The following is a 230,686-nucleotide window of genomic DNA, read 5'->3' on the forward strand; positions in this document are numbered from 1 at the left end:
GAACGTATGAAAGATCGAGGTTATGAGTCTTAAGATCGAGCCCAGCTGGAGAGAGATGCTACAGGATGAGTTCAATCAGCCTTATTTTGAGCAACTAACGGAATTTGTGCGTCATGAATACCAGAATAATACCTGTTACCCACCTGGTCCTAAAATTTTTTCCGCATTCAATCGTACGGCTTTTGAAGATGTTAAAGTAGTCATTATAGGTCAAGACCCATATCATGGTTCAGGTCAAGCAAATGGTTTGTGCTTTTCAGTAGCTAATGGCGTTGCACACCCACCGAGTCTGGTAAATATTTTCAAGGAACTCTATCAAGATGTGGATGTCAGAAAGCCTTATCCAAAATCTGGTAATCTTGAACACTGGGCAGATCAGGGAGTCTTGTTGCTCAATGCTGTTCTCACAGTACGTAGTGGAGAGGCAGGCAGTCACCAGAAAAAAGGCTGGGAGCGCTTTACAGATGCCGTCATCAAAAAATTATCAGATGAGCGGGAGAATCTAGTTTTTATGCTTTGGGGAGGTTTTGCAAAAGGTAAATTAAAACTAATTGACGAGAAAAAACATTTTGTTCAAACCACGGGTCACCCGTCACCATTAAGCGCAAACCGCGGATACTGGTTTGGGAACAAGCATTTTTCTAGAGCTAATCGCTATCTCGAGGAGCAGGGGAGAAGGCCTATTCAGTGGTGAAATAAAAAAGGATCGCGAGAGCGATCCTTTTAAAATTTGAAGCAGAAATTTATTTTACAATTTAACTATTTTAACTACACTAGTTGATTTTCCAGAAGTTAGCTGGGCTAGGTAAATACCACTATTTAGTGAAGTACCCTCAATTGTAGTTTGAATAGCATTAGGTGTCAATTCCTTAACCATTTTTCCGGTCATATCAAATAATTGAATTCTATCAATTGTTGAATCCTGAGATTCTACTCTCCAATTATTTGCTGAAGGGTTAGGGTAGACATTGAAGTTAGCAACCGCAATATCATCCTCTGATAGTGGTCCATTTTGAGTAAGAACAATATTATCAAAGTACACAATCCCACCATTTGCAACAGACTGCTGATAAGGATCAGCCTTCCACTGGAAGAAGTTTGCATCACTGAAACCTAGATTTGTGAAATATGACATAGGGATTGAAACTAATGTCCATGCGCCCGTCGCAATATTCTCTTGATCTCCGTTGTTTGTGTCACCGATCTGATAGTTAAATTCTTCAACACCACCATCATTATCAATCATTACAAATCTAAACCCTGGAGTACTTGCTTGCGCGAAATAATAGAAATTCACGAAGTCATAAGATGATACATCGTCAGGACCTCCTTCGCCTTGTCCGTAACCAGCTACACTAAAATCTAACTTCAAGGCATTGTTTACGTCTCCTGAAGGATCTAGATCTACAGTGGTAACAGAACCAAAGTCATACTGGAAAGTGAGACCATTAGAGAAGTTTCTTGTGTCGTTATAGATGCTATAAACTTCTGAATCAGGATTGCTTACTCCAGGCGCTGCATCAGGAATGGTAGCTACAAAATTTACAGTGTAGGTTTCAGACACATTACCATTAGGAGAAGTTACGACTACAGTTGCCGATCCGGGCACAGCAGTTGCCTGATTGATTTGAACTGTTGCTCCAGGATTGTTAGGGGTTGCAGCTGTAATTTGGGGTACACTAGTTGTCCCTATTTGTAATTCAATAGTATAGTCTGTTCCAGCACCTGAAAAGTTAGGTACAGACTGACCATCTACCTCTAGTGAGCTAAGTGTAGCATCATCTTGAGGATTTGCAGGAACTTTCCAGAAATATACATTGTCTACATAGATTTCACTTGCAGCAGTACCATCTCCTCCATCATACTTGAATTGCTGGATAATAGTGCCTGATAAACCTGCATTATAAAAATCTGCTAAAGGAATGTCCAGACTTGTCCATTGTCCTGGAGCTGCTGGAATTGACACAGATCTTTCATTTCCAGCGCCTAATCCAATTAAAAAGAAATTTACCGTGGTGTTATTTGTCCAAATATCGATGTGTACAAATTCCATCGCAGCTACATTCTGATTGGATCCAAATTGATTTCCTTGATAATTAAAATTAGGATATGCTAGCGCAAGGTCACCTGAACCTAATACATCATAAGCCGTATTTGCACTGGCAAAACCTGATTGTCCCCAATCAGGATTGTAATTTGATCCAGTCACATCATTATAAGCTCCTGAAAAGATGCTGATCACATCAGCCGCATCTCTAGTAGGAGGTGTCGGAGCAACAGCCGTGGGAACACTTTGAGCGAAGCATAAAGCCGCACACATAAGTGATACATATAAAGTAATTTTTTTCATAATAAAATGTTTTTTTAATTCTTAGGTAAAGATAAAATGCAACTATTACGTTTTCGTTAATCTTAATGAGTAAATGGTCTATACATTCATATAAATTGTTAAATTATAGTTGTAAAAATTTGAATATTAGGGTGATACGTATACATAATTAGGCTCTAGACAACAAATATTCTTGACTTGTATAGGTTATGTTGTGGCGGTAGTTACAGGTTTTGATATGGTTTCTTGATACGGTTTATGTTGATTATTGAACATAGAGTTTACTTAAATCCCAATCGCCGACTAATTTCAGTAAACTTTTTGCAAGTGGTATCTTTGCAAATTCTTAAAAAGCTCTGGAAATTAAATGATTGAAGAAGCAGTAGATACTAAATCAGTTGCATTTTACACTTTGGGTTGTAAGCTCAACTTTAGCGAGACCAGTACGATTGCACGCAGTTTTAAGGCAGAAGGTTTTGAGCGCAAGGAATTTGATGAAAAGGCAGATACCTATGTTATAAATACCTGTAGCGTTACAGAAAATGCTGATAAGCGATTTAAATCAATCGTGAAAAAGGCCTATGCTCAAAATGAAGATGCCTTCATAATCGCTATCGGCTGCTATGCGCAGTTGAAACCAGAAGAATTAGCAGATGTTGAGGGTGTGGATCTGGTTTTAGGAGCGACTGAAAAATTTAATATCACTGATTACCTCAACCAGCTATCAAAAGAAGAACCGGCCGTGATACACTCTTGTGAGATCAATGAAGCCGATTTTTATGTGGGATCCTATTCCATAGGTGACCGTACACGTGCTTTTTTAAAGGTTCAGGACGGTTGCGATTATAAATGTACTTACTGTACAATCCCGCTTGCTCGAGGAATTTCTCGAAGTGATACACTTGAGAATGTTTTGAAAAACGCTGCAGAAATAAGTGCCAAAGACATTAAAGAAATCGTCCTCACTGGAGTTAATATAGGAGATTATGGGAAAGGAGAGTTTGGTAACAAGCGGCACGAGCATACTTTTCTAGATTTGGTAAAAGCGCTGGATTACGTGGATGGAATCGAGCGTTTGCGTATCTCTTCGATTGAGCCGAATCTGTTGAAAAATGAAACCATTGATTTTGTAGCGCAATCGCGCACTTTCGTGCCTCATTTTCACATTCCCTTACAGTCAGGTAGTAACGAACTCCTCGGAAAAATGCGACGTCGTTACAATCGTGAACTTTATGTAGATCGAGTGAAACGTAGCAAAGAAGTCATGCCAGATTGCTGCATAGGAGTAGACGTAATCGTAGGGTTTCCTGGTGAAACAGATGATCACTTTCTCGACACCTTCAACTTTTTGAAAGACCTGGATATTTCATATTTGCACGTTTTTACCTATAGTGAAAGAGATAATACCCTCGCCGCAGACATGGAAGGTGTTGTTCCTATGAATGTGAGGAAAAAAAGATCTAAAATGCTCAGAGGACTTTCCGTAAAAAAGCGACGCAGTTTCTATGAATCTCAACTGGGTAAAACAAAAACTGTTTTATGGGAAGCTGAGAATAAAGAAGGATTCATACAAGGTTTCACAGAGAACTACGTCAAGGTGAAAACCTACTGGAACCCAAATCTCGTAAATACCTTGCAGCCTGTTACGCTCGACCAAATCGATGAAGACGGTATCGTGCGCATTTCCTGAAAATAATCGCGCTCTTTGTTGAAATTTTTTGATCTTGCGCACGTTTGTTTAAAAAGCATCAAGAATCTCCCTTTGAAAAAAATATTGCTGGTTATTTTTTTAGTTGTTTCCGCTTTCGCGAAAGCGCAAATAGGAGGAAGATCTACCTACCAATTTCTTAATTTGGTCAACGGTGCCAAACAAGGAGCACTGGGCGGCCGTGTCCTAACCTCTGTGGACTATGATCCTACATCAGGAATCTACAATCCCGCAACCATCAATCGTAAGATGGATAACCAGCTGCAAGTGAATTACGTGAATTACTTAGCTGATGTGAATTACGGTACGGCAAGCTACGCGTATACTTGGGACCAGCATGTACAGACTTTTCACGCTGGCGTTGTATATCTTAACTACGGGAGTTTTGATGGATACAATGAGCTGGGTGAATCTACGGGAGAGTTCGGTGGAAATGAAGTGGCTGTAAGTTTTGGGTATAGTTACAACATTCCCTGGACCGATTTTTATGTGGGGGCCAACTTAAAGTTGATCAGTTCTCAGCTGGAACAATACAGTTCTTTAGGTGGAGCGGTAGACTTGGGATTATTGTATTATAATGAAGACAAGTGGATACGTGCGGCGGTGGTTGTACGTAATATTGGAACTCAATTTACACCTTATAACGAGATCTACGAGCCCTTGCCACTAGAAGTTTCCGCTGGTTTTTCAAATACCATGCGTAATCTACCTGTACGATTGCATGTAACATTGGAAAATTTGCAGCAATGGAACCTCGCATTCTCAAACGATGCAAATGCCGAGCGTGATCTCGATGGAAATGTTATTGAAGATGAGCCCGGTTTTTTCAATAATGCATTACGACACACCGTAGTAGGAGTGGAGATATTCCCAGAAAGTGCCTTTGAGGTGCGATTGGGTTACAGTTTTAGAAGAGCAGAAGAACTACGCATTGCAGATACTCGCGCCTTTTCTGGTTTGAGTGGAGGTTTCTCCTTAAAAATCAATAAATTACGATTTAGTTACACTCACGCGAGATATACGCTGGCAGCTCATACTAGCATTATTGGGCTCAATATCGATTTACGCTAATGAAAAAAATTACCATCGCCATAGACGGTCATTCCAGTACGGGAAAAAGTACCGCAGCAAAACAATTGGCCAAAAAGCTCAACTATATCTATGTCGATACGGGTGCCATGTACCGAGCCGTGTCTTACTTTGTTCTTCAAAATAGACTTATTGAAAATGGTCAGGTCAAAGAAAATGAATTGACCGACCACTTGGAGGATATCAAAATTCGTTTTGAGAATAATCCCGATTCTAAAAATGCTGATGTCTATCTGAATAATGTAAATATTGAAAAAGAAATCAGGACATTAGAAGTAAGCAATATCGTCAGTAGAGTGGCAGAAATTTCTGCTGTACGCAAAAAACTGGTGCAACAGCAACAGGCTATGGGAGTGGAAAAAGGTATCGTGATGGACGGTCGCGACATAGGTAGCGTGGTTTTTCCAGATGCAGAGCTTAAGGTTTTCATGACTGCAGCACCAGAAGTGCGAGCTACGCGTCGCTATGATGAACTTATTGAGAGAGGTGATGATATCACCTTTGATGAAGTCCTGAAAAATGTTTTGGAACGTGATCGCATTGATTCTTCTCGTGAGGACAGTCCGCTTATTCAAACTGAAGATGCCTTGTTACTAGATACTTCAAAGATGTCACGCGAGGCGCAGTTAGAGCAATTGGAACAATGGGCACGTGAGCGTATTCCAGATGGCAGTGAGCAGTAAGCAGTTGCAGTATGTAGTAACGACTAACGTCAACCTATTTAATAAGACCTGTCACGCTGAGCGTTTCGACTCCGCTCAACGACCACCTGTCAAAGCGGTTAAAAATTTATCGTGTAAGTTCAGTCGCTTAGATTCATATTGCTGAACTTAACCTAACAACTCAGCCATCTGCTCCTGAAGTTCTTTAGCTTTTTCTCGAGCTTTTTCAGCAAAATCTTCTCCGTTTGAAGCATAGATAATCCCACGTGATGAATTGATCAGCAAACCTACCAATTCGTTTTTACCATATTTATAGACCTCTTTCAGACTTCCTCCTTGAGCGCCTACACCGGGAGCGAGTAAGAAAGAATCAGGAACTATTTTTCTCACTTCGGTTAATGAAGAAGCTTTTGTGGCTCCCACTACATACATTAATCGATCACTGTCCTTATAGTCTTGCGTTTTTCTCAAAACATCTTCAAATAAGAGGTTGCCTTGTTGTGATTCAGTCATTTGGAAATCAGCGGCTCCACGGTTTGAGGTTAATGCCAATAGAATCGCATATTTTCCATCAAATTCCAGAAATGGCTCCACGGAATCTCTTCCCATGTAGGGAGCAATCGTCACGCTGTCAAAATTAAGGTCTTCAAAAAAAGCTTTGGCGTATCTGGTGGACGTGTTTCCTATATCGCCACGTTTCGCATCAGCGATAGTAAAATGATTGGGATAGTTTTCGTTTAGGTAATTAATTATTTTCTCCAGCGCTACCCAGCCTTTAACTCCATAGGCTTCAAAAAATGCCGTGTTGGGTTTATAAGCAACACATAAATCGTGAGTGGCGTCTATGATCGCTTTCGCGAAAGCGAAAATAGGATCCTCCTCCTTCAATAAATGCGGCGGTATCTTCTCAAGATCCACATCCAGACCTACACAGAGAAACGACTTTTTTTCAAGGATTTGTTGATGGAGTTGGGTTGTGGTCATTTGATATCTGGTTATTTGATGTCTATGAAATATTCCGACAGCCATTCTCCTAAAATGTCGCCAATATGTTTCAGTCTCGAATGATTTTTAATCATATTAATTTCGTTCAAACGATATATTATACTTGTTTTTGAAACGTTGAAATGGTGTGACAATCTGTTTATTACAAAATTAAAATGCTTAATTGATTTCGGATCATCGTTAAATCTCAAATCTCTTTTATACCCCTCATACCTCCAAGATTTAATAACTAATGAAGATTTAGGAATAAGTAATGAAGCCGAAAAGTAATTTGCCTGCCATTCAATCCAGTTCTTAGCATTCTTCAATTCATACTTTGCAATTTGAAAATTGAATTTAGAATCTGAAAAAGAATTCAATAAATTCTGATTTATACTAAGTTTCTGATGTAATATAAAGTGTCCAAATTCATGGCCAATTACAAAGAGTTCTCTCTTCGTATTTTGTAAATTCTGATTGATTTTGATCAATCTTTCTTCGATATCACAAGTTCCTAGAATGCTATCATCGCGAAATTTCCAGAATTGAGTTTTAATTCCATATTCTTGACTCATGTATTCAACTAATTCTGTTGTGCTAATTCCGTAAGACTTCAAAAGAATATCCTCACTAAATTTGTTTAGTTCTTTTTCTGCAATTTTTTCAATATCCGCTTTAGAAAGCCTGTCTATTCCATAGCTGGCTTTCTCTGAGGATTGGATTAAACATTCAAAAATGGCGGAATCTATTTTCTGAGTTAGCATATCAATATCATCACCTAAAACGAGATTTTTATCATCTATAAGCCAAGGGATGATCGTGGAATTACCGAAATTTCTTTTATAAAGAATTATCTTATAATTCAGTTCCGAACTTCCCTCAATAACCATCATATTCATGCTGCTAGCATAATCCATGGCCCCTTTAGACAAAGGAGAGTTTGAAACAAAAATAGCTTTAGCATTTAGCCTAGTCGACTCACAAATATCTGCATAAAATTTTTTGACAGCTGATATCGGAATTCGTGACTTATAATTCTTACATTCTATAAAATAAATTAACGAACATCTGTTCGCGCCCGGAGGCCAAATTTCAATCGTTAAGTCGAACTCAATCTCACCATCTGGTCTATTGATTGATGGATATTTTTTTTTGGTGAACACTCTAGCGAACTCTTCGTTAATTCCGAGGAGAGATTTTCCAAGCACATTTCTTATAATTTTTAGAGTACTGTGCTCTAGAGAATCGCCTTTTTCGACAGTGTTCATTTGATCAAAAATAGGTGATTATTTAAGTCTTACAAATCCTCCTCCGTCATTTTCAACTTCTCCGTATTGTCTACCAGCTGTAACTCATCAATAATTTTCTGGATGTCACCGTTGATGATATTATCCAGATCGTAAAGCGTTAAGTTGATTCTATGGTCTGTTACACGTCCCTGTGGATAATTATACGTACGGATTTTTGCGCTACGGTCCCCAGAGCTCACCATATTCTTACGTTTTTCAGAATCGGCTTCAAGTTTCTTTTGAAGCTCCAGTTCGTAGAGTCTGGAACGCAAAACCTTAAGTGCTTTTTCAAGATTCTTGTGAGAGGATTTTTGATCCTGACAGCTCACGATCATTCCGGTAGGTTCATGGTGTAATTTAATCGCCGAGTAAGTCGTGTTTACTGACTGCCCACCAGGTCCGGTAGAGGTGGTGCGCTCTATGCGTACCTCTGTCATATCCAGCTCCACGTCAAATTCCTCAGCTTCGGGCAAAACCATTACCGTTGCGGCACTCGTGTGGACACGACCTTGAGTTTCTGTTTGTGGGACACGCTGTACGCGGTGCACACCGGCCTCAAACTTTAAGGTCCCATATACATCCTCACCATTCACTTCAAGAATAATTTCCTTGTAACCACCGCTGGTTCCTTCACTTGTATCGACAACGCTGGTAGACCAGCCTTTGCTAGAGCAATACTTTTCATACATCCTGAAAAGATCACCCGCAAAAATACTTGCCTCATCACCACCAGCACCAGCACGTATTTCCATAACGGCATTTTTAGCATCTTCTGGATCCTTAGGAACCAGCATCATGCGTATTTCTTCTTCAAGAGCTGGAATTGCTTCCTTAGCCTCGTCGTATTGCATTTGAGCCATTTCAGTCATGTCCGGATCGCTACCGTCTGCAATAATTTCTTTTGCCTCTTCAAGATTTGCGGTAAGCGTGACATACTCGTCACGTTTATCCATTAATTTTTTAAGGTCTTTATATTCTTTGGTAAGTTGCACATACCTTTTCTGATCAGCGATGATATCAGGCTGTATGATCAAATCGTTAACTTCGTCAAAACGATTTTTTACAATATTCAATTTATCAATCATGGAATTTTATTCTTTGCCGGGAGGGCATAGGCTCTAAATAATAGTGCTCTTTTGCTCGTGCCGCTCGTATCGCGAAAATACGGATTTTGAGGTGATTTAGATATACCTAAGGCAGTCTCCGTTACCATCTCAACGGGCTTAAGCCCGTTGAGATTACCTTACTAATAATGGAAACGGCACCATACTTGATGCCAATCTGAAAATTTCATCATGACCAAAAACTATTTTTTACTCGTTTTAATACTCATTTCTCAAACCATGCTCGCTCAGAATATTGAAATCGGAGCTGGAGCTGGGTCAGGGGCTTTTTACCTCATAGAAGAAATAGACGATAATTCACGAGCTATTTATGAGGGACCTGCCTCTCTTTATATGGATTTCAAATACAATTTCAATGGAGTAGAAGGCGTGAAACTACGCATGCTTCATACAAGTGTTATGGTTGAGGGGCAAGATTATCAGTCTGGTCTTTCACTTAATGGTACTGTGGATGCATTCAGCTTCTTACTTTTATACGAGCGTTTGAGGGCAGATAAAAAATTTAACGTGGGATATAATTTTGGTTTGGGACACACCATTCAAAACTTCAATCGGAATACGAGATCTGGTGCAAATGATGTTCAGGATCGATTCATGAGCTTGAATTTTACCGGGATAGCCTCACTTCAACTTAGCGATCGACTAAGATTGAAAGGCGAAGCGGGCTTTCTCTGGACAGATCCCATCAATTCGCTACGTGGATCGGACTACTGGCAAACTGCTGGTGAGGACTTAAGTTTTCTTGTACAATTAGGATTAAGTTACTCGTTTCTAAAAGATGAGCAATAAGAAACTCGATTTCGGAGGTGGTTGTCACTGGTGTACTGAAGCTGTTTTCCAGGCATTGCCCTACGTTGATAAAGTAGAACAGGGCTATATAAAAAGTAGCCCTCCCTTCGATAGTTGGAGCGAAGCGGTCATCGTACACTTTTCAGATCACGGTAGAATTCCAGAGCTCATGGACATCCATCTGGCTACGCACAAAAGTACTTCTGAGCACTCACGCAGGGCAGAGTATCGCAGCGCTGTTTATTATTTTGATAACGGGTTGAAAAAAGAACTTGAGAGTGTAATAATCCCGCTTTCGCGCTGCGCCGATGGCAAGCCTTGCCAACTTCGCCGAAGTGGCTACGAAGGCTGCATGGCGACCGAGGGAAAGCGGAACAAAAATTACATCACAAAAATTTTACCTTTTAAGGATTTCAAACCATCCCGAGAGTCGATCCAGAATTATTATCAAACAAGACCAGACGCCCCATTTTGCACCAGATACATCGAGCCAAAGCTTAGTATCGTGCGAGAAATTTTAAGTTCTAGTGATAAGTAAACGTACCGAATTCAGATTTGATCGTCAGTTTCTTCTCATCGCTCTCTTCAACGCGACCAATTATTTTTGCATCGACATTAAAGGATTTTGAAATTTCAATAATCGCCTCAGCCGCTTGAGGTTCCACATAGAGTTCCATACGATGACCCATGTTGAACACCTGATACATTTCCTTCCAATCGGTTCCTGATTCCTCCTGAATCATTTGGAAAAGTGGTGGTAGCTCAAATAAGTTGTCTTTAATCACATGGACGTTATCAACAAAATGCAGCACTTTAGTCTGCGCTCCTCCCGAGCAGTGCACCATTCCACAAATCTGGTCGCGGCTCACTTCATTCAGTAGTTTCTTAATCACGGGTGCGTAGGTACGAGTAGGGGAGAGTACAAGCTTTCCAGCGTCTAGCGGGCTGCCTTCAACAGGATCCGTCAAGTTCTTGGAGCCAGAATAGGTAAGTTCTGAGGGTACTGCTGGATCAAAAGTCTGCGGGTAAGCTGCTCCTACTGTTTTGCCAAAAACATCGTGGCGCGCACTGGTAAGACCGTTTGATCCCATTCCACCATTATATTCAGATTCATAAGTGGCTTGACCATGACTGGCTAATCCCACAATCACATTCCCAGGCTTAATATGGGCGTTATCAATGACGTCATCGCGTTTCATGCGCGCAGTCACGGTTGAATCTACAATGATAGTGCGTACTAAGTCACCCACATCGGCAGTTTCACCTCCCGTAGAAATAATCTCAACACCGTGTTTTTTAAGATCTGCGATCAATTCTTCAGTGCCATTAATAATAGCGCTGATTACCTCGCCAGGTATCAGATTTTTGTTCCGACCTATAGTGCTGGAAAGAAGAATATTTTCAGTTGCTCCCACGCATAAAAGGTCGTCAATATTCATAATTAGAGCATCTTGAGCGATCCCTTTCCAAACGGATAAATCTCCAGTTTCTTTCCAATAAGCGTATGCTAGACTAGACTTAGTCCCTGCACCGTCTGCATGCATGATCAAACAGTGCTGCTCTGAGCCTGTGAGGTGGTCTGGAACAATCTTGCAGAAAGCCTTGGGAAATAGTCCCTTGTCTACATTTTTAATAGCATTGTGAACATCTTCCTTTCCTGCGCTAACACCTCGTTGCGCATAACGTTTTGAAACTTCTTGACCCATGGGACAAAGTTAGGAAAGGAGATATTATTTCTTGAAGAACTTTTAAATAGGATTTATAGCAGAACCACATTTTTGATATTCTCGCTTTCGCGAAAGCGTGAACAAAAAAAGCCCTCGATTTCTCGAAGGCTTCATGACTGATTTTCTAAAAGTCTATCTCGTAAATAGTAATTCTCTATACTTAGTGAGTGGCCAGATCTCGTCATCTACCAGTAGTTCCAGTTTGTCACAGTGGTATCTGATCTCATCAAAAAATGGCTTTACCTCGTCGCAATAAATGTCTGCACACTTTACAGCATCATCGCTATTGTTTGCCTTTTTACGGGCTTCAATCATATCGGTAATTCCCTTATTGATCTTCTCAATATGCTCAGAGATCTCTTCGATGATGGTCATTTGTTCTTTGGCAACTTTCTTGAAATCCTTACCGTAGATATCTTTAAGACCTCTCACATTTTTGATGAGTGTATTTTGATATTTGATCGCTGTTGGGATTACATGATTGCGAGCTATATCTCCTAAAAGACGACCCTCAATTTGGATGCGCATGGCATATTCTTCCACTTCAATCTCATAACGCGCTTCAGACTCAACGCGGCTCATGATATTGAGCTCTTCAAATAATTTCAAGCTCTTCTCAGAGACTTTAGCTTTTAAGGCAGTTGGTGTGGTTTTGTTATTGCTTAGGCCACGTTTTTTAGCTTCTTTTTCCCAAGCTTCTCCATAACCATCGCCTTCAAAGCGTATTTTCTTACTTTCCTTAATGTATTCTCTCAATACATTAAAGATCGCTTCATCTTTCTTGAGTTTTTTACCTTTAATAAGGGCATCGACTTCTTCTTTGAATTCGTTCAATTGTTTTGCAACGATAGCATTAAGCACGGTCATCGGGTTAGCACAGTTTGCAGTGGAACCTACGGCACGTAGCTCAAATTTGTTACCTGTAAAGGCAAATGGCGAAGTTCTATTACGATCTGTATTGTCAAGAATTACCTCTGGAATCTTACCTACTACGTTAAGCTTGAGATCTGTTTTTTCTTGAGGTGATAGTTTGCCGTCAGTCACTTTTTCCAGCTCATCAAGAACAGCGGTCAACTGTGAACCGATAAATACAGAGATAATTGCTGGTGGCGCTTCATTTGCCCCTAGACGGTGGTCGTTTGAAGCACTTGCAATTGTCGCTCTGATCAGTTCCTCGTTGTCATAAACCGCTTTAATCGTATTTACAAAAAAGGTCAAGAACTGAAGGTTCTTCATAGGCGTGCTGCCTGGAGAAAGGAGGTTAGTTCCCGTGTTAGTCGCAAGGGACCAGTTGTTGTGCTTACCAGAACCATTTACCCCAGCAAACGGCTTCTCGTGAAACAATACCCTAAAATTATGTCTAGAAGCCACTTTCCGCATCACATCCATAAGTAGAGAATTGTGATCTACCGCTAGGTTTGCTTCTTCAAAAATAGGGGCAAGCTCAAATTGATTTGGTGCAACCTCGTTGTGACGTGTTTTCACCGGTATACCTAAAAGCATACATTCTGTTTCCATATCGCGCATAAAATTCATCACACGAGAAGGAATAGATCCAAAGTAATGATCGTCTAGCTGCTGTCCTTTTGCTGATGCATGTCCTAATAATGTACGACCTGCAAGTTGAATATCTGGTCGGCTATCGGCTAGGGCTTTATCGATCAAGAAATATTCTTGTTCCCATCCTAAAGTCGCCATCACCTTAGTGACATTCTTATCAAAGTATTTACAAACTGCCGTCGCCGCTTGATCCACGGCCTGAAGACTACGTAATAAAGGCGTTTTGTAATCTAGAGCTTCACCGGTGTAGGCAACAAATACGGTAGGAATACATAAAGTTGTTCCCATTATAAAAGCTGGAGAAGTAGGGTCCCATGCCGTGTAGCCTCTTGCTTCAAAGGTATTTCTGATTCCACCATTAGGGAAAGAAGATGCATCTGGCTCTTGTTGTACTAACTGACCACCACCAAATTTTTCCAATACCTCACCATCCATTTCCTGCTCAAAAAAGGCATCATGCTTTTCTGCAGTTGCACCAGTTAGAGGTTGGAACCAGTGCGTGTAGTGAGTCGCGCCATTTGATATGGCCCACTCTTTCATGCCGGTAGAAATATGGTCTGCAATTCCACGATCAATCTTGGAACCATTTACAATGGCATCGAGAACGCTCTTGTAAGCTTCCTTAGTTAAATATTGACGCATTGCAGCCTTATTGAAAACATGCTTGCCGAAGATTTCTGATCTTCTCTGAGGTTCTTCTACTTCAACAGGTTGACGGTTAAATGTTTGCTTTAAAGCTTGAAATCTTAGCGTGGACATAATTTTTTATATGATTAAACGCGGCAAAAATAAAGTATTTTTACATACCCCTAAAAAATTTAGGGTGTCAGTGTGATAAAATTAACTATTTGGTAATTTAACCCTTTCTTTTAAGGGGTTTGAAATATCAAATAGATAAAAAGTGCGTAGGCGCCTAACATAAGTAGTCCTTTGTAACTATTGATGGTATATTGTTTTGAAATAAAAGCAAGAGGTAATAAACAAAAAGCAAATCCCAGCATCCAGAAAATATCGTTTTCTAACAGTCCCAAATTACTCTCGTCGAGAATAATGGGTTCTATCAGTGAAGTGATTCCCAAGACTGATCCTATATTAAAGATGTTAGAACCGATCAAGTTCCCGAGGCTTATAGCCTTTTCCTTTTTAACGGCAGCAATAATTGATGCCGCCAGCTCAGGTACTGAAGTTCCTATGGCGACCATACTCACGGCAATAACACTTTCAGGGATTTCAAGATAAGTAGCAATCGTTGTTGCGCCATCAACCAGAAGTTCTGAGCCACCCCAGAGTAAACCTCCACCAGCGATCATGAAAAAAATAATTTTCCCCCACGACTGAGAAGCAATCTCTTCATCTGGTAGAATCATGGGAGGTTTCTTTTTGGCCTTTCTGATAAGAAAAAAGACAAATAAAACCAGTAGGCCTACCAGTATCAATCCTTCCAGTCTGGTAAGGTTTTGATCCCAGCTTATCAACAAATAGAGTAGTATACTAAAACCCATCATCCAGGGCCAGTTGAATTTAAAAAAGTCCCTATCAATTTCTAAAGATGATATGATTGCCGTGAGAGCTAGTACCAGTCCTAAATTAGCAATATTAGAGCCTACAACATTCCCTAGAGCGATTCCGCTAGAGCCATTTATAGCTCCTTGCACGCTCACTAGTAATTCTGGGGCGCTGGTGGCAAAAGAAACTACGGTAAGACCTATGATCAGGCGTGATAAATTAAGTTTCAACGACAGCCCTACTGATGCCCTTACGAGAAACTCACCTCCAGCAACCAGAAGGATAAAACCCAATAAAAGAAAACCTATCGATGCGCCCATGCAGTTAATTTGGCTTCAAAAATAATCTATACGTAGTAGGGGAGGACTATTGATGAGCACGCTTTCGCGAAAGCGAGAAAAATTTAATTAAAAAGCAAGTGTATCAAAGATGGTATTGTAGATAAAAATTGAAATTGTTTTATAAGCTTTTAAATTTTCACAAAAACTTCCACCATCTTTGTGGGCAATAAATTAATACAACTTGAAATGAAATTTTTTATTGACACGGCAAATCTAGATCAAATCGCTGAAGCTCAGGATATGGGGATTCTGGATGGTGTGACTACAAACCCTTCCCTAATGGCTAAAGAAGGTATCACTGGTGAGCAAAATATCTTAGATCACTACAAGAAGATCTGTGATCTGGTAGATGGTGATGTAAGTGCTGAGGTTATCTCAACTGATTTTGAAGGCATGAAGAAGGAAGGTGAGCGACTGGCAGCCCTTCATGACCAGATCGTGGTTAAGCTTCCCATGATCAAAGACGGTGTTAAAGCTTGTAAATACTTCAGTAGCAATGGCGTGAAGACTAATGTGACTCTGGTCTTCAGTGCCGGGCAAGCGATCCTAGCGGCAAAAGCTGGAGCAACTTACGTTTCACCTTTCATAGGTAGACTGGACGACATCAGTACAGATGGATTAAATTTGATACAAGAAATACGTCACATCTACAATAATTATGCTTTTCAAACGGAGATTCTAGCAGCCTCAGTACGTCATACGATGCATGTGATTGATTGTGCAAAAATAGGAGCTGATGTGATGACAGGTCCTCTTTCATCTATTGAAGGATTGCTTAAGCATCCTCTTACTGATATAGGTCTAGAAAAATTCCTAGCCGATTATAAGAAAGGAAACTAAGAACTTTAATTGTAGAATGGAAAAAGGCTCTCAGTGAGCCTTTTTCTATGTTTCACAATGTGAGTAAGAAAGCCTGAAATTGATGGTTGATGATTTTAGGATTCCCTCGTTTATCTATTTAAATAACCTAGCAAGGTGGTTTCAATACGATAATGGAAAAGGTTAACGTCAGGATCAACGATTGTTAGGTCGTCCTCAATAATTAGAGTACGGTTCCTGCCCTTCAACTCTAAATAGGTTGCAGCGTCATCAAAGTTTTCGAGCATGTATTCCATGTTCATGTCAAAACGGTACTTCTCACTAATCTGTTTCCAGCTCTCTTGATTTTGGTTATCTGTATTGATTCCTATGAAATCAATTTCGGGATATTTCACCCTTAAGTCTTTTACCTTTTTATGGACACGCACAGCATAATCAGGGAATCGATCAGACCAGAAAAAAAGCACACTTAGGCCATCGATACGATCTGTAAGAGAAATATCCTCATTGTAGATGTCCATTAAATCAAGATCTGAAAGTTTCTTTCCAGGTTCCAGTTCTTCATACCGTCCCGCTAGCGCTTCAATAGATCCTATGAGTTCTTGATTAGTAACGATTTTTTTGAAGTCGTCCACTAATTTTTTGACTTCAACTCTATTGCGGTTATCTCTAATAAAATTTTTAGTGATATTACTAGCAAACAGCTCTTTAGGTTCTTTGCTGTCAAAAATACTATCGATCAATCTTAATTTCTCACTATTGTACATATAGCCTCTCCTGCTCAAGTCAGCACTTGATCCTGATTTCTTCACAAGATTGTTGAGGGCAATATTTGACACAAGTGCATTCACATAAGGACGGAAGCTATTGAGCGTATAATAAGAATTATCCTTAAGGTCGACTTGTTTGCGGTGGTCAGTGTATTTGGCGGGTAGTTTTCTCGCCTCTAAAATATTTCTTTTTCCATAATGTAGCGCTGGATACCTCTCTAAGCGACTGTAGGAATTTAATTTGATGGAATTGAGAGCCTTCTCGACAAAGTCTTGCTCAAAGTCCTTGCGCTTCGCAATGGTTTTGAGTCTTTTAACTTCTGCTTCTGTAGCTTCGTTTAGGAAGGAATAGAAGACTTCTGGATCTTTTTCAAAATTCTTGATGTAGTCACGGTTCTCATTTTCAGTTGAAATGAAGGCATCGAGCATGAAATTATTCTCGGCCGCACTGGAAGCAGTGAAGGACATGGATTCATCAAAGGCTCGAGTGTTAAGCCGTATTTTAATACTATCGCCTTGAGAAATGTAAATGCTTTGATACTCTCCGGGATGGGAAAATAAATAAAACCCGCTTTCTAGGTTTTCATATTCAAATGAAAACAGTCCATTCTCATCGACTTCAACAGTATCTTGAACATTTCCAAAGTTGCTGAGGGCCACATATTCAGCGCTGGGATTTATGATTTTCCCGCTTATGACAGTTTCTGTTCTAAGATCATCTTCCTTGCAAGAAGTCGATAATAACAGCAACATTACCATTACTGGAAGGAGGCGATGGAGGTTCCGCTTTCGCGAAAGCGGTACTAACAAATTTCTATGTGCAATTTTCACTACCAGCAAAAAGAACATTTTTCAAAAATTAATCGAGTTAAGGCAGCGTTAAATTGATGCGCACAGAAGTATTGTAAACCTTAAAGAATGAGTACTTTTGCAGCCTTAAAATTGAACTATGCTTACAGTTTCTAATTTATCGGTGCAGTTTGGAAAACGTGTGCTGTTTGATGAGGTAAATGCCAAGTTTGGCGGGAGTAATTGTTACGGTATTATAGGTGCAAATGGTGCAGGTAAATCTACGTTTCTAAAAATGCTTACCGGTCAAATGGAACCTACAAGCGGTCACGTAAGCCTTGAGTCTGGTAAGAGAATGTCTGTACTTGAGCAAAATCACAATGCCCATGATGCTGACACGGTTCTGGAAACGGTCTTGAAAGGAAACAAGCCTCTTTATAAACTCAAAGCTGAAATTGATGCCCTCTATGCTGATTACAGCGACGAGAACGCTGAGAAGATAGGTGAGCTACAAGTAAAATTTGAAGAGATGGACGGTTGGAATGCAGAGAGTAGTGCTGCGTCCATGCTTTCTAACCTTGGTATAGGCGAGGAGTACCACTATACCCAAATGGCAGATATGGATAGCAAACTCAAGGTAAGGGTGTTGCTGGCTCAGGCGCTGTTTGGAAATCCTGATTTCCTAATCATGGATGAGCCTACAAACGACCTGGATTATGAAACGATCTCATGGTTGGAGAACTTTCTGGCAAATTATGAAAACACGGTTATCGTCGTGTCGCACGACCGCCACTTCTTAGATTCAGTTTGTACCCATATTGCCGATATTGATTTCGGAAAGATCAATCAGTATAGTGGTAACTATACCTTCTGGTATGAGTCGTCACAACTTGCGGCAAGACAAAGACAACAAGCAAACAAAAAGGCAGAAGAAAAGAAAAAGGAGCTTCAAGAATTTATTGCGCGTTTTAGTGCAAACGTGGCCAAGTCCAAGCAGGCTACTTCACGTAAGAAAATGATCGAGAAACTTGACATTTCTGAAATCAAACCATCTTCTAGACGTTACCCTGCGATCATCTTTGAACGCGAGCGTGAAGCCGGTGACCAGATTCTCAATGTATCAAAACTTACTGGAAGCATAGATGGAGAGGTTTTATTTAAAGATATCGATATCAATCTTGCCAAAGGAGATAAAGTAGTACTCTTTTCTCGTGATAGCCGTGCAACGACGCTTTTCTATGAGATATTGAACGATCGCGCCGTCGCAGACTCCGGTAAATTTGACTGGGGAGTGACTACTACACAAAGTTATTTACCGGTGGACAACGCAGATTTTTTTGACGTGGACATGAACCTTGTCGAGTGGTTGCGGCAGTATGCACAAACTGAGGAGGAGCGTGAAGAAGTATTTCTAAGAGGATTCTTGGGTAAAATGATTTTCTCTGGTGAAGAAGCCCTTAAAAGTGCAAAAGTATTATCAGGAGGTGAAAAAGTGCGTTGCATGCTATCTCGTATGATGATGAAGAGAGCAAACGTACTTATGGTAGATGAGCCTACAAACCACCTGGATCTTGAATCAATTCAAGCGTTTAATAACAGTCTCAAGATTTTTAAAGGGACCGTCCTACTCACAACACATGACCATCAGTTTGCACAAACAGTAGGTAACCGAGTGATAGAACTTACTCCTAAAGGAGCTATTGATCGCTACACTACCTTTGAGGAATACATGGATGATAAAAAGATCAAAGAATTGAGGGATCAGATGTATTCAGTATAATATTCGATTTTTTCTCGCTTTCCCTCGGTCGCCAAAGGCTTGCCGACGGCGCAGTGCGAAAGCGTAAAAACAATTCATATCATTCATAAATTTACTACATGAAGTTTGACCTTTTAACTACAGATTCCCAAAGCCAAGCTAGAGCTGGTGTGGTACACACTGACCATGGTGAAATAGAAACGCCTATTTTCATGCCAGTGGGGACTTTGGGTACGATAAAAGGCGTACATCAAAGTGAATTGAAGCAAGAGGTGAATCCAGATATCATTCTGGCAAATACCTACCATCTTTACCTGAGACCAGGAACCGAGATCCTCGAGAAGGCGGGAGGTCTGCATAAATTTATGAATTGGGATCGCCCCATCTTAACAGATTCTGGAGGTTATCAAGTCTATTCTTTAAGCGCTAATCGTAAGATCAAGGAAGAAGGCGTAAAGTTCAAATCTCATATAGATGGTTCTTACCACTTTTTTACTCCTGAGCGAGCTATGGATATTCAGCGTAGTATAGGTGCTGATATTATCATGGCTTTTGATGAATGTACACCATATCCTTGTGAGTACAACTATGCAAGGCGCAGTATGCACATGACGCATCGCTGGTTGAAGAGATGTATCGAGCATTTTGATAATACTCCTGATAAATACGGGTATAAACAAACCCTCTTACCCATAGTTCAAGGAAGTACTTATAAAGACCTTAGAAAGCAAAGTGCTGAATTTATTGCCAATACCAACCAGCACGCTAACGCGATAGGCGGACTTTCAGTAGGTGAACCAGCCGAAGAAATGTATGCCATGACTGAGGTAGTCACTGAAATACTACCTAAAGACAAACCGCGTTATCTTATGGGCGTGGGAACACCTATTAATTTGCTAGAGAATGTTGCTCTAGGAGTAGATATGTTTGATTGTGTAATGCCTACCCGTAATGGTCGTAATGGGATGATTTTTACTGCTCATGGATCTATGAATGTAAAAAATAAAAAGTGGGAGGCAGATTTCAGTCCGCTGGATGAGGCTGGTTATGCATGGGTAGACACCTATTACTCTAAAGCCTACGTGCGCCACCTGTTTTCAGTTAATGAGATGCTGGGAAGGCAAATATGCACCATTCACAATCTGGCATTTTACTTGTGGTTGATGCGCGAGGCAAGAAAACACATCATCGCCGGTGATTTTAGAACCTGGAAGGACAAGATGGTTAAACAAATGGATAACAGACTCTAGTGCTTAATATACTGGACCGCTACATATTAAAGAGGTATCTGGGAGCGTTTTTCTTGCTCCTCTTACTTTTTTTGCCCATCATGGTCACGGTTCATATTGCCGAGAAAATAGGCAAGATCCTTAATAAAGATGTGCCGCTGGGTGAAGTCTTGATTTATCTTCTTGATTTTACCGTCTATTTCTCAAATTTTCTATTTCCTTTATTCCTTTTCATCTCCACGATGTTTTTTACCTCAAAACTTGCAAATAATACAGAGGTCATCGCCTTTTTAAGCTCGGGAGTAAGTTTTAATCGATTTTTAAGGCCCTATATCATAGGGGCAACGATAGTTTGTACGCTGGCACTCATTTTCAGTGCGGTTTTTGTTCCTTCCAGCGCAGAGGGTTTTAATGAATTCCAAGCTAAATATTTCAACAAACGACGCACTGCAGAAACTTCAAATGTATTCAGGCAAGTCAGTGATAACGATTACGTCTATGTGAGCAATTACACGCCTTCTCAACAGCGTGGCTTTGATTTTACCCTAGAACATTTTGAGGGAGAGGAGCTCAAGTTTAAGATTTATGCGAGACGTATTTCTTTTAAAGATAGTGTCTATGAATTGTCTGGCTATAAAAAACGAACCATTCTAGACGGTAAGGAAATTATAGAGGAAGAACGATTGAAAGACACCATTTTTAATTTTGATATTGATGAGTTGACCCCTGTGCAATATGTAGCAGAGACGCTTAATTTTACCGAGCTCAACGATTTCATAGAGAAAGAGGAGAAGCGTGGAAATGCGCAAATGAATTTCTATTATGTGGAAAAATATAAGCGTACCTCCATACCTGTGAGCGCGTTCATTTTTACATTGATAGCTGTTGCTGTTTCGTCAGTAAAAAAACGCGGAGGGATGGGAGTCAATCTCGCTATAGGTCTGGTCATAGCCATGTCATTTGTATTTATGGACAAGGTTTTTGGGACCATCGCAGAGAAAAGTACCTTTGATCCCTGGCTTGCCGTCTGGTTTCCTAACATCTTTTTTGGCGTGATCGCCATTTTCCTGCTGCGCAATGCAAGACGCTAGACTCACTAACTACCTACACCTGCACCTCATTGTATTTATCTGGGGATTTACTGCGGTTTTAGGCGCACTTTTATCCATTGACAGCATACCACTGGTGTGGTGGCGCATGTCGCTTGCTGTAGTGATGATCTACGCTTATATGAGATGGAAGAAGATACCGCTGCAATGGTCTAAGAAGAGTAGGGAGGGTACGCTTTCGCGAAAGCGTAAACTGCAATTTATGTTTTCAGGATTTATTATAGCCCTACACTGGATCACGTTTTTTGGAGCGATTAAAGTATCCAATGTCTCGGTAACACTTGCCATGATGAGTACGGGAGCTTTCTTCACAGCACTGCTGGAACCTCTGTTTACTAAAAAGAAATTTGTATGGTACGAGGGGTTGTTCGGGTTGGTTATTATCGGCGCATTGTACTACATTTTTAAAGTGGAGACAGAATATGTTTTAGGGATGTTATTGGGTCTGGTAAGTGTCTTGCTGAGTGCGGTGTTCTCCATACTTAATGTAGGATTTGCAAAGGAGCACCGCCCCTCTGTTATTTCATTTTATGAACTTTTAGGTGGCGTAGGTTTGCTGACTTTATTCTTCATTTTCCTACCCGTAGAATTTGCGAGTCCCAGGGATTTTTCTGTATCAGACTGGATTTATATGTTTTTATTATCCTCAGCCTGTACGGCTTATGCATTTATTGCCAGCGTGAAGGTGATGAAAGTCTTGAGCGCTTATACCGTTATGCTCACCATAAATCTGGAGCCAGTCTATGGGATCTTACTAGCCTATGCCATTTTAGGAGTTAGCGAGCAAATGACTCCTGAATTTTATCTGGGAGCGGTCGTCATTCTAGTGGTGATTGTTGCAAATGGTATTCTAAAGACGAGGTTTAAAAAACGTAAACTGGCTGCTTAGGATTGGCAGACTTTTTAAATACTTAATTCTTTTTTAACAATCTACTTCTTATCAATTTACCTAAGACATACCTAAACGGATTGCGGGCATGTCAAAACAGTAATGATTTCATTCAGTAACATGCCAAGTAGTATTATTGGCACCTCATATCAAAGATTCGATTATTAAGATCGAAAGAAAAGACTTAAGATGTGAGAAGAAATTTATCGATTTACTCTTCACGATCCACCTTCTTGTAAACATTAGGCAACCCAATTTTAAAATATACCGCCAATAATCGTATGGTAATTACGATTGCTGCAGCAACCGGAAAATTTAACCCTTCTGGCACTCCTAGTTTCCTCATTATAAAATACGCGCCTCCACCCAACAAACAGGCAGTTGCATAGATATTTTTCCTGAAAATAACGGGAATCTCATTAACTAGTATATCACGTATGACTCCTCCAAAACATGCCGTAATACAACCTAAAGTAACACAGATAATAGGGTGAAGACCCGCAATCAACCCCATTTCAAGACCTACTACCGTGTAAAAACCAATTCCAATGGTGTCAAACAAGAACAAAGTAGTCCTGAGCTTGAGAAGAAAACTCCTGAAAATAAATGTGATGACCACGCATATGAGAATTGTGTAGACTAGATTCATATTTGTCATCCATGAGACTGGGTAAACACCTAATAGGATATCACGCAAAGTTCCTCCACCTGCAGCAGTGACAAACGCAATTATGATGATGCCAAAAGGATCCAGCCTCTTATCAAACGCCGCAAGTGCACCTGAAACTGCAAAAGCAATGGTTCCCAACAGATCAACTACTTCTATAAATCTCATAATCCTTGAGTAAGATGTGTGTAGTCTTTAAGTATAGTGCGTACAAAAACGGCATCACGTAAATCAGATTGAATCTTTAGAATTTGTTCAATCTTATCTCTTAAGACTTTTAGAGTTTCATAGTCTTTGCTATCTCCAGCCAGGCGGTAGATTTCTTTGATCTCGTTGACCTGATTGTCGCTGAGTAAAGTAACCATATTAAAAGTAGGAGTATAAGTTGACTCAACCTCTTCAAGTATGGTATGGGAGACACGCGTCTTTTTGCGGGTATCTATAACAATCGTGTCTGCTGCAGCATCGCCCAGACGCTGGTTTTGATCAGTAAATATGATCGATATGAGCCCCACTGCACCAGTGGTAGTCCATATGTCGATAAGTCTCAAAATCCAGCGGATAATGTAGTCTGACCAGCTGGCAGGAGCACCGTCCCTTTTTACTACCTTGATGCTCATGATAAACTTTCCCGGTGTTCTTCCATTAAAAAGAAGGTGAAATATGAGACTGTAGGTCATGACAGGTAGGTAGGATAATTGTCTTAGTCCTATTCTACCGTCTTCGGGCATGATCGAGCCTAGGCCCATATCCATGTATGCAAGTACCACCATATAGATAAATATGATGATCAAATCGATCAGCACTGCTAGAATTCGGTGTCCCAAACTCGCAATATTGTAACTTATCTTTACATTTTGCGCGGTACTGATCGCCGTATACAACATGAATTTTTAAGTTTTATCTTAGCCCAAAAATAAGCTTCAATGCGCGAAGCAGCATTTGTAAAACAAAATAAAGATAAATGGATGGCTTTTGAACGAGCCATGGATAGTAAATCAACCATCAATCCAGACCACCTGGCTGACCTTTACATCCAATTGACCAATGATCTAGCCTTTGCTCAGACCTATTACAAAGGCAGTAAGACTTTGTTGTATTTGAATTCTTTGGCAAGTCAGGCGCACCAAAATATCTATAAAAACAAAAAAGAGTCTGGAAACCGTATAGGTCGGTTTTTCTTAAAGGAATTTCCTTTGTTCTTTGCTGGTCATCAAATGACTCTGCTGTATGCTTTTCTGATTTTCATGGCAGCGGTTTTCATAGGTACGATTAGTTCGTTGTATGACGATTCTTATGTCAGATTGATTTTGAGCGATGCCTACGTGAATATGACGCTGGAAAACATCAAGAATGGCAACCCGACCGGAGTATATCAGGATGCGGGTCAATTGAGTATGTTTCTAGCTATAACAATCAATAACATTAGGGTAGGTATGCTCTGTTTTGCGGCTGGGCTGCTCACCAGTATCGGATCTGCTTATATATTATTTAGAAATGGAGTGATGGTAGGAGCTTTTTTTACCATGTTTTATCTGGAGAACGTGGGACTGGAATCATGGAGTGTGATCATGCTGCATGGTACGATTGAGCTTAGTATCATAGTTATATGCGGTGCGGCTGGTATGGTCATGGGTAACGCCATAATTTTTCCGAAAACCTATTCTAGGCGTCTCAGTTTTATCCAGGGTGCAAAAAAAGGCGTGAAAATCGTCATGAGTACGGTTCCTTTATTTGTTGTTGCTGGATTCATTGAAGGTTTTGTGACTCGGTATGCATTTATGCCTGCGGTAATTAAATATTCAATAGTCACATTAAGTGCAGCAATTATTCTAGGCTACTACGTCTATTATCCACGATATTTGAAACGCATCTATGGATAAGAATTATGTAGAACCTCGGTTGCGTCGGGACTTTGGAGGAATTATTACGGCTTACTTTGAATTTGTACGCTATAACTACAAAGGCCTTTTTAATAGCTTCATTGCCTATAATGGGATCTTTATGATTCTCGTTCTTTTGTTTGGCTACCTCTTTATAACTAACATTGTAGAGTATGCGGTTACACAGAGCAATTGGGTTCCAGGAGAAGATCGGTCAGAGATGGGAGCGCTTGCGGCAGGTATGTCTGTGATACTGTTTTTTCTGGTACTGGGATTGGCATCCATATTTAATTATTGCATAGCGAGTGCTTATATCAGCATTTATGAGAGGGATAAAGAGAACAATGTAACGCGAAAGGCTGTTTGGAAAAAATTCAAGCCAAAAATCTGGGGTATGATCGTTTACATCATAGCGGCGGTTACATTGTATTTCGTTTATTTTATAGTAAATATTATCCTCGCGTTCATACCCATCCTAGGTACGCTTGTTTCCTTGCTTATTGCTTTGGGATTTAACGTTTGGATGGGGCTAACGGTATTTAGTTACATACATGGTGATGGAAATGTTTTTGAATCCTTTGGTGAGGCGTGGACGCTTTTATTTAGATCATTTTGGAAAAGTATAGGAGTCAATTTTGTCATAGGTTTTATAATACAAATTACCCTTTTTGCTCTTAACATGGTACCTGGCGTCATTATGTTTTTGTATGTATTCAATTCTGTGGAAACCAATAATGGTTTAGAAGGTGACGTTTTTTCACAAATTCTCATTGTGGTCATGATGGCGTTATTTGCCATTACCTTTATGCTGATCCAGCTGTTCTCGCAGTCAGTAAATGGCTTTCTGTATTTTAATTTGCACGAGGTGCGGCACAATACGTACCTGCGCAGCCGCATCGATAAACTTGGGGAGATCACATGAAGAAGTTGATTGTTTTTTGTTCTGTTTTTTTAGGTCTCGTCCCGATAACTATCGGGATCGCGAAAGCGCAAAATCTAGAAGATCTCATGCCCACCATCCAGGAGCCAGAAGAGAAGGTTATAGATACCCTAGGCCGGGTCTACGATGATTCTACTATCGATAAAAGAAGTTTCGGAAATTTAAATGACACCTATTCTGGACCAGAATTTAAATACACGGAGGTTGAAGATGAGTCTGAAAACTTCTTATCGGGTTTCTTCAATGGGATTTTTGAATTTATTCGTACGGTTTTCGGTATCGATGTGAGTCCTGTCATGGCTCAAATCATTAAGATTTTTGTCTATATGATTATAGGTGGCTTTGCGGTTTATTTCTTGGTACGCCTACTCAGTGTAGAGTCAGCCAGTGCTATAGTGGGTCGCAATCGTAATAAAGCTACGGCCGTATCCATTGAAGATACCCACATTGAGGAATTGGATCTTGAAAATTTGATCAGGGAAAGTGTTGCTGCCGGGAACTACCGGCAGGCGATACGATACATGTATCTGGAAACACTCAAATTACTGAGCAGCACCGGTAGGATAGAATGGGACCAGCAAAAGACTAATGGTGATTACTTGAGGGAGATTAAAAATCCTACTACCAGAGAGAAGTTTAAACGCATTTCTTACCTATATGATCATATATGGTATGGAGAGTTTGACCTTAATAACAATAGTTTTGAGGACGCACGCGACCAGTTCAACAGCATCAAAACTAAAATGGCGTGATAGACAAGCGGTCCAAGTTCATATTGTTCGGGTTACTCGCGCTTATCTTGATTCTCTTTGTCGTGGAGAGCACCAGGCCTAGGCCCATACGCTGGAATGAGAGTTACACCAGCGGTGACAAGATTCCATTTGCTTGCTATATACTCTATGATCAACTTGAAAATTTATTTCCCGAGCAGGAAATTACCTCAGTAGATCAAACACCTTATGACTTCATGCGCAACAATGAGGACATAACGGGAGCCAATTATATTTTCATAAATGGCTGGCTCGACTTTGATCAGGTAGAGGTGGAGTATCTCATGGATTTTGCCTCTAGAGGGAACAAAGTTTTTATTTCATCTAATGCCCCATACGGTGCACTGGCAGATTCTCTAAATATTAAAGCCAATAATAATTACACCCGATACAGTAAAGAAACTCCAGATACGCTCACGACTAGATTCAGTAATGAAGCCTTAAATGATCGTGTGTATAGCTTTGAAAAAGGAAGCTCCTATCGCTACTTTACAAGTTACGATTCCTTAAATACTAAGATCTTAAGCACGGTCATGATAGATCGGGCAAAGCGTAATTTTGTGGAAGAAGCTATCAATACGGGCCAGAAAGAAGATGATGAGGATGTAGAAATCGATCCAGAAAGTATACCACAAGTAGACTTCATAGAAACAAAAGTGGGCGACGGTGCAATCTACTATAATCTGAATCCTATTGCGTTTACAAATTATTATTTATTGCAACCAGATCACGCCGGTTATGTAAGTGGAGCATTGTCTTACCTGAATGACGGTCCGGTCTATTTTGATGATTATGGCAAGTCGGGTAGGAAAGTGGTGACCTCTCCCTTGCGGTTCATATTATCTGAGCCTACTCTCAAAGCAGCTTATTACGTTGTAATCGTATCAGTATTGCTATATCTTGTTATAGGAAGCAAGCGCCGTCAGCGCATTATACCTGTCATCAAACCTTTTAAGAATGAAACTGTTGCATTTACCAGAACCATAGGCAGCATGTATTTTGAGAGCAAGGATTATAGCGGTATCATCAATAAGAAAATCCAGTACTTTTTGGAACATCTGCGTTCTACTTATTTTATGGATACCACGCAACTCAATGCGACATTCATAAAGCGATTGTCTCAAAAAAGCAATTATCCAGAGTCCCAAACAACTGATTTGATCAATTATATCAACGGTTTGAGACAAAAACCTCTTCATACTGAACACGAACTCAAAGAGCTGACCAAAAAAATAGAAGCTTTTCTAAATCGATAACCATGGAAAACAAAGATCCCAAAGAAGAAAATAAAGAAATGCAATCATCAGCAAATGATGGATTGCAAGAGCCTGCACAAGAGCAATTTGTTCACAGTCCCGATGCTTCCCATGGTCAAGTAGATGGTGAGGGGTCTCGCTTTCGCGAAAGCGAAAATGAAAAAAGCAGTTCTTACCAGGAATCTCCAGTAACACCAGCTCAAACAGAAGGTGGCGCTAGCCCAGAAGCAAAATCAATGGAATCACTGCAGTTCAAAAACCGTATCGATCTTGAACAATTGTCCAGCGCTGTTGCACAGATCAAAGCAGAATTGTCAAAGGTGATCATAGGTCAGGAAGAGATGATCGATTTGCTGATTGTAAGTATCCTGGCAAACGGTCATTCCCTGATTGAAGGAGTTCCCGGCGTTGCAAAAACGGTAACGGCAAAACTGCTTGCTAAGACTATGCAAGTCGATTTCAATCGCATCCAGTTCACGCCAGATCTTATGCCTAGTGATATTTTGGGAACATCAGTCTACTCGCTTAAAGAAAATGAGTTTGAATTTAAGGCGGGACCTATTTTTTCAAATATCATTCTGATCGATGAGATCAACCGCTCTCCAGCAAAAACCCAAGCCGCACTTTTTGAAGCCATGGCCGAGCGTCAAGTAACCATAGACGGTAAAGAATATGAATTGAAGGCTCCGTTTTTAGTCTTTGCGACCCAAAATCCGGTAGAACAAGAAGGTACGTATAGATTACCAGAAGCACAGCTGGACCGTTTTCTTTTCAAAATCAATGTAGATTATCCCAATCTGGATGAGGAAATTAAAATCCTGGAAGGCAATCACCATCGCTACAATGCAGACCCAGAATCCTTGATTAACGGAGTGATGAATGCAGAGGAGATTGTTACATATCAAGAAACTGTTTCAAAAATAATCGTAGAGCGCAACTTGATCAGTTACATAGCTCAGATCGTCATGACCACGCGTAACAATCCAAATATTTACCTAGGAGCATCGCCTAGAGCCAGTATTGCCATCATGAATGGTGCAAAGGCTTATGCTGCGATCATGAACCGTGATTTTGTTACTCCTGACGATGTAAAATACATAAGCAAGGCAGTATTACGACACCGAATCATTCTCACTCCTGAGCGTGAGATGGAAGGTTTTACTCCAGATCGTGCAGTGGCGCAGATTTTAGAAACTGTTGAGGTACCTAGATAGTGAAGCGATTCTACAGGACATTTTTCTTGACTAAGCGATTATTCATCTGTCTGATCGCGGCAGTTATCAGCTTTATGCTGGCATTTCTGGCGCCTAGGCTTTATGAATATTTGCTGATAGGAGTTTATATGTTAATTGCAGCAATAGTGATTGATGTTGCTTTACTCTATCGTACTAAGAGAGGCATTGTGGCATCTCGTGAACTACCAGATAAATTGTCTAATGGAGATAAGAACCCGGTAACCCTCAAAATACGAAATCAGTACCCCATGAAAATGGATCTTACTGTAATTGATGAGTTGCCCGACCAGTTTCAAAAAAGAGATTTTGAAATCCATCTACAGCTCGAGGGGCAAAAAAATCACAGTATTTTTTACACTGTACGTCCTACGGAACGTGGAGAATTTCACTGGGCCGCGATCAGGGTTTTTGTAAAAACAGCTTTAGGTCTTGTCACGCGTAGATATAGCTCTGATAGCGACGGTATGGTGCCTACCTACCCATCATTTTTGCAGATGCGCAAGTACGAGCTCATGGCTTTTACTAATAAACTGCGGGATCATGGGATGAAGAAAATACGTCGTATAGGTCATACCCTAGAGTTTGAGCAGATCAAAGAGTACGTGCAAGGAGACGACATCAGGAACATGAATTGGAAGGCTACAGCTAAGCGCAACCAGCTCATGATCAATCAGTATCAAGATGAGAAATCCCAACCGGTATATTCTGTAATTGATAAAGGTAGAGTCATGCAAATGCCTTTTGAAGAGCTGAAGCTACTGGACTATGCGATAAATTCCACGCTTGTGATTTCAAACATCGCCTTGAAAAAAGGTGACAAGGCGGGCATGTTCAGTTTTTCTGATAAAGTTCAAAATCAGGTAATGGCTCAGAAAAAAGCCTCTCAAATGAATTTGATTCTGGAAACACTTTATAATCTAGACACCGATTTTAAGGAAAGCGATTTTTCCAGGCTTTATATAGATGTAAAGAACAAGATTACCCAGCGCAGCCTGTTGTTGCTGTATACAAATTTTGAGACTTTGGATGCGCTGCATAGACAATTGCCTTACCTACAAGCCATCGCAAAAAACCATTTGCTGGTAGTCATCTTTTTCCAGAATACCGAGCTCAAAAAAATGACACAGGAGCCCGTCACGGACACCCGAGATATTTTTGACAAGACCATTGCTCAAAAATTCATGTATGAAAAGAAACTCATCGTGAACGAACTCAACAATTACGGAATTCAAACCATTCTCACCGAACCTCAAAACCTTACCGTAAACACGATTAATAAGTATTTAGAAATTAAAGCGAGAGGACTGCTTTAAAGATTTTATATCTTTAAAGGCATGAAGCGATTGTATTTTATTAATGATTGGTTTGCTCGACAGCCTGGTTATGTCAGATATCCATTGATAATTGTACTAGGCTCTTCTTATGTATTATTTACCAACGGTCTAGATTGGATCTTTGGGGAGTCTCAACTCAATGTGATTATATCTATAATTACATATTTATGTTTGGTAGGTTGGATTATTTTTCAGTCACAAGTTAAAAATGCCTTCATTTATACTCAGGGGGATATTTTCGGAATCCGGATTGACGGGAACCGTGTAGATTTTCAAGCGACACACATCTCCGAAGTCAGTCTTGATGACAACCATTTGTTAAAAATCAGGCGTATCAATCGCATAGATAGTTTTGATTTGTCACCTTTCAGAGAAAAGGACAGAGACAAACTCATGAAATACCTCAAAGAGTTTCTGAGCGATGAGGTTGAATTGCATAGCAATAGTATTCCTACGGTTTGATACTATTTCAAAACATTCCTACTGAAATTGAAAATCGTACTCATCATATTTTCTGTGATTTTTCTGTGGTGCGGTGATCCACACGCAACTGTGGATTGTAAAGTGAAAGGAGAATTATGTCAACAAACTTCGCCAGATTACGATGTCGCTGTACAGCTCGTTAACGACTATGTTTATTTTCTAAACAATTCAAAGTCTGAAGTTGAAGTTATTAATTGGTTTGCGACTAGAAAAAACCTCACAAAAGGTTTAAATAACAAGTCATAGAAATACTTACTGAAGCCCATGATAAAGATCCTTTATTTGGTTTAGGCTTCGATCCTATTTTTGATGCTCAGGATCATCCAGAAAAATTCGAAATTGAAAGTCCTGAATCGGAATATATGGTTGTAAAAGGTAGGGATTGGTCCAGCTTTAAGCTGACGATGCGGTTAAAATTTGAAAATGGTAAATGGGTGGTTGATGGAGCAGGAACCATTTATATTCCCGCTGATAAGAGATTCAAAAAGTAGATTTAAGCTAACTAGAGTATGAAATTTAATTAATTTGGGTTGATTTGGCTTCTAAGCAAATCTATTTCATCTTTGATATTCAGTGCCTTGGCATTCAATTTATCGCTGGTCTGACGACAGTTCAGAGCAATCTCAAAAGACCTTTTCATAAGCTCGCAATACTGAGCTTTCTTTTGTTGTAGTATATTAAACTTTTCTTTGTGTGGCATAATTTCTAACTCTGGCGCAAAAATAAAAGCTGATTTGTTAAGAAATCGTTACGGAATTAAGTATTAGTTACTAAAATATTTAAAAGATTCAACAAACTGCAAATGTGAGATTGTATTATATTGGCAGCGTTGAAAGTTAATTGGTTACCATATCAAGGATCAAAAATTCTATTTGATGTCGATGCGCTCAATGTTTTTCTAGTGCTGTTCTCGGCGTTTTTAGCTTATTTATTCCCCTTAGAATTATTCATTTGTGCTTATATTATTTTAGGCCCTTTGCATTACCTTACTGAAATTAAGTGGTTGCATGATAAAAACTATTTTTTCGATACCAATAGTACGTGGCTGTTTATTTGTTTACTGAGCGCTTTTGCCATCTTTTTCCCAAAACTTTGTTTTTACCTTTTGCCAGATGGATTTCCTTTTGAAGATTTTGTTTATCAATGGAATGAGTGGACTAACGGTTTTATACTGATTACCTTACTCTTGGCAATTATGTTTCCTATCATGAAAACCAAAACCTACCGCATAGTTGCCGTGATTGCAGCTCTCCTTTTATCCATAGCATTAAAGTTTGCTGTCTCTTTCAGTCTATTTATTGGGATTATGATTCCCACTTTGATCCATGTTTATGTGTTCACGGCTCTTTTTATGGCCTACGGTAATAAAAAAAGCAAAAGTAGGTCAGGGATGGTCAGCCTTTTACTTTTATTGGTTTTGCCGGTCGGTCTTTTCTTTATCGACATACCAGAAGGTTCTTTTCTCTTCGATGATTTTCTTAAAAATTTATATATTGATAATAAGCTGCATCATCTTCCAGTATATTTAAATGATTTTCTAGGGCTGAGTGACGGCAGCAGTTTTTTCTTTTATGAATCGCTTTGGATCAAAACCATGATGTTCATATCCTTTGCCTATTGCTATCATTATTTAAATTGGTTCTCCAAAACAACGGTGATCAATTGGCACAAAGAATTTAACTTCACCAGCGCAATTGCCTTATTCGTAACCTATGCCATTCTACTTGCAACCTATTTTTACGACGTTGCTTTGGGACTTCTTATGTCGCTACTTTTTGGTTTTCTGCACGTTTTTCTGGAATTCCCGCTGAATGTAAGAAGTATCAAGGCGCTTTTTGTCAAGTAGTTTGCTTGCTTGTGATGATATTACGCTTTCGCGAAAGCGTAAAACGTATAAAATGGTAACCGATTAAAATTATTTCTTCTTTATGACAGCAAGGAAATCTAGAGCTTCACTTCCCATCTCACCAATGGTGTAGTCCTCTGAGGATAATTTATTGAATAAATCACGGTTCTTTCTTTTCAACTTTTTGCGGTTGATGCGATTACCTATTTCATAAGGCCATTTAAGCAACCATCTTGGGGTGAAGTGGACCACTGGTTGGAATACTCTATTCAAAACTGTCAGATTTGATGCGTTGTCTTTATAGTAGGTTGACAACAGTTCTGAAGGATATACGCCATAATAACTTGAGCTGCAATTTTCAGAAGTAGTGAGGGTTTTGAATTCTTTTTTATCCAATTCCTTAGCGTGCCATGGATTAGGAAACAAGGTTTTTTCCTTGTTAGGAGTAGAGATAAAAAGTGTTCCTCTCGGTTTAAGCAGATGTATGAGGGATTTTATTAATTGTTCTTGCTCGTAGATATGTTCAATAAACTGAAAGCAAATGATAAAATCCATTTGGGGTAAATCGATGTTGTCCATTTCTCCTACATCAGACCTGAAAAAAGAAACGTTCTCAAATTTCTCAAGAATTTTTTGCACGCTGTAACTGGATTTGTCCAGCAGATACAAATGATCTGCATTTTGATAAATCTTTCCTAGCCCATAGCCTTCACCACAACCTATCTCTAAAACAGATCCATAGACGTGGTTTTCAATAAATTGATAAGCTTTTTGAGTACGCAGGAGCATGGGACGGTCCGATTCATGCTCTGTTGAGGTAATCTCTGTGGTAAAAAACATTAATCCAGATCGATGTTTTGAGACCACTCTTTACGCTTGGCTTTCAGTTTTGCTAATCTGTTGCTCCAGTAATCACTGCGTTCAGGATACTTGGCCAAATGTGCTTGAATAATTTCCCTTACGGTTTTGAGTTGCCGAGCACTAGCGTTCACTGCTTTTCTTTGAGCAACTTTTGTACTAACAAAGGACTTTTCTAGTGAAGCAATCACATTGGTCAGGTAAGCATCCATCAAGAATTCCGCTTTGTTGACTTCACCTAATCTCAGGTAAAGTTCTCCTATAGAGTAGACTTCATTTGTGATCCCAAAAGCTTCAAGGTCTACAGCTTTCATACCGTCATCAATAAGGTGAGAGGCGCTGATGCTATCACCAGTTTTTAAAAGATATTTCGCCTCATTAAGTAAAGCAGGTCTAAGAATACTATTACCGAAATTTCTAGGAATCCCATTTTTAAATTGCCGATCGGCATTCATTTTTGAAAAAAACTGCTCCAGAACGTTAGATGTGATAACCACCTTTTGCACATCTTGCCCCTCAAACCTAACCGGTAAAACAGGTTGTAACAATTCCACAAGACCATATTGCACTAAAAATCTATCTAATCCTAGGAGATGCTGATCGTTGATAGACTTGGTAAATACCACTGGTCTTTTATTTACGGTATTAGAAATAATCATGAGCGCAAAAAGTTCTCCTCGCGATATTTTTTGATCATTCCATCGCCAGTTTATGTGCTGTCTGGTAAGATCAGATCGATTTTCAAGTTCTTTATATCTAAAACTGAAATCAGATTCAAGAATACCCATATCACGCCCAGGGAAATATTTGATTTTTACGCTATCTACCTTCACAAAAAGGCTATCGTTATTAAAATGCTCATCCAGTCCAGCAAGATTGGTCACCCTCATTTCATCCATATTTATCGGGAACGTGATCTGTCCCTGTGGATGTAGGATTTTTTTTGGAAGATGTAATTGGATGCTGTCTTTTTCTAATTCCGACATGATTGAATCGTAATAGGAAGGCAATTCCAATCGACGTTTATCGATGATCATGACATCCGTCCTATATTTAAATACTTGCTGCAAGTAAGAGATGGAAATAGCAGAAGTACTATCAATAAAAAGCAAACTGTTTTGAGGGCAACTGTCTAGGTAAGCTTTTGCAATGACTTGAGAAATTGGGTCAATTTGTTCGAATTCGTCCTCAATGGATTTAGCGTGACCTGCTTGGGTAGCTCCGAGTAAGACCATGAAAATTAAAATAATCCTTTGGGTCATAGAAATATGAATTTTTGCGCTTTCGCGAAAGCGTGATTTTAACATAAAACCTTTTTATCAAAAAGTTTGTCTAATGCAATAAGTTGATTTTCAACATAAATTTGCAATGACTTAAGGATTGTTTAACAAATATTCACAAAAATAGATTAAATTTACAGTCCACTACAATAACCGAGATATGAAAAAAATTACTTTATTATGTCTGCTGATCGTTAGTAGTTTAGGCTGCGCTCAGACTTTAAACGAAACCATGGGTACCGGCTCTGGAGTCAGTATTACTTCTGGGGACTTTAATACCTTGTACGGAGATAGTACTGGAAGCTTTTTAACATCTGGAAGTGGAAATACATTAATAGGGTATCGAGCGGGTAGAAGTGTGACAACTAGTGAGTTAGTAGCTATAGGTTATGAAGCGGGATATTCCAACACAACTGGATTTGATAATACCTTTATTGGTTGGCAAGCGGGAAAATTTAACATTACGGGAGGTGATAATACTTTTATTGGAACGGAGAGTGGTGAGAATAATACTACTGGTTACGACAATACCTTTGTAGGAGAAGAAAGTGGGGCAAATAACACGACGGGTTATGAGAATACATTTATAGGCGAGGATGCTGGTTTTTCCAACACAACGGGTTATAAACAAACTTTTGTAGGTAATGAAGTGGGTATTTCTTCAGATGTAGGTTATCGTAATACGGGAGTGGGTAGTGAGTCCATGAGTGATGTAGACGACGGTCACCATAATACTGGTTTGGGAGATTCTGCAGCCATCGACATAGGTGATGGTATCTATAACACTATGGTGGGAGCTGCTGCCGGTGTAGCTACAGAATACGCTGACTATAATACTTTTATTGGATCGCAAGCAGGTTGGGACAATAATAGGACAAACAGTCTTACCAATGCAAACCATAATACTTATGTAGGTTTTTCTACTGGTTTTAGCAACCGAGAAGGGGAATTCAATGTTGGGATGGGTTCTAGATCCGATTATAATAGTACCGTTCGTAGTCGCACCACCTTTATAGGAGCAGACATTGATGTAGATAATAATGACGTAATCATTATGGGTTATAATGGTTATAATAATGGGCAATATTCTATTTCCATTGGAAATAATCATGACATGAGAGGTACTGGTTCTGTCATGTTGGGTAATTTAGGAAATATGCAGGCTAATGCAGATTACTCTATAGGTATAGGGGATCAATTGGATATTGAAGAGAATGATGTCGTAGGTATAGGACGATCTGTAGATATAGATAATCAGTTTGCTATTGCTATAGGCTCTACAACCGTGGCTTCTAATGACGGTGCCATAGTTCTCGGGTATCAAGCGAGTTCAACTGATCCAAGTGCTGTAGATCCAACTAATAATATTGCTATCGGAACATCCGCTAATGTTCAAGGGACGAATTCAGTAGCCATAGGGAATGCGGCTACAGCGGTTAATGATAATACCATGGTACTGGGTGGAGCCACAAATCCACTCAGCGTGGGAATAGGGACTGATGCTCCTAATAGTAATGCGGCGCTTGAGCTTTCAGGAACAAATAAAGGTTTGCTTTTTAATAGGCTTACAACGGCCTTGCGCACAACTCTAGCCTCCTCACTTGGCACAGGAGATGAAGGGCTCACTGTGTATGATACTGAAGAAGATGGTTTATACATTTGGGACGGCTCGGCTTGGAAGGCTAGTGGAGGTGGTGATACCACTGATTTAGAATCAAGAATAGCAGCTTTGGAATCAGCGACTCAAGGTTCAGGTTCTGACGCTACGCCACAAGCATTCAATTATCAATCAGTAATTACAGATGCTTCTAATAACCCTATTAGAAATCAGGCTGTAGGTTTACGCCTTAATCTTGTTCAAGGAGGGACTATCACAGTGTACTCTGAAACTCATTCTGTTACCACAAATGCCAGTGGTGTAGCCTCACTTAAAATAGGTGAGGGGACCGTGCAATCTGGAGTCTTTGCTGATGTAGACTGGAGTACTGGAGATTATGACCTTGAAATAGAGGCAGATGTCACTGGAGGTACCTCTTATGTCTCTATAGGGGCCACACGTTTGGTTAGTGTTCCTTATGCCTTGCACGCGGTTACGGCAGACCGGCTTACTGGAGCTCCTATGTCATCGCGACCGCTTTCCACGGACAATACTTCATCAACTGGAGAAGTTGCTGAATTGAGAGCAGAGGTTCAAAGATTGTCTCAACTAGTTGATCAGTTATTGAGAGATAGAAATTAATTCAAAACCTAAATGTCATGAGATTTCTACTCACAATAAATAGGTTTTGTTTTCTAGTCCTGTTCCTGGCCTCATCCGTCGGATGGTCTCAATCAGTTGATCGGGAGCTTACTTCCAGCGCAGCTGATAGTTTTATCAATGGCGGTAATTTATTTGAGATCACAGTAGGGGATGTAGCTGTTACAGACCTAGGTGCTAATCCAGCAATTAATCAGGGATTTTTGCAGAACGCAAATACTATTTACATCTATAGCGGAGGCTCATGGTCACCTATGGATCCCGTAGGTAATGCGACTGATAAAGACTTTGTAATTGTCGAGGATGGTTCAACGACCCTAACCGGTAACCTCATTGCACAAGATTTAACCATCGACCCTGGGGCAACGTTGGACTTCGGGTCAAATGATGTGAGCATATCGGAGCGATTGATTAATAATGGTACAGTTTTGGGAGGTGATGCAAGGTTGATTTTTACGGGTAGTACTGGAGAGTTTACTGGGAACAACATTGAGGTTTCTAATTTTGAGAACAATGGGTCGGGCACTCTATCTTTAGAACTTGATCTTTCGGTTTATGATCTAGTCACTTTGAATTCTGGAACCGTTGATAATAATTCAGGTAAGTTAATTTTCAAAAGTGGTCCTGTAAAGACAGCCATGCTCAATCAGGTGTCTATTTCAAATGCAATGACTGGCAGCGTTCAAGTCGAAAGGTACTATCAAGATACTCGAGCTTTTAGGTTTATATCTAGTCCGGTTACCACAACCTCTTCTATCAATTCAAACTGGCAAGAAGGAGTTAATAATACGAGCCTTGATTATTCACAAAATCAAAATCCTAATCCTGGATTTGGAACACATATTTCTGGAAATTTTACTGGAGTAAATGGATTTGATGCGACCCAAAATGGAAATCCTTCATTATTTGGTTTTGATAATATTGGTCAGGCGTGGACTGTAGTTTCAAATACTAATAGTCAAACTTTGAGTGCAGGTAATCCGTATCGACTCTTTATAAGAGGTGATCGATCAATCAATTTAAACTTTAATGCTTCCACTCCAACTGAAACCCGAGTAAGGGCTGAAGGTGAGCTAGCTTTTGGAAATTTCGTAGAATCAAATCTAAACACGGGAGCTGGAGCTTTTAATTTTGTGGGTAACCCTTATCAGGCTGCGGTTGATATGAATACAGTCTTAGGTGCTAGTACAAATCTCAATACTAATAGTTTTTATGTTTGGGATCCCAACTTACAATCAGGCGTAGGAGCGTACGTAACTGTGGCGTTACCGGCTGGTACTAACACATCTGCTTCAACGGCAAATCAGTACCTACAACCTTCTCAGGGAGCTTTTGTAACCACGCTTAATGCAGGTGCAGCTTCAATTGTTTTTAATGAAAGCGATAAAGCTGTGGGACAGAATACGTCTGTATACAATACATCCAATGGAATCCATAGCATTGTAGGACAGATCTTTAAAAATAATGCAGGTGTTTTAGGACAGTATCCAGAGGATAGTTTCGGTATAGATTTTCATGAGACATACAGCAATGATATTAATGCCATGGACGCCATAAAACCTTTTAATGTAAGAGAAAATATTTATGTTAATAATTCGGGTGTCAATTTGAGTCTAGAACGTAGAGAACTGCCAGCTGATAACGAAGAGATACATGTGGATCATTCAGGTTATTCAGTTTCAGAATACACTTATAGAGTTTACGTCACTGGGCTCGTCGCACACGATGTGTTTTTAAGAGATGATCTATCTAATCAACTTGTAGCTTTGTCCCAAGGTTTAAATGAATATCAATTTTCTGTAGATCCTAACGATGCTTCTGGCGCAATAGATCGGTTCAGCTTTGTATTTCAAGATACTACCTTGTCTAACCCAACGATTGACTCTGGAGCGCTAGAGATTGCTCTTTATCCTAACCCAATAAATGGCGACGTTTTGAATATCGATTTAGGTAATTTAGATAACTCTTCTAATCAGTACGATCTATCCTTCAGAGTATCAACGATTTTAGGTCAACAAATAATGTCAGATGCACTCAACGTGTCAAATGGTCAAGCATCTGTAACTGGATTGGGAACTTTGTCCACAGGAACCTATTTGTTTGAGATTTATGATGGTAAAGACAGGTTGTATACAGATAAAATAATCATTGAGTAGATACTTTTAGCTAGGTGCAAGACATCTAGCCGCCTAAAGATAAATTACTGAAGATCAAACCACATTTTATCAAATCTATAGATTGGGAAAAATGGATAGGAATAATTTTATTTCTATTCATTTTTTCTGTTTACGCTCTCACTTGTACAGATTCCGTGAGCTTTTGGGATAGTGCAGAGTTCGTAACGAGCAATGTGACCTTGCAATTCACCCATCCACCCGGTGCTCCATTGTACACACTCTTTTGCAGTGCTGTTTTAGGAGTAACAGGGACGTCCCAAGCAGTCTTGGTAAGTGCTTTGGTCTCATCGTTTTTTGGAGCATTGGGCTGTTTTTTGTTATATAAAATAGCGCCGTTTTTTATAGGCCCGATTCTCAAGAGTACTAGTTCCGTTTTTCACAAAAAGAGTTTGCAAATGACCGGAGGAATTATAGCCTCACTCTCTCTTGCATTTTCAGACAGCTACTGGACCGCTTCAACAGAAGTTGAGGTTTACACACTTTCCTTTAGTTTGATGCTAGCTATTCTGTATATAGGATTGCTGTGGTCTGGAGCTAAATCTAGTACAAATAGGACAACTTACTTTCTCTTGTTTTTCCTACTACTAGGTTGCTCCGTAGGAGTTCATGTAGTCGTGATCGCAGTGGTTGTGCCGTGTTCCTTGCTGTTCTTGGGAGTACGCTTTCGCGAAAGCGTAAAAAACTACGCCCTACTTATTACATCTGGTCTACTAGCCTTTATTTTACTTTACTTTATCCTTTTACAAAAAGGAATCAAATCAGTAGCTGCTTTAGATATATTTCTCGTTAACGACTGGGGGTTACCTATAAATAGTTCTTGGTGGATTGTCCTGTTTATTACGGTAATGGTTGTGCTTGCACTTTTGTTCTATGCCAAGAAGTCAAATAAACCCTTTTTACATTTAAGTGTGCTCGCTGTTGTATTCTTTTTAGTTGGGACGAGCAGTTATTTGTCCGTTTTAATAAGGTCTGATGCTCATTTTCTGGTTGCTCCGCAGATTAACAACAGCCTTAGATTGAACGACTATTTCAAGGCAAAACAGTTTGGAGTTGATGAAATCCCATTATTTGAGGGTTCAGTTTATAATGCGCCATTAGATACCTTACAACCATTTGTCAATGTAGATCCTATTTATAATTATGATGAAGAGTCTGAGAAATACATCAAAACTGATTTAGGATTTAATGGCGCGGTGAATTATGCTGAAGAGTTCAAACAGTATTTTCCCAGACTTTATAACGCAAAAGATTCTACCCGATATCAAGCCTGGACTGAAATCAAAGGTGAAACAATCAAATATCCTGTAAAAGGTGAGATGAGGTCATTTAGAAAACCTACGCAGAAAGAGAATCTATCTTTTTTTGCATCATATCAGGTTTACTGGCTCAATTTAAGATACGTCTTATGGAATTTTGTAGGGCGACAAAATACATTTCAAGGATTGGGAGATGTGCGTCATGGGAACTGGCAGAGCGGCTTTGACTTTGTTGATGAATCAATTACGGGAAATTCGCAATTTGAGAAACATGATCTTGGAAAAACTCATCTATACGGTCTGCCCTTACTTTTGGGAGTGCTTGGATTTGTTTTATTATTTAAAAACAAGAAATTATTCTTAATCTCGCTGCTCACATTCTTAATTTTTGGATTGGGTATTACCGTTTTTGTGAATCCCGTGCCTAGCAGTATTTTAGTTAGGGAACGGGACTATATTTTTATCGGGAGCTTCATTATTTTTTGTTTGTGGATAGGTTGTTCCATTGCTGTTCTCTCCTACGTCAAGCTGGAGGTTCTAAGCAAATTTGGCTTTGCAACATTGGTCAGCTTATTTTTCATCGCATCGCCTTTGCAGATGTTGTTTAAGGGCTTCAAAGCGCATGATAGGAGCGGAGACGATTTTGCTTATCATTTTGCAAAAAGTACTCTTGATTCTTGTCCTGAAAATGCCATACTCTTCACAAATGGGGACAATATGACTTTTCCTTTGCAATTTTTGCAACAGGTAAAAGGAGTTCGCCCAGATGTACGTATCATCAATTTCGATCTCTTGAATATAGACTCGCACATAGATGTTTTGAAGTCAAGATTTTTAGAAAGCCCTGCAATTGAGTTAGATTTTGAGAAAAAAGCCTATCAACACGGAAAGGAAAAACTCTACCCCATGCAATCAGATACTGAAGATTTTGTGGATGTGGAGATATTAATGCGTTTTATTCAGAATGATGGAAGTAGGTTATTATGGAACAATAGAAAAAGAAACTACGTTCCTTCAGTTAACTTCAAAATTGATACTGATAGCCTAAAATTTGCTCAAAGGTATCCTTCAGAAAATCATAGAGCTAAGTTTGTGAATAGTATAGAATGGACGTTTCCTAAAAACTTCTACGGTTTAAATGATCTTGTTGCGCTGGATATTATTGAAAAAAATCTGGGAGAAAGACCTATTTGTTTCATGAATAATGGGAGAAAATCACATACCCTCGGTCTAGACAGTTTTTTGATCCATCGTGGTATGGTGAGTGAACTCGTGCCCCTCAAGCGTTCAAATCCACAGGATAATCCCAAAATAGTTGATGTAGCCACTAGCCAGTCAATTTTAATAGATCAACTACAAGCGATAGACTTTGAACGCGAAGAATTAAATTCACAGAGCGTTAATGTGGATTATGCCTTAAACATTTTGAGACAGCAATATTATTTTTTGGCTCAGGCTCAAGCAGAGGAAGGGAAGGTGGAAGCCGCGATCAATACATTGAACAATTGCTTACAACAGTTTCCTAACGACAAAGTACCTTTTAAACAGTTTTCTTTTGCAATAGGTAAACTTTACGTAAGACTTGGACAAGTGGCTAAGGGTCGTGAGATCTGTGCCATAGCTATGAGTAATATAGGTAGTGAGATAGGCTGGATCACTTCCTTTGATCCACCTAATGCAATCATCAATGCAAAATTTGCATTCAAATTGCGAAATATGTTTAACCAAATGTATAGCCAATTTCCTTCGCCCCCTGAAGAAAAACCATTCACGCTGGCATTTATGAATACATCGCAAAAGGTTTTTGAGGAGTGGTTGGAGAAGCATTATCCTTATTAATATACTTTGTCTTCAAGTTTTTTTGAATTTGTCTTTGTAAGCTGCATCAAACAGTAACAAAGCACCACAAACATCAGGATGGTATTGCTGGCTAAAATGCTCATTATAAAACTTCCAGCACTGATCCAGAACAAGTTTCAGTCGCTCTTGATCGTCCTCTTGAGCAGCGCCATATTTCAAAAAGCTATAAGAATCTAAAATTGAACTTTGAAAATTCGCTAAGGTCAAATCTAATCTCTCAAATTGCGCAAATAGATTTTCTGAATGAAGATTTGTAGCCTTGATCAAATTTCCATCTAAATCTAGTTGCTGTTCCATCATCTCGTTGACTACTAAATAATCAATAGAGGTAAGGCTCTCTGCTTCTGAAATCTGATTTATAAGATTCTCAATTTGATCTCTTTCAAAAATGTTTGGGTTGAACAGGTATAATTTTTTAGCAAAATCATTAATCTCAATTTCTTCTATCTCTTGAGAACTCAAAAGTATTTTTTTCTTAAAGTTTAGAAAATTACTTATTTCCAATCTTAATGCCACCTCACGTATTTTCAGAGTTGGGTTACTTAAAGCTAAAAGATATAAGAAATCACTATTAATACGTTGCTTGATATGATGATCAATAAAGTGACTTCTTATCAAGTTTTCAGATTTTGATGGAAGGATATATTTTGAATGAGCATTATTCGATCGAATTAACGTAGCATATCGATCTGATAAACTAAATTCTGAAAAACCTGGTTTTGTCTGGCTAGAATAATATTTGTAATTCATGACTTCTAACCAAAACAAGCTCGAGGCTTTATTCAAATTGTTAGAATCAATTGAAAGAACAGGTCTTACGGCATTATTTGAGGAGCCGCTAGTAATGGGAAGTTGAGTCCAATCATCTTTTTTAGGGTCAAAATTCCACTTCTCAATTTCAAAATTACCGGCTCTTTGTACAGAGGCGAAAAGCTCTCTCGTATTAGTAGGGTTAATTATCAATCCTCCTGAATAATGAGGTTCCAATTGTTTATTACCTACCCATTCAGGAAACGCACCACCGGATTCGGTCAATGTCTTATGAATCCATTTCTGACCATCAAAGTAAGCATATTTATAATTATGCTCATGCTCTTCAAACTCGACATAGGTAATAACGGGCTGTTCTTTTTCATTTTCTTTTATATCCCAGCACCAAGCACGAGACTGTTGAGAATCACGTATGGGAGTTAGCGATTCAGGAACGATCGCTGATGATTCTAAAGAAGCGATTTTCTTGTGATGATGACTATAGAAAATACCTTCTTTCAGATAGAAGTAGTATAACTGATTTGAACCTAGTGCACGAGTAGGATGGTCACTCGTCAGGAAAAAATGAATTTTAGTTTTGCCCTTATATACTTTTAAATAAGGTGTATAAATTTCATCATCATTTCCGTTATAAAGTATGTGAGATTTACTCCAATTGACCCCTTCGTCTTTTGAAATGGACATACAAGGTTGCATATCCACGCCTCTGTACAAAAGATACCATGTTTGTGAATTGTAAGGATCCTTAACGACATTAGCATAGGTGTGGTTTAGAATCCGAGCTTTATTATATTGATCCTCATTGTTCAGGTTTAACCTCTCAACCGGATTCCATGAAGATATATCTTCAGGATTTGTAGCACTTATTTTATAAAGTGGATCATCATTGATAAGATGTGTGGTGAAGTAAATTGAGAGCCTACCTTTTGAATCAAATATGAGGGCTGGATTATTGTGATCGTCTATTTCAATACCGTCGTAAACCTTGAAAACTTGCTGCTCTCCTGTTTCGTGATCCAGTAAGCTTACCATTATATTTCCGTAATTATCTACCCAACCTAGATAAGTACGTTGATATTCCCCTTCATAGTAAACCGCTCTAGGATCTGAAAACCAACTCCAGATTCCATTGTAACTTACAATTTGGTTTTCTGAATGAGGTGTAAAAGAGTGCTCAATAGAATCCTGAGCAAATCCGTTTATCGAGGCAATTAGTAATAAAAAATGTAAATACCTCACTAGCTGCAGTCTGTGTCTTAAAGGATTTAAGCAATTAATCCTGCAAGGCAAAAACCCTTTTCAGTAAATCTGAGGTTCTTGCATTCAGGTTTGTTCTGATTTGAACCTCTTCCTTAGCAATCATTTTGAAAACACCTTCCAAAGCTTTTTGAGTCACATAATCTGTAAGATCAGGATTGACCTGCTCCGTAAATGGAATCTTGTTGTATTTATCGATTGCATTGCTCCAAAGATTTGTGGCACCCACCTTAGAGAGATTGTCATTGATGACCGGAGAAAATTTAGCGTAAAGCTCTTGCTGCGTCTTGGTTTCCAAGTAATTTGTGGCAGCTCTGTCATCACCTAGCAATATATTTTTGGCATCTTGAAAAGTGATTTCTTTTACCGCGTTTGTGAAAATCGGTAATGCCTCTTTAGTCGCTTCCTCAGCAGCGCGATTGAGTAGTTTGAGACCTTCATCTGCAACGCTGCTCAAACCGATTTTACGCAATCCTTTATCTACTTTCTGCAGTTCATCTGGTAAAAGAATCTTCACGGCTTCATTTCTGAAAAAACCATCAGGCTGCATCAACTTGCTTACTTCCTGATCGATTCCCTTATCAAGTGCAGCTCGTAAACCGTTGCCTATTTCAGCTTGGGAAATTTGAGTGCCTTGAGGTAATTGATTGGCGATTTGCTGTAATTCGGCACAGCTGGAAATGGTGAAGGCTAAGAATAAAACAACGTATAGACGTTTCATGATGACTTTTTTAGTGAGGATTGAAAAATACGATTATTTCTAGTGATGTGTGAGCTGTTACGCTTTCGCGAAAGCGATTAATATCATCTGGTTTAAAGCAGTTTACATAAAATGGATCACATTTTCAAAAAATCTGGAGGTGAATAGACTGAAACTTTACTGTCCCTAAAATCCTTGTGATTACGAGTAACGATGGCATCCATTTCATTTAACTCTGCCACGGTGATTTGAATTCCATCCTCAAAATCGATGGGATCTCTACTTAAGGTATCAATAATTACTTTACTATCAACACCTAAAATATAAATAAAGCTGGTCAAAGAAACAATGCAGTTTAATGCATCTTCATGCTTCTTTGCTTTTCTAATGATGTAATAGATATCAGTAATCGTGGTGGCTGTAACCTAGCCTTCTACATTCTCATTTTTCAGTCTCTCAAACAACTTTACGGTCGAATCTATAAATGGATCACGTGCCAATAAAAGGTCAAGTATCACATTTGTATCTAAAAGAACTCTCAATCAGTTATGTTTTTCAAATAAATAATCCTGCTTTAATTGATCTGGATCTGATAATTCAGAGCTCAAAAATCCTTTCCAAATCCTTGTAAACTGATCTATTTTTTTATCACTTGCAATTGATTTATCATCCGGATTTGAAATTTCGTAAATGGAGATGCTCTCTTCAAAGATATTTTTCTTACTCAAAGCATCGCTTGTTCGAGATAATTCACGGTCTATATATACTGATAATTGCTCTCGTTGCTTTTGATTTAGGGACATGACTTTTTCTATGAGTTCTTCAATAATCATGTAATAAAGATAGCGATTTTCTACAACTCTCTTTTCAAGAATCTAGCCGTATGGCTCTTCTTGCTTTTAGCAACTTGCTCAGGAGTTCCTTTTGCGATGATCTGGCCACCACCGCGACCACCTTCAGGACCTACATCGATGATGTGGTCTGCGATTTTAATTACGTCCATGTTGTGCTCAATGACCAAAACCGTATTCCCTTTATCCACCAGCTTGTTCAGGACATTCATCAAAACCCTGATGTCCTCAAAATGAAGCCCAGTTGTGGGTTCGTCGAGAATGTAAAACGTATTGCCAGTATCTCTTTTGCTCAATTCTGTCGCAAGTTTGATGCGTTGTGCCTCACCACCCGATAGGGTAGTGGATTGTTGTCCAAGTGTGATGTAACCCAGTCCCACATCCTTAATAGTCTTGAGTTTGCGGTAGATCTTTGGAATTGGTTCAAAGAAATCAGTAGCTTCGTTAATGGTCATTTCCAGCACATCGCTGATGGATTTACCCTTGTATCTAATCTCGAGCGTCTCCCTATTGAATCGCTTTCCTTGACAGGTTTCACAAGTCACATAGACATCAGGCAGAAAATTCATCTCGATCACACGTAAACCACCACCTTTACAAGTCTCGCAGCGACCACCCTGTACGTTAAAACTGAAGCGACCCGGTTTGTAACCTCTGATCAAAGCTTCAGGAGTTTTGGCAAAAAGACTGCGTATCTCACTAAATACGCCTGTATAAGTAGCTGGGTTGGATCGTGGCGTACGACCTATAGGACTTTGATTGATGTCGATGACCTTATCGCAATGATCTAATCCTTTTATGGACTTATAAGGTTTTGGAACCTTAACACCATTGAAATAATGCGCATTCATGATCGGGTAGAGCGTCTCGTTGATCAAGGTAGATTTACCACTCCCTGAAACGCCAGTAACCGCAATCATTTTCCCCAGTGGAATCTCCAGGTCGACATTCTTGAGATTATTCCCAGTACAGCCTTTGAGCACTATTTTTTTACCGTTTCCTTTACGGCGCTTCTCTGGTACGGGAATTTCCTTAGTTCCTTTCAAATATTGAGCGGTAAGCGTATCGTGATTCAGAATCTCTTTAGGATTTCCCTCACTGATGATCTCGCCTCCATGACGTCCCGCTCGAGGACCTATATCCACTACATGATCGGCACGCTCGATCATATCCTTATCGTGTTCAACTACGACTACACTATTGCCCGTATCACGCAGGGATTCCAGTGAGTTGATCAGCTTTTCATTGTCGCGCTGGTGTAGACCTATACTAGGTTCATCAAGAATATAAAGCACTCCTACAAGTTGCGACCCTATTTGTGTGGCCAGCCTGATGCGTTGCGCTTCACCGCCAGATAGTGTTTTGGCACTTCGGTTGAGGGAAAGGTAATCCAGTCCCACGTCCAGTAAAAACTGTAAACGTTCTTTGATTTCTTTCAATAACTCGGTGGCTATGAGTTTTTGCTTTCGCGAAAGCGAGCTCTCTAACGCTTCAAACCATTCCACCAGCTCCACGATATCCATTTGCGCCAGTTCTGCAATGTTTTTATCGTTTACTTTGAAATAGAGCGATTCATTTCTGAGTCGCGACCCGTCACAAGTTGTGCAGGTAACCTTATCCATGAATCCCTTAGCCCAGCGTGTCAGGCTGGTGCTGTCATTGTTGTGATAGGTTTGCTCGATAAAGTTTGCAATACCTTCAAAATCAATTTTGTAGGTGCGGTTGACTCCTAACTCCTTAGAATTTACGGCAAGTGACTCTTTGCCGCCGTACAGAATCATGTCTATGGCTTCCTTAGGAAGTGATTCCAGCGGATCTGTTAGCTTGAAATCAAATTTTTTAGCGATCAACTCCAGCTGCTTGAAGATCCAGTTTTTCTTTTTGTCTGGATAGGGGGCAAGGCCACCCTTGGAGATGCTCAAACTGTAATCTGGAATGATCTTATCTGGATTGATCTTGTATAAAGTGCCGATCCCATTGCAAGTAGGGCAAGCGCCTTTTGGACTATTGAACGAGAAATTGTTAGGTTCAGGCTCAGGATAAGATATTCCAGTCTCCGGACACATGAGCGCTCGTGAAAAGTAGCGTTCTTCAGTAGAGCCGTGGGGTACGATCATCATCACGTCATTACCGTGATACATCGCAGTTTCTATGGACTGATCCAGTCGTTTTTTACCCGCCTCGCTATCATCAACCTGAAGGCGATCCACAACGATTTCAATATCGTGAATCTTATAACGGTCCAGCTTCATCCCTTTGGTGATATCTACGATCTCATCATCAGTACGTACCTTGACAAATCCCTGCTTGCCTATTTGCTCAAAGAGCTCGCGGTAATGACCTTTTCTGGATTGTACCACAGGTGCCAAAACATTGATGCGCTCGCCTGCATATTCCTTGGTAATCAAATCCCTGATCTGCTCATCGCTGTAGCTCACCATTTTCTTGCCCGTGTTGTAGGAATAAGCATCGCTGGCACGTGCATAAAGCAATCTTAGAAAATCATAGATTTCGGTAATCGTTCCTACGGTAGAGCGTGGGCTCTTACTCGTAGTTTTTTGCTCGATGGCAATAACTGGGGAAAGCCCATCGATTTTATCCACATCAGGACGTTCCATACCACCTAGGAATTGGCGCGCATAAGCCGAAAAAGTCTCGATATATCGACGCTGGCCCTCTGCATAGATCGTGTCAAAAGCCAATGAAGATTTCCCGGAGCCAGAAAGCCCGGTGATCACCACTAGTTTATCCCGTGGTATATTGACATCAATATTTTTAAGATTGTGGGCTCTAGCACCCTTTACTTCTATGAATTCTTGTTCTTCCGCGAGGATTTCTGTCATGTAGCGAATTTACTTCAACGTAGTTGAATTTTCTTTTAAAGCCTACTTAAATAGGGAAACTTTAGGTCATAAAAAAAGCCGTTTTGAACGGCTCTTTTATTCTTAGAATTTGATTTTAATCGATCACCTGGAATTCAGACTTTTCTTGCTTGCTTTTGATCACGTAAGTGTAGAACCACATGATGGTAAAAGTCGGTATGAAGTCCAGTCCTGGAATAAGCTCCTCTACCGCAACAAAAATACTTGCCTTTTTACCCATGTCATCTTTATACATTTTATTCATGAGATAACTGGAGATCGGCGCCCAAGCCAAATCTAAAATAAATGGAGTGAGCATACCTATGATATCAAAAACGATCCCTGCGATCAGTTTGGATTTTTTGCTTTGTAACATATGATTGTTTTTAGCTAACTAATGTCAAAAAGTGTTCCAAAATTACTAATGTAATATGGGTCTAATATTTTGTTGATCTCATTTTACAAGATTGTTAAGCATATAAGATTTGTGGACATGCTTAGTTGTTTTTAATATTGTAGTAATCGATATTTCTCAGGCTTAAAACGTCGGGTTCACCCTCGTGAGTACCATTGAGGAACTGCAGGCTGCGGGTCCAGTTCCCGTACTCATCATGATCGTAATATTCTACCCAGGCCTCATCCTGTAGCGAGCCGTTTTTTCTTGTCGTTCTGGAATAGATTATGTCTGCGTTTTCATCAAGCTCAAGGTAGGTGGAATAGCCTCGATCGCTCATCCCTACCGATAGATGGTTGATCTCCAACCTCGATGACAGGCTGCCATCATCGCGGTAGGTGTATTCAAAGGTTTTCTCCAGCACGCCGCTGCGATAGGCTATGGTGCTTTCCAAGCGGCCTTTATCATCATAGCTATACTCGATCCTTAGGGTCGTTGCAGCATCATAGTCCCTGTAGAAATAAGTTGAGGCAGAGGAGTAGCCCGTAAACTTTTCGCCCTCCACCATCTCAAAGAACCTGTAGTCCTCACGATGGATCCTGTTGAGGCTGTCATAATGGTATCGTACCACCTCTGAGTAAAAGGGATCCATCTTTTTAAATTTCTCTTTCCTCATCCTGCGGTACTTGACTCTGTCGATGCTGTCCAGTTCATAGGAATAGTGATCCCACCAATTTCGTGAGCCATTGGGAAGATCCTCGGGATCTAAGGGATAGCCCAGATGCGAGGAATCTTGATAGCTTGCTTTGCTACGGCGCATCTTCCCGGGATAATGGATGAGACCGTCATATTCAATAACGCTTTCCGGGAAATTCTTAGGTGTCTCGTAATAATCGATAAAAATAGTCTTTGGAAATATCTCTGGATTAAAAAAATGTATGGAATCGGGACAAAGCATCCATTCTGAAGTCTCGCCATAATCGTTTAAGACTAAATGCTCCCCCCCCCCCCCCCCCCCCAAAAAAATTAGCCTCGCCCAAAACTGGCACAGAAAACGGGTACGGGCGTTTAAGAAATTTATTATTTGCTGCCAGAAGTGTAATTTCATCCAGGTGCTTGACGGGCCCCTTCAGTCTTATATCAGACAGAACATTATCGAGATAATAGACGGGTTGTACCAATTTCCTTTTTGAGCAGGATGCCAAAAGCACTAAAAAGATCCAACCTAGCAAAATGAAGGATTTTTTGCACGCTTTTGCGAAAGCGGAATAAAAGTGATTGATAAGTGGTCTGGATTTAATCATTGAGATCCATAATGTTAATAGATTCCTTGAGAGTGCCTGGCGTGATCTGGTCGCCACCAAGATCGAATAGCACTGTAAGGTTGTTCAAGATTAAAGAATGATTTTAATAATTACCTGTAAAGCTAACATTTCCCTAATTATTTTCTTACTTACTGACGTAAAGAATGCTTGGAAATAAAATTCAAGGTCATCGTACGAATCTATAGAAACAAAAAATCCCGCACTAGCGGGATTTTTGTGATCGCGATAGGTCCCGATAGCTATCGGGACGAACCTATAACCGTTCCGATTTTTATCGGGAATTATCCCGTTTTGTGATCGCGATAGGATTCGAACCTATGACCGTCTGCTTAGAAGGCAGATGCTCTATCCAGCTGAGCTACGCGACCTTGCGATTAAGCGGCTGCAAATATACTATTCTTTTCTTTTATTTAAAACTACTTTTGAGCACATATTTCATTTAAGGAACTATTCAGAGGAATTACTATCTAAGCTCTTATTTTTGAACTATGAATGTAAAATCATACACTGTAGAGGGAATGACCTGCGATGGATGTCGTAAAAGCGTTGAAAAGCAATTGCTTGAAGTCGAGGGAGTGGAACGGGTAGATGTCGATCTTGAAAATAAAAAAGCTGAAGTTCATTCTCATCAATCTATCTCTATTCAAAAGTTGCAGAATAGTCTTTCAAGCAAATATCAGATCAAAGAAATTGATCAGAAAAATATGTCTCACGATCAGAATATTTTTGATCACAAGGTTCAGGAAGAGCAGCAATCAAAATTTCAGCAACTGCGACCCTTGTTTTTAATTTTATGTTATCTCGCTGTTGCAACGGTTTTACTGAACTACAACAGAACCAATTGGGATGGCGCCATGCTGGACTTTATGGGATTGTTCTTTATCGTTTTCAGCTTTTTCAAGCTTCTTGATCTCAAGGGCTTCCCTGCCAGTTTTTCCATGTACGATCCGCTTGCCAAAAGATTGCCCGCTTATGGCTGGATGTATCCTTTTATCGAGACTGTATTAGGACTTTGTTTTTTGATGCGATTGTTCATTCCAGAGGCTTTGATTATAACATTGATCGTTTTAGGAATTACAACAATAGGAGTGGTAAAAACCCTGGTAGATAAACGCAGTATTAAATGTGCGTGTCTGGGAACCGCTCTCAACTTACCCATGACTGAGGCTACTTTTATTGAAAACGCCATCATGATCGTCATGGCGGTTTTCATGCTGTTCAGTTATTTTTAATTATAGCTCTTCTTCAATCTGATAACGATTGTCATGCTTGTAAGATCGCTGGATCAGCTCGCCTAGAATTCCTGCGATAAAGAACAAACACCCTAATATCATAGTGGTCAGTGCGATATAAAACCAAGGGTTGTTTGTGACTAATCCATAAGGCAGGTCATGGTAAAGTCTATATAGTTTCGAACCACCCACGTAGGCTGCCATGATTAGACCCAAAACAAACATGAGTACACCGGCACTACCAAAAAAGTGCATGGGCCTGCGTGCATATTTTGAAATGAAGGCGATGGTGATCAAATCCAGAAAGCCTTTGATAAATCGGTCATAACCAAATTTAGTTTCACCGTACTTACGCGCTTGGTGCGCAACTGGTTTTTCGGCAATCTTGGTGAACCCGGAGTTTTTTGCCAAAACCGGTATATAACGATGCATCTCTCCATGTACATCGATGCTTTTTATCACATCTCGATCGTATGCTTTGAGTCCGCAATTGAAATCATGCAATTGCAAACCACTAGTGGAACGCGCCGCCCAATTGAATAATTTGCTAGGTATATTTTTAGAAAGAACACTGTCGTAACGTTTTTTCTTCCAGCCACTTACGAGGTGATAACCCTCGTGCGCAATCATATTGTACAATTCGGGAATTTCCTCAGGAGAATCCTGCAGATCTGCATCCATGGTGATAACCACATTGCCTTTTGCAGCGGCAAATCCTGCGTGGAGTGCCTGTGATTTTCCGTAGTTTGTAAAGAATCGCAATGCCTTTATGCAGCGGTTGGGGTTTTGGGTATCTCGCTTTCGCGAAAGCGTGCTTAAAACAGACCAACTGCCATCAGTACTCCCATCGTCTATATAAATGACTTCATAGGATAAGCCTGTGGTGATCAAGACCTGATCGATCCATTCCTGTAATTCCGTGAGGGATTCAGCTTCATTGAGCAGCGGTACGACTATGGAAAGATCGGGATGGTTCAATATTATGAGTATTTACGCTAAAATAACAGTATTTACTGAGCGATAGGGCGTTTTTTTCTTAGGATAAGAGCCATAAGCATCCCAACTGCAGTATACATGAGAAATTTTGTAGCTGTAGCGATGGCATAACCTTTAAAAGAATAATCGACCTCTACATAGTCTGCGGTCTGGATACCTTGCTCGATCAGCTCCTGGCGACGAGCTTCCTGAGCCTGTGCAATAAGATCTTGCGCTCCCGGATCTATATGGACGTAAATTAGGTAGCTTGTAATTCCATCAACTAGAAAAATCAAACCGATACAGATGACAAAGGCTGTTACTCCTTGTTTTAATGAAATGTAGCCGTTTAATTTCACTTTACTCACGATTTGAGCGCCAAATGCCAGTATCAGCGGAACCAGTAATACAATTACTGTAAAGATTCCATTCAGATAATCTTGTTGCTGCCAGATGTATATGTAAGTAAGCGAAATAAATAAAGCACCAGATATCCCAAAGATCAGTCCTATCTTTTTAATGATACTATCCATCAATACTCGTAATTTTGAGGTCCAAAGATACGCTGCATAGATCATTCTGCCGTAGATCAGGTAAGGTTTTGAGCTTATATTAAAGAGCGTTTGATAGCACGAAAAATCTGTAGACTTCATAGGTTGGAAATAAATTTGTTGAACGAGCGTAAAAAGAGTTGTGTTTTTAAATAAAAAGGTTAAATTTGCAGCCGCAAAAGAATAAGGATTTTAGTCATGCAAAAAGGAATACACCCAGAAAACTATAGATTAGTCGCTTTTAAGGACATGTCAAACGATGAGGTCTTTATCACTAAATCCGTGGTTGATACTAAGGAGACGATAGAGGTAGAAGGAACTGAGTATCCTTTAGTAAAACTAGAAATCTCTAGAACAAGCCACCCATTTTACACGGGTCAGAGCAAGCTTATCGATACTGCAGGACGTATCGACAAGTTCAAGAACAAGTACAAGAAGTTCAAGAAGTAAGTTTTTTCATTATATTAAGTTTGGAACCTCGCTTTACGGCGAGGTTTTTTTGTGCTAATTTCAATAGTTTTGTTGTATGAAATCTCCTAAAATTGGTTTGGTGCTATCAGGTGGAGGGCATAGGGGTGTTGCCCATGCCGGTGCACTTAAAGCGATGCAGGAGCGTGGTATTGAAGTCCATTCCATTTCTGGAGTGAGTGCGGGATCCATTGTGGGCGCCATGCACGCTGCAAATTATAGCCCAGAAGATATACTGGATCTGTTCAAACGGATCAAACTATTCACCTTTTCAAATTTTGCAAGAAAAGGAGCGGGAATTGTATCTACAGATGCTTTTCATAAAATCCTTTTAGAATACTTCCCCACAGATTCCTTTGAAGATTTAGGGAAACCACTTTATGTAACGGTTTCAGATCTGATTACCGCAAAAAGAGTCGTTTTTGATCGCGGCCGATTGATACCTGCCATATTAGCCTCATCTGCCGTTCCAGGGGTTTTCACCCCCATCAAAATTGGCGACCATCTATATACAGATGGTGGCGTATTGGATAATTTTCCCGTTAAACCACTACGCAATCGAGTTGATGAGATCTTCGGCGTTTATGTGTGTCCCATCAAAAAAATGCAAATAACTGATTTCAAGAGAACTATAGATGTTGTGAATAGGGCTCTTTTATTGAAGATGCATAGTTTGTCTGTCAACAAGTTCAATGAATGCAAGGTATTGGTAAATCCGCTTGAGCTCAGTGCTTACCATTTATTTCAGTCTGGTCAGGTGGATACGATCTATCAAATAGGCTATGATCATGCGTGCCGGGTGCTGGATGAGTATTTGGAAGCAAAAGAGGTGTAACACCCAACCCCAGCCCTATGCAATGCACTTAGTCGTTACTCCTTTTCGCTTGCAAGAAGGGAAGGGGATTATTTAGTTCTTTTCTTTTCCTCGAGGTGTTGCGCAGAGTGGAGTCGAAGTGGAAATGTCCGTAGGACAAAGGGTGTTTTGATCTTATGTAATCTTCACGCACATTATCTTTGTCTTATGGCAGGAAATACATTTGGAAAATCGTTTAAACTTACTACCTATGGTGAGAGTCATGGCGCCGCGATAGGTGGTGTTATCGATGGCTGTCCAGCAGGTGTCGCAATAGATTTAAGCGCAGTTCAGAGAGAGCTGGATAGACGTAAACCGGGTCAGAGCAAAATCGTGACCCAGCGCAAGGAGAGTGATACCGTTCAATTCTTCTCTGGGATTTTTGAGGGGAAAACCACGGGAACTCCCATAGGTTTTCAAATCGTCAACGAGAACCAAAAGTCAAAAGACTACTCCCACATCGCCACGACCTACCGTCCCAGCCATGCTGACAAAACTTATACGGACAAATACGGTCATCGGGATTACCGTGGCGGCGGCCGCAGTAGCGCGAGAGAAACGGCTTGCCGAGTAGTGGCGGGAGCTATTGCTAAACAACTATTCCCACAAATTAAAATTACGGCTTACACCAGTAGCGTTGGCCATCTTCAGCTGGATAAAGATTACAAGGATTTGGATTTCTCTGAGATTGAAAAGAACGATGTGCGCTGTCCTGATCCCGCTTTCGCGAAAGCGATGCAAGAAAAAATCCTTGAGATCAGAAAGAAAGGAGACACGATAGGAGGCACCATAACTTGTGTTTTAGAAAACGTGCCAGCAGGTCTGGGCGAACCCGTTTTTGACAAGTTGCACGCAGACCTTGCCAAAGCCATGCTCAGTATCAATGCCGTCAAGGGATTTGAATATGGCAGCGGTTTTGAGGGCGCAAGAATGACTGGTAGCGAGCATAATGACCTCTATAATCAAGATGGAAGTACTAAAACAAATAGAAGTGGCGGTATCCAAGGCGGTATCTCAAACGGTATGGACATCTACTTTAATGTAGCATTCAAGCCTGTGGCTACCTTGATGCAAGATCAGCAAACCATTGATGAGACGGGAGCTGAGGTTACCATGAAAGGTAAAGGGCGTCACGATCCATGTGTGCTACCGCGAGCAGTACCTATTGTAGAATCCATGGCTGCGCTGGTCATTGCAGATCACTTGTTGCGTGATCAGACTACTCGTTTGAAAACGATGTAGAAGTAACGCTATATAACAAGAATATCTGATTCGTACTGATTAATAGGCTTGTAGGCAAGTTGGCTTGCATAGCTTGATTTTACTATCTTCCCGTCTTAAAATTTTCTTATAGCACATGAAGAAACTGGCGCTGCACTGGCAGATTTTGATAGGAATGGTTTTGGGGATCGGTTTTGGGCTCATTTTGCTCAATACCTCGTGGGGACAAGAAGAAGTCGTGGTCAGCACCATCAAGGAATCCTATAAACTCGATTACTCAGTTGTTGATGGAAAAGTGGTTCCAGAACACGTTGTAATTCCTGAGAGAACCATTACATCTACTAAGGCCAGAGAATGGGTGACCGACTGGATTGAGCCTTTCGGGAAGATTTTTGTGAATTTGCTGAAACTTATTGCGGTACCGCTGATTCTAGCGTCTCTTATAAAAGGTATTTCTGATCTAAAGGACATTGCCAAGTTCCGTAATATGGGATTGCGCACCGTAGGGATTTATATCTTCACAACAGTTATCGCTATAACCATCGGTCTTGTAGCCGTGAATCTTGTAGATCCAGGTTCAGGAATTTCTGAAGAGACCGTTCAAAGTTTGAGTACCACTTATGAGGGTAATTCAAATATTGCTGGTAAGCTTCAAACGGCCGCCGCCCAAAAAGATGCAGGCCCCTTACAAGCGCTGGTAGATATGATCCCGAGTAATGCGGTGGAGGCGATGTCAAACAACAGTTTGATGCTACAGGTGATCTTTTTTGCGATCTTTTTAGGGATTTCCATGCTTCTTATCGGTGAGAAGGCTGCTTTGCCGCTCAAAAATTTCTTTGATAGTCTTAATGATGTCGTACTTAAAATGGTGGACTTGATCATGCTTTTTGCACCATTTGCTGTTTTTGCATTGCTTGCGACCGTAGTCGTTACCTCAGACGATCCAGAGGTGCTACTGGCATTGCTGTATTATGCGCTCACGGTGGTCGCTGGACTGCTCGCGATGATCGTGATCTACTGTTTGATCTTTACACTGTACGTTAAAAAGTCACCTTTATGGTTTTTGAACAAAATCGCTCCAGCTCAATTACTGGCTTTCTCTACCAGTAGTTCTGCTGCGACACTACCAGTGACCATGGAACGAGTCGAGGAACACATGGGAGTTGAAAAGGAGGTCTCCAGTTTTGTACTGCCTGTAGGAGCTACTATCAATATGGATGGAACGAGTTTGTATCAAGCCGTGGCTGCTGTTTTTGTATGCCAGGCGTTGAATATAGAGGTGACCATGGGGCAACAGTTGACGATCGTGCTGACGGCGTTGCTAGCAAGCATAGGTAGCGCGGCTGTTCCCGGTGCTGGAATGGTGATGCTGGTGATTGTATTGGAATCCATCGATTTCCCGAGCGAATATCTTCCAGTAGCTCTTGCACTCATCTTTGCCGTGGATCGACCGCTGGACATGTTGCGTACCACGGTAAATGTTACTGGCGATGCAACCGTGGCCTCGGTGGTGGCTAAGTCTCTAGGTAAATTTGGTAAGCCAAAAGTGAAGGATTGGGATGACAATCTTGATGAGGTATCATCATAGCGAGGGGTTGATTGTGATTCCGCTTTCGCGAAAGCGAGATAATCTAAGATATTAGTCTTTAAAGAATCGGAAACGGACAAATTATAGCAGTGCATCGTAAGACATACGTTTTGAGCTAATATATTTTTAGAAATACTTAGGTCTTCACTGAGAGATAATTCCTATTTTCCCAGTCCACTTGTAACCAAAGCCTTATGAATATTTGTTTTATCATGTACCCGTGGGAGGAGATACAACCAGACGCCGACTCAACACTGACGATTATCCATGAATGTTGTAAACGTGGCCATAAAGTAGCCATAGCGACGCCTGCAAACCTCACCATTAGGGACAGTATTGCTTATGCTTTTTCTAAAGTGATCAAAAAACAGGAAAAAGTACCAGCTCAAATCAAGTCTTTTTACAAAAACACCGAGCTGAGAGAAAAAATGTTACCACTAGCTGGTTTTGACATTATTATGATGCGGGCAAATCCACCTCTGGACCCGATTGCACTCAATTTCTTAGACTCTGTTAAGGACGATGTATTTATCGTAAATGATATTGAAGGCTTGCGTGAAGCTAATAATAAATTGTACACCGCTTGTTTTGAAGATCCTGATAATGAGATCATTCCTGCGACGCACGTTTCCAAAAACAAAAAATATCTCAAGAGCGTTATCAAGGAGAATCCCAAAGATCGTATGATTATGAAACCGCTTAATGGTTATGGAGGTAGTGGCGTGATCATGATTGAGAAAAACGCGATGCACAATGTGAACTCGCTGCTAGATTTTTATATCGATAATAAGGATGGGACAACAAATTATGTGATTCTTCAAGATTACATTGAAGGTGCTGATCAGGGCGATTCACGCATTCTCATCCTAAATGGAGAACCCATAGGTGCCGTAAGGAGAGTGCCTGGTGGCGACGATCACCGTTCAAACATAAGTGCTGGAGGTACTTTCAAAAAGCACAATCTTACTGAGGCAGAGAAAAAATTGTGCAAGAAAATAGGACCCAAATTAGTTAAAGACGGGTTGTTTTTTGTAGGAATAGATGTTATCAACGGTAAATTAGTCGAAGTAAACGTGATGTCCCCTGGGGGGTTAGTGCAGATCAATAAGGCTTCCAAAATTAAAATCCAGCAGAAAATTGTGGATTATTTTGAAGAAGTAGTTGAAAATAGGGGGAAAGCGTTAGAACGTAAAATCAAACTTAAAAATACTGTACAGGATGATTAAACTTTCCTATCGTCAAATCATTGATAAAATTGAACGTGAAGAGACGTTTCACGCCGTAGCGGATGATTATTCTTTTTCGATTAAAATCGACGATTATGTTCCCTTTGCCTGTGCAGCCATTCACAATGGTCATAATTTAGATAAGGAACTTTGGAAAAATTGCCATCATACAGAGCACGATCGCTGGTATGAGGAGGATCCGGCAACTGGAGAAATGATTTCTGGATTGCCGCTTACACTGATCGCTCATGACAGCCGTTTTGAATATGATTTGAACAGGCATCCAAATGAAGCAATTTATGAGACGGCTTGGGGGAAGCGTTTGTGGAAAATTCCACTGTCTGAAAGTTTGAAATTAAAGGCTATAAACAAACACGAGAATTTCTATAAAGTAGTGCTTACCCTTATGGTTAAGCTGGAAGAGATGTTTGGTAGTGTAGTGGTTTATGACCTTCACTCCTATAACTGGAAAAGATGGGAGCGCAAAGTACCAGTCTTTAATATAGGTACTTCTAATGTTGACGAAACCAAGTACAATACAGCAATCACTCAATGGCAAGAGATACTAGGTAAACTTGAATTACCTATTGATGAAAAAGTTACCTGTGAAGTAAATGATGTTTTTCAAGGCAATGGTTATTTTCTTAAATACATTACCGCAAATACCTTGAACACTCTTGTACTTGCCACGGAAATATCAAAAGTGTATTGTGATGAAGAAACTGGTGTCATTTTCCCGGAAGTGGTTGCAGCAGTTAGAGATCAATTAAAATATTATATACAGGCACATGCCCACAGATTCTACGATAGACACCACAGTATTGTCTAAAGAATTCACGCACAAGAAAGACGCTTTACTGGAAATTGATGCAAATATTGACAGAATTGTCAGGCGCATTGAGATGCTCGCTTATGTAAATCCGCTAAATATTGCACAAGAACGCAAAAAGTTTTTCCAGAGCAAGTACTTATATAATCCGCAGTTCAAATATCGAAAGGTAAAATTCAATCCTTATAAAATCCACAGACTATTGTTCAGTCAGCGGTTGGAGCGCATTGAGAATGATGATATACGAGATCTATATAAAGATATTATTTATACCTACAGTGGACTCTTACAGTGTATTGAAACTATAGCACAACCTAACAATCAATTCTATTTTAATAGTTTACGTTTTTTTGGAACGCCTACTGAAAAGACAGTAGAAAATGCAAAATTCATCCTTCATTTTACAGAAGATCAAGATGAGCTCCCGAATAGCAAAAAATTATATAGCACAGAAGAGGCAACCCGGTTTTTCAAGAACTTTAGAGAACAGTACGATTTTGATTTTGATATAAAAACCAGCAGCGCCATGAGTGCTGCAGCCATGGTTTCTAACAGTCAGCGTGCATTGATCTTAAAGAAAAACCATCAATACTCACAGCACGAGCTCAATGTTTTGGGACACCACGAGATTGGGGTTCATTTAGTAACCACATTTAACGCTGCTGAGCAACCACTTACTATTTTCAGCAACGGCTTTCCCAATTACGAAGAAACCCAAGAAGGTCTCGCGGTGATGTCAGAGTATATGAGCGGTAATTTGACAGTGAATCGCTTAAAAGAATTGGCCTACCGTGTGATGGCAGTCGATTCCCTTACTAAAGGATATGATTTCCAAGATACCTTTGATTTGTTGCATAACCAATTAAAATTGGATCGTGAGCGCTCCTTTGGAATCACTCTGCGTACCCATCGTGGTGGTGGGTGGACAAAAGACGCTTTATACCTTTCAGGTCTTAAAAAAGTGTATGATTACTACAAAACAGGTGAAGATCTAGAGCCTATTATGCTTGGTAAATGCAGTCTGGACTTCAACGATGGTGTTCAAGCCATGAAAGAAGAAGGTTATGTTGCTGAGATCAAACACCGTTCAAAATCTTTTGAGCAGTGTTTGAATCAGAATGAACAGGTGGAATTTATTTTAAAGAATTTGAAATGAAAGAATTAACATTCCTTCTATTTATTCTTCCGTGTGTTGCTTTTGCTGCAAGAAAACCGATCAATGTGACAATTCATTTTGAATATGATTTTGAGCCATCTAGCAACCGCACAGAATTTAATATAGGCAATTGTCCTTTGGATCATTGTCCTCGTATTGATAGTTTAAGATCCAAGTATGTTTTTTATCGGAACTACGTCATTTTAAAAGTCTATGATCAAACGTGGAAACTTCATTTTAATGATGGGGAGAATCTGTCTATTGCTATTGAAGAACGAGAGGGTGATTATCAAATTACTATAAAAGATGGAGAAGCAGAACTGAAAAACAAATTTCTTCTATTGCGACATACATTCTTGATGGAGCAAGAGAAAGATGCTGCATTTCTAATGGCAAATAAGCAAATGTTATCTCAAAAGCTTAACAAATTTGAAAGCATGTTCATGAAAAAAGCACTTGAAGAAAATTTGCCTAGTGACTTTATTAATGACGAGAAAAAGTTTTGGCACTATTACAAATTGAATTTCCAAATTTTCTATAATCACTATAAACAGGGCAACCTGAGTATGTTTGAAGTTGATCAGGAAAAGTTGGGGAGAGAATTTGAGTTAGAGTCTGCAAATTTCTATACACCTGAATATCATCGATTGGCTATTTCTTACTACACGCATCAAATAAGAACTGCAGCCAGCTTATCTAAAATGAAGAAAATCTATAGAGAATTTCAACATACTTTTATCAGATGGAACATCATAGCTGGTATTAAGTACCTTATTTTCAACGAACCTGAGAACTTGATGTATTACAGGTTTTTGAGATGGTTAGATTCATATCGCTATGGAGACCTAAGATTTCTAGCGAAGGGAGAGCCATTATTTAAGCATCTCGATTCTTTTCCAGAAATATCTACAAAAACTTTAGATGGTGAAAAAGTAGATTTTAAAACTATACTCTCAGACACTACTACCTATGTATTCCTATATGATATTTATGATCCAAATCTTGCTTTAAACCTCTCAAAGTGGATAGAATTTGGTCAAAGAAAGGGTTTTGAGAATTTAAACATGGTAACTCTCGGAGTTAATGTGTTCCGAAAACGTTTAGAATTCAAAAGCATTTTCTATGAAAATGACGTTCCAGGAAAGCATCTTCAAATTGATGAGAAATACGCCAATAGTTTTGTCAAGAAAAACAAGATCATTCATTTGCCAAGAATAGTTCAACTCAATTCGTTGGGCGAAATTTTAAATCCTGATTTTCAAGATCAATTTTTAAGGCGTAATCAATTTGATATTTATTTTGATGATCGCTTCAAAGTTTTTCCTTTAGGGTCTGGAGAATACAGAATGTACTGATTATACATTCCTTTCCATCTGATACCCAGGCCTAAACATCAAATAAAGACCGAATAGAATAAACGGAACGCTCAACAATTGTCCCGTATTGAAATCAATTCCTAAGAACTCAAAAGCATCTGTGTCCGTTTGTGGCGCTTTAATCTGTTCAATCAGCAATCTTACAGTGAAAAGAAGCACAAAGAACATTCCGAGCAGATAACCCAGTTTCTGTCCCTTATCAGTTTTCCAATAGGTGAAGTAGAGTGCCAAAAACACAAACACATAACAAATAGCCTCGTACAACTGTGCCGGGTGCTTGTACGGGATCGTTGCGAGCAACTCAGCATATTGCGGATCATTTACCAAAGCATCAATAGCTTTGTCCGTGTCGCGTATTCCTGTTTTCATCAACGCCGCTTTGACGTCATCATCACTGGTGTCGCGCACAAATTTGAAACCAGCCCAGAAATCAGTTGTTTTCCCTACGATCTCGCTGTTCATGAGATTTCCCAACCTAACAAAAGTTCCGCCTATCGCGGTAGGAATCACTAAACGGTCTAGAATCCAGAACATGTGCCGGTTCAAATGCTTACGGCTGTAAAAGAACATGGCGATTATGATTCCCAGTGCGGCTCCGTGGCTTGCCATTCCCGCAAAACCAGTCCACTCAAATTCCGGCTCCCATCTAAACGGAAGAATTACATGTAACGGATCAGAAAATAAGATGTCGTAATCATAGAAAAGATAGTGCCCCAAGCGCGCGCCTACCAGACAGCCTACAACCGTATACATAAATAGCGGGTCCAGCTTTTCTTGTGCGACACCGTCATTTTTGAAAATAGGCTTGATGATGTACCAGCCCAGCATAAAGGCGATTACATAAGATAAACTGTAAAAATGGATGGTAAAAAAACCGAGATCTATTCCCTCCAGCGGGTTCCAGACTACTTTAAGAAAGTGCATATAGATGGCTTAAAAGTCGCAAATTTAGGGTTTTCTAATGGGAAGAACGCCTACTTCCATTTGATGTTGCAACCCATGCTGGGCTTTTGGGGCTCTGGCACTTTTTTATTGCCCAAAATAGCATCGATAGCCTCTCTTAATGAAGTGCCCGTAAGTGGTACACCATTTCCCGGTCGGGACGCATCCAGCTGGCCGCGATACACCAGTTTGTCCTCACGGTCAAATAGGTAAAAGTCTGGCGTGCAAGCCGCGTCATAAGCTTTTGCCACGCTCTGATCTGCATCGTATAAATAAGGGAATGTGTAATCATTTTCCTCTGCTACCACTTTCATCAAGTCTGGAGCATCTTGCGGATATTGCCCTACATCATTGCTGCTTATCGCCGCAAAACCGAATCCCATCACCCTATAATCGTTGGCAACCCGCACGATTTCTTCATTTACATGGATCACATACGGGCAGTGATTACACAGAAACATGATCACGGTTCCTAGTTTTCCCTTGATCTGGGCAAAACTTATCATCTCGTTAAACCGCGTGTCCAGCAGTTTGAATTCAGGTGCTTTGGTGCCTAGAGGGAGCATATTTGAAGGAGTGAGAGCCATCTTTTGTTTTGTTAGTAGTGGGGGAGTGTATGTTGTTACGCTTTCGCGAAAGCGGAATCCCAACAAACCTAGTTCACCACAGAATATCTAATGCGCAATCTATTAAACTTCTTTTAAAGACTGCTCTGGTGCTAGCAAATCAATGTATCTTTAAAATAAAAATATGAAAAAGGCATACGATACGGTAACGGAAGCAACAGAGGATTTACAATCTAAAGGCTATACGATCGATTTTGACCTTGTTGAAAATGGCGTAAGCTCAAAAGAACTCAAAAAAGAATGGCAGGCAGAAGAGCTGGAAGTGGTAGAGTTTTACCGCTTTGAGGGAATGACTAATCCAGGTGATAACATGATTCTCTATGCGATCGAGTGCAAGGGTGGAGAGAAGGGAATTCTTGTTGATGCCTACGGTGCAGATGTCGCGATTTCTAGAGAAATGATCGAAAAACTGCGCATGAACTGATGCTGAGTTGGGAAGATTTTAAAAAAGTGGAGATGCGCGTAGGGACTGTTCTACGCGCATCTGCTTTTTCAGAAGCTCGCAGTCCAGCCTACAAGATTGAGATCGATATGGGCGAGCTGGGAATTCTTAAAACCAGCGCTCAAATCACTGAACTCTATAACACTGACGACTTGGTAGGCAAGCAAGTGATCGCGGTAGTCAATTTCCCCAAAAAGCAGATTGCCAACTTCATGAGCGAGTGCTTAATTTTAGGTGTGTTAGGCGATGATAAAGGCGTGACGCTGCTCACTGCTGACAAACCGGTCAAGAATGGGAGTTTGATAGGGTGAGATTCACAAAAAAATAAGTTCCCCTCTCCGCTGGAGAGGGGCTAGGGGTGAGGCCTACATCATCTCCGCAAAGAATATCGCATTAGCCAGTAATTTATTGGTTCCGTACCAGAAGGCTCTAAATTGTGTGTTATCTGTAAATCCGCTTACTTCACCGCGTCCGTAACTGTTGTGCTGGAATGGAACAGTTTCTTTGAGTGCTTTCAAGTTTTCTTCTGAAATATACCCACTCATCAAAGGTTCAGAAGTATATTGAATAGGATTATTGAAACCATTCTTATTCGGCTGCACAAAAAGACTGGTATTTCTAAATAATGGTAAACTTTCTTTACTATATCCGAAATTAATAGGGTGGGAGCGGTCCAGTTTTGCCTCAAAGATGGCACCACCTATGTTTTGAGCTCCGTAAAGATTGCTACGATCTTTGAAAGCGACATTAGTGTTGAGACTATCTGCCTTTTTGAATTCTAGAGGTAGCATTTTAGAACTGCTCATCCACCTGAGACTATTTCTATAACCAATCAAGTTACCACCTTCTCTGGTCCAGCGCTTCAGCTGATCTACTACTTCATTTTCTGGACTACCATAAGTAGAAGGAACGATAATGGTGGTGAACTGACCCAAATCTTTACGGTTGATGTCTTCAAGGTCAATTTTAGTAATGGAAATATCATACCGTTGATCCATCAAATGCCAAATTTCTCCTGCGTCATAAGGAGAAATCCCATTACCGATCAATAATGCAATATTTTGAGGTTGTACCAATCGGAATTGTCTTGAACCGAGGTCGATCCCGGTGGTGAGTCCTGTTGTTGCCTGATAAAAGGTAACCTTGTTTTCATTGGATAAATCTTGCATCAAAGCCAATAAATCAATTTTATTGAGCGCCTGATTTTGCACGGGAACCATAAGTGTTCCGTAGTCATAATCTCTACCATCAATGCTGAATGGACTCATGGCAACTTTTACCCTGATATCATTTTCATGCAGCTGATTGAGAATGCGTGGAGCGAGATAATCTTCCCAAGGTATAAAATAGGCGTACGCATTTTGATTCAGTTGACTTTGGTTGGCTGGCTTTAATAACTCGGTTGCTTGTTCTTCTTTGAAATCAGGCTTGACATTCTCGGCATAATCTAAGTTGAAAGCAAGTGGCAAAGTCCACGCGCTGATGTCGTAAAACAAACTATCCTGAAAAGTGGTGCGTTTTTCAAACATCGCATTAATCAGCCTGCTGTTCATTTGATTTTTGGGAATGAAATAGCTGCTTCCTTTTTTAAAATTTTTACCGTTGAAGCTGGCGTCGCTGTTCAGTTTATGTAATCGAACATCATGTCGCATCAAAATTTCAGCGAGCGCGTTAGTTTTATTCAAGTCCTTTTCATCGCCAAATACAATTCCGCTAGAATTTCTACTGGTTTCTTGACGTGCTTTTTTATAGAAATCTTCTTGATATTCAAGAATTTCTTCACGCATTGAGTTTGCAGCTTTAAGCGTACTCAATCCTGCGGTAAACTGATTTCTTACCGTAAAAGGAAAAGTGAGTAATCCATTTTCGGAATCCTGGGCATGCCCTCGCGAACTGGCCTGTTCAAATAAAATTCCTATACCGCCATTGATATCTGGAAAAGTAGAACCTTTACCATAATAAAAGTCGTCGTAGCTTTCTTCAGTATAATACAACGAGCCGATTTTATCCAAAGCTTCTGCGTGAAAGTCACCTATTTTCCTAGTGAGTTCTTGGTTCAATTTAGGAGTAAGCGGGTGGGTGCGTGATGGAATCCCTGGCTGGAAAAAGAAGGTAGCATTCGTACCCATCTCATGATGGTCTGTAAGAATATTGGGCATCCAGTCGTGAAACGTGGCAATGCGAGCTTGCGACTCGGGAAGTTGCACGGGCAACCAGTCGCGATTCATGTCAAACCAGTAATGGTTGGTACGTCCACCTGGCCATACCTCGTCGTACTCACGATCATAGGAGTTTGAAGTGATATTTTTATTCTTGTGTTGATTTACCCAAGTAGAAAATCGTTGAACCCCATCAGGATTAAAACACGGATCAAACAAGATTACAGTATTTTTCAACAATTCCTCTATCTCATCACCTTGCGCAGCAGCGAGGTGGTAAGCGAGCACGAGCGCTGCGTTTGAGCCGCTGGCTTCATTCCCATGTATGGAAAAACCCTGATAAACGACGATGGGATCGTCTTCTCTTGAAACGCCATCTTTTTGTAGCGCTTCTTTATGTCTGCTTTTGATTACGTCAATGTTTGATAAATTGTCTGGGCTGGAAACGGTCATTAAAATCAACGGCCTTCCTTCATACGTACGTCCTCTGTTCTCAATTTGAAACCGATCTGATTTTTCTGAAATCACATTCATGTAGTGCACGATCTGATCGTGGCTCACGTGCCATTCTCCAGGCACATATCCTAAAATTTCTTGCGGCGTAGGAATGCTGGTGTCATAGCTTACATCCTCAGGTAGATAGTAAGATAGTTCAATCGGGTCTTGAAGTGAAGGGGATTGTGCGGTTATCGCTTTCGCGAAAGCGAGACCCATCAAAACAAAAATCAAAATGTTGTTTCTCATAGAAAAATCGAAAGTTTAGAGCAAAAAAAAGCCTCTCAAAATTGAAAGGCTGTAAGATAAGGAATAACCTGTTTACATATCGTCAAACTCAACGTTTGTGAAGCTTGCGGGATGATTAGGCTCTGCTGCTTTATCACCTGCAGATTCCTGACCGTTTTTGCTGAAATCGCTTTGATGCTTGTCTGAAATCACCTCATTACCACGTTTTTCGAGAATGAAGTCTGTAACTTCTTTAAGGGTCTCGCCAAATTCTGCAAAGTCTTCTTTATACAGATAAATTTTGTGCTTTTTAAAGTGAAAGCTACCGTCGTCATTAGTGAATTTCTTACTTTCAGTAATGGTGAGGTAATAGTCGTCTGCCTTTGTGGAACGCACGTCAAAAAAATAAGTACGACGACCCGCCCTTACTACTTTTGAAAAGATGTCTTCCTGCTCGTGGTAATCTCTGTCTCCCATGATCCTTTGATGAGTTAGTAAGTGACCAAAAATAAAAAAAAATGTTAATCGACCTTAACGAATCTAGATTTTATGCAGATTACTGTGGTTTTTTTGGATGAGGTGCAGTGATTAAGTATCTCGAGTGGTCAAACCCTTTTCGTTTGGCGACTGGTCGCCAAACATTTTTCCCTTCATCTGAAGGGAAAGGCGTTTACTCGTGCGTAATTATTGTGATTGTGAGTTTTCTGATTCAAAAGAATTTCCACTTCAGAATAGAGCTTCTCCCTTCTTAGAAGGGAGACCGGTCGACGACGAAGCTAACGAAGTTAGCTGAGCGCTTGTGCTGAGCGGAGCCGAAGTAACCAGAGGGTTTCACGGTTGAGTCACAGTAAAGACTTAATTCATTTAGGACTCTTCCAGCATTTGGTTCTCGTAAAGCTCGGAATAATAGCCTTTTTTGGCTAAAAGTTCATGGTGCGTACCTTCTTCAAAGATTTTACCGTCTTCCAGTACGATGATGTGATCAGCATTCTTAGCCGAGCTCACACGATGACTCACTAACACTGTTGTCGTGTTTTTAGTCAGTTCTTTGAGATTTTTTAAGATCTGCTCTTCCGTTTCTGTATCTACGGCGCTCAAACAATCGTCTAAGAGTAAAATTTTTGGTTTTTTGATGATTGCTCTTGCGATGGAAACTCTTTGTTTTTGTCCACCACTTAACGTGATCCCGCGCTCGCCGAGAACGGTCTCGTATTTATTAGTGAACTGGATGATGTTTTGATGAACTACTGCATTTTTAGCGGCGGTTTCGATTTCCTCTTGTGTTGCTTCCGCGGTTCCGAAGGCAATATTGTTTCCTATGGTATCTGAAAATAAGAAAGCATCTTGAGGCACATAACCTATCGCCTGACGTAGATCATCTAGATTAGTTTGTTGAATATTTCTCTGGTCAATCTTGATCGCTCCATAGGTCACATCATACAACCTGCCTATTAATTCCAGAACGGTGGATTTACCACTCCCGGTTTTACCGAGTATAGCAAGTGTTTTGCCAGACGCGACTTTAAAGCTGACTTTTTTCAGCGCCTCAATGTTTGTGTCGGGATAAGTGAAGGAAACATTTTGGAATTCAATATCACCCTCCACTGGATGATGTTGCTCTGTATTATTCTGAATTTCTGGTTCAATGTCGAGAAACTGATTGATTCTTTTTTGAGACGCCTCAGCTTGCTGTATCATGTTAGTCACCCATCCTACAATCGCTACCGGCCAGGTTAGCATATTTACGTAAATCAAAAACTCAGGTATCGTTCCTACTTCGATCACACCATCGATGACCTGACGTCCTCCTATGTAAATTACCATGATGTTACTCAAACCTATGAGCAAAACCATGAGCGGGAAAAAGAGCGCTTGAACTCTCGCAAGGTCTATATTTTTATCCTTGCTGTCATTTGCCACCTCTGTGAATTGATTGTACATGGTAGGAGCGAGGTTGTAGGCTTTGATCACGGCAATACCACTAAAAGCCTCCTGCGAAATGGTATTGAGATAGGATAGGTATTCTTGAACTAAAGTTGCACGTTTATTAATCTCACGACTTATGACGTATATAGCAACAGAAAGAATAGGAAGCGGGATAATCGTGTAAAGAGCTAGGGTGGGAGCCGTTAAGTACATCTGCGGAATAACTACGGCAAATAATGTGATCATGTTTATTCCATACATAATGGAAGGTCCCATATACATGCGTACTTTGGATACATCCTCACTGATGCGATTCATCAAATCTCCCGTACGGTTTTGTTTGTAAAAGGCTAGGGATAAGCGCTGGTATTGTTGATAAACAATATTTTTGAGATCGTATTCGAGATGCCTGGAGACAACGATAATAAGTTGTCTCATTACAAAAGTCAGGATTGCCGCTAGTAATGTTGCACCGAGAATTATGCCGATGCTCCATAAAAGTTCAGATTTGAGATATTCTGTATCCTTAATAACACCGCTGTCATAATCATTGAGGAGGTTGATGATTTTACCAACGTACTTAGGTAAAACAAGGGATAATAATCTGGAGAGAATGGTGACTAGAATTCCTCCCAATAATTGCCATTTATATTTTTTAAAGAGCCTGTTAAGCTTTTTGAGTTCTTTCATACGTATAGGTCAACCACTTTTAAATGGTTTTGAAAAGCTTGCAAAATAAGATACACAAATTGCGAAATCTTTAAAATCGGGTTATTTTTGCGCGCCCATTTTGGGAATAAAAAATTATAAGATGTCAACTACCTACAGTTCTTTGCAACAAGTGCTTCATGAAGATCCAGTCTTCGGTCAGCTATCCTTTGATGGTCATGAACAAATAATTTTTTGCAATGACAAAGATACGGGTTTAAAAGCCATAATAGGAATTCACAACACGGTACTGGGACCAGCTTTAGGGGGTACTCGCATGTGGAATTACGAGAATGAATGGGCTGCGTTAAATGACGTGCTAAGGTTGTCAAGAGGGATGACCTATAAAAGTGCTATCACAGGACTTAATTTAGGTGGAGGCAAGGCTGTGATTATAGGTGATGCAAAAACTCAGAAGACACCTGAGTTGATGCGTAAATTTGGTGAGTTTGTGCACTCATTAAGCGGTAAATACATTACTGCTGAGGATGTAGGTATGGCAACTGAGGACATGGATACCGTACGTGAAGTCACTCCTTACGTAACAGGTATTTCTCAAGATAAAGGTGGAGCTGGAAACCCTTCTCCCATCACTGCTTACGGAGTGTTTATGGGTATGAAAGCTGCTGCAAAGTTCAAGTATGGATCTGACATTCTTGAAGATAAACGTATCTATGTGGAGGGCATAGGTAATGTAGGTGAGAACCTGGTGGAATACTTGACCCAAGAAGGTGCAGACGTTGTCATCGCAGACCTCAATCAAGATCGCTTGGAACAGGTGAGAGATAAGTACGGCGCTACTATTTACGGTGGTGATGATCTCTATGGCGAGCAAATGGATATTTACGCTCCATGCGCTCTGGGAGCTACGATCAACGACAGTACAATCCATCGCATTCAAGCAGATATCATCGCTGGTGCGGCAAATAATCAGCTGGCAAACGAGCAAAAGCACGGAGCTGAATTGATGAAAAGAGGCATCGTGTATGCACCTGATTTCCTAATCAACGCTGGAGGTATTATCAACGTTTATGCAGAGCTTGAGGGTTATGATCGTTCTGAGATCATGAGAAAGACTGAAAACATTTTTACCACCACGGTTGAGATCCTGAATCGTGCCAAGGAAAACAATGTTACGACATATCAGGCAGCTTTTGAAATCGCAAAGGCACGCATTGATGCCCGTCGCAGTGAATTAGCGGCCATATAATTACTATTATTGATTAAAGTGGGTAGTGTGTTACGCTTTCGCGAAAGCGAACTATCAAAATCACACGGTCAACCATTCAGCTAGTCATAATTTTAAATTAGTTTTGCAACCAGCTTAAAATAGCTTGCATATAAATTGCCTTGAAGGCACTTAAAACGTTCTTATGCTTACCCGTCGCCAGTTGCGTATCAAAGTCATGCAGACCATTTTCTACTTTCAGCGTCAGCAGAATGATGATCTGAGAGATCGGGAAAAATTCTTGAATCAGAGCATGACCCAGACATATGTGCTATTTCTCTACATGTCTCAATTGCTGGTAAAGATTCATGAACTTGCCGTAGAACGCCAGAAGAATGTGGCTAAAAAACTACTAGCTTCTGAAGAAGAGCGTACGGCTCCTGCTTTTTTTGCTGAGAATATCGTTCTCAATAAACTTAGGGAAAGTCAGGCTCTGGTTGATGCTCTCGAGCAACGTAAGCTCGATCCGTGGGAACTGGACTCAAAATATGTGTCTAACCTCTATGAGAAAATTATAGCTAGTCCTGCTTATGTGATGTACACGAGTGTGCCAGAGAGTAGTTACAAAAAGGACCTAAAATTTGTGATCGATATCTACCAAGATATCATCGCACCCAGCGATGAGATTCTTGACTATCTTGAGGATAAGAATATTACTTGGGTGGACGATTATCCATTAGTCAATACCGCCATGTTAATGTTTTTGAGGCGTATTAAAGCTTCAAAGGATGTGAAATTACCAGAGCTTGTAAAAGAAACTGATGACATTAAGTTTACGATGGAATTGTTTAGAAAAACAGTCCTCAATCAAGATGAGCTTCTTGAACGACTTGAAAAAAGAACGCCTAACTGGGATAAGGAGCGTATCGCTCCTATTGACAAAGTTCTTATCATTATGGCCCAGTCAGAATTTTTGTATTTCCCGAGTATACCGGTTAAAGTGTCTTTAAATGAATACTTAGAAATCGCAAAGGATTACAGCACGCCCAAGAGTAGCACATTCATAAATGGTATACTGGATAGTCTATTAAAAGACTTTGAGAAAAATGATCAAATCAATAAAATAGGTCGTGGCTTAATGTAGCTTGTAGAAGTTGAGAAGATCAACCCTAATTCATATATTTGTCGCTCTTAAATAATAATATCATGAAAAAAGCAATCTTGATGGTAGCCGCAGTGGCTGCAATGGCTTTCACAAGCTGTAATGAAAAGGCAAATGCTAAAATCGATGAAGCAAATCTTACCGCAGCAGCGGCTGACAAGGAAGCTTCTGAAGTTTTTCCAGTAATGTCATTTGATGAGACTGAGTATGATTTTGGTACTGTGGATGAAGGTACAGTTGTAGAGCACGAGTTTTCTTTTACAAACACGGGTAAAGCTCCACTTATCGTAGTAGATGCAAAATCTTCTTGTGGTTGTACGGTTCCTACTTGGTCTAAAGAGCCTATCGCTCCAGGCGAAAAAGGAAGCATGATGGTACGTTTCAATACAAACGGTAAGCCTAATGCTCAAACTAAAGCCATTACCGTTACTGCAAATACTGAAAAAGGTACTGAGTCAGTAAGAATCAAGGGTATGGTAACGCCTAAGAAAAAGGCTGCACAGCCTAACGCATAAGCGTTTCCCTTTTTATGGATATAAGTCAGTTAGCAAATTTTTTGCCCTACGTATTAGTAATTGCGATCTTTTATTTTTTGATCCTCAGACCGCAGGCAAAAAGACGCAAAGAAGAAAAGCTCTTTACTGAATCCCTTAAAGTAGGTGACCGCGTCATAACCACTAGTGGTATCCATGGCAAAGTAAACCAAATTAATGAGTCAAAGGGTACAGTGATGATTGAGACTAATGCTGGTAAGCTGCTTTTTGAGAGGTCTGCAATTTCTCAAGAGCTTACTAAAAAGCTAACCGAGCCTGAGAGTAGTAAATAGTTTTTCTGAATAAATATAGAAATCCCCAGTCGCCTTGCGACTGGGGATTTTTTTTGATTGAAAATGTGGTTTAGCTTAGATCTTGTACCTATTACTTAAAGTGACCCCAGCACATGCGCTTTGTAAATTATTGAAGACTCATCCCAAATTCACAAGCTTTACTTAAGCACTGTTAATCCTATGTTATTGAATATTTGCTTAGGACATTGAATGTCAAAGGATATAGCTGTTTAAGCCAGAAGTGTCTTCTCAAATCATTAAGAGTAGGTAGTAAACCATTTCCTATGTTTACTAAAATTCTAAATTAAAAACGATGAAAAAGAAAATTTTTGCTTTAGCCCTATTCGCTGCTGTGATGGGATTTACCTCATGTAGTGATGATGATGAAGTGGTAGATGGAAGTTTTGATAGATCTGAGCTTTATGCTACTAGCAATGGATCTGGGAACATTACCATTTATGATTTTAGTGATAGTGATGAGGTAGAAGTAACTACATTGACCACAAGTTCAAATGATAATGAAGGGATTCAATATAATCCTTCAACTGATGAGCTTTATTTCAATAGTCGTAGTGACTTCAGTCTTTACAGAATAGGCGACGTAGAGGATCAGATTGATGGTCTTAGCGGTGCAGCGATCAATGAAGTACAGGGATCGATTGATTTTGACAGTCCCAGAGCTTTGGCGATCTCAGGAAATACTATCGTAGTTTCTGATGAAGGTGACGACACCTTATTTGTCTATGATAGAACAGATACCGGAGTTTCTCTGAGAAACGAGTTTGATGTCGACTTTGAACTTTGGGGGATTGAGTTTGTAGGCAATGATTTGTATGCCGTTGTGGATCAGACTAATGATATTGCTATTTTCAATAACTTCTTGAGCAATTCAACAAACGGTAATCTAGAGCCTACTAAAAGAATTACAATTGAAGGACTGGTAAGAACCCACGGTATAGCATACAGTGCCGATGATAATGTTATGATTTTGACAGATATAGGTGATGCGGGTAGTGACAGCGATGGTGGTTTACACATTATTTCTGATCCTTTGACTAAAATTAACGCAGTGACAGATGGTGGCACCCTTGCGGTTGCAAATAATCAAGTGCGAGTTGCTGGTGCGGCCACGTTGTTAGGTAATCCGGTAGATGTAACTTATGATGATGAGACAGAAACCATTTTTGTTGCTGAAAAAGCAAATGGTGGCGGGCGTATTCTTGGATTCAATGTAGCAGCGAGCGGCAACGAAGCTCCCGTGATTAATAACGCATTGCCTGGTGCGAGTTCAGTTGATTTTTACAGTGAAGATTAATCAACAAATGATATAATTTCAAGAGCCGCCTCAGTTAGAGGCGGTTTTTTTATGAAAATAATAATTTGAATTTAGGACTCGATGCTTAGTTTCGCAAAATGTTCAAAAAAGTAATATCTTTATTACTACTTTTCCTCATGGTTATGACCATCGCTTCTTCTGCGGTGCACCATGCAGTTGAACACGATGATGATACTGTTCCTTGTGAATTCTGTATCGTAGTTCATCAGTCGCAGCATGCTGATCTACAACCACAAAACCAGGTAAAACTGGCTAGGGTTTCCCATGATATTTATGTAGTAGAGAGTTGTGATGCCTATGACGCTTTCGCGAAAGCGGAAACTCAACTATTCTCCCTATCCATACGACCTCCACCAGTTTGTGCTTAATTACCTAGACTCATAAGAGTTAGCTATTAATCACAAATTTTTATATGTACAAATGTTTTTTATTTGTGCTGCTGCTATTATCTACTTTACAGGCAGGAGCTCAAAGCTGTAATTATACCTTATCAGGCACGGTTAAGGATTTTCACAACGGTGAGAATCTAGAACTCGTCGTAGTCTATATAACACCGTTGCAAAAATCAGTATCAACAGATGCTGAAGGAAAATTTGCAATCAAGGATCTGTGCCCAGGTACCTACGACCTGATAGTATCCCACATATCCTGTGAAAATAAAACTATAAAAGTCTCTTTAACAGAGGATAAGGATATTATGATCAAGCTGGAACATTACGTTGAAGAACTTTCTAACGTTAATGTCGAGGCTAATCTCAGCGATACTAGTAGTGAAACGGCATCAATTGAGCGAGTTGCTACAGAAACCATTGAAAAATACAGTGGCGCAACCCTAGGCGACGCTTTGGCAACCGTTGAAGGCGTGAACATTCTCAAAACAGGTAACAGCATTACTAAACCTATTATTCATGGTCTTTTTGGGAGTCGAGTCGCTATAGTAAATAACGGCCTGCGTCAACAAGATCAAGAATGGGGTGTGGAACACGCACCTAACATCGATCTCAATAATGCAGATGACATCCATGTTGTAAAGGGCGCTAGTGCGTTGCGATATGGAGGTGATGCGATAGGAGGAACTATAGTGATCAATCCACGACGAGTCTTATCCAAGGACACGTTAATGGGAAAAGCCATTCTCACCGCGCAGAGCAATGGGCGAGGTGGAACCGCGACTGCGAGCTTTAATAATTTTAATGAATCAGGCTGGTATCAGCAGGGAACGATTACTGCAAAAAGGCTGGGAGACTTTGAATCGCCAGATTACGTTTTGAGCAATACGGGAAGTGAAACTTATGCTGCAAACTTTACCGCTGGTTTCAAAAAGTTTGAATATGGAATTGAGGCAAACTATTCTTACTATCGAGCAGGTATAGGGATTCTAAGATCTGCACACATAGGGAACTCGGCTGATCTGGTGCGCAGTATCAATTCTGGAGAACCCTTTGTGATCAGAGATTTTACTTATGATATAGAAGCTCCCAAACAAGAAGTAGATCACCATGCAATTCAGCTCAAAGCTTTTAAGCGTTTTAGTGATCTAGGAAAACTCAGTCTGGACTATGGGTTACAGTTCAATAATCGGCTTGAGTTTGATATAAGAAGGGGGGAGCGTAGAGATCTTCCTTCTTTAGATATGGATTTGCTTACTCATAATCTCGCAGCATATCTAGCAATAGATAAATATGATGATCTTACTCTAGAGGTAGGCCTTGACGGAATGTATCAAATCAACACGCCAGATGCTCGTACAGGTGTACGTAGACTCATACCTGACTATAACTCGTTTAGAATAGGATCATTTACCGCTGCAAAATGGGATTTTTCGAAAAAATGGCTGTTTGAAGCGGGTGTACGTTATGATTACTTCGATATCAATGCCCAAAAATTTTACTTCACCTCGAGATGGGAAGAGCTAGGTTATGACCAGCAATTCCCACAATTTGAGGTAAGACAATCTACAAATCAGATCTATACGGAGCCAGAATTTGATTATAACCTGCTGGCCTTTACTGTAGGCAGTCGATATGAAATGGACGATCATCAAAGTCTCTCGTTTAATCTTAGCACCGCAAACCGTGCGCCTAACCCTAGTGAGTTGTTCAGCGATGGATTGCATCACGCGCTGGCAACTATTGAGTTGGGGCGATTGGATCTGGAAAAAGAAGCGTCCTATAAGTTTAATAGTAACTATCAGCTCAATCAGAACGGATTTAAATTAGGTATCAGCCCGCACTTAAACTTAATCCAAAACTACATACAGCTAGAGCCTCGAGGAGTAGAATTTACCACTAGGGGAAGTTTTCCCGTAGAAAAGTACCGCCAGTCAGATGCCCTTGTTGCCGGTATAGACGTGACCGCTTCTTATCAATTTGACAAGATCAGAAGCAATAACTCAGAGCAATCGATTACCGGTGTGCAGCCCGCAGCACTACTGAGTTCGAGCTTTTCATACATCTACGGTCAGGATCGTGATCTCGACCGCCCGTTGATAGATATGCCGCCTGCTCAATTTCAACTCGGGTTGACACTTTACGATGCTTTTTTGAACGACCTCGATTTTGAGGTGGGTATGAACCACGTTTGGGAACAAAAGCGCATTCCCGACACAGACTTCATGACTGATGTGATAAGGGATGATGGATCCATTGAGACAGTTGAAGTAAATGTCTCGCAACCTCCAGAAGCCTACACTTTGTTGAATGCTGGTGTGAGTTACGCTTTCGCGAAAGCGAGACTATCACTATCAGTTCAAAATCTCTTAAACACAAACTACAGAAATTATCTCAATCAGTTGCGCTACTACGCTGAAGATGTGGGGCGCAACGTACAATTACAATTTATCTATAAAATTTAAATCTCAAGTAAAGCAATGGAAACAATAAATCAAAATATCAATTTTAAAACAATCATAAATTTTAAAATTATGAAAACAACAATTAAAGCCTTAAGTCTAGCCGCGATGGCACTCATTGTAACGACATCATGTGACGATGATGATCCAGTAGAAATTAACGAAGAGGAAGCTATTACTACGATAACTTGGACACTCACAAATACAGATGGTTCAAATGATGTGGTTACATTTTCAAGTATCTCTGCAAATGAAGACGGTTCTAACCCGACGTTAACAGTAAGCGGTCCTCTTAGTGCGGATACTACTTATGAAGGGGAAATTACATTTTTAAATGACTTTGAAAACGAAAATATCACGCTCGAAATCATGGAAGAAGATGAGGAGCACGAAATTTTTTACTCAACTTCAATTGCTGAACTTACTATATCGAAGGACGATTTAGATGATAATGGTAACCCGGTAGGTCTGGAAACAACTGTTACAACAGGTGCTGCTGGCACGGGTACTATGACTGTGACTTTGAGACATGAACCTATCAAGCCTAACGACGGTACGCTTTCTGGGGCTGGTGGTGAGACCGATGTTGAAGTAATCTTCACTGACGTAACTATTCAGTAAGTAGCTGTAAAATTATAGATTTATAGAATAACCAAAACGGGAGGCATTTTGCCTCCCGTTTTTTTATACCCCTGCTAAGTATTCATGAACAAACTTTATAGCCATCGCTCCCTCACCTACGGCGCTTGCAACACGATTCATTGCACCGCTGCGCACATCACCACTTGCGAAAATGCCTGGAGTACTGGTTTCAAGCAAGTAGGGCTCTCTTTTTAGCTTCCATATTTTCTTATACGACTTATCTAAGGTAACATCACGCCCAGTTTTCAAAAACTTTCGCTCATCCTTAAGAATATCATCTGTAATCCACTCGGTATGAGGTTTATTGCCTATGAAAATGAATAAGGCTTGAGCTTCCTTTTCAGTATTGGTATCACGATCATTTTTTTTCAAATAGATTTTTTGAAGTCGGTCATTCTCACCGGTCACAGCTACAATATTTGTCTCGCAAACCAAGTGGATGTTTTTGATTTGATCAATTTGATCAATGAGATAACTCGACATACTACTCGATAAATCTGGTTTGCGGATTACGATGTATACATTTTTTGCAAAGTTGCTGAGATATACCGCGCTTTGTCCAGCACTGTTGCCACCACCTACAATGTAAACTTCGCGGTTTTCACAGGCTCTAGCTTCTGTCATACTACTACCGTAATAAACGCCTGCACCTGTATAGTCCTCGATTCCATCAGCAGGGAGTTTTCTATAATCCACACCAGTTGTAATGATTACTGAACGGGTTCTGATGCACTCACCACTATCGAGTTCAAGTGATTTGTATCCGTCTTTTTCTGAAATATTAACTACTTCACGCGGATTCAGAAATTCAATACCAAATCTTTTGGCTTGAGTTATCGCTCGGTGGGTAAGTTCTTGTCCACTCAATCCGTTTGGGAAGCCTAAGTAATTTTCAATCCGTGAACTTGTACCTGCCTGACCACCAGGAGCCCTCTTCTCAATAAGTAAGGTTTTGAGCCCCTCGCTGCCTCCATAAACTGCTGCCGCTAGGCCACTAGGGCCAGCACCTATTATGGCAACATCATAAACCTCTTCTTTTGCGCTCGTGTTTAAACCTAATCTTTGTGCTAACTCATTTATAGAAGGATTTTTAAGACAAGAACCATCAGGGAATGCTATGACGGGCATGTCACTTGAATTGATTTGATGCAATTCCATAAGTTCTTGAGCTTCATTACTGGTCTCTGCGTCAAGCCACTTGTAGGGAAACAGATTTCCTGTTAAAAAATCTTTTATCTTGTGTGATGAAGGTGCATACTGAAACCCCAAAACTTTGATACCATCAAACTCTGGTTGAAAATCTCGTTGCCAAGCATCTAAAAGACCATCCAGCACGGGATAAAGCTTTTCCTCAGGTGGGTTCCATGGTTTAGTAAGGTAGTAATCTAGATTTACCTCATTAATCGCTTTGATTGCAGCGTCTGTGTCAGAATATGCTGTAAGCAATGCCTTTTTTGAAAACGGGAAAAGATGTTTTATGCGTTTAAGAAATTCTACTCCCAGCATTTGAGGCATGCGCTGGTCTACTAGAAATAAAGCTACAGTGTCATTCTTTTTCTTCAGTTCCTCGGCTGCTTCTATTGCCTCCTCAGGATTTTCTGTAGATAGGATTCTATAATCTTTGCGATAATTATTTCTTAGGTCGCGAGTTACCGCTCTGAGAACCTGAGGATCATCATCCACTGCAAAAATGATAGGTTTTTTCATGCTTGTTCAATAGGAAGACACACTTCAAAGCTAGTGCCTGAATTGTTAGATTTTACTTTAATATGACCTTGATGCTGATCTATAATTCTCTGAGAAACCTCCAGTCCCATCCCAGTTCCCTCACCTATAGGTTTGGTAGTAAAAAATGGGTCAAATATGCTATCTATAACATCTTGCGGTATACCATGGCCAGTGTCTCTTATAGTTACATAGATGCTTTTATCAAATCTAGTGGTTACGGTAAGGACTCCGCCATTTTTCATGGCATCAATAGCGTTATCGATCAAGTTTGTCCAGACTTGATTGATTTCACTTACAAAAAGCGGTACCAGTGGACAATCTTCACAATAATCTTTCTCGACCTTGACCTGATTTTTCTTGAGTTTATGCTTGAGCATCACTAGTGTATTGTCGAGACCTTTATGGACATCAGCAGGGGATTTCTCTGGTGAGCGATCCATGTGAGTGTATCCTTTTACGCTGTTTACTAGTGTCTCTATGCGCTCGCTGGATTGTTCTATTTCATTGATGAGTTTTTCTGTGGTCAGAACATTTGTGATCCAATTTACAACTCCTACAAAATCTTCGTTTCCTATAACTTTATGAACCTTTACCATGGTCTCCACATCCATGCAAAAATCTACGAGAACTTCTGCCAGTTCATAACCATCTTCTGTTCCGTGAGCTTCTAGATAGTCAGCTAGTTCATCTTCTTTCTCAGTTCTTTCCATTAAACTCAGGTTGTTCTCTGGTCTGTTTTCAATACGTGAGAAGATCAATTCATTGACGGGATCGATTTGTTCTAAAGTCAGTTTCATGGTCAGGACTTTTTTGAACTTGTCAGGGTACAGAGCGAGATTTTTCTTGAGTTCCAGGGCACTACGTCTTATAGCACTGGATGGGTTGTTAAGTTCATGTGCCAGACCAGCACTGAGCTTGCCCAGAGCCATCATTTTTTCTTGCTGTACATTTGATTTGGTAAACTCTCGTACACGGCTGGTCATTTTGTGGACCAGTGCCTCTGTGAGCTCGTAGTGTTTAGTGAGTTCTTTAAAGTGCGCTTTCGCGAAAGCGAGAATTTTACACTTCTCCACGACTACACCTACACCTATTGCTTGACTCATTCTTGAAAATGGAAGCAGCCCGCCTATACTGCGTGGCTCCATGAAGGCAATATGGCGATACTGTCCATTTTGCTCCATTTTGAGTTCTACCCGACCCGAGATCATTATAAACATCTGGTCGATTTTGTCGCCTTTCTCAAATAAATAATCACCTACTTGAAGATGGCTGGTAATGCCCTTGCTGCGCAACCAGTCGAGCTGTTCTTTGGGAACATTTGCTAGCTCAGGGATGAGGTGGAGTTCTTCTATACTGCAATTCATTGCTTAAAATTACAGAAAATCTAAAAGTATCGCATAAAAAAAGCCGCTGGAAAAGCGGCTTTCTATTTTATGGTGAACTTAGTTAGTCAACGCTATCCTCGATGTCATCTGCAACATCTTCAATCTCATCACCTACTGACTTCTCTTCTCTACAGCTGATCGTCCCAAAAGTAAATGTCGCTGCAATTGCTATGATAAAAAGTTTTTTAATCATGATTTTTAAATTTAAGGGTTAATGAATTTTTTATAACGGTCTTCTACCAGATATAATATTAATCAAGATCACTACGATAGCGATAACTAATAAAATGTGTACAAGACTTCCGAAATCCATTCCGCCAATTCCTAAAAAGCCAAGTAGCCATAGGATGATACAAATAACGGCTACTAGCCAAAGCAAACTTCTCATAATTTTTTGATTTTTAAGTTTGATTAAAATTACCATGATTTTTAATCGACTTTGTTAATCACGTGCGAATTATCTGAATTTTAACTTCTGGAGATGTAAGCTAGGAACTAATACTTCCCTGGATTTTTGATTACATCATTAGCACGGTTTTTATGTCGTTCCAGTTTATCCTTGTTCATTTTGTTGAGTGTGCTTAACATCATGTTCATGCGCTGGTTATTCTTGAAAAACTCTTGTTTATCGTCGAGAAAATTCCAGTAGAGCGAGTTAAATGGACAGGCATCTTCCTCTGCATTCTTTTTGCTGACTTTGTATTTACAGCCCTTGCAGTAGTTACTCATTTGATTGATGTAGCTTCCACTGCTTACGTACGGCTTTGTTGCGACTATACCACCGTCTGCCCATTGCGACATGCCTCGTGTATTTGTAATCTCGACCCATTCAATGGCATCGATATAAACACCTAGATACCAGTCGCAGACCTGATCAGGATGGGTTTGGGTAAGCAGGGCATAGTTACCGGTAATCATGAGTCGCTGTATGTGGTGGGCATAGGCATTGTCCAGCGAATTATTAATCGAGTGTTTTAAACAGTTCATATCTGTTTCTCCAGTCCAGTAAAATTCGGGCAAGTCGTATTGATTGTCTAGCTTATTGCAGCGGGCATAGCTGGGCATTTCCTTCCAGTACACACCACGCATGAACTCACGCCATCCTAAGATTTGACGCACAAAACCTTCTACTTGAGAGATATCGATCTTGCGATTGTCTTCTCGCCATTTATCCACCACTTTATCAATGACTTCCCTTGGGTGCAACATTTTTGAATTCAGCGCAAAGCTCACCCTAGAATGATAGAGGTATTCCTCATCAGTATGCATGGCATCTTGATAATCACCAAAATGTACCAGCAGATTATCACAAAAATAGTTGAGCACCTTGAGTGCATCTGCACGTGAGGTAGGCCAGTTGAAATTGGTTTTATCAATACGGCCAAAAGTCTTCACGCCTTCTTCCTCCAGCATGTCCACGATCTCGCTTACGTCCTTGCGAAATCCTTTTTCTTTGGGAATATCAGTATCGCCGTTCCACTTATTGCGATTGCTTTTATCGTAATTCCATTTACCGCCTTCTGGTTCTTTGTCACCCTCAATCATGATGTCGTGCTTCTTGCGCATATCACGGTAGAAATACTCCATGGTCATGCGCTTTTTACCTTCAAAATATTTCTCGACATCCTTCCTCTTAGTAAAAAAATGCTCCGTGTCGTAACCTTCCCATTCTATGTCCAGTGATTTACAAAATTCTTTGAGTTGTTGATCTAGACGGTATTCATCGGGTGCGAGGTATTCAAATTTCTCGATATCGTGTTTCTTGATGAGCTGCTTTAAGTTTTTAGTGAGATCGTGAGTGTTCTCGCTTTCGCGAAAGCGGTAATACTCCACCTGCATCCCTTTATCTTCAAGCCATTCAGCAAACTCACGCATTGCCTGGAAAAATGCGACGACCTTCTGAATATGGTGCTTTACATAATCCGTTTCCTGGCGCATCTCGGCCATGTGATAAATGATGTGGTCTTGATCACCTTTGAACCAACTGTGCTTGTGGTTGAGTTGATCGCCTAAAATGAATCTAAGAGTTTTGGGTTTTTTACCTGCCATGCTGTAACAAAATCAATCCATGGACTACTGATATGCTATAGTAGAACAAAGCTTCAAGATATGGACACCAGGAAAAATTTATCGTTAATCATTTCTTTAATTTATGCCTTGTCCTTTATAGGCTATGCGACCTTTACCGATGTAGAAGCCTTTGATATTTTGCTATATTCTATTTTAGGATTTGCAATGTTGAAGCTTTTTCAAAAGTGCAACATCAAGAAGTGTAAACAATAAAAATAGCTTTTATGAAAAAACATATTCCCAAAAAATGGCTTTATGCGATAACGGCTCTCTGGCTGATGGTTTTAGTATCTATGAGTTTCATTTTTGAAGTATCTCAAACCACTTTATTGATGACTTATGTAACGGGACAGGGTTTTGTCATAGCCTTGTGGGTTCCTTACTGGTCAAAGTTTGCTAGGTGTAAAAAAGTTAAATAAAAAATGGCCTGATTTTTTCAATCAGACCATTAACGTTCTTCAAGCAGATGCTTGATTTTATACCTTTACCCTCCAGCCGTGCTTGTCTTCTACACGATTGTAGTGTATATCTTTAATTGATTCTTTGATATCGCTGGCGTAGCTGTCATTTAATACAGGCAATTCATGGGTGTATTCCTCATGTTTAAAACCTTTTATAGGAACAATCACCGCTGCGGTTCCTGTTCCAAATATCTCCTTAAGTTCACCAGACTCTGCGGCTTCTTTTACCTCTGCGACTGAAATTTTACGTACTTCTACCTCGATACCTTTATCTTGAGCTAACTGGATCACACTTCTACGAGTAACTCCATTAAGGATACGGTCGTTGTTAGGGGCAGTAAGCAATTTGTCGCCTATACGCACAAAAATGTTCATGGTACCTGCTTCTTCCAGATACTCATGTGAAGCAGCATCAGTCCAAATGATTTGCTGATAGCCTTCTTCTAGAGCTAAGTTATTAGGGTAGAAACTAGCCGCATAGTTACCGGCAGCTTTGGCATAACCTATACCACCGTCTGCAGCTCTGGAGAATTGCGACGCAATGATTACCCTCACATCGCCACGATAATAAGCAAAAGCCGGTGACATTACGACCATAAATTTATACTCTGTAGAAGGAGCAGCAGCTACACCATTCTCACTGGCGATCATAAAAGGCCTTAAGTACAGCGATAAGCCATCTCCATACCGTACCCATTCACGATCTAGATCCACCAGCTTTTTAAGCCCATACATAAAGATTTCTTCAGGAACTTCAGGCATTGCAAGCCTCTTTGCACTTTCATTAAATCGCTTCCAGTTGTCTTCAGGTCTGAAAAGAAAAACGTTGTCATCTTCATCTCTGAAAGCTTTCATACCTTCAAAGATGGCTTGTCCATAATGAAAAACCTTAGCACTAGGCTCCATCATAATAGGACCGTATGGCTTAATAACTGGATTTTCCCAATTACCGTTGCGCCAAGTACATTCCAACATGTGGTCTGTAAAGGTTTTACCGAAAGTCAAATTGTCAAAATCTATATTACCGATTTTACTTTCTTTGACCTTTTCTACAACGATTTCGTGGGTCTCTGTCATGATTATTTATGATTTTTTGCAAAGATAGTTTAAAAATGAGGATGTACTAAATTTTGAAGTTCATAAATTAGCCCCAAATTTTAACAAATGAAACAGATATTAGTGTGTTTTGTTGCTGTTTTAGCAATGGTTTCCTGTAAAGAAACTGAACAAAAAGAAGAAGAAATGCCCGCTGTAAATGATGAGCAACTTGAAGAAGTGGCCTATATGGATTATGGTGGTAAAATGAGCGATGCAGATGCTATTAGCGCCATGGAAATGGGAGAGAAGTATGCAACCATGCAAACTGGTGATACGGCTCAAGTAAAAGTCAAAGGCGTGATAGCCGACGTATGCTCAAAGAAAGGCTGCTGGGTAAAAGTTCCCGTAGGTCAGGACACGACATTTGTGCGTTTTGAAGACTATTCCTTTTTCTTACCAAAAAATGGTAAAGGGAAAGAGGTTGTTCTAGAAGGGATGGCTTTCAAATCTGTCACTCCGGTAGATGAATTGAAACACTATGCTATGGATGCTGGGAAGTCGCAAGAAGAGATTGATGCGATCACAGAGGAAGAAGTAACCCTCAAGTTTACTGCAACTGCGGCAAAGGTAGAGGCGTTTGAAAACCCAGACGTTTTTGAACCAGCTCCTGAGGCAACAGAGACTGAAGAGTAAATGAAAAGAGAAATCATGACGACGGGCGATGGTTCCAAAACCATTCACATGCCCGACCTCAATGAACAATATCATTCTAAACATGGCGCCTTGCAAGAGGCGCTTCATGTTTTTATAGAAATGGGAATGAAGCCTATGCTTGAATCTCACAAAGATTCTTCAAAGCTGAACATCTCAGAATTTGGTTTTGGGACAGGACTCAATGCCATGCATACCGCTCAATTTCCTACAGAAGTTCAAATTAACTATACAGGAATTGAAGCTTTCCCAGTTACTGCCGAGGAGCTAGAGGCCATGAATTATGGCGAGCTACTGAATGACCCAGATTTATTCCAACAACTTCACAATACCGAGTGGGAAAATTGGAGTCCGATCACTAATGATTTTCATTTATTGAAACATCAATCCAAATTTGAATACCTACAAGGATCAGGAGATCAAGATCTGATCTACTTTGACGCCTTCGGCCCACGTACCCAACCCGAATTATGGACGGTTGATATCTTCAAGATCTGCTATTCTATGCTTAAAACTGGCGGATTTCTTACCACTTATTGCGCACAAGGTCAAGCTCGTCGCAACATGATTGCCGCTGGTTTTGAAGTAGAACGATTGCCCGGTCCTCCTGGAAAGAGGGAGATGCTTAGAGCGGTGAAAGTGGGCAGGTGACAGTTGCAGTATGCAGTTTCTTAGCTAATTACTCGGACGCTGAGGTACTCGAAGCGTCATCTTGATTGTTGTTAGGGGACAATTGCAGTGAGTAGTTGCAGTATGCAGTTTCTTAGTTACTTACTAGGACGCTGAGGCACTTGAAGCGTCATCTTGATTGTTATTAGTTGACAGTTGCAGTGAGCAGTTGCAGTATACAGTTTCTTAGCTAATTACTCGGACGCTGAGGCACTCGAAGCGTCATCTTGATTGTTGTTAGTTGACAGTTGCAGTGAGCAGTTGCAGTATGCAGTTTCTTAGCTGATTACTCGGACGCTGAGGCACTCGAAGCGTCATCTTGATAGTTCTCAGTTGACACGCGTGATTGAATAGACTCAAAGATTGACCAACCATCCTATAACTAATCCCTTATCCCCCAAAAAAAATCATTAACCCATTTCTTATATTACCTAGTGCTTACAGCTTACTGCTTACAGCTTACAGCTTACCACACCATGCACATCCCGTAAAATTTAAACCATATTTAAAACAAAGGAAGCATCTCCTTTTTACCTTAGCGCAAAAAGCCATTTATGTCAGAAAATGTAAGAGAACAGGAACCTCAATCACTTTGGAATCATTTTGCCGATTTGAACGCCGTGCCCAGACCTTCTAAAAAAGAAGAACGGGTTAGGCAATTTATCATTGAATTTGCCCAAGCTCACGATCTAATCTACCTAGAAGATGCTATCGGAAATGTTGTCGTGAAGAAGCCTGCCACTCCTGGCATGGAAGACCGCGAGGGAATCATCATGCAGTCGCATCTGGATATGGTGCATCAAAAAAACAACGATACCCATTTTGATTTTCTCACTCAGGGAATCGATATGTACGTGGAAGATGGGAACGTCAAAGCCCGTGGTACCACGCTGGGAGCCGATAATGGAATAGGCGTTGCTGCTATTATGGCGGTGCTTTCGTCGAGTGATATCGGGCATCCTGCGATCGAGGCCTTGTTTACTATAGATGAGGAAACGGGTATGACGGGTGCCAAGGAATTGGATAAAAACATTCTGACCTCAAAGATTTTACTGAACCTGGATACCGAAGAAGATGACGAGATCGACATAGGTTGCGCTGGTGGAGTGGACATCACCGCTTCAAAACATTACCTCACGCACCAACTAGAAAATCAAGATTTCCAATTCAAAAAAATCACGGTCAAAGGATTGAAGGGTGGACATAGCGGTATGGACATCATCAAAGGATTGGGGAATGCAAACAAACTCATCAACCGTCTTCTGGATTCCATGCAGAAAAAAGGAGAGGTTCACATCCATAGCTTCAACGGCGGTAGTCTGCGCAATGCCATTCCTAGAGAGGCGACGGTAACCGTTGCGTTCCGTTCTTCGGCGACAAATGATATCTGGAATGCTTATCAAAGCTGTAAGAATGCTATTGAAAACGAATACAAAAAACTAGAGTCTAATCTATCTATTCAGATTGAAGATGCTCAAGCGGGTAATGTAATTACAGCCTCAGACAGTCGTACTCTAGTTTACGCGCTTCTAGGAATTCATAATGGTGTTTATCGCATGAGTCCTGAGATTGATGGGCTTGTGGAGACTTCAAATAATTTGGCTCGTGTAACTCTTGAAGACGGCAAGTTAGAGATTGCCTGTCTTACGAGATCCTCTGTAGAAAGTTCTAAAGAAGACCTTGCATCCAGTATCGTCGCTGTGATGCATCTTGCAGGAATGGAAACCCAACTTTCTGGTGATTATCCTGGCTGGCAGCCTAATCGTGATAGCGCGATACTTGAAGTGGTTGAAAACAGCTATAAAGACTTATTTAAAGATCAACCCAGAGTCGTGGCCTGTCATGCAGGTTTGGAATGTGGTTTATTAGGCGAGCGTTATCCAGGACTTGATATGGTTTCATTTGGACCTAATATTAGAGGGGCACATAGTCCTGATGAGCGCGTGGAGATTGAGAGTGTTCAGAAATTCTGGAACTGGTTGCTGGACGTGTTGAAAAACATTCCTAAAAATTAAATTGGATAGATCCGTTAATGAAAGAGATGTTTCTGGAAGGGAATATCTCTTTTAGCTTTTGGGAAGTATTGAATACTTCACGAGCGTGAAGTTCCGCCAATCCTTCGTGAATACTGACTACTTTATCGCTTAACGCTTGAGCAATTTGCAATTCGTGTGTTGCGTAGATGATCGTCTTATTGTGCGATTTGCAGTATTCTTTGAGGTGTAAAAGAAGGTCGGTTTTGTAATTGATGTCTAGATGGCTCGTGGGTTCATCCATGAGAATGTAGGGCGTGTCCTGCACCAGTGATCGCGCGATCAGCACGCGTTGCAATTGCCCATCACTTAGAGTTGAAAGGTTACGCTCAGCAAGTCCTGCCAACTCAAAATCGGAGAGTACTTGTTCTATAATTTCCTGATCCTCGTCTCGCAACTTGCCGTAAAATGAGGTGTAGGGCGCGCGGCTCAGTTCCAGCAGTTCGCGCACTTTCAAGAAATGGCTGAAGGACTTTTCTGTGAGTACTAACGCTATTTTTTTGGCTTTTTCCACAGCGTTTAGCGTCTCATAATCGTAACCATCGATATTAATGGTTCCGTCCAGTCTCAAGTTGCGGTCGTTGATGGACTTTAATAAAGTTGATTTTCCGGCTCCGTTTTTTCCTATGATGGATATGAATTCCGCTTTCGCGAAAGCGAGATCACTCTCACACCTCGCCACTTCACATTGCCCATAACCTATCCTATATTTTTCCAGTCGCATCATCAGAAATGGAGGTTGCGTTTTTTATAGATGAGCCAGATCACCAGCGGTGCGCCAAAGAGTGAGGTGACCGCGTTGATGGGGATGGAGTAGCTGGAGAAGGGGAGTTGCGCGATGAGGTCGCAAAGCAATAGGAGTACTGCGCCCAGTAAAACGACCAGCGGAATCAAGGTCTTATGGTTCATTTGTGGTTGTAGCAACCTTGCCAAATGCGGCACCGCGAGCCCAATGAATGCAATGGGACCGGCAAATGCGGTGATGGAACCCGCCAATAAACTGGAAATGATGATCAAGATCCATTTAGTTTTCTTGATGTCAATTCCCAAACTTTTTGCGTAGCTCTCTCCCAATAGTAAAATATTCAAGGGTTTGATGACGTAAATCAGTAAAGCGGCACAAATCATGAAAACGATCACTATCCACATGAGGTCGTTCCAGGAGAGGTTGCCCAAGCTTCCCAACGACCAAAACACATAACGTTGCAACTCCTCACTACTGCTGAAGTAACTTAAAATCCCCACCACGGCACCGCTCAGGCTTCCCATCATGAGCCCCACTATGAGCAAACCCATCGTGTCCTTGATGCGCAGCGACAGCAATGTTATGAGCAAAAAAACCGCAATACTTCCCAAAATACTAGCGATGACCACGTTCAGTCCAGAAAGCAACGACCAGCCGAGCACGCTACCGCCCAAAACAAGCAAAGCGACCCCTAATCCAGAACCGCTGGAAATTCCCAGCACAAACGGTCCCGCCAGCGGATTTCTAAACAAGGTTTGCATGAGCAGACCTGCAACGGCTAGTCCAGAACCGGTCAGAACTGCCATCAAGGCTCTTGGTAATCGTAATTGGGTGATGATGAAATGCTCTGTGCTTTCTGGATTTGTGCTAGCGATGGAATTGAAAACATCAGCTGGATGAATGAAAATGGTTCCCAGGCATATATCTGCGAGGAAGAGTAGGAGTACTGCGACTCCAAACAACACGTACCACTTTTTATTCAAACCACTTCGTTATTACAAGTCGCGAAATTAGGGAAACAGATTCATCTCAATTCTAGATATACACCTTAAATCCCACAACTCCCGATCGGGCTGCCATCAGGGATTTTAGAAACGGGTGCTTCTTTAAATCGTTCTGGGTGTTTCTCTGCCGTGCTAATCATTTCCAGCAATGCCTGATCGGTCTCATTTTTAGAAGACTGAAGCTCTTTTGTGATTTGGGTAAGGTTTCCTAGAATTTCTTGTTTTACATTGACGTTTACCCGCTCAGAAAATTTGAGCGTTAATAGTTTGCTGAGGTAGAGTTCTTTCAATCGGTTGGTGATCAACTCTTCGTAGGCTCCTCTGGTGTTGTATTCGAAAATCTGAGAGTGCAACTCGTTGAGAATATCATCTAACTCTAAGTTGTTCCCATAAATTTCTTGTTGCTCCACGCGGTTGAGTCGGGTGGGATTAAGTATGAAGTCTAGCGTGAAATCAGCGCTGGTGGTAGCAGCGGCGACTGGGTCAAAGGCAACACCGGTCTCGGATCTAAAGCTCTCGCGGCCGCGATAATACCCGTAAGCACGAGGTGGGAACTTCGCCAAAAGATCTTTTGGAATCTTGAGGAAATCGGGCTGTAGCGTTTTTGCGAGCGCTTTCAGAGCTTCTTTCTGCTCTTTTTTGCTCACGTACTCAAAATCGGTATCGCCTTTTGTGGCGTAGGTGTACTTCATACCGCCAATGATTTTTGAAGTAGCTTCCACCTGATAACGGTGCGAAAAATACACTGGTACAAAAACATCTTCTAGAACACTAAGTGGCTGACCGTCGGGAATGTTGTCTTCGCCGAATTGCTCTATCGCCACCTTGCGTATCTCGATGATGCGATCGAGTTCTTCGGTGGCGTTTGTGCCGTTATCCCAAAGATGCGATGTAGCGTGTGCGCCACTGGTCGCTCTTGAGTCGCTATCGCTTATAAAATCCAGCTGAAGTTCTTTTGCTTTGATCAGAATGCTGTCGAGATAGGCTTCTTCGGTTTGATTTGCGGCGGGTGATCCGTAGGAATATTGCACGGTAAGCTGGTCCCAAATCCCGATCCCGACATCGTAAGCATTAGATAGATCTATTTTTCCATCTTTTAGCTGGTATTTGGGATGCGGATAATCCATCACGCTGGCGCGATCTCTGGCACTCGCGGCAAAATTATGTGCGAAGCCTAGCGTGTGTCCTACTTCATGCGCGCTGAGCTGTCTAATTCTTGCCAGCGCCATTTCCAGCATCTTGGGAGATTCCTGACCGTTTTTAAAAGGCGCTTCCAGCATGCCCTGCGCAAGCATGTAGTCTTGTCTGATTCTCAAACTTCCCAGACTCACGTGACCTTTTAGGATTTCGCCCGTTCTAGGGTCGGTAATGCTGGCGCCATAACTCCAGCCGCGTGTGCTGCGGTGCACCCACTGGATCATGTTGTAACGCAAATCCATGGGATCTGCATCTTCAGGGAGCATTTTTACCTGGAACGCATTTTCATAACCCGCCGACTCAAAGGCGTCGTTCCACCAGAGAGCGCCTTCCAGCAATGCGCTGCGTACCGGCTCTGGAGTACCAGGATCGAGGTAATAAATGATGGGTTCTACCGCGGGACTTGATGCTGCCTGCGGATTTTCCTTCTTCAATCGGTGCCGGGTGATCCATCTTTTTTCCAATGGCGTGCCTATCGGGCTGCTGTAATCATAGTAACTGGTGTAAAAAGAACCCGATCTTGGGTGAAACGCGCGTGGCTCGTAACCCTCATCGGGAAGTTCCACAAAACTATGGTGCTGGATCAGGCTCAGGCTGCTGGCATCTGGTGCTATGCTGCGTATGTTTCTGCCGCTGGGAGTGCCTTTGAAAGTGAGCAGGGCTTCAAATTCCACGTTTTTTGGGAATGCCTTTGTGTTTTCCATCCAGATCGCGCTGCGGCTTTTATCGAGGCTGTAACTGCCCTCGCCGCCAGTTTTGAGCCTGCGGGCCACGCCATGTGCATCGCGTATCAAAAAGGGCGTGAGATCGATGTGATACACGTCGCTGGAATCTTTTTTGATCTCAAAACAGTGCAGAACTGATTTGGCAAAGGCCTGTTCCACACTTTTACGCTCTGGCTCATTGTCCGTAATCGCTCGATACCGCTGGTTAGGCTGCAGGAGCAACAACTTGTTCCCAGCTTTGACCCATTTTACCACCACACCGTCGCCCAGTTGCCCACGATCCAGTCCTATATCGTTAGATCCCAGACCGGTAGCGATGGCGTGAACGTATAGGAACTCGCGATCCAGATCTGCTCTGGAGACTTTGAGGATAATCGTACCCTTCTTCTGGTTGTAGGTAAAGTCGTAGAGTCCTTGAAAGCTTTTGGTAGTTGTGGTGTCTGTGGATTGCACGCTTCCGCGAAAGCGTAACGCCCCATCAACAACTGCTCCCTCAAAGGCATATCCAAAAAGTGAAACGGCTACGAAAAAGGAAGCAACGAATAGGGTAAAGGGTCTGGCGAAAATCATGGTGTCGTGCTTTAATGAGTCAGCGTGAACTACTGCCGGTTGAAGTGTGGGCTCTGTTCCTTAGTCACCTCTGTGATGAAATATTTTGTGTCGCCCCAGAAGAAAAAGGTGCCAAATTTCTCCTCGTACTTGAGTTTCACGTAGTGGCCCTGATACTCCTTGAGTTTCTCGATGATCTCTTCCTCACTGTCCCTGACGCTGAAGGCAAAAATCTGCGCACCGCTGATGCCCTGGCTGATCTCGCCCTCCCAGGTCTTGACCAAGACGCCCTTGTGCGAGAACTTGATGAGCTCACCGCTGCGGTAACCGTCAGAAAAATCTGCGTAGTATAAAAAAGTGTACCAGAGCACCGCCATGATGACGATGGTGGCGAGTATGACTCCTAGAATGCGTTTCATCTTGATCTTTTTGTGGTGTTACAAATCTAGGATAAGTTGAGCGAGTTTTTGCTGCCGTGCGCTAAAGGCTTGCCAAACGGGTAGGAGAGTAGCTCGTTTGCACTTATTTTTGGGGGATGAAGTATACGGACCCATCCTATTTCTTTGACTACGATCACCCAGCGATCCAGCGCATCACGAGTGCGTACCAGCACCTAGAAACCGAGCAGGAGATCATCCACAACTTATATGTTGAGGTGCGCGATGGCTGGCGGTACTCGCCTTTTGAAATAGGTCTAACCAAAGAGCATTTCAAAGCCAGCACGATAGCCCAGAAAAGGCAAGGTCACTGTATCGATAAGGCGATTCTGCTCGTGGCGTGTCTGCGGGCGTTTGACATACCGGCGCGACTGCATCTTGCCAAAGTCTCCAACCATATCGCTACAGAACGCCTGGAGAAGGTGATAGGAACTAATGAACTGGCGCCTCACGGGCTGGTAGATGTTTACCACAACGGCAAGTGGGTAAAATGCTCACCGGCCTTTAACAAAGAACTGTGTGCGATGTACCGGGTAGATGTTTTGGACTTTGACGGCACGGCAGACTCCGTCATGCAAGAATACAACCGCGATCAGGAGCAGTTTATGAGTTATCTGGAAGACTACGGCCACTTTGAGGACGTACCGCTGGATTTTATCATGGAAACCTTTAAAAAGAACTATCCTGAATTTTACGAGCAGTTTAAAGATCGGGATCAGATTTCTATTTAGTGGGGGTTTTTTGCTTTCGCGAAAGTGGGGATGATATTGAGAAGCTGAATTTTAACTCAGTTCTTTGTTACCTGCTGGCTTTTATTCATTATAATTTTTTATTTCCGCAATTTGTCTTCTCAAATTATCTCCCCAAAAATCGTGTTTGTCGTAAAACAATAAACAATCATCTAAAGTTTTTAGCATTTCTAATTTAGGCAAAATGTCAATTTCAAAATCCGTTTTCAATTCGTTGGTAAAATCGGTTAAGTCGGTTTTGTCAGTCACTAAGTACCCAAGCCAACCGTCTTGTCTGTATTTGCTTGATTTTCTGAATTCTGATAAATAAGATTCTTCTCTTAATTCTACAGCAAGGTCAAAATATGTTGGTTTTTTCTTTTTTGTGTCGTTCATATTTTCAGTCAGTCCGACACCAATGTTGAAGCAAAAACTCAATTCATCTTTACTATTCCATTGCGAGTTTTGAAGATTTATTAAAATAAAGAAATCGTCATAAAGTTTCCACCAATTATTTCCTGAAGTCCGAAATCCGCTTTCTTTCAATTTCGGTTTTAAGTAACCTTTAATAAATTCAGTCTGTTTTTCTTTTGCGTTCATTTTTCAGCTTGCAGCTAACACCCACTGCATAAAGCGCGAGTGGCGTTTTCGCTGGATCGCGTTATCGGTGGTATTAGTTTCTGGTCTTTAAAAGTAGGTAATACCCGTTGTGCTAGTTAAAATTAAAAAACAGATTAAAAAAAGACCGTGCATTTTGTTGATATTCAGTATATTAATGGTTCCTAATCTGTAATTCTGATACCATGCACGATCTACCTGCAATGTACAAAAAACACCTTTCCTACCTCATTGATCTCTACCAAACCGTCACGGTGGACGGAAACTTCATCAAGCGACCGGTCAACACGAAAATGAATGACCTGGAGGTCATGGCACTCGCCATTACCGGAGAGGCGGCCTCGATCCCCAGCGAGAACCTATTGTTTGCCAAGATAAAGAAGCACTTTCGCGAGGACTTTCCCATGCTGGTCGACCGCACCAGGTTCAACCGGCGCAGGCGCTCGCTCGAGCCACGCTTCAAGGAGTCCGCGGGACTCTTGGGCGACCGTATGGATGATGGCAGATCTGCCCTTCTGGTGGACTCGATGCCCTGTCCCATCGTGCACAACGCCAGGGAGCACCGCATGAAGATCTGTATGGAAGATCTGGGCACGGCTCCGAGAAAGGGCTACTCGGCGGTTGACCGCCGCTACTACATTGGATACAAGCTCCACCTGCTCATGAGTACGCAGGGCATCTTCCATGACATGGCAGTGACCCCAGCAAACGTACACGACATAAAGTTCCTGAAGGAAAGGCAGTACGACGGTAGCGAGGAGAGGCAGATCATCGGCGATCGAGGCTATATATCCAGGGAGCTCCAGGCAGATCTGTTCACAAGCTACGGTATAGAACTTCTCACCCCACCCAGGAAAAACCAGCTGGTCAAAAGCGCATTCTCGCCCGAGAGGAGAAAGAACCGTAAGTTTATAGAGACAAGGTTTTCACAGTTATGCTCCCAGTTCTCCATCAAGATCAACCTGGCAAAGAGCTTCAAGGGCTTCCTGACAAGGGTCTCAAGCAAACTGGCCGCAGTTGCCATGCTGCAGATGTTCAATAGGGAAAACAACAGACCAATAAATAGGATCAGGCATGCATGGAACTACTAGCACAACGGGTTAGGTAATAGTTTTGGATTTTTGGCCGGCACACAGGGAGCTTATTGCCTACGATGAGTGTGGCGAGAGGAAAGAGAGAGGGGTTCTCAAATGCTATGTAAGTAACAAAGATTTAAAATGAAAGATTTTAACTTCAGCTCCTTCTAGCTCCTGATTTTATAATCATGTTTTCTAATAATCTTGAATCAGCACCTCAGTAGGAATTCTCAACTTTGTGTTTAGATTCCTTATCATTTCAAGGGTCAGTTTTCGCTTTTTGTTCATTATTTCACTTACACGACTTTTGAAGCCAATCATCTCAACCAAATCTTTTTGTTTGAGTCCCATTTGTTCCATTCGGAAGCGTATTGCAGAAATTGGATCTGGCATATCGATCGGAAAATTTTCAGTTTCATACTTATCAATTAATATTGAAAGTATTTCTAATTCGTCGCCCTCCTTTGTTCCACGCTTTGCGTCAAAAATTATTTCAAGCCTTTGAAGTGCTTTTTGGTAGTCGATATCCGTTCTAATTGGTGCTATGTCCATTTTTAAATTTCGTTTGCGTCTATTTTATCGTATTCAGCGTGAGTTCCGATAAACCGTATCCACGCTAGTTGATACTCAAAATTAAATCTTACAATCAACCTATAATCATTCCCTTTTATGTTAAAAACAATCCGGTTGTTCTTTAAGATACTGGCATTTGGATAATCACTTTTCAAATCGTTTATCGAAATCCAGTTAGACTTTTCGGTTTCGCGATACCACGTTTTTAGTTGCAACTCGCAGTCGCCGTGTTTCTCCCAAAAAGCCCTTAAAGTTCCTCGCGAAAAAATTTTCAAATTTCTAGGTTTGATACAAAGATAAGTCAAAAGTTACCAATATGATAACTTTTCTGAATACTTGTAATATCCACCGCATAAAGCGAGTGTGGCGTTTTCGGCTGGATCGCGTTACTGGTGGTCTTTGTTTCTCGCCCTTATTAGTAGGCAATAGTTTTGGATTCTGGTCGCCACACAGAGAGCTTTTGAATCCCGATAGCTATCGGGATGCTTTATGCCTTGTTGTCGGTGGTGCGCTCACCGGTATGGTTTTCCCCAAGTGGCTGGTTGGATTATTGGACATTTTCACGATGCCACCTACGCGCAAGTTTATGAGCAAGAGGATGGCACTGGCGGTTGTCGGTGATTGAATGTTGAGGGAGCCTTGAAATTGGTTGATGGTCATCTGGTTCTTGGTTGTGCCACCGCTCGATGGATTGTGGGAACTGTTGTCTCGGATGGATGATTTCATGGCGGAGCAACATGTCCCTTGGGCAATCACCGACAACGGTCTGGCTATGCGCAGTTGCGTGCCTTAGCCTTGTCTTCCCAAATATACCCAAACCGTAGAAAATTTCGCAGAAATTTTCGGAAGAGCAAGAACCGAGCAATTACGTATAGCACGTGTTGTAAACAGTACTTATCCCAAGATCTTATTACTTAGAACTTTTTTTAGTTTTTGCGACTCTTGTTCGCTCAGGTCATTTCTCCAAAATCCAACTTCAATTTCCTTAATCAAGCCATAAACTTTGTTAGCATTCTTAATACCGATTTTATCTATCATAGTGAAAGCTAATTCAGGAACATATTTTGAATTTTGTGATATGAAGTCAGCATATTTTTTGAAATCAACTTTATCTATATATTCTATGTATTCGTTGTATTCGCTAATTTCATTTTGGTAAGCATAAAAATCTGGATGGTTAGTCTTAAACGATTCTGGCAAATATGATTTTTCGTGATCTGATTCAATGCGTTGTTTTCTTTCTTCAATACTTTTTTTAAGAGAAATAAATCGGCTCAGAGATCTTGTCTTATCTGGCGGATAAAGTTTAGTTCCTTCAATCTTATCAAATAGATACTTGTAAGTTCCTTTAATCTTCTTATTGATTAAATCACCTTTATTATTGATTTGATTTTTAGTCTTTTTCGCTAGATTTTTACTATCAGCTTTCATTTTATCAAAGTCATCTGGTCTTGCGATTGTTCCACCGTGTTTAGTTCCGACACTCATCCCAGTCATTTTAGAAACCCAAGCTGGGAGTACAACGAACCCTACGATGATTACGACAATTATTAGTATAACTCCTAAAAAATCCATTTTGGTCTGATTAGTTTGTAGTATTGTTTACAACGCCCACCGAATAAAGCGAGTGTGGCGTTTTCGGCTGGTTTCCGTTATGGGTGTTATTTGTTTCTTGCCTTTAAAAGTAGGTAATAGTTTTGGATTTTGGCCACTCCAAATTTTAGAAATATATGATCGGTCTGAAAAAGATAACGGCCATAGACGGGCGCTTATGAAGTATGATTTTTATGGATTATAGGGTTGTGCAACGGTTAGCGTTATAGTCTTACATTTTGTTCCACAATGGTGATGCCGTTTTTCATTTCTTTATCGTTCGGTTTCTCAAACCAACTTTCCATAAAATCAAAATTTTCTTGGCTTACTTCAAACTCAAAAGTTTCTCCTTTTTCGTTATTTCGTTTCATTACTCTTTCCAAACGTGTTTCTTTTGATATGTCCAAAAAATGGATTTTTAGTTCGTATCCATTCGATTCCGCAAACTTTCTAAACTTCTCCCGATGCTTGAATTTAGAAAGTCCCAAATCAAGGATAGAGTCAGTTTTTACATTTTCTAATTGCGTCACTAATTCCATTATCATTTCTTCCGCTCTGTCAATTCTATCTAAAAACCATTCCAATCCGTCATCTGGTTTTTTATCGGTTAGAAATAAGGTTTTATTCCACTTATCAATGGAAAAGATTATTCCGTTATTTTTATTTTTCAATTTCGTTGAATAGGTTGTTTTTCCAGAACCAGTATTTCCAACTACAAGGTGAATCATTTAAGAGGTTTTTAAATGTGTGACAAAGGTTAGTATATAAAGTTAGTAGTTCGGGTTTATTTTTTTCTCCATCTTAAAATTTGTCAGTTCCACATTTTGTCGAACAACAGTTTGCTCTTTTGTCACTTCAAATCCAATTTTTTCAAAAAATGGTCGTGCTGTCTTACTTACATTAGAAGTTAAAGAGAATTGATTCTGTCGTTTCGCGACATTCTCAATATTTTCATACAAACTGTCAGCAATTCCCTTTCTTTGGTAATTTTTATGAACGTATAAGAAGTCAATGTAATTTCCATTCTGAAGAGCTATAAAGCCAACAATTTTATTTTTGATCGTAGCAACCAATACGATATGTTTTACTAAGATATCTATCCAACGTTGTTTATTCTCATTATTCTTAGTGTCGGAAATCCAAGCATCGATTTGGTCTTCATTGTAGTCAGCTTTGCATATTTCAGTTATTGTATCCAAAAACAATTTCTGTAATTCAGTCAAGTCACTGATTTGACCTTTCCTAATTGTAAATTCTCTTTTCACACCTAATTTTTAGACCGTACTTGTTTTAACTGACCGCCAACGCCTACCGCATAAAGCGAGTGTGGCGTTTTCTGCTGGTTCGCGTTACTGGTGGTATTGGTTTGTTGCCTCTAAAAGTAGGTAATAGTTTTGGATTGTGGTTGCTACACAGAGAGCTTTTGAAAACGCTGTAGGCTTCCCAAAAAATAGGACAGTAGTTAATTAGAATGTTCTAATTTTAAACAACAACTGTCATTATGAAGATAAGCAAGTTTACGGAGAGCCAGATCATCAAGGCGCTCAAAGAAAATGAACAAGGTAGATCGGTAGGTGATCTATCCAGAGAACTGGGTATTGACAAGGGTACATTTTACTACTGGTGTAAGAAGTGGAGTGGAATGGATCGTCAAAAGCTAAAATGTCTTAAAGAGTTTGAAGAAGAAAACAAAAAACTCAAACAGATGTATGTTGATGTGAGTTTAGATAACAAGATGCTAAAGGACATCCTCTCAAAAAAGTTTTAGGGCCTTCCGACAAGCGCTATCGAGCCATGTACTTGGTCAAACAATATATTATTACCGTTGTCAAGGCTTGCCGTGTTGTAGGGCTTACACGATCAATGTGGTACCATCAAAGCAAGAAGGATGATAACGAGGTTGTCGATAAGCTTACAAAGCTTGCCGAGCGATATCCTACCAAAGGTTTTGATGAGTACTACCTGAAGATCCGTCGTGAAGGTCTGATATGGAACAGAAAACGTGTCTTGCGTGTCTATCGCGAGATGAATCTATCACTGCGCCGCAAACACAAGAAGCGTATTGTAAAACGCGTACAACAGCCATTAGGAACACCCGGTGGGCTGAACGAGAGCTGGAGTATGAATTTTATGAGCGATGCCTTACAGATGGCAGAAAGCTGAGGGGATTAAATATACTTGATGATTGTAACCGAGAAGCACTTACCGTGGAGGCTGGACTATACTATCCTGCCAGAGCTCTTGTAGAAAAGTTAGAAAACCTAAAAGAAGAAATAGGAGTACTCAAGTACATATGATGTGATAACGGTCCAGAGTTCATCTCAAGGACATTCGCCAACTACAAAAACTGAGTAATCAATGGAGGCTGGACTATAACTATAACCATCCACATCAATCACTAGGAAACAAAAGCCCAATGGAACATAAATCAAGATTTGATGAAGAAGTTAATTTCTTCATCAAAGAACAATTAAATGAAAACTATTTGTCTAATTTTAAAGAGTCTTAAAAAAGGGAAGCCTACAGGACAATTTATTTAATTATTTTAGGAAAACAGCAAAACGTTTTGTAATATTCATAAAGCTTGTTAAATTTCAATAGTTTTTACATTATCGGCTTATAAATTCCTATCTTTCAAACATTAATCAATTAATTACTTTTAGATTTAAAGAAATCATTATGAAAGCACTTTGTTACCATGGGAAAGAGGATGTAAGAATTGATAATGTTCCTGACCCTAAGATTGAAGATCCACAAGATATAATCATTAAAGTCACCTCTACTGCAATATGTGGTTCTGATCTCCACATTTATGGAGATCTTGTACCTACCATGAAAGAAGGAGACGTATTAGGTCACGAATTTATGGGAGAAGTAGTAGAATTAGGAAAAGAAGTGAAAAAGTTTAAAAAGGGAGACAGAGTTGTAGTTCCGTTTACGATTGCCTGCGGAAATTGTGATTATTGTGATGATCACAAGTATTCTCTTTGTGACAATTCTAACCCGAATGAAGAACTTTGTAGAGAAAATTTAGGACACTCCATTTCCGGGCTATTTGGATTTTCGCACATGTTGGGAGGATTTTCTGGAGGGCAAGCTGAGTATGTGAGAGTACCATATGCAGATGTAGGACCAATTAAAGTTCCTGAATCGTTAACGGATGAACAAAGTTTATTTTTATCTGATATTTTCCCTACAGGTTATATGGGAGCTGAAAATGCTGATATTAAAGAAGGTGACACCGTTGCAATATGGGGTTGTGGACCGGTAGGCCAATTTGCAATACAAAGTGCTTGGATGCTAGGAGCAAAACGTGTAATTGCTATAGACATGATTAAAGAACGTCTAGATATGGCTGAGAAACATAGTAAGGCTGAAGTTATTAGAACTGTAGATGCAGATGAAGTATATGCCAAACTGATGGAAATGACAGGTGGCAAGGGCCCTGATTGTTGTATTGATGCGGTTGGTGCAGAAGCTCACGGTGCAGAGGGTTTCAATAAAAATCTTGATAAAGCACAGCCAAATGCGTTGGCCCAAATATTTAAATCTTGTAAAAAAGGAGGAAATGTTTCTATACCAGGTGTTTATGCAGGAGAAGTTGATGGTCTACCAATGGGAGTAGCAATGAATAAATCTCTTAATTTAAAAATGGGACAAACCCATATGCAACATTACTTAGATCCTCTACTTAAAAAAGTAGAAGAAGGAAAAATAGATCCTTCTTTTATTATCACACACAGAATGAAATTAAGTGAAGCTCCGGAAGCTTACAAGAAATTTAGAAATAAAGAAGATGGTTGTGTGAAAGTGGTTTTGACCCCTTGATTTTTTTAAAAATAAAATCTTTCATTTATGTATTGAATCCTTTGTAAAACTTTACAAAGGATTTTATATATGGAAATGATTTAATGAAGTCAAGATGAAATGGAATTTGAAATCTTGTTAGTCTGACCGCTAACGGAAAATGTATTGGCGAAGTGAGGGGTTTCAAGGCTTGTGCTTTCTGTTTTATTGTGTTGTTATTTACTGTCATATCGTTTGGGTTTAGCACTTTGGCCCGCATTAGGCTTATACAATGTGCCTGTTGCATAACTTGTTGAGGTAGTAGAGAGGGGTATATTTGGTCATGCAGGGAAAAAAGACCTATCAAGAGAAGCTCTTCAATAGCTACCAGTTGAGTTCCCGGGTTCCGGAGACCAACTTCTACCGTCGTCTAAAGGAAGTACTCCACCTGTATCTTCTATAAAGCGGACCAGACGATTTTATGGGGAGAGCTACGCCTATCTTGAAAGAAAGGGTATCAATAGTTATATCTCGCCCCACGGAACTTACAGGGCCGGGCCAGAGGGGTTTGCCTACATAAAAGAACACGACCACTACACCTGCACGAACAATGAGATCGTGCCCTTCAAGAAGGTGTTCAACGATTACCGCACCGGAACGAAGAAGGAGTAGTACCGCATAACAAGCAGGATATGTTCTGGATGCCGCTTTCGCGAAAGCTGCCTGGGGAAGACCGCCAAGGAGAAGAAGATCAGTGTGACCTACTACTGTGATGAATATGAGCGCAACAAAGAGTGGCTGGCACCGAGAAGGGCAGGCGCATGAAGGCTACCTGTCACCGACGAGCGAAGCATGAGCGAGAGGATGACACCGCGAGCGTGGAGCCGTTTTTGGGACGCTCACCCAGTACATGGGACTACGGAAGATCAACACGATCGGGATCAGGCAGGCCAACAAGGTGATGTACCTCTCGGCAGTGGCCTATAATCTCAAGAAGTACCTAAAGTTCAACAAAAAACTAGTCCAGAGTGGAGCGGGAGCACGGCTTTTTACATTATTGGGAAAAAACGACCCATATAGATTCATAAAGAACTATCTCAGCCGAGAAAAAAAAACATGTCGTGGTCAGCTGCTGAAAACAAAAACGCTCTTAAAAGGGAGCGTTTGGGGTCGGATTTTTATGATTTATAAGGTTGTGCAACAGTTTCCGGTGTTATGAACTTTTTTACATTCTGGCTTGTCACAGGAAAATTGTCCATGCTTAAGTCTTTTATCTCCATTCCAAGACTCCTGATTTAGTTCCATTTTTGCAGTGTAACAAAAATAAGTCAAAATGAAATTTAAAAGTTTAATCAAATTAAGTAGCTTAGTTCTAATTTTAGGGATAACAATTCAAACATTTTCTCAAACTAAAAAAAATAAAATTATGGATAACACAAAAAATGAAAACATCGGATTATTAGTAACCATGAAAGCGAAAGAAGGTAAGGAGCAAGAAGTGAAAGAGTTTCTTCTAGGTGGTTTATCATTGGTAAATGCAGAACCAAAAACTGAATCTTGGTTTGCATTTCAAATAGATGAACAAACTTTCGGAATTTATGACACATTTGGAACTGAAGAAGGCAGACAGACACACTTAAAAGGAGAAGTGGCAAAAGCCTTATTGGCCAATGCTGGAGATCTTTTAGAAGGTTTTGATTCTAGCAATGACATTAAGACTGTTGATGTTCAGGCAAGTAATCATAAAGTGGGTGATCAGAATAAGGGATTGTTAGTGATTATGAAAGCCAAAGAAGGAAAAACATCTGCAGTGGAGGATTTCTTACAAGCTGGTAAATCCTTGGTAAGTTCTGAGCCTGCAACTTTATCATGGTATGCTTTTAAAATCAATGAAAAAACCTATGCCATTTTCGATACGTTTGCAGATGACGCTGGTAGAGATGCTCATTTGACAGGGAAAGTAGCAGCAGCGTTGATGGAGAATGCGCCTGTAATTTTGGAAGGCTTTGATGCTTCAGCAATTCAAAAAATTAACATTCTAGCTTCAAAATAAATATTTGATTTAAGAAAGGAGTGCGTTTAGCATTCCTTTCTTTTTAAATATGAATGAGCTAAAAAAATAAATTTAGTATGGCCCAAATAATTATAGACAAACGAAATGGGGAACTTGCGTTTAGATTAGAAGAATTCAACGACCTAAGCCAGTTTGATCATTTACAAAGAAGAAATTATTATTCTATCGTTTTGTTATTTGGAATTAGCTATGAACTAAGCGTTGATTTTCAAAGTTTTGAATTGCAAGGAAATCAAATGATTTGTTTGGCTCCCTATCAACCTTTCATGATACGTTCTAAAGAAAAGTGTCAGGGTTATTTATTGAATTTTCATCCCGATTTCTTTTGTACATATAGACATCAAAACGAAATAGAGACCGAGGGATTCCTTTTTAATAATTTCCACGGTTTACCCTATTTTACTGTAAACGAGCAAAGCCTATTTCTTAATTTGATAGATCAAATTTCGAAAGAGATGGACAAAGACTCAATCGCTCAGCATGAAGTTCTTGTAGCATATTTAAAAGTGTTTTTAATAGAAGCGGTCAGACATAAGAAACAATTTGATCAACAAATAACTCCTAGATTGTCAGATTCAAAAACAGAAATTTTACAAAATTTAGTGGATGCAATTGAGAATAATTATTGCAAACTCCATTCTCCCCAAGAATACGCAGATGAACTAAGTGTAAGTCCTAAAACTTTAGCCGGTATCGTCAAGAAATACCTCAATCAAACGACTTCCTCCTTAATTTCAAATAGGATCATTATTGAGGCGAAACGAGAACTTTACCTAACTTCTAAAACAGTGAAACAAATTGCTGCTTTTTTAGGTTATGACGATGAATTCTATTTCAGTCGTTTTTTTAAAAAGAAGGTAGGAGTATCACCTGATATTTATCGTAAGACAGTTGGTTTTGCTAAACTTGAGTCAAATTAATTGCTTATAACGGTCTCGGTCATCGCCAGTTGGCGGAGTAAGAGACGCGAATTTGTCGACTTAGTACTGGTTAATTGGTCAAGTTAATTATTTTCTTACCAGCGGAGCCATTTATTGGCGATGAACCGTTGTTGTGCACAGGCTTATTAAAATTAATGTTTTAAATATGCATTTTCTCATTATTTTGGTAATCCGACAAGAAGCTTGGAAATACTGGTAATAACTTTTGCTTTTGTTCTTCAATTCCAATTTTAATAATCTCGATATATTCCGCTTGAGTGAATTCCGCTTGAATCTTTGCAGTTGAACATTTACAATACTCTTTAGTCAACTCAGGATATTTTACTGCCATTTCTTTAGAATCTGCTAAACATTTTTCCGTTAATATATTAGCGCTTTCATTGGTACAACTTTGGTTTTTCTGTTCAGCCAGTACGGGTTTTATTACTTTACAGGGAAGAATTGGTAGAAGACATTCGAAGAAGCAGGTGGCACGGTGGCCTTATTGATTTATTAATGGATTCAGTAGGTGGAATGGTTAGAACTGCCAATTTAATTTCTAAAGAATATAAATTCGGAACTATTGATCTTAGAATTGATTATTTACAAGGTGCAAAAGCATTTGATCAGTTGAAGATAATCGAGTACTTTTGGACAATAGACTAATGGTAACAAGTATGCAAGCTCTCCAGGAATGTCAATTGGTTACCGAAGGAAAGGTCGTTTACAATTTCGTTAAAAGTACATCCTAAAAATTTAATATTTGGAATATTTTCTAAAACACCGCCATGCTACCTGGCTCGAACTATTCTTTGACCTCGTTTTTGTATCCAGCATTGGAGTAGTGACCCATAATCTGGCGCATACTCATAATAACCATTTAAATCCTGAACAGATTTGGCTATTCCCTTTACAATTTATTATAATTTGGTGGATCTGGATCGTACATACCTTATTTTCCAATCGATTCAATCATGATAATAGGACTGAAAGAATCTTTAGTCTTACAATTATGTTCTTGATGATAATCATGTCTGCATTTTTTGGAGATGATCTCTTTCAGGATTATCCTGCTTTTGTAAGTTTTTATGCGGTTATAAAATTAATATTGGTGCTTTTATTTTTTAGAGCATCTAATCAAGACCGGCATTCTGTAAGTTATGCTAGGAAAAGTGGTTATATAATTCTATTAGGCACGGGAATTTCAGCTATTTCCATTTTCAAGGAAACCCCCTTAAGGGAAATTATTTTGGTTTCCGGAATTTTAGTTGAAATGCTCGGTATTTATCTTGTAAGTACACGGAATTCAGAGAAACCAAAACCAGTCCATCGCGAACATATGGTAGAACGAGTAGGATTGCTTTCAATAATACTTCTGGGAGAATCTATCATAAGTCTTACAGGTACTTTAAGAAATGTCAATTGGGATATTTTAAGCATTGTGGCAGCAGTTACGGGTTTTATTATGATTGGGCTTATTTGGTGGATATATTATGACAGTTTTCCTATCAATGAGCGGATTAAATCTATGACCAACGGGTTTCCTATGTTGTATTCCCACTTGTTTTTAGCTATGGGTTTTGTGATCTTGGCTAATGTGATTCGACATGCTATTTTAAATGATCTAAATATGAATGAGTTTAGAATTCTGGCGATTACGGGAATGAGCTTTTTTTACATCGGAAAACAAACCGTTTATATTGTTTTTATTCCTCCCTTCCGTAAAAGGATGACAATTAATACACTGGTATGTATTTTTATAACCATAGCATCTACCTATTTGCCGAAAATGGAATATACGCTTGTTGGAATTACAATAGGTATGCTTGTTTACACATTCGCCAATTTCAAGTTTATCTTAACCAAGGATATATCTGAGTATGTTTCGAAAGAATAAAAATATATAGGCTTGCACACAACGCCCACCGCATAAAGCGCGAGTGGCGTTTTCGGCTGGTTCGCGTTATCGGTGGTATTGGTTTGTAGCCTCTTAAAGTAGGCAATAGTTTTGGATTTCGGCCGCCACACAGAGAGCTAATTGCTTCCGACGAGCGCAGCGAGAGGAAAGCATGCCACATTAGTTTTATGCGTTATTGTCGGTGGTGCGCTCACCTGTATGGTCTTCCCCAGGTGGCTGGTTGATTTATTGGGCATTTTCATGCTGCCACTTACGCGCGAGTTTACGAGCAAGAGGATGGCACAGGCGGTTGTCGGTGATTGAATGTTGTGGGAGCCTTGAAATTGGTTGATGCACATCTGGTCCTTGGTTGTGCCACTACTACGTGAATTGTGGGAACTGTTGTCACGGATGGATGATGTCATGGCTGAGCAACGTGTCCTTTGGGCAATCACCGACAACGGTTTTGTAAAACAATCCGCTGCGGATTGATTAAAAACTAAGATAGCTAAAATTCCCGACTTTTATGTTTGATCGGTTGTGTAGGCAGGACACAAAGTCACAATTATTGTTATACGGCTTAAGTTAGCAATCACTTAGTTTTAATGTTATTAATCATAAAGAACCAGAGCGTAGAATAAGGTTATGATATACGTAGAAACCCAGATTTCGTCAACATTGATAATCCCTACGCTCTTCTACTAGAAATTCGTTCAGTTCTGTGAGACCTTGGATCTCGATTTTAAGTTGTTGAGTATCCAGTAGATCGGCTCTTTACAATCTTCTTTTCCTATGGATAAAGGTAAACAAATCTATGGTATCGACATCAGCAAGGATGTCTATGATGTATGCACCCCAGAGGGTGGGCTGTTACAGTTTGAAAACAGTGAGGGTGGTTTTAGAGCTTTCGCGAAAGCGATACCCAAAAACGCTCATTGCGTTATGGAATCTACCGGTTATTACCACCTGCAGCTGGCCTATTTTTTAAGAGACAGGGACTTTGCTGTATCGATTGTAAACCCGCTAAAGATCAAGCGTTTTATCCAGATGAACCTGTCCAGGATCAAGACCGATAAGAGCGATGCTGTCTGGATCATGAAATATGGGGCCCGCCAAGACCTGGAATTATGGGAAGGCGATAGTGAGTTGATGCAGGAGAACCTCCAGCTCACGCGCTTGTTGAGTGTCTGCATAAAACAGAGTACGCAATTAAAGAACAAGATACAGGGAGAGCATACCCTGGGCAATCCTTCAAAAGTCGTGGTAAGCTCCTTGAAACGCCAACTCAGGTCGTTATCAAAAGAGATCAAGAAATTGGAGGAGAGGCTAGGTGAAAATGTAAGATCAGAGCATCAAAAGTCTCTGACTCTACTAAAAGGCATACCGGGAATAGGGGAGAAGACCGCCATATCCCTAATCGTCCTGACCGATAACTTTACGCGATTCGACTCCTATAAGGGCTTGTGTAGCTAGGCAGGGATCACGCCCGTGATACGTGAATCTGGGAGCAGTGTAAAAGGGCGGCCCAGGATCAGTAAGATGGGCAATGCAAAACTGAGGAACCTGCTGTTTATGTGCAGCTTCAATGCCTGCAGGTTCAATACTGCCTGCAGGGCTTTGTATGAACGTTTGGTGGGCCTCTGTCTCCGACGAGCAAAGCGAGAGGAAGACAACTAGCAAGAAACTGGAGTTGATCGCCGTATGCAACAAGCTGCTGAAACAGACTTATTCGATAGCTGATCAGGACTGCCTTATGACCCGAATCATTGTAGTGTGATCAAATGAAAAAGTGCTAAAAAGAGTTGTTTTTTACCTCAGTTCTTTGTTACTTGCTGGCTTCTATTCCGTTTTATAAATTCCTTTCCAAACAAACATTGCTACTATTGATCCTAATGTTGGAGCCGTAATATAAATCCAAAGAGCTGTAAAGTTTCCTGATACCATTGCAGGAGCTAAACTTCTTGCAGGATTAAATGAGCCACCAGAAATTGGTCCTGCAAAAAGGATAATTCCAGTAACTACTATTCCAATTATAAGTCCTGCTAAATTAGAAAATTCTTATTTGATGTTACCCCCAAAATAGTGAGCATTAAAAAGAAAGTCAGTACAAATTCTAAAATGAATGATTGCACTAATTCGCCAGAAGGAATTGTAGCACCTAATGTTAGGTCTTCTGAAAACATAATTTTAAGTAGAACACTTGCCAATATTGCTCCCAAAATTTGTGCGAAAATATAATATGATGCTTCTTTTAATGTTGTTAATTTCCCTATTACCAAAGCTATAGTCACAGAAGGGTTTATATGTGTTCTAGAAATATTACCGAAAACATAGATCATAGCACTAATTATTATTCCGAAAGTTAGGGCGATTCCTATTAATCCTAAACTTCCATTGGATTGCTCGTTTACAATAATTGCTCCTGTACCACAAAATACTAGAGCAAACGTTCCAATGAATTCGGCTAAATATTTGTTCATAATTAGTCAATAAAAAAAAAAGAGGATAATTTATTTTAATTATCCTCTTTTATATTAATTAAACTGTGATTAAATTGCTGATGCTCCAGCTTCTGCAACAGTATGGTCATTCTCAACCACACTTCCGCTTACCCCAATTGCTCCAATAATTTCGCCATTTGCGTTTTTAATTGGCACGCCTCCAGGGAAAGTAATTAATCCGTTATTTGAATGTTCTATATTATATAGAGAACCTCCTGGTTGTGATAATTCTCCAATACTTCCAGTATTCATATCAAAGTAACGAGCTGTTTTTGCTTTTTTGATAGATATGTCAAGTGAGCCTAACCAAGCACCATCCATTCTTCCAAATGCTACTAAATTTGCTCCAGCATCTACAACTGCAATATTCATTTTTGTGTCAATTTCCGTAGCTTTTTGTTTTGCTGCTACAATTGCCTTTTCTGCATGTTCTAATGTAATATTCATAATTTTATATTTTAGTTTTATTATTGTTTCTGATGTAAATTTACAATGGGAGTTGTATTTTTGAATTACTAAAACAGTTCAATTACTTATGAAAAAAGGTCATTATTAAAAATAAGAAATTTAGGAAGTTATTTCACTTGGATTAATTCCGAATTTGTTTTTAAAAGCAATACTAAAGTTTGAAAGATTGTTATAGCCAAAATCCAAATAGATGTCGGAAGGTTTTAAATTACCGAGCTCTAAAGTTTCTTTTACTTTTTGAAGTCGTTTGTCCTTAAGCCATTTCCCGGGTGATGTTTTATATTCTTTAATAAAATGGCGTTTAAAAGTTGATAAACTCATATTACATAAGAAAGCAATTTCTTCTAGCTTTAGATTTGAATGTATTTTGCTTTCCACAATTTTTTTAAAAGATGAAGTTTCTTCAATAATTAAAGAATGTAGGAATAGTTCAAATTTTCTCCCATGTTTTTGTAAAAAATAAAGCATTAATTCTTCAAATTTGACTGAAAGTAAATTATCAGCAAAAACTGATGGTGCTTCATTAATTGTAGATAATGAATTTAGATATGAACTAATGTATGAGTCATTTCTAATTATGAAATAAGGTGTTTCTTCTTTTGCTATTTTGCTATTTTTTGTGTGATTTTCTAAAAACCCTTTCAATTTTTTTGCTGAAAAGAAGAAGAGTTTACAATAATATATAGTTTCTGTATCCAGTAATTCTGTCCAAAGCCAATTTCCTTTTTTTAATAATAAAGATTGGTCTTTGTTTACTGCAACTGTTGTTCCTGCAAAGTGTACTTGCTTTTTCCCAACTTGTAAAAAGCTAAACATATTCATTCCTAAATTGACCTTACTTTTAACAACATCACTGGTCATTTTAAAGTCATACATGAACAAATCAGATTTCTTTTGATCGTTCTTAATGTAAATTTCAGGTATGTTTTCTATTGGCATTATAATGTTTTTCAGCTGTTTCATCCTAAAAGATGGCTACAGATTAAAATTAATTTAAGAGGTTAATTTATATACAATTTCAGATTTTTTTAGTCTAAAGATAATGTAATCTAATAGAGTTGTAAAAATTGATTGTATTTTTCCCTGCATGCTTTGCGTGTGGCAGGCTATCATAGGTTTGATCGAGATAAAACTCGTCTTTCAAGATTCCATTTACGCGCTCTGCCAGGGCATTTTCGTAGAATGGCTGTCTTAGGTCATACTGATTTTAATTTTTTTGTTTATCCAGATATTGGTGTATACATACATTACTGCAATATTGTATGCCATGGTCTGAGTGGTGTATTTGTGGAGGCCGCTTGCCAGACCGCTTCAGGGCTTTTTTAAGAGCCCTTACGCAGCCTGCCAGTTCCAAGACTGTCACTAAGTTCGTGACCCACTATCTTATGGCTGCACATATCTGTAATGAGCGCAAGGTAGCAGAAGCCAATTATGGTTCTTATATAAGTGATATCGCTTACCCAGACCTGGTTAGGCTTAGTTGCTTTCATATTCTTGATGATGTTCTTGTATTTATAGAACCTGTGGAACGAATTTGTAGTTCTATGATGTGCTTTTTTTCTATGAATGAGGATGTTGTGTTTTCTTAAGATGTTGAATAAATTGTCCCTACCTACTTTAAGGTATGCTTGCTTGAAGTTGGCATCCAGAGACTTAATAAGCTTTCTGGTGCCTTCTCTGGGAAGGGATTTGCGTCTTTGTCTGACTATCTCGACTATCTTCTGTTCCTTCTCTGAACGCTTGTCTGCTCTACGTTTGTATTTGTAGTAGGCATCACGTTTAAGGTCAAAGCATTTGCAAATAGTGGACAAGGAAGCAAATCCCTTGGACTTCTCCCTGGCTTTAATTAGGGCTTGATACTTAGCTTTTTTTTTAGCTCCAGGACTGATTTGTAGCCCAGCTGTTCTGCAGCAACTTCAAGGTAGGATTCATCCACAAGGGCATCCATATCCTTTTTCAAGAGTAGTTTTTTAAGCTGTTCAATCTCTTTCTGAAGCTGTTTGATACGTGTTATTTCATCTTTTGTTTTCACGGTCACACGGGTATTCATAAGGTCTTTACGGTTGTATTTCTTAATCCATTCATTGATGGTAGAAGGAGCGATACCGTAGGTCTTACCTAATTGATACTTGTTTAGTTTTCCGGTGGTAAGTTCGTCCAGAATCTTGAGTTTAAAAGACTCTGAATACCGTCTGATTACTTTGTCATTTTTGTACATAATTGTCTAAGATTATGTAGCCTTTATTCAGGACGGGTCATCCAGTAGATCGGCTCTTTACAATCTTCTTTTCCTATGGATAAAGGTAAACAAATCTATGGTATCGACATCAGCAAGGATGTCTATGATGTATGCACCCCAGAGGGTGGGCTGTTACAGTTTGAAAACAGTGAGGGTGGTTTTAGAGCTTTCGCGAAAGCGATACCCAAAAACGCTCATTGCGTTATGGAATCTACCGGTTATTACCACCTGCAGCTGGCCTATTTTTTAAGTGACAGGGACTTTGCTGTATCGATTGTAAACCCACTAAAGATCAAGCGTTTTATCCAGATGAACCTGTCCAGGATCAAGACCGATAAGAGCGATGCTGTCTGGATCATGAAATATGGGGCCAGCCAAGACCTGGAATTATGGGAAGGCGATAGTGAGTTGATGCAGGAGAACCTCCAACTCACGCGCTTGTTGAGTGTCTACATAAAACAGAGTACGCAATTAAAGAACAAGATACACGGAGAGCATACATTGGGCAATCCTTCAAAAGTCGTGGTAAGCTCCTTGAAACGCCAACTCAGGTCGTTATCAAAAGAGATCAAGAAATTGGAGGAGAGGCTAGGTGAAAATGTAAGATCAGAGCATCAAAAGTCTCTGACTCTACTAAAAGGCATACCGGGAATAGGGGAGAAGACCGCCATATCCCTGATCGTCCTGACCGATAACTTTACGCGATTCGACTCCTATAAGGGCTTGTGTAGCTATGCAGGGATCACGCCCGTGATACGTGAATCTGGAAGCAGTGTAAAAGGGCGTCCCAGGATCAGTAAGATGGGCAATGCAAAACTGAGGAACCTGCTGTTTATGTGCAGCTTCAATGCCTGTAGGTTCAATACTGCCTGCAGGGCTCTGTATGAACGTTTGGTGGCCAAGGGCAAGAGTAAGAAACTGGCGTTGATCGCCGTATGCAACAAGCTGCTGAAACAGGCTTTTTCGATTGTCAGATCAGGATTGCCATACGACCCGAATCATTGTAGTGTGATCAAATGAAAAAGTGCTAAAAAGAGTTGTTTTTTACCTCAGTTCTTTGTTGTACCTAATGCTTTTATTTTCTTAACCATCCTAAAATTCTATTATTTTTTATTCTCCATTTTCCGTTTTCCATTGTTAAATCAAACTTCTCTCTCGACTTTCCAAAAGGTCCAGGGTTTTGTTGTATGATTTCAATTTCATTTTCAGACACGTTGCTTATAATTGAAACGTGTCCATATTTATTCATAGTTGTTCCCGAATAAACAACCAAATCGTTTATTTGCGGTTTAGATTTACTCGGGTTCGTGAATTGATTTAAATTCCGCTGTTTATTTTTTTCTCCGTCCTTTAAATTTGAATTGAAGAAATCTTTTGCGTGGCCATAAGAGTCAGGCATTTTATGGTTTAATTCTTCGTAGTAATATCGTTTTACGAATTCCACGCATTGATATTTAAGTCCAAGATTATATCCGCCATCAGATAATCTTCGACCGCTTACATTTCCAACTCCGCCGTTGTAATAGACGTCAACTCCGTTTAATTCGTCAATTTTTTGTCCGACTTTGTAATTCGGATTAAGATTAATTCTCTTTGCAACGAAGAATCCAATTACTGTTAGAGTTAGGATTCCAAAAATGACTAAAATTCGTTTTTTCAATTCTATTTTACGGATTTTTGGTGCATTAGGTACAACGGTCTCGTATAACCGTCAGTTACGGGTTAAAGTACACAAATTTTTCGGTTTGGCACAGACTTTAGCAATTCCGAGTGGATTCGGACGTAGTTGAATCCGCCGTAATTGCGGTTATACATTGTTGTGGTTAGTGTTTTTTTATTTATTTACTCAATTTTAAAATTCTAAAAGCACCTTGAATTACCAAAACAAAAACTATTGTTCCGATAATCAAATCAGGTTTGCTTGAACTCAACCAGTTTACCAAAAGTCCAGCTGTTATTACTCCTAAATTTATAATCACATCGTTTGAAGTGAAAATCATACTTGCTTTCATATGTGCCTCTTCCTTACTTTTTGACTTTTGTAAAATGTAAAGACAAATTCCGTTTGCAATAAGTGCGAAAATTGAAACGATAATCATTGTCGAAAAGTTTGGTAATTTCTCGTCTCCGAAAAATCTCCTTAAAACTTCTACAAATCCGATAATTGCAAGTGTTATTTGAAAATATCCAGCAAGTTTGGCAATCCGTTTTTTCTTTATTACTGTTCCACCAACCGCAAACAAGCTAATTCCGTAAACGAAACTGTCCGCAAGCATATCTAAACTGTCGGCAACCAATCCCATTGATTTTGAGATTATTCCTGTTGTCATTTCAATTATGAAAAACGCAAAATTTATGGCAAGTACAGACCAAAGTAGTTTTTTTTGGTTTGCATTTTCATTAAATTCTGTTTGGTGGGTTTGTTCAGTCGAGATTTTCTTTCCGCCTAAATTCAGTTCGATAACTGATTTTTCGATTTGGACAGTTTCTCCGCTGTGAAAAACGGTCAGTTTTCGGTTGGGAATGTCAAAGTCCAAATTCGCAATACTTGGAATTCCGTCCAATTTCATTCGGATTAGATTTTCCTCTGAAGGACAGTCCATTTTAGTAATTTCAAATATTGTTTTATTCATTTAGTTACTCGGTTTTTTTTACATTAACCACAACGGTCTCGTATAACCGTCAGTTACGGGTTAAAGTACACAAATTTTTCGGTTTATCACAGGCTTTAGCAATTCCGAGTGGATTCGGACGTAGTCGAATCCGCCGTAATTGCGGTTATACATTGTTAGCCACAGTATTTTATCCCAAGTTGTCTTTAAATGCATTCATTATTTTGTCATTAGGCGAGGAAAAGAGAGCAAAAATATTGTCCGAATTCGCAGTTGATTTTACGTTAATATTCGTTTTGTCATTTTGTTCCGTCAATACAATTTGTATTTTTCCAACTACTGTTGCTTTTTTATAATTTGCTGAAATTTCGTTGAGCAAATCATTCGACGATACTTTGCTAAATCCGCCATTATTAAGTGCAGTCAAACACTTTTCCTTTATTTCGGTAACATTTCCGCTAACTTGGAAATTCTGTTCCTTGCTTTTTCTTACAGCCATTAAAATTCTTGTTTTTTGTATTGGTTATTTTCTCTTAAAATTCGAATGATTTTTATTTTTTCGTCCGTTGTGTTTCTCAATTCGATTATTTCTTTTTTTCGGTTGATGTTTAAATAGTCGTGATAGTCAAATATCAAGATAAATTTAGGGACGTTCAATTTGAGAAGTCCGACTTTTTCAATGTCCTCTTTCAAATATTTAAACCGCTTTCGTAGTTGACTATTTGTAAATCCGTTTGAAAATATCTTACATTCTATGACTAACTCTGGATTTACAGAAGGTCTTTTATTTTCGTTAGTAACTTTTCCAATTGCAAAGTCAATCCGTTTCCCCTCAATATTTAAAATTCGAGTTTTGATATGAATTTTATTCAGCAATTCTTTTTCGGTAAGCAAGTAACAATGAAATAGAAGAGCGACTAAATCCGATTCCATTAGTATTTCAAATCCCGAATTTAAAAACTCAATCAGTTGGTTTAAAGACTGTTTATTAATTTGTTCGAGATTTTTATTCATATTGTGGCTAACGGTCTCGGCTATGAGTAGTTGCGTGGTTTAGCACTTAACTTTGCAAGTACACACCAAACTGAAAATCCGCGAGGATTTTCAGAAGTAGGCGAGAACAAGCAATTACTTATAGCCATCTTAAGTTTGATTTCAGTTAATTTTATTAGATAAACCAGAAAGAACAAAAGAGAGGATTAAGGTCAATATAGCCAGAGGAACTTTAGATTCCGTCAACATTGATGATCACCTCTCTTTTCCACTTTTAGTTCGTTCAGTTCTGTGAGACCTTTGGATCTCGTTTTTAAGTTGTTGAAGCCTAGGTGGATCGTTCTTTCCCAATTAAATATCTATGGATAAATATAGTAAAATCCACGGTGTGGATATCAGTAAGGATTTCTTTGATGTAATTGACGATCTGGGCAACCACTACCAGTTTGACAACAGCCTGAATGGTTTCAGGAAGTACCTCAAGACATTGGACGCTGAGAGCCTTGTTGTCATGGAGGCGACGGGCTATTACCACTATCTGCTGGCTCAGTTCCTGCACGACTCTGACATCGCCGTCTCGGTAGTCAATCCATTGTCGGTAAAGCGTTTTCTGCAGATGAAGCTTACCAAGGTAAAGACCGACAAGAGCGATGCAATGGGCATCAGGGACTATGCAATGGTCAATGAGGTTCCGCTCTACGATGGCAAGGGAGCCGTACAGGCGGAATGTCTACAATTGCTGGCCCTGATGGACATCTACCTCAAACAGCGCACTCAGGTCAAAAACAAGATCCACGGAGAGAAGGTACTGGGCACGCCTTCAAAAGCGGTGTTTGGTTCCTTAAAAAGAACCTTGAAGATGCTGGACAGGGAACTGGTCTCGCTCAACGAGCGCCTATTGTCGCTGGTCAAGCAGGATCAACAGGTACAGCTTACCAATCTTAAGAGCATACCTGGTCTGGGCGATAGGACATCTGCGCTGTTGATCGTACTCACAGAGGGCTTTACCAAGTTTGACAACGCCTCACAGCTGCGTAACTATGCCGGCATCACACCCACGATAAGGCGGTCTGGCAGCAGCATAAGGGGTAGGAGCAGAATAAGCAAGGTGGGCAACCGAAAGCTTCGTAACCACTTGTTTTTGTGCGCTTTCTCTGCAAGTAGACACAACAAGGCATGTAGGGAGCTCTACGAACGTATCACGGCCAAGGGCAAGAGCAAGAAGTTGGCACTTATCGCCGTATCCAACAAACTATTGAAACAGGCATTTGCCATTGCAAAATCCGGCCTGCCCTATGACGATGGCTACGTTTCCCGTCTGGTCAAGGAGTAGAAATGAAGTTAAAAAATACTGGTGGTGTTGATGGCTTGTTGGACTGGAGGCAAACCTGATAGGGTTTGTCCCATTTCAACAATGCCACGTAGCCGGATCGTGCCTAAAATTAACGAGTAATTTGCTTGGTTTTAAACTCAGTTCTTTGTTGTGCGTAGTTTTTTTATTCGGTTATTCTGTTTTTCAAATCCATTCTTTCGTGTAAAATTCTAATAATTTCAATTCTTTCTGGATTAATTATTTGATAGAAAATTATATGCTTTTCAGATTTCACTCCTAAAAGGTTTTTGTTAATTCCATCATATTCTTTTCCAACATTTGGATTATCGGCGATTCCATTACACGCCATTTTTATCGTTGCGTAATATTTGTCTGCTTGAGTTTCAGACCAAGTTTCGAAAGTATAAAACCAAATATTATTTAAATCGTCAATGGCTTCTTGTCTTAATACAACTTTAGCCATTTTTTCTTCTTTCTGATTTTAATTTTTTCAGATTTTCGTCAAAGTCAAAATCCTCAACAATAGGACTATTTAAGCCTTGTTGAATTGCATTTCTCAGAGCAATAACTTTACTTTCCTCATTTTCTAATAATCTCAGTCCAGCTCTTATTACTTCGCTAACGTTTTTATATCTTCCAGCAGAAACTTGGCTACTCACAAATTGGTCAAAATAATTTCCGAGTGATATTGATGTGTTCTTACTCATAATTTCAAATTTAAACTCAAAAATACCAAAAATTGGTAAAGTTTCCAAATTACACCCAACGGTCTTGTATAACAATCAGTTGCGGATTGGTTTGAAACTAAGATAGCTAAAATTACCGACTTTTATGCTAGCGCGGTTGTGTCCGCAGGACACAAAGCCGCAATTGTTGTTATACTGTGTTGGCAGTAGTAATTTTACGCTAATGCTAAATCGTCTTTACTTAATTTCAATTTTGGATTATCCAATTTTTTAATTGTTGTTCTAATTTTCACTCTATCAGATTGTGGCAAAAAAGTTGGAACTAAATCGATTAAATCAATTTTTAAAATTCTATTAATAACAATCAAATCTTTTAATGAAAAAGGACTTACTCCATTTATCAGTTCAGATATATAAGATTTGCTTTGATGTCCCAAAACTTTTCCAAAGTCTTGTTGTGTTAGATTTAAATTCTTTAATTTTTTTCGGATAAGCTCTTTTCTTCGCTGGATAAATAGTCTTTCTTTTTCGGCTATCAATTCTGCAAGGTCGCTTTCTCGAAGTTTTTTGTTAGAAATGTTAGAATCAGCACTCCAATTTTTATTTTCGTACTGCTCAATTAAATCTCTTAATTTTTTTCGTACGGATTTGAATTTCGGGTTTTCCTTTGCAAGAACACGTAGTTTTCTGTCCGCTATCATTGCCCTTTCAAAATCCAATTCATTTAGGATTTCTCCATTTTCAATAAGTTCTGATATGTCGAATTGTGTTTTCATAATCTTATTTTTTAAATCCAATCATTAGACTTTAACCACTTTCTAATAGTATTTCTGTTGTTTTTAAAGGTCGTTTCATATTCTTGATGTGTTCCAACCCAAACAGCAGTAGCTTCGTTGTCATCAAACTCAATTAAAATCATTGTTCTGTGAATATTAATATTAAAAAAATAAAACCCATCGCTATGAACATTGTCTGCATCTTTTCTTGTCTTATTCAGTTCAGTTTGATTCTTCCAATTATTATCGATAATATCCTTAATCAGTTGGTCGATAGCTTTTGTCAAAGGAATATTTCCTCTGTTCTTTCTTTTAAGTTTTTCTAATATTTTCTTATTGGTCAGTCTCATCTGCGATTGCAAATATATAAAAAAGTTCTGATTAAAACCGAACTTTGTAGATTTTCTTTTATTACTGCCAACGGTCTTGTATAACGATCAGTTGCGGATTGTTTAGAAACTAAGATAGCTAAAATTACCGACTTTTAAGCTTGCGCGGTTGTATCCGCAGGACACAAAGCCGCAATTGTTGTTATACGTTGTTGTGTGGCGTTTTTTAAGTCACTTTTCAAACCTAAATTCGCCAATATCAGCCGTAAAGTAACTTGTCTCAAACAGAAAATTTGAGTTTTCAAATCTTTTTCTTTTATCGAGTTGACACTTCCGTGTGTTAATTTATCTCTTACCCGTTGTGCTAGTTAAAATTAAAAAACAGATTAAAAAAAGACCGTGCATTTTGTTGATATTCAGTATATTAATGGTGCCTAATCTGTAATTCTGATACCATGCACGATCTACCTGCAATGTACAAAAAACACCTTTCCTACCTCATTGATCTCTACCAAACCGTCACGGTGGACGGAAACTTCATCAAGCGACCGGTCAACACGAAAATGAATGACCTGGAGGTCATGGCACTCGCCATTACCGGAGAGGCGGCCTCGATCCCCAGCGAGAACCTATTGTTTGCCGAGATAAAGAAGCACTTTCGCGAGGACTTTCCCATGCTGGTCGACCGCACCAGGTTCAACCGGCGCAGGCGCTCGCTCGAGCCACGCTTCAAGGAGTCCGCGGGACTCTTGGGCGACCGTATGGATGATGGCAGATCTGCCCTTCTGGTGGACTCGATGCCCTGTCCCATCGTGCACAACGCCAGGGAGCACCGCATGAAGATCTGTATGGAAGATCTGGGCACGGCTCCGAGAAAGGGCTACTCGGCGGTTGACCGCCGCTACTACATTGGATACAAGCTCCACCTGCTCATGAGTACGCAGGGCATCTTCCATGACATGGCAGTGACCCCAGCAAACGTACACGACATAAAGTTCCTGAAGGAAAGGCAGTACGACGGTAGCGAGGAGAGGCAGATCATCGGCGATCGAGGCTATATATCCAGGGAGCTCCAGGCAGATCTGTTCACAAGCTACGGTATAGAACTTCTCACCCCACCCAGGAAAAACCAGCTGGTCAAAAGCGCATTCTCGCCCGAGAGGAGAAAGAACCGTAAGTTTATAGAGACAAGGTTTTCACAGTTATGCTCCCAGTTCTCCATCAAGATCAACCTGGCAAAGAGCTTCAAGGGCTTCCTGACAAGGGTCTCAAGCAAACTGGCCGCAGTTGCCATGCTGCAGATGTTCAATAGGGAGAACAACAGACCAATAAATAGGATCAGGCATGCATGGAACTACTAGCACAACGGGTTTTCCTAGTCTATTCTATTAACTTTTTATTTTGGCTAATTTTATTTTCATGTTCTTAAATTTATCATCCATAGTTAAATGTTCATAAATATTCATTAAAGTTCGTACGACATCCGTATGATTCGGACGAAGCGCATGCGCTTTTTCTAAATAAACCATCGCATCTTTATACACTTGGGTCCTTTGCTTACTCAATTTATTATACTCAAGATCCTCTGCTTCTGACCTTCCCAATCCATTCATTTGCGTTACAATTTGATTTTCCTTTGAAAGGATGGTGGCCGAAATATTTAATAAGACCTTAAAAGAGTCCGGATTTATTTCAATAGCTTTTTTATAGTTTTCAATAGCTGATTCGATGTTACCACTTTCTGCATTCATTACCCCTAGATTGTACAGTAATTCAGAATCGTTGGGTGTGGCTTTAAGTCTCGTCTCTAACAGCTCTATTGCTTTCTCAAGATTACCATTTTTATAATGCATTTCAATGAGCTTAGTATATAATGCGGTTTGTGGAAATTTTTCTTCATTTGGATGTAGGTATTTAAAGTCTTCAGAATAGAATTGCAACGTCTCTTTATCTAAAAAAACAACCTCCTCGCCAGTGCTTTTTTCCTCCGCCACATAGAGGGTATAAGAAATGTCTTTGTTCAGGTTAATTAATTTATTATACATCGCCTTTGTCTGCTCTTTGTTAGGAATTTCTTCATAGGCTGTGATTGCATAAAGTAAAAAATAGGGCTCATTGGTAAGCATTGACAATTTTTGATATTGAACGGCTGCTTTATCGTAGTTTTGATTGTTGAAAGAAGTAAGTGCACTATTGTACAATCTATTTTTAACAGCTACTGCGGCTCTTCTTATCTTTTCCTCATAGAGGTAGTTATTATCCTTCAACACTTCAGCTTCTTTTTCCAGAAGCGTACGATCTAAGGAATCCGGGTCACCGATACTAGCCATTGCTTTTAAAAGTCTTACGGTCTGTTTTTGGGAATTACTTAAGGTGCTTAGATATTTTTCCTTGCTAAGTTTTTCAGCAGTTGATTTGAAATCCTCATACCTACCCATTTGAAGGTATGCCGGCAAAAGACCATATAAGTTTTCCCCTTCCTTATTTGGATCCTCAACATACTTAGGCGTATCATTATACTGCGACGTAGTATTGTATTGCTGACGTACCGATGCATCTACGTACCTTGTAATACCGGTATTATAGTTGGCACTACTAAAAATGCTTTTAATAAAACTTTTTGCCCTTGCATTGTTATCCATTGTTTGCTGATATTGTCGTTGGTTTGCCTCTACTTGCCTTTGGATTTGAGCATTTCTTGCATTTTGATATTGCTGGGCTTGCCGTTGTCTTATTTGGTAAATCGATTCTTGTGATTGGTTATTATCAGTATAACTATCACTTTGTCCGCTTGAAGTATATGCTTTTTCATCTGATGTGCTACTTATTGTGTGGGTTTTGGATTGTTCTTTTTCACGTAATCGGTTAATTTCTGCTCGTTTATGCGCCACATCCTGTTCTATAGCATTAACATTGTTTTTCATTCCAAAACGTTGATTCATTTCTTTTAGAAGCCCAATGACTTTTTCATTGTACCCTATGTATTCTTCCAAAAAGGCAATTTTAGCTTGCTTCTTTGTATCAAAATTGGAGTCGTCGTCAGTCAAACTTATTTGATACGCTTTTCGTTTGGCCTTATTAGCTTTGTCTATTAACGCATCTCTTTGCGCGTACATATTATCAATCTCTGCCTGCATTTTTCCTTTGCTAGTTTCCGTGGCTGAACTGTGTTTGCATTTGCATTTGGCATAGGCACTACCAGTTTCCTGAGCAACGTCGCACCAGCTTTTTCCATCTGGCAAGACAATACTTCCGTTTCGGTCAGGATCCAAGAGGTGCTCACACGGGTCGTCTTGTGCAAACACTGAAGTACCAAGAAATAATATCAGGATTATCGAGTAAATATTCTTATGGTTCATAATTTATGGTTTTTATTTCGAGCAATGCTTAGTCCGGTTTTTATACTATAAGTTTATGATAAATAATTTATTATCGAAATACCCAATAATAGGGCATTTTTCAGCTTGTTGCCAACGCCCACCGCATAAAGCGAGTGTGGCATTTTCGGCTGGTTCGCGTTATCGGTGGTATTGGTTTGTTGCCTCTAAAAGTAGGCAATAGTTTTGGATTCTGGCCGCCACACAGAGAGCTTTTGAATCCCGATAGCTATCGGGACGCTTTATGCACTGTTGTCGGTGGTGCGCTCACCGGTATGGTTTTCCCCAGGTGGCTGGTTTGTTTATTGGGCATTTTCACGCGGTGGGCGTTGTCGGTGATTGAATGTTGTGGGAGCCTTGAAATTGGTTGATGCACATCTGTTTCTTGGTTGTGCCACCGCTCGGTGGATCGTGGGGACCTTTGTCTCGGATGGATGATTTCATGGCGGAGCAACATGTCCCTTGGGCAATGTCACGTCCTGAAATATGGCTACAGGTTAATAATTGTTTTTACGCTGCATTTTGGTGCACATAATCTGGTGTTTTATAGTCTAAAGATAAATGTAATCTGATAGAGTTGTATAAGTTGATTGCATTTTTTGCTGCGCGCCTTGCGTGTAGCAGATTATCAAAGGTTTGGTCGAGATAGAACTCGTCCTTGAGGATTCCGTTTACACGCTCCGCGAGAGCGTTTTCGTAGCAATGATTATCCTCTGTCATGCTGATTCTGATATTTTTTCTAATCAAGATGTTTGTATAGACATTGCTGCAATATTGTATGCCACGGTCAGAATGGTGTATTTGTGGTGACCGCTTGCCAGACTGCTTCAGGGCTTTTTGGAGAGCCCTTACGCAGCCTGCCAGCTCAAGGCTGTCACTGAGGTCGTAGCCTACTATCTTACGGCTGTACATATCTGTTATGAGCGCGAGGTAGCAAAAGCCCTTGACGGTCCTTATGTAAGTGATATCGCTGACCCATACTTGGTTGGGTTTGGTAATCTCCATATCCTTGATGATGTTCTTGTACTTGTAGAACCTGTGAAATGAGTTTGTGGTTCTGTGGTGTGCTTTCTTTCTGTGTATCAACATATCGTGTTTTCTTAAGATGTTAAATAAAGTGTCCCTGCCTACTTTAAGATTTGCTTGCTTGAAGCTGGCATCCAGAGACTTAATAAGCTTTCTGGTGCCTTCTCTGGGAAGGGATTTGCGTCTTTGTCTGACTATCTCGACTATCTTCTGTTCCTTCTCTGAACGCTTGTCTGCTCTACGTTTGTATTTGTAGTAGGCATCACGTTTAAGGTCAAAGCATTTGCAAATAGTGGACAAGGAAGCAAATCCCTTGGACTTCTCCCTGGCTTTAATTAGGGCTTGATACTTAGCTTTTTTTTTAGCTCCAGGACTGATTTGTAGCCCAGCTGTTCTGCAGCAACTTCAAGATAGGATTCATCCACAAGGGCATCCATATCCTTTTTCAAGAGTAGTTTTTTAAGCTGTTCAATCTCTTTCTGAAGCTGTTTGATACGTGTTATTTCATCTTTTGTTTTCACGGTCACACGGGTATTCATAAGGTCTTTACGGTTGTATTTCTTAATCCATTCATTGATGGTAGAAGGAGCGATACCGTAGGCCTTACCTAATTGATACTTGTTTAGTTTTCCGGTGGTAAGTTCGTCCAGAATCTTGAGTTTAAAAGACTCTGAATACCGTCTGATTACTTTGTCATTTTTGTACATAATTGTTTAAGATTATGTAGCCTTTATTCAGGACGGGTCACAATCACCGACAACGGTCTCGTATAACCGTCAGTTACGGGTTAATATGCGTTAATTTTCGGTTTAGCACTGGCGTTAGCAATTTCGAGTGGATTCGGACGTAGTCGAATCCGCCGTAATTGCGGTTATACATTGTTGTAAAACGTTGTTTATTCCTTTTTTTTAATAAGTTCATTTCCAAAGTATAATACAGATAGACTAATTAAAAGACAAGGGAATAATCCAGTGACGAATCCTGTTGGAAATCCGGGTTTTACCATAACCAAAATAAAGTAAACGATATAACCAAATCCGAATTTGAGCATTCTTTCCATTCCGATCATTCTCTTTGTCATTACAACTATGAAAAATGGAAGAAATACACTCAATAAATATCCGCCAAACACGCTATTCATATTTGCGTTTGAATCTAAAGTTAGAAAACCGATAATTCCCATTAAAACCATATTCAGAGCTATGAGAAAAAGTCCGTTAACAATTTTCGTCCCAATATTTTTTTCTTGGATAGAATTTTCCGTTATAATCAATTCCTTTGAGTCAATTTCTAAAACTTCACAAATCAAATTTAGAGTTTTTCCTCTCGGTTCACTTTCAGAGTTTTCAATCCGTTGAATTGTTCTCAAATTTATTTTTGCTTGTTCAGCCAATTCTTCTTGAGTTAATCCTTTAATTTTTCGAGTTTCGCTTATTTTCTTTGCAATCCAGTTCATTCTATTAGTTACTTTTATTTAAATCTAAAAGTAGTTATTCGGTCAAAATATGATAACGGTTTTCATCTGATTTTTATACGACATTTGCTTTGTCATTAAAAGTCGTAAAGTTTTTTACAAATGTTTTACAACGGTCTTGTATATCTTTCAGTTGTGGGAATTTGGGACTAAAGATAGTAAAAAGAACTGACTTTAACGCGTGAGCGTTTGTGTCCGCAGGACACATAGCCACAATTGAAGATATACGTTGTTGCCAAAAGTATTTTTCTTTTAAAAAATAACTTTTCGGTTTTGTTTTAAACTCACTTTCTAAAGAATACATTTAAAAGAAACTTTTTTTGCGTTCAGATCCGCCGCAAAGATTTTTAAATTTATTGAGCAAGAGTGAGTGCGCAAAGATTATCCTTTTTTTCTTTTTTTAGCGTTTTCATTTTTGCGTCCAGATCAGCCATCAGGATTTTTTTAATTTTTTTAGAGCAGGAGTGAGCACGCTCTATTTTTAATTTTTTTGTGTTCAGCTATTTTTAGTCAATTGAAAACCGCAACAACTTTTCACAAAATTTATTTTCAAGAGTTTTGTTTAGAGATTTTCCAGTTTTAAAAATCTAGAACTTAAATGAAATAAATGTTTTTCGGTTTTAAAACACATTTAAAAGCTGAAACTTACGTTTTTTGTTTCATATTTTTGGCAACGGTATTGTATATAAAAAGTTGCGGATTTTATGCACTAACTTTTCGGTTTGGTACTGACCGTTAAATTTATGCAATTCACTTTAGATTTAGCACTTAAACCGCTATTTTTTATATACGTTGTTACCACACGTTTTTTTCATCATTCTGTAACATTGTCAAATTCTACTAGTGTCTTTTTAATACCTTCAATTCTTTTAAGCCAATTTCTGTTCGATAAATATACCAATAGTATTAAGGTCATTATCATACCAACAAGTATAAAATATTTTCCTTGTGTAAAATCAATGGATGAAGTGAAAAAAGATATTATTGCTGAACCAAATAGAAATGAGGTTAATAAAATAAAAATAGACATTCGCTTTAATGTATTTTGAAAACTGATTAGTGATTCTTTCAAGTTGTCTCCTTTTATAGGATTTCTTAATACAAACCATCCGATAAATCGAGAAATTATATATACAATTGAAGTGATAACCAACAATATATTTGTCCAAAGAGGTTTAGTATTAGCATCAAAACCTTTATAATATACTGCCAAAAAAACAATTACCATTGTAGTTTCAATCATTAATTTTATCCGCATTCTTTTGATATTGGAATGATTCTTTATTTTAGTCATCATAGATAATTCTGTTTGGTTTCTTTTACCTTGTCCTGTTTTCTTCCAGTTTGATTTTATGTTATCGAGTTCCATAGTTTTCTATTCTAAAATGTTTTTGAGTTTTTCTTTAATTCTACTGATTTTTACGCCTACATAATTTTCAGTTATTCCAGTAATTTCACCAATTTCGTTGTACGGATAATCTTCTAAATACAAGGCAATTATTGCTCTTTCTGCTTTATTTAAAGTTCTAATGGCTTCAAACAATCGTTCCTCGTTTTCAGATGATGTTTCCATATACTTTGAATGATGTTCTTTAGGAATCTTCTCGTTGAATTCAAGCTCTATTTTATTTTTTCTAAATATTGCTATTGCTGTGTTTAAAGCTATGCGATACATCCAAGTGCTTACTTTTGATTCTCTTCGGAATTTGGGATATGATTTCCATAATTGAAGTACAATTTCTTGAAATAAATCTTCTTGGTCCTCTCTTGTGTCCCTATACATTTTGCAGACCTTGTAAATAATCCCTTGATTATCTTCTACTATTTTTAAAAAGTCTTTCTCCACTATTTAGTTTCTTTTTTGAAGTTAAAAGTTTTCCCCATTCTTTCTGCCATTAAACCAGAAACCAAATCATTATCAATTTGAAATGTTATTTCAATTTCTATTTTTTTACCAAAAAATTGGTGATTTCCTTTCGGGTAAATTTTAAATGGTGGATTGTTTCCAAGCTTTGCATAAAGACTGTTTTCTACATTTTTTATAATGAGTACCATTTTACTTGTTTCTGAAATGAAACTTCCACTATACATTTCGAGATTGACAGATTTTTCAGATATTTTTTCTATTGACGGTATTCGAAAAGGTTGTCCAAATACAATTTTCTCAACGTCTGATGCAATTGATGAAATTGGTAATGTGGAAATGTTACTTAAAATAATGATACTTATTTGTTTATTACGGTACATTGAATTGTAGGTAGAATATCCCCAAGTTCCGCCACCGTGATATTGTTTTTTGGGCACACTAGAACTCTTATACCACCCATAATTGTAACTTTCACTATTCTTTTTGGTCTGTTGAGTAAATATATTTGCTTTAGTTTTTTCGCTCAAAAGTGTATTTGAGAAGAAGCTGTTGTTCCATTTTAATAAATCCGTTGTGGTAGAATACATATCTCCAGCTCCTTTTAACATAGAATAATTTCGATATGGTGCAGCTACTAAACTATCATCAGTAACTAAATGATAGCCCGAAGTCAGTTGTGGGATTATTTTTAAGTCGTCAACGATGCCGGTTTCTGTCATTTGCAGTTTGGTCAAGATTTTATCCTTCAATATATTCTCAAAGCTGCTATTATAAACGCTCTCAAGTATTGTTGCTAAAAGATGATATCCCAAACTTGAATAATGCATTTGTGAACCTGGTTCAAAAAGTAAATCAAGAGTATTGATTTCCGTTATGAATTGTTCTGGTGTCATTTGTAGTTTTGATTTTATATGCCAATAATCTTTAATGCCTTCATTGTGTGGTAAGCCTGAAGTATGTGACAATAATTGCTCTATTGTTATATCTTTAAATTTTGGTGATACTGCACTTATGTAGTCAATGGCTTTATCTTGAATATTTAATTTACCTTCCTCTTGAGCGATTGCGATAAGTGTTCCAGTAAAAGTTTTAGTAATTGAGGCTATTCGATATTTAGCATCTTTTTTCAATTTGAGATTATTCTCGTAGGATGCCAAACCAACTGTTTGTTGAAAGAGGATATTTTTTCCTTTGGCTACAAGTATTTCTCCATTAAAACCTTCTTTTAAATGGATGGCATTGAGATAGGTTTCGAGCTTTTTTGAATCTATAAAACCTTTTGTTTGGGAATTAGCAGTTAAAGATAATCCAAGTAGTAGAGAGATTATGTATAATGTTTTTATTGAGTTCATAAGACAACGTTTTAATTTCTATTTTCTTTATAGGTTGTCTTAAATGTTCAAAATCTTACACGTTTTAATATTTTTTCTTGGTTACTCGATTTTTTTTTCAAATGTGTGGTAACGGTCTTGTATAACAATCAGTTGCGGATTGTTTGGAAACTAAGATAGCTAAAATTACCGACTTTTATGCCTGCGCGGTTGTGTCCGCAGGACACAAAGCCGCAATTGTTGTTATACGGTGTTGGTAACAGTATTTTCTAATTCTATTTTGTATAACTCTCCATTCTCAATTAAAAATTCTTGTGGTTTTTCTATATTTCGTATAAAGTTATTTAGTAACGTAGAATTTTGGTCAAATATTAATTCATTTTCAATTCTTAATTCATTTACAAAATTTCTATTAGAATTAACTATTTCCTTTTTTTCTATTGTTTTGTTTCTTTTGTTATTTCTAAAAAAATACCATTTATCAAACCATTTTGTATTAATTGAATTTCCTAAATTATGAAGTTCTCCTTCGTGTTTCTTGAAAAAATTAAAATAGTCTTTTTGCATTTCTTTAAATTCATCGGTTAAGTCGTTTACGATTGCTTTATTAAATTCGTTAGCATACTTAAATTCCAATATTTTTCCAAAAATGAACAATTCTTGTAATGAAAGAAAATATTGAATACTCTTTTGGAAATTACTTTCTTCATCTTTTTTTATTTTCTCAATAGAATTTTTATAGAAATGGATTAATTCATAGACTTCTATGTTTTTAGCTATAATGTTTGATAAAACTGCATTTTTATAATTTTCGTTTTCACTAATCAAATCAAACTGTGAAAAAGCTTTCTTGTAAAACACAATCATTGCTTCAATTTTGGCTTCTTTCTTAATAAATTCGAGGTCGATTAAGGTTTCTAATCTTTCGTTAATCTCCTTTAAATTGAAATTTATTTTTGCAAGATAATGTTGTTTAATAATCATATTTCCTGCGCTGTAAGCAAGCATAGGTGCAGAGACCATTAAATTTGACACATAACTTCCGTGAGCTAAAATTTTTCCACCACTCATTATTGCTGTTCCTTGTCCATTTGCAATATTCATAACATTTCCAGTAACACCTTTGGGAAAATTGAACAGATATGATTGTGATAATAAACCACCTGAAATAAATTCGGGAATATTTCCGATTGCTTGTAATATTCGATTTGGCTTATTATCTAATGATTTTTTGTTAGTGACTTGAGGGTTTGTTTTTGCTAATTTTTGAAATGAAAAAATGGAATCTTTAGTTAGTGAGTCAATAATCTTAAATTCGGTTGGAATAGTTTTTCTAGGCTTTAATAATTGAGTCATTTTTAACAACTCATTTTCTATTTTTCTGCTTTTTTCTTGGTGGTCTTTATTGTAATCAGAAACAGTTTTAAGTGAAGTTTGTAATTTAAAAAATTCCGACTTTATTTCAGAAAGTTCAGATTTTATGGTCTCTGAATTTTCATTCAATTCTTTAAATCCAAAAAGTTTTTTAAATATGTTCATATGTCTGTCTCATATTGTTACCAACGCCCACCGCATAAAGCGAGTGTGGCGTTTTCGGCTGGTTCGCGTTATCGGTGGAATCGGTTTGTTGCCTCTAAAAGTAGGCAATAGTTTTGGATTCTGGCCGCCACACAGAGAGCTTTTGAAAATGCCACATTCGCTTTATGCCTTGTTGTCGGTGGTGCGCTCACCGGTATGGTTTTCCCCAGGTGGCTGGTTTGTTTATTGGGCATTTTCACGCGGTGGGCGTTGTCGGTGATTGAATGTTGTGGGAGCCTTGAAATTGGTTGATGGTCATCTGGTTCTTGGTTGTGCCACCGCTCGGTGGATTGTGGGGACTTTTGTCTCGGATGGATGATTTCATGGCGGAGCAACATGTCCCTTGGGCAATCACCGACAACGGTCTCGGCTATGAGTAGTTGCGTGGTTTAGCACTTAACTTAGCAAGTATGCACCAAACTGAAAATCCGCGAGGATTTTCAGAAATAGGCAATAACAAGCAATTACTTATAGCCATCTTAAGTTTGATTTCAGTTAATTTTATTAGATAAACCAGAAAGAACAAAAGAGAGGATTAAGGTCAATATAGCCAGAGGAACTTTAGATTCCGTCAACATTGATGATCACCTCTCTTTTCCACTTTTAGTTCGTTCAGTTCTGTGAGACCTTTGGATCTCGTTTTTAAGTTGTTGAAGCCTAGGTGGATCGTTCTTTCCCAATTAAATATCTATGGATAAATATAGTAAAATCCACGGTGTGGATATCAGTAAGGATTTCTTTGATGTAATTGACGATCTGGGCAACCACTACCAGTTTGACAACAGCCTGAATGGTTTCAGGAAGTACCTCAAGACATTGGACGCTGAGAGCCTTGTTGTCATGGAGGCGACGGGCTATTACCACTATCTGCTGGCTCAGTTCCTGCACGACTCTGACATCGCCGTCTCGGTAGTCAATCCATTGTCGGTAAAGCGTTTTCTGCAGATGAAGCTTACCAAGGTAAAGACCGACAAGAGCGATGCAATGGGCATCAGGGACTATGCAATGGTCAATGAGGTTCCGCTCTACGATGGCAAGGGAGCCGTACAGGCGGAATGTCTACAATTGCTGGCCCTGATGGACATCTACCTCAAACAGCGCACTCAGGTCAAAAACAAGATCCACGGAGAGAAGGTACTGGGCACGCCTTCAAAAGCGGTGTTTGGTTCCTTAAAAAGAACCTTGAAGATGCTGGACAGGGAACTGGTCTCGCTCAACGAGCGCCTATTGTCGCTGGTCAAGCAGGATCAACAGGTACAGCTTACCAATCTTAAGAGCATACCTGGTCTGGGCGATAGGACATCTGCGCTGTTGATCGTACTCACAGAGGGCTTTACCAAGTTTGACAACGCCTCACAGCTGCGTAACTATGCCGGCATCACACCCACGATAAGGCGGTCTGGCAGCAGCATAAGGGGTAGGAGCAGAATAAGCAAGGTGGGCAACCGAAAGCTTCGTAACCACTTGTTTTTGTGCGCTTTCTCTGCAAGTAGACACAACAAGGCATGTAGGGAGCTCTACGAACGTATCACGGCCAAGGGCAAGAGCAAGAAGTTGGCACTTATCGCCGTATCCAACAAACTATTGAAACAGGCATTTGCCATTGCAAAATCCGGCCTGCCCTATGACGATGGCTACGTTTCCCGTCTGGTCAAGGAGTAGAAATGAAGTTAAAAAATACTGGTGGTGTTGATGGCTTGTTGGACTGGAGGCAAACCTGATAGGGTTTGTCCCATTTCAACAATGCCACGTAGCCGGATCGTGCCTAAAATTAACGAGTAATTTGCTTGGTTTTAAACTCAGTTCTTTGTTGTGTGTAGGTTTTATTTTTATTTATCAATTCAGTTATTTTTTTCGCTTTTCCATAATCCGCATCATTCAGCCATATTTTTAAATTCCGCTTTTCAGTTTTCAGAATTAAATTTGCTTTCGTTTTAAATTTCCCTCCGTTTCCACTTCCAGTTAAAAAGTCGACTACTACGCTCAAAATTGAAATCAGCCAATTAGTTCGTTCAGAGTTCAATTCCGCACTTTTTATTTCAGTGTATGAGTAAGTTCCGTTATTTTCCGGTTCGGAAGCATCAATGACATTAAATTCATCCGTATTCAGGATAAATTTTAATTCAGGTTTATTTCTCAATTCAACAGTTTCTGTCATTCAGCGTTCTGATTTTTTAACTTACACACAACTAGTGTATATCCGCAATATATCAAAAACTACCATATATACACCTCATTCTAGCGGTATATCCGCAAGTTTTTGAGCAAATATCTATATTGCGGTATAAATGGTATATAAGCATGTTTGACGATTTTATAACGCCTATCGAGATCAGAAAATACCGCCCAAAGCCGTAAAAACTTTGAATGGTTTAATGTTCGCATTTCAAAGACTTATAGAACATCTCTCGCGCATCTATTTTGTAGAATCTCATTTTTGAAACCAATGTATTAGAACGACCTGCTATAAGTTTTAACAACATCATCTGCGATAAATAAATTTTAACCTTTCTAACTACTCCTCACTTTTTCACTACCCGGCACATTCCAGTCACCGCGCACCTTCATCACCTGCTCGATCACGTCGCGCACGCAGGCATCACCACCGCGCCTGTGGGACACGTAGTCGCTCACGGCCTTGATCTCGGGAATCGCGTCTTGCGGGCAGGTGGCAAGACCGGCATATTCCAGTGCGGGAACATCGGGCATGTCGTCGCCCATGTAGAGAATTTCTTCCGGTTTCAGGTCGTTTTGCGCCACGTAGTCGTGCATTTGTACCATTTTCTCACTGGCGTTCAGGAAAACATCAGTCACGCCCAGGCCTTCCAGTCTGGATTTTACGCCCTCGTTGCGGCCGCCGGTGATGATGCACACCTTGTAACCGGCATAAAGCGCCGCCTTCATGGCATAACCGTCCTTGGCATTCATCGTGCGCAGCAGCTCGCCACTTTCTGAAATCAGCAGCCGGCCGTCAGTCAGCACGCCGTCCACGTCCAGTATAAAAGTGGTAATGTTTCTCAGTTTCTGTTTATAGCTCATTTTTTGAATTCGTTTTGAATGGAATTTGACAGCACGCGGTACAACTCGCGGTCGGTTGCAGGCAACAGTTCCAGGTGGCTGTTCATGGTTTTTATATCGTTTCTCAGCGCTGGTCCTGTCTGCGATGTTGCAGGGGAGAGGGATCTCGCTTTCGCGAAAGTTTCTTCCATCAACGCATCGAGAATAGCTGGATCTATAGCACCATTTTCAAGAATCTGCTGGCTTTTATGATAACAGTGATTCACAAAGTTGTTCATGAAAACGGCAGCAAGATGCAAATGTTGACGTTTTTCTGAGGGCAAATGGTGGATTTGAGATCCCATCGTGCTTGCGAGACTTTCCAAAATATCTCCCGTGGTAGCAGTATTCCATTCTAGGCAGATCGGTATCTTGCTGAAATCTGGGACTCTGCTTTTACTAAAACTCTGCGGCAGGTAAAACACCCCACGGTTCTTATGTTTTGAGAGCGCGTCCAGGCTTGTGTTCCCGCTGGTATGCGCCACGACCGCATCAGTCATTGGAATTTGTTCTGATAGGTCACGGATCTTATCATCTGGCACTGCAATGAGGATCAGATCGGTAGGAGGGAGCTCCTCGAGTGTTTCCGCTCTTGGTGCACTTACTCCGGGCACACTAGCACCCGACTTGTTGTAGTAGCCCGTGAGCTGGATTTCTACGGGTGTTTTTTGATTTCCCGCTTTCGCGAAAGCGAGATCACCACCAGCCTCAAACCTTCTACAAAGATGTCCACCCAGGTTACCGGTTCCTATGACAAATATCTTGATCATGACTGTAAAAATAAGCACTGGAACGCGACCCAACAGCCAAGGCTAAGACGCTTTTGTGAAGTATCTTTGCCACCAGTTTTAAAAGCTTATGAAAGAGCGTATATACGGCCTGTTATTTGGAACCCGAACGATGACATTTTTACTGCTGGCTTTTGCCCTGAGCATGGCCGCAGGAACCTTTATAGAAAATTCCTACGACACGCCCACCAGTAAGATGTGGGTGTATAACGAGTGGTGGTTTTCCCTACTCATGCTGTGGTTGATGCTCAATTTTATAGGGAACATAAAACGTTACCAGCTGTTGCAATGGAAAAAATGGGCTACACTTACCTTACACCTTTCTTGGATACTCATAATCATAGGTGCCGGTATCACCCGATACATTTCATTTGAAGGGATGATGCTCATAAGAGAAGGCCAGACCGAGAATACTTTCTTTAGCGAAGAGACTTATTACGACGTCATCATCCAGGGAGAGGACGCAAATGGAAATCCCATGCAAAGATCTGTCAAGGAAGAATTATTGATCTCCCAGTACGATTACAAGCGCAGCGATGATTTTAAATTTTATGATAAAACGGTCACGGTAACCATAGACAGCTTGATCTACGACGCAGTAGAAGGCTTAAAACCTACCGCTGACGGTTCTGGTGAGCGCTACCTCAAGATCGTGGAAGCTGGTGGCGGGAACCGTCACGACCACTTGCTGAAAGAAGGAGAAGAGGCGAGCATCCACGGTGTGCTTTTTGGCGTGAACGTAGATCCAGAAGAAGCGGCCGAAAAGGGTTTGATCAACATCATCGAGAACTGGGACGGTTATACCATCCAGACACCATTTGACGGTGAATACATGCGCATGGCAGACCAGCAAAAGGGAACGGTGGTCAAAGACAGCATACAACCTTTACAGCTGCGATCGCTCTACACCATGGCGGGAATGCAATTTGTTATCCCGCAGCCAATTATGGAAGGCGAGCTGGGTATCGTTCAAAGCCCAGAACCTACCGCTGCAAAAGCTTTTGGTTTGCTGGCCACGGTAACCAGCGGCGACGAGTCCAAAAAAATCGAGATGCGTGGGCAAAAAGGCATCATCTCTGATTATACTGATGTAGACATCAACGGTCTGAAAGTTTACATAAAGTACGGATCCATCGCGCGTGAGCTGCCTTTCCAGATCAAGTTGAACGATTTTATCGCTAATAAATACCCGGGAACCGAGAAAGCTTACAGTTCGTTTGAAAGCAAGGTTACCGTGATCGATGAAGATGGTGAAAGCGATGAACACATCTACATGAACCACGTTCTTGATAAAGAAGGCTACCGTTTCTTCCAGGCTGGTTTTGATCCCGATGAGGGCGGGACACACCTTTCCGTAAATCATGATTTCTGGGGTAAAACGATTACCTATGCAGGTTATTATTTATTATATATAGGTCTGCTGGCGTTGCTTTTTGATCCCAATACCCGTTTTGGTGAACTGCGCAAACTGATTGAAAGAATCAATAAAAGAAAGAAAAAACAACTGGCTACTGCCGTGGTTATGCTCTTTGCATTTATGGGCGTGGCTCAGAATGGAACGGTCGCCCAAGATCACAACCACGATCACGACCACACGCAACAAAACCAGCAGGAGACACATGATCACACGCACGATTCCCACAGTACCGCCATGCAAGTGCGCGAGGGAACGAGCACTAATCTGGACGAGGCAGAGCTGAACCGAGCAGCTGATAGCGTTGCGGTTCCTGACATGCCTCAAATTTTTGAGCCCATCCCTAAAAAGCTCGCTGATAGTATTATCGTAGCCAATATGGTTCCTATCGCGCAAGCAGAGCGATTTGGTAGAGTGGTGGTACAAGATAATGGGCGTATGAAACCCATGTCCACGCTGGCAAGCGAGATTCTACGCAGGCTCTCAGAACATGATTACTATGAGGCTGAAGTGAACGACAGTATTGTAAAACTCACTCCAGAGCAGACCATGTTAAGCATGATGCAGTTTGGTCAAATGTGGTTTGACGTACCGGTCATTAAATTAAATTATAAAAATGATTCTTTAAAGGACATTCTAGGGGTAGATCGTAGTACCAAATATGCTCGAGGAATGGATTTCTTTAGACTAGAGGACAACTCGCTAGGTGGCTATAAAATCTCACCTTACCTGGACGAGGCTAACACCGCTGATGTGAAGACGAGCATCCAGCAAGGTTTTATTGATATTAACTACACCGTTGGACTTTTAGACCAAGTGATCTCGGGATCCATTTTTAAAATCTTTCCGAGCCCAGTTGCCGAAAATAATAAATGGTACTCACCGGTAGAGTGGAACGAGGCCGGTTTTGAAGATGAACCTACCCGCAATTTCTTGAGGGATTTTGTTCCAGCTTATGTTTCATTATTACGCCAGGGAAATGAAACCGGAAATTACTTACGAGCAAATACGGTACTCAACAACTTACTGGAATTCCAGCGCACCTATGGCGCAGACGTGATTCCCAGCGAGGAAAAAATCGAGGCAGAAATACTTTATAACAAGTACGACGTTTTCAAAAATCTATATAAATGGTACGTATGGTTTGGCGTCCTTATGTTGATTCTCTTGATTGTGGAGATCTTGAGGCCTATGAAAGAAATACGCTGGAGTATCAAATTTCACAAATGGGTGATTTTTGGACTATTCCTGGTGCACACAGCTGGGCTTGGAATGCGATGGTACTTGAGTGGTCATGCGCCTTGGTCAGATGCTTATGAATCATTGATCTATGTGGCGTGGGCAACGATGGGCTTCGGTTTGGCATTCGGGCGTAAGAGTGAAATGACCATTGCTTCCACAGCTTTTGTGGTATCCATTATATTATGGGTGGCGCAATTGAACTGGCTTGATCCAGCAATTGCCAATTTACAGCCGGTTCTGGATTCTTACTGGTTGATGATCCACGTGGCAGTCATTGTGGGTAGTTACGGTCCTTTTGCGCTGGGGATGATTCTAGGTTTAGTGACTTTGCTCTTGATGATATTTTCGACTAAAAAGAACCGCAAGAAAATGGATCTCAACATCAAGGAGCTCACCTACATCAACGAGATTGCCTTAACCGTAGGTTTGATTATGCTCACCATCGGGAACTTTCTGGGTGGTATGTGGGCCAATGAATCTTGGGGACGTTACTGGGGCTGGGATCCTAAGGAGACTTGGGCATTGATTACCATTTTTATTTATGCCTTTGTGCTGCACTTGAGACTTGTTCCCGGTTTGAAAGGTAGATGGACGTTTAATCTGTGGTCTATTCTGGCTTTTGGGAGTGTGTTGATGACCTATTTTGGGGTTAACTTTTATTTATCGGGCTTACACAGTTATGCCAGCGGTGACCAGATCATTTCTTATCAGTTCATCGTGGTATCGCTTGTGAGTATACTAATCATTGCATTCATTGCGCGCTGGAGGGAGTTCAAGATTCATAAGAATGTGCGGGTTAAGCGTGATAGTGGGAAGTAGGCGCGTGGTCAAACCCTTTTCGTTCGAAAGCAAGCTTTCGGACATCTTTCCCTTCGTCTGAAGGGAAATGCTTTTACTCAGGAGCAGAAGAGCCTCTCCCTTCTTGGAAGGGAGACAGGTCGGCGACGAGGCAGCGTAGCTGGTGAGCGACCAGAGGGTTTTACGGTTGCATTTCCATCATCACGCTCAGTGAAACCCTTTTCGTTCGAAAGCAAGCTTTCGGACATCTTTCCCTTCCTCTGAACGGAAATGCTTTTACTCAGGAGCAGAAGAGCTTCTCCCTTGGTGGAAGGGAGACAGGTCGGCGACGAGGCAGCGTAGCTGGTGAGCGACCAGAGGGTTTTACGGTTGCATTTCCATCATCACGCTCAGTGAAACCCTTTTCGTTCGAAAGCAAGCTTTCGGACATCTTTCCCTTCGTCTGAAGGGAAATGCTTTTACTCAGGAGCAGAAGAGCTTCTCCCTTGGTGGAAGGGAGGCAGGTCAGCGACGAGGCAGCGTAGCTGGTGAGCGACCAGAGGGTTTTACGGTTGCTATTCCTGCCTAAAGCTCGGTAAAACACAAGCGAGCGCTAGGTTCCACACCATGAATTAAAAAGTTTGGTGAGTCAATCTTGACCAAATTCCATCACGACCACTTGATTACTATATCTCAAGGTAGATATAACCGTAATGTAATAGTCATAAAATCCATGGGGCCTTTTCCTATAAGAAGGAATACAGTCTTGATCCATGATATAGTAAACTCTATGTTCTGGAGTGTGATGAGCGAGTAAAAGGAGTGATTTTTTAAAGATTTCTTTGAAGTCTTGAATTTGTTGATCATCACAATCATAATATTTTAAGAGTCTTAGATAGTCTTTCATGTAGGAAACAAATCCATCAAAATCTGTTTTTATAAAATCATCTGAGTCTATATCAACAATTGGGATATTCCCGTAGAGTTCAGGGACATCCACAGTGGGTATTCCCTCAGTAACAATGTGTCTTTCCCATGCAGCATTCATTCTTTCGCGCTCCTTTTCCGTAAAAAAGAAGGCATATTTAAAAATTTTATATTTAAGTAAATTGCCTAGGGAATGCCTAAGGTTTTTGGTTTCTATGACATTGAAATTCAAAAAATCACAGATGGAATTTCGCCAGAATTCATGTTCAATATTTCTTAGTGCAGGTTTAAAAAGACTTTTTCTGAAGAATGATAAATTCTCTTTCAAAGAAATTTTCAGTTTCGACTTTGAAATGATTCTCAAGCGATCATCTTCCATAAAGTTCTACGTGGTTGAAATGCTTTGGTTCTATGCAAACGATGTTTGAAATGTTCTCGCTTTCGCGAAAGCGGAATCTGTAAATATTTATCGATTCATATCGAATTTAGGCTCTGGATCAAATTTACCTTCCTTGAGCATGATTTCAAAAATACGCGGATCGCGAGCTGCCCAGTATCGTTTATAAAACTCTTTGTTCTCCTCGTTGTTCTGTCTTATGAGTGCAGCCATTTCCTCGATTAATTCTTGACGATACGAGCTACCTGCAACCAGTAAATCGTTACCTTTCATATCAAATGCTGCAAATGATGCCTTTGTAGTATAGGGGTTTTCATCACCACTCGTAATAATATTTACTGGAGTTCTGTCGCGAGTAATGATAACTTCTCGCCATAGGATAAACTCACGATTTTGATCATTATCAAAATAAAATTTTGACCAGGTGTCGTGATTATCAAACATGGCCTTGCCGGTGTAAAAAGTACTCGCAGTACCATTAAACTGTATAAAAGTTAGATCACGGTTGAGATAGGGAACGTAATAGGAATCGTCTCTCAGGTTATGAAAATCATTCAGCAGATTAGGCTCGCCGGTATCATACTTTTCTATATACTCTTTTGAAAACTGTGAGCTGCCACAGGATGTTAGAATCATTAAAAGCATGACGAGTATCACCTTTTGAAAACTGCTCATTGTCAAATTCATTACTAAGAGTTTTTGCGTTGTTTAATACGTTGTTTTTGAAAACCGTTTAAGAACGCTCTCAAGTACTGGTCGTTACAGTGCATATATTTTGCGTGTTTGGGATTCCTGAAAAACGATGTCAATTCACTTTCAGAAACCTTCTGACCGCCCAATTTCATAAGATAGACGATTTCATCACTTTTAAAATTAAAAGCAATTTTGAGCTTACGTAAGATGATATTGTTATTTAGTACAACCTCGGCTATGGGCGTTTGACCATCCTTTTTGCCGCGGTAGTTTACTATGAGACCATTGAGAAAAACGGCTAGGTTCTCATCGATGACCGCATCAAAATCTTCATGCTCTTCTTTTTTTAACCAGTCGCTGATCTCTGCGCGTGAAACCTCTTCACCGCCCTTTTTGTAGGTATCGATCATTGCATCATCGCTCAAATCTAGCGTAAAACGTAAGCGTCTTAAAATCTCATTATTATCCATCTACAACAAAATAAGGCAGCAAGATTAACTCTTGCTGCCAAGTAAAATATAAATTTGATTAAAAGTATTTGATTATTTGTGTCCCGTCATGTCTTCTGGACGTACCCACTCATCAAATTCTGCTTCGGTAACGTAGCCTAAACTGAGTGCAGCTGCTTTGAGCGTGGTTCCTTCATCGTGCGCCTTGTTAGCTATTTCTGCAGCTTTGTAGTACCCTATTTTTGTATTGAGTGCCGTGACAAGCATCAAAGAGTTTTCTAAAAGCGACTTGATTTTTTCATGATTGGGCTCTATTCCCACGGCACAATTTTCATCAAAACTTCTGCAGGCATCTCCTATAAGTTTTGCGCTTTCCAAAACTGCTGCCGCCATAACTGGTTTGAAAACGTTCAGCTCAAAGTGCCCTTGCATACCACCTACAGTAACCGTAGTATCGTTACCCATTACGCGCGCACAAACCATGGTGATGGCTTCAGCCTGTGTAGGATTTACTTTTCCCGGCATGATGGAACTTCCAGGTTCATTTGCAGGTATGATGATCTCGCCTATTCCGCTACGAGGTCCACTCGCCAGCATTCTGATGTCGTGTGCAATTTTGTTGAGTGAAACCGCGACTTGTTTTAAGGCACCGTGAGTCTCCACCATTGCATCATGAGCAGCTAGTGCTTCAAACTTATTATCGGCCGTTTTGAATGGAAGCTCTGTAAAATCAGCTATGTAGGCTGCTACCTTGCGGTCGTAGCCTTTTGGTGTGTTAAGACCTGTACCCACTGCGGTTCCACCAAGTGCGAGTTCGCTCAAGTGCTCTAGGGTTGCTTCAATTGCGATAATACCATGGTCCAATTGAGAAACATAACCCGAGAATTCCTGACCTAAGGTTAATGGTGTAGCGTCCATAAGATGCGTACGACCTATCTTCACCACTTCATCAAAGTCTTGAGCTTTTTTATGGAGCGTATTCCTTAACTGCTTGATCCCAGAGATCGTATCTTCCACGATCATTTTATAGCAAGCAATGTGCATTCCGGTAGGGAAGGTGTCGTTTGAGGACTGACTCTTATTAACATCATCATTGGGCTGGATCGTCTTTTCTCCTTCACCGATGGTTTTACCAGCTAATTGATGTGCTCTGTTTGCAATAACCTCATTAACATTCATGTTAGACTGCGTCCCTGAACCCGTTTGCCAAATTACAAGAGGGAATTGATCATCATGTTTCCCTTCAAGTATTTCATCACAGACCTGAGCAATAAGATCGCGCTTTTCTTCATCAAGACCTCCCAGTTCATGATTAGTATGCGCGGCTGCTTTCTTCAAATAGGCAAATCCGTAGATAATTTCCAGCGGCATACTCGCCGGTGCGCCAATTTTAAAGTTATTGATCGAGCGCTGAGTTTGAGCTCCCCATAATTTATCGGCAGGCACTTGAACCTCGCCCATCGTATCTTTTTCTATTCTGTAGTCCATGAAGTTTTTTTGTTTGATACAAAGATAGGGATCAAGGAAATTTTATAGATTCTTGATAAGAAAGTGTTAGGGATTCAGCTAAACTTATAGCTGTTTGATGCTTTTTGTAAACTATAAGAGTTGACAAAGGTCTGAATACGACTATTGCTTATCTTTGAATAAAACCTATTTCAAATGAATCTCGAGGCTAGAAAAATTGAATTCGTTCAGGAGTTTCTACGGTTACAAAATGAGGAAATCGTCATTATGCTTGAACAGATTCTGCGGAAAAGAAAAACGGAGTTGCTTGAGGAAAATTTAAAACCGATGTCGATGGAACAATATAATGCTGAGATGGATCAAGCCGAATCCGATTCTGAGAATGGTCGAATGATCGAAGTCAATGACTTGAAAGTCAAAATCGAAAAGTGGAACTAAAAGTTCTCTGGCTTCAACTTGCAGAGGTCAAGCTGGTCGAAATCTATAACTATTATAAAGTAAAGGCGGGCAAGCGAATAGCGAGGGATATTATCAACGGTATCGTTGACACCACAGAAGTTCTATCAAATCAACCTGAAATCGGACAAATTGAAGAAAACCTGAAGCACAGGAAGATTGAATACCGATACCTGATTCATACCAACTACAAAAAAGTCTATTGGATAAACACAAAGTCAAAAAGAGTTGAAATAGCTAATGTTTTTGATACGAGGCAAGATCCTCAAAAAATTGCTCAAACCAAATAGTGTCAGACTAGAATGCCTAGCTTAATTAAGCATAGATTTATTTTCTCCTTACTTATCAATTAAAGAGACCAGCAGCACCCTCATTCCTCCATCAATTCAGATATCGATTCTTTAATCTTCCATTTTATCTTTTCACCCTTATTATCATCTGTTATAAGTTCACTCAGGCATTTACCAGTATAATTTTCTGTAACGGCTTGATACGAAACGAGAGTTTTTTCCAAGATTTCTATCTCACCGCAACGTATGTATTCAGATTCTTTGAAAAGATTATCAACTGTTGATTGAGAAGTGCAATTAAAATTCCAAATTCCCGAAGCGGCCAAAAGCCGCTGACCATTAGAATCTATTGAAATAAGGTCAACAACGATGGCTCTGCAATCTGGATCGCCCGTGTTTATAAATGTTGATCGTGCCTCGTAAGACAATTCATCGTTATTTCTTGATTCCGAATTTTCATAATAATTCTCATTACCTATTAACAAGGTCAAAAGCACCAGAGTCGAAACTAGAATTTTCATGACTGAAGTATTTTCATAAATGTATGAAATTGATATTTCTCAAGTTGCGTCAATCATCACTCACTAAAATTCACCGCCGTCTCAATTAATGCCAAATGTGAGTATGCCTGAGGGAAATTTCCGAGCAATCTTTTAGTTTTAAAATCAATGTCTTCACTAAAAAGTCCCAAGTGATTACTATAAGATAGCAGTTGGTCAAAATACTCTCGAGCTTTCTTTGTTTCACCAATTTTATTTAGGCTATTGATCAACCAAAACGTACAGATCGTAAACGAACTGCTCGGCTCGCCAAAATCGTCGTTGTTCTTATAGCGGTACATCAAACCGTCCTTGCACAGTTCGCGCTCCGTTGCCTGTACAGTGCTTATAAATCGCGGGTCTTGCGCTTCTATAAAACCATATTGCTCCATAAGTAGCGTAGAAGCATCCAGATCTTTACTACCGTAAGACTGTGTATAAGCTTGAATTTCTTCATTCCAACCATTATTGTAGATGTCATCGTGAATTTCAGCTCTTAAAGCTTTCCATTCTTCTTGATACCTCGGTTTTTTCAAGATTTCGCTGATTTTAATCGCACGATCTATGGCTACCCAGCACAAAAGTTTTGAGAAAACAAAGTGGCGGTCCTCTGTGCGCAGTTCCCAGATGCCTTTATCTGGTTTTTGCCAGTTCTTTCTTACGGTTGAGGTCACGCTTTTTATAATGGTCCAGAGTTGCTCGCTGTTTTCTAGGCTGGTCTCAAATTTGTCAAATTGCTGATAGATCACCTCCATCAAAATACCGTAGATATCATTTTGCTTCTGGATGTAGGCAGCGTTTCCTAATCTTACCGGGCTGGAATTTTTATAGCCAGACAAGTGATCCAGAAATTTCTCGGTAAGCTCTTTTTCACCGTGAATACCATACATGATCTGGATTTTCTCGTCCTTCTCAGGAATGGTGTCCACGATAAACTGCAGAAAGCGTTTTGCAGAGCGTAAATGTCCTAATCCAGCGATCACCCTGATCACCATACTTGCATCCCGTATCCAGCAAAAACGGTAATCCCAGTTGCGCACTTCACCTATGGTTTCTGGCAAACTGGTCGTGGCTGCAGCGAGAACAGCCCCTGTTTTCTCGTAAGTTAAAGCTTTTAAGGTTAAAGCACTACGCACAATTTCTTCCTGATAGAGCGGATAACGAGTGGTGCGCTCGCTCCAGTTCATCCAGTAGGTTTTGGTACGTTGAAATTTCAAGTAAGCGCGATCCAAGGATTGAGTGGTCAATTTCTCGTGATACGACAGCAATAAAAAAGCATTTCCTTCCAGCGTAATTTCTTCCTGATTCAAGATTTTGTCCAGATTCATATCGCTATACAAAAAAGCCGACTCATACTCGCCGCTAATCGTTTTGCAGTGTAAATAATCACCGTCGTTATCGATCACCGTTTCGCCTTGAGCGTACTTCAATTTAGGATCAAAATGAACGCGTAGAGTCGGTCTGCCCTTTAAAATTCTTATAAATCTCACGATATCAGGCGGCATGTAAAACGTCCCATCCTCTTGTTTGTATCTAGGCATAAAATCTATTACTTGAAAAGCGTCCTTACCATTATCAAAATGAGTCGTGAGGATATTGGTTTGCCAGAGATATTCTTGATGAGTCTCATAAGAATCGTCCATGATAAAGCCCAGTGAGCCACCTTTTTCCTCATCAAGAATCTTGGCAAAAACCGAAGCGCTATCAAAAACGGGTAAACAACACCAGTCTATTGAGCCTTTGTTAGAAATTAACGCTGCGCTTTTACAATTTCCTATGATACCGTAATTAAGATTATCCATATTTTAATGTGACTTTTTCAAATGTTTGTTCCAGAAGCCCGAAATTTAAACTTTAACGATTAAACCCATTCAAAAGACTACGTTATAATGCCTAAAACCATCATCGTCTCAAACCGACTACCATTGCAACTTTCCATAGAAAATGACCAAGTCCATGCAGAACCCAGTGTGGGCGGTCTCGCTACCGGACTCAAGTCCGTACACCGAGATAGCAATGGTTTGTGGATAGGCTGGACGGGACTCACGGCAGAGGAGATTGATGTACAGCATGAAGATGCCATTAAGAAAGAGGTTCAAGATCAGCAATGTGCGGGCGTGCGTCTCACAGAGTCTGATATGGAGGGCTATTATTACGGTTTTAGCAACCGTACGATCTGGCCGCTCTTCCATTATTTTATGGAATACGCAGAATTTGAGGATGATTTTTGGGAATCCTATAAAACGGTTAATGAAAAATTTGCCAAAGTCGTGCTTGAAAACGCGGAAGATGGCGATACCATCTGGGTGCATGATTATCAGCTCATGCTGCTGCCCGGTTTGATCAGGGCGCAACGTCCAGAGGTTTCCATCGGGTTTTTCTTGCATATTCCATTCCCCTCTTATGAGGTGTTCCGTACCATCCCGTGGCGTGAGGAGATTTTGAAAGGCTTGCTGGGCGCAGATCTGCTTGGTTTTCATACCTACGATTACGAGCGCCATTTCCTTAGTTCCGTGAGCCGTATCTTGGGCTTTCCCGCCAGTTTCAACTCCATCTCACTCACAGATCGAGTGGTGACCGTGGATTCCTTTCCCATGGGTATTGATTATGAAAAGTTTTCCGCTTTCGCGAAAGCGAACCATGAACAAACAGACACCGCACAGAGCGAGCTGCAACGTAGACTCCAGCACCATCAAGAAGAGACGCCAGACGCTAAACTCATCCTGTCCATAGACCGACTGGACTACACCAAAGGTATTGCTAACCGCATAAGGGCTTACGAGCATTTTTTGGAGAAATATCCACAGTATTCAGAGAAGGTGCGCTTAATTATGCTTGCCGTGCCTAGTCGTTCCAATGTACCTCAATATCAATTACTTAAGAAAGAGATTGACGAGCTGGTAGGACGCATAAACGGGAGGTTTGCGACCGTGAGCTGGACGCCCATCTGGTATTTTTACCGCTCCATGCCATTCCAAAACCTCATAGACCTCTACACCAGTAGCGATGTGGCGCTTATCACGCCCATACGCGACGGGATGAACCTGGTCGCCAAAGAATATGTCGCCACCAGAACCGACCGCACTGGTGTTTTGATACTCAGCGAGATGGCAGGTGCGGCCAAAGAAATGAACGAGGCGCTACTCATTAACCCAAACAGCCTGGACCTCATTGCCGATGCGATTAAAAAAGCGCTGGAAATGCCCGAGCGCGATCAGAAAAAACGTAATAAATACATGCAAAGCCGCCTGAAGCGCTACAACGTCGAGAAATGGGCCACCGATTTCATGAACAGGTTGCAAGCCGTGCGCGTGGATGATGAATATGTGCGTACCAAAAAACTGCGAGAGCACCGCCAGCAACGCATTCTGGAACATTATAACAGTGCCGAGAAACGCATATTCTTCCTGGACTATGATGGAACCTTGCGAGGATTTGTCAATGATCCTACGGAGGCGAGACCGGATGATCGTATTTTAAAATTAGTGAGCGACCTGCAGAATAATGAGAAAAACGAGGTTGTTATCATAAGCGGTCGGGAATCTGTGACTTTGGGCGAGTGGTTCAAAGAAGTTCCAGTAACTCTCATTGCAGAGCACGGTGTTCTGAAAAAAGAAGTAGGAGGAGAGTGGCACACAACCGAAGCCATGAATACCGACTGGGTGCCATCCATACAGCCTATTTTGCAGACTTATGTGGACCGTACACCGGGAACCTTTATCGAAGAGAAGAAATACAGCCTCGCCTGGCACTACCGCAAGGCAGATCCAGATCTGGGCGTGATGCGTGCTAACGAACTTTCAAACGTGATCAAGGAATTGTCCAGTAACGATGGTTTAAGTGTTCTTTCTGGTAACAAAGTCATCGAGATCAAAAGTAGCAATGTGCATAAGGGGAAAGCCGCCTGCAACCACATCTTAAACAAACCTTACGATTTTATCTTCAGCATAGGCGACGACTGGACTGATGAATATATGTTTCAAGACCTACCCACAGAAGCGGTTACGGTAAAAGTAGGCCGCGACAACACTGCAGCGACATATTACATCGATAAGCAAGAAGAGGTTTTGGACTTTTTGGAGCGGTTTTTATAGCTATTTACAACAGCTAAACCTCCGAGTTCTTTGAGACCTCGGAGGTTTGGATAAATTAAATCTGGCTATCGTATGCTTCCCGCTTTTGTAGGCTTTCACAAAAATGAAGGCAATAGTTTTGAATTCTGTCCGCCAGACAGAGTGCTAATTGCTTCCGACGAGCGAAGCGAAAGGAAAGCACGCCGCATAAAGCACGAATCGCATTCTCGCTGGGTCGCGTTATTGGTGGTATAGGTTTCTTGCCTCTAAAAGTAGGTAATAGTTTTGGATTATGGTTGACATTTAGGGAGCTTTTGAAAAGGCAGACAAGCGATTTATAGGTCAAGTGTTTTCGTTTTGTGAAAGTTCAGATTCCTTATCGTATTTTCCATGAAAATTAATATCATGACAAAATCATATTACGACCCTAAGGACTTAAAAAAATTTGGTTCCATCACAGAATGGAGCGAGGAACTGGGAGAAAAGTTCTTTGAATACTACGGGAAAGTTTTTGAAGAAGGGAAGTTAAGCGCTAGAGAGAAATCACTTATCGCCCTTGCCGTTTCACACGCAGTTCATTGTCCTTATTGTATCGATGCCTACACCGGTGATGGACTGCAGCGAGGAATTACTAAAGAAGAAATGATGGAAGCGGTACACGTAGCAGGCGCCATAAAGGGAGGCGCAACTCTCGTTCACGGCGTGCAAATGATGAATAAGGTGAATAAACTGGAAATGTAACCATTTCCTTAAAATAGGTACATAATTGCTCACTTAAGGGTTCAAGTTTAAATTATTAAAACCTTTAAACCATCTTTGTCGTAAGTACTTATGTGAATCAGTGCAAAGCATTGGATTCAATCGCGACTTAGATTTTAATTCTATAAAACCCATTCATGGCAGTAGGCGTAGAGACTAAAAAATCACTCCAGCGACGCGAGAGCGAACTGGCCAATAAACGCAAACAATTAGAAATACTTAAAGGGGAGCCATTTTCAAATGGCGAGCTACCCACTTTTGCTGAGAAGATCTACGAGACGGGCCAGTTTCCACTGCAGCCTAAGAAGCTAGAGATTCTCCAGGTGAACGTGGGGTATATGTGCAATCAGGTTTGCGCGCATTGTCACGTAGATGCGGGTCCTGACCGACAAGAAATCATGAAGCGTGAGACCATGCAGCAAATTCTGGATGTGATCAAGTCAACTGGCGCCCATACCCTAGATCTCACCGGTGGCGCTCCAGAGATGAATCCGCATTTCAGGTGGTTTGTTGAAGAGGCGAGTAAAGTGGGAATTAATGACTTTATCGTTCGGTCTAATCTGACCATCATCAGAGCTAACCCTAAATATCATGACCTGCCCGACTTTTTTAAAGAGCATAACATTCACGTCGTTAGCTCCATGCCCCATTGGACCAGAGGCAAGACTGACAAGCAACGTGGTGACGGTGTTTTTGATAAATCCATAAAAGCATTACAAGAATTAAACGATCGCGGTTACGGTATGCCCGGTAGTGATCTTAAACTAGACCTTGTATACAATCCCAGCGGTGCATTTTTGCCAGGAGATCAGGCGAGTATGGAGAAAGATTTCAAAAAGGCACTTATGGAAGACTTTGGGATACAATTCCATAACCTCTTTGCCATTACAAATCTACCTATTGCCCGTTTTCTGGATTACTTGATCGCCAGCGAAAATTACGAGGATTACATGTATGCACTCGTAGAGGCCTTTAACCCTGCAGCAGTGCAAAATGTGATGTGTACTAACACCATTTCCGTAAGCTGGGACGGCTATCTGTACGACTGTGATTTCAATCAGATGCTGGATATGAAAGTTAACAGCAATTCAAAACACATCAGTGAGTACAACGAGCCAGAACTTGAAAACCGCGACATACGTATTTCCCAGCATTGCTATGGCTGTACGGCAGGAGCTGGAAGTAGTTGTCAGGGTACGGTAGCGTGATCACATGTTTTTTGAAAATGCCGCTTTCGCGAAAGCGGAACCATAAAAGCACCTTTTGTATTTAAACTTATTATTACACTTAATCTTATACTTATCTAAATGAGCTATTTAAACGCCACAGAAGAATTATATAAAGACGCCGCACTCGTGCCAGATGTAGGCTTGTGTTGCACCACAAACCCTGTTTGGGAACTACCGGGATTGAAGATCCCAAAAATCATGCAAGAGATGAACTACGGCTGTGGTTCTACGGTGCACGCCAGGGATTTGTCTAACAGCCCCAGAATCCTATATGTAGGAGTAGGCGGTGGTATGGAATTACTTCAATTTGCCTATTTCTCTCGCCAAAAAGGTGGAGTAGTAGGGGTAGATGTGGTTCCTGAAATGCTGGAGGCGAGCCGCAAGAATTTTAAGATTGCCGAAGAAGAAAACGCCTGGTTCCAGAGTGATTTTGTAGAGCTCCACAAAGGGGATGCACTTAATTTACCGGTGGCAGACAACAGCATAGATGTAGCGGCTCAAAATTGTCTCTTCAATATCTTTAAGGAAGAAGATCTCAAGAAGGCTATTGACGAGATGTACCGAGTGCTTAAACCGCACGGTCGCCTAGTTATGAGTGATCCCACCTGTGAGCAGCCCATGAACGATGAATTGCGTAACGATGATCGCCTGCGTGCGCTTTGCCTGAGTGGTTCATTGCCTATAGATCAGTACGTTAAGGCGCTTACTAATGCTGGTTTTGGTACGATTGAGATAAGAGCCAGAAAACCTTACCGTATTCTCGATCCTAAAAATTATCCTACAGACGAACTCATCTACATAGAGTCTATAGAAGTTGCCGCTATTAAGGATCCCATGCCAGAAGATGGTCCCTGTATCTTCACTGGAAAAGCAGCTATATATTATGGTGACGACCGCCAGTTTGACGATGGAAAAGGGCACGTTTTATTACAAAATCAGCCGCTTGCCATATGCGATAAAACAGCCGGTGCACTGGCAGCTTTAGGTCGCGATGATATTTTTATAAGCAATTCTACCTATCATTATGATGGAGGTGGTTGCTGTTAATTAGTAACTGAATCATAATTTAAAATCAGCGCAAGTGGTGGTGACTCTACTTGCGCTGATCTGTTGTTATAAAATCGTAATCCAGATTAAGTTCCATCGTGAATGGTTTACTGGTGGTATTACCGAAGTTACCTTGTTGCACCGTCCCTATGAATGTAGCAGTCAGATTATCGTCAGTAAGCTTTACCAGGGTTACCTCACCTTTATCTGAATTAAAAGATAGCGAGCGTTCATCTTCATTAAAATAACTGATGGAAAAATAGCGGTCCTCCACAATTCCTTCATTTCCAGTTTTATAATAGGTCGGCTCTATTTTATCATAAGGTATAGGTGAGTCGCTTATTTTAATTTTGATCAATTCTTTACAGCTATCAGGAGACAGGCAAAGGGAATAAACCGCAAGATTATTAGTGAACAAAATGCGTGAGATCGAGGTGTTCCATTCTGATTTCATGAACGGCTCCCCATCGAGACTGGCTACAAATTCACCATTGAGTTGTTTTGAATTGATCGCTGCTTTTCTGGCATCAGATTCTTTTTTCATTTCAGGAACCTGTTCTAGAATATTCATGCCGTCTTCCATGGCTTTTTGAACTTCTTGAGATTCTTTTTGATCATGGCATGATGTAAAGGTTACCACGCAAAAAATTATGATGGGTACTAGATTAAGTGCTTTCATGAAACTATTTATTATTGAGTAAACATTCAGCACTGAAGGTTAACAAAGCCACCGAAAAAAAGAAATAATTCTCTCATAGCGCTATTGGAGTTCTTGTAATAACTCGTGAACTTCACTGGTCATGAAGCTTGGATAAGTTTTTGACAGTGAGTCTAAATTTTGAATCGCCTTATCATTTTGATCTCGATCAATATAAATTAGAGCTTTATACCATAAAATTGCTGGCCTGATCCTTTCATCAGTACTCTTGATCTTACCTAATCGATCTAGAGCCTCTTGTTTTTGATTGAGTTCTAGATAGCACATCGCCACGTAGAATCTAAGATCGTTTGAAGGATCAGCTAATTGCCTGCTGGTTTCTATTGCGAGCCGATATTCCTCATTCTCGTAATACTGATAGAATTGATCAAGGTCACTTTCTATCGTGCCGCCACGTACGACGGGCTGAATAAGATTTGGATAGCTTTCATAATACTGATCATACACATTCTCTGCGTTGAACATGTATATCAAGCTACCGGAGCCTAGCAACAAGATGATTACGGCAGCTATTTTATACCACTTGAAGGTGGATCCAGCTTTGTTTTGCTCAGCCTCGTATTTTTCTAGTACGGTTTTACGGCGTTTGTTTTCTGTTATTTTAATGGCATTGTGGAGATCTAGATGCTGTTGGTACGCTTTCGCGAAAGCGGAATCATCATCCATCCTCTTCTCAAATTCAGCCCGATCTGCTGCGTTGAGAGACCCCTTGATAAACTCTTGGAATATTTTTTCATCACTTTTCATACGACACCAGCTCTTTGAGTTTTTTCATACAGCGTGACTTAGCACTCTTTACCGTGTTTTCATCTTTATAATTAGAAAGTTCAACCATCTCCTTGATGGTCAAGCCGCGATAGTAAAACATGGAGATGAGCTCTTGACAGGCCGCACCTAATTTTTTAAAGGAAAGAGCCAGTAATTTACTGTTCTCTGACAGATCTTCCTCGACCTTTATTTCGGCAACTTGCTCCTCACTGTCAGAAACTTGTTCCATTTTTCTAGCCTTGTGATGCCTAATGGCCAAAAACTTACAAATACCAAACAAATAGGTTTTTATACTCGCTTTTTCAAGGGTTACTTTTTGAGTCACTAGTTTGTGCTGCAACTCGATAATAGCATCTTGATAAATATCTAACCGATCTTCCATGTTGAGGTTGTACCTGATCAGCCAGTTCAACAATTCATCTTTATAGGCCACATAGACATCTCGTAGCGCTTCTGGATCATTCTCCTGAAATCTCCTTTTAAGTTCACTATCGACTTTGTTCTTATGTGACATAGATGTGTTGAAGGTTAACAGCCAAATTATAAATTTTTTTGTTCATGTTAACCTTTTCTGAATTCCCTCCACAAAATGAAAATCAAAGTCATGAACAAATTCAAATTTATAGGATTGCTGAGCGCTTTAATTCTCTCGTCTAGCATTGCAAACGCACAAATCTGGAAACGTCTACAGAAAAAGGTAGAGCAGAAGGTAGAACAAAAACTGGAGCAAAAAGCTGAAGATCAAGTAGATCGTTCTATGGATAGTCTTATGAATTCCAAGAAGAATAATGAGACAAAAACAAATACACCTCAATCTATGGACAAAATGGGTGCTCTGCTAGAGGGTATGACGGGAAAACCTGCGGTTATAGAAGATAAATACCTTTTCAGATTCAATGTGGTCATGAAGCTAACAGACTTTGAATCTAATGAGGTACAATACGTTAAACAGTCGTATTCAAAAGATGCATTTGTGACGGGTGAAAACAATGGGGATCAAGCTGTCCTTACTGATATAAAAAATAATAGCTCAATCATATTAGATTTTTTAAAAGGTACGGCGCAGACCATGAATATGGGTTGGATGCAGGGCATGATGGAAATGGGAAACACATCTGAGACTAGCGATGGGACTGATAATGTACAGGTTAAGCATACAAAAACGGGAAGAACTAAGATGATCTTAGGCTATACTACGCATGAATACAAAATTGAATTTGAAGGAGGGTCTCTGATTGCCTGGTTTGCTCCAGAGGTGGACTTTGATTACAAAGAAAGTTTAGGAGGCTTGATGAAAATGATGGGTCAGAGTTCAGCTACTCTAACCTCTGGAGAAGGGTACGTAATGGAAATGACAACCTATGATAAAAAGGGTGGGGTAACTAATCAAATGGAAGTAGTGGAACTCAATGAAAAACCACGCTTGATAACTATGTCCTCTTTTAAAGTAAGTTCAGTAGCGGGTCAGTAGATCTCCTATTCAACTTTGACATGAGTCAGTTGAATAGTTGACCAGAGTCTTATATATTGGTTTGATAGATTTTAGAGAGTTAGAATGAGAAATTTGATTTAGTGAAAACTGTCATATTGATCACCTTCTCAAAAAACATATATTCACTATTGAGACGTCAATTTTCTTTAATATTGATCTAAATAAGAATTTTCTTGAGAAAAAATCTGAGGCTTAATTTGATGTTTTGGTTGACATTTTTGTCATGGTATAGCTATGCCCAGCAAGATCTTGCTGGGCATTCTGCTTATGTAGATGCCGCATTTCAAAAGCAAGCGTATGAAAAGGCAGAATCTTGGGTGGCAACTCTTGATACGTTTCATGCAACAAGTACAAACGATAGTTTGCAATTTGCTAGAGTTTACAGCGTTGCAGGTAACGCGATGTATGCTAGACAGGCTTATCAAAACTCCATTGAATATTTCAATCTCGGGATCAACTACTGTCCTCAATCTGTGGAGCAAGGTTACAACCTTGGTGCAAAACTTCTGTTTGACAGAGCTTTTGCCGAGTACGAGCTCGACCTGATTGAGAAAAGTTTGAATACGACTACAGCGGCATTTGAACTCATCAATAAAGCAGAAAATCCAGACCTGGAACTTAAGGCAGATATCTATCAAGATCTCGCTTATGGGAATCGGGTGCTGGGCTTTTATGATAGGGCTGAATTCTACCTAGATGAAACGTCAGCATTGATAGATCAGCATTTCCCTGATGATCTTGAGAGACAGATAGGGAATCGATATGCGCGACTTTTGCTGTCCACTAAAAGAGTCGATGCCAAAGCTGTGGAAACAGCCCTTGCGGAATTAGAAGCATTCACTCAATCCCATCAAACCGGTAAATATGGCCAGGTCAGGCTTGCAAGCGCCACGAGTCTCACGGGAGACTTTTACTTGAACAATCTCAAAACAAGTAAGGATAGTTTAAGGGATATCGCTTTCGCGAAAGCGCACTTATCAAAAGCAATTGCCCTCTCAAAGGATGAATTCAAATCCACCGAAGTTCAAGCTAAATTCAATCTAGCCAAAGCCAATTACTATTTAAAGGAATACCACAATGCTATTGAACTCTATCAAATTTTACTAGAGGAAACGCAACCTAGCGATAGGAGAAGACCTTTTTTTAGTGCTGGATTGGTTTTGTCCTATTCGGGATTGGGTCAAAAGCAAGAAATGGTGTTGAGTTTCAGATCGGTCATGACTGACATTCATGAAGGTGATGAAAAACTTGAGCCCGATTTCTCAAATATGGTGTACAGCAAGCATCCATACCACGCAGATCTCATTATGAAAATCGCTCAAGAGTCCAAAAAGGCTTTTCCCGACGAGGTCGAAGTCAATGCTCTCGCAAAAAATGCAACAACCGCTGCACTTAAGCAATTTAAAGCGTCTTACCGAGATACGGAGTACAGCGATTTGCTGGTTACCTATTATAATAAAATTTTAAAGGCATTACTGAGCGATCTAAACGATGACAACGATTCAGAAAAAATATCAAGCATTCTAATTGATATTGAAGACATAGAAAACCGATTGATGTGGTCGGGATTTGTAACCAATAGTCAATCAGCAAGCACAAAATTTAAAGATAGCCTACTGAGAGTCAACCGTAGAATGCTGTTAGAAGCTGATTCTCTTAAAAAAAAGGGGCAAGAACTTGAGGCCAAAAGGATTCTTGATATAGTAAGACTGCAAAGAAAAAAGTTGCCTCAACAGGAAAAATTGTTACAAGAAACGATTAATGAAAGTCTGAATCTGGATGGTATAGCTCAAAATCACACTACGCCATTCTTAAGGTATAAGATTATTGATCAAGATATCTATGTTTTTTATCTAAATCTAGGCAAGATTGGGTTTGAAAAATTAAGTGGTCTAACTCTTAAACAACTTGAGAAACATCTCCAGGCTACATCGAGACCTAATGGTTCTCTACTCAATCTACTGGATTCTAAATTGTTGATGCCATCGATTTTTAAAACTGAGATTCCAGAGCAAATAATTATCATTCCTGACGGAATTTTGCACCATCTCGCATTTGAAAGCTTATTGTACCGAGACTCTTATTTAGTCAACTTTACCGTCATAGGTTATTTGCCTAACCCGTTGTGCTAGTAGTTCCATGCATGCCTGATCCTATTTATTGGTCTGTTGTTTTCCCTATTGAACATCTGCAGCATGGCAACTGCGGCCAGTTTGCTTGAGACCCTTGTCAGGAAGCCCTTGAAGCTCTTTGCCAGGTTGATCTTGATGGAGAACTGGGAGCATAACTGTGAAAACCTTGTCTCTATAAACTTACGGTTCTTTCTCCTCTCGGGCGAGAATGCGCTTTTGACCAGCTGGTTTTTCCTGGGTGGGGTGAGAAGTTCTATACCGTAGCTTGTGAACAGATCTGCCTGGAGCTCCCTGGATATATAGCCTCGATCGCCGATGATCTGCCTCTCCTCGCTACCGTCGTACTGCCTTTCCTTCAGGAACTTTATGTCGTGTACGTTTGCTGGGGTCACTGCCATGTCATGGAAGATGCCCTGCGTACTCATGAGCAGGTGGAGCTTGTATCCAATGTAGTAGCGGCGGTCAACCGCCGAGTAGCCCTTTCTCGGAGCCGTGCCCAGATCTTCCATACAGATCTTCATGCGGTGCTCCCTGGCGTTGTGCACGATGGGACAGGGCATCGAGTCCACCAGAAGGGCAGATCTGCCATCATCCATACGGTCGCCCAAGAGTCCCGCGGACTCCTTGAAGCGTGGCTCGAGCGAGCGCCTGCGCCGGTTGAACCTGGTGCGGTCGACCAGCATGGGAAAGTCCTCGCGAAAGTGCTTCTTTATCTCGGCAAACAATAGGTTCTCGCTGGGGATCGAGGCCGCCTCTCCGGTAATGGCGAGTGCCATGACCTCCAGGTCATTCATTTTCGTGTTGACCGGTCGCTTGATGAAGTTTCCGTCCACCGTGACGGTTTGGTAGAGATCAATGAGGTAGGAAAGGTGTTTTTTGTACATTGCAGGTAGATCGTGCATGGTATCAGAATTACAGATTAGGAACCATTAATATACTGAATATCAACAAAATGCACGGTCTTTTTTTAATCTGTTTTTTAATTTTAACTAGCACAACGGGTTTGCCTAGTTTTAAGTACGCACAGCTCGACCTTACTAAATCCCTAGTGCTTGATGATTTCGGTATTTTTGCGCCTAAATATTCAGGGAAGGCAGCCTCTATGAGAGGCAAGACCTTAGGGAGACTCAATGGTGCAATCGATGAATACGAATGGCTCAGTAATGAATTCTCAAATAGTGATTTGATTACCGTATCAAATTCTGAAGATTTTTTAAATAAAATAAGAAATTATGAAATTTTACATCTAGCCATGCACACCGTAGCAGATGCCTCTTTACCAGATGAGGCGGTCATGTATATTTCAGATGATGAGGAGGTTGATCTAGAGACATTATATAACACTGGTCTTAATTCTAAGCTTGTTTTCTTGAGTTCATGTCAATCTGCCCGGGTTGATGATAGCAATAATAATATATCTTCTAGATCCATTCACCGGGCATTTGCGCATTCAGGCGTCTCTAATACCATAGCTAGTCTTTATGAGGTACCAGATGATGTGACATCTAAAATCACTCAAGAGTTTTATACCCACTTAAAAGCTGGAAATAGTAGTTTATTCAGTTTATCTCTCGCAAAACAGAAGTATTTAAAGGGAGTCAAAATCAACGCCTTATCGCATCCCTATTATTGGTCAGGATTAGTTCATAATGGGTTAGGGGTACATTTCGCTGAAACTGGGAAGAATACTAGGCTTGATAATTTAGTTATTATGATTTTAAGTATATCAATAATGATTAGTTATACGCTTTCACAAATGAGATGAGGATCTGAATTTCGGTAGGTAAATTCAATTTCTGGACGCTTTATTTCTGCAATCTTGATTTCTAAATAAACCCATCCAATCTTTCAATTCATTAAGATTTCATTTAGATTTGAAGCAAATAACTAATCATGAAAAAACTTTTCTATTTTTTTTCAATAATTCTGATAGGAACATCATGTTCTGAAATGACAGATGCTTCAGCTCTGGTACCCGATAGTGCTAACTATGTAGCCGTGATTGATGTAAAATCACTTGTGGAAAAGGCAGAGCTCAATGATAAAGCTGCTGACATGTCGAGCATCGAGGCTTTTGAAAACGAGCTGGAAAACCAAGACGCTAGGGTGTATCGCCTTTACCAAGATATCAAGGAAGATCCTTTGAAGGCTGGTGTGAATCTACGTGATCCTATCGTGATCTTCAACGTAATGGAAGAAAATAATACCATGGTCGGAATTGCTATGGACGCATGGGATGGAGAGGATTTTGGAAACACCATCAAAACGCTTTTCAGTTCTATGAAAATGAACTTAGCTGAAAAGGAAATGGACGGTTATACCTACTTATGGCCTGAAACCAGATCTATGCCTTTTGGTGTGGCTTATGACGATGACCGTATTTTAATGCTTTATGGAGCTGGTTTTATGCTGGAGCAGGAAAACCTCGATACTACCATGGCAACTCTCATGAATGGGAATACGACCTTCAAGAGTGAGAACGACCTATTTGATGATTTTATGGGCGACCGTGGAGACATAAGCCTGTTTACAGGTACTTCCAGTTATTCTGAAATAATGGGTTCCATGGTACCTATATCATCTGTATTCTCAAAGGATTTACTGGAATATCTGGATGATAACTACAGTATGATTCATTTAAATTTTGAGGACGATAAAATAGAGATGCTCTCTAAGGCTGTTTATAACGACAAACTCATGGACAAAATGGACGAGATGGGTGTTGAGGCGAGTGAGATAGATCAAGATATGTTGAAATACCTCCCTAAGGATGGAATGGCAGTCATGGGAATGAGTGTAGAGGTGTCCGGTATTCTAGATGCAGTTAGAGAATTTATGGGTGAGGATGAGAAAGCCAAAAAGGAATTTGAAGAAGGCGTCAAGAAATATGAGATTGAAACATTACTAGAAGCGATAGAATTTAACATGGCGGTCGTCTTTAATGATATCGTAGAAAAGGAATCTCCCTATGCCATGTATGGCAACTCTACGCAGCCTTCGCTAGATTATGCTGCCATAATGAAGATCAACGATCGGGATCGTATTGTAAAGTTCTTAGAAAAAGACGTTCCAGAGCCCATGCCCAAAGAAGGAAATCTTTATAATTTAGATAATCAGTACCTGAGCGTGGGAGAGGAGAGCATGATGCTTACTTCAGACCGCAATCTGGCTGAACACCACTTTAACTCTAAGACGCCATCATCAAGCCTTGCCGGTTCAGACAGTGCCTCAAAAATGGGTAGCACGATGTTTTATGCGAGCATGGATCTGGATTTGAAAAAAGTCACATTTTTGGATAACAGCATACCACAACAAGCAAGACCTATCGCGACCATGTGGGATGATTTCCTCGTTAAGATCGAGGTAGAGCAAGATGATATAACAGAAAATCGCGCAACGCTTTACGTAGCAGATAGTGGTAAAAACAGTCTCGCCCGTATCATAGAACTAGCTGAAGAAAGCTACCAGAAAATGACGCAAGTGCAGTAATGCTTCTAAAGTTCAGCAATCTCAAGCCTACCTATATTTCTGAAATTCAAGTAAGGGACAGTGAGATCTATTTAGCTCCTGAAATTACGATTGATCAGGGAAAGATTTACTTGGTAGAGGCGTATTCCGGCAAGGGCAAGAGTTCGCTTTTGGACATTATTTATGGGGTGCATGAACTTTACGAGGGTACGCTGGAGTACGGAGTTATGGAACATTCTCGCTTTCGCGAAAGCGAGATCAGTTACGTCTTCCAGAATCTTAAACTCTTTCCTGAACTCACAGCTCTGGAAAACGTACAGCTTAAAAACGAGCTTACCGATCACAAATCATTATCTGAAATTCAAGCTTACTTCAAACTGCTAGGTTTAGAGGGTAAGTTGAACCAGAAAGTAGCGACGCTCAGCCTAGGACAACGCCAGCGGGTAGCCATAATCAGATCGTTGTGTATGCCTTTTAAACTTCTGTTACTGGATGAGCCTTTCAGTCATCTCGACGAGGTCAACATTGAGATCATCAGTGAGCTGCTGAGGGAAGAAATTGAAAGACGCAACGCCAGTATTATTCTCACCAGTTTGGGAAGTATCAAAGGCCTTGAAGCAGATGTCACCTATAGATTATGAAAAAAGTCGATAAGTTACAGCTCAAGCTCATGCCATTTCTGCCTACAGTGGGATATGCATTACTGTTGCTTTTAGGTAGCGTCGTCATCCTTTTATCGGTACAGTTTTATCTGGATCTCAAACCTTTTTTTGCTTCAGATGGTGGTGTGATGGGCAACCGCTCGCTGGTGGTGAGCAAACGCATTTCTGCAATGGATATGCAGGATAAGAGCGATATCTATTTTACTGAAAATGAGATCAATGAGATAAGGCAGAAGTCATTCATCTCAAAAGTGTCGACATTTAAGACAGCTAACTTTGAGGTAAAAGGCTACATGGGCGGCGCTGGCGACGTGCCTCAATTCAGTACCGACTTCTTTATGGAAGGTATTGCAAAACAATATCTCGACGTAGAAACTGATTTATGGGACTGGAAACCCCAAGATAGCCTGGTTCCCGTGATCATCCCACGCAGCTACCTTCAACTTTACAACCTAGGATTTGCCGAAACAAAAGATCTTCCTGTTGTTTCTGAAAATCTGTTGTCTCAGATCAGTTTTGGCTTGCGGGTCTCTGGTCGTGGGGAACAGCGCAGATTGCGAGGCCGCATCGTGGGATTCAGCGACCAACTCAACAGTATTCTAGTTCCCGAAGATTTTATCAATTGGGGAAATAAAAATTTTGCCACGCTGGATCAACAGCAACCCAACCGGTTGCTACTCACACTCTCCAGACCAGATGATCCGGAAGTCGCTTCATTTTTTGAGGACAATAATTACGAAATCGATAAGGGAACTCTAGAGCAGAATAAAGTCTGGTTTTTCTTCCAGATCGTTTTCATTTTCTTGTTTGTGGTGGCGGTCATTATAATTATTCTGAGCTGTCTAGCCATGTTTATGGGGCTAAACCTCATGTTTCATAAAAACAAGACCTCTTTCAATAACCTTGCTTTATTAGGCTATTCTAATGCCAGAATGACCCGGCTGGTTGTGCTGTCTTCAATAGTGATCGTGCTTCTAATTTCCCTGTTTGCGGCTCTAATCGCGACCTCAGTCAGAGAATATCTGAGAGAAGAAATCATCAGTATTTATCGATTGAGTCTCGGGCACCAGATCTGGATCATGGCACTTGTTTTATTAGTGGTGCTATCCCTTTGGAATTATGCCTATATCGCCATGGGAATTAGAAAAATAAATAGATGATAGATCAATTTGTTAGCTAAACTGGATCAATCCATAAAAACAATTTTCACCACCTTATCCCCACGCACTTCAAACTTGCATTTGTCAAATTTAGGTTGACCTAAGCTGTCCATGTTTGAAGCTCCCACGGGTTCTCTAGGAATGCCGAAGAAGTTTTTATCCAGCTCGCCATTGTCATTTACATCTTGATAATAGGCTGCTGCATAAAATCCATCAGGGAGATTCTCAAAAGTGATCGTCACGCTACTTCCTAGTACTGTCATTTTTCTGGACTCCACGCCTTTTTTTCCATCGTCGGGAAATCCGTTTTTACTATTGAAAAGGGATAGATAGAGCGTTCCTTTTTGCTTCTCGATCCCTTCTAACTCAAGGGTAAGTGTGTTTTGGGAATACGCTTTCGCGAAAGCGAGAACACTAAAAGTTCCTATTAAAAATAAAGTTCTGTAAAATTTTGATGCTATCATATCTCATTTACTCCCAAACCCGTGCCAAAACCAAAAGTTTGTCGATTGAAAAACTATCCTATTAACCAATTGCGAGGTCTTGGTTTAATTTGCCAGTTCATTCTTATGCTTTTTACTTTTTTCAGTTGAATGAATTGCTAGATGGATCTTTTATTTTGGTTTTCTTTTGTTTCAACGATCTCAGAAAGGCCACGATCTTCTTCTATCTGCCGTTCCGCTTCCTCGGCTACCATTCTATCGTGTTCTAGAAAGGCATAATGGTCTTTTTTACGGTTGTACAGGCTCTGAATACCCTCTGCTTTTCCGTAAAGGGTGACTCGATCATGGGGTAGTATTTTGAAACTTCCAGAGGGTGAACCAAAATAACCGTGACCCTTGCGATCCACACCTAAGATCGTGATCCCCTCCTGTCTCAAGTCCAGCTCTTCCAGGGTGCGGTGACACATCCAGCCGTCATGATCCACACGAGCTTCACTGATTTTATAGTCATCTTTGAGGTGAAGAACGGCTGCAAAATCGTGGACTTCAAGATTAGTGTACTTTCTAAGCAATGTGTTGATGAGTTTTGAAAGGGCTCTATCGACCATTTTACTACGTATCGCCCAAAAAATAAGCCCCATTCCAGCGACTATAATTAGAAGTCCGTAAAGTCTAGAAGCTAATGTTTCTGGTAGCACAAAGGTTAAGATAAGTGAAGACATCGCCGTTACAATTCCCGCGTTTCCTATGAGCATGAGTTGGTAAATAATCTTGCGCCGTATGGGATGACCCATAATACTCTCAGATTCCACGGTACTAAAACCCGTTCCCGTATAGGCAGACCGCGCTTGAAACTTGGCACTCTCGCTGGATAAACCGGTGTGTACCAGTGCTGTTGCTGCGATTTTGGTAATCAAAGCAGAAATGGAAACAATTAGAAATAAGGTGACTGCTGCAATCATGACTCAATTGATTATGGGGTGGCAAAACTATTCAAATCTCTAGTATTTTAAAGGTCTCGCTCTCCCTAAAAAGGGAAGTTTATGCCAAGCCTGTCGAGATACGAAAGCCAACTCATTTACAAAAACCGCCACCAATTTTACGCTCAACTTACAGAAATCATAATGGGTACAATTTAAAAAGTGAAGCCAGCCGTGAAGATGATTCTATTATCTTCATCACTCACGTAATACCCCACGTTTGCAGTTAATGCTTGATAACCGGTAAGGAAAATAGATCCTCCCACGTTGCTGTGCCATTGATCAGAATCCTGTTCTGGCAGCCATACGCGACCTGTATCAAATCCACCAGAAACTCCCAGTCGCAAGGGTGCAAAACCTGTACGAAATTTTGCAATCCCCACTCTCAAGTCGGTGCTGGAAAAGAAGGCAGACTTTCCATTGAATCGCTCGTTTCTATAACCTCTCAAACTGCGATTTCCACCTACTGTTGCACCATGATAGAACTCATATTGCTCACCTATGATGAAATGGGCTTGAGCTTTGGTTGCCAATGTCGCAATTCCTTTGCCGGCAAGCGGTAAAATGAAAGAAGCTGTAGGTTGAACATAAGAGAACTCGTTATTGAAATCTGAATCGATATTGCGCTTATACCCTGCAATCACGCCCAGTTCCATACCTCTTCTGGGTAAGCTTAATAAATCTGCTTTGTTGTTGAAGAGCAGTCCGACCTCTCCACCTGCATAGGTTTGGGAATCAAATACATCATTACTTTCATTAAATGTATTTAGGATGAAACCGTTGTTGTCTTCCAGCACCTCGTTTGATTCTATGCGTCCAGAGATATAGGCAGTAAGATTTTCAGATTTTTTATACTGCAATGAAGGCTCAAAATGAAATTGCTGAATACTCACCCTGTTGAAATCAAGGTTGATGTCATCATCATAAGAAGTATTATTACCCTCACCAAAATAATTTATAGCAAAACTATCGGTAGTGTAACGAGCATCCAGACCTAAATTCCAATTATGAAAAACGTGAGCAAATTCTCCGTAATAGGAGAACTCAAAACCTTGGGTAGCTCCATAGTATTTAGCTGTAAGCTGATGTTTTGTTGCAAATGGATTATTACGCAATCCAAAAGAGGTAAAAGTATTCCTTAAAGCGACCTGGAATCCAGCATCTTGATCAAACCCCACAGCTGGTAAGAGGACGTTAGTTGAATACTTACGTTTCTTGGGATCGTAGTTGTTCAGGTCGTATGAATCGCTGAGAAACTTACTTACTGAACCATTAAAGGTGTTTTTCTTTGAGGCGTAATCATAAACTCTTAAACCACGACGGTTTTCAATATTATAGATGTCATTTTCTTCCCCACCGAAGATTTTAATCTTGATGTAATCGCTACCATTACCTCTCACGTTAAAGGTGTCATCACCATCGAGGCCATAAAGCCAGATGTCTTTTGTCAGTTCTCGATCATAGGTGTTCTCAAGAATAATCTTATCCTTTTGAGCGACGGTAATTTTAGTTTTACCATTTTCCATACGCTCAATGTCTATGGTATTATCCTTAGTGGTCGCGATGATAACTTCATGTTTTTTAAAGTATTCAAAGTAATCTCGGGCGATTGCATCGAGATTTGATCGACGTAGTTTGAGAATGGATTTTATTTCTTCGGTAGTTTCATCTTGTGTGTCCTCTAGGAGATTTGCAAAGGCGTTATCGATGACTTCATCAGTGAGTTGAGTTTTAATAAACTCAGCTTGTTTTTGCCAAACTTCCCAGCCTGAAGAGTTGATAAATGATTTATCCAAATAGTAAACCACATTATTAAATGTTTTTACATTGGAAATTTCAGGCTGATAAGTCTGCATATTTCTCGCAAGTGGTGCACCTAATTTTAATAAAGCTGGAAAAACGCCGTCATATTTTGGAAAGGCTTGATCGCGATCCCTTGGGATAGGAGAGTAGAGTACGGTGCCATCTGATTGCTTTTTTTGGATCCAGCGCCATTGATCTTGATGACGGTCCCAGTCTCCAATAAGCATGTCAAATAAACGAGCTCTGATATATTTAGGTTCATCAATTTGAGCATCCTTATCATCTCGTAATTCTAGAAACAAATCTGAGGTACTCAAAATGTCATCTGCATCTCCAAAAATCCCTAAATTGATATTCTCATCACCCACATGCTCTTCAAACATATAAAGCTTATCACCATAACTTTCATTGAACCTACCTAGGCGTTCTTGTTTGGGTAAATACACGATTTTTTTATTGGCATGATAAATATCTATGGCATCCAGCAGATCACCTACTACAAATTGAGCATAGGGATGAGCTGTTGTGTAATAATCTTGGATAACATCTTCCGCTGCGGTGTCGTCCAGATAATCATGGACATAGTGATCCTTGATAAATGATTGCGCAAACCGCAAGGCACTTTTACGTAGCTCTCGTACGGTAAATTCATTCTCGTTATCATCGATAAGTCTTAAACTGCGTGACTGGTTACCGCCACCAGCGGTTATTGCTCTTACATTATTAGGAAGTTCATTCAAATCAAGAACTGGTGCGGTGATATCTTTACTGTATAAATATCTATAATGATCACCCCAGAACCATTTATAAAATCCCGATTTATCGGTTTCTTCATCAGTATAGATGGATGCGTTTTTCGTTGCACCGTATTGACCTAAATCATAATCAATATTCTTGTCGTATTTAGTTTTGCTTTTGATTGTAGTAGTATATAGTAAATTGGTTTCTGAGTTATTGACTTCCACCAGCTCTACTCTAGAACTTCCATCTTTAAAGACGGTTAACCTTGTGTAACCTGTTTTCTCTGCGCCAAACTCATGCTTTTTAACAGGCTTGACACCTTTGATCTTATTTCCTAGTCCAGTTATTATTTGAGGGATGCCGTCATCTGACAAAAACTGGAGGTTAGCTTCATTTCCTGAGACAAATATTACATCTTCAAATTGTAAAGCCAGTGATTCCAGTCTGCCTATATACGATTGCATTTCGTTACTCCAGAAGGATTCTTTAGAAAACCCTCCCATTAATTCAAACAGTCCGCGGCTGCTTTCAGAAAGCACGCTGTGGTACATGGCCACGATGATGGTTTTATTCTGCTCGTCTTTGAGTTCGTCTTTGAATTGAAGGAAAAAGTCCTCTCTCGTTTTAATCTCACATTTATTGTTGATATATGGGTGATCGTCCCAGTCTTCAAAAAACCACTGACTATCTACCATCACGAGTTCCACTTCATCGCTCAAGGTTTCTCGCTCGATGGGACAACCGTCATTAGGCCAAAACTTCCCCTCGCTGTTATCCTGCAAATAGGATTCTAAGTCATCAATCGCTTCGTGTCCTTCACCGCTCCACTCGTTTTTACCTGGAATGTAGATAACCTGACCATTAAATTTTGATAGAGGGTCTAGATATCGCTTTTTCAAAAACTCCTCTTCACTTTTGCGATCAGACTCATCCTTGGGATATCCATTTTTTGAGGTGCTGTTCCCTAGAGAAACAAATGCGGCGTTCTCGTCAGTTTGAGAAGCATCTACAATAGCTTTTAGAACGGTCGATGCTTTTAAATCTTCAACCTCTCCTAGATTTCCAGAGAAATAAATCGTTTTAGATATTTCCTTTCCTTCGTCCTGAGCAACCATTGAAGACAGCGAAATAAAGATGAATAATAGTGAGCAGAACGTGATTTTCCTTTTCAAAATAGACATTTCAGTATTGATATAAAGTGTAAATGTCGGAATTGCTGCACAGCTATGAAGTACTCTTAACAAATAAATGGATTTTCGGGTTTTTAGCTTATTACTATATTGAGCGCATGAAAAATGTAAGCAAATACTTGTTGATAGCTCTCGCTTTTACACTGTTCTCATGTGAGGGTGATGACTCAACGTCTCCTGAGCAATCAAATCCTGTAGAAGATCCTACAGACCCTAATGATTCTCAGGATTATGTGCAATATGGAACGCCTTTTGACAACGTGCCTCTTACCAGTGATATTATCATGTACGAGGTAAACCTAAGAGCTTACAGCAGTGCTGGTAATATTCAAGGGGTCATCGATCGACTGGATCATATTGAGCAACTCGGTATCAATACAATCTGGCTCATGCCTATCTATACGCAAGGTGAATTGAGATCTGTAGGATCTCCTTATGCCGTGAAAAATTATAAAGAGGTGAGCAGTGAATATGGCAACCTCGATGATCTACGCAGACTCACAGATGCTGCTCATGCACGAGGCATGACCGTGATCCTTGACTGGGTGGCAAATCATACAGCGTGGGACAACCCATGGATCAATAACGATCCTGACTGGTACACAAAGAATGCTTCAGGGCAGATTATCCATCCTTCTGGAACTAACTGGCAAGACGTCGCCGATTTAAATTTTGATGTTCAAGAAATGCGCGTCGCCATGATTGATGCCATGCGCTACTGGATTCTTGAAGCAAATGTAGATGGCTTCCGTTGTGATTATGCTGATGGTGTTCCAGCTGATTTTTGGCAAGAGGCATTTGCAGAATTAAATACTATACCCAACCGAGACCTGATATTTTTTGCTGAGGGCAACCGCTCTGATCATTTGACCTCCGGTTTTGATTTGGCATTTGGCTGGGAATTTTATGGAGGGATCAAAGAAGTTTATGAGGGGCGTGATGCAGGTTACGCTTTCGCGAAAGCGCAAACAGAATACAGCAACGTACCCATGGGAAAGGAAATGGTACGATTTACCACAAATCATGACGAGTCTGCCTGGGATGCAACACCAATCACTATTTTCAATGGGTTGAATGGAGCTCTGGGAGCCTCTGTTGCTACTATTTTTCATGATGGAGTACCGTTGATCTATGGAAGTCAAGAGGTGGGACAAGCGTCAACAGTTCCATTTTTCTACAACTCAACCATAAACTGGTCTCAAAATCCAGATATGTTGAATCAGTACCGCACCATGCTTCAATTCTATAGCAATAGTGCTGCCGCTCGTAAGGGAGAAAATACAGAGTACACTCATCCTAACGTAATTCATTTCAAAAAAACGCTTAATGGGGATGAAGTGAGTATTCTTGTAAATACTAGAAATACTGCGCATACTTATACCTTGCCTGCAGAAATGCAAAACACTACCTGGACAGATGTGATGTCTGATAACCAAGTAGATTTAGGAACTCAATTTCAGCTAGAACCATATGGATATATGATTTTAGATTAACCTGAATCACTGGAAGCTGAGAAGATAAAGTATAAGAACAATGAGGGTTTAGATCAAATTTCTAAACCCTTTTTATTTTAAGCCTTCTCAGTTGGCTCATTTATTTTTACCTACAAAAATTTAACGCCCCTTTCTATTTCAATTAGTCTGCGGTTATGAGAAATAGGATCCTCTCTTAATTGATTTTATCACCAAAATTTAACATAGAGAGATTCTAAGTGAAATTATTGAAAAGTAAGATAGCCTTGGTTACTGGGGCGGGATCAGGAATAGGAAAAGCAATTGCCACTTAATATGCGCAAAACGGAGCTGCCGTTATTGTTAATGACATTGATGCACAGAAAGGAGAAGCCGTTGTAAAAGAGCTGGAATCAGATGGAGGCAAGGCATATTTTATTAAAGCAGATTCCTCAAAGGAAGAAGAAATCAAAATCACGATAGAACGTATTGTGGAGAAATATGACAAGCTTGATATCGCTTATAACAATCCAGGAATAGGAGGTGAGCATAATACAACTGGAAACTACGATGGTAAATCTTGGAACAGCGTAGTCGACCTCAATTTAAACGGCGTTTTCTATGACTGTAAATATGAATTGCAAGACGTGGAGAAGAATGGAGGAGGAGTCATCGTTAATATGGCATCTATTCATCGTGTGGTAGCCGCGCCTAATTCGCCTGCGTATACCGCTACAAAGCACGCAGTTGTAAGACTTATAAAGAATATCGGTGATGAATACGCTCAAAAAAAAATATTCGCTGTAATTGCGTGGGACCAGCTTACATTGATACACCTTTACTTCAGTCAAAAGAGATGCTTGAAACCATTAAGAAAAAGCATCCTATGAAAAGATTGGGAAAAACTGACGAAGTGGCGCAACTCGTGTTAATTCTCAGTAGCTCACAATCATCTTTCATAACCGGTGGATATTACCTTATAGATGGTGGCTGCCCGGCCGTTTAATTTTTATCTCGCTTTCGCGAAAGCGTAACAATTAAAATAAAAATTAATAGCTAAAAACAAAATATGAATTTAAAAGGAAAAACTGCAATCATTACGGGAGCATCAAGCGGAAAAGGTGAGGCTACGGCCAAAAAACTAGCCAGCAATGGAGCAAACGTAGTTCTGTGTCGCGCAAGACTGAAAAGCTGGAAAAACTGTGTGACGAGATCAAAAACGACGGTGGAAAAGCGACCGTGGTAGCTGCCGATGTCATTAAAACCGATGACTGGAAGGAAGTGGTAGACACCGCAAAAAGGAATATGGAACTGTAGATATTTTGTTTAATAATACGGGATTGATGCCACTCTCGATGGTGGATAAACTCAAAACTGATGAATGGCACACTATGGTAGATGTAAATCCAAAAGGTGTTTTGAATGGAGTTGCAGCAACTTTACCTGTCATGAAAGAGCAGAAATGTGGACATATAATAAATGTCTCGTCGAGTGCTGGACGCAAATACTTCCCGGGCGGAGCAGTATACTGTACCACTAAAGCTGCTGTGAGTATGTTTTCTGAAGGTTTACGTCAGGAAATGGCTCCAAATATGGGATTAATGTGACGATCATCGAGTCTGGGTTTGTGGATACTGAACTACAAGACACGATTACAGATGAGGATATCAAAGAACAAATCTCTAACATGGGAAGTGATATGACGCCTCTTAAAGCTGTCAATATTGCCGAGGCTGTTGCTTATGCCGCTGCGAGTCCAGATAGAGTGAATGTGAATGAGGTTTTCAGATACCCCATAAAGCATAAACAATAATTTAAATTTAAGAAATAGCCTCAAAATTTTTATGGCTATTTTTATACCTAAAACTTTAATAATTTTGTTATGAAAGCAATGATGCTCAGTAGCTATGACGATAACGCGTCATTTGTGAAAAAAGATATCGATAAACCAGTGGCCGGCAAGGGTCAGGTTCTTGTGAAAATTTATGCTTCAAGTGTGAATCCGGTGGATTTGAAGATCAAGTCAAATGGTAAAGATATGCCCATCGCTCCAGATCTACCCGCTTTGCTCGGAATGGATTTTGCCGGTATAGTGGAAGAATTAGGTCCTGGTGTAAGCAATTTCACAATAGGCGATGAGGTATACGGTTGTGCTGGTGGACTGATGGACTTGCCAGGAACTTACACGGAGTACATCGCAGCAGATGCTCGGCTGATGGCTTTGAAACCCAAAAATCTTTCCATGCGAGAAGCTGCGGCTTTACCGCTTGTTTCCATCACAGCATTTGAAGGCGTAGAACGAGCACAGATCAGTGACGGACAAAAGGTTCTGGTTCACGGTGGATCAGGTGGAGTGGGACACATCGCTTTGCAACTCGCGCAAATTAAAGGAGCTGAAGTTTTTGCTACTTCCAGCAGCGATGAGAAACTCAGTTTGGTTAAGGAGCTGGGCGCTCATCCCATAAACTACAACGATCAAAGTGTGGAGGATTATGTAAATCAATTTACAGATGGTCAAGGTTTTGATGCAGTTTATGATACGGTGGGCGGTAAAAATCTATTGAAAAGCTTTGAAGCCGTTAAAATCAACGCACAGATTGCCACAACCGTTTCGATGGCTGAGGTAGACCTGTCGCAAATGCACCACAAAGGTTTGTCGCTGCATGTGGTCTTTATGTTGATTCCTATGATTCATGATGTGGATCGCGCCAGTCATGGAAATATTTTAAAGGAAATTACGAGTTTGGTAGAATCTGGAAAATTAAAACCTGTACTTGATGAAAACAGATATCAATTAGAAGATGTAAACGAGGCCCACGCCCGTGTTGCCAGTAGTGAGGGCATGGGTAAGGTTACGATAGAACATTAATTAGTACTTAGTCCAAAATAAAAAAAGCCGTTTTAGAAAGTTCTAAAACGGCTTTTCAACTTAAAATCAAAACTTCACTCAACTTATCTAATGCGGCAGCTTGCTGCGCAATAATCCGTATACAAAAGTCCCGAGAAGGGCTCCAAATATTACAATCAAAATCATTGGGAAACCGGCTCCCGCAAGAACGTACATAGGTCCCGGGCAAGCACCAGAAAGCGCCCAGCCCAATCCAAAAATAATTCCGCCTATCAAATAACGTGGAACACCCATTTCCTTGGGTTTGAGACTCATCTCTCCACCGCCCAGCGGTTTTATATTATTACGTTTAATAACTTGAATGCCTATCACTCCCAGTACCAAGGCAGACCCTATAATTCCGTACATGTGAAAACTGTCAAATCTGAACATTTCATAAATTCTAAACCACGATGCCGCCTCTGACTTAAACATCACGATCCCAAAAAAAATCCCTATAGCTAAATAACTTAAATACCGCATGTCTTAAAAAATGAGAGGATAAATAAAATTAATCATGACCAGACCACCTATAAAAAATCCGATGACGGCAATGAGCGAGGGAAGCTGTAGATTACTCAATCCAGAAATGGCGTGTCCAGAGGTACAGCCTCCCGCATAACGTGCTCCAAAACCAACCATAAAACCTCCAGCCAATAAAATCAACAGAATTTTAGGATCGTTCAAATGATCTGTAGAGAATATTTCAGTGGGTAGGTAGGCTTCGCCCGCGCTGTCGATATTGTATTCCTGAGATAATTCTGTTGCCGTAACTTCATTGATCTCGACAGTATTATCACTCATATAATTTGAGGCAATAAACCCACCGATGATCGCACCAGCCACTACCGTAAGATTCCAGCGTTGTTCTTTCCAGTCAAACTTGAAGAAGTCTGCTGCCTTACCACATCCCAGAGCAGAGCATGCCGTCCTGAGATTGGATGACATACCAAATTGTTTTCCCACCAATAATAGCAAGAACATCGTCAGGGCTATCAAGGGCCCGGCGACATACCACGGCCAGGGATCCGTAATCCATTCCATAATTGAATTTGTTTTGTGCAAATATGCCGCTTTCGCGAAAGCGAGACAGTAACAAATGTTACTCAGAGTCAAGTAATGGTCGCAACGTTTCCCAAACCGTATCAGCAATAATCTGGTGACCTTCCTCAGTAGGGTGGATGCCGTCATTTTGATTCAAGGCGGCAATACCACCCACATCTTTCAAGATAAAGGGTATCAAATCGATGTCGTTCTTTTGAGCCAGTTCGGGAAAAACATTCTTGAAATCAGTAGTGTATTCTTTACCTAAGTTGGGTGGGAGTTGCATACCGGCGAGAATGATCTGGGTATCTGGACTTTTATCTTTTATCGTATTTATAATTTCTTGCAAATTACTTTTGGTTTCTGAGACGGGTACGCCACGTAAACCATCGTTAGCTCCCAGTTCCAATATGAAAATGTCAACCTTTTGATTCATCACCCAGTCGATGCGACTTTTACCACCAGCAGTAGTTTCACCGCTCACGCCGCTGTTGACCACCTCATAATTCATTCCCAGTGAATCGATTTTTTGTTGAATCAAGCCAGGGAAAGCGTCGTCTGTGTCGTCAAGACCGTAACCTGCCGTAATGCTATCACCAAAAAATAAAATCGTTCCAGAACCTTCTACCTGCGATGAATTGTTTTGGGAATCTTGTTCGGCTGTTTCTTGGTTTTGATTTGGACCATCTTGACTGCTTTGTTGCTTGCAGCCAATGAAAATTAAAAAAGCCAAAAAATAACAAAACCTTAAGTCCTTAAACCGCCCTGATCCTCGTGAAATCAGAGCTTGTGCCGTATTTTGACGATTTGATGTATAAATCATAATTATTTCATGTCTGAAGTTTTAAAGGTAAGTACGGTATCAAAAACTTATAGCAGTGGTAGCAAGGAATTAACAGTTCTTGATGACATAAGTTTTAGCGTAGAACAAGGTGAGACGTTCTCCATAGTAGGCCCATCAGGAAGTGGTAAAACTACACTGCTGGGCATTTGTGCTGGACTGGATCTACCCGATTCAGGAACGGTTACCTTGTGCGGTAAAAACTTGAATGAACTCAATCAAGACGAGAGTGCTGTACTGCGCAATAAACAAGTGGGATTTATATTTCAGAACTTTCAGTTACTGCCTACGCTGACGGCATTGGAGAATGTGAGTGTACCGCTCGAACTTCAAGGAGATTCAAAAGCTGCATCAAAAAGCAAAACCTTACTTGAAAAGGTAGGGTTAGGGGATCGCTTGAATCATTATCCATCACAATTGTCAGGAGGGGAACAGCAACGGGTAGCACTAGCCCGAGCTTTTTCAAATAGGCCATCCATTCTTTTTGCTGATGAACCTACGGGAAACCTAGATGAAGAAACTGGAGAAAAAGTCATTCAACTGTTGTTTGAATTGAACCAGCAAGCCGGAACCACTCTAGTGATCATCACGCATGACATGGAACTGGCAGAGCGCACCCAAAAGATTTTAAAGCTAAAAGGTGGACGAGTTCAAGAAATTAAGGAAACTTTGGTAAAGAATCCTACGTGATGAAGAAGTTGCGATTAAAATGGCTTTTTACTATGGCATTGCGAGATGCCAGAGCAAGCAAAACGCGTTTGTTGCTTTTCATGTCGTCTTTGGTTTTAGGAATTGCGGCTGTAGTTGTTATCCAATTATTCAGTACCAACTTAAAAGCCAATTTGAGCTTACAGTCTAAAGCACTCATGGGTGCCGATTACATTATAGATAGCGATGAGATTCCCACAGATCGAGCTCAGGAGATCATCGACTCCCTAAAACCTGATGCCAGTGAGGTGACCTTTGTTTCCATGGCTGCGTTTCCCAAGAATAGTGGAACAAAACTGGTCAAGGTAAGAGGCATGGAAGGTGATTTTCCCTTTTACGGTTCCATGGATACTCAACCTAAAGCAGCTGCAAGAAATTATCAGAAAGAGAAAACAGCCCTAGTTGATGCTACTTTGATGCTGCAATACAATATCAAAGCAGGTGATTCCATTAAAATAGGTGAACTGACACTTCCCATCGCTGGAGCGCTAACAAACATTCCTGGAGCCACCACCGTTTCAACCAGCGTAGCGCCATCTGTAATAATTCCGAAGGTTCTGATTGAGCAAACGCAACTGTTGCAATTTGGTAGTCGTAAGGAGTATCAGTATTATTTTAAGGCAGCTGACACGCTCAACCTCGACCGACTAGAAAAGGAACTGGAGCCCCAGCTCGATCTGGTGGATGCTGATCTTGATACACACACTAGCACGAGTAGAAGACTGGGCAGACGATACGATAACATTAGCAAATTTCTAAACCTGGTAGCCTTCATAGCTTTAATTCTGGGGTGTATAGGAATTGCAAGTTCCATCCAAATCTACATCAAGGAAAAACTTGCTTTAACAGCGGTATTGAAATGCTTGGGGACAAGTAGTTTACAGAGCTTTTTGATTTATTTGATTCAGGTAGCGGCGATTGGATTTTTGGGAGGTCTTTTTGGTACATTGATAGGTGTGGGTTTGCAAAGTGTCATTCCATATTTCTTGGAAGATTTTTTGCCATTTCAAGTGCAGATTTCCATTGATCCTATTTCCTTGATTGTTGGAATATTACTGGGCGTATTGATGTCAGTTTTATTTGCAGTTTTACCACTATTAAGTACTTGGTTTGTTTCTCCGCTGCGAGTATTAAGGGTTGGTAACGGGAATTTGGCCGCTCCTAAAGCTGTTCAAATCGCGATTTATATCGTGATTGTTGCTACATTATTTCTCATATCTTATTGGTTGCTAGACGATTTTATTTATGCCTTGTCTTTTATTGGAGGTACCGCCGTAACTTTTATTGTTCTTGCCGGTGTGGGATTATTGTTGATGAGAATCATACGCAAAAAATTTCCTAGAAACTGGGGCTATCCCAGCCGGCAGGCGTTGATGAATCTGTTCAGACCTAATAATCAGACATTGGTGTTGATTACATCGATAGGTTTGGGAGCTTTTTTAGTAAGCACATTGTTTTTCACGCGCGATTTGCTCCTCCAGAAAACTGATGTGGAACAATCTGCCAGTAATCCTAATCTGATCATTTTAGACGTTCAAACAGATCAGCGTACAGAACTTAAGTCCATTATGAAACAGAACGGGATTCCCGTGCTGGATGACATTCCCATCGTTACCATGCGCATGAGCAAAATCAATTCTCGCTCAGTAGATGAGATCGAGCGCGACACTACCAGAGAGGTGAGAAGCTGGGTTCTGAATCATGAGTTTAGAACCACGTACAGAAGTGAACTCACTGCATCTGAAAATATCTTAGAAGGGAGCTGGCAACCTAGAAGCGATGCTACTGAAACCATCCCTATTTCTATATCAGAAAACGTGGCTCGTGACGCATTGCTGGAAATAGGTGACCGAGTGACCTTTAATGTTCAGGGAGTTTTGATGCCTACTCAAATAACCAGTATCCGTTCTGTGGACTGGTCTCAATTGCAACCCAATTTCAATATTTTATTTCCCGTGGGAGTTCTGGAAAATGCTCCCCAATTCAATGTAGTGACTACTGCGGTGGCAGATGAAGCCGCCTCAGCACGATTACAGAGTGCGCTGGTATCTAGATTTCCCAATCTTACCATTATTGACCTACGACAGGCATTTATCCTCATAAAAGATATATTGGAAAAAGTCTCTTGGGTCATTAATTTCATGGCGCTGTTCAGCATGCTTACAGGGATTATTGTATTGATAGGTTCTGTGCGTACCAGTAAATACCAGCGTATTAAGGAGAGTGTTCTTTTACGCACGATAGGAGCTCGTGATCGCCAAATTCTAAAAATCTCAGCTTTAGAATACGTTTTCTTGGGTCTTTTGGGAAGTTTAGTAGGTGTTCTACTAGCCGTAGTGGCAACCTTGGGATTAGCCTTATTCGTTTTTCAAGAAGCTTTTGTTCCGTCTTGGATCCCGTTTTTGATAATTGTTCCTGGCATCACGCTCATCGTTGTCATCATAGGTTTGAGCAACATAAGAGAAGTACTGGGAAGCTCTCCTCTCGAGGTGTTGAGAAAAACAAATTAAATGGTGTAGATCCCGCTTTCGCGAAAGCGTACTAATTTCAATCAATATTCTTTAGATGAATCTCCTCGTTGACATTCTATAATTTTGGTACTCTGGGAAATTTTCCATCAAAAGTGCTTCTTCATATTTTGATTTATAGTACAAGAGCAAACCGATGGCTATAGCAGTCCCAATCTTGAAAATGGAAGAAGAAAAAAGTCCATAACCCAGGCACGTTAAAATAATGCCTGCATAAATGGGATGTCTGGAAATTTTGAATATGCCCGATGTAATTAATGACGAGTCCTTAACAGGCGAAGGGAAAGGTGATAAATATATATTGAGCTGAACGAGAGCGATCACAATGAATAGCACACCGATGATAACTAACAAAAGGCCAGCCCAATTCAATACAGATGGAAAAGAAATTCCGATCCATCGAAGTGGCAATGGATAGACTAGAAACAGTACCATTTGACCGAAGACGAATAGGTATTCCCTTAGGTCTCGCTTCCCACTCACTTGACCGGTAAATAAAGCGTCATATCTTGAAAACGTACCTTATCTAGATGCCCCATTTTAGACCGATCTTTTGTGATCAAATGAAGGTGCATAAAACTGTCGTGGTGGGTAAAAACCGTTTTGTGTTCTGTTGAGAAAAAGCCTAAGATGTCTACGTCTTCATTACCCAAACCGTATTTTACTTGACCTACGTGAGCTTCAGCTGGAGATGAGACTTTTGAACCTGGTGGCAAATTCTGAATATGAATAGTAGCGCTTTCCACTTTGCCTGATAATTTGAAGGCAAATGGTCTTTTTTGATTCTGAGAAACACTATCTATAAAAAACTCTAATTCTTTTACATTCTTAATTTCTGAAGGCAGGTTAACTTCTTTCCATTCTTCCACATTTGCGTAAACGAAAAACGTAGCTCCAGTTTCATAGGTTTCCAAAACTCTCATAGTACTGTCGGTGACCACTTGCGAGACGTAACTTTTTCCATCCATCACAAGCAATTCGCCGGTCATTTGACTCTGAGGACCTAATCCATAAAGTCCATTCTTATTTGAAATGGTATCCAAATCAATTTTACTGGTGAGCTCGCCTTTAAACATGGCGTCTCGCATGGCTCCCACGATTTGGACATCGTCATAAGTTTCTGGATTTTGTTGCGATTGCTTGGAATCAAAACAGCTCTGGAACATGAAAACACATGTCGCCAGAGCTGTATATTTAATTATTGAATTCATTCACTGAAACTTCTTTACATCGTCGCTGAGATCGTAAACTTTTACATCATTGATTTTCCGGTCTAGGATACTGCTTCCAGCCGCGCTTCTATAGCCTCCCGCACAGTGAACTACGATCGGTTTATCAGTTGGGATGTCTCCAGCTGTGTCTCGCAACTCGTTCAGTGGGTGGGATAGGGCGCTGTCAAAAAACTTTCCATTGTCGATCTCGCTCTGGTTGCGTATATCAACGATGGTATAAGCATCTGGATTGTTTTTAAAATGTTCCAGATCTAGTTTTTCCGTAGCTTCCAGTCCATCTTCAGGCAGCGTAATCACTTGCTTGATCTGTTGCTCGTAGCCTATTTTGGCAGCGCGGTGCAACAATTTTTCGACATCATCTTTTGACGTAGCCACCAGTGTGAATTCTTCATCGGGTACTACGATGGATCCCAGCCAAGTCTCAAACTTAGCATTATCAGAAACTGCCATAATGTTGATACTACCTTTTAGGTGACCTTTCTTAAAGTCAGCCTCGTCGCGGGTATCAATGATCAGTCCTTCGGCATGGGCGCGTTCTGCAAAGGGAACTTTTTCCACTGCGGGTTGAAGTATGGGAGCACCAGCCTTATTCATCTCCACATCATGACCAAAATAGGAAGGTATAAACGGCTGCCCGTCGAGCAAAGTATCCATGAATTTTTGCTTGTTATGTTCTTTGAACGCCCAATTCGTCTTGCGCTCGTCACCCAGCGTGCTGCTGTTAGCATCGCTCATCCCTTTACCACAAAGCGATCCGGCTCCATGAGCGGGATAAACCATCGCATCATCGGGTAGATCGTTGTATTTAGACTGCATGGTTTCGTACATCATTTCGGCGAGTTCCTCGCGTTTTGCTTGCATGTTCCCTGCTTTTTCACGCAAATCGGGTCTCCCCACATCACCTATGAATAAAGTATCACCAGTGAACAAGGCCGTATCAGTTCCTTCTTCAGCTACGATGGTTATGCTATCTGGCGAGTGTCCTGGTGTATTGATCGCTCGCAGGGTGGCATTTCCTACTTTAATCATGTCTCCATCATCAAATCCTTTATGCGGATATTCAGCACCTAGTTTCTCGCTGTTGTAAATGGTAGCGCCTTTCTCCTTATGGATTTCAAGGTGCGAACTCACGAAGTCGGCATGTGGGTGTGTTTCTAATACGGCGATGATTTTTGCGTTGTTCGCTTTCGCGAAAGCGTAATATTGAGAAGCATCACGCTCTGGATCTATCACTGCCATCTCACCGTCACTTACCACGGCGTAAGAGTAATGGGCGAGGGGCTTATATTCAAACTGCTTGATTATCATAATTCTAATTTTTTATAAAAATATCAAAGCAAATCAGTACGATCATGTAACCTTTGATACATTAACCTGATTTTTAAACTTTCAATGGAAATTTGAAACCAAAACCTACATCGCTCTGTGGTTTTGGGTAGATTTTTTAAGGTCATCGTATTTCTTAGCGATAGATTCATCCATCTTTTCTGGATGTGCAAAATTGAAGAGTGCATCCTTTTCCCGCTGCAAACCACCGAAAACAATATTGATCTCACCACGTTCTAACGCTGCAACGCTTTCTTGCGCCACCATTGCGGGCGAGTCCATGTTTTCACGACCCGATGAGGTCATCATATCCGTATCAGTCGCGGTGGGATAGACGCAAATCACGTTTAAGTTATGTGGAGCATATTCCCTGCGCAAGGAATCTGAAAATTGTTTGAGACCCGCTTTTGTAGCTGCGTAGACTCCATAAAAAGGCATCCCAATCAAGCCCAGACCTGATGAAATGTTCATCACCGCGGGAGCATCGCTTTTAAGGAGCAAAGGCAAACTATATTTAGTCAACAAAATCGCACCGGTCAGATTCACCTGAATCATATTTACGACATCCTCATCTGAAATAGATTCAAAATCACCCGCCGAAATCACCCCAGCATTGTTTATCAAAATATCAAAAGAACCCCATGATTGCTGAATTTCAGCAATAAGCTTTTTGAGATCTTCAGTCACAGACATATCACCTTTGACTCCGAGAAGATTTACATCAGGGTATTCTTTTTTCAGTTCTGACAATCCTGTAAGCGAGCGCGACATGATCGCGATATGTGAGGCTCCTTTTTTAATAAAAATTTTAGTGAGTTCTTTCCCGATTCCTTTATCACCACCGGTGATGAGTACTTTCCTATTCTTTAAGTTCATAATTCAATTTTTTAATTTTTCATGTTAGTGCACGGGTCGAATGAAAATAAAATTAGTTTAAATTCCAAGCGACACTCATACCTGCAAACCAGTTGCGTTTTTCACTTGGATAAAAATTACGAGGAGCATTGCTTCCAAAACCTACAGCATTTGGTACGATACTCGCCACATAAGCTTTATTGAAAAGATTATTGACACCCGCATTAATGCTCAGATTCCAATGTTTTGTAAGTCCTAGTTGGTAGCTCCCTTGAAAATGGGAAACCAGATAAGCATCTGTGTAATCTGAATTGGCATCGTCCACAGGAACGGGTCCCACACCCAAAGTGTTGATGTTCAAAAATAGTCGATCACGCCAGTTGTAATTTAGGAGTGTGCTGTATTCATATTCTGGAACATTAGTTAATTCATTTCCTGAAAAATCAATTCCTTGTTCTACGAATTCATCAAATCTATGCAGGTTATAGTTCCCAGCAAGATTGAGATTTAATTTATTATTGCTTTTATTAATAATAGGCAGCAAACTCGAAATTTCGATTCCAGTATGATCAGTAGATCCTGCATTGATACCTACAAATTGATCATTGTCAATGCGCCTGGCTATGAGGAGATTTTCAATTTGAATCGTGTATACGTTGACCTCAAATCTGAAAGGCGATTGCTGACTGAAATACCGATAACCCACTTCAAAATTCCATCCTGTTTCTGGCTGTAGATCTGTATTGATTCTCCCTTCTGGAGTCAGGGTTTCCTCAACTCCTGGAACGCTATAACCGTGACTTGCAGTTGCAAAAAAGGATTGGGTTTTATTGAGATCGAATAGCAGTGAAATTCTGGGTGAGAGGATGGGGTCATATCTATAATCCCCACTCTGATTGATACCGTCTTGAGCAAATCGATCTTCTAATTCGTAACGAGTCGTTCCTAAATTTAAACCAGCATCTATGATCATTCGCTCAGTCAAATAATGAGAAAAAGAAGCGAATACGTTTGTATAACTGCGATCTTGCTCGTTGTTACTCAAAATATTTCCCAGCACACTACCGCGATCTGGAAAATCCTCGTATAAGTTTTGATAGGTCTGTGCGCTGTAATCTTCTGAGAGCAACTCGACGCCTAGCCGATATTCTGTTTTTCGACCGGCGATCAGTTCATTACCGGTTAAAAGTCCTCGATAACCCAGCGTAAATCGGTCTTCGGTCAATATATTAAATGGACGTGGCTCATAGGCATCACGAGTGTGCATGAAAACCGTGTTGCTCAGTTTCAATCTGCCATTCTTACTGCCCGAAATTTGATGCTCGTGCGTGATGCCGGCTACCAGTTTTTTGTAAGACTCAAAGCCACGAGCATTGCGCCAGGTAAACGCCGCTGCTGCAGGATCCTCTTCAAGCTGTTGTCTTGTAATGGAACTGGGAATGTAGGCCTTGAGATTTGTATAGCTTACTAGAGCTTGAATGCTGTGTCTATCATTGATGCGCCAGGCCTGATCGACAAAAACATTATCCCTACGATAGGCGCTGTTCTGGCGGTAACCGTCGAGATCGGTTTTTGAATAGCTCGCAAACGTTTGTGAATTCTGCTCTTGGTAGCCTGCCACGATTCCATACCGCCAGAGGTCAAAACTACCTGATGTTGAGAACGCTTTCCCGAAGGGAAGTTTATGCCGAGCTTGTCGAGGTGCGAAAGCGGAACGATCATCATCCTTAAAAGTTGATTCTGGCAAAGCGGTGGGTTGAAGCAGTATCGCACCTCCCAGACCAGCTCCATAAATACTGGAATTGGGACCTTTAATAATTTCCACGCCAGCGATGTTCAGCAAATCAATGTCTTCAAGCGTGGTTTCCCCATCTCCCGTGGTCAGTGGGATCTGGCCATAATAAGCCTTGATACGATTAGTGCTGTACTGCGATCTGGAACCTATCCCACGCAAACTGATGCGCAATGTATTGCGAGCTCCTTGCTGGGCACTCACGCCAGGAACTGTTTGCAAAATTTGTGCAAACTGGACGGGATCACTTTGTGCAATCGCGAGAGAGTCCACTTGAGCCACCGCTACCGGAGCAAGTCTCAGTGGGCGTTTGTTAAAAGCCTGAATTAAAGTAGGTTCCAAACCTATGGTGTCATTCTTAATTTGCGCTTGTGATAAAAATATCGTTGTAAACGCAAACACAGCCGTGAAGATTTTCTTCATTAACTACTGTGCCGCAACTCGCCAGATAATCCCAGCATCATCATCGTTTACGAGCAAACTACCATCTGAAGCGAGCGTGACGCCCACTGGACGACCATGAACCGTTCCTTCATCTTCGCTAGCAATAAAACCGGTCATGAAATCCTGTACCGGTTGCGGTTTTCCATTTTCAAAAGGTATGAACACCACTTTATAACCAGAAAATGGCGCTCTATTCCATGATCCATGCTGACCAATAAACGCTCCGTTGCGGTATTTTTCTGGGAATTGACTTGCATCGTTAAAGATCAGTCCCAAAGATGCCGTGTGATTCCCTAAAGGCACATCTGGAACGATGGCTTTGTTTACCATATCCATGTGTGGATCGTCTTTCCAGCGTGGGTCGGGCACCTGACCATAGTAGGAATAGGGCCAGCCGTACCAGCCACCTTCTTTGACGCTGGTGGCATAATCTGGAACTAAGTTGTTACCCAATTTATCACGCTCGTTTACCGCAGTCCATAACTCCCCATTGGCTGGATTCCAGTCCATTCCTACGGGATTACGCAATCCAGATGCGTAAACGCGTTTACCGCTACCATCAGGGTTGATTTCAAAAATTAGTGCACGGCCTTCTTCTTTTTCCATGCCTTGCTCGCCTACGTTACTGGCGCTTCCTACGCTTACGTATAACTTGCTGCCGTCTTCATTTGCAATTACATTTTTCGTCCAGTGGTTGTTATAACCACTCTCGCTCAGCTTCATGATCAGCTCGCCATCGCCTTTTAATTGAGTATCGCCTTCATTGTATTTGTATCGATACAATCCGCCTGTATTTGCGATATAAAACCAGTTGTCAAGCACCAGCATACCAAAAGGCTGGTTTAGACCTTCCTTAAAAACCATGGTTGTATCTACCGTACCGTCACCATTAGTATCCCGTAAAAGACTTATGCGGTTTGCGCTGTCCCGGGTATTGGATTCTGCGACGAAGTAATCTCCATTAGGAGCGAGATACGTCCATCTGGGATGTTCTAGACTATCTGCAAAACTATTGACTTTGAAACCGGCGGGAACTATGGGCATTTCACCTTCTTTCCATCCTATCACCTCGCTACGTTTCGTAACCGATTCTGTGGCAAATGGAGCAGCCAACATAAGCGGTCCCACGGTGGTTTGGACCGTTGTTGTTCCATTGTCTGCTATCTCTTCTTTAGTCTCCTCATCGACCTTGAGCTTATTGTTGCAGGCTACCAGCAACAAGGCAGCGGCGAGAATTCTGATGGATTTCATGCTATAGTTTTTGCTAAAGTTATGGGAATAACACTTCCGTACCTCGGCAAGCTCGGTATAAACTGACTTTCAGTCAAGGGAGATCAACAACTTTACAAATAACTTAACGAAGAAAGCGCCCCTTTCAGGGCGCCTTCGTTTTAATGATCAAATTCAGAATGAATGCGTTGATTTTACTTGATAACAAGCTTCTGGGTAACAAATTTCTCGTTAACTGCGCATTTTACAAGATATATTCCTTGCTTTAAAGAGCTGACATCTATAGAGTTATTTATTGCTGACGGCAAATTCAACGCCTTTCCATTAAGAGTATAGATTTGAACAGACTTGATATCTTCTACTGAAGAAAAGTAAACGATGTCTGTTGCAGGGTTAGGGTATAACTTGAATTCAGGTACGTAAGTTTCATCACTTAATCCTAATGTAGAATTATATTCATAAGCCCCTAAATCTATCGTAGTATTAACTACTCGATCATTACCAGACAAATCTGAATCTCCAAATAAAGCGACGTCATAATAAGCGTTATCTCCCTGATCAATAATAAAAGTTGAGGCAGATGTAGGTTTGTAATCCGTACTTAAATTTAAGTTATCTGTTGCTGGATCTAGGGTCGTTACGTTTGTTGTATTGAAAGTTCCAGAAGTTCCAGCGTTTGATGATACTTTTAAAATAGAGTTTCTTATAAATACATCGTATGTAGCAGTCGTTCCATTAGAGATATCTCTGGTTGCTGCTGCACTATTAATGGTATTCTGCCAGAAAACAGAGTTATTGATATAAAGGTTTACGTCTCTATTACCTGAGGCCGTAATAGAATTACCATAAGTATTATTGTAGTCATTATTAATAAACGTACTGTTATTAATCACTACATCTAACGTATTACCATTTCTGAAATCTTCACGGTTAATATCAAGTGCTGCAAGATTGATATCGTTATCGGCTACTAGAACATTTGCCCAACGTGTAAAAATGTAACGGTTGGTATCATCAGATTGAATAAACACTAACCCCATGTCAACTATGGTATTATTGATAAACTGAGTATTTTCAATAAGTAATCCTTGATTAAACTTTCTCATTTTTAGCAAATAACCGTTTGAATAATTATTTCTGAATACAGAGTTTTTAATTTTTAAGTTATTTGAGTTCAAACTGTTCGGTATGAATATTACACCGTTTTCTTCTACGCCCCCTGATTGGGATGTGTCGTAGATGTTTTCAAATATGATTCCATCAAAAGTGACGTTACTGGCTCTTAATTCAAACAATCGTTCAGCATTATCACTTTTATTTGATGAGAAATCTCCTGCTATATCATCACCATTTATATCACCAGTAAAAATGGTTGCATTTGTAGTGTGAATAGAGGTTAAGTCCCTATCTGCTACAGTTGTTTCTGTTCCTGCAAAACCACCGATGATATTTACTTCATCAGTGCTAACAGCAATTGGAGTATTCCTATCTATTAACGTATAAGTTCCTCGTGCTACCCAGACAGCATCATTTAAACTAGTAAGTGCTAAAGCGTCTGTTACGCTTGTAAATGCATCTGTCCACGAGCTTCCATCATTAGCTCCTGTTGCATTTGCGTTTACATAATATACCGTTGGTATACAGTTTTCACTAAAACTTGTTTGATTATCTATAGTCCATCCTGGATTAAACTGTCCGCTATTTGACGGTGGTGAATATCCAGCATCTACCTGTATACACGTTAAACGCGGATTGTTGAAAGCTTTCATATAAACGAAATTGCTATTATTTCCATTAGAAATTAACAAAGTATCTAATGAGTTATTATCATAACACAATAGTTCGTCGATACTGGTATTTAATCTGATATCTAGTCTCGATAAATCATTGAAACCAACATGCAAACGTGTTAAAGATAAGTTGTTACTCACGTCAATAGTAGTTAAGCTATTGTTAGGCACATCTAGACGTGTCAAGTTAGTAAAAGCTTCGATTCCTGTCAAGTCTGCAATACCTATACCGTTCATAATTAACTCTGTAGTAGCTTGAGCTTCTGCCATCGTTATTTCAGTATCTCCATTTAGATTGATATTGTTATCACTTACTAAAAAGTTTTTAAAATTAGCATCAGGAATGTTTACTACTTGATTAAGTGCAACACAATCCTCGCCATAAATTGCGGTATTACCTTTGGTCCAGCCTTGACTAAATACACCTACATCGTTAGGTGGTGTAAAATTAGGATCTATTTGAATACAGGATAAACTATTTCCATAAGCCTTCATCCAAACGATATTACTGTTATTACCGTTAGCTATGTTTAATTGATCCAATACACCATTATTATGACATTGAATATCATTAATCAATGTATTTACACTAATATCTAAACTTGTAATTTGGTTATCACTACAGTGTAGACGCGTTAATGCTAGGTTATTAGAAACATCTATAGTAGTTAAATTGTTGTTATAACAATCTAATCTGGTAATATTTACAAAGGCTTCAATACCAGTTAAGTCTGAAATTGATAATCCATTTACTAATATTTCACCAGTAAACGCTGTTGCCTCAGCTACTGATATTTCTGAATTACCATCTGTATTAATCGCTGTATTATTGACTAGATAATTCTTAAAATTAGCGTCAGGAATATTGACATTCTGAGCATTTAGACTGCTATAGCTGGCGACAACACCTACTATGAGATAAAGTAATTTTTTGTTCATCGTATCTTGAAATATAATTTAGATACTGCAAATGAAGTTTATATGTCAAGGCTCTTTAACTATGATTTTCTGTAAGTACCTTGTTTTTTTCTGAATGGATTACAAAAAGGTCTCTTCAATTACTTTAAGGAATTGATCGCGATTAGACTTTGAGATAGGAATTTGTTTTTTATTTCCCATAATGATATAGTCACCATCATGTTTGACCAGTTCACTTATATGTTTGAGATTGATCAAATACGATCTATGGCATTTGAAAAATAGTTTATTCTCTTGTAACTGTTCCACAAAATGCTTCAAGGGTTTGCAGATCACGTTGCGTTTTCCATCAGTCATGTAGACGTTTGTATACATCCCATCTGCCTCAAAATAAATGATGTCATTGTGCGAGGTAAATAGATAGCCTCTGGGTATTTCCATTACGATTTTGTCCATGGAGAGCTGCTGTACGGATTGTCTCAAACGCTCGATTTGCTGACTTATCTGTTGAGAGGATTTTTGTTGTTTCGCTTTCGCGAAAGCGGACTTCAATTCACCTGTATCGATAGGTTTCAAGATGTAGTCCACCGCATTCATCCTAAATGCATCAATAGCATACTGATTATATGCAGTCACAAAGATGATCTGGAAATTCATCTCGTTTTCATCAAAATAGTTCACTATTTCCAGTCCAGTCTCTCCAGGCATCTCAATATCTAGGAAAACAAGATCGGGTTGCTGAGTTTTGATAAGAGACACACCATCTAAAAGGTTTGCGGCTTCTCCTGTTATTTCAATTTCAGGAATATGCTCGTGTACGAGCGTATTTAGCAGATGCCTGGCTCTTTTTTCATCATCAATAATTATAGTTTTCATAGACGGTCAATTAATTGGCAGAATGATCGTAACCTTAGTTCCAGCGGCACATTGCTGATTATATAGATCTTCAATTTTTATATCTACTGTTCTGTTCAGTTGTTCTTTGTATAATGCAGCTCGCTCATTGTTTATAGAAGTTGCAAATGATACGTGCGATCGACCTCTATTTTTATTGAGGAGCGTAGATCGTTCTCTACCTATCCCATTATCCTCAATCACAATGTGGAGTAAGGACTCATTCTGATTCAGACTACAATTTATTGATAGTACTCGATTGCCTGGTTTATGCATCAAACCATGTTTGAGCGCATTTTCTACATAGGGTTGTACGAGTAGGGAAGGTATTTTGACCCTTGCAGTATCTATTTTATCATCGATGTTTATAAAATAGTCCAATTCATCATCAAATCTCATTTTCTCTAGTTCAAGATAGAGTTTTAAGGCAGTGATTTCTTGGCTTAGCGTGATTTCATCTTGTTGGCTATAGTCTAAATACATTCTTATAAGCCTACTGAATTTAACTAGGTAATCACTAGCCAGCTCTTTTTCATTTGATATGATGAAATCCTGGATGGAGTTGAGTGAATTGAAAACAAAATGAGGGTTCATCTGAGATCGTATATTCTCAAGCTTTAGGCTGGTCATTTTCTTCTCCAGCAGCAATCGATCCACCTCGATCTGGCGCTGTTTGTTCTTTCTGTTTTGTAATTGTTTCAATACACAATAGGTGGTTCCAGCGATTCCCAAGGCAATCAAGACATAAAACCACGAGGTTTGCCAAAACGGTGGTTCTATCGTGAATACAACAGGCTCTGTAAACTCATAATCGTTTGATTTAAGATTTTTACCTCTCAGTTTAAAGGTATAAGTACCTGGTGAGAGACTTGCAAATCCTATCTGAGTATTCCCTTGAGGTACAGATCTCCATTCTTGATTGTTCTGATCAAGCTTATACTCATAGATTACATACTCTCGAGATTTAAAACCATTAGAATTGAAGGAAATCGTGAGATCATTTCTATCGTGCTCGAGGCTATAGCTATTCCGTAACTCTTGGATTTGATCGTTAACTTTTACGTTTGTAATCTTTATAGGTGCCGTTTTAAGCGTCTTGGTAAATGTATTTTTAGGAATGTGATAGACTGCTTGATTTGAAGTCGCTATCGTGACATCATCAAAGAGTAGATAATCATTTATCAATTCACTCATGCCCATCTGACCATTGAACTCCTGTACAGAATCATCGGTCAGGTTGTATCGAGTGATTACTCCTTCATTGAGCATCCATAGAAATTGTTGATCTATTTTAAGCTCCGTTAGTGTGGTTGATGCTCGTTTACCACCGCTGGAAATTTTAAGGTTTACGCTTTCGCGAAAGCGTAACTTACCATCAATTATTGAACTTTTCAAGATTGTGTTTCCCTTAGTACTTATCCAAACCTCGTTATCAATTTTACTTAATGAGGTAGCAAATATGGTTTGATCCATATAATTTACTTCTTCCAATGTTGAAGAGGGGAAATCGTACAAATACAACCCATCTACGAAGGATATCAAAAGCTTATTCTGACCGATGGTTAAAGCATCTTTTACCCGATTTTTTCTGATTAGGACAGAATTGTTCTTGCTAAAGCGTGCATCATATAGTAAAGCCTCTTTAAAATTTCCATAGAAGAGATAATCATCGTTTAGTCGCTCGATGCTTTTTGCTGAATTGAGTAAAGATTTTAAGGGTTTGAGACTGTATGACTTGAGATCTAACTGGTAGGAATAATTATTTGAGGAGCTGATGAATAATGTGTGGGTAGCGCTATCGTGGTAGAGATAGTTAACGATACTCTCATCGTTAAGATTAAACTTATGTGCAATTGAGAGATCTCTATTATATAAATAAAGTATACCTACATCAGTTCCCACGGCAAAGTGATTATTCCCTACTTTGCACACCGCAGATATTTTTTGCTTTTCTTCAGGTAGGGGTTTGCGTGTAACTTCTTTGTTTAGAATGACAAAAATTCCATTGTCCAGAGTGGTCGCCCAGTGATTATTATTGAAATCTGTTATTACTTCTGAGATAGGCTGGGATTCTAGCAAGTGCTCTACAGCTTTTAATGAATCTGCTTTCTTGGTGAGGATCCATATTCCATCACTAGTACATAGCCATAGTTCATTTTGATAACCCTTTATATTGTAAAGTTTTAATTTTTGAACTGGTTCTGGAAGTGCTATTTCATTTAAAGTTTGATCTTTTTCTATGCTAAAAAGCTTAGTAACACCTTCCACTTTATAAGTCAAGAAAATACTGTTCTTTACTTCAAATAAAGATGGAGCTACGACATCTTTACGGTAAAATTCGCTAACCATCTTAGATTCATTATTTGATTCCAAAATAATTTTGTGAAGTTCATCATTTGATCCATTTACAGGTATGTCTAAATGCCATATTTCCTCTCCTCTTGAGGTCATAGTAAGTACTCTGTCCTTGCCTTTAAGGGTTTTCTCTTTAGAGTTTTTTGAAATTTGATAAATTCCACCCGATCTGTTGTAGATGATTACTTTATCCTTATGAACACTGAAGGGAACTAATTGCCCGTTTGTTAACTCATGTGCATCATAAAACAATTCCATTTTCTGGTTTTGAACCTTGAAAATCTGTCCGTATAAATTGTTGAACCATAGTATTCCTTCATGGTCTATTTTAAGATTAAATACCGCATCACCGCGTTGTTCAGGATGAGAGATTAAAATGAAATCAGCACCAATATAACGATAAAGGCCACTATCTGATGCCAGCCATATATTCAACTGATCATCTTCTACGATGTCATAGAAGGTAGTGTCTGGTAGCTCATCTGATTTAGAAAAATGATGAAAAACCGTTTTCTGTCCAAAGAGCAATGAACTGCAGAGACAGGTAAGGAACGCTATAAACAGAAGATTTTGCTGGGCCAAATTATTCAAAATAGGTTACAAAGCTAAAGATCTTTAAACGTATTGTTCTTGACTTTTTGCTGAGTGAAATGATTTTATTGCTAAAAAAATGCCTGTTGAAGACAATAGGCATTTTTTCAAGTTTTAATGAATTATAAATCATAAGAACATGACCGCGACTTCCAGAGGTATAAATCTACCGTCGCTCTAATATCTATAAGTAAATCTTGAGTAACTACTTCATCGCTTCCCACAGCTTCTATACTTTTCTCTAAGTTGTTAGAAACCGTAAGCACTTGAAGGGTGAGGGTTATAATGACATCATGATCTTTTTGGAAACCAGTAGGGGCGGCTGGAATACCGGCGTTTGCGGCGACTGAATTTGGTCTACCGTCAGAGGGTTTTCCCAAAGCGAGATTACGCTCTGCGAGCAAATCAATTTTAGCGCCCAGATCTCCGTAAAAGTCTTTGAGCAATTCATGCAAACTTTCAAACTGAGGACCTCTGAGATTTCAATGAGTCTGTTGCACATTCTGTTATAAAGCGATAAGATTGTAAAGCCTGGGCTGAATTTCTTGAGAAACCGAATTGACGTTTTTGACATTAGGAACATTTTTGTCATGTTGAAGGTTAAAATCTTGCTGTGCAAATGTGTGGAAGCTCGAAACCAGAATAATACCAATGAGTAATCGTTTCATAATGTTTGTTTCAAGATAATCTCACGATTATTATGATAAAAACTCTATGAATATCTTATAGTTGTACAGCTTATTTAAAATCAGAATCCTTTAAATGAAGTAATTAATTCATTTAAATCTATTTTTTCTGTTCTTGAAAGGATAGACGACTTGGTTTCCAAAATCATCAGGGAAATCTTCATCTCCATGGAAACCTATCTCGATATCGCGCCCACTTTTGGGAATGTAGGCGGTTCCAAAAATATAATCCCAAATGCTGAGCGTCAGCCCAAAATTCATTCCGTAGGGATGCTGTTCTGGAAGTTCTTTACTGTGATGCCATATGTGCATTTTGGGGTTGTTGAAAATGTAACCCAACTTTCCATAGCTCCAATCTAGGTTAGCATGATTGAGATGTCCCACAAAAACTGCAAACATGTGAACCACAAAAAATTGTTCAATCCCAAAACCTATCATCGCAAGGGGTATATATTGGATCGTTTTATAAACAATGGTTTCCATAAAATGAAAACGGAATTGTGCCGCAAACCCCATTTGTTTAACACTATGATGGACTTTATGAAAGTTCCATAACCACGGTACGCGATGGAGCATTCTGTGTACGTTCCATTGTACAAAATCGGCGATGAAAAACATGATAAGTAATTGCGTCCAAACCGGTAAAGTGTCAACCTTGATTGCCACAATGTTTTCAATGCCAATCAATCCTAGAAAATCATTGAACAATTCCACGCCTACGTTAGACAGCGCATTGTAAGCAATGAGTGAGAACAAAAAGAAATTAAAGAGTATATAAAAAGCATCCAGCCAAAATCCCTTTCTCAAAACCGGTTGCTTCTTGCGCCAGGGGATAATGATCTCGAGGGCAAACACTAAAGTGGATAGACCTAACAACCAGTAAAAATAATTAGTCCACGTTGGATTACTGATTTCTGAAACCAGATAGTTCCAGTAACCCGTAAATGAATCAGCGATAATATCAAGATATTTCTCGATCATAAATGTGTTCTTACTCTTCTTTTGCTACCCAGTTCAGGTAACCGCCTTCTAAATCAATGACATTTTCAAATCCCATATCTACAAGTCGATGTGCCGCTTTCTGACTGCGATTACCTGATCTGCAAAATATATAAATGGGCTTTGTTTTATCAAATTTTAAAAACTCAGATTTGAAATTTTCTTTGTCAAAGAAGTCGATGTTGACTGCTTTTCCTATCGTTCCTTCTTCAAATTCTTCTGGGGTACGTACATCAACTATTTGAACGTTTTCTTGAGCTACAGCTTTTTGAAAGGTATTGAACCCCACAATTGTGATGTGCTCGCTAGATTGTCCTCTCACTGTATTTATAAAACTAAAAAATGCCATGATTAAAATAATGTGTTTCATAATGTGATTAAAATGAGGCGGTCTCGCAACTTTATATTGGTTAAGCATTTCTATTTATATTTAACTGGTCAGTTCTTGATAAATGATATAAATTCCCATGACTAGTACAAACCACCCAAAACCTTTTTTTAATTTCTTACCGTCCACGAATTTATTCAACCATATTCCAATAAATATTCCGATAATAGAAAGTCCTGAAAATACCGTCAAGAAACTCCAATCGATCTCTAGATTCTGAACATCACCTATAAACCCGATCAGCGATTTGATAGCAATGATGAGTAGGGAAGTGGCTACGGCCTTTTTCATGGGTAGTTTAGCCAGTAGCACCAGCGCGGGAATAATAAGAAAACCGCCGCCGGCACCCACGATACCTGTAAGCGTACCCACAACTGCACCCTCCACAACAATCAGAGGGTAATTGTAACTCACTTCCGTTTCCACATCAGTTTCCTTTCGTTTGTTTCTTATCATGGAAACCGATGCCAGCAACATGATAACCGCAAAGAATAGCATGATGGCTAGGTTCTTTGTAATTGTAATTTCGCTTTCGCGAAAGCGAAACTCAAACAACACCTCAGGAATAGCAGGAATCATGTACGCCCTAGTCAGATAAACTGCTATAAAGGCTGGAACAGCAAAAACAAGGGCAGTTCTAAAGTCAACCATGCCCTTGAACATATTGCGAACAGCGCCAATGAGAGCGGTGGATCCCACTACAAAAAGAGAGTAGGCGGTAGCCAAAACAGGATTGAGTCCTAGCGCATAAACTAAAATGGGTACGGTTAGAATGGAGCCACCGCCGCCTATAAGTCCTAAGACCAGACCGATTACCAAGGCACCAACGTAACCTAAAATTTCAATCAATTCCATGGTTCTCACGTTTACTTGAGCAAAACTACCATGTTGAGGAGGTGTGTTTTGGTAACACTAGTTACAGGACCTCAATAAATCTGCGATGGAGAGCAATCTCGCCTTCGTTTTCCATTTTTTTAAGAAGTCTGGATATAACCACACGGCTGGTGTGTAGATCATCTGCTATTTGTCTATGTGTCGTGTGAATGTGCCTGCTGTTCAGGATTTTCATCTTGTCCTTGAGGTAACGGTTCAGCCTGTCATCCATATTATTGAAGGCTATATTGTCAATGCTATCCAGCAGCTCCATCATGCGCTCGTGATAGCTGGAGAAAACAAAATTGCGCCATGTCTTGAAGCGACTGGACCATTCCTCCATTTTTCCAATTGGGATCATGAGCAATTTGGAATTTGTTTCTGCCACGGCGTGAATTTCACTTTTAGTGTTTCCCATACAGCAGGTCATGGTCATCGCGCAAGTATCACCACGCTCGAGATGATAGAGTAGGAGCTCATTACCATCAGCATCAGGTCTGAGAATCTTGATGCTTCCTTCCAGTAGAAGTGGCATAGACTTTATGAACTGACCAGGTTTGATAAGGTCGTCTCCCTCACTAACTTCTACAAGTGTTCCTACATTGCTTATTTCTTTTACTAATTCAGGCTCAAATTGAGAGGCGTAATATGTTCTGATTAATTCTTCCATGAAGTTCAAATTTAAGTCAGGATAAAGGATTGTGAGCTGGAGTTTGAGCCTACTACATAAAAAAGCCTCAGACTAAGCGCTTCTCTAAGAATTCGCTCAATTTGAAGCTTGATGTTTTATTTTACCAAGTGATTACTCCTCCACTTCAGGCTCTACGTCCTCAGCGAGCATTTTCTTAACGATCTCGTCGTGTTCTTGCTCCATCATCTGGTGTTCTTCCTCCATTTTGCTGTGCTCGGTTTTGAGCTGGTCATGCGTTTTTTTCATTTCCTCAATTTGAGCTTTCATTTCAACAGATGATTTCTCACCGAAGCCTTGTTTCAAATCTTTGTGTGCTGCAAAAAGCTCATCATGGCCCTCTAACATGGCTTCATGCTTTTTCAAGAGCACTTCGTGTTTTGCAACGTCAGCGAGCATGGTAGAATCTTCAACAGTCATACCTGCAAGTTCAGCCTTGAACTCGTCGTGACGTTGAGACATTGCAGAGTGTGTAGATTTGAAATTTGAATGCATCTGCTCGATGCTATCGTGTTGTTTTTGTAATTCGTCAAATTGCGCTGAAAGATCTTTTTTTTGGTCATCGCCACAGCTTAATAACATCACCGCTGAAGCAAGAGTAAATAATAGTTTTTTCATGAGTATTGTTTTTTGATCAAGTGCTAAATGTAGATAATTCTTACTTTTTGATGTGATTTGTTAGTACAATTAGCATTATGTTCACTTGAATTCATTAGGCTAGAGAATACAACTTTGTGTCAGTTCGAGTGATTTCGAGGAACGAGAAATTGCATCGAGAACGTTAGAAATCGAGATACCCAACCTTCTCGATACAAATTTATGACCTCCCTCGTCGGTCAAAAATTCACTCGAAGTGACATTTTTCAAAGTTTTGATATCTAAGTCATCATAATTGTCAGTTCGAGTGATTTTTACGAGTTGTGCGAGTAAAAATCGTATCGAGAACTTTCTAGATCGAGATATCAATACTTCTCGATACAGATTTGGGTCACTCGCCGTTCCATCATTCCGATAGCTATCGAAACCACTCGAAGTGACATCTTTACATTAACATGGTTTGTCAGTTCGAGTGATTTCGAGGTAACGAGAAATTGTATCGAGAACCTTTCAGAATTAATTATTTTTATGGTAATGATCTATTATGTTTATATTTTAAAATGTTCTGATGATACCTATTACACCGGTATCACTTCTGAACTTTGGAAACGGTTGGAAAAGCATGAATCAGGTGAATATTTCGGTAGTTATACCTCAACCCGATTACCCGTCAGTTTAGAATATTATTGTTCATTCGCAAATGTTGAGCAAGCCATAGAAACTGAGAAACGAATCAAGAAATGGTCTCAAGCCAAGAAGAAAGCTCTGATCGATGGTGAATATCATAAGCTTCCCAATTTAGCTAAGAAGAAGTTTAAGACGTAGCTGATCGCTTCTCGATATAAACTTATCCTCGCTAAACCGCTCGAATAAATTCACTCAAAGTGACATGCGCTGTCAGTTCGAGTGATTTTTACGAGTCGTGCGAGTGAAAATCGTATCGAGAACTCTCTAGATCGAGCTATCAATACTTCTCGATACAAATTTTCGGCTTCCTATGGTCAACCAAAAATTCACTCGAAGTGACATTTTTTAAAGTTCTGATATCTAAGTCAGCATAATTGTCAGTTCGAGTGATTTTTACGAGTTGTGCGAGTAAAAATCGTATTGAGAACTTTCTAGATCGAGATATCAATACTTCTCGATAAAGATTTGGGTCACTCGCCGTTCCATCATTCCGATAGCTATCGGAATCACTCGAAGTGACATCTTTACATTAACATGGTTTGTCAGTTCGAGTGATTTCGAGGTAACGAGAAATTGTATCGAGAACGTTAGAAATCGAGATGTCCGAACTTCTCGATACAAATTTATGACCTCCTTCGTCGGTCAAAAATTCACTCGAAGTGACATTTTTTAAAGTTCTGATATCTAAGTCAGCATAATTGTCAGTTCGAGTGATTTTTACGAGTTGTGCGAGTAAAAATCGTATCGAGAATTTTTAGATCGAGATATCAATACTTCTCGATACAGATTTGGGTCACTCGCCGTTCCATCATTCCGATAGCTATTGGAACCACTCGAAGTGACCTCTGCATTTTAACAAAGTCTGTCAGTTCGAGTGATTTCGAGGCAACGAGAAATTGTATCGAGAACATTAGAAATCGAGAAGCTCAAACTTCTCGATACAGATTTTACGTCTCCTAGCGTCGATATAAAATCCACTCGAAGTGACAAGCCTCAAAGTGGAATGACTCAAATTGACAAAACTCCGAACTACATCTTTCTTAGATCATAAAGATCTGTCCTACGATCTTTAAGGTTTTTAACTGACCCGTAATTATGCAATTCCTTTAATAGATCCAGATCAACATCTGCCACGAGGATCATTTCTGTGTTTGCGGTAGCCTCTGCTTTAATACCGTTTGATGGGAAAGCAAAATCACAAGGGGTAAACACCGCACTCTGCGCATAGCTAATGTCCATATTTTCTACCTGGGGTAGATTACCTATACTTCCGGCTATCGCAACATAACACTCATTTTCTACTGCTCGTGCCTGAGAGCATAAACGAACTCTCGCGTAAGCATTTTGAGTATCGGTAAAAAATGGAACAAAAAGCATGGTCATACCTTCTTGTGCCAGCATTCTCGACAATTCAGGAAATTCACTATCGTAGCAGATCAAGATTCCTATTTTCCCGCAGTCTGTATCAAAGGTTCTTATGGTGTCGCCACCTTTCAACCCCCAAACTTTTTCCTCGTCAGGTGTGACATGGATTTTCTCGTACCGATCTATACTTCCATCCCGATGACACAAATTGCCTATGTTGTACAACTGCCCATCTATAATCTCTGGCATGGAGCCGGTGACAATATTGATATTGTATTGAATAGCAAGCTCTGAAAACCGTTCCCTGATCTGTACCGTGTACTTTGCCAGCGATCGTATGGCATCAGGCACCGACTGATCGTTATAAGCAGCCATCAGAGGTGCATTGAAATATTCTGGAAACAGGGCAAAGTCGGCATGATAGGCAGCGAGCGAGTCCACAAAATATTCCGCTTGCTGCATGAGCTCATCAAAATTTTTGTAGGGGCGCATCTGCCATTGTACCAGTCCTAAACGCACGGTGCTTTTACGCGTAATGGTGCTTTCCTCGACCTTGGTATAATAGATATTATCCCACTCGAGCAACACGGCATATTCCTGAGATTGCTTATCGCCATCCAGATAGTTTTTCAGCACGCGTGATACGTGAAAATCATTGGAAAGCTGAAAATTGAGCACAGGATCGCTGATTTCTCGGTGCTTGACTTTTTCTATGTATTCTTTGGGTGTCATCGCTTTCGCGAAAGCGTGATAACCAGGAATCCTCCCGCCAAATGCGATACCTCTCAAATTTAATTTCTCGCACAATTCCTTGCGGTAATCGTACAAACGGCGACCCAGTCGCATACCGCGATACTCAGGACGTATAAAAATCTCGATTCCGTAAAGCACGTCGCCCTTAGCATCGTGTGTGGTAAACTGAAAATTGCCGGTTACTTGCTCGTAGGTATACTGGCCGCTAAAGTCCTCATAATTCACGATGATGGAGAGTGAACCAGCCACGACCACGTCGTTAACTTTGAGCACCACTTGTCCCTCAGGAAACTTTTTGCAAAGTTTATTTAGTTCTGATTTGAGCCAATAATTATCTTTCTGATCAGGATAGGAGGCGATCATGGCTTCCTTGAACTCCTCATAATCAGCTTCGGTGAGGTATTCAATCGACAGGTTGTCGATCTTTTCTACAGTCTCCTTAATTTCAGACATATTCTAGTTATCAGCAATTTAATTTGTTTGATTCAGTTTAAATAACAGTTTCAAGTACGCAATTACAGTTTTCAGTGTTCAGTAGCGGTATGCAGTATCAGTATACTCTGTCTTTTCTCAATAATTACTTTCCTTAAATTCAATAAAAGAACTGCAAACTGCGAATGCCAACTGCCACTTTTATGAAAACTGCCTACTGCGCCTGCTTACTGCAACTTGCTACCGGTCACATTTCTAATAGGTAAGCAAAAACCAATGGCGCTACGATCGTCGCGTCGCTCTCGATAATGAATTTGGGCGTTTTGATATCCAGTTTACCCCAGGTGATTTTTTCATTGGGAACCGCTCCTGAATAAGATCCATAACTGGTTGTAGAATCGCTGATCTGGCAGAAGTAATTCCAAAATGGTGTATCTGTACGTTCCATATCTTGATAGAGCATAGGCACGACGCAGATCGGGAAATCTCCTGCTATTCCACCGCCGATTTGAAAGAAACCTATGCCGTTCTCGCTGTTATCGGTGTACCAGTCGGCAAGGAAGGTCATGTACTCAATACCCGATTTTACCGTACTCGCTTTAAGCTCGCCTTTCAAAACATAGCTGGCAAAAATATTTCCCATGGTAGAATCTTCCCAACCAGGAACGACCATAGGCAAGTTTGCTTTCGCGGCAGCATACATCCAGCTGTTTTTAATGTCGATCTCGTAGTATTCTTCCAGTACGCCTGACAGCAGCATTTTATACATGAATTCATGAGGGAAATAGCGCTCACCAGCTTCCTCTGCTTCTTTCCAAAGCTTGAAAATATGCTCCTGTAAACGACGGAATGCCTCTTCTTCAGGAATACAAGTATCGGTTACTCGGTTCAATCCTTTTTCAAGCAGTTCCCATTCCTCTTGCGGAGTCAAATCACGGTAGTTAGGAATGCGTTTATAGTGCGAGTGTGCCACGAGGTTCATGACATCTTCTTCTAGGTTAGCTCCTGTACAAGAAACGATATGTACTTTATCCTGACGTATCATCTCGGCAAATATCTTCCCAAGTTCCGCGGTACTCATAGCGCCTGCTAGGGAAACCAGCATCTTACCGCCATCAGCGAGTTGTTTTTCATAACCTTTTGCAGCGTCAACCAGACTGGCTGCGTTGAAATGCAAAAAGTATTTTTCAATAAAGTCAGTAATAGGTTTGTTAGTAGTCATCTTCTTCAAAGTTATTTTTCTGTTTGGATTTTGATTTTGTTTGGTCGTCCTCGTCTATTTCTATTTCCTGATCTAGAAATTTGTAGCTAAGCATTTTGTAATACAATTTTGCCGCAGTAAAGGCAGATGATTTGTAATCGCCTACTGGACATAATTCCACGATGTCAAAACCTACTACGTTGCGCTCCTCAAAAACGCGCTTCAAAAATTCCAGCGTCTCGTACCATTGCAAACCGCCCGGTTCTGGAGTTCCTGTCGCTGGTAAAATGGATGGGTCAAAAGCGTCTAAATCAAATGTGATGTAGACATCATCTGTCATCATATCTATTGCAGAATCCATCCAGTTGTCATCAATGGCAATTTCATGAGCCATAAAAACCTGATCGCGGTTCATCACTGTCGTTTCTTTCACATCCATGCTGCGTATCCCTACCTGAATCAAATTTGTGGTTTCATTTGCTTCATAAAGCGCGCACGCATGATTGTAAGAAGTTCCTAGATAGCTCTTGCGCAAGTCTGCATGAGCGTCGATCTGCAAAACGGTAAGATCATCATAATGCGCGTTCATAGCGCGTATCGCACCTATGGAAACACTGTGTTCTCCACCTACCATGGTCACAAATTTCTTGCGCTCGAGATAAGTTTTATAAGCCTCTTCCACGGCGTTCACCACGTCTTCAGGATCAGTTTGAACAGCAATTTCTTCGGTTAAATGAATGCCTACTTTATACACTTCGCTATCGGTCTCGATGTCGTAGAGTTCCATGTTTTCTGCGGCTTCAAGAAAGGCTTCTGGACCTTTATCTGCTCCTTTGCCCCAGGTGCTGGTTCCGTCGTAGGGTACTGGTATGAGTACCGCTTTCGCGAAAGCGAGACCCGCATACTCTTGCTCGATACCAGCAAAAGTTTTTTGATTTTTCATGATAAATGAAAGGTTTTAATTGATGTAAAATTATTGGTAGCCCAGCAGTTGCATGAACTGGTCTGAGGTTTGTTGAGGTCTAAAAATGCGCGTGGTGATATTGCCATCTGCATCGCGGTCTATCAAAAGATGTTTGGGCTGTGGAATCAGGCAATGCTGCAAACCACCGTAACCACCTATGGTTTCTTGGTACGCTCCCGTATTGAAAAAACCGATGTACAGTGGTTTCTCCTTTCTGTATTTAGGGAGGTAGATCGCATTCATGTGTTGCTCGCTGTTGTAATAATCGTCGCTGTCACAAGTTAATCCACCCAGCAAAACGCGCTCGTACTCATCTTTCCAGCGATTGATCGCCAGCATGATGAAGCGCTTGCTGATCGCCCAGGTATCGGGTAGGGTAGTGATGAACGAGGAGTTGATCATATTCCACTTTTCCCGATCGTTTTGTTGCTTTTGATAAAGGATTTCATAGATCGCTCCACCGCTTTCCCCCACGGTAAAACTGCCGAATTCCGTAAAAAGATTAGGAGGATCGACCTCTGCCTCTTCACAAGCGTTTTTGATTTGCAAGACGATTTCAGATACCATGTACTGATAATCATAGTCAAAAACCAATGAATTCTTTATAGGGAAACCGCCTCCTATGTTTAAGCTATCTAAACTTGGACAAACTTTTTTGAGAGCGATGTACACTTTAAGGCACTTCATCAACTCATTCCAGTAATAGGCAGTATCGCGTATACCTGTATTGATAAAGAAATGAAGCATCTTGAGCTTTACCTGTGGATTATCGGCTATCTGAGCCTTATAGAAAGGAACAATATTTTTGTACCCTATTCCCAAGCGAGAAGTGTAGAATTCAAACTTGGGTTCTTCCTCACTAGCGATTCTTATTCCTATGTTAAAGTCTTCATTTATAGATTCCTGCAACAGATTCAACTCTTCATAGTTATCTATGATAGGAATGCACTTCTCATGTCCACCATTGATAAGGCTTGCAATATTCTGCACATATTGATCGCGCTTGAAACCATTTGAAATGATAAAGGTGTCTCGATCAATTAATTTTTCCTTTAAAAGATTCTGAACGATATTAATATCAAAAGCGCTACTGGTCTCTATGTGAATTCCGTTTTTGACAGCCTCTTTCAGTACATGCTTAAAGTGCGAACTTTTTGTGCAGTAACAATAATTATAACTCGCAGGATAGCTGTGCTCCTGAATGGCATTTTTAAACCAGCCTTGGGCACGCTGAATATTCTCTGAGATTTTAGGCAGGTAGGTAAATTTGAGCGGTGCTCCATATTCCTTAACCAGTTCCATGAGATCTACTCCATGAAACTCTAACTCGTTGTTGCTGTTTAGGGAAAATTCCTCTTGTGGGAATTCATAGGTTTGATCGATAAGATCAAAGTATTTTGTTTTCATTCTTTGGATTAGAAGTTCAAAGGAAATAAATGTAAGAAGTTGAACAGATCATGTATGATAAGTTCATCTTAAATCTGAATGAAAACGAGTTTGCGTAGCAGTTGAAACTACCGCCCACGCTAGAAAGTGAAGTCGCGTTGATCAATCGGTTGCCTGTTCCCAGGATAGCTTGACGGATGGACTTCAAAGATTCCGCAAGCCCGACTGCATGAAAGAGTTTCAACTAAATAATACTACGAGATGATACTCGTTTTGACGCGCCAATATTAAACTATCAAATGTTATGGAAACGTTAAATATTTAGAGCGGTTATTGTATCATTAGATAAGCCAATCAGCCATAAACTATTTACATTTCGCAGGTTCGGTGAACGAGTCATCCTTTCCTATTTTTGTTCCTCATGAAAGATGCTATGCAAAAAGAATCCCTTTTCAAATTTATAGATAACGTACTCCAGAATATGCCTCAAGGCTGGCGAGATATTACCACGCACAGGCTAGATATTTATAATGAGTCACTCGCAAAAAGTGAGTTCTTATCTCAATTTGAAGATTTATATCAAAACAATGAGACCAGTACTGAAGCTTTACAAAAGCTCCCTACGGCATACGATTACATCAGACTCGGGCATCAGCTTTCCAGTATTCTCGAGTGGATGCTCGGCAAGTATCTGGATTTAGGTTCAGATCAGGTAATTTCCTTTGCATCGCAAATAACGCCCATACTTGCTATTCTACGCGCCAATCATTTTAAGAAGACCGCGACACGCTTGGTCTACAGCGACAGTTTGCCTAATTGTTTTGATGTTGAGAATGTAAGAACAGTTTACGGATATGATTTTGAGGTGATGTCTAAATCTGAGCACGATGCAGATCAAGACTATGAAGGTGTGACTGTTACGCTTTCGCGATGGTCGCTGAGCGGAGTCGAAGTGAAGCGAGACCACAACAATCTCCCTGAACATAATGAAGCTGACTTTACCGTTTTTGATTATGGCGATCTAGGTAGTGTGCTCACCGTAAACAAGTCCCTGCACGCCGATTATATTTCTGAAATCCAGCATGTGCGACGTAGAGAAACGGTAGCCATGACGCCGCATGACAGCCTCAATCTGCTACAGGCCATTGTCAATGGACAATCAGCAAAACCTGTAGATTACGATCAATTACAAATTGACAAATCTAAAGTTATCGACTGCCTTCAATCTATAGTAGGAGTAGATACTGAACCTTTGCTAGGATCCAGTGGTCTATCAATTCAGTATGCGATTATGATGGGGCTGGTAGAAGATGCACAGACTCGCTATAAAGGAAAGCCTATTAAATTTATCGTACCACCCAACTGTTACGGTGGGACCAATGATCAGGCTAGGAGAGTGGCGGCATGCCTTGATAATGTTGAAATAGTCGACCTTCCTGTAGATCAGGAAAATGATATGGTGAGCAGTCTGCAACGCATTCTGGGCGAACTGGCAAACGAAGACGCCATACCTTACATCATTGCCGAGATTCCTACAAATCCACGAGTGGAGGTACCAGAATTAGATGCACTGGAGGCTGTACTTACTAAAAAACGTTTCACCGCAACAGATGAAGAGGCTGTTCCTCCAGTTTTCATCTTGGATCAAACCTTTTGCCCTAATGTTCAATTTATGGTAAAAGGTGAGGTGCTCTCTGAAGTACGCACTATCGTTTATGCCAGCGGTTCTAAATTCCCCAGTGGTGGGAAATGCACAGCGGGATACTGCATCACTAACGAGGTAGCTCAAGAATTAACTCCAGTACTTAAAAAACATTTAGAGTTGTGTGATAACGAGGCCACGGCGTTTCAATACCATGTCCTTGCCGAGCAATTGCCATCCATGAACGATCGCATAGCAGCTGCTTACGATAACACTAGAGAGTTTGTAAACTTTATTGAGGACATACTTCCAGAAGCCAAAATCAATTTTGTCTCAGAAGAGCTGGCGGCGAGAGGTTTCACCCCTTCTGTATTTTCCATGGATTTGCCCACAAAGGGAGATACACCAGAGGAGCGCGAGAGCTACAAAAGAGAACTCAATCTCAAATTGATCCATATGATGATCAATGAGATTCCTGAAGAAAGTAAGTTTTGTGTGAGCTACGGTCAGCTTAAAGGAGTGTACTGGACTGTTCCAGCTACTTCTACTCAAGGAACCACAAAAGAATCTGATAAGGATTACATCGTGCGCGCCTCATTTTCCCCAGACTTGGATATGGATAAGCACAAAGAGGTTTTTAGAGAATTCGTGAAATTGATCAAATAGTAGAAGATTCATGTTCAAGGAATTTCTTGTTCAGAATAATATCGTTCCCGCTCCAGTTATGGATTTGAGCGGGAAGAAGTTGATCAAACTAGACTTAAGCAAGCACAATCAAGAACTGGCTCAGCTGGATTTGAATGATGAGTCTGCTTTTTCAAGATTTATCTCAGACCAGCTTAAAGATGATGAAATAGGTTACGGCGGTTATGGAGAGGAGCGCTCATTGTACAGTCGTAGCGACTTGTTCTCAAGCGAGGAGCCGCGCACGATTCATTTAGGATTGGATCTTTGGACAGAGGCAGGGACTTCTGTTTTTGCGCCTTTGGACGGTAAAATTCATTCTTTCAACAACCTGGCAGTTCACGGCGATTACGGACCTGTGATTATTTTAGAACATCAAATTGAGAACCGAGTTTTTTATAGTCTCTATGGCCATCTTTCCGTCAAGTCACTAGAGAATAAAAAAGTAGGTCAAGAGGTTAAAGAAGGTCAAGAATTCGCTTGGCTGGGGGGCTATCATGAAAATTTTCACTGGCCGCCGCACCTGCACTTTCAACTCATGTTGGATTTGCAAGGGAAGACTGGTGATTATTCTGGGGTTTGTAGAAAGTCCGAAAGTTCTGCTTATCTGGAGAATTGTCCTGATCCTGCACTTTTACTGATTGAACAATAGGCTTTAATGTCAGAGATCTGATATTTGTTGTCCAGTTTCACTTCGCCTCCGCCCAGCGACTGGTGAGAAAGCGAAAACATTCCTTACATAATTATTTATATTAACGATTCCAATTAGCTCGCGAAGCCTTTTCCCTAAAGTAATTAAGTGATCGCATATAATTTACAGGATAAGAATTTATTTTGATTTTTTACGTCTTAACCATTTACGTCTCCACATTAACAATCCTATTGCAATTAAAATTAAAGGCCATACCTTAACTAATAATAAGAATATTTCAATTACGATTTCCCAACCTACTTGTAACGATTCTTTGAGTTCTGTGAAAAAACCTTTCTCAAAAGTTTCGGGTTCTTCTGTGAAATCAACTTTTTGATAGATCTCAAGATTTATAGTGCTCTGACTTACCTGATCTTGCAGATATCTTAGACGGCCTTCTTTGGCTTCAATCTCTTCAGTTATTTTTCTGATAGCGTCTTCTGCAGCAATGACATCTTTTATTTCTCCTGATCGATTGCGTAGTATATCGATGTATCGCTCTCTGACTTCTTTTTTGGTTTTCAATCTACTTTCTACGTCAACAAATTCTTCTGTGACATCATTTGAGCGAATTTCAAAACGACGCATAAAGGTTGAAGTGCCCTTGATGTCATTAATCAACTTATTGAAATTTTTATCATCTACTCTTATAGTTATGCGGTTCATGACCTCATAATTGGAACTTGTGAGGTCCATATGTGATATAAAAGCTCCATATTTTGAACAGAGTTGTGAGATATTTTGGGTGGCGTCATCAACATCATCAACCTGAAACTCTAGATTTGCATTCCAGATAATTTTTCTATTTGCTGGAGCTTGAGGTTTTTCGACGTTGTAATTAGAAGCTGGGGTAGCTTGATTAGCCACTGCAAAAGATTCAGAGAAATTGTCCCGATCCGCTTCGCAAGAAAGTAGGGAGATTAAAACTATAAGAAGTAAACCATAACTTTTCATATCAAATTGCTTAGATGTAGTAAATCATTATAACTATTAACGTAAAATTCTTCATTTTATGCTGAAACAGAGTGAACTGCTTGCATAGACTCAATGAACACCATGTTTTGTACCAAAGATTGACAAGATGATATTTCTAAGATCTATTACGCTTTCGCGAAAGCGAGAACAACATCAACAGTCTTGAGATACGACGAAAGTTCAATCAAATGGGAATGGGAATTTTCTTGAATATTTCAAATTCTGTATCAGCTCTTGTAGAATAAGGCAAAAAGTCCGAGAATCGGCCCGATTGCGAGAAATGTAAATAGAAGGGTTACATCTATATAATCCATCATCAAATTGATGATCTGGATGCTAACTATAGAAATTGTAAAACCTATACAGTTTACAAGTGTTAAAGCAGCTCCACGGATTTCTGGTAAGGCGCTTTGAGCTACCTGAGTAGACAATAATGGTGAATCTGCAGTCACGGCCATTCCCCATAACATCAAAAAACCTAGAAAAATGATTTGATAATCTGTCATGAAAAGTACTGGTGAGAGCAAACAGCAAATCCCACTAGTTTCTCGGAGAGTCTGCCATAAATGCCCCAAACCGCTCCTAATATCAAAGCTCCTGAGACGATGAGTATTACGATAAAGGTAGTCATATCAAGCAGATTTTTGTAAGGCTATGATGATGGATTCAAAAAATAGACAATCTCAGTTCCTTTTAAAAATGTAGATTATTATTCCTGTAACAAAGAATCCGGCTTCAGAAATTTGACCTATGATTGGATCTGCCCAGTGAAGTATTGTCATTATTGAGCTAATCATTATCAGAAGAACGCCTAATATTATTAAAAGGAATGAATGCTAAAGCCCTCATGTCCCACTAAAGTACTAATTTTAAGTATGGACACATTTAGTCTAATTTTCGCGAAAGCGAGAACATCCCGCTCGCTACTTTTCAAGAAACAATATAACTTGAAAGCTAAATCCTGTTACGATTTGGCCATAGCTCCTTTTATAAATTGGATTCCACCAAACACGATAGCACCCCAAAATATATAACCCAGATCAGCCACGGTTGCAAAACACCGCCCAGACACCAGGCGTCGCCTAACAGCATGTCTCTGGTACTGCTATTACTGCCTTCCTCTGCGGCCATGTCATAAACCACGCCGTTCTTCTTATTCTAAATGAAGTCCTGAGGTGGGCGGCTCGCTGTGGTTTCATGCCTTTTTGAGTAAGTATGGCGTGAGCCTCCTCAGAAGTTTTATTTTGTTCCACGATTAAATCAGAGGCAACTTAGTAGTACTGGTCCGCAGTGAGAAGAGGTTGGGTAGTGAGATTAGGCTCTATAGAATGGTAAGATTGATTAAAAAGATCTGTTGTATATAGGCCGTTCAGCTATGACGTGAACAACCTCTAGACGCATGGAGCTGGATTCTGCTCAAAAAAAATCCCCTCACCAAGTAGATGAGGGGATCAAAAAAATAGGGAGATTTAATTATCCCAAATATGATTTCAAAATTTTGCTGCGTGAATTTTGACGCAGTCTCTTGATACCTTTTTCCTTGATCTGGCGCACGCGCTCGCGGGTCAGGTCAAATGTTTCTCCTATCTCTTCAAGACTCATGGGTTGTTGATTCCCGATACCGAAATAAAGCGAAATAACATCTGCTTCTTTCTGGCTTAAGGTCTCTAGTGCGCGGGTGATCTCTAAGGTGAGCGACTCGTGCATCAAATCACGGTCTGGATTAGGTGATTCACCACTACGTACAACATCATAGAGGTTTGAAGTTTCCCCTTCTTTAAGCGGTGCATCCATGGACACGTGGCGACCTGCATTTTTAAGGGATTGTTTCACGTCGCTTACGGTCATGTCCAGCTCCTTTGCAAGTTCTTCTGGTGATGGTGGACGCTCATGTAATTGTTCAAGGTGTGAAAAAGCCTTGTTGATCTTGTTGATCGAACCGATTTTGTTCAACGGTAGTCGCACGATACGTGACTGCTCTGCTAGTGCTTGGAGAATCGACTGGCGTATCCACCATACCGCGTAGGATATGAATTTGAATCCGCGAGTTTCATCAAATCTTTTTGCAGCCTTTACAAGTCCGGCGTTTCCTTCGTTGATGAGATCGGGTAATTTAAGCCCTTGATTCTGGTACTGCTTAGCTACAGAAACCACAAAACGTAAGTTTGCTGTCGTTAAACGCTCCAGGGCCCTCTGATCACCTTTTTTGATACGCTGTGCGAGCTCCACTTCTTCTTCGGCTGTAATCAAGTCGATTTTTGAAATGTCCTGTAGATACTTGTCCAGCGATTTAGATTCCCTATTGGTAACCTGCTTGGTGATTTTGAGTTGTCTCATTGAATGAATTAAGATTAATAATAAAACTGCCAGCTTTTGACAGCATTTTACTGTAGCAAAAATTATACCATACAGGCTGTGTCAGGTGAGTCTGTAAGATTCATTTTTGCCACCTTATATTAGTCGTATTTTTCTCCAGATGTTACAAGCAAATGTTTGTTTTACAAGTTGAAGGTTAAACAAAAAAACCTGAACCACTGTAAACACTACTCTTACGTTACAGCAAAAATTTTTAAAAAAAATCAAATTATTGTTTTGCCTTACGTATAAGAATGCATTACGAAGATGTTAAAAGCTGATATCTTAATCTATGTTAAAGTTTTCGTTTCATTATTTCTCTGACATTCCGTCTATTCAATCTAGGTCTCTGGATAAGCTGCCAGGCTATGCTCTGTCATGAAGTATCTTCAAAACTCACTCGATTCCTGTCAGTAAATAGATCGTTTCCTAGAGTTAATATCTCAACTCGCTGGCTTTGACTTGATAATCAAATTGTTTTTGTCCCTGACTATCATAAATCGTGAGTTTCAATTGCCGATTCTTACGATCACCAGTAACGTTCAAAATACCAAAGTTATGCTCATAAAACGTCTTGCCCTCTACTTGAAAACTGTTCCCTTCATCTCTTGCAGCATGTGTACCCGCAGTAAGTGGAGAGCAGGTAATGTCGATGAGTGGGTAGGCATTCTCACGCTCCATACGTGAGATCTCCGTGTGATGTCGGTCTCCACTTAAGAAGATCACACCAGAAATGCGCTCCTCGTGCAATCTTTTAAGCAATTTTTCCCTTTCGCCGGGATAGGTCGCATAGTTCTCATATTTTGCGGCATCGCTCACGATCTGTCCACCAGCAACCACGATTTTAAAACTGGCTCTGCTCGCCGTGAGTGCGTCGATCAACCAGTCCAGTTGTTCTTTGCCAAAGTAGGCCTTGTCCCTGTCACGAGATCGGTTAGGTGCACGATGGTAGCGATCATCGAGCATAAAGAACTCCACATCTGCCGTGGCAAAATGGCTTGTGATACCGCCTTTGCCTGTTGCATTTGTATTGAAATTTCCCCAGTAGGTATTAAAAATACGTTCTGAGATCTTTTTGTTTACATAACTACGGTCGCTATCATTAGGTCCATAATCATGGTCATCCCAGATGGCATAATTGTGAACACTTGCCAGTAAAGCTTGCATTTCTGGAAGTGAGCGTGTATGACGGTAGCGATGCTCGATGCCGGTTTCGGTCAGGAAATCTGGTGTGCGTAGATACATATTATCGCCCATCCATAACATCATATCGGGATCTTGTTCCAGAATTGAGTTGAAAATTTCATATCCCCCACCATAAGGTTCAGGCCGGTCGTCGCGCTCCTCATTTATAAAAGAACAGCTTCCTATAGCGATACTGAGCGCTGGTGGCTCGGTGCGGTATTGCCACAATTCTTGGGTTTGAAACTCAGTTTTGTAGGGAAATTCCAGTTTCTCATCGTTGATATAAACATCATATTGATACGTAGTGCCGTATTCCAAATCAGTAGGGAAGAGCTTTGCGATGTGATAATCTTCTTGAGTTGTAGTGACCTGCTGCGTGTATCTTTCGTCTATTCCTTTTGAACGGTAGGCGATTTTAACTCGAGCACTTTCAGTGGTTTGCACCCAGATCAATAGCTCCCTGAATCCAGAATAGCCCAGCATGGGACCGGCTTGTAAGAGATCTGTTGCGGTTTTGGAAACGGGTATATCTTCTGCGTAAACAGGTCCTTTTACTTGAATGACAGAAGTTATTTCGCTGTCGTTTGATTTGGAAAGTGGGTGAGATGTTTCCGCTTTCGCGAAAGCGTAACTCATCAATAGCATCACCATCAATTTCAATCTTAGAATCATATCATCTGGAATTTGCGCTAAAAATAGGAGCTAAATATAGGAGTTAGACCTATGCAATGTTTAAGCAATTGTTATTTCAGAAGTAAGAGTTTATTAATTACTATTGAGATTGATTTGCATGTATGAACGCGCTTAAAACCTACCAGTATTTAGTATACTTGTATCCATGTCCCATTTTATAGACGTCATTCTGCCATTGCCGTTAGAGCGGTTCTTTGCCTACAGCATCACCCCTGCAGAGGCTGATTATATCCAGCCAGGGATGCGTGTGGCGGTTCCCTTCGGTAAATCAAAAATCTATACGGGAATCGTAGATCGCGTGCATCAAGAAGAACCCGTCGCTTATGAGGTACGAGACATTGAATTCATCGTAGATGATACGCCTATAGTAACTCAAGACCAGCTTAAACTCTGGCGGTGGATTGCGTCCTATTACGTTTGTAGTGTGGGCCAAGTCATGCGGGCGGCTTTGCCAAAATCCCTTATGCTGGAAAGTGAGACCATCGTTTTGAAAAACGAACAAAGCAATCACGATGAAGATGAACTGGATGACAAGGAATTTTTGATACTCGAGGCGCTGGAAAATAGAAACGCCCTCAAGGTTCAAGAAGTTATGGACATTGTAGATCGCAAGTCTGTTTTACCACTACTGAGAGACATGCTGGACAAGAATTACATCTTGCTCAAAGAAGAAGTTTACAATACCTACAAACCCAAGCTTGAAAAATACATTTACCTGCATGAGCACTACCGTGACGAGGAACGCCTAAAAAATCTACTGGACGATATGACTCGCGCCCACCAGCAGCGCAACGCGGTCATGACGCTCTTCATGCTCAAAACCGGTAATAAGGATGTGACTAAAAAAGCGCTGATGGAACGCGCTCAGGTTACCAGTAGCGTGATCAAGGCACTCGTTGATAAAGAAATATTTATAGAAGTAGAGAAAGCGGTAGATCGCGTGCTCGATGAGCGTATGGATGGCGAAGACCTATATGAGCTCAACCAAGACCAAGCCGTCGCCATGACACAAATCAAAGCCAGTTTTGAAGAAGATAAGGTGACACTTCTACATGGTGTGACTTCCAGCGGAAAGACCGAGATCTATGTTAGATTGATCAAGGAGATTCTAGAAAAAGGTAAACAAGCGCTTTATCTATTACCCGAGATTGCACTGACTACTCAACTCATAGGAAGGCTCAAATTTTTCTTTAAACATCAGGTACTGGTGTTTCATTCTAAATACAGCTTGAATGAACGACTGGAAGTTTGGCAGCATATTATAGATGCAAAGGAACCTTACGTCATCATAGGCGCCAGAAGTGCCGTTTTGTTGCCTTTTCAAAATTTACGACTCATCATTGTAGATGAAGAACACGAGACCAGTTTCAAGCAGCAAGATCCAGCACCTCGATACCATGCTCGGGACACCGCGATTGTCTTGGCCAAAGTCAAGTCGGCGCGCGTGTTATTGGGAAGTGCTACGCCCAGTATCGAGAGTTATTATAATGCTACAACTGGCAAGTACAGCCTGGTAGAACTTAAAAGAAGGTTCAAAAATATTAAGATGCCAGAGATTAACATGATCGATCTTAAAGTCAAGCATCATAAAAAGCGTATGAAAGGCCATTTTTCTGACACGCTTATCGAGCACATGCACGAGGCTTTTGCAGATAATAAACAAGTCATCTTGTTTCAGAATCGGCGTGGTTTTGCGCCCATTTTAGAATGTGAGACCTGTGGCAACGCACCGCAATGTCCTAACTGTGACGTGAGTCTTACCTATCACCAGTACAAGAACCAGTTGCGCTGTCACTATTGCGGCTACCACACCTACATTCCCAAAGAGTGTCCTACTTGTTCCAGCACGGCGCTGGATACTAAAGGTTTTGGCACCGAGCAAGTGGAGCAGGAGTTTATGGAACTGTTTCCCGACCATAAAATCGCGCGCATGGATCTGGATACTACCCGAGGAAAGAACAGCTATGAGAAGCTCATTGCAAAAGTAGATACCGGAGCCGTGGATTGTCTCGTGGGAACCCAAATGATTACCAAAGGTCTAGATTTTAGAAATGTGGATCTGGTAGGCGTGATGAATTCAGACAGCATGCTCAACTTTCCAGATTTCAGATCGCACGAGCGCTGTTTTCAATTGCTTACCCAAGTCGCCGGTCGCGCCGGCCGTACAGAGAATAGGGGAAAGGTGCTTATTCAAACCTATAACCCTGATCACATGATCTTGCAGCAGGTGAGTACCTACGACTATTCCACTTTTTTCAGGGAGCAGCTGGAAGATCGGTATCAGTTCAAATATCCGCCGTACCATCGTTTGATACGCATTACATTTAAGCATCGCGATTACAACTTCACCCAAGAATCTGCCCAATGGTTTGTAAATGCCTTGAATCAGATACCGCATGGGGTTCAGGTATTGGGACCTGAATTTCCAGCCGTGGCGCGCATCAGGAATAAATACCTCACGCACGTAGTTGTAAAAATTGGTAAACAGCACGAAGTGAACAAGATCAAGGGCTATATCGTAAAAGTGCGCCGTAGTTTTGAGGCGATCAAGCAATACCGCTCCGTGCGCTGCAATGTGGATGTAGATGCTTACTAGGGATTTCGCTTTCGCGAAAGCGAGATTAAACATGTGGGCGGCGTGGCGCTAAAGTGAGATCGATATTAAATCACTGATGGCTGAATCACTTTTCAAGGTGCACATGTGTTTAGATGGATAGGATCATTGAGCAGATTTGATATTCAGCATAAATACAGCCTTATCCTTGACTCTTCTCAAAAAATCTTCTATGTACAAAGTGATTTATTGATGTCAGCATAATGAAAATCAAAATTTTAGATATCCAACCCATCAAAATCCAATATGGACCCAGAGTGAAATCATATCCGATAATTCCCTCGTTCAACAGATAATCTCGGTGAAATATTGCCACTAAAAAGGTAAACCTTTCAATACTTAGAACGAATAACAAGCTTATGAGAATTCTTGTGATCAAAAGTTTCCTTACAATTTTGAATCTGAAAAGCTGAGTTAGCAGTAACTATAGCAGTGGCTCAGCCCAGACAGCGAACGTATATTTATTAGTTAATTGATCATAGTATTCTCTTCTGAGCAAATTGTTATCCAGTTCAAAATAATATGAGATAAGACCAATAAGCCAAAGAACAAACCAGGCGATCCCAACATAAATAACTGTTTGAATTGCACTCTTATCAAAATCAGCCAGCCACTTCTTGTTTCTGAGAAAGAGTTTAATCAAGAAATAAATTATTGAATAAAACCCAAACCCTACGAGAATATCTATTCTCAATAAATCTCGAATTATCAATAGAATTTCACTCAATGATCATCATTTTTTAATGTGTTTCAACCTTCTTCTGAATTAAGAGATAGAGATTTTTAGATAGTTTGCTTTGTTGTTGGAATTATTATCTAAACATGAAAACAGGGTATGTAATTTGTATCATCGTCGCTAGAAAATAAGGGGTTTTTATCTAGTCCAGCAAAATGTGATTTTTTCAAAAAAAAAAAATTCAGTTAAGTGTATGCGAAGTTAAAATTTGACATCCGAGATTTATGATAAGCGCTAATTTTCTAAATTACTCACGAACTGATTAAAGTATTAGGACATCGTAGTAATCTATATTTCATTTAAGCAATTGATCAGATTGGGATTCGATTCACCATAGCTGACAATTTTTATATCCAAGGGAACATTTTTAAATTTTCTAATGGATTTTTGCAATGATTCTAAAATCCAATATTCTTCATTCCCAAATGCGCCACCACCAACTAAAGTAAGATAAACTTTGTTTGATTCATTATTTTTCATATTCATGATTGCAGCAAATAAAGTAGATTCATAAGTTGATTCCAAAATTACTCTCGCAAAATATTCCCAATAAAAGGATTCTATATGACTGTAAGCAACAGGAAGGGCTGAGCAGTATACTTGGGATACTTTATGCTTCGTAATTGACTTAGTAACTTCAGTATTCCATTGAACTCCAATTTTTAATTTTTGTTTTAATCTTTCTCTTTCAAGTTCGGAAAATCCAGCGATTATTTTGTTTATTTTTAAAAGACCATTTTGGTTTATTAGGGCATAGCCATTCTTCATTTTCCAAAGATTTAATTCTTCATTCTTCAATTCTCTGCCTATTAATTCTAGGCAGTCAATTTGATTATGAGCTGATTGTCCGATTTGTCCATTTACTTCTACAAAGTAATTCCTGAAAATTGTTCCTGCTCCACACGCAATGGCACAAGCTGGGCCTTGAGTAAGATCAAACTCATATCTATCTATTCCTTGTTCTGGTGTAACCTCAGGGCTAACCATTTCCAGCAGATTGAATTGTGAAGCAGCCTGAAATAAAGCATTGGAATTTTCTACTTTGCAATGCAATTCTTGAACGTCCGTAACAACTTCTTCTACTTGAATTTCTGAATGAAAATCGCTAATATCTCTACTGCGGCTTTTTAATTCTTCTAGAGTTAAAATCTCTAATTTTCCAAATGAAAATCTTTGAGAATTTCCAAGTGAAATAAAATCGTTTCCTTCAATTTTAAGATTACTTCTGACATATTCTGGTGAATTTTCTTTGAATCCAGTTAGTTGTTCAAACCACATTTACTGTATTTAAGTTACCTTAACCGGCAGCAGTATAATCTTTTTCTGCTGAAGGTTTTCTATTAATTTCAATTTCCTAAAAATACATTTTAAAAATAGAATTTTCCATCGATTAAAACTTGTTCAACTCGATCGATGTTTTCTTCATACAATCCCTAATCCCACCACCTTAAAATCACCTTCATTTCCTTAAATTGCGAGTAAGAAATTTTGATTTGAAGATACTCAGCGCACAACAACTTGCCGAAGCCGACAAGTCCACCATTGAAAAGCAACAAATCACCAGCATCGACCTAATGGAGCGGGTCGCCACGCTGGTCGTGGAGCGATTGCACGCCCGTCTCAATGGCGCGCCGGTTCCCATTAAAATCTTTTGCGGGATCGGTAACAATGGCGGCGATGGCCTTGCGATTGCTAGACTTATGATCCAGCACGGTTATCACGTCACTACTTATGTGACCAATTGCAGTAAGAAACGCAGCAAGGACTTTCTCGTGAATTACGATCGCATCAAAGACGTGACAAAGGACTGGCCCATTTTATTGAGCTGCAAGGAGGATTTTCCTGAGATCACACCCAAGGATATTGTGATAGACGCTGTTTTTGGCACGGGTTTGAATCGGCCGGTGACGGGATGGATGGCAGATTTATTCAATTATATCAATTCAGTTTCCGCTTTTACCGTCGCTATAGACATGCCCAGCGGCTTGTACGCAAATGAACCGCACGATAAACAAGACGCGATAGTCAAGGCAGATCATACCTTTACCTTTCAAACGCCCAAACTATCCTTTTTTCTACCCGAAACAGGGAATCAAGTGGGCACATTTGAAGTGCTCAACATAGGTCTCGACCCTGAGTACCTCATGCAGGCGCAGCCTCTCGCTCAGCTCATTGCACGTGAAGCAGCTCAAAACATGTACCGCCAGCGCGATAAATTTGTCCACAAAGGCAACTTGGGGCATGTATTATGCATGGGTGGTTCTCACGGCATGATGGGGAGTATTTCCCTCACCGCCGGTGCTGCGATTAACGCAGGCGCAGGCAAAGTAAGTGCTTACATCCCCAGTCATGGGAACACTATCGTGCAGACTCTTTGTCCCGAGGTGATGACCTTATCCAGCAAGGGCGAGCAATTCATCACTGATTTTGAGCATGTCTTAAAGGACTACGTGTTATGTGTAGGGCCTGGAATGGGGCAGGAGGAGGAAAGTTATTCCGCTTTCGCGAAAGCGGTACATCAACAATCATCTCCCATGATCATAGATGCAGATGCGATCAACCTGCTTGCCTCAAACCATGATCTGCTGGAAAAATTACCCAAAAACAGCATACTGACTCCACACGACGGAGAACTTAAGCGATTGATAGGCGATTGGAAAAACGACTATGAGCGATTAGAAAAAGCCAAAGAGTTCTCCGCAAAGCACGATCTAATACTGGTACTAAAAGGAGCCTACACGATTACCGTTGCTGAGAATCACCTATATGTGAATGATAGTGGAAATCCTGGCATGGCTACTGCTGGTAGCGGCGATGTTCTAGCCGGTGTGATTGCCTCTTTTGTCGCTCAAGGTTATGACCCACTTATCGCAACGGTTTTTGGCGTTCATATGCACGGTGCAAGCGGTGATCTTGCTGCCCAGACTTATGCGCATGAAGGTCTTAAGGCGAGTATTATATCAAATTTCATAGGACCAGCCATTTTAAACCTATTCAGAAATCCAGAAAACAAACCCCAAAACGCATAATGGAACATTTCATTTCAACCAAAAAACTGTCTCTCAAAGATTTCAGCTCGATCGTCAATCAGGTGGATCGCATAGAGCTCTCAGAAGAGTGTAAAGAATTGATTAAGAATAGTAGAAATTTTTTAGATGAGCGTTTCGGCTCGGAGTCAGACCAGACATCGTATGGTATCAACACGGGTTTTGGGTCACTTTGCGATACCCGTATCGAATCAAAAGATCTACAAGAGCTCCAGCATAATTTATTGAAATCCCACGCCTGTGGGACGGGTGATGAGGTCCCCAGTGAAATTGTCAAGCTCATGCTATTCCTCAAGGCAAAAAACCTTTCTTATGGTTATAGCGGTGTGAGCCTGGAAGTGGTAGAGCGGCTTATTTATTTTTTTAATAATGATGTGATGCCCGTAGTTTATGAACAAGGGTCTCTGGGAGCTTCTGGAGATCTAGCTCCACTGGCGCATCTTACGCTTCCTATTATTGGTTTTGGAGAGGTGCATTATAAAGGTGAGCGTATGAATGCCGCCGATTTTTATGAAAAAGTAGATCTTGAGCCTCTAACTTTACAAAGCAAGGAAGGGCTCGCGCTGATTAACGGAACCCAGTTTATGCTGGCTTATGGAATACACTCTCTGTTACAGGCTTATCGCAATATTTACTGGGCGCATATTACCGCTGCACTTTCAGTAGATGGGTTTGATGCAAGTAAAATCCCGTTTGATCAGAGGATCCATTTAATCAGGCCACATAAAGGACAGCTCAAAAGTGCGGCAGAGATGGAGGAATTGCTGGAAGATAGCGAGATCGCAGATCATGTAAAACCTAACGTGCAAGACCCTTACAGCTTTAGGTGTGTCCCACAAGTTCATGGTGCTACTTACGACACCCTTGCATTTGTTTCAAAAACTTTCATGACGGAAGCTAATGCTGTAACTGATAATCCCAATGTTTTTCCAGATTCTGGAGACATTCTCTCTGGTGGAAATTTTCATGGTCAGCCGCTGGCTCTAGCGCTGGATTACCTTGCGATCGCCATGAGTGAGATTGCCAATATTTCAGAACGCAGGACTTTTCAATTGCTTTCAGGAAAAAGAGGATTGCCATCTTTCCTCGCAAAAAATGCAGGTCTTAACAGTGGATTGATGATTTTACAATACACCGCTGCGAGTATCGTTAGTCAGAACAAGCAACTATCGGCTCCGTCTTCAACAGATAGTATTGTTTCTTCAAACGGCCAGGAAGATCACGTGAGTATGGGAGCTAATGCCGCAACTAAGTGCTACCGAGTCCTGGAGAATGTTACAGCCGTACTTGCTATTGAATTGATTACCGCTACAGAGGCTTTAGAGCATCGCTCTATGAAGACTTCGAGCTTTTTGGAAAATATAAAAACGCTATTTAGGGTAGATGTTCCCGCACTTGAAAGTGATCGTATCATGCACGACGATATCGAGGCCTCTAAAAAGTTCATTAAAGAGTTGATGATTGAAGATGAGTTGCTTTTTGGGTAGTTAATTTCTAAAGTGTCTATGAAAACCTTTTGGTACATATTACCAAGCTTGATTTATATTTTGTGCTTGATAAGCATGGAGAAATATATTCTTGCTCCGGTATTCATGTTAATTGTACTGGCTTTCGCAGGGAGTTTAATAAACCATTTCAGAATTTATAAATCAACATTCGAACTGCGTAGAAAGCTCATTGTAGGGCTTATTACACTGCTACCATTATTGGATATAAGTTTAGGTATTTCAAACTCAATTAGAGATCAGATAAAAGGTGAGATCGTTTTGAGTATTATTGATGATGGAGTTTTTGCCTCTTCTGCTTTCACCATTAGAGAAAAAAACCAACAACTAGTGGGGTATATAGATCAGTCTGCTGCTGGTCTTGGTGAGATAGAAACTGCAGAAGTGGAAATCATTAATGATTCAACCCTGACTTTTACATTATTAGAAAGAGATTATTATCAAATACTAATTTATGATAAAGAGCATCAAGTTTTTAATGATACTTCCAATTTGAGAACATACTGTATTATGAGAAACAAATTAATGTCTCAATAAAAATAATTTTCTACAATTTTAATTTCAAAATACCTTAGAAAACCATAATCCTAAGAATACAAAAAGCAAACCTCCGAGGATAGAAATGAGCAGGTAGCTTAACATGCCCATATAATCTTGCTGTTTCATAAGATTAAAAACTTCCAAAGAAAAAGTACTGAATGTGGTCAAACCACCACAAAAGCCCGTACCTAGCAGCAGGTACCAGCTCTGAGGAAAGTCTTGTTTCTCAAATGCTCCAAAGACAAATCCCAATGCGAGGCAGCCCAATAAGTTGACAGCAATAGTAGGTAGCCATTGAATGGTATTTGAATTGATCGTTGCAGAAAAGTAATATCTCAAAGAGCTACCCAGACCACCACCTATAAAGACCAGAATTAAATATTTAATCATTCTACTGGGATATAGACTTCAGTAATTTGATTTGCTGGGTTATAAACATCCTCTGCATCCACTCTATAAACTTCCCATGGTGCATAGCTGGACCTGGATAAACCTTGTTGCTCTATAAACTTATCAATTTTTGTCCTGACGAGCTCAAGGTTTTGAGTATCTCCATTCAATGTACATCTAATAGCTTCAACAGGATTTTTATACTGACATATAATACTGCTATTGACCTCAGTAATAATTTTCTCTTGTATGGGTATAGCAACGGTGATGATCGCCGTTCCATTTTGCTGATCTACTTGATCATAGATCAGTTTTGTAGGCCCACTCGCAGCTATATTGTGCCTTCTCATAAAGTTAATAATTCCAGCCTCAATTTTATTTCTTAATTCGGGTACAAATCCCACATTTGTACTTTGAGTCATCATAAGATGAAATCCACCACTAGTTGCGGTTTTGAATGGTTCAGAGATGGTATATGTTGCCATCATACTTTTGAGAGAGGCATCAAGTGAATCAATAAATGGATCTTGCAGCGCTGGAATCATCTCATCAGTGATTTCATCAGAAAGAAATCGAGCGACGATCTTATCAGTGAGATCTCGATCTCCCGTAACTATCGTCTTAATTTTAGTTTGATTTTTTTCAATAGAGTCTAGCAGAATATTTAGGGAGAGCGATGTACCGCCTTTACTGATAAAGTCAAATTTCACGGAATCAAGAGAGTCTAGGCTTTTCAAAGTGAGTGTTCCAAACTCTGCACTACCATACTTATACTTGGCGGTTGCATCTACATCATTCAAGAGTAGCTGATTGCTGCTGTCCTCTATTGTGATATGCTTGTTCCATTCATCCCATTTTGAGAAATCTGTAAGAACTTCATAAACTAGCGGAATAGGAGCATCCACGGTAACTTCTTGTTCTTCGTTAATCGCTCCGTCCTGAAGTGAAAAATAGATAGCACCTCCTATAAATACGATGCACAATAATATGACTAAGTACTTGATAGCTTTCATGAGCCTAGAGCTTTGCGCCAAATATACAATTTATGACAATCCACAGATATACTCTGTGTTTAAGATGTGTGCGCTTTCCCTTGGTCGCCATAGGCTTGCCGACGGCGCAGCGCGAAAGCGAGATTAATTTCAATCTACAGCCCTAATTGCACTTTTGTAGTTCTAAAATTAATAACGGTCATAGAACAGCTAATTTATGCGGAATAATACAGTACTATGATCTAACGGCTTATTCCACTGGGAAAGCTCACGATACTTTCCATACCATTTTCACCCACGGCAGCAACTCCGAAGAAATAGTTATCAATCACAATTCCTTCAAGAGTAAATTCTGTTACACTACCCACATATCTACTATGATCCCAAGTAGGGCTAGTGGTGTCTCTCCAGTAAATTTTATAACCCACCGCATCTGGATGAGCATCCCATTTAAGTTTTGCGCTAGGTTCTACGATACCGCCTATTTTCACATTTTCAGGTCGGGTAGGAGCGTGGGCTAATAGGGCTAAATTAATGGCGTTTACAGCGGTGAGTTTTTTAGCATAAGGAAAATTAACGTGTTCAACCACATCACCATATTTGATTCCGTTCTCTTCGCGTATATCCTGATGTTGTTGCGTGTAGTTTTCATGAGCCTCCATGATGCGTATTCCGGCAAAACCTAAATCATTAAAAGGTCTGTGGTGTCCACCTCGACCAAATCGATCCAGTCGATAAACCATCATAGGCTGCATCTCTGGCATATAGGTGTTAACAGACCTATAGACATAACGAGCAAGTTGCCTGGAGATTCCATCAACTTCTCCACCGTAAAATCGGCGGCCAGTGCGTTGTCTATCTGTTTCCGTCGGGTCTGTAGGTTCTGAAAAGATGCGAAACTCTCTATTACTTATGACACCGTCCACCCCTTTGATGTTACCGATCATGTCGTTATTCAAGATTCCTATGATGTTCCATTCTTTATCTTTGGCATAATCTGCCAGTACTTTCCCACCAAAAAGTCCTTGTTCTTCACCACTCAAACCCACATACACTATGGAATTATTGAATTTGCGTTTACTTAAAACCCTTGCTGCTTCAATAGTTCCGGCCATACCACTTGCATTGTCGTTTGCACCAGGAGCATCTGTAGTATAGTCCATGGTATCACTGGCTCGACTATCTATGTCGCCGCTCATGATAATCATGTTATTTGGATTTTTAGAACCTCTTTGTATCGCAACAACATTTACAACATAAGCATCTTTGGGAACTCTATTTCCCATTTCGGTAGTTACGAGATCGCGCTGGTAGAATACTTCAAGGCATCCATCACACTCGGCAGAAATCTTATCAAATTCAGCTTTGATCCATCGTCTGGCAGCACCTATTCCACGCGTATCTGAAATCGTATCAGAAAAAGTATTACGGGTTCCAAAACCGGCCAGTCTCCTCACATCAGCCTCAATACGATCAGCGCTCACCTCGTCAACGATCTTGTATAAATCCATTTGATCCTCAGTAGGAACTTGGGCAAATGCTAAACTGGAGAGAAATAAGGAAGCTAAGAGTAGTCTCATTATTTTTTCTTTAAATATAGAGGTTGTTACGCTTTCGCGAAAGCGTAAAATCCCAACTTCTACAGCCTCAATGAACTAATAAGAAAAAACCATCTACTTTAAAATTCCCAGTTGCAAAGGAAATTTCAAATAGATGGTCTTAAATATTAGGAGACCTCGAGAGTCTAATATCTCAGATCGCTATTGCTGTGGCTCAAGCATTTTCATTTCAAAAACAAGATCGCTATTTGGAGGTATAGGTCCCATGGCACGCTCACCATATCCTACCGCAGATGGTATGAAGGCTACAATTTCCTGTCCATACTCCATGGATAGTACGGCATCCTTGAATCCCTGTACTGCAGACATCTCAGGAGTGAACTTGACTCCTATAGGTCGGTAGGCCCCAGCGCGTTCTTTCATAGGGTTTACCGCGTTGAAATTTTGAGCCAACTCTAGATCAGAACTGTCAAACATAACACCGTTTTCCAGATAACCATTATAATCCAGTTGCACTTGAGCTCCATTTTCAGGCTTGACCCCAGTTCCTTTTTCAACCACATAGATCTTTATCTCACTATTGGGAATGCTCTTAGCTTTCTTTTTAAGCTCCATCAATTCCTTTTTTTTGTCAGCGATGAAAGCTTGTGATTTTTCAGCCCGTTCTCTGGCGATACGCTGTTCTTCTAAACGTTTTTCTTCAGCTTTTTTCTCAAGCCCTTCAGATGCCTCTTTGAACACTTTCATGGCGTCAAATTTTCTGGCCTCGTTACCTTTACGGATTATGCGTACACTATTCATAACCACGCTGTCTAGGGGTTTGTCCCTACCATCAGTCTGTACTGTCGCTATGGAATCTATAACTTCAGTTCCTTGAATTACTTTCCCAAAAACGTTATAATTCATATCTAAGCTGGGATTAGGCTTATGCATAATAAAGAACTGGGTCCCGTTTGTTCCTGGACCTGCATTTGCCATGGACATCACGCCTTTCTCGTCATGTTTGAGACTGTCTTGAACTTCTTGAGGGAATTTGTAACCCACACGACCACTACCTGTTCCTGTGAAATCACCCCCTTGAATCATAAATCCATCAATAACGCGGTGAAAAATTAATCCGTCGTAATAAGGCTTGCCTTGAAGACTGTCAGTAAGCTCAGTGTGCTCACCTTCTGCAAGGGCAACATAATTTGCAACGGTGGCAGGCGCTTCATCGTAGTACAGTTCAGCAACCATAGTACCTTTAGTTGTATTGATCTCTGCGTAGATGCCATCTTCTAGTTCTGGATATTTATCTTCCTCACATCCAGCAGACATGAGTATCAACGACAGTGCGCAAAGTAAATAATGTATTTTTTTCATTCTAAATTTTAAAATTTTGATTAGAGTATTTTGAGGGTTTTTGCTTTCGCGAAAGCGAGATATAAACCAGCAATTATGATGCACTACGGCTTATTACCACCCGATTTATTGATTTCTAATAATTTGATTCTGCTTTTGAACGGTGTATTTGCACCTATACGATTCTTATCTCCTATATAACCATAGGCAGAGTAGGAGGGGAAATAGGCGATAATCTCGTCGCCGTCTTGCATCAATTTAAGGGCTTCACGCATGCCTTTGAAAATCCCATATTCCTGCTCCATACTTTTAGTTACTGGTGACAGCTCTTCTTTACGATAAATTGTGTCACCATTTAGTGCAACAACGTCATATTCAAAGGTCACTCGGTCGCCAAATTCAGGTGAGGGAGTCTCCAGTTCATCTTGTTTTGTGAAGTAATAATAGAATCCATCACCACTACGCAAGTAATCAATGCTATCTCGTTCCAGCAGCGTTTCTATAGCCGCCTCTTGAGTCGCATTCAGCTTTTTATTGAATTCTACTGATGCCTGATCATTAGAAGTTGAGCCTCTGGTGACCGGTCTTCTTGCCTCAATTTTTTGACAGCTTGAAATGGTCAGTGCCAGGACCATTCCTAGACTAGATATCAGTCGCCAGAAGTTCTTTTTCATAGGCGGGCAATATACTAATTAATTTGGTCACCGTGTCTTCTAGTGACTCATCACTCTTGCCACCAGCAGCATTATTATGGCCTCCACCTTGCCAGTGTTCTCGCGCCATTTTATTAACGTTGAAAGTGCCTTTAGATCTTAGAGAGGTTTTAATAATACCTTCTTGCTTATTTTCAAGAAATATTTGGGCAAAAACGATGTCATCTATACTCAAGGCGTAGTTCACAAAACCTTCAGTATCTCCCTTTTTAAAATCATGATCATCTTGCTCTTTCTGGCTTAGGGTGATATAAGCCGCTCGGTATTCAGGTAAAACAACCAGATTATTGAGAGCAGTGCCTAAAAGTTTTAGCCTATTAGGAGTATTTGTGTCATAAATACGACGATTGATCATTTCAGGATTTGCCCCATTATCTACCAGCGCTGCTGCAACTCGCAGAGTTGTTGAGGTTGTAGAACTGAATTTGAAACTTCCCGTATCAGTTAAAATCCCGGTATACATGCTGGTCGCCATCGCAGGAGTAATCACATCAATAGCCTGCATCATTTCCAAGAAATGAAAAACCATTTGACAAGTGGAGCTCATCGAGGTGTCACTGTAAGTGTATTTGGCAAAATCTCCAGGTTGCTGGTGATGATCGATCATCACAAAATCAGCCTTGCTTTTGACTAAATACTTTTCTAGCTCACCCGTGCGAGAAAGATCATTGTGGTCCAAACAAAAAATCAAATCAGCTGCATTAATGATTTCCTCAACCTTCTCAGGTTGCTGCTCCACGTTTATAAAAAGATCAGCGTCAGGCAACCATTTTAAAAACTTGGGAAAATCATTAGGGGTAACAAGACTTACTTCATGTCCCAATTGATCCAGATAACCTTTGAGTGCCGTGGTAGATCCTACCGCATCACCGTCAGGACTTTTATGTGGTACAACCGTAATTTTTTTGGGTTGCGTTAGTATTGATTTGAGTTCTTTAACTTGATTTTCATTCATAGTTCAATAATAGGAGCGTACTCAGATAGTTGTGATGAAGCACTATTTTCAAGCGCGCAGGCTCTGCATATTTACCAGAGCGTAATAATGCCCGTTTTTTGCCAGCAACTCTTCATGGGTACCTTGTTCTACAATCTCGCCCTGACCCATAACCACAATGTGATCTGCATTTTGAATGGTAGATAGGCGGTGTGCGATCACGATACTGGTACGGTTTTTCATAATGCGTTCTAAGGCATCTTGGACCAGACGCTCACTTTCTGTGTCGAGTGCACTGGTAGCCTCATCCAGTATGAGTATGGGAGCGTTCTTTAAAACGGCACGTGCGATACTGAGGCGCTGTTTTTGCCCACCGCTCAGTTTGCCACCGCTGTCACCTATGTTAGTATGAATTCCTTCATCAAGATCCTTGACAAACTCCCATGCATTGGCAACTTTGAGCGCTTTGATAATGTCTTCCTCAGTCGCATTTTTATCGCTCAAGGCTACATTTACCGCCACCGTATCGTTAAAAAGGATACTGTCTTGAGTAACGATTGCCATTTGATCGCGTAGCGTTTTTAAGCTCACATTCTTGATATCATGCCCGTCGATGGTGATGCTGCCGTTTTGAACATCGTAAAACCGAGTGAGCAGGTTTGCAATTGTACTTTTACCTGAACCACTCTGGCCTACGAGGGCGACACTTTTCCCCTTTTCAACGTTCAGCGTGAAGTTTTTGAGTACAGGATTCTCGTTATAGGCAAAGGTGACGTTTTTGAGTTGTATCGCTTTCGCGAAAGCGGGAATTTCAATAGCTCCAGGCTTATCCTCGATCGTATTTTGCGTATGTAAAATCTCTAAGACGCGTTCTGCAGCGGCGTTTCCTTGCTTGACTCCATAACTAGCCTTTGAAATAGCTTTAGCAGGCGTGAGGATTCCGTAGGCCAGTCCCATGAATGAAATGAAGATAGCACCATCTATATCGCCGTCAAACACCATCGTACCTCCAAACCAAAGCAATGTCCCGATCACTAGAATACCTAGAAACTCACTTACTGGGCTGGCAAGTCCCTTACGTAATTCCAGCTTATTTGCGTAATTGTAATATCGTTGTGTACTGTCAGTAAATGTATCTTCCATACGCGATTCGGCATTAAAACCTTTTATGACCTTAAGTCCGCCCAAGGTTTCTTCAAGCAGAGACAGAAAATAACCCTGCTCGCTCTGCACCCTATCAGATTGTTTTTTTAAACGCTTGCCTATAAGCGATATGATAAATCCAGAAACTGGAATAAATACTAATACAAAAATGGTAAGCTTGACACTAAATAATAGCATGGCTACAAGTGCAAAAAGAATGTTGAGTGGTTCTTTTACCATCAATTCCAGTACCGATAGGAAACTGGTTTGTATCTGTTGCGTATCATTTGTAGCGCGAGCAATAACGTCACCTTTACGCTTTTCAGAAAAAAATGATATGGGGAGATTCACTACTTTGTGATAAAGCTCATTTCTTATATCGCGCATCACACCATTGCGTAGAAAGGTGATGAAATACATCCCTAAATATCCAAAAAGATTTTTCAGCAAAAATAGAATCAGGACTAATGCTATCATCATAACAAGTGCTTTGTCTTGATTTTCATTCATCACATCAGTCACGTACCAGTTGACATAACTTTCTAGGTATTCCTTTGATTCCCTAATACCGGTCCAAACGGGTTTGACATATTCTTCTTCAGTAGTTTGAAACAACACTTTCATCACCGGCACTAATGCTACAAATGAAAGAGTTCCAAAAAGCGCGTAGAAAATATTACAGACAATATTAAGGACACCATACCTTTTATAGGGTTTGGCGTAAGTTAGGATTTGCTTGAAGTAATTCATTATTGAACGCCTAGATCTGACAGTATGCCGTCCATCTTATCAAACAATTGCTGCCTCTTGGCAAAGTAATTATCGATGGAATCCAACTCGGTTTTGGCGGAAATGTAGAACTTTATTTTTGGCTCCGTACCGCTGGGTCGTGCCGCGATCTTAGTACCATCGGCTAGGTAGAAGATCAGCACGTTTGACTTAGGCAGATCGATATCCTCCGTTTTATCCAGTTCTTTGTTATGCCTCTTGCTAGTCGCATAATCTTCCATAATGACCACGTCCTGCCCGCCTATTTGAGCTGGAGAATTCTCACGTAGATCAATCATCATTTGTTTGATTTCTTCAGCACCAGAAATACCTTTCTTTACTAGAGAAACTAATTTTTCTTGATACAGTCCGTGCTCTAGGTAGAGCTTCAATAATTCCTGATAGGCGGTTGAATTTTGCGCTTTCGCGAAAGCGTACATCTCACAAGCCAGTAAACTAGCAGTTACAGCATCTTTATCACGCACAAAGTCGCCCACCATGTAACCAAAACTTTCCTCACCACCACCGATGAAGTCCTGATCTGGATGGTCCAAGATCATTTTTGCAATCCATTTGAAACCAGTAAGTCCTTCCTTGCATTCCACCTCGTACTTGCTCGCCAGGTCGTGCATCATAGGTGTAGATACGATGGTCGAGCCTATAAAAGGAGCTTTTTTAGAACCAAGATCTGTCTGGCGTAAAAGGAAATCAGTCATGGCGATCATAGTTTGGTTTCCATTAAGTAGGGTCATATTACCCTCATTATCACGCACTGCGACCCCTAAGCGATCACAATCTGGATCTGTACCGATTACGATGTCTGCATGAATTTGATTTGCGAGGTCAACAGCCATTTTCAGAGCTGCTGGTTCTTCTGGATTTGGTGAATTTACGGTCGGGAAATCTCCATCAGGGAACGCTTGTTCCTTAACAACATGTAAATCTGTATAGCCAGCGCGCTTCAAAGTTTCTGGCACCATCGTAATACTGGTCCCATGAAGACTGGTAAAAACAATTTTTAAACGACTGCGATCTATATCACCGGCAATCTTACCAGATTTAATACTGTCTTCGATAAAATTATTATCGTCCTCTTCACCTAATAGTTCAATAAGCTCCCCCTTACCATTAAAATTGATGTCTGAAAATTGGGTTTTATTAATAAGGTTAAGGATTTCCTTGTCCTGAGGCGGTACGAGCTGCCCACCATCTTGCCAGTATACCTTATATCCATTATACTCTGGCGGGTTGTGGCTCGCAGTGAGCACAATACCAGCGTGACAGCCTTTTTTCTTTACCGTATAGGAAAGAACTGGAGTAGGGCGCAATTCTGGAAATAAATAGACCTTGATATTATTTGCACTAAGGACTTGAGCAACGACCTGAGCCAACTCTTGCGAATTATGACGGCAATCGTAAGCTATCGCAACTTTCACCTGCTCATCAGGAAATTCTTGAAGGAGGTATTGGGACAGACCTTGCGTATTTTTACCTAAGGTATACTTGTTGATACGGTTAGTTCCCACACCCATGACACCTCGCATTCCTCCGGTACCAAATTCAAGATCCTTATAAAAGGATTCTTTAAAATTGTCATCGTTGGCATTTATCATAGCTTGAGTGGCAGCTACGGTTTTTTCATCAAAAGGAGGTTGTGTCCATGCCTGGGCACTGCTTAATATTTTGTCTTGGTCCATATCAATTGTTGAATTACAAAAATAAGGAAACCTATTATGACAGCCATTGCTATGCAGATTTACCTTAATTCCATTTTTAGGTTAAATAACAATTCAGTTGTTGTTTTTTACAGTTGGGTAAGTACCATTTCTCTTAACCATCCTATTGAATGCATATTTGAAGCGTCTCAAGATTAGATGTATTTTAGAGACTTCAAGGAAAAACCATGACAATTAAAAGATTTTTTGAAATAGTCTACGCCTCGATAGGCATTGCTGTAGGAATCACGTTGATCAATTTCTTGTTTGGGAATTATAAAGACGGCTGGGAGAGTACTCTAATAAATTTCGGAATCAATCTCATGTTTTCATTTTCTCTAACGCTGGTCAATAACTGGTTTTTCCATTTTATGGATAGGTTCTACAGCTGGGAGCGGGACGGAATGAAAAGGTTAATAATAGGAGCGATAGGATCTGTATTCATTACCATGATAACACTGTTTCTGCTATTATTTATTACCACGGTTATCATATATGATCAGACAGTATCAGCATTCTGGGATAACCAGCAGTATGAGTGGTATATGGTAGGCCTCCTTATAACTCTTGCTATTACAGTGATCTTTCATGCCATCTACTTTTATAAGGAATTACAAGCCAGAAAGGTAAGTGAGCAAAAGGTGATAGCAAGAAGCGCTGAAGCCCAATTTGATGCACTTAAAAATCAACTAGACCCTCACTTTTTATTCAATAGTTTAAACGTTCTGGTATCACTTATAGAAGAAAACCCAAAGGCAGCTACAAAATTCACGACTTCCCTCTCAAAAGTTTACCGATATGTTTTGGAACAACGTAATAAAGAAACTGTAGCGGTAGATGAGGAACTGAATTTTGCACGTACCTACGTTCATTTATTGAAAATGCGCTTTGAAGACAGTCTAGAAATAGAAATCCCTGAACAAAGTCAGGATCCTGACGCTCTGGTTGTGCCTCTATCACTCCAGTTACTGTTAGAAAACGCCGTCAAACATAATACCGTAAGTGATTCAAAGCCTCTGAAAATTAGAATCTTTGAAACGGGAGGTGAGTTAGTCGTAGAAAATAATTTGCAGCCCAAGTCTGTAGTCAAAAAGGGTAGCGGTGTAGGACTACAAAATATCGCATCAAGATATGGATTGCTTACTGATCGTAAAATGTCCATCGAGAAAACAGATTATCAGTATAAAGTTCAGGTTCCTATACTTAATAAGGACGAGATAAATAAATCAAAAAATCATAACACAATGGAAAATTACTCAGTAGAAGATGTAAAAATGGTTCACGCACGTGAACGGGTTAAAGAGCTCAAGGGTCTGTATAACAATGCCTTTAAATCTGTAGCGATCATCCTATTTTTAGTGACGATCAATTTTTTCACTAGTGATTTTCCTTGGGCAATCTTTCCAGCTATAGGAATCAGTATAGGCTTGTTGATGAATTATCTACGTACAACTGACCAGGATGTGTTTTTAGGAAGACAGTGGGAAGAGCGCAAGATTGAGGAACACATCAGACAGAATTCTGAAGGTATAACGGCAACTTATCAGGAACGCTATACGGCGGCCAAAGAACAAGTAGGGGAGATCAGAGGTTTCTACCACCACCTATTAATATATATTGTGATCAATGCCGGTATTGCCTATCTCAACTACTTTATAGATCAATGGGCGTTTCCTTGGTTTTTGTTTCCGCTTGGGGGATGGGGACTTGGGGTCATAGGTCATGCGATAGGTACATTTAACTTGAATCCATTTCTATCTAAAGATTGGGAAGAGCGCAAGATCAAAGAGATCGTAGAAAAGGAAAACAATAAATTATAATTTCCATACCATGAATAATCAAGAAGAAATCTACAAAAAGGCAAAGGAGAGAATTCATCAACTCAGAGCATTTTACACGCACTTCACAGTTTTTCTCGTGATTGCTATACCCTCCTTGATCATAGGCTGGATATTATCTAAGGCTGTATTCCATAGTTTCTTGATAGGTTATGCAGGCTGGGGATTAGGAGTGCTTATTCATGCTATCGTAACGTTTGAGATCTTCAACTTCTGGGGTAAGGACTGGGAGGACCGCAAGCTTAAGGAAATCATCCAAAAAGAAAATCAAAATGCGTAGCATCATAATAGAAGACGAGAAACCTGCAGCGAGACGCCTACAGCGCATGGTGACTGAAATAGATCAAGCTCCCGTAGCCGTGTTGCATAATGTTAACGATAGCATCGAATACCTAAAGAACAACGACCACCCTGATCTTATTTTTCTGGACATACAATTGAGTGACGGCTTATCTTTTGAAATTTTTGATCATGTAGAGGTGAGCAGTTCCATAATCTTTACCACGGCTTATGATGAGTACGCCCTGCAAGCCTTCAAACTCAACAGTATCGACTACCTTCTCAAACCCATTGATGAAGAGGAGCTTAAGGCAGCGATGGATAAATTTAGTTCACGCTTTCGCGAAAGCGAGAAAACGACAACCACCGTTCAGCAACTGGACCTGGAAAGTATCGCAAGACTTCTTCAGAATCCCGTGGATAAACAATACAAGAAGCGATTTACCGCAAGAGTAGGTGAGCACATTAAACTGTTTCCCGTGGATGAGGTCCAGCTTTTTTATTCTGAAAATAAGGGGACATACCTTAATATAGAAAACGGGAGAAATTACCTGATTGATTCCAAGCTTGAAGCTCTGGAAGACGAGCTGGAACCCCAAAAGTTTTATCGCATAAGCCGGCAGGCGATCGTAAATGTAGATGCCATACAAGATATCGTTGCTTATACAAACAGCCGCTTACAGGTTAAGATTAAATCATTTGATGAGTTCAAACTCATCGTAAGCAGAGAACGTGTAAAAGATTTTAAAAATTGGATAAACCGCTGATAATTTGTAATTAAATCTTAAAATTCCTAGGATTATTAAGCCTTTAACAAATTATTTCAAACCAAAGCTGCTTCCACTACGTAGTTTGAATAAATAATATACTTAAATCAAATTACAAATGAAAAAAATTGCTCTCTGGTCGTGTGTAGCTTTGTGTGCCATCGCCGGTACTATTATCGCTGCAGACCACCTCGACGCACCGGCTGTTGCTGGTACAACTTCTGACATCGCTGATTTTTATGCCTTTGAAGGAGAAGATGATGATTCCACAGTTTTTGTAGTAACGCTGCCTGCTGGTGATGCTGCTTCAAATTTTGATGAAGACGTGCTTATTGAAATTAACATTGATAACACTGGTGTTGATACTCCTAACGGTGTGCCCTCTGCTGGTGTAAATCAAGATCTTGTTATTCAGGCATTGAGACAAGGTGACCGCATGTACTTCTTTGGGCCTTATACAAACACTTCCACTGAACTTACAAGTACTATAGATGTTGATGAATTTACGGGTAGTGTACAGATCAACTCTGAAGGTGGCGAGATGAATCGCGGTGTACGTGCATTTGCTGGCCAGCGTCAGGATGCATTCTTCTTTGATTTTCAAGCATTCAACAACGTGATCATGAACGCACCTGCTGAAGGTTTTGGAACAACTGGAAATAATGATTTTGCAAGTGCAAACGTTAATGCAATCGTAGTAGAAGTGCCTAACTCATTATTGGGAACTGCACCTACCCACCTAGTAGATCAATTGGCAACTGCTGTTGGTTTACCAGCATTCAATCTTCCTGACTCTTATAATGTTTGGGTAGAAACAAAAAGACGATAATACCAACTTTTAAAAAAATAGAAATGAAAATATTTAAATATATAGGAATAGCAGCATTTGCTCTAATGGCAGTAAGCTGTAATAATGATGATGACGTAGCAACTGATGGCGGTGTAGATACCGATTTTACAGGTACGTTTGCACAAGAAGATCAAATGGGTAGACCCGGTATCAATACTGTTTTTACTCCTACTGATGCTGACGAGAATCAATTTAACGTTACTACACCAGCAAATCAGTTGAGTTTTCAGCCTACTTTTCAAAGTCGTATAGAGGCTTATTATGCGGCTTACAGTCAGACAGCTGGTACAACTCTTGAATATGAGAATAATATTTTGGGTGTGGATTTACCTACATTAACAACAGTTCTAGCAATTGATGTACTACAAGTGTCTCCTAATGCAGATACTTCTTACTTTAATCCAAATACAGGTGTGCCGCTTACAGGTCGTACGCTGGAAGATGACGTAATTGATGTGTCTTTGATTTTGCTTTTTGGTGGTAATGACGGTATGCGTTTTACCTCACCTACTAATTTAGTAAGTGACAATGTAGGAGTAGAAGCTGGTGCAGCTAGCTCAAGTTTTCCTTATTTAACAGCTGCAAGATTTTAAAATTTGATAGTTATAAATTTAAGCCGATTCTTAAAAAAAGGATCGGCTTTTTAATACCTGCCTATGAAAAAAATATCTCTATTACTTGTTCTTTTAATCCTTGCCAGCTGCAAAAATGATTCTGGTAAAGATGCTGCAACTAGCATAAAAGATAACAACGCCATCGTAAACTTTAGTGATTTTGAAGATCATCTTGATCATGATATATCTCAGAGAATCGGCGAGATCAATACTGAAATTGATAGTCTGAAAAAAGTTCTTGATGACCGACCTAACAATATTCTAGACTTAGCAAAGGTTGCTTCGCTACTAGATGAACGATTTGACCTCAAGGCAAATGTGGAGGATTTGAATGAGTCAGTACGCTTTCGCGAAAGCGTAACAAAAAAAACAGCCATCAAACCAGAAGGTGCGCAACGCATGCTCGCACAATCTTATATCAAGCAGCACCGTTTCAAAGACGCTGATAGTGTGATGAAATCCTTCACGCAAGAATATGCGAGTAGGGAGAGCAAATATGTGCTTTTTGACGTGGCGATGGAGTTGGGCCGTTATGATGAAGCAGAAAAATTACTGGACGAGCTAAAAAACGATTCAGATTATAATTATCTTATCCGGTCCGCGAAGTGGAATGATTATATAGGTAGACTAGACAACACCATCATAGCGATGGAAAAAGCTCTGAAACTTGCTGAATCTAGCGGGAATACCGGATGGAAGTTGTGGAGTTACAGTAACATCGCAGATTATTATGGCCACGACGGTCAGGTAGAAAAAAGTTATGACCATTATCTAAAGACTCTTGAGATAGATCCAGGAAATACTTATGCACTTAAAGGAATTAGTTGGGTAGCTTTTTCAAAAGATGGTCAGGCAGAACAAGCACTGCAAATCATTAATAAACTACAAGAAAGACATCCATCACCAGACTATCTGCTATCAAAAGCAGAACTGATGGAATTTATGGGAAAGGAAAAAGACACTGATGCTTTAAAGAGTGAGTTTATAACCCGCGTGAACCGTCCAGAATATGGCGAGATGTACAATGCCTATTTAATTGAAGAATTAGCTTCAGGATCTGATGAGGAAAAAAGTAAATCCCTCGAAATTGCTCGTAAGGAAATTGAGAATAGAGCGACTCCTGAGACCTACGATCTTTTGGGTTTAGCTTTATTAGAAAATGGGCAAAATGAAGAGGCTTTGGAAAACCATAAATCCTACGTGATCGGTAAAACTTTTGAACCTGTTGCTCAAATGCATACTGCGATGATTTATAGGGCAAACGGTATGGATGACGAAGCCGAAGAGCTTAAAAAAGAGCTTCTTGAAGCTGAGTATGAGCTAGGTCCAGTGGTGATTAAAGAAGTAAAGAAAATTTAACAGTTGTTCAAAAACTAAAACAAGTTTTTGTTCGTAGATAGAGAGTAATAGTTTTTTGGTTGGTTAGTTGGGATGCCTGATCTGATTCTTTTCAGATCGGGCATCTTTAATTTAGGAGATGTTTAATTGCCTTAACCCTTCATAGACAACTATTGCAACGCTGTTTGCCAGATTGATACTTCTGATTTTATCGCTGCGCATCGGGATGTTATAAAGATCTTCTGTGTATTTATCGGTGATAGCAGAATCTAAGCCTTTAGACTCCTTACCAAAAATGATCATGGTCTCTTCTTCAAACCTAATCTCAGTATAATTCTTTATTGCTTTGCTGCTCGTAAAAACCTTAGGCTTGTCCGCATGTAGTTTTTCAAACTCCTCAAAATTCTCGTAGATGTACAGATCGATGTGCTGCCAGTAATCTAACCCAGCGCGTTTAAGTCTGGCATCAGTCAATTCAAACCCAAAGGGCTTGATCAAGTGCAAGCTGCAACCAGATGCCAGTGACAGCCTGCCTATGTTACCGGTATTAGTATGAATTTCAGGTTCTACAAGTACGATGTGCATATTGTTGAGTTGTTTGTTTATAGTTGACGGTTCTCAGGTTGGTAATTTGAGTGACTTCATGAAATTCTCAATTTTGTTTTACTAAATCGAATTAATAATCCTAAAATTGATTTCCCGATACGAGAACACGGATTTTTGCTTTTAATCAACCTTGGATTTTAAACTTTGGAAACTATTTTCGAATTAATTCAGCAGGGAAGAATCAAAGCTATTTCTGGACTTTTAAATTTTCTTCGAATACAACCTTAATTCGTTCATTTGCAAAGTATTTAACAAACATTTCTTCAGTAATTCCGATACCTGTGTATTCCACCAAGTACAATATGTTGGCACCAGATGCTTTCATTTGTCTTAAAACAGCTGGATAATCATCACTCACCGTAGGTTTGATTTCAATTCTAATAGGTTTTGTTTCATACTCATCACTTCCTAAATAATTGAACATTCCGTCTTCAAATAAATCCATAGTTTGATCAAATACTATCTTGAAACTCAATAAAACGTCAATTCCAGCATTTTCAAAGGAGCGTGTCGATATTCTTAAGCTCGTGATTTTTTCTCCAAATTTAAAACTCCAGTTCCTGTCAGGAATCCGTGCAGGATTCTCGAATAATGTTGGACTAATATTTTTGAGAAAGGCGATACAAAATTTGTCGTCTAGAAAATCTCCTTGCAGCTTGTTATGTTCAGGTGTTTCATTTGTCTCCTTGAAATTGTTTATTATGATTAATTTCAAATCAGGAAACTTCTGAGCGAACCAACTCTGTGCTAATAACCAATTTCTATATTCAGGGTCATTTA

General features: G+C 40.2%; 219 protein-coding genes, 1 tRNA gene and 3 pseudogenes (2 of these 223 cut by a window edge). 100 read left to right on the forward strand and 123 right to left on the reverse strand.

Annotation, left to right across the window (positions count from 1 at the left end):
- Positions 1-33, forward strand: the 3' portion of a protein-coding gene (locus BST97_RS00805; RefSeq protein ID WP_085765459.1) for an acyl-CoA thioesterase. The gene continues 372 nt to the left of window position 1, outside the view; the window shows 33 of its 405 coding nt (coding positions 373-405); its start codon lies off the left edge, out of view; the stop codon is at positions 31-33.
- The gene (gene ung / locus BST97_RS00810; protein ID WP_085765460.1) at positions 23-694 is read left to right on the forward strand and encodes a uracil-DNA glycosylase; all 672 of its coding nucleotides are present in this window, start codon (positions 23-25) and stop codon (positions 692-694) included. The genes BST97_RS00805 and ung overlap by 11 nt, the downstream gene beginning before the upstream one ends.
- Positions 695-748: 54 nt before the next feature.
- Here the strand turns inward: ung and BST97_RS00815 are convergent, their stop codons facing one another.
- On the reverse strand, positions 749-2,350 hold the full coding sequence (locus BST97_RS00815) for a T9SS type A sorting domain-containing protein (RefSeq protein ID WP_085765461.1): 1,602 nt from the start codon (positions 2,348-2,350) through the stop codon (positions 749-751).
- A gap of 346 nt (positions 2,351-2,696) precedes the next feature.
- Between BST97_RS00815 and mtaB the strand changes: the two genes are divergently transcribed.
- From mtaB to cmk, 3 genes are all read left to right on the forward strand, one after another.
- Positions 2,697-4,019: a tRNA (N(6)-L-threonylcarbamoyladenosine(37)-C(2))-methylthiotransferase MtaB gene (mtaB, locus tag BST97_RS00820; RefSeq protein ID WP_085765462.1), complete on the forward strand. Its 1,323-nt coding sequence runs from the start codon at positions 2,697-2,699 to the stop codon at positions 4,017-4,019.
- A gap of 72 nt (positions 4,020-4,091) precedes the next feature.
- Positions 4,092-5,108 (forward strand): type IX secretion system protein PorQ, encoded by a 1,017-nt coding sequence (gene porQ, locus BST97_RS00825; RefSeq protein ID WP_085768101.1) that lies wholly within the window; start codon positions 4,092-4,094, stop codon positions 5,106-5,108.
- Positions 5,108-5,809, forward strand: a complete 702-nt coding sequence (gene cmk / locus BST97_RS00830) for a (d)CMP kinase (RefSeq protein ID WP_085765463.1) — start codon at positions 5,108-5,110, stop codon at positions 5,807-5,809. Before porQ ends, cmk begins: the two co-directional genes overlap by 1 nt.
- A gap of 147 nt (positions 5,810-5,956) precedes the next feature.
- On the opposite strand, the gene pyrF is transcribed toward cmk, so the two are convergent.
- Genes pyrF through prfA form a run of 3 tightly spaced genes read right to left on the reverse strand, consistent with a single transcriptional unit; the run spans position 5,957 to position 9,146 of the window.
- Entirely contained in the window at positions 5,957-6,772 is an 816-nt protein-coding gene (pyrF, locus tag BST97_RS00835) for an orotidine-5'-phosphate decarboxylase (RefSeq protein ID WP_085768102.1), read from the reverse strand.
- Positions 6,773-6,783: 11 nt separating this feature from the next.
- Complete coding sequence (locus BST97_RS00840; protein WP_085765464.1) at positions 6,784-8,040, reverse strand: ImmA/IrrE family metallo-endopeptidase; 1,257 nt, start codon at positions 8,038-8,040, stop codon at positions 6,784-6,786.
- 29 nt (positions 8,041-8,069) lie between these two features.
- Positions 8,070-9,146 (reverse strand): peptide chain release factor 1, encoded by a 1,077-nt coding sequence (prfA, locus tag BST97_RS00845; protein WP_085765465.1) that lies wholly within the window; start codon positions 9,144-9,146, stop codon positions 8,070-8,072.
- Positions 9,147-9,356: 210 nt separating this feature from the next.
- Here prfA and BST97_RS00850 point away from each other — a divergent pair, with 210 nt between their 5' ends.
- Positions 9,357-9,974 (forward strand): hypothetical protein, encoded by a 618-nt coding sequence (locus BST97_RS00850; RefSeq protein ID WP_085765466.1) that lies wholly within the window; start codon positions 9,357-9,359, stop codon positions 9,972-9,974.
- The gene (locus tag BST97_RS00855) at positions 9,964-10,512 is read left to right on the forward strand and encodes a peptide-methionine (S)-S-oxide reductase (RefSeq protein WP_085765467.1); all 549 of its coding nucleotides are present in this window, start codon (positions 9,964-9,966) and stop codon (positions 10,510-10,512) included. The genes BST97_RS00850 and BST97_RS00855 overlap by 11 nt, the downstream gene beginning before the upstream one ends.
- Here the strand turns inward: BST97_RS00855 and BST97_RS00860 are convergent.
- From BST97_RS00860 to BST97_RS00870, 3 genes are all read right to left on the reverse strand, one after another.
- Complete coding sequence (locus tag BST97_RS00860; protein WP_085765468.1) at positions 10,499-11,680, reverse strand: AIR synthase related protein; 1,182 nt, start codon at positions 11,678-11,680, stop codon at positions 10,499-10,501. The genes BST97_RS00855 and BST97_RS00860 overlap by 14 nt on opposite strands.
- 153 nt (positions 11,681-11,833) lie before the next feature.
- On the reverse strand, positions 11,834-14,020 hold the full coding sequence (locus BST97_RS00865) for a glutamine synthetase III family protein (RefSeq protein ID WP_085765469.1): 2,187 nt from the start codon (positions 14,018-14,020) through the stop codon (positions 11,834-11,836).
- 110 nt (positions 14,021-14,130) lie between these two features.
- Entirely contained in the window at positions 14,131-15,087 is a 957-nt protein-coding gene (locus BST97_RS00870) for a calcium/sodium antiporter (protein WP_085765470.1), read from the reverse strand.
- A gap of 207 nt (positions 15,088-15,294) precedes the next feature.
- On the opposite strand from BST97_RS00870, the gene fsa reads away from it, so the two are divergent.
- Positions 15,295-15,948, forward strand: coding sequence for a fructose-6-phosphate aldolase (fsa, locus tag BST97_RS00875; RefSeq protein ID WP_085765471.1), 654 nt, complete (start codon positions 15,295-15,297; stop codon positions 15,946-15,948).
- Positions 15,949-16,058: 110 nt separating this feature from the next.
- Here fsa and BST97_RS00880 read toward each other — a convergent pair whose 3' ends face one another.
- The gene (locus BST97_RS00880; RefSeq protein WP_085765472.1) at positions 16,059-17,546 is read right to left on the reverse strand and encodes a TlpA family protein disulfide reductase; all 1,488 of its coding nucleotides are present in this window, start codon (positions 17,544-17,546) and stop codon (positions 16,059-16,061) included.
- A 100-nt stretch (positions 17,547-17,646) separates the two neighbouring features.
- On the opposite strand from BST97_RS00880, the gene BST97_RS00885 reads away from it, so the two are divergent.
- The 4 genes from BST97_RS00885 to BST97_RS00900 all read left to right on the forward strand — a co-directional run bounded on the left by BST97_RS00885 (position 17,647) and on the right by BST97_RS00900 (position 22,472).
- Positions 17,647-19,266 carry an ABC-F family ATP-binding cassette domain-containing protein gene (locus tag BST97_RS00885; protein WP_085765473.1) on the forward strand — a complete coding sequence of 540 codons (1,620 nt, stop codon included), beginning with the start codon at positions 17,647-17,649 and terminating at the stop codon, positions 19,264-19,266.
- A gap of 98 nt (positions 19,267-19,364) precedes the next feature.
- Entirely contained in the window at positions 19,365-20,495 is a 1,131-nt protein-coding gene (tgt, locus tag BST97_RS00890) for a tRNA guanosine(34) transglycosylase Tgt (protein WP_085765474.1), read from the forward strand.
- Complete coding sequence (locus BST97_RS00895) at positions 20,495-21,565, forward strand: LptF/LptG family permease (RefSeq protein ID WP_085765475.1); 1,071 nt, start codon at positions 20,495-20,497, stop codon at positions 21,563-21,565. The genes tgt and BST97_RS00895 overlap by 1 nt, the downstream gene beginning before the upstream one ends.
- On the forward strand, positions 21,552-22,472 hold the full coding sequence (locus tag BST97_RS00900) for a DMT family transporter (RefSeq protein ID WP_085765476.1): 921 nt from the start codon (positions 21,552-21,554) through the stop codon (positions 22,470-22,472). Before BST97_RS00895 ends, BST97_RS00900 begins: the two co-directional genes overlap by 14 nt.
- Before the next feature lie 211 nt (positions 22,473-22,683).
- On the opposite strand, the gene BST97_RS00905 is transcribed toward BST97_RS00900, so the two are convergent.
- Together BST97_RS00905 and BST97_RS00910 are read right to left on the reverse strand one after the other, a co-directional pair.
- Positions 22,684-23,307: a trimeric intracellular cation channel family protein gene (locus BST97_RS00905; protein WP_085765477.1), complete on the reverse strand. Its 624-nt coding sequence runs from the start codon at positions 23,305-23,307 to the stop codon at positions 22,684-22,686.
- Entirely contained in the window at positions 23,304-24,026 is a 723-nt protein-coding gene (locus tag BST97_RS00910; RefSeq protein ID WP_085765478.1) for an RDD family protein, read from the reverse strand. Before BST97_RS00910 ends, BST97_RS00905 begins: the two co-directional genes overlap by 4 nt.
- Positions 24,027-24,065: 39 nt before the next feature.
- Here BST97_RS00910 and BST97_RS00915 point away from each other — a divergent pair, with 39 nt between their 5' ends.
- The 7 genes from BST97_RS00915 to BST97_RS00945 all read left to right on the forward strand — a co-directional run bounded on the left by BST97_RS00915 (position 24,066) and on the right by BST97_RS00945 (position 31,019).
- Positions 24,066-25,022, forward strand: coding sequence for a stage II sporulation protein M (locus BST97_RS00915; RefSeq protein ID WP_085765479.1), 957 nt, complete (start codon positions 24,066-24,068; stop codon positions 25,020-25,022).
- A complete protein-coding gene (locus BST97_RS00920) occupies positions 25,015-25,944 on the forward strand; it encodes a hypothetical protein (RefSeq protein ID WP_085765480.1) in 930 nt (309 codons plus the stop codon). Before BST97_RS00915 ends, BST97_RS00920 begins: the two co-directional genes overlap by 8 nt.
- Entirely contained in the window at positions 25,941-26,714 is a 774-nt protein-coding gene (locus BST97_RS00925; protein WP_085765481.1) for a DUF4129 domain-containing protein, read from the forward strand. Before BST97_RS00920 ends, BST97_RS00925 begins: the two co-directional genes overlap by 4 nt.
- Positions 26,711-27,988: a DUF4350 domain-containing protein gene (locus BST97_RS00930; RefSeq protein WP_085765482.1), complete on the forward strand. Its 1,278-nt coding sequence runs from the start codon at positions 26,711-26,713 to the stop codon at positions 27,986-27,988. The genes BST97_RS00925 and BST97_RS00930 overlap by 4 nt, the downstream gene beginning before the upstream one ends.
- A gap of 236 nt (positions 27,989-28,224) precedes the next feature.
- Positions 28,225-29,202, forward strand: coding sequence for an AAA family ATPase (locus BST97_RS00935; RefSeq protein WP_245833705.1), 978 nt, complete (start codon positions 28,225-28,227; stop codon positions 29,200-29,202).
- Complete coding sequence (locus tag BST97_RS00940; protein ID WP_245833617.1) at positions 29,202-30,536, forward strand: DUF58 domain-containing protein; 1,335 nt, start codon at positions 29,202-29,204, stop codon at positions 30,534-30,536. Before BST97_RS00935 ends, BST97_RS00940 begins: the two co-directional genes overlap by 1 nt.
- 21 nt (positions 30,537-30,557) lie before the next feature.
- Entirely contained in the window at positions 30,558-31,019 is a 462-nt protein-coding gene (locus BST97_RS00945; RefSeq protein ID WP_085765483.1) for a hypothetical protein, read from the forward strand.
- 541 nt (positions 31,020-31,560) lie between these two features.
- Here the strand turns inward: BST97_RS00945 and BST97_RS00955 are convergent.
- Positions 31,561-31,740 (reverse strand): hypothetical protein, encoded by a 180-nt coding sequence (locus BST97_RS00955; RefSeq protein WP_085765485.1) that lies wholly within the window; start codon positions 31,738-31,740, stop codon positions 31,561-31,563.
- A gap of 129 nt (positions 31,741-31,869) precedes the next feature.
- Between BST97_RS00955 and BST97_RS00960 the strand changes: the two genes are divergently transcribed.
- The gene (locus BST97_RS00960; RefSeq protein WP_157111364.1) at positions 31,870-32,886 is read left to right on the forward strand and encodes a hypothetical protein; all 1,017 of its coding nucleotides are present in this window, start codon (positions 31,870-31,872) and stop codon (positions 32,884-32,886) included.
- A gap of 69 nt (positions 32,887-32,955) precedes the next feature.
- Here BST97_RS00960 and BST97_RS00965 read toward each other — a convergent pair whose 3' ends face one another.
- Together BST97_RS00965 and BST97_RS00970 are read right to left on the reverse strand one after the other, a co-directional pair.
- Complete coding sequence (locus BST97_RS00965) at positions 32,956-33,726, reverse strand: class I SAM-dependent methyltransferase (protein ID WP_085765487.1); 771 nt, start codon at positions 33,724-33,726, stop codon at positions 32,956-32,958.
- Entirely contained in the window at positions 33,726-35,006 is a 1,281-nt protein-coding gene (locus tag BST97_RS00970; RefSeq protein WP_157111365.1) for a hypothetical protein, read from the reverse strand. Before BST97_RS00970 ends, BST97_RS00965 begins: the two co-directional genes overlap by 1 nt.
- Positions 35,007-35,184: 178 nt before the next feature.
- On the opposite strand from BST97_RS00970, the gene BST97_RS00975 reads away from it, so the two are divergent.
- The 3 genes from BST97_RS00975 to BST97_RS00985 all read left to right on the forward strand — a co-directional run bounded on the left by BST97_RS00975 (position 35,185) and on the right by BST97_RS00985 (position 42,553).
- Positions 35,185-37,263, forward strand: coding sequence for a beta strand repeat-containing protein (locus BST97_RS00975; protein WP_085765489.1), 2,079 nt, complete (start codon positions 35,185-35,187; stop codon positions 37,261-37,263).
- A 17-nt stretch (positions 37,264-37,280) separates the two neighbouring features.
- Positions 37,281-39,437, forward strand: coding sequence for a T9SS type A sorting domain-containing protein (locus tag BST97_RS00980; protein ID WP_085765490.1), 2,157 nt, complete (start codon positions 37,281-37,283; stop codon positions 39,435-39,437).
- 155 nt (positions 39,438-39,592) lie between these two features.
- The gene (locus BST97_RS00985) at positions 39,593-42,553 is read left to right on the forward strand and encodes a protein O-mannosyl-transferase family (protein WP_169711510.1); all 2,961 of its coding nucleotides are present in this window, start codon (positions 39,593-39,595) and stop codon (positions 42,551-42,553) included.
- 12 nt (positions 42,554-42,565) lie between these two features.
- Here BST97_RS00985 and BST97_RS00990 read toward each other — a convergent pair whose 3' ends face one another.
- The 8 genes from BST97_RS00990 to BST97_RS01020 all read right to left on the reverse strand — a co-directional run bounded on the left by BST97_RS00990 (position 42,566) and on the right by BST97_RS01020 (position 50,366).
- The gene (locus BST97_RS00990) at positions 42,566-44,584 is read right to left on the reverse strand and encodes a BNR-4 repeat-containing protein (protein ID WP_085765492.1); all 2,019 of its coding nucleotides are present in this window, start codon (positions 44,582-44,584) and stop codon (positions 42,566-42,568) included.
- Positions 44,585-44,618: 34 nt separating this feature from the next.
- The gene (locus tag BST97_RS00995; RefSeq protein WP_085765493.1) at positions 44,619-45,323 is read right to left on the reverse strand and encodes a DUF4197 domain-containing protein; all 705 of its coding nucleotides are present in this window, start codon (positions 45,321-45,323) and stop codon (positions 44,619-44,621) included.
- 116 nt (positions 45,324-45,439) lie between these two features.
- Positions 45,440-45,643 (reverse strand): hypothetical protein, encoded by a 204-nt coding sequence (locus tag BST97_RS01000; RefSeq protein ID WP_085765494.1) that lies wholly within the window; start codon positions 45,641-45,643, stop codon positions 45,440-45,442.
- Between the two features lie 84 nt (positions 45,644-45,727).
- Positions 45,728-45,844 (reverse strand): PIN domain-containing protein, encoded by a 117-nt coding sequence (locus tag BST97_RS16340; protein WP_407668579.1) that lies wholly within the window; start codon positions 45,842-45,844, stop codon positions 45,728-45,730.
- Positions 45,845-46,135, reverse strand: coding sequence for a hypothetical protein (locus tag BST97_RS01005; RefSeq protein ID WP_085765495.1), 291 nt, complete (start codon positions 46,133-46,135; stop codon positions 45,845-45,847). It abuts the gene before it with no gap.
- A 20-nt stretch (positions 46,136-46,155) separates the two neighbouring features.
- Entirely contained in the window at positions 46,156-48,996 is a 2,841-nt protein-coding gene (uvrA, locus tag BST97_RS01010; protein WP_085765496.1) for an excinuclease ABC subunit UvrA, read from the reverse strand.
- Between the two features lie 115 nt (positions 48,997-49,111).
- Positions 49,112-49,390 carry a hypothetical protein gene (locus tag BST97_RS01015; RefSeq protein ID WP_085765497.1) on the reverse strand — a complete coding sequence of 93 codons (279 nt, stop codon included), beginning with the start codon at positions 49,388-49,390 and terminating at the stop codon, positions 49,112-49,114.
- A 121-nt stretch (positions 49,391-49,511) separates the two neighbouring features.
- Positions 49,512-50,366 (reverse strand): hypothetical protein, encoded by an 855-nt coding sequence (locus tag BST97_RS01020; protein WP_085765498.1) that lies wholly within the window; start codon positions 50,364-50,366, stop codon positions 49,512-49,514.
- 514 nt (positions 50,367-50,880) lie between these two features.
- Here BST97_RS01020 and BST97_RS15650 point away from each other — a divergent pair.
- Positions 50,881-51,030 carry a hypothetical protein gene (locus tag BST97_RS15650; protein ID WP_157111366.1) on the forward strand — a complete coding sequence of 50 codons (150 nt, stop codon included), beginning with the start codon at positions 50,881-50,883 and terminating at the stop codon, positions 51,028-51,030.
- On the opposite strand, the gene BST97_RS01030 is transcribed toward BST97_RS15650, so the two are convergent.
- A tRNA-Arg gene (locus tag BST97_RS01030) sits at positions 51,028-51,101 on the reverse strand. The genes BST97_RS15650 and BST97_RS01030 overlap by 3 nt on opposite strands.
- 120 nt (positions 51,102-51,221) lie before the next feature.
- On the opposite strand from BST97_RS01030, the gene BST97_RS01035 reads away from it, so the two are divergent.
- The gene (locus BST97_RS01035) at positions 51,222-51,965 is read left to right on the forward strand and encodes a heavy metal translocating P-type ATPase (protein ID WP_085765500.1); all 744 of its coding nucleotides are present in this window, start codon (positions 51,222-51,224) and stop codon (positions 51,963-51,965) included.
- Here BST97_RS01035 and BST97_RS01040 read toward each other — a convergent pair whose 3' ends face one another.
- Both BST97_RS01040 and BST97_RS01045 read right to left on the reverse strand, forming a co-directional pair.
- Positions 51,966-52,943 (reverse strand): glycosyltransferase family 2 protein, encoded by a 978-nt coding sequence (locus BST97_RS01040; RefSeq protein WP_085765501.1) that lies wholly within the window; start codon positions 52,941-52,943, stop codon positions 51,966-51,968.
- 32 nt (positions 52,944-52,975) lie between these two features.
- Positions 52,976-53,593 (reverse strand): DUF4199 family protein, encoded by a 618-nt coding sequence (locus BST97_RS01045; protein ID WP_085765502.1) that lies wholly within the window; start codon positions 53,591-53,593, stop codon positions 52,976-52,978.
- Between the two features lie 96 nt (positions 53,594-53,689).
- On the opposite strand from BST97_RS01045, the gene BST97_RS01050 reads away from it, so the two are divergent.
- The 8 genes from BST97_RS01050 to BST97_RS01085 all read left to right on the forward strand — a co-directional run bounded on the left by BST97_RS01050 (position 53,690) and on the right by BST97_RS01085 (position 62,187).
- Positions 53,690-53,941, forward strand: coding sequence for a type B 50S ribosomal protein L31 (locus tag BST97_RS01050; RefSeq protein WP_085765503.1), 252 nt, complete (start codon positions 53,690-53,692; stop codon positions 53,939-53,941).
- Between the two features lie 76 nt (positions 53,942-54,017).
- Positions 54,018-54,794, forward strand: coding sequence for a patatin-like phospholipase family protein (locus BST97_RS01055; RefSeq protein WP_085765504.1), 777 nt, complete (start codon positions 54,018-54,020; stop codon positions 54,792-54,794).
- A 186-nt stretch (positions 54,795-54,980) separates the two neighbouring features.
- Positions 54,981-56,054: a chorismate synthase gene (gene aroC / locus BST97_RS01060; RefSeq protein WP_085765505.1), complete on the forward strand. Its 1,074-nt coding sequence runs from the start codon at positions 54,981-54,983 to the stop codon at positions 56,052-56,054.
- A 115-nt stretch (positions 56,055-56,169) separates the two neighbouring features.
- Positions 56,170-57,621 (forward strand): dicarboxylate/amino acid:cation symporter, encoded by a 1,452-nt coding sequence (locus tag BST97_RS01065; RefSeq protein WP_085765506.1) that lies wholly within the window; start codon positions 56,170-56,172, stop codon positions 57,619-57,621.
- Positions 57,622-57,815: 194 nt separating this feature from the next.
- A complete protein-coding gene (gshB, locus tag BST97_RS01070) occupies positions 57,816-58,847 on the forward strand; it encodes a glutathione synthase (protein ID WP_085765507.1) in 1,032 nt (343 codons plus the stop codon).
- The gene (locus tag BST97_RS01075; protein WP_085765508.1) at positions 58,840-59,676 is read left to right on the forward strand and encodes an N-formylglutamate amidohydrolase; all 837 of its coding nucleotides are present in this window, start codon (positions 58,840-58,842) and stop codon (positions 59,674-59,676) included. The genes gshB and BST97_RS01075 overlap by 8 nt, the downstream gene beginning before the upstream one ends.
- Positions 59,636-60,832 (forward strand): flavohemoglobin expression-modulating QEGLA motif protein, encoded by a 1,197-nt coding sequence (locus BST97_RS01080; protein WP_085765509.1) that lies wholly within the window; start codon positions 59,636-59,638, stop codon positions 60,830-60,832. The genes BST97_RS01075 and BST97_RS01080 overlap by 41 nt, the downstream gene beginning before the upstream one ends.
- Positions 60,829-62,187 carry a hypothetical protein gene (locus BST97_RS01085; protein WP_085765510.1) on the forward strand — a complete coding sequence of 453 codons (1,359 nt, stop codon included), beginning with the start codon at positions 60,829-60,831 and terminating at the stop codon, positions 62,185-62,187. The genes BST97_RS01080 and BST97_RS01085 overlap by 4 nt, the downstream gene beginning before the upstream one ends.
- On the opposite strand, the gene lgt is transcribed toward BST97_RS01085, so the two are convergent.
- Together lgt and BST97_RS01095 are read right to left on the reverse strand one after the other, a co-directional pair.
- Positions 62,188-63,132, reverse strand: a complete 945-nt coding sequence (gene lgt, locus BST97_RS01090) for a prolipoprotein diacylglyceryl transferase (RefSeq protein WP_085765511.1) — start codon at positions 63,130-63,132, stop codon at positions 62,188-62,190.
- 50 nt (positions 63,133-63,182) lie between these two features.
- Positions 63,183-63,737: a thioredoxin family protein gene (locus BST97_RS01095; RefSeq protein WP_085768105.1), complete on the reverse strand. Its 555-nt coding sequence runs from the start codon at positions 63,735-63,737 to the stop codon at positions 63,183-63,185.
- Positions 63,738-63,900: 163 nt separating this feature from the next.
- Between BST97_RS01095 and BST97_RS01100 the strand changes: the two genes are divergently transcribed.
- Together BST97_RS01100 and BST97_RS01105 are read left to right on the forward strand one after the other, a co-directional pair.
- Complete coding sequence (locus tag BST97_RS01100; protein WP_085765512.1) at positions 63,901-64,200, forward strand: phosphoribosylpyrophosphate synthetase; 300 nt, start codon at positions 63,901-63,903, stop codon at positions 64,198-64,200.
- Positions 64,200-64,529: a tRNA-binding protein gene (locus tag BST97_RS01105; protein ID WP_085765513.1), complete on the forward strand. Its 330-nt coding sequence runs from the start codon at positions 64,200-64,202 to the stop codon at positions 64,527-64,529. Before BST97_RS01100 ends, BST97_RS01105 begins: the two co-directional genes overlap by 1 nt.
- A gap of 54 nt (positions 64,530-64,583) precedes the next feature.
- Here BST97_RS01105 and BST97_RS01110 read toward each other — a convergent pair whose 3' ends face one another.
- The 3 genes from BST97_RS01110 to BST97_RS01120 all read right to left on the reverse strand — a co-directional run bounded on the left by BST97_RS01110 (position 64,584) and on the right by BST97_RS01120 (position 69,716).
- A complete protein-coding gene (locus tag BST97_RS01110) occupies positions 64,584-67,121 on the reverse strand; it encodes a M14 metallopeptidase family protein (protein ID WP_085765514.1) in 2,538 nt (845 codons plus the stop codon).
- A gap of 72 nt (positions 67,122-67,193) precedes the next feature.
- The gene (locus BST97_RS01115) at positions 67,194-67,577 is read right to left on the reverse strand and encodes a PUR family DNA/RNA-binding protein (RefSeq protein WP_085765515.1); all 384 of its coding nucleotides are present in this window, start codon (positions 67,575-67,577) and stop codon (positions 67,194-67,196) included.
- Positions 67,578-67,964: 387 nt separating this feature from the next.
- Positions 67,965-69,716, reverse strand: coding sequence for an ABC transporter ATP-binding protein (locus BST97_RS01120; RefSeq protein ID WP_085765516.1), 1,752 nt, complete (start codon positions 69,714-69,716; stop codon positions 67,965-67,967).
- A gap of 121 nt (positions 69,717-69,837) precedes the next feature.
- On the opposite strand from BST97_RS01120, the gene BST97_RS01125 reads away from it, so the two are divergent.
- From BST97_RS01125 to BST97_RS01160, 8 genes are all read left to right on the forward strand, one after another.
- A complete protein-coding gene (locus tag BST97_RS01125; RefSeq protein WP_085765517.1) occupies positions 69,838-70,944 on the forward strand; it encodes a Glu/Leu/Phe/Val family dehydrogenase in 1,107 nt (368 codons plus the stop codon).
- A 163-nt stretch (positions 70,945-71,107) separates the two neighbouring features.
- Positions 71,108-72,046 carry a transcription antitermination protein NusB gene (locus BST97_RS01130; RefSeq protein ID WP_085765518.1) on the forward strand — a complete coding sequence of 313 codons (939 nt, stop codon included), beginning with the start codon at positions 71,108-71,110 and terminating at the stop codon, positions 72,044-72,046.
- 62 nt (positions 72,047-72,108) lie between these two features.
- Positions 72,109-72,579 carry a DUF1573 domain-containing protein gene (locus BST97_RS01135; RefSeq protein ID WP_085765519.1) on the forward strand — a complete coding sequence of 157 codons (471 nt, stop codon included), beginning with the start codon at positions 72,109-72,111 and terminating at the stop codon, positions 72,577-72,579.
- A 14-nt stretch (positions 72,580-72,593) separates the two neighbouring features.
- Entirely contained in the window at positions 72,594-72,890 is a 297-nt protein-coding gene (yajC, locus tag BST97_RS01140) for a preprotein translocase subunit YajC (RefSeq protein WP_085765520.1), read from the forward strand.
- A gap of 313 nt (positions 72,891-73,203) precedes the next feature.
- On the forward strand, positions 73,204-74,205 hold the full coding sequence (locus BST97_RS01145) for a YncE family protein (protein ID WP_085765521.1): 1,002 nt from the start codon (positions 73,204-73,206) through the stop codon (positions 74,203-74,205).
- A 98-nt stretch (positions 74,206-74,303) separates the two neighbouring features.
- A complete protein-coding gene (locus BST97_RS01150) occupies positions 74,304-74,594 on the forward strand; it encodes a hypothetical protein (protein ID WP_085765522.1) in 291 nt (96 codons plus the stop codon).
- 44 nt (positions 74,595-74,638) lie between these two features.
- Positions 74,639-77,080, forward strand: coding sequence for a TonB-dependent receptor (locus BST97_RS01155; RefSeq protein ID WP_085765523.1), 2,442 nt, complete (start codon positions 74,639-74,641; stop codon positions 77,078-77,080).
- A gap of 69 nt (positions 77,081-77,149) precedes the next feature.
- Positions 77,150-77,698 carry a type 1 periplasmic binding fold superfamily protein gene (locus BST97_RS01160; RefSeq protein ID WP_085768106.1) on the forward strand — a complete coding sequence of 183 codons (549 nt, stop codon included), beginning with the start codon at positions 77,150-77,152 and terminating at the stop codon, positions 77,696-77,698.
- Between the two features lie 63 nt (positions 77,699-77,761).
- On the opposite strand, the gene BST97_RS01165 is transcribed toward BST97_RS01160, so the two are convergent.
- The 5 genes from BST97_RS01165 to BST97_RS01180 all read right to left on the reverse strand — a co-directional run bounded on the left by BST97_RS01165 (position 77,762) and on the right by BST97_RS01180 (position 82,881).
- Positions 77,762-79,426, reverse strand: a complete 1,665-nt coding sequence (locus BST97_RS01165; RefSeq protein ID WP_085765524.1) for an FAD-dependent oxidoreductase — start codon at positions 79,424-79,426, stop codon at positions 77,762-77,764.
- Positions 79,423-80,811, reverse strand: coding sequence for an ATP-binding protein (locus BST97_RS01170; protein WP_085765525.1), 1,389 nt, complete (start codon positions 80,809-80,811; stop codon positions 79,423-79,425). The genes BST97_RS01165 and BST97_RS01170 overlap by 4 nt, the downstream gene beginning before the upstream one ends.
- 82 nt (positions 80,812-80,893) lie before the next feature.
- Positions 80,894-81,025, reverse strand: coding sequence for a hypothetical protein (locus BST97_RS16210; protein ID WP_262497053.1), 132 nt, complete (start codon positions 81,023-81,025; stop codon positions 80,894-80,896).
- A gap of 30 nt (positions 81,026-81,055) precedes the next feature.
- Positions 81,056-81,220: a lmo0937 family membrane protein gene (locus tag BST97_RS01175; protein ID WP_157111725.1), complete on the reverse strand. Its 165-nt coding sequence runs from the start codon at positions 81,218-81,220 to the stop codon at positions 81,056-81,058.
- A 107-nt stretch (positions 81,221-81,327) separates the two neighbouring features.
- Positions 81,328-82,881: a cryptochrome/photolyase family protein gene (locus BST97_RS01180; protein WP_085765527.1), complete on the reverse strand. Its 1,554-nt coding sequence runs from the start codon at positions 82,879-82,881 to the stop codon at positions 81,328-81,330.
- A gap of 60 nt (positions 82,882-82,941) precedes the next feature.
- Between BST97_RS01180 and BST97_RS15655 the strand changes: the two genes are divergently transcribed.
- On the forward strand, positions 82,942-83,115 hold the full coding sequence (locus tag BST97_RS15655; RefSeq protein WP_157111367.1) for a hypothetical protein: 174 nt from the start codon (positions 82,942-82,944) through the stop codon (positions 83,113-83,115).
- An 11-nt stretch (positions 83,116-83,126) separates the two neighbouring features.
- On the forward strand, positions 83,127-83,321 hold the full coding sequence (locus BST97_RS15660) for a hypothetical protein (RefSeq protein ID WP_157111368.1): 195 nt from the start codon (positions 83,127-83,129) through the stop codon (positions 83,319-83,321).
- A gap of 57 nt (positions 83,322-83,378) precedes the next feature.
- Here the strand turns inward: BST97_RS15660 and BST97_RS01185 are convergent, their stop codons facing one another.
- Positions 83,379-84,440 carry a branched-chain amino acid aminotransferase gene (locus tag BST97_RS01185; RefSeq protein WP_085765528.1) on the reverse strand — a complete coding sequence of 354 codons (1,062 nt, stop codon included), beginning with the start codon at positions 84,438-84,440 and terminating at the stop codon, positions 83,379-83,381.
- Positions 84,441-84,527: 87 nt separating this feature from the next.
- Between BST97_RS01185 and BST97_RS01190 the strand changes: the two genes are divergently transcribed.
- From BST97_RS01190 to BST97_RS01200, 3 genes are all read left to right on the forward strand, one after another.
- Complete coding sequence (locus BST97_RS01190; protein ID WP_085765529.1) at positions 84,528-85,094, forward strand: DUF4920 domain-containing protein; 567 nt, start codon at positions 84,528-84,530, stop codon at positions 85,092-85,094.
- Positions 85,095-85,763 carry a tRNA (5-methylaminomethyl-2-thiouridine)(34)-methyltransferase MnmD gene (gene mnmD / locus BST97_RS01195; RefSeq protein ID WP_085765530.1) on the forward strand — a complete coding sequence of 223 codons (669 nt, stop codon included), beginning with the start codon at positions 85,095-85,097 and terminating at the stop codon, positions 85,761-85,763.
- A gap of 572 nt (positions 85,764-86,335) precedes the next feature.
- Complete coding sequence (locus BST97_RS01200) at positions 86,336-87,796, forward strand: aminoacyl-histidine dipeptidase (RefSeq protein ID WP_085765531.1); 1,461 nt, start codon at positions 86,336-86,338, stop codon at positions 87,794-87,796.
- Here the strand turns inward: BST97_RS01200 and BST97_RS01205 are convergent.
- From BST97_RS01205 to BST97_RS01220, 4 genes are all read right to left on the reverse strand, one after another.
- Positions 87,786-88,541 (reverse strand): ABC transporter ATP-binding protein, encoded by a 756-nt coding sequence (locus BST97_RS01205; RefSeq protein ID WP_085765532.1) that lies wholly within the window; start codon positions 88,539-88,541, stop codon positions 87,786-87,788. The genes BST97_RS01200 and BST97_RS01205 overlap by 11 nt on opposite strands.
- Positions 88,541-89,542 (reverse strand): iron ABC transporter permease, encoded by a 1,002-nt coding sequence (locus BST97_RS01210; protein WP_085765533.1) that lies wholly within the window; start codon positions 89,540-89,542, stop codon positions 88,541-88,543. Before BST97_RS01210 ends, BST97_RS01205 begins: the two co-directional genes overlap by 1 nt.
- Positions 89,543-89,607: 65 nt before the next feature.
- On the reverse strand, positions 89,608-92,055 hold the full coding sequence (locus BST97_RS01215) for a zinc-dependent metalloprotease (protein WP_085765534.1): 2,448 nt from the start codon (positions 92,053-92,055) through the stop codon (positions 89,608-89,610).
- 29 nt (positions 92,056-92,084) lie between these two features.
- Complete coding sequence (locus BST97_RS01220; protein WP_085765535.1) at positions 92,085-92,453, reverse strand: 6-phosphogluconate dehydrogenase; 369 nt, start codon at positions 92,451-92,453, stop codon at positions 92,085-92,087.
- A 116-nt stretch (positions 92,454-92,569) separates the two neighbouring features.
- On the opposite strand from BST97_RS01220, the gene BST97_RS01225 reads away from it, so the two are divergent.
- The gene (locus tag BST97_RS01225; RefSeq protein WP_085765536.1) at positions 92,570-93,202 is read left to right on the forward strand and encodes a transglutaminase-like domain-containing protein; all 633 of its coding nucleotides are present in this window, start codon (positions 92,570-92,572) and stop codon (positions 93,200-93,202) included.
- An 81-nt stretch (positions 93,203-93,283) separates the two neighbouring features.
- On the opposite strand, the gene BST97_RS01230 is transcribed toward BST97_RS01225, so the two are convergent.
- Positions 93,284-93,799, reverse strand: coding sequence for a DUF4304 domain-containing protein (locus tag BST97_RS01230; RefSeq protein WP_085765537.1), 516 nt, complete (start codon positions 93,797-93,799; stop codon positions 93,284-93,286).
- Positions 93,800-94,002: 203 nt separating this feature from the next.
- On the opposite strand from BST97_RS01230, the gene BST97_RS01235 reads away from it, so the two are divergent.
- Positions 94,003-94,908, forward strand: coding sequence for an IS982 family transposase (locus tag BST97_RS01235; RefSeq protein WP_085765538.1), 906 nt, complete (start codon positions 94,003-94,005; stop codon positions 94,906-94,908).
- A 180-nt stretch (positions 94,909-95,088) separates the two neighbouring features.
- Here BST97_RS01235 and BST97_RS01240 read toward each other — a convergent pair whose 3' ends face one another.
- A complete protein-coding gene (locus BST97_RS01240) occupies positions 95,089-95,445 on the reverse strand; it encodes a helix-turn-helix domain-containing protein (RefSeq protein ID WP_085765539.1) in 357 nt (118 codons plus the stop codon).
- A 2-nt stretch (positions 95,446-95,447) separates the two neighbouring features.
- On the reverse strand, positions 95,448-95,741 hold the full coding sequence (locus BST97_RS01245; protein ID WP_085765540.1) for a type II toxin-antitoxin system HigB family toxin: 294 nt from the start codon (positions 95,739-95,741) through the stop codon (positions 95,448-95,450).
- 86 nt (positions 95,742-95,827) lie between these two features.
- On the opposite strand from BST97_RS01245, the gene BST97_RS01250 reads away from it, so the two are divergent.
- Entirely contained in the window at positions 95,828-96,091 is a 264-nt protein-coding gene (locus BST97_RS01250; RefSeq protein WP_157111369.1) for a hypothetical protein, read from the forward strand.
- A gap of 269 nt (positions 96,092-96,360) precedes the next feature.
- Here BST97_RS01250 and BST97_RS01255 read toward each other — a convergent pair whose 3' ends face one another.
- The 3 genes from BST97_RS01255 to BST97_RS01265 all read right to left on the reverse strand — a co-directional run bounded on the left by BST97_RS01255 (position 96,361) and on the right by BST97_RS01265 (position 98,324).
- Positions 96,361-97,041, reverse strand: a complete 681-nt coding sequence (locus tag BST97_RS01255) for a hypothetical protein (protein WP_085765542.1) — start codon at positions 97,039-97,041, stop codon at positions 96,361-96,363.
- A 242-nt stretch (positions 97,042-97,283) separates the two neighbouring features.
- Complete coding sequence (locus tag BST97_RS01260) at positions 97,284-97,787, reverse strand: AAA family ATPase (RefSeq protein WP_085765543.1); 504 nt, start codon at positions 97,785-97,787, stop codon at positions 97,284-97,286.
- Between the two features lie 42 nt (positions 97,788-97,829).
- Positions 97,830-98,324: a GNAT family N-acetyltransferase gene (locus tag BST97_RS01265; protein WP_169711512.1), complete on the reverse strand. Its 495-nt coding sequence runs from the start codon at positions 98,322-98,324 to the stop codon at positions 97,830-97,832.
- A gap of 236 nt (positions 98,325-98,560) precedes the next feature.
- On the opposite strand from BST97_RS01265, the gene BST97_RS01270 reads away from it, so the two are divergent.
- The 6 genes from BST97_RS01270 (at position 98,561) to BST97_RS01300 (ending at position 103,839) form a co-directional block, all read left to right on the forward strand.
- Complete coding sequence (locus BST97_RS01270; RefSeq protein ID WP_085765544.1) at positions 98,561-98,827, forward strand: transposase; 267 nt, start codon at positions 98,561-98,563, stop codon at positions 98,825-98,827.
- A 95-nt stretch (positions 98,828-98,922) separates the two neighbouring features.
- Complete coding sequence (locus BST97_RS01275; protein ID WP_085765545.1) at positions 98,923-99,222, forward strand: IS3 family transposase; 300 nt, start codon at positions 98,923-98,925, stop codon at positions 99,220-99,222.
- A 166-nt stretch (positions 99,223-99,388) separates the two neighbouring features.
- A complete protein-coding gene (locus BST97_RS16345) occupies positions 99,389-99,568 on the forward strand; it encodes an integrase core domain-containing protein (RefSeq protein WP_085768108.1) in 180 nt (59 codons plus the stop codon).
- A 170-nt stretch (positions 99,569-99,738) separates the two neighbouring features.
- Complete coding sequence (locus BST97_RS01285) at positions 99,739-100,887, forward strand: zinc-dependent alcohol dehydrogenase (RefSeq protein WP_085765546.1); 1,149 nt, start codon at positions 99,739-99,741, stop codon at positions 100,885-100,887.
- A 1,291-nt stretch (positions 100,888-102,178) separates the two neighbouring features.
- Entirely contained in the window at positions 102,179-102,898 is a 720-nt protein-coding gene (locus tag BST97_RS16025) for a putative quinol monooxygenase (RefSeq protein WP_085765547.1), read from the forward strand.
- A gap of 77 nt (positions 102,899-102,975) precedes the next feature.
- Positions 102,976-103,839 (forward strand): helix-turn-helix domain-containing protein, encoded by an 864-nt coding sequence (locus BST97_RS01300; RefSeq protein ID WP_085765548.1) that lies wholly within the window; start codon positions 102,976-102,978, stop codon positions 103,837-103,839.
- Positions 103,840-103,999: 160 nt separating this feature from the next.
- On the opposite strand, the gene BST97_RS01305 is transcribed toward BST97_RS01300, so the two are convergent.
- Positions 104,000-104,191 (reverse strand): hypothetical protein, encoded by a 192-nt coding sequence (locus tag BST97_RS01305; protein ID WP_085765549.1) that lies wholly within the window; start codon positions 104,189-104,191, stop codon positions 104,000-104,002.
- Positions 104,192-104,301: 110 nt separating this feature from the next.
- On the opposite strand from BST97_RS01305, the gene BST97_RS15925 reads away from it, so the two are divergent.
- The 3 genes and pseudogenes from BST97_RS15925 (at position 104,302) to BST97_RS01320 (ending at position 107,521) form a co-directional block, all read left to right on the forward strand.
- A complete protein-coding gene (locus BST97_RS15925; protein WP_085765550.1) occupies positions 104,302-104,505 on the forward strand; it encodes a hotdog family protein in 204 nt (67 codons plus the stop codon).
- A 97-nt stretch (positions 104,506-104,602) separates the two neighbouring features.
- Positions 104,603-105,736 carry a low temperature requirement protein A gene (locus BST97_RS01315; protein ID WP_085765551.1) on the forward strand — a complete coding sequence of 378 codons (1,134 nt, stop codon included), beginning with the start codon at positions 104,603-104,605 and terminating at the stop codon, positions 105,734-105,736.
- A 792-nt stretch (positions 105,737-106,528) separates the two neighbouring features.
- Positions 106,529-107,521: pseudogene (locus tag BST97_RS01320) on the forward strand (IS110 family RNA-guided transposase).
- A gap of 54 nt (positions 107,522-107,575) precedes the next feature.
- Here the strand turns inward: BST97_RS01320 and BST97_RS16215 are convergent.
- The 7 genes from BST97_RS16215 to BST97_RS01345 form a co-directional block, all read right to left on the reverse strand.
- Positions 107,576-107,770 (reverse strand): aquaporin, encoded by a 195-nt coding sequence (locus BST97_RS16215; protein ID WP_317043470.1) that lies wholly within the window; start codon positions 107,768-107,770, stop codon positions 107,576-107,578.
- 8 nt (positions 107,771-107,778) lie between these two features.
- On the reverse strand, positions 107,779-108,216 hold the full coding sequence (locus tag BST97_RS01325) for an MIP/aquaporin family protein (protein WP_262497054.1): 438 nt from the start codon (positions 108,214-108,216) through the stop codon (positions 107,779-107,781).
- 69 nt (positions 108,217-108,285) lie between these two features.
- Positions 108,286-108,684, reverse strand: coding sequence for a GlcG/HbpS family heme-binding protein (locus BST97_RS01330; RefSeq protein WP_085765552.1), 399 nt, complete (start codon positions 108,682-108,684; stop codon positions 108,286-108,288).
- 120 nt (positions 108,685-108,804) lie between these two features.
- Complete coding sequence (locus BST97_RS01335) at positions 108,805-109,644, reverse strand: helix-turn-helix domain-containing protein (RefSeq protein ID WP_085768109.1); 840 nt, start codon at positions 109,642-109,644, stop codon at positions 108,805-108,807.
- A gap of 94 nt (positions 109,645-109,738) precedes the next feature.
- Positions 109,739-109,873, reverse strand: a complete 135-nt coding sequence (locus tag BST97_RS16350) for an IS3 family transposase (protein ID WP_157111727.1) — start codon at positions 109,871-109,873, stop codon at positions 109,739-109,741.
- Positions 109,874-110,027: 154 nt separating this feature from the next.
- Positions 110,028-110,516 carry a DDE-type integrase/transposase/recombinase gene (locus BST97_RS15670; RefSeq protein WP_157111371.1) on the reverse strand — a complete coding sequence of 163 codons (489 nt, stop codon included), beginning with the start codon at positions 110,514-110,516 and terminating at the stop codon, positions 110,028-110,030.
- Between the two features lie 35 nt (positions 110,517-110,551).
- The gene (locus BST97_RS01345) at positions 110,552-110,923 is read right to left on the reverse strand and encodes a transposase (protein ID WP_085765553.1); all 372 of its coding nucleotides are present in this window, start codon (positions 110,921-110,923) and stop codon (positions 110,552-110,554) included.
- Positions 110,924-110,998: 75 nt separating this feature from the next.
- On the opposite strand from BST97_RS01345, the gene BST97_RS01350 reads away from it, so the two are divergent.
- Positions 110,999-111,964 (forward strand): IS110 family RNA-guided transposase, encoded by a 966-nt coding sequence (locus BST97_RS01350; RefSeq protein ID WP_085765554.1) that lies wholly within the window; start codon positions 110,999-111,001, stop codon positions 111,962-111,964.
- A gap of 55 nt (positions 111,965-112,019) precedes the next feature.
- Here the strand turns inward: BST97_RS01350 and BST97_RS01355 are convergent, their stop codons facing one another.
- The 4 genes from BST97_RS01355 to BST97_RS01370 all read right to left on the reverse strand — a co-directional run bounded on the left by BST97_RS01355 (position 112,020) and on the right by BST97_RS01370 (position 114,570).
- Positions 112,020-112,604, reverse strand: a complete 585-nt coding sequence (locus tag BST97_RS01355) for a CHAP domain-containing protein (protein ID WP_085765555.1) — start codon at positions 112,602-112,604, stop codon at positions 112,020-112,022.
- Positions 112,605-112,782: 178 nt separating this feature from the next.
- A complete protein-coding gene (locus BST97_RS01360) occupies positions 112,783-113,577 on the reverse strand; it encodes a cation transporter (protein WP_085765556.1) in 795 nt (264 codons plus the stop codon).
- A 169-nt stretch (positions 113,578-113,746) separates the two neighbouring features.
- On the reverse strand, positions 113,747-114,055 hold the full coding sequence (locus BST97_RS01365; RefSeq protein ID WP_085765557.1) for a hypothetical protein: 309 nt from the start codon (positions 114,053-114,055) through the stop codon (positions 113,747-113,749).
- Complete coding sequence (locus BST97_RS01370; protein ID WP_085765558.1) at positions 114,055-114,570, reverse strand: hypothetical protein; 516 nt, start codon at positions 114,568-114,570, stop codon at positions 114,055-114,057. Before BST97_RS01370 ends, BST97_RS01365 begins: the two co-directional genes overlap by 1 nt.
- Before the next feature lie 340 nt (positions 114,571-114,910).
- Here BST97_RS01370 and BST97_RS01375 point away from each other — a divergent pair, with 340 nt between their 5' ends.
- On the forward strand, positions 114,911-115,882 hold the full coding sequence (locus BST97_RS01375; protein WP_085765559.1) for an IS110 family RNA-guided transposase: 972 nt from the start codon (positions 114,911-114,913) through the stop codon (positions 115,880-115,882).
- Between the two features lie 163 nt (positions 115,883-116,045).
- On the opposite strand, the gene BST97_RS01380 is transcribed toward BST97_RS01375, so the two are convergent.
- The 4 genes from BST97_RS01380 to BST97_RS01395 all read right to left on the reverse strand — a co-directional run bounded on the left by BST97_RS01380 (position 116,046) and on the right by BST97_RS01395 (position 117,694).
- On the reverse strand, positions 116,046-116,345 hold the full coding sequence (locus BST97_RS01380; protein ID WP_085765560.1) for a type II toxin-antitoxin system RelE/ParE family toxin: 300 nt from the start codon (positions 116,343-116,345) through the stop codon (positions 116,046-116,048).
- Positions 116,338-116,589, reverse strand: coding sequence for a type II toxin-antitoxin system ParD family antitoxin (locus BST97_RS01385; protein ID WP_085768110.1), 252 nt, complete (start codon positions 116,587-116,589; stop codon positions 116,338-116,340). The genes BST97_RS01380 and BST97_RS01385 overlap by 8 nt, the downstream gene beginning before the upstream one ends.
- 194 nt (positions 116,590-116,783) lie before the next feature.
- Positions 116,784-117,344 (reverse strand): helix-turn-helix domain-containing protein, encoded by a 561-nt coding sequence (locus BST97_RS01390; protein ID WP_085765561.1) that lies wholly within the window; start codon positions 117,342-117,344, stop codon positions 116,784-116,786.
- A gap of 11 nt (positions 117,345-117,355) precedes the next feature.
- On the reverse strand, positions 117,356-117,694 hold the full coding sequence (locus BST97_RS01395) for a type II toxin-antitoxin system HigB family toxin (protein WP_085765562.1): 339 nt from the start codon (positions 117,692-117,694) through the stop codon (positions 117,356-117,358).
- Positions 117,695-118,128: 434 nt separating this feature from the next.
- On the opposite strand from BST97_RS01395, the gene BST97_RS01400 reads away from it, so the two are divergent.
- Positions 118,129-119,034 (forward strand): IS982 family transposase, encoded by a 906-nt coding sequence (locus tag BST97_RS01400; protein ID WP_085765563.1) that lies wholly within the window; start codon positions 118,129-118,131, stop codon positions 119,032-119,034.
- A gap of 27 nt (positions 119,035-119,061) precedes the next feature.
- Here BST97_RS01400 and BST97_RS01405 read toward each other — a convergent pair whose 3' ends face one another.
- From BST97_RS01405 to BST97_RS01445, 8 genes are all read right to left on the reverse strand, one after another.
- Positions 119,062-121,032 (reverse strand): tetratricopeptide repeat protein, encoded by a 1,971-nt coding sequence (locus tag BST97_RS01405; RefSeq protein ID WP_085765564.1) that lies wholly within the window; start codon positions 121,030-121,032, stop codon positions 119,062-119,064.
- Positions 121,033-121,560: 528 nt separating this feature from the next.
- A complete protein-coding gene (locus BST97_RS01410) occupies positions 121,561-122,376 on the reverse strand; it encodes an IS3 family transposase (protein ID WP_245833618.1) in 816 nt (271 codons plus the stop codon).
- Positions 122,377-122,411: 35 nt separating this feature from the next.
- Positions 122,412-122,783: a transposase gene (locus tag BST97_RS01415; RefSeq protein WP_085765566.1), complete on the reverse strand. Its 372-nt coding sequence runs from the start codon at positions 122,781-122,783 to the stop codon at positions 122,412-122,414.
- A gap of 188 nt (positions 122,784-122,971) precedes the next feature.
- Complete coding sequence (locus BST97_RS01420; RefSeq protein ID WP_085765567.1) at positions 122,972-123,532, reverse strand: helix-turn-helix domain-containing protein; 561 nt, start codon at positions 123,530-123,532, stop codon at positions 122,972-122,974.
- Between the two features lie 832 nt (positions 123,533-124,364).
- Positions 124,365-124,919: a hypothetical protein gene (locus BST97_RS01430; protein ID WP_085765569.1), complete on the reverse strand. Its 555-nt coding sequence runs from the start codon at positions 124,917-124,919 to the stop codon at positions 124,365-124,367.
- Between the two features lie 6 nt (positions 124,920-124,925).
- Complete coding sequence (locus BST97_RS01435; RefSeq protein ID WP_085765570.1) at positions 124,926-125,396, reverse strand: RNA polymerase sigma factor; 471 nt, start codon at positions 125,394-125,396, stop codon at positions 124,926-124,928.
- On the reverse strand, positions 125,396-126,769 hold the full coding sequence (locus BST97_RS01440; protein ID WP_085765571.1) for a serine hydrolase domain-containing protein: 1,374 nt from the start codon (positions 126,767-126,769) through the stop codon (positions 125,396-125,398). Before BST97_RS01440 ends, BST97_RS01435 begins: the two co-directional genes overlap by 1 nt.
- Before the next feature lie 222 nt (positions 126,770-126,991).
- Positions 126,992-128,287: a hypothetical protein gene (locus tag BST97_RS01445; protein ID WP_085765572.1), complete on the reverse strand. Its 1,296-nt coding sequence runs from the start codon at positions 128,285-128,287 to the stop codon at positions 126,992-126,994.
- 729 nt (positions 128,288-129,016) lie between these two features.
- Between BST97_RS01445 and BST97_RS01450 the strand changes: the two genes are divergently transcribed.
- Positions 129,017-129,988: an IS110 family RNA-guided transposase gene (locus BST97_RS01450; RefSeq protein ID WP_085765559.1), complete on the forward strand. Its 972-nt coding sequence runs from the start codon at positions 129,017-129,019 to the stop codon at positions 129,986-129,988.
- A gap of 109 nt (positions 129,989-130,097) precedes the next feature.
- On the opposite strand, the gene BST97_RS01455 is transcribed toward BST97_RS01450, so the two are convergent.
- The 3 genes from BST97_RS01455 to BST97_RS01465 form a co-directional block, all read right to left on the reverse strand.
- On the reverse strand, positions 130,098-130,484 hold the full coding sequence (locus tag BST97_RS01455) for a hypothetical protein (protein WP_211277452.1): 387 nt from the start codon (positions 130,482-130,484) through the stop codon (positions 130,098-130,100).
- A gap of 353 nt (positions 130,485-130,837) precedes the next feature.
- Complete coding sequence (locus tag BST97_RS01460) at positions 130,838-131,365, reverse strand: KdsC family phosphatase (RefSeq protein ID WP_085765573.1); 528 nt, start codon at positions 131,363-131,365, stop codon at positions 130,838-130,840.
- On the reverse strand, positions 131,362-132,153 hold the full coding sequence (locus tag BST97_RS01465; protein ID WP_085765574.1) for a Rossmann-like and DUF2520 domain-containing protein: 792 nt from the start codon (positions 132,151-132,153) through the stop codon (positions 131,362-131,364). The genes BST97_RS01460 and BST97_RS01465 overlap by 4 nt, the downstream gene beginning before the upstream one ends.
- 88 nt (positions 132,154-132,241) lie before the next feature.
- Between BST97_RS01465 and ccsA the strand changes: the two genes are divergently transcribed.
- Positions 132,242-135,646: a cytochrome c biogenesis protein gene (gene ccsA, locus BST97_RS01470; RefSeq protein ID WP_085765575.1), complete on the forward strand. Its 3,405-nt coding sequence runs from the start codon at positions 132,242-132,244 to the stop codon at positions 135,644-135,646.
- 607 nt (positions 135,647-136,253) lie between these two features.
- Here ccsA and BST97_RS01480 read toward each other — a convergent pair.
- The 4 genes from BST97_RS01480 to fumC all read right to left on the reverse strand — a co-directional run bounded on the left by BST97_RS01480 (position 136,254) and on the right by fumC (position 139,558).
- Positions 136,254-136,859 (reverse strand): hypothetical protein, encoded by a 606-nt coding sequence (locus tag BST97_RS01480; RefSeq protein WP_157111373.1) that lies wholly within the window; start codon positions 136,857-136,859, stop codon positions 136,254-136,256.
- A 138-nt stretch (positions 136,860-136,997) separates the two neighbouring features.
- Entirely contained in the window at positions 136,998-137,615 is a 618-nt protein-coding gene (locus BST97_RS01485; RefSeq protein WP_157111374.1) for a hypothetical protein, read from the reverse strand.
- A 2-nt stretch (positions 137,616-137,617) separates the two neighbouring features.
- Complete coding sequence (locus tag BST97_RS01490) at positions 137,618-138,091, reverse strand: YehS family protein (protein WP_085765579.1); 474 nt, start codon at positions 138,089-138,091, stop codon at positions 137,618-137,620.
- A gap of 72 nt (positions 138,092-138,163) precedes the next feature.
- A complete protein-coding gene (gene fumC / locus BST97_RS01495; protein ID WP_085765580.1) occupies positions 138,164-139,558 on the reverse strand; it encodes a class II fumarate hydratase in 1,395 nt (464 codons plus the stop codon).
- Between the two features lie 174 nt (positions 139,559-139,732).
- Between fumC and BST97_RS01500 the strand changes: the two genes are divergently transcribed.
- Positions 139,733-139,975, forward strand: a complete 243-nt coding sequence (locus tag BST97_RS01500; protein ID WP_085765581.1) for a hypothetical protein — start codon at positions 139,733-139,735, stop codon at positions 139,973-139,975.
- Entirely contained in the window at positions 139,966-140,283 is a 318-nt protein-coding gene (locus tag BST97_RS01505) for a type II toxin-antitoxin system RelE/ParE family toxin (RefSeq protein WP_085765582.1), read from the forward strand. The genes BST97_RS01500 and BST97_RS01505 overlap by 10 nt, the downstream gene beginning before the upstream one ends.
- Positions 140,284-140,363: 80 nt before the next feature.
- Here the strand turns inward: BST97_RS01505 and BST97_RS01510 are convergent, their stop codons facing one another.
- Entirely contained in the window at positions 140,364-140,804 is a 441-nt protein-coding gene (locus BST97_RS01510) for a hypothetical protein (protein ID WP_085765583.1), read from the reverse strand.
- 56 nt (positions 140,805-140,860) lie between these two features.
- A complete protein-coding gene (locus BST97_RS01515; protein WP_085765584.1) occupies positions 140,861-142,624 on the reverse strand; it encodes a glycoside hydrolase family 15 protein in 1,764 nt (587 codons plus the stop codon).
- 87 nt (positions 142,625-142,711) lie between these two features.
- On the opposite strand from BST97_RS01515, the gene BST97_RS01520 reads away from it, so the two are divergent.
- The 4 genes from BST97_RS01520 (at position 142,712) to arsM (ending at position 147,930) form a co-directional block, all read left to right on the forward strand.
- Complete coding sequence (locus tag BST97_RS01520; protein WP_085765585.1) at positions 142,712-144,916, forward strand: bifunctional alpha,alpha-trehalose-phosphate synthase (UDP-forming)/trehalose-phosphatase; 2,205 nt, start codon at positions 142,712-142,714, stop codon at positions 144,914-144,916.
- A 384-nt stretch (positions 144,917-145,300) separates the two neighbouring features.
- On the forward strand, positions 145,301-145,636 hold the full coding sequence (locus tag BST97_RS01525) for an arsenosugar biosynthesis-associated peroxidase-like protein (RefSeq protein ID WP_085768112.1): 336 nt from the start codon (positions 145,301-145,303) through the stop codon (positions 145,634-145,636).
- 155 nt (positions 145,637-145,791) lie between these two features.
- Positions 145,792-146,862 carry an arsenosugar biosynthesis radical SAM (seleno)protein ArsS gene (gene arsS / locus BST97_RS01530; RefSeq protein ID WP_085765586.1) on the forward strand — a complete coding sequence of 357 codons (1,071 nt, stop codon included), beginning with the start codon at positions 145,792-145,794 and terminating at the stop codon, positions 146,860-146,862.
- Between the two features lie 99 nt (positions 146,863-146,961).
- The gene (gene arsM, locus BST97_RS01535; protein WP_085765587.1) at positions 146,962-147,930 is read left to right on the forward strand and encodes an arsenosugar biosynthesis arsenite methyltransferase ArsM; all 969 of its coding nucleotides are present in this window, start codon (positions 146,962-146,964) and stop codon (positions 147,928-147,930) included.
- Between the two features lie 46 nt (positions 147,931-147,976).
- Here arsM and BST97_RS01540 read toward each other — a convergent pair whose 3' ends face one another.
- From BST97_RS01540 to BST97_RS01550, 3 genes are all read right to left on the reverse strand, one after another.
- The gene (locus BST97_RS01540) at positions 147,977-148,609 is read right to left on the reverse strand and encodes a hypothetical protein (RefSeq protein ID WP_085765588.1); all 633 of its coding nucleotides are present in this window, start codon (positions 148,607-148,609) and stop codon (positions 147,977-147,979) included.
- An 81-nt stretch (positions 148,610-148,690) separates the two neighbouring features.
- On the reverse strand, positions 148,691-149,395 hold the full coding sequence (locus BST97_RS01545; RefSeq protein ID WP_085765589.1) for a tetratricopeptide repeat protein: 705 nt from the start codon (positions 149,393-149,395) through the stop codon (positions 148,691-148,693).
- Positions 149,385-149,930 (reverse strand): RNA polymerase sigma factor, encoded by a 546-nt coding sequence (locus BST97_RS01550; protein ID WP_085765590.1) that lies wholly within the window; start codon positions 149,928-149,930, stop codon positions 149,385-149,387. The genes BST97_RS01545 and BST97_RS01550 overlap by 11 nt, the downstream gene beginning before the upstream one ends.
- Before the next feature lie 90 nt (positions 149,931-150,020).
- Here BST97_RS01550 and BST97_RS01555 point away from each other — a divergent pair, with 90 nt between their 5' ends.
- Both BST97_RS01555 and BST97_RS01560 read left to right on the forward strand, forming a co-directional pair.
- Positions 150,021-150,887: a hypothetical protein gene (locus tag BST97_RS01555; protein ID WP_157111375.1), complete on the forward strand. Its 867-nt coding sequence runs from the start codon at positions 150,021-150,023 to the stop codon at positions 150,885-150,887.
- A 194-nt stretch (positions 150,888-151,081) separates the two neighbouring features.
- Positions 151,082-153,040: a hypothetical protein gene (locus BST97_RS01560; RefSeq protein WP_157111377.1), complete on the forward strand. Its 1,959-nt coding sequence runs from the start codon at positions 151,082-151,084 to the stop codon at positions 153,038-153,040.
- On the opposite strand, the gene BST97_RS01565 is transcribed toward BST97_RS01560, so the two are convergent.
- Positions 153,037-153,942: an IS982 family transposase gene (locus BST97_RS01565; protein ID WP_085765563.1), complete on the reverse strand. Its 906-nt coding sequence runs from the start codon at positions 153,940-153,942 to the stop codon at positions 153,037-153,039. The genes BST97_RS01560 and BST97_RS01565 overlap by 4 nt on opposite strands.
- Positions 153,943-154,043: 101 nt before the next feature.
- Between BST97_RS01565 and BST97_RS01570 the strand changes: the two genes are divergently transcribed.
- The 4 genes from BST97_RS01570 (at position 154,044) to BST97_RS01585 (ending at position 158,330) form a co-directional block, all read left to right on the forward strand.
- The gene (locus tag BST97_RS01570) at positions 154,044-154,805 is read left to right on the forward strand and encodes a CHAT domain-containing protein (RefSeq protein ID WP_169711514.1); all 762 of its coding nucleotides are present in this window, start codon (positions 154,044-154,046) and stop codon (positions 154,803-154,805) included.
- A 128-nt stretch (positions 154,806-154,933) separates the two neighbouring features.
- Positions 154,934-156,529 carry a DUF4836 family protein gene (locus BST97_RS01575; RefSeq protein ID WP_085765594.1) on the forward strand — a complete coding sequence of 532 codons (1,596 nt, stop codon included), beginning with the start codon at positions 154,934-154,936 and terminating at the stop codon, positions 156,527-156,529.
- Entirely contained in the window at positions 156,529-157,149 is a 621-nt protein-coding gene (locus BST97_RS01580; protein ID WP_085765595.1) for an ATP-binding cassette domain-containing protein, read from the forward strand. Before BST97_RS01575 ends, BST97_RS01580 begins: the two co-directional genes overlap by 1 nt.
- Positions 157,146-158,330 (forward strand): hypothetical protein, encoded by a 1,185-nt coding sequence (locus BST97_RS01585; RefSeq protein WP_085765596.1) that lies wholly within the window; start codon positions 157,146-157,148, stop codon positions 158,328-158,330. Before BST97_RS01580 ends, BST97_RS01585 begins: the two co-directional genes overlap by 4 nt.
- A gap of 26 nt (positions 158,331-158,356) precedes the next feature.
- On the opposite strand, the gene BST97_RS01590 is transcribed toward BST97_RS01585, so the two are convergent.
- The 3 genes from BST97_RS01590 to BST97_RS01600 form a co-directional block, all read right to left on the reverse strand.
- Complete coding sequence (locus BST97_RS01590; RefSeq protein ID WP_085765597.1) at positions 158,357-158,794, reverse strand: DUF2141 domain-containing protein; 438 nt, start codon at positions 158,792-158,794, stop codon at positions 158,357-158,359.
- Positions 158,795-158,931: 137 nt separating this feature from the next.
- The gene (locus tag BST97_RS01595) at positions 158,932-159,735 is read right to left on the reverse strand and encodes a TrkA C-terminal domain-containing protein (protein WP_085765598.1); all 804 of its coding nucleotides are present in this window, start codon (positions 159,733-159,735) and stop codon (positions 158,932-158,934) included.
- A gap of 173 nt (positions 159,736-159,908) precedes the next feature.
- Positions 159,909-163,478, reverse strand: coding sequence for a BamA/TamA family outer membrane protein (locus BST97_RS01600; protein ID WP_407668587.1), 3,570 nt, complete (start codon positions 163,476-163,478; stop codon positions 159,909-159,911).
- A 107-nt stretch (positions 163,479-163,585) separates the two neighbouring features.
- Between BST97_RS01600 and BST97_RS01605 the strand changes: the two genes are divergently transcribed.
- From BST97_RS01605 to BST97_RS01620, 8 genes and pseudogenes are all read left to right on the forward strand, one after another.
- Entirely contained in the window at positions 163,586-164,980 is a 1,395-nt protein-coding gene (locus tag BST97_RS01605; protein WP_211277453.1) for an alpha-amylase family glycosyl hydrolase, read from the forward strand.
- A 329-nt stretch (positions 164,981-165,309) separates the two neighbouring features.
- Positions 165,310-165,828 (forward strand): SDR family NAD(P)-dependent oxidoreductase, encoded by a 519-nt coding sequence (locus BST97_RS01610; protein ID WP_262497080.1) that lies wholly within the window; start codon positions 165,310-165,312, stop codon positions 165,826-165,828.
- Positions 165,750-165,944 carry an SDR family oxidoreductase gene (locus BST97_RS16220; protein ID WP_262497055.1) on the forward strand — a complete coding sequence of 65 codons (195 nt, stop codon included), beginning with the start codon at positions 165,750-165,752 and terminating at the stop codon, positions 165,942-165,944. The genes BST97_RS01610 and BST97_RS16220 overlap by 79 nt, the downstream gene beginning before the upstream one ends.
- 63 nt (positions 165,945-166,007) lie before the next feature.
- A pseudogene (locus BST97_RS16265) lies at positions 166,008-166,100 on the forward strand (oxidoreductase); the annotation flags it as partial.
- An 8-nt stretch (positions 166,101-166,108) separates the two neighbouring features.
- Positions 166,109-166,255 (forward strand): hypothetical protein, encoded by a 147-nt coding sequence (locus BST97_RS16270; RefSeq protein ID WP_317043471.1) that lies wholly within the window; start codon positions 166,109-166,111, stop codon positions 166,253-166,255.
- A gap of 26 nt (positions 166,256-166,281) precedes the next feature.
- Entirely contained in the window at positions 166,282-166,545 is a 264-nt protein-coding gene (locus tag BST97_RS16275) for an SDR family oxidoreductase (protein WP_317043434.1), read from the forward strand.
- A complete protein-coding gene (locus BST97_RS16280; protein WP_245833619.1) occupies positions 166,542-166,751 on the forward strand; it encodes a Rossmann-fold NAD(P)-binding domain-containing protein in 210 nt (69 codons plus the stop codon). Before BST97_RS16275 ends, BST97_RS16280 begins: the two co-directional genes overlap by 4 nt.
- Before the next feature lie 69 nt (positions 166,752-166,820).
- On the forward strand, positions 166,821-167,807 hold the full coding sequence (locus BST97_RS01620) for a zinc-dependent alcohol dehydrogenase family protein (RefSeq protein ID WP_085765600.1): 987 nt from the start codon (positions 166,821-166,823) through the stop codon (positions 167,805-167,807).
- A gap of 87 nt (positions 167,808-167,894) precedes the next feature.
- On the opposite strand, the gene BST97_RS01625 is transcribed toward BST97_RS01620, so the two are convergent.
- The 3 genes from BST97_RS01625 to BST97_RS01635 are packed head-to-tail and all read right to left on the reverse strand — an operon-like array spanning position 167,895 to position 169,602.
- A complete protein-coding gene (locus BST97_RS01625) occupies positions 167,895-168,308 on the reverse strand; it encodes a DUF6691 family protein (RefSeq protein WP_085765601.1) in 414 nt (137 codons plus the stop codon).
- A 3-nt stretch (positions 168,309-168,311) separates the two neighbouring features.
- A complete protein-coding gene (locus BST97_RS01630) occupies positions 168,312-168,869 on the reverse strand; it encodes a YeeE/YedE family protein (RefSeq protein ID WP_085765602.1) in 558 nt (185 codons plus the stop codon).
- Positions 168,870-168,927: 58 nt separating this feature from the next.
- Complete coding sequence (locus BST97_RS01635; RefSeq protein WP_245833620.1) at positions 168,928-169,602, reverse strand: arylesterase; 675 nt, start codon at positions 169,600-169,602, stop codon at positions 168,928-168,930.
- Between the two features lie 99 nt (positions 169,603-169,701).
- Between BST97_RS01635 and BST97_RS01640 the strand changes: the two genes are divergently transcribed.
- The gene (locus tag BST97_RS01640; protein WP_085765604.1) at positions 169,702-170,400 is read left to right on the forward strand and encodes an ABC transporter ATP-binding protein; all 699 of its coding nucleotides are present in this window, start codon (positions 169,702-169,704) and stop codon (positions 170,398-170,400) included.
- Between the two features lie 32 nt (positions 170,401-170,432).
- The gene (locus BST97_RS01645) at positions 170,433-172,928 is read left to right on the forward strand and encodes an ABC transporter permease (protein WP_085765605.1); all 2,496 of its coding nucleotides are present in this window, start codon (positions 170,433-170,435) and stop codon (positions 172,926-172,928) included.
- Positions 172,929-172,979: 51 nt separating this feature from the next.
- Here BST97_RS01645 and BST97_RS16355 read toward each other — a convergent pair whose 3' ends face one another.
- The 16 genes and pseudogenes from BST97_RS16355 to BST97_RS01720 all read right to left on the reverse strand — a co-directional run bounded on the left by BST97_RS16355 (position 172,980) and on the right by BST97_RS01720 (position 190,625).
- Entirely contained in the window at positions 172,980-173,429 is a 450-nt protein-coding gene (locus tag BST97_RS16355) for a methyltransferase family protein (protein ID WP_085765606.1), read from the reverse strand.
- Positions 173,426-174,157 carry an acetolactate decarboxylase gene (locus tag BST97_RS01655; protein ID WP_085765607.1) on the reverse strand — a complete coding sequence of 244 codons (732 nt, stop codon included), beginning with the start codon at positions 174,155-174,157 and terminating at the stop codon, positions 173,426-173,428. Before BST97_RS01655 ends, BST97_RS16355 begins: the two co-directional genes overlap by 4 nt.
- Positions 174,158-175,486: an MBL fold metallo-hydrolase gene (locus BST97_RS01660; RefSeq protein WP_085765608.1), complete on the reverse strand. Its 1,329-nt coding sequence runs from the start codon at positions 175,484-175,486 to the stop codon at positions 174,158-174,160.
- Positions 175,487-175,591: 105 nt separating this feature from the next.
- Positions 175,592-176,380 (reverse strand): SDR family NAD(P)-dependent oxidoreductase, encoded by a 789-nt coding sequence (locus tag BST97_RS01665; protein WP_085765609.1) that lies wholly within the window; start codon positions 176,378-176,380, stop codon positions 175,592-175,594.
- 52 nt (positions 176,381-176,432) lie between these two features.
- Positions 176,433-178,574: a TonB-dependent receptor family protein gene (locus BST97_RS01670; protein WP_085765610.1), complete on the reverse strand. Its 2,142-nt coding sequence runs from the start codon at positions 178,572-178,574 to the stop codon at positions 176,433-176,435.
- Positions 178,575-178,577: 3 nt separating this feature from the next.
- Positions 178,578-179,846, reverse strand: a complete 1,269-nt coding sequence (locus BST97_RS01675; protein ID WP_085765611.1) for a PQQ-dependent sugar dehydrogenase — start codon at positions 179,844-179,846, stop codon at positions 178,578-178,580.
- Positions 179,847-180,019: 173 nt separating this feature from the next.
- On the reverse strand, positions 180,020-182,554 hold the full coding sequence (locus tag BST97_RS01680) for a T9SS type A sorting domain-containing protein (protein ID WP_085765612.1): 2,535 nt from the start codon (positions 182,552-182,554) through the stop codon (positions 180,020-180,022).
- A gap of 99 nt (positions 182,555-182,653) precedes the next feature.
- The gene (locus BST97_RS01685; protein WP_085765613.1) at positions 182,654-183,409 is read right to left on the reverse strand and encodes a LytR/AlgR family response regulator transcription factor; all 756 of its coding nucleotides are present in this window, start codon (positions 183,407-183,409) and stop codon (positions 182,654-182,656) included.
- 6 nt (positions 183,410-183,415) lie between these two features.
- Entirely contained in the window at positions 183,416-186,310 is a 2,895-nt protein-coding gene (locus tag BST97_RS01690; RefSeq protein ID WP_157111382.1) for a sensor histidine kinase, read from the reverse strand.
- Between the two features lie 185 nt (positions 186,311-186,495).
- A pseudogene (locus BST97_RS01695) lies at positions 186,496-186,843 on the reverse strand (ferritin-like domain-containing protein); the annotation flags it as partial.
- Between the two features lie 36 nt (positions 186,844-186,879).
- Positions 186,880-187,041 (reverse strand): hypothetical protein, encoded by a 162-nt coding sequence (locus tag BST97_RS15675; RefSeq protein ID WP_157111383.1) that lies wholly within the window; start codon positions 187,039-187,041, stop codon positions 186,880-186,882.
- A 108-nt stretch (positions 187,042-187,149) separates the two neighbouring features.
- Positions 187,150-188,037 carry a sterol desaturase family protein gene (locus tag BST97_RS01700; RefSeq protein ID WP_085768114.1) on the reverse strand — a complete coding sequence of 296 codons (888 nt, stop codon included), beginning with the start codon at positions 188,035-188,037 and terminating at the stop codon, positions 187,150-187,152.
- A gap of 13 nt (positions 188,038-188,050) precedes the next feature.
- On the reverse strand, positions 188,051-188,428 hold the full coding sequence (locus BST97_RS01705) for a rhodanese-like domain-containing protein (RefSeq protein WP_245833621.1): 378 nt from the start codon (positions 188,426-188,428) through the stop codon (positions 188,051-188,053).
- 60 nt (positions 188,429-188,488) lie between these two features.
- Positions 188,489-189,301: a sulfite exporter TauE/SafE family protein gene (locus BST97_RS01710; RefSeq protein ID WP_085765617.1), complete on the reverse strand. Its 813-nt coding sequence runs from the start codon at positions 189,299-189,301 to the stop codon at positions 188,489-188,491.
- A gap of 61 nt (positions 189,302-189,362) precedes the next feature.
- A complete protein-coding gene (locus tag BST97_RS01715) occupies positions 189,363-189,989 on the reverse strand; it encodes a Crp/Fnr family transcriptional regulator (protein WP_085765618.1) in 627 nt (208 codons plus the stop codon).
- Between the two features lie 132 nt (positions 189,990-190,121).
- A complete protein-coding gene (locus tag BST97_RS01720; protein ID WP_085765619.1) occupies positions 190,122-190,625 on the reverse strand; it encodes a hypothetical protein in 504 nt (167 codons plus the stop codon).
- A 507-nt stretch (positions 190,626-191,132) separates the two neighbouring features.
- Between BST97_RS01720 and BST97_RS01725 the strand changes: the two genes are divergently transcribed.
- A complete protein-coding gene (locus BST97_RS01725; protein ID WP_085765620.1) occupies positions 191,133-191,429 on the forward strand; it encodes a GIY-YIG nuclease family protein in 297 nt (98 codons plus the stop codon).
- Between the two features lie 891 nt (positions 191,430-192,320).
- On the opposite strand, the gene BST97_RS01730 is transcribed toward BST97_RS01725, so the two are convergent.
- The 4 genes from BST97_RS01730 to BST97_RS01745 all read right to left on the reverse strand — a co-directional run bounded on the left by BST97_RS01730 (position 192,321) and on the right by BST97_RS01745 (position 197,413).
- Complete coding sequence (locus BST97_RS01730; protein WP_085765621.1) at positions 192,321-193,862, reverse strand: bifunctional GNAT family N-acetyltransferase/carbon-nitrogen hydrolase family protein; 1,542 nt, start codon at positions 193,860-193,862, stop codon at positions 192,321-192,323.
- Between the two features lie 226 nt (positions 193,863-194,088).
- A complete protein-coding gene (locus BST97_RS01735) occupies positions 194,089-195,063 on the reverse strand; it encodes a deoxyhypusine synthase family protein (RefSeq protein ID WP_085765622.1) in 975 nt (324 codons plus the stop codon).
- The gene (gene speB / locus BST97_RS01740) at positions 195,053-195,985 is read right to left on the reverse strand and encodes an agmatinase (protein ID WP_085765623.1); all 933 of its coding nucleotides are present in this window, start codon (positions 195,983-195,985) and stop codon (positions 195,053-195,055) included. Before speB ends, BST97_RS01735 begins: the two co-directional genes overlap by 11 nt.
- A 30-nt stretch (positions 195,986-196,015) precedes the next feature.
- Positions 196,016-197,413 (reverse strand): arginine decarboxylase, encoded by a 1,398-nt coding sequence (locus BST97_RS01745; RefSeq protein WP_085765624.1) that lies wholly within the window; start codon positions 197,411-197,413, stop codon positions 196,016-196,018.
- Positions 197,414-197,813: 400 nt separating this feature from the next.
- Between BST97_RS01745 and BST97_RS01750 the strand changes: the two genes are divergently transcribed.
- On the forward strand, positions 197,814-199,700 hold the full coding sequence (locus BST97_RS01750; protein WP_245833622.1) for a PLP-dependent aminotransferase family protein: 1,887 nt from the start codon (positions 197,814-197,816) through the stop codon (positions 199,698-199,700).
- A 10-nt stretch (positions 199,701-199,710) separates the two neighbouring features.
- A complete protein-coding gene (locus BST97_RS01755; RefSeq protein ID WP_085765625.1) occupies positions 199,711-200,370 on the forward strand; it encodes a peptidoglycan DD-metalloendopeptidase family protein in 660 nt (219 codons plus the stop codon).
- 177 nt (positions 200,371-200,547) lie between these two features.
- Here the strand turns inward: BST97_RS01755 and BST97_RS01760 are convergent, their stop codons facing one another.
- The 4 genes from BST97_RS01760 to BST97_RS01775 form a co-directional block, all read right to left on the reverse strand.
- Positions 200,548-201,363 (reverse strand): DUF4349 domain-containing protein, encoded by an 816-nt coding sequence (locus tag BST97_RS01760; RefSeq protein WP_085765626.1) that lies wholly within the window; start codon positions 201,361-201,363, stop codon positions 200,548-200,550.
- Between the two features lie 248 nt (positions 201,364-201,611).
- Positions 201,612-201,890: a hypothetical protein gene (locus BST97_RS01765; RefSeq protein WP_085765627.1), complete on the reverse strand. Its 279-nt coding sequence runs from the start codon at positions 201,888-201,890 to the stop codon at positions 201,612-201,614.
- A gap of 967 nt (positions 201,891-202,857) precedes the next feature.
- Positions 202,858-203,721 (reverse strand): sigma-70 family RNA polymerase sigma factor, encoded by an 864-nt coding sequence (locus tag BST97_RS01770; protein ID WP_085765628.1) that lies wholly within the window; start codon positions 203,719-203,721, stop codon positions 202,858-202,860.
- Positions 203,722-204,174: 453 nt separating this feature from the next.
- On the reverse strand, positions 204,175-205,596 hold the full coding sequence (locus BST97_RS01775; RefSeq protein WP_245833624.1) for an alkaline phosphatase D family protein: 1,422 nt from the start codon (positions 205,594-205,596) through the stop codon (positions 204,175-204,177).
- A gap of 166 nt (positions 205,597-205,762) precedes the next feature.
- Between BST97_RS01775 and priA the strand changes: the two genes are divergently transcribed.
- Positions 205,763-208,213, forward strand: a complete 2,451-nt coding sequence (gene priA, locus BST97_RS01780) for a replication restart helicase PriA (RefSeq protein WP_085765629.1) — start codon at positions 205,763-205,765, stop codon at positions 208,211-208,213.
- Positions 208,214-209,255: 1,042 nt separating this feature from the next.
- On the opposite strand, the gene BST97_RS01790 is transcribed toward priA, so the two are convergent.
- Complete coding sequence (locus BST97_RS01790; protein WP_085765631.1) at positions 209,256-210,245, reverse strand: hypothetical protein; 990 nt, start codon at positions 210,243-210,245, stop codon at positions 209,256-209,258.
- Positions 210,246-210,460: 215 nt separating this feature from the next.
- Between BST97_RS01790 and BST97_RS01795 the strand changes: the two genes are divergently transcribed.
- The 3 genes from BST97_RS01795 to BST97_RS01805 are packed head-to-tail and all read left to right on the forward strand — an operon-like array spanning position 210,461 to position 214,056.
- Positions 210,461-211,996 (forward strand): NAD(P)H-hydrate dehydratase, encoded by a 1,536-nt coding sequence (locus tag BST97_RS01795; RefSeq protein WP_085765632.1) that lies wholly within the window; start codon positions 210,461-210,463, stop codon positions 211,994-211,996.
- Positions 211,996-213,501: a histidine ammonia-lyase gene (gene hutH / locus BST97_RS01800; protein WP_085765633.1), complete on the forward strand. Its 1,506-nt coding sequence runs from the start codon at positions 211,996-211,998 to the stop codon at positions 213,499-213,501. The genes BST97_RS01795 and hutH overlap by 1 nt, the downstream gene beginning before the upstream one ends.
- Before the next feature lie 18 nt (positions 213,502-213,519).
- A complete protein-coding gene (locus BST97_RS01805; protein WP_157111384.1) occupies positions 213,520-214,056 on the forward strand; it encodes a hypothetical protein in 537 nt (178 codons plus the stop codon).
- A gap of 24 nt (positions 214,057-214,080) precedes the next feature.
- Here the strand turns inward: BST97_RS01805 and crcB are convergent, their stop codons facing one another.
- From crcB to BST97_RS01845, 8 genes are all read right to left on the reverse strand, one after another.
- Positions 214,081-214,449, reverse strand: coding sequence for a fluoride efflux transporter CrcB (gene crcB, locus BST97_RS01810; RefSeq protein ID WP_245833626.1), 369 nt, complete (start codon positions 214,447-214,449; stop codon positions 214,081-214,083).
- On the reverse strand, positions 214,446-215,462 hold the full coding sequence (locus tag BST97_RS01815; RefSeq protein ID WP_085765635.1) for an SRPBCC family protein: 1,017 nt from the start codon (positions 215,460-215,462) through the stop codon (positions 214,446-214,448). The genes crcB and BST97_RS01815 overlap by 4 nt, the downstream gene beginning before the upstream one ends.
- Before the next feature lie 221 nt (positions 215,463-215,683).
- On the reverse strand, positions 215,684-217,021 hold the full coding sequence (locus tag BST97_RS01820; protein ID WP_085765636.1) for a M28 family peptidase: 1,338 nt from the start codon (positions 217,019-217,021) through the stop codon (positions 215,684-215,686).
- A 180-nt stretch (positions 217,022-217,201) separates the two neighbouring features.
- Complete coding sequence (locus BST97_RS01825; RefSeq protein ID WP_085765637.1) at positions 217,202-218,362, reverse strand: peptidylprolyl isomerase; 1,161 nt, start codon at positions 218,360-218,362, stop codon at positions 217,202-217,204.
- A gap of 83 nt (positions 218,363-218,445) precedes the next feature.
- A complete protein-coding gene (gldI, locus tag BST97_RS01830; protein WP_085765638.1) occupies positions 218,446-219,015 on the reverse strand; it encodes a gliding motility-associated peptidyl-prolyl isomerase GldI in 570 nt (189 codons plus the stop codon).
- A complete protein-coding gene (locus tag BST97_RS01835; protein ID WP_085765639.1) occupies positions 218,984-220,009 on the reverse strand; it encodes a DHH family phosphoesterase in 1,026 nt (341 codons plus the stop codon). The genes gldI and BST97_RS01835 overlap by 32 nt, the downstream gene beginning before the upstream one ends.
- 48 nt (positions 220,010-220,057) lie before the next feature.
- A complete protein-coding gene (locus BST97_RS01840; RefSeq protein WP_085765640.1) occupies positions 220,058-221,881 on the reverse strand; it encodes an ABC transporter ATP-binding protein in 1,824 nt (607 codons plus the stop codon).
- Positions 221,881-223,596, reverse strand: coding sequence for a phospho-sugar mutase (locus BST97_RS01845; RefSeq protein WP_085765641.1), 1,716 nt, complete (start codon positions 223,594-223,596; stop codon positions 221,881-221,883). Before BST97_RS01845 ends, BST97_RS01840 begins: the two co-directional genes overlap by 1 nt.
- Positions 223,597-223,802: 206 nt before the next feature.
- Here BST97_RS01845 and BST97_RS01850 point away from each other — a divergent pair, with 206 nt between their 5' ends.
- The 6 genes from BST97_RS01850 (at position 223,803) to BST97_RS01875 (ending at position 229,321) form a co-directional block, all read left to right on the forward strand.
- On the forward strand, positions 223,803-225,434 hold the full coding sequence (locus tag BST97_RS01850) for a 2TM domain-containing protein (RefSeq protein WP_211277455.1): 1,632 nt from the start codon (positions 223,803-223,805) through the stop codon (positions 225,432-225,434).
- Positions 225,435-225,444: 10 nt separating this feature from the next.
- Complete coding sequence (locus BST97_RS01855) at positions 225,445-225,732, forward strand: 2TM domain-containing protein (protein WP_085765642.1); 288 nt, start codon at positions 225,445-225,447, stop codon at positions 225,730-225,732.
- Positions 225,725-226,498: a LytR/AlgR family response regulator transcription factor gene (locus BST97_RS01860; RefSeq protein ID WP_085765643.1), complete on the forward strand. Its 774-nt coding sequence runs from the start codon at positions 225,725-225,727 to the stop codon at positions 226,496-226,498. Before BST97_RS01855 ends, BST97_RS01860 begins: the two co-directional genes overlap by 8 nt.
- A gap of 118 nt (positions 226,499-226,616) precedes the next feature.
- Positions 226,617-227,327 carry a DUF4331 family protein gene (locus BST97_RS01865; protein WP_085765644.1) on the forward strand — a complete coding sequence of 237 codons (711 nt, stop codon included), beginning with the start codon at positions 226,617-226,619 and terminating at the stop codon, positions 227,325-227,327.
- Positions 227,328-227,350: 23 nt separating this feature from the next.
- A complete protein-coding gene (locus BST97_RS01870; protein WP_085765645.1) occupies positions 227,351-227,941 on the forward strand; it encodes a DUF4331 family protein in 591 nt (196 codons plus the stop codon).
- Between the two features lie 63 nt (positions 227,942-228,004).
- Positions 228,005-229,321 (forward strand): tetratricopeptide repeat protein, encoded by a 1,317-nt coding sequence (locus BST97_RS01875; protein ID WP_085765646.1) that lies wholly within the window; start codon positions 228,005-228,007, stop codon positions 229,319-229,321.
- Positions 229,322-229,432: 111 nt separating this feature from the next.
- Here BST97_RS01875 and BST97_RS01880 read toward each other — a convergent pair whose 3' ends face one another.
- Both BST97_RS01880 and BST97_RS01885 read right to left on the reverse strand, forming a co-directional pair.
- Positions 229,433-229,885, reverse strand: a complete 453-nt coding sequence (locus BST97_RS01880; protein ID WP_085765647.1) for a tRNA (cytidine(34)-2'-O)-methyltransferase — start codon at positions 229,883-229,885, stop codon at positions 229,433-229,435.
- Between the two features lie 208 nt (positions 229,886-230,093).
- Positions 230,094-230,686: the 3' portion of a hypothetical protein gene (locus BST97_RS01885; RefSeq protein WP_157111385.1), read on the reverse strand. Its footprint extends 52 nt past the window's final position; the window shows 593 of its 645 coding nt (coding positions 53-645); its start codon lies off the right edge, out of view; the stop codon is at positions 230,094-230,096.

It is taken from the genome of Nonlabens spongiae (assembly GCF_002117125.1).
GTDB lineage: Bacteria > Bacteroidota > Bacteroidia > Flavobacteriales > Flavobacteriaceae > Nonlabens > Nonlabens spongiae.

Coding starts and splice junctions, on each gene's coding strand:
- ung (WP_085765460.1), top strand. CDS start 23: ATGAGTCTTAAGATCGAGCCCAGCTGGAGAGAGATGCTACAGGATGAG.
- BST97_RS00815 (WP_085765461.1), bottom strand. CDS start 2,350: ATGAAAAAAATTACTTTATATGTATCACTTATGTGTGCGGCTTTATGC.
- mtaB (WP_085765462.1), top strand. CDS start 2,697: ATGATTGAAGAAGCAGTAGATACTAAATCAGTTGCATTTTACACTTTG.
- cmk (WP_085765463.1), top strand. CDS start 5,108: ATGAAAAAAATTACCATCGCCATAGACGGTCATTCCAGTACGGGAAAA.
- pyrF (WP_085768102.1), bottom strand. CDS start 6,772: ATGACCACAACCCAACTCCATCAACAAATCCTTGAAAAAAAGTCGTTT.
- BST97_RS00840 (WP_085765464.1), bottom strand. CDS start 8,040: ATGAACACTGTCGAAAAAGGCGATTCTCTAGAGCACAGTACTCTAAAA.
- prfA (WP_085765465.1), bottom strand. CDS start 9,146: ATGATTGATAAATTGAATATTGTAAAAAATCGTTTTGACGAAGTTAAC.
- BST97_RS00850 (WP_085765466.1), top strand. CDS start 9,357: ATGACCAAAAACTATTTTTTACTCGTTTTAATACTCATTTCTCAAACC.
- BST97_RS00855 (WP_085765467.1), top strand. CDS start 9,964: ATGAGCAATAAGAAACTCGATTTCGGAGGTGGTTGTCACTGGTGTACT.
- BST97_RS00860 (WP_085765468.1), bottom strand. CDS start 11,680: ATGGGTCAAGAAGTTTCAAAACGTTATGCGCAACGAGGTGTTAGCGCA.
- BST97_RS00865 (WP_085765469.1), bottom strand. CDS start 14,020: ATGTCCACGCTAAGATTTCAAGCTTTAAAGCAAACATTTAACCGTCAA.
- BST97_RS00870 (WP_085765470.1), bottom strand. CDS start 15,087: ATGGGCGCATCGATAGGTTTTCTTTTATTGGGTTTTATCCTTCTGGTT.
- fsa (WP_085765471.1), top strand. CDS start 15,295: ATGAAATTTTTTATTGACACGGCAAATCTAGATCAAATCGCTGAAGCT.
- BST97_RS00880 (WP_085765472.1), bottom strand. CDS start 17,546: ATGTTCTTTTTGCTGGTAGTGAAAATTGCACATAGAAATTTGTTAGTA.
- BST97_RS00885 (WP_085765473.1), top strand. CDS start 17,647: ATGCTTACAGTTTCTAATTTATCGGTGCAGTTTGGAAAACGTGTGCTG.
- tgt (WP_085765474.1), top strand. CDS start 19,365: ATGAAGTTTGACCTTTTAACTACAGATTCCCAAAGCCAAGCTAGAGCT.
- BST97_RS00900 (WP_085765476.1), top strand. CDS start 21,552: ATGCAAGACGCTAGACTCACTAACTACCTACACCTGCACCTCATTGTA.
- BST97_RS00905 (WP_085765477.1), bottom strand. CDS start 23,307: ATGAGATTTATAGAAGTAGTTGATCTGTTGGGAACCATTGCTTTTGCA.
- BST97_RS00910 (WP_085765478.1), bottom strand. CDS start 24,026: ATGTTGTATACGGCGATCAGTACCGCGCAAAATGTAAAGATAAGTTAC.
- BST97_RS00915 (WP_085765479.1), top strand. CDS start 24,066: ATGCGCGAAGCAGCATTTGTAAAACAAAATAAAGATAAATGGATGGCT.
- BST97_RS00920 (WP_085765480.1), top strand. CDS start 25,015: ATGGATAAGAATTATGTAGAACCTCGGTTGCGTCGGGACTTTGGAGGA.
- BST97_RS00925 (WP_085765481.1), top strand. CDS start 25,941: ATGAAGAAGTTGATTGTTTTTTGTTCTGTTTTTTTAGGTCTCGTCCCG.
- BST97_RS00935 (WP_245833705.1), top strand. CDS start 28,225: ATGGAATCACTGCAGTTCAAAAACCGTATCGATCTTGAACAATTGTCC.
- BST97_RS00945 (WP_085765483.1), top strand. CDS start 30,558: ATGAAGCGATTGTATTTTATTAATGATTGGTTTGCTCGACAGCCTGGT.
- BST97_RS00955 (WP_085765485.1), bottom strand. CDS start 31,740: ATGCCACACAAAGAAAAGTTTAATATACTACAACAAAAGAAAGCTCAG.
- BST97_RS00965 (WP_085765487.1), bottom strand. CDS start 33,726: ATGTTTTTTACCACAGAGATTACCTCAACAGAGCATGAATCGGACCGT.
- BST97_RS00970 (WP_157111365.1), bottom strand. CDS start 35,006: ATGACCCAAAGGATTATTTTAATTTTCATGGTCTTACTCGGAGCTACC.
- BST97_RS00975 (WP_085765489.1), top strand. CDS start 35,185: ATGAAAAAAATTACTTTATTATGTCTGCTGATCGTTAGTAGTTTAGGC.
- BST97_RS00980 (WP_085765490.1), top strand. CDS start 37,281: ATGAGATTTCTACTCACAATAAATAGGTTTTGTTTTCTAGTCCTGTTC.
- BST97_RS00995 (WP_085765493.1), bottom strand. CDS start 45,323: ATGAAACGTCTATACGTTGTTTTATTCTTAGCCTTCACCATTTCCAGC.
- BST97_RS01005 (WP_085765495.1), bottom strand. CDS start 46,135: ATGATTATTGAAGAACTCATAGAAAAAGTCATGTCCCTAAATCAAAAG.
- uvrA (WP_085765496.1), bottom strand. CDS start 48,996: ATGACAGAAATCCTCGCGGAAGAACAAGAATTCATAGAAGTAAAGGGT.
- BST97_RS01015 (WP_085765497.1), bottom strand. CDS start 49,390: ATGTTACAAAGCAAAAAATCCAAACTGATCGCAGGGATCGTTTTTGAT.
- BST97_RS01020 (WP_085765498.1), bottom strand. CDS start 50,366: ATGCTTTGTCCCGATTCCATACATTTTTTTAATCCAGAGATATTTCCA.
- BST97_RS01035 (WP_085765500.1), top strand. CDS start 51,222: ATGAATGTAAAATCATACACTGTAGAGGGAATGACCTGCGATGGATGT.
- BST97_RS01045 (WP_085765502.1), bottom strand. CDS start 53,593: ATGAAGTCTACAGATTTTTCGTGCTATCAAACGCTCTTTAATATAAGC.
- BST97_RS01050 (WP_085765503.1), top strand. CDS start 53,690: ATGCAAAAAGGAATACACCCAGAAAACTATAGATTAGTCGCTTTTAAG.
- BST97_RS01055 (WP_085765504.1), top strand. CDS start 54,018: ATGAAATCTCCTAAAATTGGTTTGGTGCTATCAGGTGGAGGGCATAGG.
- aroC (WP_085765505.1), top strand. CDS start 54,981: ATGGCAGGAAATACATTTGGAAAATCGTTTAAACTTACTACCTATGGT.
- BST97_RS01065 (WP_085765506.1), top strand. CDS start 56,170: ATGAAGAAACTGGCGCTGCACTGGCAGATTTTGATAGGAATGGTTTTG.
- gshB (WP_085765507.1), top strand. CDS start 57,816: ATGAATATTTGTTTTATCATGTACCCGTGGGAGGAGATACAACCAGAC.
- BST97_RS01075 (WP_085765508.1), top strand. CDS start 58,840: ATGATTAAACTTTCCTATCGTCAAATCATTGATAAAATTGAACGTGAA.
- BST97_RS01080 (WP_085765509.1), top strand. CDS start 59,636: ATGCCCACAGATTCTACGATAGACACCACAGTATTGTCTAAAGAATTC.
- BST97_RS01085 (WP_085765510.1), top strand. CDS start 60,829: ATGAAAGAATTAACATTCCTTCTATTTATTCTTCCGTGTGTTGCTTTT.
- lgt (WP_085765511.1), bottom strand. CDS start 63,132: ATGCACTTTCTTAAAGTAGTCTGGAACCCGCTGGAGGGAATAGATCTC.
- BST97_RS01095 (WP_085768105.1), bottom strand. CDS start 63,737: ATGGCTCTCACTCCTTCAAATATGCTCCCTCTAGGCACCAAAGCACCT.
- BST97_RS01100 (WP_085765512.1), top strand. CDS start 63,901: ATGAAAAAGGCATACGATACGGTAACGGAAGCAACAGAGGATTTACAA.
- BST97_RS01105 (WP_085765513.1), top strand. CDS start 64,200: ATGCTGAGTTGGGAAGATTTTAAAAAAGTGGAGATGCGCGTAGGGACT.
- BST97_RS01110 (WP_085765514.1), bottom strand. CDS start 67,121: ATGAGAAACAACATTTTGATTTTTGTTTTGATGGGTCTCGCTTTCGCG.
- BST97_RS01115 (WP_085765515.1), bottom strand. CDS start 67,577: ATGGGAGACAGAGATTACCACGAGCAGGAAGACATCTTTTCAAAAGTA.
- BST97_RS01120 (WP_085765516.1), bottom strand. CDS start 69,716: ATGAAAGAACTCAAAAAGCTTAACAGGCTCTTTAAAAAATATAAATGG.
- BST97_RS01125 (WP_085765517.1), top strand. CDS start 69,838: ATGTCAACTACCTACAGTTCTTTGCAACAAGTGCTTCATGAAGATCCA.
- BST97_RS01130 (WP_085765518.1), top strand. CDS start 71,108: ATGCTTACCCGTCGCCAGTTGCGTATCAAAGTCATGCAGACCATTTTC.
- BST97_RS01135 (WP_085765519.1), top strand. CDS start 72,109: ATGAAAAAAGCAATCTTGATGGTAGCCGCAGTGGCTGCAATGGCTTTC.
- yajC (WP_085765520.1), top strand. CDS start 72,594: ATGGATATAAGTCAGTTAGCAAATTTTTTGCCCTACGTATTAGTAATT.
- BST97_RS01145 (WP_085765521.1), top strand. CDS start 73,204: ATGAAAAAGAAAATTTTTGCTTTAGCCCTATTCGCTGCTGTGATGGGA.
- BST97_RS01150 (WP_085765522.1), top strand. CDS start 74,304: ATGTTCAAAAAAGTAATATCTTTATTACTACTTTTCCTCATGGTTATG.
- BST97_RS01155 (WP_085765523.1), top strand. CDS start 74,639: ATGTACAAATGTTTTTTATTTGTGCTGCTGCTATTATCTACTTTACAG.
- BST97_RS01160 (WP_085768106.1), top strand. CDS start 77,150: ATGAAAACAACAATTAAAGCCTTAAGTCTAGCCGCGATGGCACTCATT.
- BST97_RS01165 (WP_085765524.1), bottom strand. CDS start 79,426: ATGAAAAAACCTATCATTTTTGCAGTGGATGATGATCCTCAGGTTCTC.
- BST97_RS01170 (WP_085765525.1), bottom strand. CDS start 80,811: ATGAATTGCAGTATAGAAGAACTCCACCTCATCCCTGAGCTAGCAAAT.
- BST97_RS16210 (WP_262497053.1), bottom strand. CDS start 81,025: ATGATTAAAAAACTTTTTATCATAGCAATTGCAGCGACATTTACTTTT.
- BST97_RS01175 (WP_157111725.1), bottom strand. CDS start 81,220: ATGAGAAGTTTGCTTTGGCTAGTAGCCGTTATTTGTATCATCCTATGG.
- BST97_RS01180 (WP_085765527.1), bottom strand. CDS start 82,881: ATGGCAGGTAAAAAACCCAAAACTCTTAGATTCATTTTAGGCGATCAA.
- BST97_RS15655 (WP_157111367.1), top strand. CDS start 82,942: ATGGACACCAGGAAAAATTTATCGTTAATCATTTCTTTAATTTATGCC.
- BST97_RS15660 (WP_157111368.1), top strand. CDS start 83,127: ATGAAAAAACATATTCCCAAAAAATGGCTTTATGCGATAACGGCTCTC.
- BST97_RS01185 (WP_085765528.1), bottom strand. CDS start 84,440: ATGACAGAGACCCACGAAATCGTTGTAGAAAAGGTCAAAGAAAGTAAA.
- BST97_RS01190 (WP_085765529.1), top strand. CDS start 84,528: ATGAAACAGATATTAGTGTGTTTTGTTGCTGTTTTAGCAATGGTTTCC.
- mnmD (WP_085765530.1), top strand. CDS start 85,095: ATGAAAAGAGAAATCATGACGACGGGCGATGGTTCCAAAACCATTCAC.
- BST97_RS01200 (WP_085765531.1), top strand. CDS start 86,336: ATGTCAGAAAATGTAAGAGAACAGGAACCTCAATCACTTTGGAATCAT.
- BST97_RS01205 (WP_085765532.1), bottom strand. CDS start 88,541: ATGATGCGACTGGAAAAATATAGGATAGGTTATGGGCAATGTGAAGTG.
- BST97_RS01215 (WP_085765534.1), bottom strand. CDS start 92,055: ATGATTTTCGCCAGACCCTTTACCCTATTCGTTGCTTCCTTTTTCGTA.
- BST97_RS01220 (WP_085765535.1), bottom strand. CDS start 92,453: ATGAAACGCATTCTAGGAGTCATACTCGCCACCATCGTCATCATGGCG.
- BST97_RS01225 (WP_085765536.1), top strand. CDS start 92,570: ATGAAGTATACGGACCCATCCTATTTCTTTGACTACGATCACCCAGCG.
- BST97_RS01230 (WP_085765537.1), bottom strand. CDS start 93,799: ATGAACGCAAAAGAAAAACAGACTGAATTTATTAAAGGTTACTTAAAA.
- BST97_RS01235 (WP_085765538.1), top strand. CDS start 94,003: ATGCACGATCTACCTGCAATGTACAAAAAACACCTTTCCTACCTCATT.
- BST97_RS01240 (WP_085765539.1), bottom strand. CDS start 95,445: ATGGACATAGCACCAATTAGAACGGATATCGACTACCAAAAAGCACTT.
- BST97_RS01255 (WP_085765542.1), bottom strand. CDS start 97,041: ATGGATTTTTTAGGAGTTATACTAATAATTGTCGTAATCATCGTAGGG.
- BST97_RS01260 (WP_085765543.1), bottom strand. CDS start 97,787: ATGATTCACCTTGTAGTTGGAAATACTGGTTCTGGAAAAACAACCTAT.
- BST97_RS01270 (WP_085765544.1), top strand. CDS start 98,561: ATGAAGATAAGCAAGTTTACGGAGAGCCAGATCATCAAGGCGCTCAAA.
- BST97_RS01275 (WP_085765545.1), top strand. CDS start 98,923: ATGTGGTACCATCAAAGCAAGAAGGATGATAACGAGGTTGTCGATAAG.
- BST97_RS01285 (WP_085765546.1), top strand. CDS start 99,739: ATGAAAGCACTTTGTTACCATGGGAAAGAGGATGTAAGAATTGATAAT.
- BST97_RS16025 (WP_085765547.1), top strand. CDS start 102,179: ATGAAATTTAAAAGTTTAATCAAATTAAGTAGCTTAGTTCTAATTTTA.
- BST97_RS01300 (WP_085765548.1), top strand. CDS start 102,976: ATGGCCCAAATAATTATAGACAAACGAAATGGGGAACTTGCGTTTAGA.
- BST97_RS01305 (WP_085765549.1), bottom strand. CDS start 104,191: ATGGCAGTAAAATATCCTGAGTTGACTAAAGAGTATTGTAAATGTTCA.
- BST97_RS01325 (WP_262497054.1), bottom strand. CDS start 108,216: ATGAACAAATATTTAGCCGAATTCATTGGAACGTTTGCTCTAGTATTT.
- BST97_RS01330 (WP_085765552.1), bottom strand. CDS start 108,684: ATGAATATTACATTAGAACATGCAGAAAAGGCAATTGTAGCAGCAAAA.
- BST97_RS01335 (WP_085768109.1), bottom strand. CDS start 109,644: ATGCCAATAGAAAACATACCTGAAATTTACATTAAGAACGATCAAAAG.
- BST97_RS01345 (WP_085765553.1), bottom strand. CDS start 110,923: ATGTACAAAAATGACAAAGTAATCAGACGGTATTCAGAGTCTTTTAAA.
- BST97_RS01350 (WP_085765554.1), top strand. CDS start 110,999: ATGGATAAAGGTAAACAAATCTATGGTATCGACATCAGCAAGGATGTC.
- BST97_RS01360 (WP_085765556.1), bottom strand. CDS start 113,577: ATGAATAAAACAATATTTGAAATTACTAAAATGGACTGTCCTTCAGAG.
- BST97_RS01365 (WP_085765557.1), bottom strand. CDS start 114,055: ATGGCTGTAAGAAAAAGCAAGGAACAGAATTTCCAAGTTAGCGGAAAT.
- BST97_RS01370 (WP_085765558.1), bottom strand. CDS start 114,570: ATGAATAAAAATCTCGAACAAATTAATAAACAGTCTTTAAACCAACTG.
- BST97_RS01375 (WP_085765559.1), top strand. CDS start 114,911: ATGGATAAATATAGTAAAATCCACGGTGTGGATATCAGTAAGGATTTC.
- BST97_RS01380 (WP_085765560.1), bottom strand. CDS start 116,345: ATGGCTAAAGTTGTATTAAGACAAGAAGCCATTGACGATTTAAATAAT.
- BST97_RS01385 (WP_085768110.1), bottom strand. CDS start 116,589: ATGAGTAAGAACACATCAATATCACTCGGAAATTATTTTGACCAATTT.
- BST97_RS01390 (WP_085765561.1), bottom strand. CDS start 117,344: ATGAAAACACAATTCGACATATCAGAACTTATTGAAAATGGAGAAATC.
- BST97_RS01395 (WP_085765562.1), bottom strand. CDS start 117,694: ATGAGACTGACCAATAAGAAAATATTAGAAAAACTTAAAAGAAAGAAC.
- BST97_RS01400 (WP_085765563.1), top strand. CDS start 118,129: ATGCACGATCTACCTGCAATGTACAAAAAACACCTTTCCTACCTCATT.
- BST97_RS01405 (WP_085765564.1), bottom strand. CDS start 121,032: ATGAACCATAAGAATATTTACTCGATAATCCTGATATTATTTCTTGGT.
- BST97_RS01415 (WP_085765566.1), bottom strand. CDS start 122,783: ATGTACAAAAATGACAAAGTAATCAGACGGTATTCAGAGTCTTTTAAA.
- BST97_RS01420 (WP_085765567.1), bottom strand. CDS start 123,532: ATGAACTGGATTGCAAAGAAAATAAGCGAAACTCGAAAAATTAAAGGA.
- BST97_RS01430 (WP_085765569.1), bottom strand. CDS start 124,919: ATGGAACTCGATAACATAAAATCAAACTGGAAGAAAACAGGACAAGGT.
- BST97_RS01440 (WP_085765571.1), bottom strand. CDS start 126,769: ATGAACTCAATAAAAACATTATACATAATCTCTCTACTACTTGGATTA.
- BST97_RS01445 (WP_085765572.1), bottom strand. CDS start 128,287: ATGAACATATTTAAAAAACTTTTTGGATTTAAAGAATTGAATGAAAAT.
- BST97_RS01450 (WP_085765559.1), top strand. CDS start 129,017: ATGGATAAATATAGTAAAATCCACGGTGTGGATATCAGTAAGGATTTC.
- BST97_RS01455 (WP_211277452.1), bottom strand. CDS start 130,484: ATGACAGAAACTGTTGAATTGAGAAATAAACCTGAATTAAAATTTATC.
- BST97_RS01460 (WP_085765573.1), bottom strand. CDS start 131,365: ATGAGCTATAAACAGAAACTGAGAAACATTACCACTTTTATACTGGAC.
- BST97_RS01465 (WP_085765574.1), bottom strand. CDS start 132,153: ATGATCAAGATATTTGTCATAGGAACCGGTAACCTGGGTGGACATCTT.
- ccsA (WP_085765575.1), top strand. CDS start 132,242: ATGAAAGAGCGTATATACGGCCTGTTATTTGGAACCCGAACGATGACA.
- BST97_RS01485 (WP_157111374.1), bottom strand. CDS start 137,615: ATGAATTTGACAATGAGCAGTTTTCAAAAGGTGATACTCGTCATGCTT.
- BST97_RS01490 (WP_085765579.1), bottom strand. CDS start 138,091: ATGGATAATAATGAGATTTTAAGACGCTTACGTTTTACGCTAGATTTG.
- fumC (WP_085765580.1), bottom strand. CDS start 139,558: ATGGACTACAGAATAGAAAAAGATACGATGGGCGAGGTTCAAGTGCCT.
- BST97_RS01500 (WP_085765581.1), top strand. CDS start 139,733: ATGAATCTCGAGGCTAGAAAAATTGAATTCGTTCAGGAGTTTCTACGG.
- BST97_RS01510 (WP_085765583.1), bottom strand. CDS start 140,804: ATGAAAATTCTAGTTTCGACTCTGGTGCTTTTGACCTTGTTAATAGGT.
- BST97_RS01515 (WP_085765584.1), bottom strand. CDS start 142,624: ATGGATAATCTTAATTACGGTATCATAGGAAATTGTAAAAGCGCAGCG.
- BST97_RS01520 (WP_085765585.1), top strand. CDS start 142,712: ATGCCTAAAACCATCATCGTCTCAAACCGACTACCATTGCAACTTTCC.
- BST97_RS01525 (WP_085768112.1), top strand. CDS start 145,301: ATGACAAAATCATATTACGACCCTAAGGACTTAAAAAAATTTGGTTCC.
- arsS (WP_085765586.1), top strand. CDS start 145,792: ATGGCAGTAGGCGTAGAGACTAAAAAATCACTCCAGCGACGCGAGAGC.
- arsM (WP_085765587.1), top strand. CDS start 146,962: ATGAGCTATTTAAACGCCACAGAAGAATTATATAAAGACGCCGCACTC.
- BST97_RS01540 (WP_085765588.1), bottom strand. CDS start 148,609: ATGAAAGCACTTAATCTAGTACCCATCATAATTTTTTGCGTGGTAACC.
- BST97_RS01545 (WP_085765589.1), bottom strand. CDS start 149,395: ATGAAAAGTGATGAAAAAATATTCCAAGAGTTTATCAAGGGGTCTCTC.
- BST97_RS01550 (WP_085765590.1), bottom strand. CDS start 149,930: ATGTCACATAAGAACAAAGTCGATAGTGAACTTAAAAGGAGATTTCAG.
- BST97_RS01555 (WP_157111375.1), top strand. CDS start 150,021: ATGAACAAATTCAAATTTATAGGATTGCTGAGCGCTTTAATTCTCTCG.
- BST97_RS01565 (WP_085765563.1), bottom strand. CDS start 153,942: ATGCACGATCTACCTGCAATGTACAAAAAACACCTTTCCTACCTCATT.
- BST97_RS01575 (WP_085765594.1), top strand. CDS start 154,934: ATGAAAAAACTTTTCTATTTTTTTTCAATAATTCTGATAGGAACATCA.
- BST97_RS01580 (WP_085765595.1), top strand. CDS start 156,529: ATGCTTCTAAAGTTCAGCAATCTCAAGCCTACCTATATTTCTGAAATT.
- BST97_RS01585 (WP_085765596.1), top strand. CDS start 157,146: ATGAAAAAAGTCGATAAGTTACAGCTCAAGCTCATGCCATTTCTGCCT.
- BST97_RS01590 (WP_085765597.1), bottom strand. CDS start 158,794: ATGATAGCATCAAAATTTTACAGAACTTTATTTTTAATAGGAACTTTT.
- BST97_RS01595 (WP_085765598.1), bottom strand. CDS start 159,735: ATGATTGCAGCAGTCACCTTATTTCTAATTGTTTCCATTTCTGCTTTG.
- BST97_RS01600 (WP_407668587.1), bottom strand. CDS start 163,478: ATGTCTATTTTGAAAAGGAAAATCACGTTCTGCTCACTATTATTCATC.
- BST97_RS01605 (WP_211277453.1), top strand. CDS start 163,586: ATGAAAAATGTAAGCAAATACTTGTTGATAGCTCTCGCTTTTACACTG.
- BST97_RS16275 (WP_317043434.1), top strand. CDS start 166,282: ATGCCACTCTCGATGGTGGATAAACTCAAAACTGATGAATGGCACACT.
- BST97_RS01620 (WP_085765600.1), top strand. CDS start 166,821: ATGAAAGCAATGATGCTCAGTAGCTATGACGATAACGCGTCATTTGTG.
- BST97_RS01625 (WP_085765601.1), bottom strand. CDS start 168,308: ATGCGGTATTTAAGTTATTTAGCTATAGGGATTTTTTTTGGGATCGTG.
- BST97_RS01630 (WP_085765602.1), bottom strand. CDS start 168,869: ATGGAATGGATTACGGATCCCTGGCCGTGGTATGTCGCCGGGCCCTTG.
- BST97_RS01640 (WP_085765604.1), top strand. CDS start 169,702: ATGTCTGAAGTTTTAAAGGTAAGTACGGTATCAAAAACTTATAGCAGT.
- BST97_RS01645 (WP_085765605.1), top strand. CDS start 170,433: ATGGCATTGCGAGATGCCAGAGCAAGCAAAACGCGTTTGTTGCTTTTC.
- BST97_RS01655 (WP_085765607.1), bottom strand. CDS start 174,157: ATGAATTCAATAATTAAATATACAGCTCTGGCGACATGTGTTTTCATG.
- BST97_RS01660 (WP_085765608.1), bottom strand. CDS start 175,486: ATGATAATCAAGCAGTTTGAATATAAGCCCCTCGCCCATTACTCTTAC.
- BST97_RS01665 (WP_085765609.1), bottom strand. CDS start 176,380: ATGAACTTAAAGAATAGGAAAGTACTCATCACCGGTGGTGATAAAGGA.
- BST97_RS01670 (WP_085765610.1), bottom strand. CDS start 178,574: ATGAAGAAAATCTTCACGGCTGTGTTTGCGTTTACAACGATATTTTTA.
- BST97_RS01675 (WP_085765611.1), bottom strand. CDS start 179,846: ATGAAATCCATCAGAATTCTCGCCGCTGCCTTGTTGCTGGTAGCCTGC.
- BST97_RS01680 (WP_085765612.1), bottom strand. CDS start 182,554: ATGAACAAAAAATTACTTTATCTCATAGTAGGTGTTGTCGCCAGCTAT.
- BST97_RS01685 (WP_085765613.1), bottom strand. CDS start 183,409: ATGAAAACTATAATTATTGATGATGAAAAAAGAGCCAGGCATCTGCTA.
- BST97_RS15675 (WP_157111383.1), bottom strand. CDS start 187,041: ATGAAACGATTACTCATTGGTATTATTCTGGTTTCGAGCTTCCACACA.
- BST97_RS01705 (WP_245833621.1), bottom strand. CDS start 188,428: ATGAAACACATTATTTTAATCATGGCATTTTTTAGTTTTATAAATACA.
- BST97_RS01710 (WP_085765617.1), bottom strand. CDS start 189,301: ATGGAATTGATTGAAATTTTAGGTTACGTTGGTGCCTTGGTAATCGGT.
- BST97_RS01715 (WP_085765618.1), bottom strand. CDS start 189,989: ATGGAAGAATTAATCAGAACATATTACGCCTCTCAATTTGAGCCTGAA.
- BST97_RS01720 (WP_085765619.1), bottom strand. CDS start 190,625: ATGAAAAAACTATTATTTACTCTTGCTTCAGCGGTGATGTTATTAAGC.
- BST97_RS01725 (WP_085765620.1), top strand. CDS start 191,133: ATGGTAATGATCTATTATGTTTATATTTTAAAATGTTCTGATGATACC.
- BST97_RS01730 (WP_085765621.1), bottom strand. CDS start 193,862: ATGTCTGAAATTAAGGAGACTGTAGAAAAGATCGACAACCTGTCGATT.
- BST97_RS01735 (WP_085765622.1), bottom strand. CDS start 195,063: ATGACTACTAACAAACCTATTACTGACTTTATTGAAAAATACTTTTTG.
- speB (WP_085765623.1), bottom strand. CDS start 195,985: ATGAAAAATCAAAAAACTTTTGCTGGTATCGAGCAAGAGTATGCGGGT.
- BST97_RS01745 (WP_085765624.1), bottom strand. CDS start 197,413: ATGAAAACAAAATACTTTGATCTTATCGATCAAACCTATGAATTCCCA.
- BST97_RS01750 (WP_245833622.1), top strand. CDS start 197,814: ATGAAAGATGCTATGCAAAAAGAATCCCTTTTCAAATTTATAGATAAC.
- BST97_RS01755 (WP_085765625.1), top strand. CDS start 199,711: ATGTTCAAGGAATTTCTTGTTCAGAATAATATCGTTCCCGCTCCAGTT.
- BST97_RS01760 (WP_085765626.1), bottom strand. CDS start 201,363: ATGAAAAGTTATGGTTTACTTCTTATAGTTTTAATCTCCCTACTTTCT.
- BST97_RS01765 (WP_085765627.1), bottom strand. CDS start 201,890: ATGACAGATTATCAAATCATTTTTCTAGGTTTTTTGATGTTATGGGGA.
- BST97_RS01770 (WP_085765628.1), bottom strand. CDS start 203,721: ATGAGACAACTCAAAATCACCAAGCAGGTTACCAATAGGGAATCTAAA.
- BST97_RS01775 (WP_245833624.1), bottom strand. CDS start 205,596: ATGATTCTAAGATTGAAATTGATGGTGATGCTATTGATGAGTTACGCT.
- priA (WP_085765629.1), top strand. CDS start 205,763: ATGTCCCATTTTATAGACGTCATTCTGCCATTGCCGTTAGAGCGGTTC.
- BST97_RS01790 (WP_085765631.1), bottom strand. CDS start 210,245: ATGTGGTTTGAACAACTAACTGGATTCAAAGAAAATTCACCAGAATAT.
- hutH (WP_085765633.1), top strand. CDS start 211,996: ATGGAACATTTCATTTCAACCAAAAAACTGTCTCTCAAAGATTTCAGC.
- BST97_RS01805 (WP_157111384.1), top strand. CDS start 213,520: ATGAAAACCTTTTGGTACATATTACCAAGCTTGATTTATATTTTGTGC.
- crcB (WP_245833626.1), bottom strand. CDS start 214,449: ATGATTAAATATTTAATTCTGGTCTTTATAGGTGGTGGTCTGGGTAGC.
- BST97_RS01815 (WP_085765635.1), bottom strand. CDS start 215,462: ATGAAAGCTATCAAGTACTTAGTCATATTATTGTGCATCGTATTTATA.
- BST97_RS01820 (WP_085765636.1), bottom strand. CDS start 217,021: ATGAGACTACTCTTAGCTTCCTTATTTCTCTCCAGTTTAGCATTTGCC.
- BST97_RS01825 (WP_085765637.1), bottom strand. CDS start 218,362: ATGAAAAAAATACATTATTTACTTTGCGCACTGTCGTTGATACTCATG.
- gldI (WP_085765638.1), bottom strand. CDS start 219,015: ATGAAAAAGAACTTCTGGCGACTGATATCTAGTCTAGGAATGGTCCTG.
- BST97_RS01835 (WP_085765639.1), bottom strand. CDS start 220,009: ATGAATGAAAATCAAGTTAAAGAACTCAAATCAATACTAACGCAACCC.
- BST97_RS01840 (WP_085765640.1), bottom strand. CDS start 221,881: ATGAATTACTTCAAGCAAATCCTAACTTACGCCAAACCCTATAAAAGG.
- BST97_RS01845 (WP_085765641.1), bottom strand. CDS start 223,596: ATGGACCAAGACAAAATATTAAGCAGTGCCCAGGCATGGACACAACCT.
- BST97_RS01850 (WP_211277455.1), top strand. CDS start 223,803: ATGACAATTAAAAGATTTTTTGAAATAGTCTACGCCTCGATAGGCATT.
- BST97_RS01855 (WP_085765642.1), top strand. CDS start 225,445: ATGAATAATCAAGAAGAAATCTACAAAAAGGCAAAGGAGAGAATTCAT.
- BST97_RS01860 (WP_085765643.1), top strand. CDS start 225,725: ATGCGTAGCATCATAATAGAAGACGAGAAACCTGCAGCGAGACGCCTA.
- BST97_RS01865 (WP_085765644.1), top strand. CDS start 226,617: ATGAAAAAAATTGCTCTCTGGTCGTGTGTAGCTTTGTGTGCCATCGCC.
- BST97_RS01870 (WP_085765645.1), top strand. CDS start 227,351: ATGAAAATATTTAAATATATAGGAATAGCAGCATTTGCTCTAATGGCA.
- BST97_RS01875 (WP_085765646.1), top strand. CDS start 228,005: ATGAAAAAAATATCTCTATTACTTGTTCTTTTAATCCTTGCCAGCTGC.
- BST97_RS01880 (WP_085765647.1), bottom strand. CDS start 229,885: ATGCACATCGTACTTGTAGAACCTGAAATTCATACTAATACCGGTAAC.